Origin of the sequence: Stenotrophomonas sp. FR024 (assembly GCF_047500745.2) — a bacterium.
Classification (GTDB): domain Bacteria; phylum Pseudomonadota; class Gammaproteobacteria; order Xanthomonadales; family Xanthomonadaceae; genus Stenotrophomonas; species Stenotrophomonas maltophilia_A.
In genome coordinates this window covers 113240-340878 of record NZ_JAXAXM020000001.1, presented here as the reverse complement: position 1 = coordinate 340878, position 227639 = coordinate 113240, and the positions used below count along the sequence as shown (strand labels likewise).

The following is a 227639-nucleotide window of genomic DNA, read 5'->3' as shown; positions in this document are numbered from 1 at the left end:
CCTTCGCTGACCACGTCGACGATGCGATCGTTGAAGTCCAGCTCCAGCTGCACCTGCGGGTAGCGCTGCTGGAACCCCGGCAGTACCGGCAACAGGAAGCGGTAGCCGATGGTGGGCAGGCCGATGCGCAGCAGTCCACTCGGGGCGTGCTGTCGCTGCGCCAGATCCGCCTGCGCTTCGGAAAGTTCATCCAGTGCCCGCCGGCAGCGCTGCAGCAGCAGTTCGCCTTCGTCGGTGAGGTGCACGCGGCGGGTGGTGCGCTGGAACAGGCGGGTGCCGAGTTCCTGTTCAAGGCGGGCGATGCGCTTGCCCACGGCCGACGCGGACAGGCCGAGGACGCGAGCGGCGCCGACGATGCTGCCTGCTTCGGCGGTACGGACGAAGGCCAGCAGGGCAGAGATGGAATCCATGCGGGGCATGATTACGGAACATCGGGCCGCAATCAACGTCCATCGAGCCTGTTTTTCTGGAATAGCGGCCTGTCCATCATCAATGCCCCTGATGGATGGAGGCCCGCATGGCCCCGGTTTCGATGCTTCCCGTACCTTCCCACACGCATCAGCGCTGGGCCCTGCTTGCCGTCTGCCTGGCTGCACTGGCGCTGCCGTTGTCCTTCTCGGCCGGTGCCGTCGCGGTGCCGGCGCTGGCCCGTTCCGCGGCGTCGTCGCCGACTGCGCTGGCCTGGGTGACCAACGCCTTCATGCTCACCTTCGGAAGCCTGTTGCTCGCTGCCGGTGGCCTGGCCGATCGTTATGGTCGGCGGCGGCTGTTCCTGCTGGGTACGGCGGGCTTCAGCATCGCCACTGCCGTCGTCTGCCTTGCGCCCACGCTGCTGTGGCTGGATCTGGCGCGCGGGCTGCAGGGCGTTGCCGCTGCAGCGGCGCTGGCGTCCGGCACCGCTGCGCTGGCGCATGCCTGGCAGGGCCCGGTGCGTGCCCGTGTGTTCGCGCTGCTGGGCACCACATTCGGTGCGGGGCTGGCGCTGGGGCCGCTGCTCGCGGGTCTGCTGCTGCAGGCATTGGGATGGCGCAGTGTGTTCGCCGCGGGCGGTGTACTGACGCTGGCGGCGTTCGCCGTGGGCGCGCGCGCGTTGTCCGAAAGCCATGGCGAACGCGGGCGGCTGGATGTCGGCGGCATGCTGGGTTTCAGCCTGATGCTGGCGGCGTTGACCCTGGCCCTGCTGTGGCTGGGTGAATTCGGCCTGCATGCCATGCGCGTGCAACTGGCGCTGTTGGCGACGCTGGTGCTGGGCGGGGTATTCGTCTGCATCGAACGACTGCACCGCTCACCGTTGCTGGACCTCTCGCTGTTCTCGCAACCGGCGTTCCTCGGTGTCCAGCTGCTGCCGGTCGCAACCTGCTTCGGCTACGTGGTGCTGCTGGTGGTGTTGCCTCTGCAGCTGTTGGGCGTGCATGCACAGAGCGCGACATTGGTCGGGCTGCAGATGCTGGCCCTGTCCGCGCCGATGCTGGTGCTGCCGATGCTGGCCGCGCGCTGGGCGGAACGCGTTGGAAGTACGCGGCTGTGTACGCTGGGCCTGCTGGTCTGTGCCTCTGGGTTGTACCTGTTGTCGCGCCATGCATCGCATCCGTCGCCGTCGCAGTGGGTGCCGTTGCTGATGCTGATCGGCGCTGGAACGGCCTTGCCTTGGGGCTTGATGGATGGGCTGTCGGTCAGCGTGGTGCCGGTGCAGCGTGCGGGCATGGCCGCCGGCATCTTTGGAACCGTGCGGGTGGCCGGTGAAGGCATCGCATTGGCCGCAGTCACTGCCTTGCTTGCGCTGCTGATCGGCTACCAGCTGCAGGGAGCATCGCCTGCATCGCTGGCGCGTGCCGGTGCCTATCTGGCCACGGGGGCGCAGGCACAGGCGCAGGCACTGCTTCCGGCGATGAGCGGCGCACAGCTGCAGCAGGCCAGTGCCGAGGCGCTGGCGATACTGCTGCGTGTCCTGGCGCTGCTGACTGCCGCATGCGCTGTGCTGTTGCACCTGCTGCTGCGGCGGCCAGCGTTGGCCGTGATCAGAACCGATAGCTGATGGTGCCGGTCACCACGCGCGGGTAGCCGGCGAAGCAGTCGCCAAAGGTGCGGCACGGCGCGTAGTAGCGCTTGCCGGTGAGGTTGGTGATGTTCAACGCCATCGTCCAGTCGGTCACCTGCACTTCCAGCAATGCATCGGCCAGCGTGTAGCTGGGCGTGACGATGCGCCCGCCATTGCCCAGCGACACCGTGTTGCCGACATGGCGCACGCCCAGGCCCAGGCGCAGGCGTGCGGCATCGTCCAGTTGGAAGCCCTTCGAAACCCAGGCCGAGGCGAGGTCCTGCGGGGTGTCGTTGAGGCGCTGGCCCACTTCCAGTGCGAAGTTGCTGCGGCTGACCTCAGCCTCGTTGCGCGCAACGGCAGCGGTGATTGTGAGGTCGTTGGCGAACTGGAACTGCCCTTCCAGCTCCACGCCCTTGGAGCGGATCTGCCCGGTCTGCACCACGTTCAATACGTTGTCCGGGTCGTTGGTCTGCCGGTTGGTTTCGGTGATGCGGTACGCCGCCAGCGTCAGCAGCAGGTTGCGCGCCGGTTGCCACTTGATGCCGGCCTCGGATTGGCGGCCGCGCATCGGCTTGAAGGCGCTGCCGAACAGATCCTGGCCGGACACAGGCAGGAACGATTCGCTGTAGCTCAGGTAGGGCGAAACGCCCGCACCCAGTTCGCCGATCAGCCCGGCGCGGTAGGTGGTGGCATTGTCGGTCTGGCTGGGCTGGCCTTCGGTCTTCGAGCGTGCATGGTCGCGGCGCGCGCCCAGCACCAGCGAGATGCGGTCGGCCCAGCGGATCTGGTCCTGCACATAGACACCCAGCTGGGTGGAGGTCTGGTCCGGCTGACGATCCCAGCCACGCACGATCGGTGCGACCGATACCGGGGTGTAGATGTCGATCGGCGTGCCGGTGGCGTCCAGCCGCTGCAGCTGCTCCTTGTATTGGCTGTAGTCCACGCCGGCCAGCAGCAGATGCTGGAAGGCACCGGTGGCGAAGTCGAACTGCAGCGCATTGTCGGCGCTGAAGATCTGCACGTCGGGGCGGGTGCCATAGGCCGTGCGGTTGACCACGCGCCGATCGGCGTCGATGAAGGGATCGGCCGGATTGCTGTAGCTGTCCACGTACATCTGCTGCAGAGTGGTCCTGCCATCGATGTAACGCACTGCCGAGCGCAGGCTGAGCGTGTCGTTGAAGCTGTGGTCGAACAGCGCGGTCAGGCTGTAGACGCGCGAGTCGATGCGGTCGAAGTCGGGATCGCCGATGAAGGTGGACGGGTCGAGGCGGCGTCCGGGCGGTGCAAGCAGGGTCGCGGCCAGCGGCAGGAACTGCTGGCTGGAGCCGGTCTTGTCATGCTGATAGCTGGCCAGCAGGGTCAAGGTGCTGCGTTCACCGTGCCAGCTGATCGACGGTGCCAGATAGACGCGGTCATCCTTCAATACATCGGTCTGCATGTTCGATTCACGCACCAGCCCGACGAAGCGGCCGGCAAGCGTACCGGTATCGTTCAATGCGCCGCCGATGTCACCCTGCAGCTGCCTGCGGTCGAAACTGCCGAGCTGCACGCCGACCTCGCCGTTGAGGGTGCCGAAGGTCGGGCGCTTGCTCATTGCATTGATGATGCCGCCGGTGGCGCCGGCACCGTACAGCACCGAGGACGGGCCGCGCAGCACTTCCACCCGCTCCAGGCCATAGATTTCCGGGCGGGCGAGGGGGCTGAAACCGTAGCTGCGGCGCAGGCCATCCTGGTACTGCACCGGGTCCAGCCCGCGCACCGAGGTCGCATCGTTGCGGGTATCCAGCCCCCACGCATCGGCGGTGACGCCGGCGCTGTAGCGCAGCACTTCCTGCAGGTTGTGCGCGCCGCGATCGGTGAACAGCTGCTGGGTGACCACGCTGATCGCCTGCGGCGTCTCGGTCAGGGCGGTGTCGGTCTTGGTCGCGGTGCTGGCCCGCTCGGCCACCACCGTTACCTTGTCCAGGGTGCGCGCCGCCGGGGTGTCCTGGGCCTGGGCGATGGCCGAGGCCAGCAGGGTGGGCAGGGCGAGCGTGTACAGCAGCGGACGCGACGGCAGAGCGGTCATCGGGAGTGATCCGGGAAGGGCGGTGACGGCGGATTATCCGGATGCCCGCCCTCAAATACAAATGATTCCCAAGTGCGATTGGGGCGCCCTGGCCCGGCGTCAGGGCAGGCCGTCCGTCGCGCCGCGGATGCTCATCCAGGCGCCGCCACCGGGGGCGCTGCCGGCGCGGACACGGAAGCCGTGCAGGCCGGCAATGGCGGCCACGATCGACAGGCCCAGGCCGAATCCAGGCCCTTGGCCGGCGCTGCTGCTGCCACGGAAGAAGCGCTGGTAGATCAGCGTGCGGTCCTGTGGCGGAATGCCCGGCCCGTTGTCGATCACATCGATCCTCGGGGCGCCGTGATCATCGACCGCACGCAGCAGGATGCGGCCGTGTGCAGGGGTGAACTGCAGAGCGTTGGACAGCAGGTTGGCCAGCGCTTCGAACAGCAGCTCGCGGTCGCCACGCAGCGGGCCCACCTTCTGGTCCACCTGCAGCTCCAGCAACTGCTGCTTCTCTTCGGCCAGCGGCAGGTAGAACTGGTGCAGTTCCTGCAGCAGCTCGGTGACGTCGACCGCGTCGAAGGCTGAACGTCGCTGGTGGCTCTCCAGTTCCGACACCCGCAGCAGCGCGGCGAAGCGCGCCATCAGCATGTCAGTCTCGGCCAGCGCCTTGTCCAGTGGATCGGCATGCGGGTCCCGTTCGTCCAGGCCCACGCGCATGCGGTACAGATGCGCGCGCAGGCGGGTCAGCGGGGTGCGCAGATCGTGGGCGATGCTGTCGCACACGCCCTTGACCTCGGTCATCAGCTGTTCGATGCGTTCCAGCATGGCATTGACGATGCTCGACAGCCGATCGATCTCGTCGCGACGGCTGGACACCGGCAGGCGCTGGCCGAGGTCGCCGGCAACGATGCGGTTGGTGGCCGCTTCGATCTGCTGGATCCGTTTCAACGGGCGCCGGCGCAGCAGATGCCAGCCCACCAGGCCGGGAATGACGGTCAGCGACACGCCCCACAGCAGCGCATCGAGGATGATGCTGTTGACCGCCATGAGCTTGCCATTCTGGCGCACGAATACCAGCGTGCGGCCATCGCGGGTCACCACGCCGAGCGCACTGCCGCCGTTGTCGTGGCGGCCATCGGCCAGCGTCCAACCGTCCACCGCATGCGAGTTGCCATCCAGCGGCAGTCCCTCGGGGATCGCTGTCAGCGGGCCCGCCATCGGCATGCCGGCCTTGTCGAACAACCCATAGGTATAGACCTGGTGCAGATCGAAGCGCTGGCTGTCGCGCAATGCTTCATCCAGTGCCGGCCCGTCGAAGCTCATGAACAGGTGGGCGCGCTGCTGCAGGCCTGATTCGGTCAGGTCACTCAGGTAATCCGAGATGCGCCAGTACATCACGCCCAGCAGCAGGCTCGACCACGCCACGAACAGGATGCAGTACAGGCCCAGCAGTCTGCTGCTGGAAGAGCGCCAGTGGTCAGGATTGCGCGTCGAAGACATAGCCGGTTCCACGTACGGTCATGATCGGCTGCGGTCGGCCGGGTTGTTCGATGCGCTTGCGCACGCGGCCGATATGCACGTCGATCAGGTTGGTACCCGGATCGAAGTGGTAGCCCCAGACTTCCTGGAACAGCATGCTGCGGGTGACCACCTGGCCGACGTTGCGGACCAGGAATTCGAGCAGCTTGAACTCGGTCGGCAGCAGCGCGATTTCATGCCCGCCGCGTCGCGCCGAACGGGTCATCAGGTCCAGTTCCAGGTCACCGGCGCGCAGCACGTTGTCGATGGCAGCGGCCTGGCCCTGGCGCCGGATCAGCACTTCCACGCGTGCAGCCATTTCGTCGGAAGCGAAGGGCTTGGTCAGGTAGTCGTCGCCACCGGCGCGCAGGCCACGCACGCGTTCATCCACGTCCGACAGTGCGCTGATCATCAGCACCGGCGTGGTGATGCCTTCGCGGCGCAAGGTGGTGACCAGGGCCAGCCCGTCGATGCCGGGCAGCATGCGGTCCAGGGTGATCACCGCGTAGTCGCCTGCACGTGCCAGCGCCAGGCCGTTGCTGCCGTCGCTGGCCAGGTCCACGTCGAAGCCGTGGCTGCGCAGTTCGGTGGCGATCTCCTCGGCGGTGACAAGATCGTCCTCGATGGTGAGTACGCGCGGCATGGGCCAGTGTGCAGAGTGGGACAGGGGCATCCTCGCAATCGTGGGCAGCGACTGCAAATGAAAAATGTTTCATGCGCCATTTAGCAGGATCGTGCCGCCACGTCTTCTATATTCGGCGCCGAACGCTCCCCCACGCGTGGAACACTGCAGCCGATGATCCTTCCGAACCCCTCCCGTCCGTACCGTGCCTGGCGGCTGCCGCGAACCGCGGGCCTGCCGCTGCTGGCGCTCGCCCTGGCCGGCCTGCTCAGCGCCTGCGGCAAGGACGCGCCCAAGCCCGGCGCGACGACGCCTGAGGTGACGGTGCTGACCCTGCGCAGCCAGCCGCTGGCACTGCAGCAGGAACTGCCTGGGCGCAGCGTTGCCTCGCAGGAATCGGACGTGCGTCCGCAGGTGGATGGCGTGCTGGTGAAGCGGTTGTTCGAGCAGGGCCAGTGGGTGAAGGCCGGGCAGCCACTGTTCCAGATCGAGCCCGCGCTGTACCAGGCGGCGCTGAACGAGGCGCAGGCCAACCTGAAGACCGCCGAGGCCGCTGCGGTGACCGCGCGCCTGCGGGCGCAGCGCATGCAGGCGCTTGGCAAGGACCAGCTGGCCGCGCGCCAGGACGTGGACGATGCGATCGCCAGCGACCAGCAGGCTGCCGCCGTGGCGCAGGCCGCACAGGCCGCGCGTGACACGGCCAGCACACGGCTGGGGTTTGCCACGGTGACCTCGCCGATTGCCGGGCGCATCGGCCGCGCGCTGTTCACGCCGGGTGCGCTGGTCACCTCGGGCCAGGCCGATCCACTGGCACGGGTGCAGCAGATGGACCCGATGAACGTGGACATCACCCAGTCCAGCAATGAGTACCTGGCACTGCGCCGCGCCATCGCCGACGGTGGCGTGCAGGCCGACACAGCACCGGTGCGGCTGCGCCTGTCCGATGGCACCGACTACCCGCTGCCCGGCACGCTGGAATTCGCCGACGTGGACGTGCAGCAGGAGGCCGGCAGCATCACTCTGCGGGCGCGTTTCCCCAACCCGGATGGGCAGCTGCTGCCAGGCATGTACGTGCGCGCGCTGGTGGGGCAGGGAACCCGCCAGCAGGCGCTGCTGGTGCCACAGGCTGCGGTCGACCGCAGCCCCAAGGGCGAGGCACAGGCGTGGCTGGTGGACAAGGACGGCAAGGCGCGGCTGCGCCTGTTCCGCACCGCGCGTGCGGTGGGCGATCAGTGGCTGGTGCTCGATGGCCTGGCCGCCGGGGAGCAGGTAGTGGTAGCCGGCGCGCAGGGCCTGGCCGATGGCATGACGGTACGGGTGAAGCCTGCACCGGCACCGGCCGGGAAGGACTGAGCAGATGCTGCCGCGCTTCTTCATCCATCGCCCGGTATTCGCCTGGGTCCTGGCGATCTGCATCATGGCCTTCGGCACCATCGCGGTGACCCAGCTGCCGGTGGAGCAGTACCCGGACATCGCGCCGCCGCAGGTCAACATCACCGCGAACTACACCGGTGCCTCGGCACAGACGGTGGAAGACAGCGTCACCCAGGTGATCGAACAGCAGATCAAGGGCATCGATCACCTGTTGTATTTCTCGTCCACCAGTTCGTCATCGGGGCAGGCGCGCATCACGGTCACCTTCGACCAGAGCGCCAACCCGGATATCGCCCAGGTGCAGGTGCAGAACAGCGTCAATCAGGCGATCAACCGGCTGCCGCAGGAAGTGCAGCAGCAGGGCGTGACGGTCGCCAAGTCGCAGGGCGATTCGCTGATGGTGGTCTCGCTGTACGACACCAGCCGGCGCATGGAACGGGTGGATGTTTCCGATTTCCTGGTCAGCAACGTGCAGGACCCGATCAGCCGTATTCCCGGCGTTGGCGAGATCAACGTGTTCGGCTCGGCTTACGCAATGCGCGTGTGGCTGGACCCGCACAAGCTGCGCGCCTATGACCTGATGCCCTCGGACGTTCGCGCTGCGATCCAGGCGCAGAACACCCAGGTGACGGCGGGTGAGCTGGGCGCGATGCCGTCCAGCCCGACGCAGAGCCTCAACGCCACGGTCACCGCGCAGTCGCGCCTGCAGACGCCCGAACAGTTCCGCGCGATCATCCTGCGCACCCTGCCCAATGGCGCGGCGGTGTTGCTGGGCGACGTCGCACGGGTCGAGATCGGCGCGGAGAACTACCAGACCAGCAGCTATCTCAACGGTTATCCGGCGGCCGGCTTCTCAGTCACCCTGGCCTCCGGCGCCAACGCATTGGCCACCGCCGACGCGGTCCGCGCGGAGATCGAACGGCTGCGGCCGACTTTCCCGCCCGGCCTGCAGGTGGCCTACCCGCGTGACAGCACACCGTTCGTGCGGGTCTCGATCGAGGGGGTCATCCATACCCTCATCGAAGCCATCGTGCTGGTCGTAGTGGTGATGTTCCTGTTCCTGCAGAACCTGCGCGCCACGCTGATTCCGGCGATCACGGTGCCTGTGGTGCTGCTGGGCACCTTCGGCGTGCTGGCCGTTGCCGGATTCACCATCAACACACTGACCCTTTTCGCGATGGTGCTGGCGATCGGCCTGCTGGTCGACGATGCGATCGTGGTGGTGGAGAACGTGGAGCGCATCATCCACGACGAGCATCTGCCGCCGCGCGAAGCGACCGAAAAATCGATGGGCGAGATCACCGGCGCGTTGATCGGCATCACCGTGGTGCTGGGCGCGGTGTTCCTGCCGATGGCGCTGTTCGGTGGTTCCACCGGCATCATCTACCGGCAGTTCTCGATCACGATTGCGTCTGCCATGGCATTGTCGGCGCTGGTGGCGCTGACGCTGACCCCGGCGCTCTGCGCGACCCTGCTCAAGCCGTCTTCGGCGCAGAAACCGCAGGGCCGCTTCTTCCGGGCGTTCAACCGGGGCGTCGAGCGCAGCCAGTTGGCCTACCAGGGAAAGCTCGGTGGCGTCGTTACCCGGCCGCGGCGCTGGATGGCGTTCTACCTGCTGCTGGTGGTCGCCATGGTCGCGCTGTACGCGCGCATGCCCACCGGCTTCCTGCCGGTGGAAGACCAGGGCCAGGTAACCTTCCAGTTCTCCACGCCGGAAGGTACGCCGATGGCGCGTACCGAAGCATTGGGCGAGCAGATCAGCCGCTACTTCATGGAGCACGAGAAGCAGAACCTGGATGTGGTGTTCGTGGTGGTCGGCCGCAACAATGCCGGCACCGGCCAGAACGCCGGGCAGGGCTTCCTCGCCCTGAAGCCCTGGGATGAGCGCACGGGCGACAACACCGCCGCGGCGATCATCACGCGTGCCAATGCCTACTTCCGCCGCTTGCCGGATGCCAAGGTCAATGTACTGGCACCGCCGGCGGTGCGTGGACTGGGCCAGTCCAGCGGCTTCGAACTGTGGCTGCAGGACACCAGCGCGGTCGGGCGCGTGGCCCTGCAGGCGGCGCAGGAACAGGTGGTGCGCGCGGCCGGCGAAGACGACGGGCTCACCTCGGTGCGCCTGAACGGTCTGGGCGACAAGGCCGAGCTGCGGCTGGACATCGACCATGCCCAGGCCAGCGCGCTCGGCCTGGCCCAGGCCGACATCAATTCAACGTTGTCCGCGGCCTGGGGCGGCAGCTACATCAACGATTTCCTCGACCGTGGCCGGGTCAAGCGGGTCTACATGCAGGGCGACCAGCCCTACCGCAGCGTGCCCGACGACATCGGCCAGTGGTATGTGCGCGGTGGCAACGGCCAGATGGCGTCGTTTGCCAGTTTCGCCAGCAGCCACTGGGCGCGTGGGCCGCAACTGCAGCAGCGCTTCAACGGCCTGCCGGCGATGCAGATCCAGGGCAGCGCTGCCGAAGGCCGCAGCTCGGGCGAGGCGATGCAGCGCATGCAGGCGCTGGTTGCCGATCAACCCGGGTTCGACCTGCAGTGGAGTGGCCTGTCCTACCAGGAACAACTGGCCAGCAACCAGACGTTGTGGCTGTACATCGCCTCCATTGCCTTCATCTTCCTGTGTCTGGCAGCGCTCTATGAGAGCTGGACGGTGCCGGTGGCAGTGGTGCTGGTGATCCCATTGGGCGTGATTGGTACGGTGCTGGCGACTACCGCGGCCGGGTTCGTCAACGACATCTACTTCCAGGTCGGTCTGCTGACGACCATCGGCCTGTCGGCCAAGAACGCGATCCTGATCGTGGAGTTTGCCGAGGCCCGCTATCGTGCCGGCAGTTCAGCGGTGGAAGCGGCCCTGCAGGGCGCACGCCTGCGCCTGCGCCCGATCGTGATGACGTCGTTGGCCTTCGTGGCCGGTGTGATCCCGTTGGCGTTGGCCACCGGCGCGGGCGCAGTCAGCCGCCGTGAAATCGGCATGAGCGTGATCGGCGGCATGGTCTCCGGCACGGTGCTGGCAGTGGTGCTGGTGCCGTTGTTCTTCGTGCTGGTGCGCCGCCTGGGCCGGTCACGGCCGCAGGACTGAGGGGGGGGCGCGGCTGTCATCTGGCTGCCGCAGCACCCTCACCCGTTCTTTGCCCAGGTGCCGCTAGCGTAGGTCGTCCCCGTCCCCCACGGAGACCTGCCATGTGGCTGCTCGATCATCTCTGGCCCGGCCGCAGACCTGTTCCTCCCCCGGTCGCCACCGAACCGCAGGCGACGCCCCGCCGGCCTTGGCTGAAGCGCCCGGTGCGGGCAGGCCGCAGCGGCATGGCCCCCTGGCAGAAGGTTGCCGCACCGCCACGGCGCACGCGCCACTAACCGGTGCGGTCGGCGGGATGGTTGACCCCATCGTTGACCGGGATCACACCCAGCGCGAACGGGTCGATGCCTTCCAGGCAGGCCACGTTGTAGCCGTACTGTTCCGGGTTGGAGCGGCGCCGGTGATGGGTGTAGATGCCGCACACGCCACAGAAATAGTGCTCGGCCACATGGGTGTTGAACTGGTACCGCTGCAGGTGGTTCTGCCCGCGCACCACCTGCAGGCCCGCGCGGCTGACGCTGGCGGCAATGGCCCCCCGGCGCCGGCACATCGAGCAGTCGCAGCGTCGGGGTTCGACAATACCGTCCGGCAGGTCCAGCAGCAGTTCGACCGTGCCGCAGTGGCAGGTGGCTCGGTGCCGGGGTTGGACCGGAACGCCGGCCACGGAAGTGATGCCCATCGTTGCTCCTGTGAAGTGAACCTGGCCGCAGAGGCCGCCGCCGACGGTGCGCCGCCCAGCCTGAACGGTCCGTAGATGCCACGGTGAACCCGCTTGTGGCTAACTATGCGGCTTCGAGACCGCGACAGGATGCCAGTGAACGCCGCAGGACGTTGGATGACAGGGAGTGCCATGGCGCTGGCGGCGCTGTGGGTGAGCGGGCTGCTGGCCTACCAGCTGCCGGGACCGGGTTGGCTGGCCACCGGCGTGGCCGTGCTGTGGCTGCTGGTGGCGCTGTGGGCGTCGTGGCGGGTCGCGCGCGGGCGTGCCTCGCGCCGCCTGGGCACGGCCTTCGGTGTGGCGCTGGCGTTGGCCGGCCTGTGGTGGCTGCTGCTGACCCCGCGCCAGGACCGCGTATGGGCCGACGACGTGGCCCAGCGCCTGCATGTGGTGTCCTTCGACGGGCGCCACGTGGTGCTGGACAACGTGCGCGACTTCAGCTGGCGCAGTGAAACCGACTACGACGCGCACTGGGTGCGCCGCGAATACGACCTGGACCAGCTGCGCTCGGCCGACCTGGTGCTGTCGTACTGGATGGGCCCGGCGATCGCCCACACGCTGATCTCGTTCGGTTTCGAGGATGGTCGCCACGTGGTGTTCTCGCTGGAGATCCGCAAGGAGCGCGGTGAGTCGTTCTCCGCGCTGGGCGGCTTCTTCCGCAAGTTCGAGATGACCCTGGTGGCTTCGGAGGAGACCGACATCATCCGCACCCGCACCAACGCGCGGGGCGAGGATGTCTACCTGTACCGCCTGCATGGCATGGACCGCGCGCAGCTGAAGGAACTGTTCGCCGCGTACATCGAACAGGCGCGTGAACTGGATGCCAAGCCGGGCTTCTACAACACGCTGACCAGCAACTGCACGACCATCGTCTTCGACCTGGCCCGCCACATCGCACCGCGCCTGCCGTTGGACTATCGGCTGCTGCTGTCCGGCTATCTGGCCGAGTACGCGCAGGAGGTCGGTGCACTCACGCCGGGCGTGCCGTACGCCGAGCTGCACGATAAGGGCCGCATCACCCAGCGCGCATTGGACCTGGGTGATGGCGAGCATTTCTCCACCGTGATCCGCCAGGGCGTGCCCGGCACCGAGCAGGACCCGCAGTAATGACCCAACTCTTTCTGACCCGCTGGCAGCGCCTGCTGCCGGTGTTGTTCGCCGCCTTCCTGCTGCTGGGCAGCAGCGGCTGCGCGATGGTCACCGTCAAGCAGGTCAAGTCCAGCGATTCGCTGGTCAACAAGCGTGCGGACGTGCTCAACACTGGCAAGCTCAGCCCCGCCGCGCGTGAAACGCTCAGCGCAGCGGGCCTGGACGAATCGCAGTGCGAGAAGGACTTCCTGGTCTGCCGCAGCACGTTGCTGATGACCGACGACCTCAATGTCGAGCAGCGGCTGTCGGCGCTGTCCGAGCTGTGGGTGAAGGCTGCATTGGCGATGACGCCGAAGAAGACCGCCGCAGGCGACCCGCCGATGAGCGATGCGGCATTGGATGCCTGGCTGGAAGCCGCGCGCTATGCCTATGCCTACCTGTTCTACAGTGGCCGCTCACCGTCCGACCGGGCCTTCGAGGACCGGCAGACGCAGGTGCGCGACTACTACAACTACGCGGCCGAGAAGGCGGCGGTGGTGTTGTTCGTGCGCGCACGTGCCGCTGCGCTGGCCGGCGAGGACTACACGAAGCCGCTCACGGTCGGTAGCTGGTCGCTGGCCTCCAACTACCAGCAGCTGGGTCTGAAGAGCATTCCGGCGCAGCTGGTTCCGGCCGGTACCGTCAGCTTTGTCGGCCTGCGCAGCACCTATCGCCGCGATGGCTTCGGTGCCGAGCTGGTGATGGTGATGGACCCGCCGAAACTGGTCGCGCCAGTGATCGCGCCCGACGGCCCGAAGGCTGAAACCGCGCAGGACGACGAGGACGACGAGCGTCGTGGCCGCCGCCACCGCCATGACGATTCGGTGCCCGAGTTCAGTGAGATGTCCTCGATCAACGTCACCGCACTGCTGCGGTTCGAGGGCAGCAGCCTGGAAGACGTGATGCGCACGCGCCGGGTCGAGCTGGATGCCTATTCGCCGGAAGCGACCGAGCGCATCACTCTGCACGGTGAGCAGGTACCGCTGGCCGGCAACTTCACTGCCGCCTACGGCCTGTGGCTGGCGCAGAGTGGCTTCGCCCGGCAGTCGCTGCGCACCCTGTTCGGCATGAGCGAGGGCATCGGCGAGCCGCACATCTACCTGATGCAGCCGTGGGACCCGAACCGCCGCATCATCTTCATGCTGCACGGCCTGGCCAGCAGCCCGGAAGCGTGGGTGAACCTGGCCAACGAGATCATGGGTGACCCCGAGCTGCGCCAGCAGTTCCAGGTGTGGCAGGTCTATTACCCGACCAATGCGCCGATCGCGCTGAACCGCTACGAGATCGCCAATGCATTCAACGACACGCTGAAGCATTTCGATCCCAACGGCAGCACGCGTGCGTCGAAGGACATGGTCTACATCGGTCACAGCATGGGCGGCGTGCTGGCGCGCCTGCTGGTGAGCGATTCCGGCGATGTACTGTGGAACGACCTGCTGGCCAACTACGACCTGAAGGGGGAACGGCTGAAGCGGGTGCAGAACAAGCTGGGTCCGCTGCTGCATTTCAAGGCACAGCCGAACGTGGAGCGTGCGATCTTCATCGCCGCGCCGCACCAGGGCACCGACATTGCCGGCAACAAGGTCGGTCGCCTGATTGGTCGCCTGGTACGCCTGCCGCTGACAATCCTCGGCAAGTTCGAGGACGTGTTCATGGCGCTGGCGCAGGCCGAGCAGCAGGTCGATGGCACCGCCAAGCCGAAGATCCCGAACAGCATCGACAACCTCAAGGCCAGCGATCCGTTCGTGAAGGCCGCCGCACAGCTGCCGATTGAGGCGGGCCTGAAGTACCACTCGATCATCGCCCAGCGCAAGCCGGAGCTGCCGGTGGAAAAATCCGATGATGGGCTGGTGCCGTACTGGAGCGCACATCTGCCGGGCGCGCTGTCGGAGAAGGTGATCATCTCCGGCCACAGCGTGCAGGAAACCCCGCAGGCGGTGCTGGAGGTGAGGCGCATCCTGCACCGGGATATCGATGACATGGGGACCGGCAGCCGGTAGTGCCGGCCGCTGGCCGGCAATCCCGCAATGCGGCGGTACTACACCCGCCGCGCGATCACCGTGGCCAGCAGTGCCAGGCCGAAGGTGATTGCCAGGCACAGGAAGTAGCCGGTGTGTGGTGCGGTTTCCACGAACAACGCGAACAGAGCACCGGAAACCGCCAGTGCGGTGGTCACCGACAGCGCCTCGCTCAGCTGCAGTGCCGAGGTGTTGGCACCCTGCTCGTGCGGTGCGGACAACGACAGCGTCAGCACCGACAGGCTGGCGTAGATCATGCCCATGCCGAAGCCGGTCATGGCCCAGCCGACCAGGGCCACCGGCAGCGGCACTGCGTTGAACAGCACGGCCAGTGTGGCGGCGATACCGATCGTCATCAGCGGTGTGCCAACGCGCAGCAGCTGCTGGCGTGACCAGCCGCGCTGCTGGTGGCCCTGCAGCCAGGAGCCGGCGAACCAGCCCAGTGCACCGAGGCTGAGCACCGCGCCGGCCCAGCTGGGCGAGAGCCCGCGTTCGCGCTGCAACAGCAGTGGCAGGTAGGCCTCACAGGCGAAGAATGCGGCCGCCGCGACGCCGCGCAGCGCGATCACGCTGGGCAATCCGCGGCGCAGGATCAATGTGCCGGCGGGCAGCAGGTGATGCACGCAGAACAGCAGCGCCAGCAGCGCTGCGCCAATGCAGAGCAGGGCGGGCAGGCCGCGCTGCTGGCCACCGAAGTACAGCAGCAGCGCCGCCAGCGAGGCGCCGCTGGCCCAGCGCACCACGTTGCCGCGACCATCGTCGCTGCTGGCAGCATCAGTGGGCTGCATGCGTGCCAGTGCAGGGCGCAGCAGCAGCGCGGCCGGGACCGCCAGTAGCGGCACCGCCAGGAACACCCAGCGCCAGCCGAGATGCTGCACGATCAGCCCGCTCAGCGCGGGACCGATCATCGACGGCACCACCCAGCCGGCGGAGAACGCGGCGAATACCTTCGGGCGCAGGTGTTCGGGATAGCTGCGGCCAACCATCACGTACAGCGAGACCGAGATCGCGCCTGCGCCCAGGCCCTGTAGCAGGCGCCCGGCCACCAGCATGCCCATGCGCATGGCGAAGCCGGCCAGCAGCAGGCCCAGCACGAAGCAGCCCAGGCCATACCACAGCGGCCGAGCTGGTCCCTGGCGGTCGGCCCAGCGTCCGGCCAGGGTCATGCCGATGACACTGGTGGCCAGGGTGCCGCCAAAGGCCAGCGCATACAGGCGCAGGCCATCCAGCGCCTCGGCCACGGTCGGCATGGCGGCCGCCACCGCCAGGGCCTCGAAGGCATGCAGCGCCACCAGTGCCACCATGCCGATGGTGGTGGCGCGATAGCGGGGAGACAGGATCGACGTATCAGCCGGCGCACGGGCGTCGGCGGGCGAAAGAGTGGGGGACATACGAGTCAGATGCGGGCCGCGCTTGTCAACTGGCGGCGAAGATAGCAGCATGCCACCTCAACTGCAGTTTAGGTCAAGCAATGGTTTCCCAGGAACTCAGCGTTGGTGAAGTCTCCCAGCGCAGTGGCGTGGCGGTTTCCGCGCTGCATTTCTACGAGCGCAAGGGGCTGATCAGCAGCCTGCGCACCTCGGGCAACCAGCGGCGCTACAGCCGTGACGTGCTGCGACGGTTGGCCGTGATCCGCGTCGCGCAACGGGTGGGCATGCCACTGGAAGCTGTCGGCCGTGCCTTCGAAAGCCTGCCCGAGGGCCGCGCGCCGACCAAGGCCGACTGGGCCAAGCTGTCCGCGCGCTGGCGCACCGAGCTGGAGGAGCGCATCCGCATGCTGGAACTGCTGCGCGATGAACTGACCGGCTGCATCGGCTGCGGCTGCCTGTCGCTGCAGCGCTGCCGCCTGGCCAACCCCGAAGACGTCCTCGGCGAACGCGGCGACGGCCCGATGCGCTGGGAGTGATCCGCGAAAAGGGGACGGAGGGGATTATGTCGTTTGTGCATTAACGACTTAATCCCCTCCGTCCCCTTTTTTCTTACCAGACCGTGATCGTCTCGCCGCTCTGGATGCCTTCCACCGCGCGCTGGAAGGCCAGCGCCGCGCGCTGCGCGCTCACCGCTTCGAAGCCTGGGAAATAGGGGCCGTAAGCCGCCATCGATTCGATCAGCACGTTCGGGCTGACCACGTTGATGCGCAGGCCACGGGGCAGCAGCTCCAACGCGGCGGCACGCACGAAGCCTTCCAGTGCGGCATTCACCGAGGTGGCGTTGACGCCATCGCGGATCGGCTGTGCGCTGACGATGCCGCTGGTCAGGGTGATCGAGCCGCCGGCGTTGAGGTGGTGCTGGGCGACCAGTGCCAGCCGCACCTGGCCCAGTAGCTTGTCCTGCAGGCCGAGGTTGAACTGCTCGGGTGTCATGTCCTTCAGCGGACCGAAGTGCAGCTTGCCAGCGGTGGAGATCACTGCATCGACCGGACCGGTGCGCGCGAAAAGTTCGGCGACGCTGGCGTCGTCTGTCAGGTCGACGCGCAGCTCACCGCTGTTGCGGCCGGCGGCGAGGATCTGATGCTGCTGGCCGAGCTGGTGGGCGACTGCCTGGCCGAGGGTGCCGCTGGCACCGACGAGGAGGATCTTCATGGCCGTTCCTTGCGAGAGGGGGAATGGGCGCAGTCTGCGCCCTCACAGTGGGGTTAGGTAAGCGGCGTATGCTTCGCAGATTCCTAACTCTGGATTAGCAATGGATACCCTTCGCTGCATGCAGGCCTTCGTCGCCGTGGCCGAGTCCGGGAGCTTTGCAGGAGCTGCCGAACAGCTGCAGGTGTCGGCGGTGATGGTCGGCAAGTACATCCAGCAGCTGGAGGCGCACCTGGGTACCGCGCTGCTGCAACGGAACACCCGCCGCCAGCGCCTGACCGAAGCCGGCGGCGCCTACCTGGCCGGGTGCCGGCAGGTGCTGGAGCAGGTGCAGCAGGCGGAGGCGGACGTGGCCGGCCTGCAGGTTCAACCTCGCGGGCTGCTGCGGGTCAGCGCGCCAACCACCTGGGGCAGCTGCGTGCTGGCGCCACAACTGGCCGGCCTGCTGCGCGCGCAGCCGCAGTTGAACATCGAGCTGGACCTGAGCAACCGCCGCGTGGACCTGATCGAGGATGGCTTCGACGTGGCGATCCGGGTCGGGCCGCTGCCATCGCAGGAGGTGGTGGCGCGGCCGCTGCCGCCGTATGCAATGAGCCTGTGTGCGGCACCGTCCTACCTGCGCCGGCGCGGCACGCCGCGCACGCCCGCGGATCTGCAGGGGCATGATTGCCTGAGCCACCTGGCCTGGCGCGGCGGCCATGGCTGGCAGCTGGCCAACGGCGAACAGGTGGACTGGGAAGCGCGCCTGACCTGCAATGATGGTGTCGCGTTGCGCGAGGCCGCCGTGGCCGGCGCAGGGCTGGTGCTGCAGCCGACCGCGCTGCTGGCCGGCGAAATCGCGGCCGGGCGGTTGAAGCCGCTGCTGCGCGACTACCTGCCCGAACCGCGGCCGATGCATCTGATCTACCTGCCGGATCGACGGCCGCGCCCGCGGTTGCAGTGCTTCGTCGATTTCGTCATGGCCACATTGGGGCAATGAACATCCACGCCATGCGTGGATGATGGTAGGTGCCGACCGTTGGTCGACACACATCGGGATCAATCATTCGCCGCAGACAGTTCCTGCCCACGCACCTGCGCGGCGCGCAGCGCCGTATCCACCAGCGCCTCGAAACCACCGGCCTGGAAGCTCTCGATCGCGGCCTGGGTGGTGCCGTTCGGCGAGGTCACGCGGCGACGCAGTTCGGCCGGGCTTTCGCCGGCTTCATCGAGCATGCGCGAGGCACCCAGCAGGGTCTGCACCACCAGCGTGCGCGCCGCTTCTGCAGGCAGGCCCTGTGCGATACCCGCCGCTTCCATCGCTTCGGCCAGCAGGAACACATAGGCCGGCCCACTGCCGGAGACCGCGGTGACCGAATCCATCAGCGACTCGCTGTCGATCCACACCGTGCGCCCGGCACTGGCAAGCACCTGTTCGGCGCGTGCGTGCTGCTGCGCGTCCACCGACGCGGTGGCGTACAGGCCGGTCACGCCGGCGCCGAGCAGGGCCGGCGTGTTCGGCATCGCGCGCACCACAGGCAGGTTCCCGCCCAGCCAGCGTTCAAGCTGCGTGCTGGTGATGCCGGCGGCAATCGACACCACCAGCGGTCGGTTCGCCTGTGCCAGCGCCTGCAGCGACTGGCATACATCGCGCAGTACCTGCGGCTTCACCGCCAGCAGCCAGGTATTGCCCTGTGCGGCGGCATCGGCGGCGTTGTCGTGCACCTGCACGCCGAAGTCGGCAGCCAGTGACTCGCGCAGTGCGGCCACCGGTTCGGCCACGTGGATGTGCGCGGCAGGCACGCCCTGGCGGATCAGGCCGGCGATCAGGCTGCGGGCCATGTTGCCGCCGCCGATGAAGGTGATGGAATCAGCTGCCATGGAAGTCTCCTTGGAAAATCAGGCCGGGCCCGGGCGGGCGCCGAACAGGGCGGTGCCGATGCGCACCAGGGTGGCACCCTCGGCGATGGCTTCGGCGTAGTCGCTGCTCATGCCCATCGACAGCGTATCGACCTGCGCGTACTGGGCGGCCAGTGACTGGAAAAGGGCGCGCATGCGCACGAATGCATCCCGACGACGCTCGGCCTCCGGCCACGGTGCGGGAATCGCCATCAGGCCGCGCAGGCGCAGCTGGGGTTCGGCGGCGATCGTGGCGGCCAATGCGTCCACGGCCTCCGGCGCACAGCCGTGCTTGCTGGACTCATCGTCGATGTTGACCTGGATCAGCACGTTCAGCGGGCCGCGCGCGGCCGGGCGATGGCGTGCCAGCGCGGTCACCAGCTTGGAACGGTCCACGCTCTGCACCCAGTCGAAATGGCTGGCCACGGCATCGGCCTTGTTCGACTGCAGGTGGCCGATCAGGTGCCATTCCAGCGCCAGGTGCTGCAGCGCCTGCATCTTGGCCAGTGCTTCCTGCACGTAGTTCTCGCCGAAGGCGTGCTGGCCCTGTGCGGCCAGCGCGGCCACGGCCTCGGCCGGCTGGGTCTTGGACACCGCCAGCAGGCGTGGGTCGGGCCTGCCAGCGGCCTCGGCGGCGGCGTGCAGGTTGCTCAGGATCTGGGGCAGGGGAGTGGCCACGTAACGCGTTCCGTTGAATCAGGAGGCTATACTGCCGCCCGGGGAAAGATCCTTCCAGTCGAAGCCGTTATTGGGGAGTAGCCGCTCATGGATATCGCCGAGCTGTTGGCGTTTTCCGTAAAGAACAAAGCGTCCGACCTGCACCTGTCCGCAGGCCTGCCGCCGATGATCCGCGTGGACGGCGACGTGCGCCGGATCAACATCCCAGCCCTGGACCACAAGCAGGTCCACGCGCTGGTGTACGACATCATGTCCGACAAGCAGCGCCGCGATTACGAGGAATTCCTCGAAGTGGACTTCTCCTTCGAGATCCCGTCGCTGGCGCGCTTCCGTGTCAACGCGTTCAACCAGAACCGCGGTGCCGGTGCGGTGTTCCGTACCATTCCGTCCGAGGTGCTCACCCTCGAGGACCTGGCCTGCCCGCCGCTGTTCCGCGAAGTGATCCAGCAGCCGCAGGGCCTGATCCTGGTGACCGGCCCGACCGGCTCGGGCAAGTCGACCACGCTGGCGGCGATGATCGACTACATCAACAAAAACGAATACGGCCACATCCTCACCGTCGAGGATCCGATCGAATTCGTGCACACCTCGCAGAAGTGCCTGATCAACCAGCGCGAAGTGCACCGCGATACGCATGGCTTCAACGAAGCGCTGCGCTCGGCACTGCGTGAGGACCCGGACATCATCCTGGTCGGCGAACTGCGCGACCTGGAAACCATCCGCCTGGCGCTGACCGCCGCGGAAACCGGCCACCTGGTGTTCGGCACCCTGCACACCAGCTCGGCGGCCAAGACCATCGACCGTATCATCGACGTGTTCCCGGCCGGCGAAAAGCCGATGGTGCGTTCGATGCTGTCCGAGTCGCTGCGTGCGGTGATCTCGCAGGCACTGCTGAAGAAGGTCGGCGGCGGCCGTACCGCTGCATGGGAAATCATGGTCGGCACCCCGGCCATCCGCAACCTGATCCGCGAGGACAAGGTGGCGCAGATGTATTCGGCCATCCAGACCGGCCAGCAGTACGGCATGATGACCCTGGACCAGCACCTGCAGGACCTGGTCAAGCGCAGCCTGATCACCCGCAACCAGGCCCGCGACTACGCCAAGGACAAGCGCCTGTTCGAGTAAGGCGGGGCCGCAACGGGACGGCGTGCGCCAGTGCGCCGCCGTTTCCGCGCCGTTTCCGCCTCCGACCGTTTCCTGGTACATGCCCCATTGGGAGCCCGCCGTGAACACCACCGCGACCACCATCGATTTCACTTCGTTCCTCAAGCTGATGGCGCACCAGCGCGCCTCGGACCTGTTCATCACCGCCGGCATGCCGCCGGCGATGAAGGTCAACGGCAAGATCTCGCCGATCACGCAGACCCCGCTCACGCCGCAGCAGAGCCGCGACCTGGTCCTCAACGTGATGACCCCGGCGCAGCGCGAGGAATTCGAGAAGACCCACGAGTGCAACTTCGCCATCGGCCTGTCCGGCGTCGGCCGCTTCCGCGTGAGCTGCTTCTACCAGCGCAACCAGGTCGGCATGGTGCTGCGTCGCATCGAGACGCGCATTCCGACCGTGGAAGAGCTGAGCCTGCCGCCGATCATCAAGACGCTGGCGATGACCAAGCGCGGCATCATCCTGTTCGTCGGTGCCACCGGTACCGGTAAATCGACCTCGCTGGCGGCGATGATCGGTTACCGCAACCAGAACTCGACTGGCCACATCATCACCATCGAAGACCCGATCGAATTCGTGCACAAGCACGAGGGCTGCATCATCACCCAGCGCGAAGTCGGCATCGATACCGACAGCTGGGAAGCCGCGTTGAAGAACACCCTGCGCCAGGCGCCGGACGTGATCATGATCGGCGAGGTGCGTACCCGCGAAGGCATGGACCACGCCATCGCGTTCGCGGAAACCGGCCACCTGGTGCTGTGCACCCTGCATGCCAACAACGCCAACCAGGCGATGGACCGCATCGTCAACTTCTTCCCGGAAGACCGCCGCAACCAGCTGCTGATGGACCTGTCGCTGAACCTCAAGGGCGTGGTCGCGCAGCAGCTGGTGCCGTCGCCCGATGGCCGCTCGCGCAAGGTGGCGATGGAGATCCTGCTGGGCACGCCGCTGGTGCAGGACTACATCCGCGACGGCGAGATCCACAAGCTGAAGGAAGTGATGAAGGATTCGGTCCAGCTGGGCATGAAGACTTTCGACCAGAGCCTGTTCGAGCTGTACCAGGCGGGCGAGATCAGCTACGAGGACGCACTGCGCTACGCCGATTCGCAGAACGAAGTGCGCCTGCGCATCAAGCTCAGCCAGGGCGGCGACGCCCGCACCCTGTCGCAGGGGCTGGATGGCGTGGAGATCTCCGAGATCCGGTGACCTGGGTATTCCGTAGCGTCGAGCCTGCTCGACTGTTCTTGTCGAGTCGAGCAAGCTCGACGCTACGGGCGGGCGGCTCCGCGCATTGATGAATTCCAGTCATGACCAACTGCAATGCTGCCCATTCAATCCGTGGGCTCTGCAGGCGTATCGTCAGCGCTCCCCCCTCTGGAGCACGACGATGCAGACACGTGAACTCGGCCGCAGTGGCCTGAAGGTTTCCGCCCTCGGCCTGGGCTGCATGGGCCTGAGCCATGGCTACGGCCAACCGGTGGAGCGGGGCCAGGGCATCGCCCTGCTGCAGGCCGCCGTCGAGCGTGGCGTGACCTTCTTCGACACCGCCGAAGTGTACGGCCCTTACACCAACGAAGACCTGCTCGGCGAGGCGCTGGCGCCGTACCGCGACAGGCTGGTGATCGCCACCAAGTTCGGCTTCAAGGATGCGCGCGTCGATACCGGGCTGGACAGCCGTCCCGAGAACATCCGCGCGGTGGCGGAGGCCAGCCTCAAGCGCCTGCGCACCGACCATATCGACCTGTTCTACCAGCACCGCGTGGACCCGAACGTGCCGATCGAGGATGTCGCTGGCACCGTTCGCGACCTGATCGCCGAGGGCAAGGTCGGCCACTTCGGCCTGTCCGAGGCGAGCGCCGCGACCGTTCGCCGTGCGCATGCGGTGCAGCCAGTGGCCGCCGTGCAGAGCGAGTACTCGCTGTGGTGGCGTGAGCCGGAGCGCGAGCTGCTGCCCACGTTGCAGGAACTGGGCATCGGCTTCGTACCGTTCAGCCCGCTGGGCCGTGGTTTCCTGACCGGCGCGATCAACGCCGACACCACCTTCGACGCCAACGACTTCCGCAACAGCGTGCCGCGTTTTGAAGTGGAGGCGCGTCGTGCCAACCAGGCGCTGGTTGACCGCATCAGCACGATCGCTGCCGCACGTGGCGCGACGCCGGCGCAGGTAGCGCTGGCCTGGCTGCTGGCGCAGGCACCGTGGATCGTGCCGATTCCGGGCACCACCAAGATCCATCGCCTGGAAGAAAACCTGGGCGCGGCCGACCTGCAGTTGGCGCCGGAGGAACTGCAACGCATCGCGCAGGCGCTGGATGAAGTGTCGATTGTCGGTGAGCGCTACAACGCGCAGCGCGCGGCGCAGGCCAAGGGCTGACCGCCAGGTGGGTGCGGACCGTTGGTGGGGGGGGGGGACGGTGGGGCCCCACTCCTCAACTCCCCATCGGCCCGCGCAGCGCATCAAGCACCGTCCGCATCGCCACGGTGACGTGGCGGCGTGACGGGTAATACGCGTAGTAGCCATCGAAGTGCGGGCACCAATCGTCCAGCACGGATTGCAGGCGGCCATCGTCCAGCATCGGCTGCACCTGGTCTTCCGGCAGCCAGGCCAGCCCGCTGCCGGCCAGTGCAGCCGTGCGGGTCATGCCCATGGTGTTGAAGGTCCACTGACCGGTCACGCGCACGCTCAGTTCGTTGCCGTCCTGGCCGAAATCCCACGGCATCAGTCCGCCATGCGTAGGCAGGCGCAGGGTGATGCAGTTGTGGTTGGCCAGGTCGTGCGGATGCCGTGGCACCACATGCTGGCGGAAGTAGCTGGGCGCACCGACCACGCGCATGCGCAGCGGTGGGCTGACCGGTACCGCGATCATGTCGCGCGCCAACCGTTCGCCGAGGCGGATGCCGATGTCGTAGCGCTCGGCGACGATGTCGGCCAGCCCGTAGTCTGCAGCCAGTTCCACCTTCAGGTCCGGGTACTGCTGCAGCAATGGCGCCAACCGCGGCCAGGCGATGTATTCGGCGGCATGGCCGGTGGCATTGATGCGGATGGTGCCGGCCGGGCGTTCGCGGTACTCGGCCAGTGCGGCCAGTTCGTCCTCGATCTCGGCCAGGCGCGGGGCGAGGGTCTCGAGCAGGCGCGCACCGGCTTCGGTGGTGGACACGCTGCGGGTGGTGCGGGTCAGCAGGCGCACGCCGAGGCGCTCTTCCAGGCCGCGCATGGCATGGCTGAGCGCGGACTGGGAGACACCCAGCTGGGCGGCGGCCCGGGTGAAGCTGCCTTCGCGGGCAACGTGGACGAAGGCCTGCAGGTCGTTGAGATTTTCACGGGGCATGACGGGATGATACGGCCGGGCTGCGCCCGGCACCCGCCGAAACAACGTCAATGGCAACGTCAAAAGCTGGCTTCCTGAGGGGAGGCGGGGTGGCTCAGGTTGCGGGGGACGGCGCAAGTACGTCCATGTAGCCTCGGTCGCGCCATCCATGGCGCTCACGCCCCCGCACCCTGAGCCGCCCCGCCTTCGACATTTTCCCGCGAGCTGTTGGAACGGCTCCGACCCCATTCTGTGTAGGCGTGTGGGGATGTCGATTTCAGGGACTGTGGTTCGTCGAATGAATGACTTCAACGGGAGCTGCACATGAGCGCTGACACCAAGCCGAAAGGCCCGGCCTCGTACTTCCCCTCCATCGAGAAGACCTACGGTCAGCCGGTGGCGCACTGGTTCGGCCTGCTGGCCGGCAAGAAGGGCCTGAAACACATGGAGCTGGTCAGTTTCCTGAAAGGCGAGCATGGGCTGGGCCATGGCCACGCCAACGCGTTGGTGGCGCACCATCTGGCCGGAAAGGGCTGAGCAGGCAACCCGGCGCTGAACGGTCGTGTGGGGGTCAGGCTACACGGCCTCCGGGGTCAGGCAGACTGGGCGTTCATCCCGAGGCAGGACGCCCTCATGCAGGTCACGCTGGACGCGATCACCGTCGACAACTACGAAGCCGTGTGCGACCTCGACGTCAGTGAGGCGCAGCAGGATTTCGTCGCCGGCAATACCTGGTCGCTGGTGCAGGCCGCATTCCATCCCGGCTACCAGACCCGCGCCATCCAGGCCGATGGCGAGCTGGTCGGGTTCTTCATGTGGGTGCCGGAGACGCCGCAGCGCATCTCGATCTGGCGCTTCATGGTCGATCAGCGCTGGCAGGGGCGTGGCATCGGGCGGCGCGCGCTGGAACTGGCGCTGGCGCAGATCCGGGACACGCCCGGCCTGGCCGAGATCGAGATCTGCTACAACCCGCGCAATCCGGTGGCGGGCGCCTTCTATGGCAGCTTCGGTTTCGTCGAGACCGGCATGGACGATGATGGCGAGGACATGCTGGCCGTGCTGCCGGTGACGCCTCCGGAATAACCTGAATGGGCGATCGCAGCTGAACGATTTCATCTGCAACTGTCATGCAGATCGTGTCTAATATCGCTCCCCACCTGCTGTTCCCCCACCCGTATGTCCCTTCCCGCCCATGGCCCCGCGCCGTGCGACGACGCTGACGGCCACCTGGTCACCGCTGGTCCGCTGACCCCGCCGCCCGACAGTGCCGGCACCACCGCCGACGAAAAAGCGCTGCGCCACTCGATCGCCGAGGACGTGCAGGGCATGGTGCTGGCCACGATGGTGGCCTCGCTGGGCCTGGCCATCTTCGCCAAGGGTGGGCTGATGATCGGCGGCATGGCCGGCATGGCCTTCCTGCTGCACTACTCGATGGGCTGGAACTTCGGCCTGGTGTTCGTGCTGGTCAATCTGCCGTTCTACTGGGTGGCACTGCGGCGCATGGGCTGGGAATTCACCCTGAAAACCTTTGCTGCGGTCACCGCCTGTGGCGTGCTGACCGACCTGCTGCCGCGCTGGATCGATTTCTCGCACATCAACCCGCTGTATTCGGCGATCGTGGGCGGTGCGTTGTCCGGCCTGGGCATCCTGTTCTTCATCCGGCACCGTGCCAGCCTCGGTGGTATCGGCATCCTGGCGGTGTACCTGCAGCGCACCCGCGGCTGGAGCGCGGGCAAGGTGCAGATGTCCTACGACGCCTGCCTGATGGTGGCCGCGTTCTTCGTGTTGTCGCCGTCGAAGGTGCTGTACTCGGCGATCGGCGCGGTGGTGCTCAGCCTGGTGCTGATGTTCAACCACCGCCCGGGCCGTTACATGGGCGTGTGACGATTCGACGGAAGTGCCGGCCGCTGGCCGGCAACACCTGCAGCATTCCGAGGCTGCCGGCCAGCGGCCGGCACTACCGGGAGGCCTGCAACCACGGCGGCGACAGCGTCAGCAGCCGCGCATGCACCGGGCAGTCCTCGGCGTGCGCACCGGGCAGGTAGCCCAGGCTCATCAGGAATTCGCCGGTGATCTCGCCGCCGGTGAAGCGGAACGTCTTCTTGAACAGCTTCACCCAGTCGGCCTTGCTGCGCGGATGGTGCGCGTCCAGCCACGCCGCGAAGCTGCCGTGGCTGGCCCGCAGCTGCTGGATCACCTGTGCGTTGTGGATCGCCGCCAGCACCTTCAGCCGGTTGCGGATGATGCCCGCGTCCGACAGCAGCCGTTCGATGTCCTGCTCGGCGTAGGCTGCAACCCGATCCACATCGAAGCCGTCATAGGCCGCGCGGAAGCCCTCGCGCTTCTTCAGGATGGTCTCCCAGCTCAGCCCGGCCTGGTTGATCTCCAGCACCAGCCGCTCGAACAGCTCGCGCTCGTCACGCTGCGGGAAGCCGTACTCGTTGGCGTGGTAGTAGTCGTGCACCGGATGGCCCGGGGCGATGAGGCAGTAACCGCTCATGGGGAAGACTCGTTGGATTCGGGTTCGGGATCGATGGCCAGCGCGGGGCGTCCGCCGATGGACAGCATCGGCCAGCGCGGTGGCACAAGCGTGAGTTTGCCGTCACGCAGGGCCTGGTTGATCGCCTCGGCCTGGCCGCTGACGGTGCCGAACAGCGAACCGGCCCGTCGCCACTGGGCATCCCTGCCACGTGCGTACAGCACGCAGTCCGGCCCACGGTGGGTGTACAGCTCGCACAGCAGCACCTCGGTGCTGCCGTCGCCATCCAGGTCGCGATGCACGATCAGGCAGTCGCGCTCGCTCTGGGCGCAGGATTCGCCATTGATCGCGCGGGTGGCCAGTGCCTGCCACCAATCGTCCGGTGGCGAGCTGGATCCCTTGGCCAGCTTCAGCGCGCGCTGCAGGGCGGCGACGTCCTGCAGACCCTTGTCCAGGCGCTGTCCATCGTCCCAGCGCGAGGTACGTGCCAGCGCGGCAGCGATCACCTGTGGCGCGTTGGCATCGGCGGTGATGGCCGGATCACGCTGCAGCTCGCGCAGCGCCTGCACGCCACGGCGCCCAAGATCGAAGCGCAGCACGTTGACGTCACTGCTGGTGATCGCTGGCGGGTCCGCACCTAGGCGCGCCAACTGGCTGGACAGGGTCAGCCGCACCGGGTCCAGCAGCGGCGAGTTGCCTAGCAAGGCCAGTGCCAGCACCGCCCAGCACATCCATCGGTTGACCGGCTCCAGCATCTGCAACCAGCGGCTCTGCCGGCGCAGCACCGCCAGCGCGTAGCCCACGGCATAGCCGGCCACGGCCAACGCGACGAGTACTGCCCAGAACCGGTCCATGGTCCAGCCGTACTGCACCACGCGCAGGCCCAGTGCGTACAGCGCCAGTGCGGCGTAGACCGGCAGTGCCAGCAGGCTGGCTTCAACCAGCCGGCGCAGCAGCAGGGGGTAGGGAGCGCGGTCTTCCCCCTGCTGGTAGACCGCATTGGTGAACGTCACCAACAGCAGCGACAGCACCAGCAGCAGGCTGGCGGCCGAGCGGGTCTTCCACAGCGGTTCCAGCCCGGTCAGCGGCAGGCTCAGCACGAACAGCACGGCGATGAACGACAGCAGCGGCAGCAGTCCGCGGCAGATCGCGAACAGCACCTGGCGGGTGATCTGGATCGCGCGGTGCTGGGTGCGCCCGATCAGCACGCCGAACCCGGCCAGGCTGCCGGTGGCCAGTGCGATGAACGCGTCCTGCCGGAACAGGTCGCGGAAGATGGTCACGTCGAGCAGCTGGAACAGCGCCGCCCACAGCCACAACAGCAGCCAGGTCAGCCCGGTGAACAGCGCCGCCAGGGCCAGGGTCAGGCCGTTCTGCCAGGCGCGCTCGAACAGCTCCGGATAGCTGGCGCGCCAATGCCCGTGCTGCAACTGGAACTGCCACCAGGGCAGGGCCACGAACACTGCTACGGCCATGCCCACGGTCAGCGGGAACTGCAGCGCGCCCGAATCCAGCGCGGTCTCGCCGTTGAGGTTCCAGCCGATCCAGGCGGCCAGCGCCAGCACCACCACCGAGCCGAGCACCGCCTGCAGCCACAGGCGGCGCTGGCCCAGCTCGACCAGGCTCAATGCCACCGCGCTGGGAATGGCCAGTACCCAGGCGTACCAGCAGTAGCGCCAGCCGATATCGCGGAACGGCCACGCATCGGACAGTTCCTGCGCGGCATACAGCATCAGACCCTGCAGCAGGGCGATCAGGACGATGGCGCTGCGTGCCGGCAGGGTCAGGGGCGATGAAGACTGCATCGATGACCTTCCATGGCAAAGCACCATCCTAGCCCATCGCGGTTCGGCACCATCGCGCGACCATCCCGCCCCCAGCAGGTAGAATGGGGCCATGCCTGTTACGCCGACTTCCCTTGCCGATCACCTGCTCGTCGCGCTGCCGTCGCTGCTCGACGCGACCTTTGCCCGCAGCGTCGCGCTGATCTGCCAGCACGACGAGAACGGGGCGATGGGCGTGCTGGTCAACCAGCCTTCCGAGTACACGCTGGGCGAAGTGCTTGCGCAGATGGACATCACCACCGGTGATGGCGACCTCCAGGCGCGCATGGTGCTCAACGGCGGCCCGGTGCATCCCGAGCGCGGCTTCGTCATCCATGACGACGCGCGGGCGTGGGATTCCAGCCTGACCGTGGGCGACGGCCTGTACCTGACCACCTCGCGCGACATCCTCGAAGCGATGGCGCGCGGCGAAGGCCCGGCCAATGCCGTGGTCACCCTCGGCTGTGCCGGTTGGGGTGCAGGGCAGCTGGAAAGCGAGCTGTCCGAGAACAGCTGGCTGACCGTGCCGGCCGATGCCGAGCTGGTGTTCCAGCTGCCGCTGGAGCAGCGCTGGCAGGGCGCGGCTTCGCGCATCGGCGTGGACCTGTTCCGGCTGACCGACTACAGCGGCCATGTCTGAGCCCATTACGCCCGCGCCGGATTCTGCTGCCCCGGCCATCCGCCGTGATGGCACCGTTCTGGGGTTCGATGTCGGCTCGCGCCGCATCGGCGTGGCCATCGGCAGTGCCTTCGCTGCGCATGCGCGCGCGGTGGCGGTGGTCGATGTGCATGGCAACGGCCCGGACTGGACCGCGATCGAACGCCTGCTCAAGGAATGGAAGCCCGACGGCCTGGTGGTCGGCGACCCGCTGACCCTGGACGGCCAGGACCAGCCCAACCGCAAGCGCGCGCAGGGCTTTGCCCGCCAGCTGCGGGAACGTTTCAAGCTGCCGGTGGTGATGATCGACGAGCGTTCCAGCTCGGTCGAGGCCGCCCGCCGCTTCGCTGTCGAGCGCGCCGAAGGGCGCAAGCGCCGCCGTGATGCGGCCGCCCTCGATGCCGTTGCCGCGGCGGTGATCATCGACCGTTGGCTGTCGTCGCCGGACGACGCCACCCCCATTCCCTGACTGCCCGACACCGCCATGACCACCCAGCAACTCGATGCCTCCGGCCGCCTGCGCCACCTGCTGACCCTCGAAGGCCTTCCGCGCGACACCCTGCTGCAGCTGCTTGACCGGGCAGGGCAGATCCGCGACGCCGCGGTCGGTCGTGTCGGCAACAAGCGCCACGTGCTGGCCGGTTCGGCGGTGTGCACGCTGTTCTTCGAACCGTCCACGCGCACCCGCAGCTCGTTCCAGCTGGCCGCGCAGCGCCTGGGCGCCGACGTACTGAACTTCGATGCCTCGACTTCGTCCACGCGCAAGGGCGAAACCGCCTGCGACACGCTGCGCAACCTGGAGGCGATGGGCGTGCGCGGCTTCGTGGTGCGCCACCCCGATGATGGCGCCGTGGCCGCACTGGCCGAGGCAGCGGGTGAGGGCACTGCACTGATCAACGCCGGTGACGGGCGCAGCGCGCACCCGACCCAGGGCCTGCTGGACATGCTGACCCTGCGCCAGGCCAAGGGCCCGGATTTCTCGAAGATGAAAGTGGTGATCGTCGGCGACGTGAAGCATTCGCGCGTGGCCCGCACCGACCTGCATGCGCTGCGCACGCTGGGCGTGGGCGAGATCCGCGTGTGCGGCCCGCAGTCGCTGCTGCCCGACGACGAGACCCTGAAGGGCTGCGTGGTCGGTGATGATTTCGACGCGATGCTGGAAGGCGTCGACGCGCTGATGATGCTGCGCCTGCAGCGCGAGCGCATGGAAGAAGGCCTGGTGCCGTCGCTGGAGCAGTACCACGCGCAGTACGGCCTGACCAACGAACGCCTGGCCCGCGCCGGCAAGGATGCCGCGGTGCTGCATCCAGGCCCGATCAACCGCGGCGTGGAAGTGACCGACGAGGTGGCCGACGGCCCGCAGTCGTGGGTGCTGCGCCAGGTCGCCAACGGCGTCGCCGTGCGCATGGCCGTGCTGGAAACGCTGCTGGGCTGACCGCCGCTCTGGTGGGTGTCAACCTTGGTTGACACACTCACCGCTCGGCTTGTCCGCGCACCGCTTTGGTAGATGCCAACCTTGGTTGGCACTATCCACCGGAGCTCATGTCATCGGGCAGATCACATGATGCCCCAAGCTCCCATTCGCACCATGCATGGGGATATTGCCCCAACCGCGACGTCAGCCCGGCCCTGATCGGATTTCCCATCAGGTACATCGCATGTCGGTGCAACGATTCGTCCGAGCGGATCGCATGATCGTGATAGCAGGCCTGCCAGAAGCGCCCGACTCGCCCCAGCAGCCGGTTTGCCTGCTGGGCTGTGCGCGACTTGAAACGCTTCATGACGGTTTCCAGTGACCCGGCGCGCAGTTCGACCAGCCAGTGAATGTGGTCGGGCATGACCACGTAGGCAATCGAGCGGGTGAAGCCTTCCTGATCAAGTCGCTGGAATTCGCGCACTGCCAAGGCGGCCACTGCGGCGTTGGTGAAGAGCGGTGCGCGGTCATGGACGACTGTGGTGAGGATATAGCTGAGGCCGACGCTGGAGCGACGACCGAGCAGGAGACGTGTGTTCTGCATGAAGCAAGCATGGATGGGCCTGCTTCCAGTGAACATCGGGGAATGGCTTGGTTTCAGGTAGGCCAGTGCCAACCAAGGTTGGCAACTACCAGAGCAGTCAATGCCAACCAAGGTTGGCAACTACTAGAGCAGTCAATGCCAACCAAGGTTGGCAGCTACGAGAAACTGCGGTTCAGCGCTTCTGCGCGAACAGCCACGCCCACATTGCCGGGTCGGCGTAGGTAGCGTCCCAGGCATTGTGATTGCCTTCCGGGTACTCGGTGTAGCGCACGTCGCGTGCAGCGGCGCTCTGGAATGCGCTGTGCAGCCTGCGGTCGTCATCCGGTGGCACCACGTCGTCCAGCGCGCCGTGGAAGATCCAGATCGGCGTGTGCTGCAGGCGCTGCGCGATCACGGCATACGGATCGGTTTCCTGGGCGACCTGCTCGACGAACAGGGTCGGGCGTTTTGCGCGTGGTGCCAGTACTGCGCCGCACACCGGCACGATCGCGGCGAAGCGGCGCGGGTCATCCAGGGCGATGTTCCAGCTGCCGTAGCCGCCCATCGACATGCCGGTCAGGTACTGCCGTGCCGGGTCGGCGCCGAACTCGGCGATCGTCGCGTCCAGCGCGGCAACGGCCGCACGGTTGTTGCGGCCGCTCCATTCCTCATGGCCCGGTACCTGTGGAAACACCACCAGGGCAGGGAAGTCGGGATGCTCGCGCAGATAAGGCCCCAGCCCGGCGTGGGTCTGCTTGATGCCATCGGCGCCGCGCTCGCCCGAACCGTGCAGGAACAGGATGACCGGGACGTTGGAGGTTGCGGGCGTCTGCCCACCAGGGCTGTGGGCCTGCAGGCCCGCGGGAATGAACACCTGGTAGTAAGCCGTGTGTCCATCCACCTTCACCGCACGTGCTTCGAAGCGACCGCGCGCACTGTCCGGCAGCGAAGTGCAACCGCTCATCATCAGAAGGGCCAGCAGTGGCAGCCAGCGCGACAGCAGACGGACCATGGGGTTTTCCGAAGCGGCGAGAACGCCTGCATCGTAGTCCGCCAACGTCGGCCCGGCATCATGCGCCGCGTCACTGCGGGCGCGGGAAGCTGGCGATGATGTCCAGCTGCTCCTGTGCCTCGGCATTGCCTTCGGCGGCTGCAGCCTGCACCTGCGCCATATCCGGGTGCAGCACCACCAGCAGCGGGTTCTCGCAGACCGGGCAGTCGTACTCGGTGGCGTCCTCGTCCAGCTCCATCTCCATGGCACGCGAGCTGCCCTTCCATTCGCAGGCCGGGCAGGTGTGCTGCTGGTCGCGCCAGCCGGGCTGGAAGTAGTTTTCTATCGTTGTTGCCATGGGTGTTCCCGTTGAGTGGGGTCCGAGCCCCGCTTGGCGGGGCCCGATCCTTGATGCGGTCAGTGCAGCAGCACCAGGGTGGCCAGGCCGAGGAAGGTGAAGAAGCCCATCGAATCGGTCACGGCGGTCAGGAAGATGCCGCTGGCCAGCGCCGGGTCGAAGCCGAAGCGTTTCAGGGTCAGTGGCACCAGCACGCCGGCCAACGCGGCGAACAGCAGGTTGCAGGTCAGCGCGATGGCGATCACCGCCGACAACCCGGGCGAGTGGAACCAAGCGAGTACGATCAGGCCCAGCACCGAACCCAGCATCACGCCGTTCAACAAGGCGACCCGCACTTCCTTCCACAGCAGCGTGCGCGCGTTGGAGGCGCCCACCTGGCCCAGCGCCAGGCCGCGCACCATCAGCGCCAGCACCTGGGTGCCGGCATTGCCGCCGAGGCCCGCAACGATCGGCATCAGCACCGCCAGCGCCACCAGCTTGTCGATGGTGCCCTCGAAGTGGCCGACCACGCTGGACGCCAGGAATGCCGTGCACAGATTGACCGACAGCCACATCAGGCGGCGGCGCATGGCGCGCCAGACCGGGCTGAAAAGATCTTCGTCCTCGTCCAGGCCGGCGGCGCCCAGCGCCTGGTGCTCGGCCTGTCCACGGATGATGTCGACCACGTCATCGATGGTGATGCGGCCGACCAGGATGTTGTTGTCGTCCACCACCGGCGCGGAGATCCAGTCATGGTCGGAGAACTGGCGGGCGACCTCCTGGTCGCTTTCGCCGACATCGATCGCAGGCTGCTCGTCGTCGATCAGGCGGTTGATCGGGGTGGTGTCCTCGTGGGTCACCAGTGCCGCCAGCGACACCCGGCCGAGGTATTGATGGCGCCGGCTGACCACGAACAGGTGGTCGGTGTGGTCGGGCAGTTCGCCACGCAGGCGCAGGTAGCGCAGCACCACGTCAACGTTGACGTCGGCGCGCACGGTCACCACGTCCGGGTTCATCAGGCGGCCGGCGCTGTCCTCGGGGTAGGACAGCACCTGCTCCAGGCGCTCGCGGTTCTCGCGGTCCATCGACTTGAGGACTTCGTCGATGACCGTGTCCGGCAGATCTTCGACCAGGTCGGCCAGATCGTCGATGTCCAGGTCTTCGACCGCGGCGATGATCTCGTCCGGGTCCATGTCGGCGAGCAGGCTCTCGCGCACGTCGTCGCCGACGTGGACCAGCACCTCACCGTCATCTTCCGGATCGACCAGGCCCCAGACCACCTCGCGCTTGCCCGGCGGCAGCGATTCGAGCAGGTTGCCGATCTCGGCCGGGGCCAGGGTGTTGACCAGGCGGCGCACCGGGCCCAGCCGACCGCTGTCCAGTGCGTCGGACAGCATCCGCAGTTGGCGCGCAGTCTTGTCGTGGCGTACAGCTTCAGCCATCGCAGCTCCCGCGGGATAAGAAAAGCCGCGATCCCGGCAAGGATGCGGCAACAGGGGTGTTCAGCGCGTCATTATCGCAAGGGGATGTTTCAACGCATAGCCGCCGGGCGGTGGTAGTGCCGGCCGCTGGCCGGCAAGCGTCCCCATCGAAGGCCATGAGGTTGCCGGCCGGCGGCCGGCACTACCCTTGGCGCTCAGGGCGTATCCGCCACCAGCGCCAGCCAGCGCTCGATCGCGCGGCGGTCGCGTGCGGCCAGCAGCTTCGGTGCGCGCGCGCGCAGCGCGGCCAGGTCGGCCTCGCGGATCGCGCGGCGCACCTCCAGCAGTGTGCCGGGGTGCAGGCTGAATTCGCTCAGGCCCAGCGCCAGCAGCAGCGGAGTCATCCGTGCATCACCGGCCATCTCACCGCAGACCGCCACCGGAATGCGATGCCGCGCGCCGGTCTCGATCACCATCTGCAGCAACCGCAGCACGGCCGGATGCAGCGGCGAATACAGCTCGCCCAGTGCCTCGTTGTTGCGGTCAGCGGCCAGCAGGTATTGCACCAGGTCGTTGGTGCCGATCGACAGGAAGTCGACCAGGTCGATGAAGCTCTCCAGCGCCAACGCCGCAGCGGGCACCTCGATCATCGCCCCCAGCGGCACATGGTCGGACACCATGTGGCCTTCGCTGCGCAGCTGTTCGGTCAGCTTGAGCATGCGCCGGCGCACCGCCAGCAGTTCCTCGCGGGTGCTGACCATCGGCACCAGCACGCGCAGCTTGCCGTAGGCCGAGGCGCGCAGGATCGCGCGCAGCTGGGTGTCGGCCACCTTGGGCCGTGCCAGAGACAGGCGTACGCCGCGCAGTCCCAGGGCCGGGTTTTCTTCGTTGCTCAGGGTCAGGCCGGTGCGGTCGGCCTTGTCCGCGCCCAGATCGAGCGTGCGGATGGTGACCGGTCGCCCGCTCATGCCCAACGCGGCATCGCGGTAGGTCTGGAACTGTTCTTCTTCGTCCGGCAGCTCGTTGCGCTGCAGGAACAGGAATTCGGTGCGGTACAGGCCCAGCCCTTGCGCGCCCAGCGCATGCGCCTGGGTGACGTCCTCCAGCGATTCGGCATTGGCCAGCAGGGCGATGTCGACCTGGTCGCGGGTACGGCTGGGTTTGCTGCGCAGGCGGCCGAGCTCGCGCTGCTCGCGCGCATGTTCTTTCAGGCGCGCGCGGTAGTCGCGCAGGTTGTCGGCCTGCGGGTTGGCGGTGATGCTGCCGTCGGCGCCATCGATGATCAGCACGTCGCCATCGGCGATGCGGCTGAGCAGCTGCGGCACGTTGACGATCAAGGGCAGGTGCAGGCTGCGCGCCAGGATCGCACTGTGCGACAGCGCGCTGCCGGCGGCGGTGACGATGCCGACCACGCCCTGCGCCTGCAACTGGGCAAGCTCGGAGGGCGCGATGTTGTCGCAGACCAGAATTTCACCGGCCAGGCCTTTCATCACCGGCGGGCGTTCGGGCTGCAGGAAGGCGTGGATGCGGCCGATCACATGGTCGAGGTCGTCCATGCGGCTCTTCAGATAGGCATCGTCCATGCCATCGAAGACCTTGGCCAGGCGGTCACGCTGCAGGCGCAACGCATAGCCGGCGCTGTACGGGCCGCTGCGGATCAGCTCGTCCAGCCCGAACAGCAGCTCGGGGTCGTCCAGCAGCAGTGCATGCAGGTCGAGGAACTCGCCCACTTCCTGGTTCAGTGCACCCTGCAGGCGCTGTCGCAGCTCGTGCATTTCCGTGCGCGCGGCATCCACGGCACGGTGCAGGCGGGCCAGTTCGGCCTCGACCTGGTGGACGGCGACCCGTTGCTCGGCAACCTCCAGTGCATGCGGCAGGCGTACACGGGCGCGGCCCATCGCGGTGCCACGGGCAGCACCGTGCCCGGCCAGCAGCTGTACCGGCCGCTGGCCGGAAGGGACCTGGCCGGCGCGCGCGCGCGGCACGCTCAGCTGTCCTCGTCGAAGCGGCGTTCGAACAAGCCGACCACCGCTTCCATCGCGGCGGCTTCGTCCTCGCCGTTGATGCGCACCGTGACCGGGGTGCCCTGGCCGGCGGCCAGCAGCATCACGCCCATGATGCTCTTGGCGTTGATCTCACGGCCCTTGGCGGCCATGGTCACGTTGCAGCGGAACGGCGCCAGGGTCTGCACCAGCTTGGCGGTGGCCCGGGCGTGCAGGCCCAGGCGGTTGCTCACGGTGAGTTCTCGTTCAAGCATCGTCGACTATCGCTCCATTACGGGTACCCGCCGCGGCTGTGGCGGGCAGTTGATCCAGTCCCTGTTCCGGATAATTCATCACCCGCAGCAACATCGGCAGGCTCAGCGCCGACACCCGGCGAACCGGGGTCCCCAGCCGGGCCAGCTGCCCGGCAAGGTTGGCGGGGCTGGCGCCGTACAGGTCGGTCAGGATCAGCACGCCTTCACCATTGTCGACCCGCCGCAGAGCGGCTGAGGCGAGCGGGAGCAGGGCGTCCAGGTCTGCGTCGAACGGTACTTCGAAAGCTTCGGTTTTCAGCGGCAATTGCCGCAGGAGCCGGGTCGCCACGTCAAGCAGGGCGGTCCCGACCCCGGGATGTGTTACGAGGAGAATGCCACAGGTCATTACTGCACGTTAACAGGTCAAGGTGAATTGGCGATAGCAGCAGATGAGGGGCACTGTGTCCCGTATTCAGTGTTGCTCGGATCGGAGCCCATTTCCGTTGGAAAAGGATCCCACCCCATCCGTTTTTCGGTGCCTGACCGGGATTCATCCACGCATGGCGTGGATCTACTGTGTCGACCAAGGTCGACACCTACCAACAGCACACGGAATCTGTCAGAGGTGGGGCGGTGTGGGTCTGCAGGACCGTTGGCGCCATGGATGGCGCCATCGAGCCCCCATGGACGGGTTTACGGCGTGTCCTGCAGACCCACACCGCCCCGCCATCCCACGTAATCCCGCTCTTGCCGTTGACGTGGCCTCTGCGGGTGCCGGGCGCAGCCCGGCCGACCCCTCAATCCTGTTCGCGGTGGTAGGTCGCCACGTCTTCCCAGCCCATCTCGCGGGCATGCCGGGCCAGGCGCTCGGCCAGGAACACCGAACGGTGCTTGCCGCCGGTGCAGCCGAAGGCCACGGTCACATAGCTGCGGGTGCCATCCCCCAGCTTCGGCAGCCAGGTATCGAGGAAATCCATCAGCTGGGTCAGGTAGCGCTGCACGTCCGGCTGCGCTTCCAGGTAGTCGCGCACACCCGGTTCGCGGCCACTCAGCGCACGCAGATCCGGGTCCCAGTGTGGATTGGGCAGCACCCGCGCATCGAACACGAAGTCAGCCTCGGCCGGCACGCCGCGCTTGTAGGCGAACGATTCGAACAGCAGCGACAGGCCGGTGGCATGGTCCATCGTGAACTCGGTGATGATCCGCCGCCGCAGCTGATGCACGTTGAGATTGCTGGTATCGATCACCGCATCGGCCTCGCGGCGCAGCGGTGCGGTCAATTCACGCTCACGCGCGATCGCTTCGGGCAGCGACAGGCCCAGCTGGCTCAGTGGATGGCGGCGGCGGGTGTCGGCGTAGCGTTTGAGCACAGCCTCGTCGCTGGCCTCGAAGAACAGCACCTTCACTTCCACGCCGGCATCGGTGGCCAGCTGCCGCCAGTCGCCCAGCTGGCTCAGGTCGGCCTGGCCGCGCACGTCGATGCCTACGGCCAGGCGGCGTGGTGCGCTGCCGTCGTGGTTGGCCAGCAGGCTGCGCACGAAGTCGGGCAGCAGATTGATCGGCAGGTTGTCCGAGCAGTAGTAGTCCTGGTCCTCGAAGGTCTTCAGGGCGACGGATTTACCCGAGCCGGACAGGCCGCTGACGATGATCAGGGTCGGGGCGGAGGGGGTGACGGTGCTCATGGACAGGCTCTTCGAAGGACAGGGGAATCAGGGTGTTCGCCGTTCCAGCAGGTTGCTGTGGCGGGCGATGAACATGGCCGCCGGGTCGATGCCCTTGGTGCGCAGGATGTGCAGGCGGGTCGCGGCCTCGGTCAGCACGGCCAGGTTGCGGCCGGGCATCACCGGCAGGGTGATCAGCGGTACATCCAGGTCCAGCACATGGCGGGTGCCCGAGTCGCCGGTCAGGCGCTCGTAGCCATGCGGGGTGGGTTCGGTCATCGGCTTGGTCAGGTGGACGATCAGCCGAAGGTACTTGTTCTTCTTTACAGCCGTGTCGCCGAACATCTCGCGCACGTTCAGCACGCCCAAGCCGCGCACTTCCAGCAGGTCCTGCAGCAGTTCGGGGCAGGTGCCATCGAGCACGTCGGGCGCGATCTGGGTGAATTCGGGGGCATCGTCGGCAACCAGGCGGTGGCCGCGGCTGAGCAGCTCCAGCGCCAGCTCGCTCTTGCCCGATCCGGCCTCACCGGTGATCAGCACGCCGATGGAGTAGATCTCCATGAACACGCCATGCAGGATCACCCGCGGCGCCAGCGTGCGCGCCAGGTGGTAGGACAGATGGTTGAGCAGTTCGTGGCCGCGCTTGGGCGACAGCCACAGCGGCGTGCCGGATTCGTCAGCAGCGGCGCGCAGGTCTTCCGGGCAGGCCTGGTTGCGGGTCAGCACCAGCGCCAGCGGGTGCGACTGCATGATCTTTTCGATGGTCTCCCAGCGCTGGCGCGGTTCCAGCGCATCCAGCCAAGACAGTTCCTCGGTGCCCAGGATCTGCACCTTGTTGGGGTAGATCGCATTGAGATAACCAGCCAGCGATGGACGCCGCGAGACCGTGTTGCCGGCCTCCAGCTCGCGCTTCTCGCCGGACTTGCCGGCAGCCCAGCGCAGCCCCAGCCGCTCGCGCTGCTGTTCGAACAGTTCACGGGCGGTGATGCTGGTATTCATGCGGCACTCGCAGGTGGGGTCATGTCCAGCGCCTCGCGCAGCGCCCGGGCATCGCCCGCTTCGCGCAGGGCCTGGCGGATGTCGGGCGCCGAAAACAGCTCGGCCAGCTCGGACAGCAGCATCAGGTGCTGGTGGGTGTAGTGGGCGGGGACGGCCATGGCGAACACCAGGTCCACCGGCTCGTCGCCACCGAAGTCGACCGGGGTGGCCAACCGCAGCAGGGCGCCGCGGGGGCGGTCCAGGGTTGGCGCGCGGCCGTGGGGAATGGCGATGCCGTGACCGATCGCGGTGCTGCCCAGCGCTTCGCGCTGGCACAGGTTCAGATAGATCTGTTCGGCGTTGGCCTGGCGGCAGGCCAGCAACCCGGCGGCGGCCTGCAGGACGCTGTCGCGGTCGGTGGCCGTGCAGAGCTGGGTCTGCACGGCCGCCAGGAGGTCAGTCAGGGGCATGTCTGCGGGGAACGGTGGCGATCAGCCACCATTGTCGCCCACCGGCAGCGGTGCGTGCTGCTGTTTTTTCTCCTTGTGCTTGATCACCAGACGGTCAAGCTTGTCCGCAAGCAGGTCGATCGCGGCATACATGGTCTGGGCATTGGCCTCGGCGTGCAGGGTCTGGCCGGGAATGTTGAGGCTGGCGTCGACGTGGTGTTCGGTCTTCTGCAGCTTGAGGGTCACCCGCGCTTCGCAGTGCTGGTCGAAGTGTTTGCCGATCCGGGCCAGCTTCTCCTCTACATAGGACTGCAGGGCCGGGGTGACTTCGACATCTTTGCCAAACGTTTCGATGCGCATCGGGTTTCTCCTGTGTTCGGATGTGCCAATGAACCTCTCCGCCGGGCGCGGCGGCGCGTCAAGCGATTCTGACCCTTTCGTGCGAGGCGGAAATGTTCATGGCTTCACGATACTTCGCCACGGTGCGTCGCGCTACTGGAATTCCCGACGATTTGAGCAGGTCAGCCAGCTTGGCGTCAGAAAGCGGCTTGCGCGGGTTCTCGTCGTCGATCAGGCGCCGGATCATCGCCTGGATGGCCGTGCTGGACGCCTCGCCACCGCCCTCGGTATCGATGCCCGAGGCGAAGAAGGCGCGCAGCGGCAGGGTGCCGCGCGGGGTACGCACGTGCTTGCGGGCGATCGCACGCGAGACCGTGGATTCGTGCAGGCCGAGCTCGGTGGCGATCTCGCGCAGGGTCAGTGGACGCAGCGCCTGCTCGCCGAATTCGAGGAAGCTGGCCTGCTGCAGGATCAGGCTGCGTACCACCCGCAGCAGGGTTTCGCCACGCTGCTGCAGCCCTTTCAGCAGCCAGCGCGCTTCCTGCAGCTGGGCACGCAGGTAGCCGGCATCGGCGTCGCCACAACGTCGGATCAGCTGTTCGTAGCCGCGGTGGATCACCACCTTCGGCCCGGCATGCGCGGCCAGCGCTGCGCGCCATACGCCGTTCTGCCGCCACACCACCACATCCGGCACCACGTAGGTGTCCTGCGACAGCGGTGCGATCTGCGTGCCCGGGCGCGGGTCCAGCGAGCGCAGCAGGGTGACTGCGGTCTCGACCTCGTCCAGGGGCTGTTTCAGTTCATGGGCCAGCCCGGCGACGCCGCTGCGCGGCAGCCGTTCCAGCGGGCCTGCGGCAATCTGTCGCGCCAGCACCAGGCCGGGCGTGTCACCGGCCAGCACATCCAGCTGCAGCAGCAGGCATTCGCCCAGCGTGCGTGCAGCCACACCGACCGGATCGAAACGCTGGATGCGATGCAGCACGGCGAGGATCTCGTCCTCGTCGGCGTGGATCGCCGGCAACAGGGTTTCGGCGATGGTGGCCAGCGGCTCGCGCAGGTAACCGTCGTCGTCCAGTGCATCGATCAGTGCGGCACCGATACTGCGATCACGCGAGGACAGATGCGACAGATGCAGCTGCCACAGCAGATGGTCGGCCAGTGTTTCGGTTTCGGCTACGCGCTCGGCGGCGCTGCCGGTGTCGTCGTCATCGTCGAAGCTGCCGCCGCTGCCGGCCGCGCTCCAGTCCAGTTCGGCCGGTGCCCAGTCGTCACCGGCATCGGTACGTTCTGCGGGCGCATCACCGTCGTTGCCATCGTTGCCATCGCTGCCTTCGTTGCTGGCGCTGCTGCTGTCACTGCTGTCGGCCCAGTCCAGCAGCGGATTGCTTTCCACCGCCTGGGCGATCTCCAGCTCCAGCTCGGTGGTGGACATCTGCAGCAGCTTGATCGCCTGCTGCAACTGGGGCGTGAGCACCAGTTGCTGTCCCAACGATGTCTGCAGCCGAGTCTTCATGCCTGTGCCGAAAGGAAGGAGAGGAACCCGGCGACTGCTTCACAGCTTGAAGGAATCCCCGAGGTAGACGCGACGTACATCGGCGTTGTCCAGGATCGCTTCCGGCGAGCCCTGGGCCAGCACGCTGCCCTCAGCGAGAATATACGCGCGGTCGCAGATACCCAAGGTCTCGCGCACGTTGTGGTCGGTGATCAGCACGCCGATGCCACGCTGCTTGAGATGGGTGACGATGCGCTGGATCTCGCCGACGGAAATCGGGTCGACGCCGGCGAACGGTTCGTCGAGCAGGATCAGGCGCGGCTGCGCGGCCAAGGCACGGGCGATCTCGCAGCGGCGACGTTCGCCACCGGACAGGCTGGCGCCGAGCTGGTCGGCGACATGGCCCAGCTGTAGTTCGTCGAGCAGGCTGTTCAATTCACGCTCGCGGCCAGCCGAATCCAGGCCCTCGCGCAGCTCCAGCACCAGGCGGATGTTGTCGGCCACGGTCAGCTTGCGGAACACCGACGGCTCCTGCGGCAGGTAACCCACGCCCTGCTTGGCCCGGGTATACATCGGGTCGCCGGTGATGTCCTTGCCGTCGAGCACGATGCTGCCAGCATCGGCGGCAACCAGACCGACGATCATGTAGAAGCAAGTGGTCTTGCCGGCGCCGTTGGGGCCCAGCAGGCCGACCACTTCACCGGCGTCGAGGGTCAGCCCGAAGTCCTTGACGACTTCGCGTTGCTTGTACTTCTTGCGCAGGCCCTTGGCGACGAGCATTACTTCCTGCTCCCGGCCGGCTGTGCCGGCGTGGTGGCCTTGGGCTGTGCCGCAGGTGCGGCCGGGGTCTTGTTCTTCGGCGGGATGACGGTGCGCACGCGGCTGCCGTCGCCACCGGAGTTCATTTCGCCGGTGCGGGTGTTGTAGACCATGCGCTGGCCGGCATTGGTGCCGCGCGCGCTGGTGACCTTGTAGTTGCCTGTCAGGGTGATGATCTCGGTCTTGATGTCGTAGTCGATGCGATCGGCCAGCGCGTCCATCCAGGTGCCATCATCGAGCTGCTGCTTCATCTTGGCCTGCTTGCCGGTGAACACCACACGCACCGCTTCGCCGTCCTTGAGGTAGATCTCGGCCTCGGACGAGCGCAGGTCCAGCGTGCCCTGGGTGATGATCACGCCCTGCGACAGCACGGTCTTGCCGTCGCCGGTGAGCGTGCCCGACTGGGCGCCGGAATCGATGTGCATGTCTTCGTTGCGGTCGGTGGACTTGGCGAAGGCGGCGCTGGGGACAAGAAGACCAAGCGCGAGTACGGCGGCAAAGGGAATCTTCATCGGGGTCCGTTCTACCGGTGGGGGCCTCCCGGGTGGACCGGGGGCGGGCGGGTGGGGCTGCCGGCCTTGCGCCTGTCCGGAGACGTCGCAGGCTGGCGGCGGAATCAGCGTTTGGGCGTGTAGCGGCCCTTGGACTGGCTGAGGAAATGATACGTGTTGTTCTTCGAATCCACTTCGAAGCCGACGCCGGACTGTTCCATGCCCGGGCGGGTCATGGTCACCAGGGCGTCGGTACGGGCGCGGTTCTCCTTCGGGAACACGTCCAGGTGGTCGGTGCGGAAGGTGGTCGGCACCGTGCCCGGGCCGACCGGGCTGTCGCCGGCGACATTGCCGCGCAGCTTCATCTCGTCGCCCTTGGCGCTGAGCCAGCCGGTTTCGGCACGCAGGGTCCAGTGCCTGCCATCCTTGTCCGGCATCTCGAACAACGGCGTGGCGATGTTGATGGTCTGGTCACCGCGCTGGCGTTCCAGCAACGGTGCGCGCAGCGTGGTCGATTCCTTGCCGTGCTCATCCAGGGCGACGATCTGGAAGTCGTGCAGGATGTAATCCACGCCCACTTCCTGGCCGCCACTGGCTGGTCCCTTGTCGCGGTTGCGCAGCGCCGCCCAGCTGCTCAGCAGGGCCGCCAGCAGCAGGCCGATGCCGAGCAGGGTGCGCCAGTTCACGGTCGGCAGGTTCATGCGCCGAACCTCGCCAGTACGGCGTCCACATGCCCCTGCGCGGCCAGCAGGATGTCGCACAGCTCGCGCGCGGCGCCACGCCCGCCATCGGCACGGGTCTGCCAGTGCACGCGCTCGGCGATCCACGGATGGGCGTTGGCCGGCGCCACGGCCAGGCCGACCGCGCCCAGCGGCGCCAGGTCGGGCAGGTCATCGCCCATGAAGGCCACCTGTTCCAGGCCGATGCCATGCTGCGCGCACAGCGCCTGCACGCTGGCCAGCTTGTCGCCCACGGCGATCTGGGTGTCGATGCCGAGGTCGGCGCCGCGCTTGAGCGCGGACTGGCTGTTGCGCGCGGTGATCAGCACGGGGTGGATGCCGTGCTGCTGCAGCAGTTTCAGGCCCAGGCCATCCTGCACGAAGTACGCCTTGCTCTCGTTGCCGTCCTTGTCGTAGTACAGCCGACCGTCGGTGAGGGTGCCGTCCACGTCGAAGCAGGCCAGGCGGATACGGGCCGCGGCGGCATGCAGGTGGGCAGGGAAGGCGGGCAAGGGGGACCAGGGCATCAGGGCGGCAGGCTCGGTGGGTTCGGGTGGGGCAGTACAGACTGAATGGGGTCTACGGACTGTCGGTTAAACCACCCGGGCCCGCAACAGGTCATGAATGTTCAGGGCGCCGACCGCACGGCCCTGGCCATCGACCACGATCAGGCCGGTGATCTTGTGGGTCTCCATCAGCCGGGCCGCCTCCACCGCCAGCTGGTCGGCGCCGATGGTGCGTGGGTTGCGGGTCATCACATCGGCGATCTTCGCGGTGCGCACGTCCAGCGCGCTGTCCAACGCGCGGCGCAGGTCGCCGTCGGTGAACAGGCCGATCAGCACGCCGCCGGCATCGACCACGGCGGTCATGCCCAGCCGTTTGCGGCTCATCTCCATCAGCGCTTCACTGAGACTGGCGTCGGCGCCCACGCTGGGCAGGTCGTCGCCGGTGTGCATCACGTCGGTGATGTGCAGCAGCAGGCGGCGGCCGAGGCTGCCGGCCGGGTGTGAACGGGCGAAATCGTCGGCGGTGAAGCCGCGCGCATCGAGCAGGGCCACCGCCAGCGCGTCGCCCATCGCCAGCGAGGCGGTGGTGCTGGAGGTCGGCGCCAGCGCCAGCGGACAGGCCTCGGCCGGCACGCTCACGTCCAGGTGTATGTCGGCGGCGGTGGCCAGGCTGGACTGTGGGCGCCCGGTCATGGAAATCAGCACGTTGCCCTGGCGCTTGAGCACCGGCAGCAGCATCAGCACCTCGTCTGACTCGCCCGAATAGGACAGGGCCAGCACCACGTCGTCCTCGGTGATCATGCCCAGGTCGCCGTGGCCGGCTTCACCCGGGTGCACGTAGAACGCCGGCGTACCGGTGGACGCCAGGGTGGCGGCGATCTTGCGGGCGATGTGCCCGGACTTGCCCATGCCGGTGGCGACCACCCGGCCGCGGCTGCCCAGGATCGCCTGGCAGGCCTGCTGGAACGCCTCGCCAAGGCGGTCGGCCACGGCGTCCAGCGCCTGCCGCTCGATCTCGAAGACGCGGCGGCCGCTGGCGACCAGGCCGGCAGGGTCGACGGAACGGGGGGGCAACAGGGATTCGGCCATGCGGACGCCACGCAGCGGAAGTAGAATGGAGGCACATTTTATTAGGAAAGCCCGTTGGACGCCGACACCATCCGCAATCTGATCGAAACCGGCCTGCCCGGCGCCCGCGCCGACGTGCAGGGCGACGATGGCGTGCATTTCGAAGCGACCGTGGTCTGCGAGGCCTTCGCCGGCAAGATGCCGCTGGCCCGCCACCGCATGGTGTATGCCACGCTGGGCGACCTGATGGGCGGCGCGATCCACGCGCTGGCGCTGAAAACCGTGACCCCGGCCGAAGCCGGCTGAACCGCAGAAGATCCCGAATACATGGCCAAGATCGTTGTGACCGGCGGCGCTGCGCTGCACGGTGAAGTGAGCATCTCCGGCGCCAAGAACGCCGTCCTCCCCATTCTCTGCGCGACCCTGCTGGCCGATGCGCCGGTGGAGATCACCAACGTGCCGCACCTGCACGACGTGGTCACCACGGTGAAGCTGCTGGGCGAGCTGGGCGCCAAGGTCACCATCGACCAGGGCACGCTGTCGCGCGGCAGTGCGATCGTGGTCGACCCGCGTTCGGTCAACCAGCACGTGGCACCGTACGAGCTGGTCAAGACCATGCGCGCCTCGATCCTGGTGCTGGGCCCGCTGCTGGCCCGCTTCGGCGCGGCCGAAGTATCGCTGCCGGGCGGCTGCGCGATCGGTTCGCGTCCGGTCGACCAGCACATCAAGGGCCTGCAGGCGCTGGGTGCCGAGATCGTGGTCGAGAACGGCTTCATCAAGGCCACCGCCAAGCGGCTGAAGGGGGGGCACTTCACCTTCGACATGGTCAGCGTCACCGGCACCGAGAATGTGCTGATGGGCGCGGTGCTGGCCGAAGGCACCACCATCCTCGACAACTGCGCGATGGAACCGGAAGTGACCGATCTGGCGCACTGCCTGATCGCGCTGGGCGCGAAGATCGAAGGCCTGGGCACTGCCCGCCTGGTGATCGAAGGCGTCGAGCGCCTGTCCGGCGGCCGCCATGAAGTGCTGCCCGACCGCATCGAGACCGGCACCTTCCTGGTGGCCGCAGCGATGACCGGTGGCAAGGTCACGGTCAACCGTGCGCGCCCGAACACCATGGACGCGGTGCTGTCCAAGCTGGTCGAAGCCGGTGCGAAGATCGAGACCACCGAAGACACCATCACCCTGGACATGCAGGGCAAGCGGCCGAAGGCGGTCAACCTGACCACCGCGCCGTACCCGGCATTCCCGACCGACATGCAGGCGCAGTTCATGGCGCTCAACTGCGTGGCCGACGGCGTGGGCGTGATCAACGAAACGATCTTCGAGAACCGTTTCATGCACGTCAACGAACTGCTGCGCCTGGGCGCGGACATCCAGGTCGAAGGGCATACCGCCATCGTGCGTGGCAACGAGCACCTGAGCGGCGCGCCGGTGATGGCCACCGACCTGCGCGCCTCGGCATCGCTGATCCTGGCCGGCCTGATGGCCAGCGGCGATACCACCATCGACCGCATCTACCACCTTGATCGTGGCTACGAGAACATCGAAGAGAAGCTGTCTTCGCTCGGTGCCACCATCCGGCGCGTGCCATGATCCTGCGCGGCAAGTTCAGCCCGCGTCGCAAGGCGCTGCTGGCCCTGGTGCTGATCGTGCTGGCGTGGCTGGGCTATGCCTGGTACGCCAACATCGCCATCACCCAGGGCATCGAGCAGAAGGACATGGACTGGAACGGCGATGGCACGGTCTCGCGTGATGAAATCATCGAGTCGTTCTATGCGGTCGCAGTGAACGACAGCCAGGACGGCAACCGTCATTGCCGCACCTTCGTCTGGCGCAGCACCGGTGAGCAGATCCGCGTGGACTGCCGGACCGAGTTCAAGCCGGCCGAGGAACAGAAACCGGCTGAAGCGAAGAAATAAAAAAACGCCCGCGAAAGCGGGCGTTTTCTTTTCGGTAGTGCCGGCCGCTGGCCGGCAACCCCATCAACCTCGTGGAGCATCGCGAGAATGCCGGGCAGTGGCCGGCACTACCGGTTCGCGCGTCAGTTCATCGCCTTGATGGTCAGGTCCAGCGCATCGCGGCCGCTCTCACGCTGCAGCATGCGCGCCGGCACCGGGAATTCCGGCACGATCCAGGCGATCAGCTCCTTGTTGCCGTCGGCGCGCGAGACCTTGGTGGCCTCGTAGCTCTTGCCGCCCACGGTGATCGATTCCTTGCCGATCACACGGTACGTCATGTTCTTGATGCGGCCTTCGTCGACCATGCGATAGGTCAGCGGCTTGCCCGCCGCCAGGTCACGGGCGATCGCCAGGTTGATCAGCAGCGCGTCCATGTCACCGGCTTTCAGCGCAATCGGGCCAGCGCGATCCGGCTTGATGTCACCGGTCCAGGTGGCCTGGTTGCTGGTCCAGTTGTAGTTGGCCTGCACGTTGCGCTTCTTCACCAGCAGCGCCGAACGGTCCTGGCTGCTGAGCGGGCGCAGCTGGCCACGCACTTCCTCGAACACCGTGCTCTGGCTGAGGTCGGCCAGCTGGTTCTTAACCTGCAGGCTGTAGCGCCACTTGTTGCTGCCTTCGCTGGCCAGGGTCATGGTGCCGTTGGCCTGCATGCCCATGTAGCTGGCCAGGTAATCGGCCTTGAACGGTTCCAGCGCCATGGCCGGCAGGCTGGCCACGGTCAGGGCAGCGGCTGCGATCCAGGTGAGGGGGCGGGTCAGGGTATTCATGCTCAGACTCCTTGGTATTCGATCAGGCGCAGATCGACGCGGTCTTCGCCGTCTTCGCGTTGCAGGATGCGCACCGGGGTGGGGACACCGTTGGCGATCCAGAGAATGGTTTCGTTTCTGCCACCGTTGGTCCGGTAGACCCGCAGTGCGTTGTAGGACAGGTCGCCGACCTCGACGTTCTCGGTCTGCGGCGCGGCCTGGTAGTCGTGTTCGCGGACCTTGCCCATGTCCACGTAGCGGTAATGCATGGAGGCGCCTGGACGCGCATCGCGCATGATCGCCAGGTTGATCAGCAGCGCGCTCTGGTCGCCTGCCTGCAGCGGGATCGGTTGCGCGCGTTCCTTCTTGACGTCACCGGTCCATTGCGCGGTGCCGGCCTGCCAGTTGTAGGTGCCGACCGCCTTCTTGCCCAGGAACAGGCCCTTGCGCACCGTGCTCTGGCTGAGCGGCGCATACACGCCGCTGCGCTCCTCGAACACTGTGCTCTGTTCGATGTTCAGGCCCAGCACGCTGGCAAAGCCGCGGCGGCCGACCACCTGCATGTCCACCCGCCACTGGCTGCCGCCGGTGTGGGTGACCTGCATGCTGGCATCGCCCGCTTCCTTGCCCTTGTAGAAGGCCTGGTAGGTGGCGCTGAACGGTTGCAGCGGCGGTGGCTCCCAGGCCAGTGCCGGTGGCATCGGTACGGCCGGCGCATCGGCTGGCGGCTGCGCTGCGGGCACCGGTGCCGGCGGGGGGGCGGGCGCCTGTGCCTGGCCCCAGCCCACGCCGGGGAACACGGCAAGCGACAACAGCAATGGAGTGGACAGCAGGGTCGTGGTCTTCATGGAGGACAGGGACCGCAGGAGGGGGCAGGATGCCAGCCCCGCAGTCAGCGGGGCGTGTGCATGGGGACTACCGGTTCAGGTTCCCGGCGGAATCTAGGGCCAACGGGCTAAACAGGGGGTGACCGTCCAGTTGCGGCTGGCCCTCCCGTTCAGCCAGGCGGCCGGCGCACAACAGCTGCAGGGTGGCGATCAGCAGCGGATGCTCCACCGCCAGCACGCGCGCGGCCAGGCTGTCGGCGTCATCGCCGGGCAGCACCGGCACCCGCACCTGCGCCAGCACGGCGCCCGCATCCAGCTCGGGCACGACCAGATGCACGCTGGCACCGTGCTCGGCGTCGCCCGCCTGCAGCGCCCGTGCGTGGGTGTCCAGGCCCTTGTGCAGCGGCAGCAGCGATGGATGGATGTTGACCAGCCGGCCATTGAAGCGCTGTACGAAGGCCGCGCCGAGGATGCGCATGTAGCCGGCGCAGACGATCCAGTCCGGTTGTACTGCGGCCAGCGCATCGCCGAGCGCCTGCTCGTAGCTGGCGCGGTCGCTGAAGGACTTCGGTGCATGCGCCCAGCGCAGGTTCGGTGCGACGCGCTGCAGGGCCTCTGCGGCGGGGCGGTCGGAAAACACGCCGACCACCTCGGCGGGCAGTCGGCCGTCGGCAATGGCATCGAGGATGGCCTGCAGGTTGCTGCCGCGGCCGGAGGCGAGCACGGCAATGCGGGTGGTCGCGGTCACTGCTGGGCGCTCCGGCGGATCAGCGGCCAGATCAGCAGGCTGCCGAGGGTGGCCATCAGCATGTCGGCGTGCGCGTCCCACATGTCGCCCTGCTGCCCGTTGTAGGCCTCGGCAGCATCCGGTGACAGCGCCAGCGCGATGGCCCACTCGAACCATTCGTAGACCAGGCTGGCACACATCACCGTCATCACCGCCAGGGTGAAGGCCTGGCCCAGGCGCAGCGCCGGCCACGCATGACGGGCAAGCTGCAGCAGCGCAGGAGTGAAGCAGACGCCGAACAGGAAGTGGATGAGGCGATCGAAATGGTTGCGCTGCCAACCGAAGGCCGCATTCGGCGACCAGCCGCTCAGCGTCTGCGCCCAGGCGTCGTAGGGCACGTTGGAATACAGCCAGCGCGCGGCCACGCAGTGCAGGGCGATGAAGCCGCAGATCGCGATGAAGGCACCATTGCCCAGCCAGCCACCGCGACGGTCGACCCACAGCAGCGCGGCCAGCCCGATCACGGTCAGGGTGCTGTGCAGGGCCTGTTCGGTAGGCCACAGCGGGTGGACCCAGCTGATTGCGAACACCGCCAGCACGGCGGCAAAGGCCAGCTTCTTGGGGCCCGAGAAACGGTGGGTGGTGGGCGAAGCGGACGTGGGGAGGGCAGGCGCGGACATGGGAAATCGATCAGGAAAGGACGGGGCGTCTGCCGGCAGGTTCAGACACTGAGGTGGTCGCCGCGGTCGAACAGCGCGGCCATGTCAGGTTTGGACAGGAACACCCAGGCATAGGCGGCCAAGGCCATGCCCAGCGGGCCGGCCAGTACGCCCAGCCACGCCGCGCGCCGGCACCAGGCCAGCCCGGTGCGATGTGACAGCTGGCGCGCGGTATACAACTGCACGAACCCCAGCACGGCCGCCAGCACGGCGATGGACGCATAGACCGTGGTCAGCATCCAGGCATCGTCCAGTCCGCGCGAGTGGGCCACCCATCCGCTGAGGCCAAGGAACGCCACTGTGGCGAACCAATGGAAGCCGGCCAACGCGTAGAACAGCACTTTCAGCGTCTGCAGATGGCTGGTCAGCTGCAGCTGCGCCAGGGTCTGATGCGGCAGCGGCGGCGGATTGCCGGAGGCGGTCATGCGGGCGTGGCGGGAAGGTCGAAGGCGGCCTTCACCTGCGGGCGCAGCAGGGTGATCAGGCTGAACACCCCCAGCACCGTGCCGATGGGGGTGAACAGGCAGGCCAGGCCGGCCGCGATCAGGCACAGCAGGTAGCGGCGTCTCTGGGCCAGGCAGCGGCCGGCATAGGCGACGAACGCGCCCAGGCTGACGCCACCGAATACGGCGACGCAACCGATGAGGGTGAACATCCAGCCGAACAGGCGCTGTTCGGCCGGCGACGACGGCTGGCCGCCGGAATTCATCGGCAGGTTGCCGGTGAGCGCGGTGATGCCCAGCACGATGTGGATGATGAAGATCAGCGAGAACAGCACGATCAGGCCGCCGACCACGTAGTGCGCGATGGCCAGCATGCGCAGGTGGTCGGCATCCTGCGCGTTGAACACCGGTACCGTCGCCAGCGGCGGCGGCACGGGGGCGGGCGACAAGGGGGGCGTTGCGTCCATGCGGGCTCCTGGGTTGTCGGGATCAGGCGATGTGGACGCGCTCGGCGCCTTCGGCGGTGACCACCTGGCCGATGGTCCAGTGCTCCAGGCCCTGCGCCTTGACCGCATCGGATACCGCGGCCACCTGGTCCGGCGCCACGATCAGCACGAAGCCGATACCGCAGTTGAAGGTGCGCCACATCTCGCTGTCGGCGACCGCGCCTTCCTTCTGCAGCCACTGGAACACCGGCGGCAGGGTCCAGGCCGAGGCCTGGATGTCCAGGCCGAGGCCGTCGGGCACCACGCGGATGATGTTCTCGGTCAGGCCGCCACCGGTGATGTGGGCCATGCCGTGGATGGCCGCGCCGTGCGACTTCAGCAGCGACAGGATCGGCTTCACGTACAGGCGGGTCGGCGCCATCAGCGCATCGACCAGCTTCACGCCGCCTTCCAGCTCCAGCTCGGCCGGGCGGCCGGCGCGGTCGTAGATGCGGCGCACCAGCGAGTAGCCGTTGGAATGCGGGCCGGACGAAGCGATGCCGATCAGCACGTCGCCGGCAGCCACGCTGGCGCCGTCCTTCAGCTCGCTCTTCTCGACCGCAGCGACCGTGAAGCCGGCCAGGTCGTACTCGCCCGGGGCATACATGTCGGGCATTTCAGCGGTTTCGCCGCCGATCAGCGCGCAGCCGGCCTCGGTGCAGCCGTTGGCGATGCCGCCCACGACCGCTGCGGCGGTGTCGATGTCCAGCTTGCCGGTGGCGAAGTAGTCCAGGAAGAACAGCGGCTCGGCGCCCTGCACCAGCACGTCGTTCACGCACATGGCGACCAGGTCGATGCCGATCGTATCGTGGCGGTTCAGCTGGTGGGCCAGCTTCAGCTTGGTGCCCACGCCGTCGGTGCCCGACACCAGCACCGGCTCGCGGTACTTGTTGGACAGGTCGAACAGGGCGCCGAAGCCGCCCAGGCCGCCCATCACTTCCGGGCGGAAGCTGCGCTTGACCAGGGGCTTGATCCGCTCGACCAGTTCGTTGCCGGCGTCGATGTCGACACCCGCGTCACGGTAGGTGAGGGGGGAGGGGGCGGAAGACGGGGTGTTGGTCACGGGCGTCGGCGCTGGCAGGGGTTGAACGGGCGATTTTAACAGGCCGCATTGGCGCAAAGGCCGTATTCGGGCAACAATTCCCCCGGATACGTCGAGCCAATGGATGTCCTGATGCGCCGCAGCCTGATTCTGACCCTGCTCCTTGCGCTGAGCCTGCCGGTGGCCACGATGGCCCAGAGCGGCCTGCGCACCGAGGGTGATGTTGCCACCGCCACTGGCGCGTACGAGGCCGAAGTGCCCGTCAACAGCCAGGCCGAAGCCGACCGCAACGGTGCGCTGGCCCGCGCCTTGAGCGTTGTACTGGGCAAGTTGTCCGGCGATCGCAGCGTGATGTCGCGCCCTGGCGTGGCGCAGGCGCTGCGCAATGCCAAGGATTACGTGGCCAGCTACGACTACAAGCAGGACCAGAGCGTGAGCGCCAGTGGCGCCCCCAGCTTCCGCACCCTGCTGGTGGCCCGCTTCCGCGAGGACGATGTCGATTCGCTGGTGTCGGCGCTGGGCCTGCCGCTGTGGCCGCAGCCCCGACCGAAGCCGGTGCTGTGGCTGGCCGTCGATGACGGCAGCGGCCCGCGCCTGGTCAGCGTGCAGCAGGCCAACGCCGCCCGCCCGTTGCTGAACCGCGCCATCGAGCGCGGCTACAAGCTGGGCCTGCCCAGCGGTGGTGCCGCCGAACAGGCGCTGGCCGGTGCCATCTGGCGCCAGGACAGTGCCGCCGTGGCCCGTGCCTCTTCGCGCTACTCTCCGCCGATGCAGCTGATCGGCAAGCTGTACCGCGCCAATGGCGGCTGGCAGGCGGACTGGGTGTTCGTCGACAACGGCCGTGAGCTGAACAAGTGGACCAGCAAGGACGCCAACGCCATGCGCGCGATGGCCGCCGGTGCCGATGGTGCCGCCGATGCGCTGGTCAAGCGCTATGCCAAGGCCGGCGCGGCCGTCGGCCAGGCCGGCACCTATCGGGTGGTGGTCACCGGCATCAACAGTGCCGACGACTACCTGCGCCTGGCTGCCGGCCTGCGTGAGGTGCCGGTGGTGCGCAACGTCACCCCGCTGCACGCTTCGGCCGGCCAGCTGGAGCTGAGCCTGGAGATGACCACCGGCCTGGCCGGCTTCAACCGCATGCTGGGCGACAACGGCGTGCTGGTGCCGAGCGCACCGCTGCCGGCCCTGCCGACGCCGATCGACGACGCCACCGGTGCCCCGGTCGCTGCGCCGGTCAGCAACGAGTACCGCCTGCGATGAACCTGACCCCGGAAGCGGAAATCGCGCAGTTTCTGCGCCGCCTGAAGTACATCCTGTTCGCCGGCCTGATCGGCTGGGTGGTGTGGTTGCTGGCGCCGATCCTGACCCCGTTCGTGCTGGCGCTGGCGCTGGCCTGGCTGGGCGATCCGCTGGTGGACCGCATCGAGGCCACCGGCCGTTCGCGCATGACCGGCGTGGTGCTGGTGTTCGCGGCGATGGTGCTGGTGATCGTGGCGCTGCTGCTGGTGCTGGTGCCGATGATCGAGCGCCAGATCACCACCCTGATTGCGGTCGCGCCGCAGGCACAGGCGTGGCTGATGGAAAAGGGCATTCCCTGGTTCGAGCAGAAGACCGGCCTGGAAGTGATGCAGTGGCTGGACCCGGACCGCCTGATCGAATGGGTGCGCAGCCACTGGCAGCAGGCCGGCGGCTTCGCCACCACGTTCATGGGCTATGTCTCGCGTTCGGGCTTTGCGATGGTGACCTGGGTGGTCAACATCCTGCTTCTGCCGATCCTGGCGTTCTACTTCCTGCGTGACTGGGACAAGCTGGTCGAGCGCGTGGCGTCGGTGATTCCGCGCAACCAGATCGGCACCATCAGCGCATTGGCGCGTGAGTCCAACGAGGTGCTGGGCGCCTTCATCCGCGGTCAGTTCCTGGTGATGCTGGCGCTGGGCGTGATCTATGCCGGCGGCCTGTCGCTGGTCGGCCTCAAGCTGGGTCTGCTGATCGGCCTGATTGCCGGCCTGATCAGCTTCATTCCCTATCTGGGCGCGACCACCGGCATCCTGATGGCGGTGGTCGCCGCACTGGTGCAGGCACAGGGCTTCGACCTGAAGCTGCTGATCCTGGTCGGCGTGGTGTTCACCGTGGGCCAGCTGCTGGAAAGCTACGTGCTGACCCCGCGGATTGTCGGCGACAAGATCGGCCTGCACCCGGTGGCAGTGATCTTCGCGGTGATGGCCGGCGGCCAGCTGTTCGGCTTCCTCGGCATGCTGCTGGCGCTGCCGGTGGCAGCGGTGACCAACGTGCTGCTGCGCTACGCGCACCAGCGTTATCGCCAGAGCGAGCTGTACGTGGGTGAGAAGCCGGCGATCGTGCTTGATGGCGTGGTCGATGCCCCCCATATCATCATTCCGAACGACAAGGGCCCCGACCTGAAGTGATGGGTGTGCCGCAACTGCCGCTGGCCCTGCATTACCCGCGGGACCAGCGCCTGGAGACCTTCATCGGCGCGCCGGACGGCGCGCTGGCGCAGCTGCGCGCGATCGCGGTGGGTGCCAGCCACGATTGGGTCTATCTGGAAGGTGCGGCGGGCACGGGCAAGACCCACCAGGCACTGGCGATGTGCTCCAGCGCCGAGCAGGCCGGGCGACTGCCGACCTACGTACCGCTGGCCAGCGCCGCCGGCCGCGTACGCGCGGCGCTGGATGGGCTGGAGGCGCGCGAGCTGGTGGCGCTGGACGGCCTGGACCAGGTGGCCGGCAACCGCGAGGACGAGATCGCGCTGTTCGATTTCCACAACCGCGCGCGCGCTGCGGGCGTGACCGTGCTGTACACGGCGCAGAAGGCGCCGGAAGAACTGGGCCTGGTACTGCCGGACCTGCGTTCGCGGCTGGGCCAGTGCGTGCGTGTGCTGCTGCAGCCGCTGGATGAGGAAGGGCGGGCAGCGGTGCTGCGTGAGCGCGCGCTGCGGCGTGGGCTGGCGATCGACGAGGCCTCGATCGAGTGGCTGCTGTCGCATACCGGGCGCGAGCTGGGTGGATTGATCACGCTGCTGGACTGGCTGGACCGCGAGTCGCTGGCGGCGAAGCGGCGGATCACCGTGCCGTTCCTGCGCCAGGTGCTGGAAGAAGGCCGGCCGCGTTACTGAGGGTGGGGTTTGCTTTGCAGGGCTGCGCCCTGCACCCGCCGTAGTGCCGGCCGCTGGCCGGCAACAGCAAGAGCTGAAGCAACAGCAGAAGCTGGCTTCCTGAGGGGAGGCGGGGTGGCTCAGGTTGCGGGGGACGGCGCAAGTACGTCCCTGTAGCCTCGATCGCGCCATCCATGGCGCTCACGCCCCCGCAACCTGAGCCACCCCGCCTTCGACAGGTTCCCGCGATCTGCCGGGACTGCATCCTGCACTGCTGTTGGTGGGTGTCGACCTCGGTCGACACGTGCCTTGCTTGTGGTGGGTGACGACCGTTGGTCGTCACCGGAGCGAGCGTAGCGACGCGACCCGCTTTTGCTTTTCTTTTTTCTTTTCCGTGGCTGGACGCGCACGGAAACTGTCAGAGGCCGGGCGGGATGGGTACGCGGGGGTGTCTGCGGCATGGATGCCGCGGACAAGCCTCCATGGATGGATTCACGGCGTCCCCCGCGTACCCATCCCGCCCGGCCAAGCACGGCTTTGCAGTCGAGCAAGCTCGACTCTACTGATTAGGCATCCAGCCACGAGGGGCTCAGCCGTTCGCCGCCAACTCAGCATCCAGCGCGCGCAGGCGATCCACGGTCCCGACATCGGTCCAGCGCCCGCGATGGTGCTGCCCCGTCATCAACCCCTGTGCCATGAAGTGCTTCTGCAGCGGCACCACCGAGAACTTCGGTGGGAGCCGCTCGCTGCCCGGTGCATCACCGATCACCGTGTGCCAGTCGGCCACGATGGAAGGGCGATACACGCCGATGCCGGCATAGGTCAGGCACGGTCCTTCGCGGTCGTGGTGCAGCAACCCCTGCGCATCGAGGCGGTAGTCACCGTTCGGGTGCTGAACCGGATTGTCGACCAGCACCAGATGCGCCTGGCCCTGCGGCTCGCGCGGCAGCGTGGTGAAATCGAAATCGGTCCAGATGTCGCCGTTCACCACCAGGAACGGGGCGTCGCCCAGCACCGGTAGTGCATTGAGGATGCCGCCGCCGGTTTCCAGCGGGGTCTGCCCTTCGTACATGAAATGCAGGCGCAGGCCCCATTGGCTGCCATCGCCCAGCGTCGCTGGAAACTGTTCGGCCAGCCATGCGGTGTTGACCACCACCTCGCGCACGCCGAGTGCGGCCAGGCGTTCCAGGTGCCAGACGATCAGCGGTTTGCCGGCCACGTTCAGCAGCGGCTTGGGCGTGTGCAGTGTCAGCGGGCGCATGCGCTCGCCGAGGCCGGCAGCAAAGATCAGTGCCTTCATCGGGCCACGCGCATCGGTGCGGCCAGGTCGGCCAGCACCGGCTTGATGCGGTGTTCCAGCAGCTGCTGCAGCGGTGCCAGCTCGCGGTAGCGCGGCAGCACTTCATCCAGATAGGTGATGAAGCGCGGCGCGTCGTCGAGGTAATGGCCCTTGTTGTCGCGATAGCGCAGGCGGCAGAACAGGCCGAGGATCTTCACGTGGCGCTGGATGCCCATCCAGTCGGCATCGCGCAGGAAGGTGGCGCGGTCGGGCACCGGCAGGCCGGCGTTGCGGGCGCGCTCGTGATACTGCGCCAGCCACTCGTCCACACGCTGCAGCGGCCAGCTCAGGAACGCGTCCTTGAACAGGCTCATCGCATCGTAGGCGATCGGGCCGCGCACCAGGTCCTGGAAATCCAGCACTGCCGGACCATTCTCGACCGGCATCAGATTGCGCGGCATGTAGTCGCGATGGGTCATCAGCTGGGCCTGGCCCAGCGCGTTGTCCATCAAGCGGCGGTGCACCAGCTGCAGCCCTTCAATCTCGCCGCAGTCCAGTTCCAGGTTCAGGTGGCGCTGCAGGAACCATTCGTCGAACAGGCCGGCATCGCGCTGCAGCAGTGCTTCGCCGAACTGGCCGAAGTCGGCCGGCACCGGGATCGCCTGCAGGCGCAGCAGCTGTTCGATCGAACGGCCGAACCATTCATCGGCGTTGCGCTCGTCGAGGATCTTCGCCAGGGTCGGGCCGCCGAGATCTTCCAGCAGCAGGAAGCCGGCATCCAGATCCTGTGCCAGCAGCGCGGGCACACGCAGGCCGTTGTCATCCAGCAGGCCGCGCATGCGCAGCCACGGGCGCGGATCTTCCAGCCCCGGCGGGGCATCCATCACGATGTGGCTGCCGCGCGTGCTGGTGGTGCGCCAGTAGCTGCGCATGCCGGCATCGACCGAGGCGCGTTCGACCACCGCACTGGAATCATCGAGCTGGGTACGGGCCCACTGCAGGCGCTGCGCGCTGCGCTGGGGATCGGAGGCGGGTTCGGTCATGCAGGCATATCCGGGCGCGCCGGGCGCGCCTACGTCGGGAACAGGAAGGGAAGAGGGTGCGGGATCAGCGGCGACCGCTGAACAGACGCAGGACGGCCAGCACGGCCACTGCGCCCAGCACAGCACCGAGGAAGCCGGCCGGCTCACCGGGGGCGTACCAGCCCATGTACTGACCGAACCACCCGGCCAGCAGCGCGCCGATGATGCCCAGCACGATGGTCAGCAGGCAGCCCATGCGGTTGTTGCCGGGCATGAAGAATCGCCCGAGCAGGCCGACGAAGAAGCCGACCAGGATGATGTAGAGCCAGCTGCTGCTGCCGAACAGACCATTCATGCGCGCGATTTCCACCAAGGGTGGACGCAGCCTAGCAAGGCCAGGCTGCGTCCGTCACGGTGTGCCGGATTCAGCAGCAGCCGTGGTCGCCGTGGCGGGTGCCACTGTCGGCAGCCACCGGCGAACCGCTGGTCTCGCCGCGCAGGCTGGCGGCGTAGTGCTCGCTGATCACCTTGGACACGCAGGCGGTGACCTTCTTGCCCATCGGAATGTGCAGGAACTCGTTCGGGCCGTGTGCATTGGAGTGCGGACCGAGCACGCCGGTGATCATGAACTGGGCGCCCGGGAACTTCTCACCCAGCATGCCCATGAACGGAATCGAGCCACCTTCGCCCATGTACATCGCCGGCTTGCCGAAGAAGGCCTGGCTGGCGTCGTCGATGGCCTGGGTCAGCCACGGCGCCATGGCCGGGGCGTTCCAGCCGGTGGAGGCCTTTTCGAGATCCAGAGTGACCTGCGCACCGTTCGGCGGGTCGCGCAGCAGCGCTTCCTTCAGCAGCTCACCGCAGGTCTTGCCATCGGCGGTCGGCGGCAGGCGCAGCGACAGCTTCACCGAGGTCTGCGGGCGCAGCACGTTGCCGGCCGATTCCAGCGCCGGCATGCCACCGACGCCGGTGACCGACAGTGCCGGGCGCCAGGTGCGGTTGAGCACCAGCTCGGTCAGGTCCTCGTTCATCGGACGCAGACCGTCGACCATCGGGAACTTCTCGAAGATCTCGGTATCGACCACTTCGGCGGCGCGCTTGGCCTGTTCCTGGCGCTCGGCCGGGATCTCAACGTTCATGCCGTCGATCAGGATGCGGCCGGTGTCCTGGTCCTCGATGCGCGACAGCAGCTGGCGCAGCAGGCGGAAGCTGGACGGCACCACGCCGGAGGCATCGCCGGAGTGCACGCCTTCGTTGAGCACCTTCACGGTGAAGTTGCCGCCGGTCAGGCCGCGCAGCGAGGTGGTGCACCACAGCTGGTCGTAGTTGGCGCAGCCCGAATCCAGGCAGACCACCAGCGACGGCTTGCCGATGCGGTCGGCGAGGTGGTCGACGTAGGCCGGCAGGTCATAGCTGCCCGACTCTTCACAGGCTTCGATCAGCACCACGCAGCGGGCGTGCGGCAGGCCCTGGGCCTGTAGTGCCAGCACCGCGGCCAGCGAGCCGAAGATGGCGTAGCCGTCGTCCGCACCGCCGCGGCCATACAGCTTGTCGCCGCGCAGGACCGGGGTCCACGGGCCGAGGTCGTCGTCCCAGCCGGTCATTTCCGGCTGCTTGTCGAGGTGGCCGTAGAGCAGGATGGTGTCGTCGCCGGTTTCGGCGCCGGTAGCCGGAATTTCCAGGAAGATCAGCGGGGTACGGCCTTCCAGGCGCACCACTTCAACCTTCAGGCCGGGCAGCTGCTGGGCCTTGGCCCAGTTCTCCATCAGGGTGACCGCCTGTTCCATGTAGCCGTTCTGCACCCAATTGGCGTCGAACATCGGCGACTTGTTGGGAATGCGGATGTAGTCGACCAACTGCGGGACGATTTCGCTGTCCCACTTGTCATTGACGAATTGGCCGAGCTTGGCGCTGTCCATCTGAAACTCCGGTTGCATGGGCTGATCCGGCCATTCTACGCCTGTGCCGCGGGTAGGGTTTTTCCTACATCACGTCGGGTATTTGGCTGGCTTTTAGAAATCCAGGAAACCGATAGGCTGTGTGCATGTGGTGACGGACACTGTTCCTACCGACGGGATTGCCGGTCGGGACGGCCAGAATCACAAGGAGATACACGTCGTGCCTTGGAGTGTCGTGTTGAGGGCACTGGTGCTGGTCGTGTGGATCGCTGGGGCGCATGCCGCCGAACCGATCGACATCAACCGCGCCGATGCCCAGGCGCTGCAGCAGGGATTGACGATGGTCGGAGCCGCCAAGGCCGAGGCGATCGTCGAGCACCGGCGCAGACACGGCCCGTTTCATCGCGTCGAGGACCTGACGCAGGTGAAGGGGATAGGGAAAGCAATCGTCGAACGGAATCGACAGCGGATCACCGTAGGCAACAGGTTGTTGCCGGCGGATCCGGTACCCGGATCGGTACCGGTGCGAACCGTACCCAGGCGCTGACAGCAGGAATCGTCGGAACCGGCAGGAGGCTGGTTCACCGGACACGGACAGGAAGGCCGTGACCACCGACCGCCGCAGGACGCGGCACCAATCACCAGGATGGTGGCATCACAGACCTGTGGAAGGGGCTGAGATACAAACAGGACAGACGCGGCCGCGTGCAGGATGCAACGCTACCCCCACAGCGCAGGATGCGAGGGGGCGGCAGCAGGCCGACAAGGACGTAACGATTGCCCGGTACGACACATGGCTGTGTCGCCGGGCAGTTTCATTTCCGGCACCTGGTTTTGCCGCGGCCACCACGGGTCGATGGTGTACGGTGGCCGCACCGCATGGAAAGGACCCTCGCTGGATGCTTCTGCACCGCCCCACCACCCTGATGCTCGCCCTTGCACTGGCTCTGCCGCTGCTGGGCCATGCCGCTGCGCCAACGCCGGCCGCCAAGCCTGCCGCTGCCGCAGCCAGCACCGCCGAAGTGCGCGGACCGACCGACCTCAAGCCGGGCGAATACCTGTGGCATCCGGAAATTTCACCGACCGGCCCGATCGTGCTGGTGGTCAGCCTCGATGAGCAGCGCGCGTACGTGTACCGCAACGGCATTGCCATCGGCCTGACCACGATCAGCTCGGGCAAGGCTGGGCATGAGACGCCGACCGGCGTGTTCACCATCCTGCAGAAGGACAAGGACCACAAGTCCAACCTCTACAACAGCGCGCCGATGCCCTACATGCAGCGGCTGACCTGGGACGGCATCGCCCTGCATGGCGGCAGCCTGCCCGGTCATCCGGCCTCGCATGGCTGCGTGCGCCTGCCGCAGGCCTTCGCGCAGAAGCTGTTCAGTGAAACCCAGCGTGGCGACACCGTGGTCGTGGCCGATGCCAAGAGTTCGCCGATGACGCTGGCCTATCCGTCGGTGTTGGCGCCGGTCAACGCGCGCGGCCAGGCCCTTCCTGAAACCGGGGATGGGGCCCCGGCGCAGGCCTGGTGGGATGACGCCGCAGCGCCGGCCGGGCAGGTCGGCATCCTGGTCAGCCTGCACGACCAGCGCCTGTACGTGCTGCGCGATGGCGTGATGATCGGCGAGTCGCCGCTGAAGGCCGACGCCCTGCCGGCGTTCCAGGGCACCACCCTGTTCGTGATGGGGCAGGGCTACAGCGATACGCCCAGCCCGCTGGACGCGAACCAGCGCCTGCACCAGTGGACGGCCTATCCGCTGCTGGGCCAGGACCGTGCCCAGGCCACCCCGGACCTGCTGGCCACGCCCTCGCTGCCGATGGCGTTGCCGGCCGATTTCGCCCGCCAGCTGTACCAGGTGCTGGTACCGGGCACGACCCTGCTGGTGACCTCGCTGCCGGCGGTCCGCCCAAGCCCGGCTGAATCCGGAATGCAGCCGGTCTTGGAATCCGAGCCGCCAGGGTCCACCCTCAAGAGCAACTGAGTTCCTTCGTTGTGCCCATGACTGCATCCCGCCTGTGCCGGCTGGCCGCGTTCGGCCTGCTGGCGACCTCGGCCAGCGCTCCGGCGCTGGCACAGACGCCCGCCCTTGCCACCAGTGCCGATGATCTGGCTGCCTTGCTGTCGCGCAGTGCGCCCAAGGCCGACCGCCACGTATTGCAGCTGGCGGCGCACGCCATGCGCTGCGCGCTGCAGCGGCCCGAGCTGGGCATCAATGGTGATCGCCTGAGCGTGATCGACTATTCGCGGCCGTCCACCGAGCCGCGCCTGTGGGTGTTCGACCTGGCCCACCAGCGCCTGCTGTTCGAGGAATGGGTGGCGCATGGCCGCAACAGCGGTGAGAACCGCACCGAGCACTTCTCCAACCGCGATGGCAGCTTCATGTCCAGCCTCGGCGCGTTCACCGCGCAGGAGACCTACATGGGCGGCAACGGCTATTCGCTGCGCCTGGCCGGGCTGGAACCGGGCTTCAACGACCGCGCGCGCGAACGCGCCATCGTCATCCACGGCGCGCCCTATGTGAATCCGGCGACCGCGCAGCTGCAGGGACGGCTCGGCCGCAGCCTGGGCTGCCCTGCGGTACGCCTGTCGGTGGCCAAGCCGCTGATCGACGCATTGCGTGGCGGCACGATGGTGTTCGCCTACTACCCCGACCAGGACTGGCTGAAGCACTCGCAGCTGCTGGGCGGTGAGTGTGGTGGCCAGGGCACGCTCGCCACGCGGTGATGCATGACGGCGCGCGGCATGATGCAATGCGCCGATGAACATCGACTCCCTGTTGCACACTCCGAGCCAGGTGATCTCCCGCCTGGACTATCGCCGCGAACGCTGGCGCAACGGCCTGGGCTGGACTCGCGAGATCCTGCGACTGCCGGCGCAGGGTGATGACTGGGCGCTACGCCTGTCGGTGGCCGAAATCGAGCAGGATGCCGCGTTCTCTGCCTTCCCCGGCGTGGAGCGCGAACTGGTGCTGCTGCAGGGCAATGGCGTGCGCCTGCGTTTCGAGGATGGCCGTGTGGCCGAGGTGCTGCCGCCGCACGGGCGCGTGCGCTTTGCCGGCGAGGAAGCGCTGCACGGCGAACTGGTCGATGGCACCACCCACGACTTCAACCTGATGTGGAAGCGCGAGTTGCTGCAGGCCGAACTGCTGCACCGGCCGTTGGTGGGCACGATGTTCTTCTTCTGCGAACCGGGTGTGGCCTGGGCGCTGCATCTGCTGGCTGGTCAGGCGGAGTTCGGTGCAGACAGCGGCTTGCCGGCGCTGCAGGCGGGAGACACTGCGTGGTTGGCGGCCGGTGAACGGCAGCGTCATGCGGTGCAGGGCGGTGGCGAATTGCTGGCGATCCGGATCAGTGCGGCGGCGGGATGATTCCTGGGCGCCGGTCGGCACTATCCACGCATGGCGTGGATCTACTGGGGTGCGGTTGCCACCATGCCTGGACACGCCGTTGTAGATCCACGCCATGCGTGGATGCGGCCGCCGATACCGCGTCATGGTGCGAACCAAGGTTCGCACCCACCAGGAATCGGTTCGCGCCAGCCGAATCTGTTCAGTAGATCCACGCCATGCGTGGATGGGGCCACCGACACCGCGTCACGGTGCGAACCAAGGTTCGCACCCACCAGAATGCGGTTCGCGCCCACCAGAAGGCGATTCGCATCCGCCGAAGTGGAGCAGTACATCCACGCCATGCGTGGATGCGGTGGCCTCAATACACATCGCGCCGGTAACGACCGGCCAGCAACAGCGCTTCCTTGCCCGCGGTACCCAGCACCTGCTCGATCACTGCATCCACCGCCGGGGCCATGCCCTGCAGGCTGCCGCAGACCAGGATCGTGGCGCCTTCATCCACCCACTGGCGCAGCGTTGCCGCTTCGGCCAGCAGCCGGTCCTGCACATAGCGGTGCGCACCGCCATCGCGGCTGAACACTGCATCCAACCGCGCCAGCGTGCCGTCGGCCAGCATCGCCTGCAGTTCTTCACCGAAGTGGAAGTCATGCGCGGCGGTGCGCTCACCGAACAGCAGCCAGGTGCGGCGTGCGCCACTGCGTACGCGTTCGTGCAGATGCGCGCGCAGGCCGGCGATGCCGGTGCCGTTGCCGATCAGCAGCAGCGGCACATCGGCGGGCGCGCCATGGAAATTGTCGTTGCGGCGCAGACGCAGCTGTACCGGTTCGCCGATGGCAGCGTGGTCGCACAGCCAGCCGCTGCCGATGCCGGGTGTACCGTCAGCGCGCAGCTGGCGGCGCAGCAGCAGCTCAACCGCACCGTCGGCCATGACCGAGGCGATCGAGTACTCGCGATGCGGCAGCGGTTGCAGGGTCGCCAGCAGCGCAGGCAGATCACCCGGGGGAACCAATGAGGGCAGGTGCGAGCGCGCGACGCGTGCCAGCAACGTCTGCCCGTCATCCAGCACGGTGTCCGCGTCGAAGCGTTGTGCATCCAGCCAAGCACGCACGGTGTGCGATGCGTGCTGCGGGCCGATCTCGGCGATGTCACCGGCCTGCCACTGCGCATTTGCATCGGCCGGGGGCTGCAGGCGCAACCAGTACACCGGACCACCGGGGCTGCCCGGGTTCAGATGCTCGCGTTGCAGCAGCGTCCACGGCTGGTACTCGGCCGGGCTCCAGTCGGGCAGTTCGCTGGCGTTACCGCCGAGTTGTCCCAGCAACTGTTGCCAATGACGCAGCGCTGCCGGATCGGCGTTGTCGACCTCGATGGCGTCGAACAGCGGATGCGCGCCGTGTTGGCGCAGCCAAGTGTCCAGCTGGTGGCCGAATCCGCAGAAGTGGCCATAGCTGCGGTCGCCCAGCGCGAGCACCCCGTAGTGCAGGTGCTGCAGCGGGGGCGGGGTGGCCATCACCCCGCGCAGGAACGGCAGGGCGTGGTCGGGTGGATCGCCTTCGCCGGTGGTGCTGGCAATAAACAGCGCGCGCTGGCTGGAAGCCAGCAGTGCTGCATCCACCTCATGCAGTCCGCGCACGCGCACTGGCACGCTGGCACCGCGCAGGGCCTCGGCGCTGCGTTCGGCCAGTTCGCGGGCGAAGCCGGTCTGGCTGGACCAGACCAGCAGGATGGGCGCGGTGTCTCCGGTTGCGGCGTCGTCGCGCGGGCGCCCACGCCACCACAGGGCCGCGCAGGCCAGCGCATACAGCACCGTGGCGAGCACCGCGATCTGCGACTGCCGCGCCGGTGGTGCGCCCCGCCACCACGCTTCGCCGAGATGCAGGCGAAGCAGTGCCCAGCCGATCGCTGCCAGCAGGAGCAGAACCAGTGCGTTGCCGAGCCAGGCGCGCGATGGACGTGCGCTCATGCGTCCTGCTCGTCGAGCAGGCGCTGGAAGGCGCTGCTGAGAAATTCCTGCGGGCCGTCTGCCGCACGCTTCAGGTAGCGCGCAGCCAGTCCTTCGCGCTCGGCCAGTGCCATGCCCTGTTCGCGCCCGAGTACGGTCAGTGCGGTGGCCCAGGCATCGGCGTGCATGGCGTCATCGGCCACCACGGTTACTGCCGCGGCAACCTGCCGCACCGGTCTGCCGGAGCGCGGGTCCAGGCTGTGACTGTAGGCCTCGCCATCGGCCTGGTACTGGTGCCAGCGATCACCGGAGGTGGCCACCGCCTTGCCGTCCAGCGCCAGCACCCGTGGCGGGGTATCGGTGTGCACGTCTTCTTCGGGTGCGGATTCCACCAGCACGCGCCACGGCTGGCCGTCCGGTTTGCGGCCGTAGCCGGCCAGTTCGCCGCCGACTTCGATCAGCGCGGCAGTGATGCCCTGTGTGCGCAGCCACGCAGCGACATGGTCGACGCCAAAGCCCTTGGCGATCGCAGAGAGATCCAGTTCCAGTCCACCCGGTTGCAGCAGCGCATCGTCCTGCCACTGCAGGCGCTGCCAACCGCAGCGATCACGCGTGGCCTGCAGGGTAGCGTCGTCGGGCTGGCGGCGTTCACCGGCATGTGCACCGAAGCCCCACAGTGCAACCAGCGGACCGATGGTGGGATCGAAGGCGCCGTCACTGGCGGAAGCGATGGCCTGTGCGCAGACCAGAACGTGACGGGTTTCGGCCGGCAACGCGCACCATTGGCCGGCGTCGGCGCGGTTGTAGCGGCTTAGATCCGAGCCGGGTTCCCAGGTGCTCATCTGTGCGACCACTTCATCCAGCCGCGCCTGGATGCCAGCGTGCAGCGGGTGCAGGTCGCGCTGGCGCGATGCGACCAGCGACACGCTCCACGTGGTGCCCATGGTGGTGCCGCCGAGGCGGGCGATGTCGAGCAGGGAATCGGTCATGGTGATGCGTAGCAGCGGCGATGCCGGGGGCTGCCCGGCATCGCAGTCCACATTACTGCGGCAGCACTTCCAGCGTGGCGACGTAGCTCAGGCGGCGCTTGGCGGCCTGCTTCACCGAGGTCTTGTTGTCTTCGGTGCCGGTCTCCAGCCAGTACATGCCGGCTTCCGGCCAGGTCACCTTGATCTCACCCTTGGCATCGCTGGTGACCTTCAGCTCGTCCTGCGCGTTGCGGTAGCGGGTGGCGCCACGCACGATCTCGAACTCCAGGCCGGCGGTCGGCTTGCCGTCGACCAGCACGCGGAAGGTGGCTTCCTCACCGGCGAACAGATCGTTCGGGTGGCCGACGGCGACCAGCTCGATACCACGGTTGGTCGGCTTCAGCGCGGTGTCGTTCGGGGCGCCGTTGGTGACGAAGGTCTCCACGCGGCCGACCGACTGGCTCACTTCCAGCTTCTTCGCATCCTTGGGCAGTTCGCCGAAGGTAGCCACGCTGCCGCGCCAGCGCTTGCGCTCGCCGTTCTGCTCGTAGGTGGCGAACAGGCCGTCATTGACCGACGCGATGCGGTAAGTGCCCTGCTGCTTCAGCTCGACATCGAACACGCTGCGGTACTTGCCGGTGGCGGCGTTCTGCGCCTGCACGGTGCTGCCGTCCGGCGCGGTGATCACCACCGATTCCAGGCGCAGCGGAACGTGATTGAAATAGAACAGGTCATTGGAGACCGCACCGTCGACGGTGATCCACGGCGCGTTGCCGGCGATCACGGTCTGCGAGGGCAGCAGCCAGGCCTTGTGGGCCAGGGCGGAGAAGGGAAGGGCAGCGGCCAGAGCGGCGGCGAGGACAAGCGTGCGCTTCATGCGGAAGACTCCAGGTGGATGCAGGGTGGTGCGGTGAGGGGAGGGGAATTACGACTTAATCCCCTCCGTCCCCTTTTCAGGGTTTGACGGCGAGGGTGACCTGGCCCAGTTCGGTGGCGCCCTGTGCCTTGCCGGTCTGTGCGGCGGTGGCCGGCCAGGTGAAGGGGATCTTCAGCAGCTCGCGGCCGCCGACTTCGCGCACCGCTTCCACCACCAGGGTGTAGTTGCCCGGGGCCAGCTGCTTCAGCGCCGGCTGCTTGTCGTTGAACGACAGCGCGTGCTTGCCGGCCGGGCGGGTCGGGCCGGTCACGCCGTCCACCGGCACCTGCAGGGTGCGGCCGCTCTTGCGCCACCACTGGCGCAGGTCCGGCAGCCACTTGGTGCCGTGGCCTTCGCTGTTGCTGGTCTGCTGGTACCAGACCGACAGGTTGGCGGCGACCTTCTGGTCGGCGCCTTCCAGCCACACCGCCACGTACGGGCGGTGGTACTCGGCCACGTTGAGCTTGGGCACTTCGACGTTGATGTCGAGGGTGGTGGCATAGGCCGGCGAGGTGGCCAGCAGGCCGCTGAGGGCGATGGTCAGGGTGACGCGCATGGGGCGGCTCCGGAAACGAAGGAAAGTCAGTGGATCAGCAGCAGGGCGATCAGCAGCGGGATCATCAGGCCGAGGCCGACCAGCGGCCAGGTCATGCGCCGCTGCCGTGCATGCAGGTGAAGCAGGAACAGGCCGGTGATGCAGAACACCAGGCAGGCCACGGCGAACAGGTCCAGGAACCAGCCCCACGCCGGGCCCGCGTTGCGGCCCTTGTGCAGGTCGTTGAGGTAGGACACCGCGCCACGCGAGGTTGATTCGTACTCCACCGCGCCGGTCGCGCGATCGATGCTCAGCCAGGCGTCGCCACCCGGGCGCGGCAGCGACAGGTAGATCTCTTCGGCCGACCACTCGGCCGGGCGCCCGCCGATGGTGATGCCCAGCTGCGTGTCCAGCCAATGCCGTGCCGGGCGCGGGATCGGCGCGTTGCCATCCTCGCGCGTGCCCAGCTGGCCCAGCAGCGCGGCCGGCAGTTCCAGATGCTGGTTCTGCACCTCGGGCTTGGCCTCGATCTTCGCGGCATGGTTGAGGGTCAGGCCGGTCACCGCAAACAGCAGCATGCCGATCAGGCAGACCGCCGAGCTGATCCAGTGCCACTGGTGCAGCGTCCGCAGCCAGAAGCCACGGTTCTGTTGCTGCTGCACGGTGGAAGAGGCAGGACGGCTCACGGCACGGTTCGAGGCGGACGGGGACTGCCCATTACATCATTGATGAGAATAGCTCGCAATTGCGTGTCGTTCTGTATCCCAGAGGGATTGCCGGCCAGCGGCCGGCACTACCGACTGGCCGGCAATCCCACGGATCAGTAGATCCACGCCATGCGTGGATGGAGCGCTGCCGACCAAGGTCGGCACCCACCAGGGCAGGGCGCAGAGATCAGAACTTCGCGTTCAACGAAATCCAGTAGCTGCGGCGCTGGTCCTTGGTCGCGTAGTCGTCCACGCAGCTGAACTCGCTGGGATTGAGCAGCAGGCACGACTGCGAAACGAAGTCCTTGTCGAACAGGTTGTTGACCCGCGCGTTGACCGTCAGCCACGGCGTGGCCTTCCAGCTGCCACCGAGATGGAAGATCGTGTAGTCCTCGTAATAGCGCACGTGGCGGGCGCCGGCACTGTCGATGAGGGTGTCGCGATAGCGGTCGTAGCGGCCTTCGCCGATCAGCGACAGGCTGATCGCTTCGTTGATCTGCCAGTTGAGGCTGGCGTTGGCCATGTGCTTTGCCGGCGTGGTGCCAGAGATCGGGCGCCCTTTGTCGGGGCCGCTGGTCTGTTCGCTCTTGGTCCAGGTGTAGTTGCCGCGCAGCTGCAGGTTGTCGAGCAGGTCGACGTGGCCGGCCAGTTCCGCACCGCGGGTCTCGGCCTTGTCGATGTTCACGCTCTGGGTGAAGGTGCTGTAGCCCAGTGCTGCCCAGCCCGGGCCGATGTCCACGCAGTAACCGCTGCCGGCGCGGGCCACTTCGCAGTTCGGGAACGTGCCGCCGCTGGCGATCTTGTCTTCGAACTTGTTGAAGAAGCCGGTGACATTGAAGCCCCAGCGCTGGCCTTCGTAGTACGCGGCCAGCTCGTAGTTGGTGCTGGTTTCAGGCTTCAGGTTCGGCGAACCCACCAGCGGCAGCACGCCCTGGCCACCGAAGCCGGTGATGCCCGGGAACAGCTGGTCGGGACGCGGCGTCTTGTAGCCGGTGCTGACGCCACCTTTGAAGGTCCAGGCGTCAGTGGCGTTCCACACCAGGTAGCCGCGCGGGCTGACATGGCTGCCGAACACGTTGTGGTCGTCGTAGCGCAGGCCGAAGGTGGCGGTGAGGGTGTCGGTCAGCGACCAGTTGTCCTCGGCGAACAGCGCCCACATGCGGTGCTTCTGCTTGGTGTTGCTGCGGTAGCCGGCGCCATCCATGCCGAACACGCCGTCGATCATGTCAGTGTTGTTGTACTGGCCGCCGACGGTCAGCTTGTGCGCGCCGAAGTCGAGGTCGAGCATGGTGTCGAGCACGTAGCCTTCCAGCTCCATGGTGCGCAGCGGACGCGGCAGGAATGCCTGCAGGCGTGCCATTTCACTTGGGTTGAGGGCGGCCAGTGCATTGCCGCGGCCGGCCGCGCAGTTGTTGGCGCCGCCGGTGCGGCGGCAGACGTCGTTCCACAGTGTCTGCAGGTTGGCGCGTTCGTCCAGGGTCAGCGGCAGCGAGCGGCCCAGGTTGCTGCTCTTGCTGTGGGTCAGCGAGGTCTGCCAGGTGCCGAAGCTGTAGCGGCCCTGGTGGGTCAGCGACAACTGGTCGCGCTCGTAGCGCTGGTAGGCGGTGTAGCCCACGCGCGGCTGCACCACGCGGCGGGTGACGGTGCCGCTGCCGTTCGGGTTGGGGATGACGGCATTGCCGACGCGCCACAGGCTGGCCAGGCTGTCGAGGGTGCCGGTCTGGCCCTCGCTGTTGTCGTACTTCTGCCGCGACACGTCGTAGTCCAGCCACAGTTCGTGGTCATCGTTGACGTGGAAGTTCAGCCGCACACCGGTGTTCCAGTTGGTGTTGGCCACCGACTTGCCGCCGCCACCGAAGCCGATGCTGCGTTCCCACAGGCTGCCGTCGGGCAGGGTCAGTGCATCCCATTCCGGATTGGAGGCCTTGGCGTCGTAGTAGCTGCCGCGTACTGCCAGGCCGATACGGTCCTTGACCAGCGGGCCGCTGAGGTAGACGTCGGTGGTACGCGCATCGCCGAACTGATCGTCCTGCTGCACGGTGAAGCCCTGGGTGAGTGCGCCGTGCCAGCTGTCCTGGTTGCGACGGGTGATGATGTTGATCACGCCGCCCATTGCATCCGAGCCGTACAACGTGGACATCGGGCCGCGCACCACTTCAATGCGCTCGATGGCATCCAGCGGCGGCAGGTAGGCGAACTGGCCACCGCCGAAGTTGTTCGGATACAGCTGGCCGACATTGCTCTGGCGGCGGCCGTCGATCAGCACCAGGGTGTACTCGGAGGGCAGGCCGCGCATCGAGATGGTGGCACGGCCGTTCTTGTCGCTGGCTTCCAGACCGACGTCGATGCCTTCAACGTCGCGCAGCGCGTCGACCAGATTGGTGTACGGGCGCTTGCTGAGTTCTTCGCGGCTGACCACGCTGATGCTGGCGGGTGCATCGACCACCTTCTGCTCAAAGCCGGAGGCGGTGACCACCACCTTGTCCAGCGTCTGTGGCGCGCCGGAAGCGTCACCGTGGGCGAAGGCAGGGGCGGTCATGGCTGCCAGCACGGCGCTGGTCAGCAGGGTACGGGACAGGGACGAACGGACACGATGGCGCTGGGCCATGGCAGTAACCTCGAAGGATGCAGGGTGGTGCAATGCCAGGCGCGAACGGCGCGGCATGCACGGGGAGGCCCGGTCAGGGGCGGCAGGGATGAAGCAGGCAGCGGCGTGCGGGCACGACCGCGCAGGCGGTCACGCGGGGCCGTGATTCAGGCGAGCGGCGGCGCCTGGCCGCGTTGCTGGCGGCGCCCGGGCGCGTCGGCCCAGGGCGTGTCCGGAGCGGCCAGCGGCCAGTCCGGGCGCACGCCGGGCATGGCCGGCGTGGTGGGTACGAGTTCAAGCTCGGTACGCAGCCATTGGCTGGCCAGCAGCAACGGCGGGCGTGCCTTCTCGGCCGATTTCACCGGGGCGGCAGCACAGCGGCGCAGTTTGGCCGGTGCTTCTTCCTGCGGGGACGCTTCGCCACCGCGCTCTTCCAGCGGCATCTGCACGGCCATTCCGGCCTGGCCGTGGGGCAGCAGCGGCAGGGTGCCCAGCAGCAAAGCCAGCATCGCCACCCACGCCAGCAGGCTGGCCAGCGCAGGACGCTGACCGCGCATGGCGGTGCCCATCTTGCGATGGATGAGTGGGCGAGGGCGAAGCGGGCGCAGCAAGCAGGGGTCCCCAAGGGTCTGCCGGCAGCGGCCGACATCAACGGGGCGTGATTGTAATGAGAGCTGTTAGCTGTTGCAAATGAGAATGATTGCCAAAATGTCGCAGGCCGGCCGGATCCGGCTCAGACCTCGCTCCAGCGCCGCAGCAGGTTGTGGTAAACGCCGGTCAGCTGCAGGATCGCCTCGGCGTCGCCGCCGGTCTGCCGCAGGCGCTCGATCGAGCCGTCCATTTCCCACAGCAGGCGGCGCTGCACATCGTCGCGGATCATGCTCTGTACCCAGAAGAACGAGGCCACGCGCGCACCGCGGGTGACCGGCCGCACCTGGTGCAGGCTGCTGGACGGATACACGATCAGGTCGCCGGCCGGCAGCTTTACCTCGTGCTCGCCGTAGGTATCGCTGATGATCAGCTCGCCGCCCTCGTACTCCTCGGGCGCGGACAGGAACAGGGTGCAGGAGATGTCCGAGCGCAGCTGTTCGCCGTTGGCCAGGTTCATCACCGCGCCATCGACATGGAAGCCATAGGTGCCGCCCCCGCTGTAGCGGTTGAAACGCGGCGGCAGGTACTTCAGCGGCAGCGCTGCGCTGAAGAACAGCGGGTGCCGGGCCAGCGCGACGAGGATGATCTCGCCCAGTTCGCGGCGCAGCGGCGAGGCCTCGGGCAGCTGCTGGTTGTGCTTGGCCTGCGCGCCCAGATGGCCGACGGTCTCGCGGCCATCGGTCCAGTCGGCGGCATCCAGTCGGCGGCGGAAGTCGGCCACCTGGTCTGCGCTGAGAATGTCGGGGATGTGCAGCAGCATGCGGGACTCCTCAGAGGGACGGCGGTGCGACCAGGGCGCGCACCTGCGGATGCGGCGACGCGGCCAGTTCCGGCACGATGTGCGCCATGAACGCCGGGCTGCCGTGCGCCAGTGCGAGCCGCAGCCAACGCACGGCCTGCTCGACCTGGCCGGCCTGCAGCAGGATGGAGGCGTAGTTGGCCTGGCCGCGGAAATCGCCGGTCTCGGCCGCGCGCCGGTACCAGCCCAGGGCGGCCTGCGGATCGCGTTCGATCTCCAGGCCGTCTTCGAGGTGGCGGGCCAGCAGGTTCATCGATTTGGCATGGCCCAGGTGTGCGGCACGGGTATACAGGGCCAATGCCTGCGCGCGGTCCTGCGGTACACCGCGGCCGGTGGCCAGCAGGTTGGCCAGGTTGTACAGGCCCCAGTCCAGCCCGGTGTCGGCCGCGCGCCGGTACCAGACCGCGGCCAGCGTCGGGTCGGCGACGGTGCCCTGGCCCAGCTCATGGCAGCGGCCGAGCATGTTCATCGCCATCGGCGCGCCGTTGTTGGCGGCGGTTTCGTACCAGAGCAGCGCGGCCGAGGCGTCCTGCGCGGTGCCTTTGCCTTCCATGTGCATCTGCGCGAGCAGCAGTTGTGCCTCGACCTGTCCAGCCTGCGCGGCGTCGCGCACGCGTGCGAACGCGGCCTGCGGATCGTGCTGCAGCAGCTCGGCCAGGGCGTCGCTGTCGATGGGAGTGCGGGTAACCATGGGGTGAGTATCGCCGGAAACAAAAACGGCGGCAGGAGAGCCTGCCGCCGTGGTGGAGCGGAGTTACATCAGAACTTCACGTTCAGTGCCAGGGTGGCCGAGCGACCCGGGGCGATGCTCGCGTAGTGCGAGGCATAGGCCTTGGTGAAGTAGGTCTTGTCGGTCAGGTTCTGCACGTTGAGCTGCAGGCTGATGTTGTCCTGGATCGCGTAGCTGGCCATCGCGTCGAAGCGGGTGTAGCTGGCAATCCACTTGGTGTTGGCGACGTCACCGTACTGCTTGTCCGAGTAGAACGCACCGGCGCCGATGGTCAGGCCGATCGGGAAGCGGTAGGTGGTCCACAGGTTGGCGCTGTGCTTGGCGGTGTTGGGGAACACGTTGCCGTTGTTCGGCGACGGCACGTAGATGCCGCTCGGGCAGGTGCGGCCCGATACGGCGCAGACAAAGCCGTTGTCCTTCAGTTCCGAATCCAGGTAGGTGTAGCCGCCGTACAGGCTCCAGGCATCGGTCAACTGGCCATTGAAGCCCAGCTCGAAGCCGTTGATTTCCTTCTTGCCTGCGTTCTGGCTGGTGCCGTTGTCGATCGTCACACGTGCGTTGTTCATCACGGTATGGAAGATCGCCGCGGTCAGGTTCAGGCGGTTGTCGAGCAGGTCCCACTTGGTGCCCAGTTCGAGGTTCCTGGTGTCCTGCGGCTTGAGGTCGGCCACAGCCGCGCTCAGACCGTCGGAGCCGTCACCTCCGTCCATGCCCGGCGGGGTCGAAGAGGTGCCCCAGGACAGGTAGATGCTACCGTTGGCCGCCGGCTTGAACACCACGCCGGCCTGGTAGTTCAGGAAGTCGTTGTCATTGCGCACGCGGGTCGGCGCCGCACCGGCCACCGGCGTGGTCAGGGTGGTGCGGAAGTCGTCGTAGCGCAGGCCGAGATTGAAGCTCCACTGTGCGTTGAGTTCGATGGTGTCGAACAGGTACGCCGAGGTGGTCTTGGTGCGCTGTTCGACGTCCAGCGCCTTGTCGCTGCGATACACCGCGTGGGTCGCCGCCCACGGATCGTTCGGGTTCGGATTGGCGAAGCTGGTGCAGTTGTAGCCGGTGGCCGCGCCGGTGGTCGGGCACTTGCTGTTGCCGGTCAGCGGGTTACTGGTGCCCGGGGTCATCAGGTAGCTGCCGCGGGTCATCTTCTCGTCGCTGTACTCCACACCGGCGCTGTAGCTGTGCTTGAGCGCGCCGGTCTGGAACGCGCCGGTCAGGCCCAGCTGGTCGGCGAAGCTCTTGACGTCGACGGCGCGGCTGTTGGTACGGCGCCACAAGGTGCCGTAGTTGTTCGGGTTGCCCTGGCTGTCGTCCGGCTGGGTCCACAGGTAGTCGTTGCTGGTGTTGCCCAGGCGCGCGATGTTGCGCAGCTTGTGGCCACCGAAGTCGTAGCTGGCGTCCAGGGTGCTGATGTCGGCGCGGGTGCGCTGGAAGTCACGGTCGACCAGGCCATAGTAGTTGTTGCGGTCCGGCACCATCGGGCGGCCATCGACCCACTTCGAGGCCGGCGCACCGTTCGGATTACCGTACGGGAAACCACCTGCATCCGGCAGGTCATCGCTCTGCATGTGGTAGTGGCTGGCGATCAGCTGTGCCGGACCGTTCAGGCCGAACGCGATCGACGGCGCGATGCCCCAGCGGCTGACATTGGCAGCGTCGCGGCCGGCGATGTCCGACTCGTGCTTCATCAGGTTCAGGCGGGCGGCGATGCCATCGCCCAGCACGTAGTTGGCGTCCACGGTGCCGCGTGCGTAGCTGTCGGTGCCGATGCCCATGCTGGCGCTGGTCTCGTTCTTCAGCTTCGGCGTCTTGCTCACCAGGTTCAGGCTGCCACCACCGGAGTCACGGCCGCCGTAGGCCGAGCTCGGGCCCTTGACCACTTCCACCTGCTCCAGGTCGAAGATCTCGCGCGTCTGCGAGCCGACGTCGCGCAGGCCGTCGACGAAGACGTTGCTCTGCGAATCGAAGCCACGGATGAAGGGGCGGTCACCGGTCGGGTTGCCGCCTTCGCCGGCACCGAAGGTGATACCCGGGACCATGCGCAATGCATCCTGCAGGTTGGTTGCACCGGTTTCGGCGATCAGCTTCTCCGAGACGATCGACACCGACTTCGGGGTGTCCAGCAGCTCGGCGGTGAACTTCGGCGAGGACGGATTGAACCAGCTGCCGCGCACCTGCACCTTGTCCAGGTCGGTGGCCTTGCGGGAGCCGGCATCGGCGCTGTCGGCAGCCTGTGCGGCCAGCGGTGCGAAGCCGGCGGCCAGGGTGGCGGTAGCGAGCAGGGAAACGCGCGGAGCGTGCTTGCGGGACGTGATGTGGGTCATGGTCTGGGTGGCGGTGGCTTGGATCGGGAAAGGGCGAGCGCGAGCCGGCGCAGATGGACGTGCGGCGACAGGCGGGAGGTGGGTTCTATAGAGCCGAGCCATGCTCGGCTGGCGGGAAACGCAATCAGGCGCACGGCAACGGCCGCAGGGCGCCTCAGCTGGCGTGCGGTGCGGGCGGAGCGTGGCCGGGGTTCAACCGCAGTGCGGGATCGCGCAGCTGCCAGCGCAGGGCGTCGGAACGCCACAGCGGAACATGCGCGACCAGGGCGGCGCGCGGGGGAGCCAGTCCGGTACAGGGCGTGGCGCCCTCGCCATCCAGCGGCGGCTCGGGTGCTGGCGCGGCATGGTGCGGGCACTCGTCGGCCGGCGGGGCCGGCACCGGCATGACCTGCTGCAGATCTTCAGCGTGTGCCTGCCAGCCGTGGGTAGCCGGGTTGTTGCCGCGTCCTTCGTGCAGTGCCGACCAGCCCAACACCAGCGTCAGCAGCACGGCCACGAGCAGCGGCCACCCTTGGCGGGCGAGCTGGCACAGCGTGGCGGTGGGCGCGGGCGAAGCCATGGCGCGGGGGCGGAGTCGTTACGAAGATGTTACGTAGAATAACATCAACGATAATGATTCGCATGTACGGGCCATGCCGGGCCCTCGAGGCGACCCGGGGGCGCCCTGGGGAGGCTCTAATGGCCTTGCGATGGATCCACCCCATGGGTGGATGCTCTCCCGCGGGGCGCCCTCTGGGGGGCTCTCTGGGCCGAGCGCCGCCTCAATCCCGGTCGTCGCGGGTCCAGACAGCGTCGTGCTCGCGCTTCACCGGAAACTTGGGCACAGGGCTGTAGGCCGGGGCGCACAGGGCGCGGCCGTCACGCACGTCGAAGCGCGCGCCGTGCAGCACGCACTCCACACTGCCCTCGGTGGTGTTGAACTCGCCCGAGGACAGCTCGAACTCTTCATGTGTGCACTGGTCTTCCAGCGCGTACAACTCACCGTCGAGGTTGAACACCACGATCGGCGTGCCGGTTACCTCGTCGAACACGCTCTTCATTTCACCCGGCAGCAGCTCGGTGCCGGCACAGACGAAGGTCCAGGTATCGCTCACGCGGCGGCTCCGGCCAGCGGCTTTTCCAGGATCTCGAAGCGCAGGTCGTCGCGCTTGGGAATGCCGAAGCGTTCGTCGCCGTACGGGAACGGCTTCTTGATGCCGGTGCGCAGATAGCCGCGGCGCTCGTAGAAGGCGATCAGCTCGTCGCGCACGTCGATCACCGTCATCTGCATCACCGGCACCTTCCATTCGCGTGCGGCGTGCGCTTCGGCGGCGTCCATCAGCTGCTTGCCGACGCCGCCACCCTGCTGGGCCGGGTCGACCGAGAACATGCCGAAGTAGCCCTTGCCGTCGACATCGGCGACGTGGGCGCAGGCTACCAGTTGGCCGTCGCGTTCGGCCAGCAGGATGGTGGAGCGCGGGCGGTCCAGGTCGGCCTGGATGCCTTCGGCATCGATGCGGGCGCCGTCCAGCAGGTCGGCTTCGGTGGTCCAGCCGACGCGACTGGCATCACCCCGGTAGGCCGAGGTGACGAGGGCAATGAGGGCGGGGATGTCGGCCGACGTGGCGGCGCGGAAGGTCAGGGTGCTCATGGGGACATTCTAGGTGGAGCGGGGAAGGGCGCGGGAGGCTACCGCTTGGGCCAACTTTGCCGAGTGTGGCCAATACACAGGGTTGACGCCGTCTTCATTATTCGTTCATATCCATGGTCAGCACCCGCCCACCGTGAAGCAACGCGTGGCTGTCTGCCGGAGTGGGTGCCGCCTGGTCGAAGGCCAACTGCCGTTCGGCGCGGGTGGGGCACACAGGGAAGTCGATCCAGGGAGGATCTTCATGCAGTCTCGCCTCATTTCTCATCCGCGCGCCGCAACGGCTGCCAAGGGTCTGTTTCTCGGTGTCATTGCCCTGTGTGTGCTGGCACCGGTCGGCGTTTCAGCCCAGATCGTTCCCACCTGGCGCCAGGAGTACGACAAGCGGCTGAAGTACGGGGACCTTGTCGAACCGCTGAAGGGCGAGATCTTCGGCGAGCAGGTCAACCTCTATGACGGTTCGATCAGCTTCAAGGCCACGGATGTTTCGATTCCGGGCAATGGCGGGCTCGCGGTTTCACTCAGCCGCAGCTACGGGGATGTCAGCGGCGGTGCAAATGACAAGGAATATGGAAACTGGGATCTCGACATTCCGTCGCTTTCAGGCACATACGGAGACCAGCCCGAAACCGCGATCGGCGGGCATTGGATGCCAAGCGCCCGTTGCTCGACAGTTACCGCACCCCCGTCGCTGGATGTCTGGAATTACAAGCATACCCAGACCATCAATTTTTCTCCCCACACCTATTGGGATGGGGTGAGGCTTTCATTGCCGGGCGGAGGCGGTGAAACCGTCCTGGCGGGCAGCGGGGACGCACGCCAGCCAACGCCCCAGATTGGCACGCCAACGCCTTGGAACACAAAAGGGGGATGGTTCTTCTCATGCCTCAGTGCGCTCAAGAGCGGCCAGCCGGGCGAAGGTTTCCTGGGCCACGCGCCAGACGGAACCAAGTACTACTTCGACTGGATGGTGGCGCGCGAGAACGAGTCTGCCGTTCTCCAGCCCTACGACACCATCACCCATGCCACGCTGAAACGGAAAAAGGTCTTCCTCTATCCATCCCAGGTTGTCGATCGTTTCGGCAACTGGGTCCGCTACGAATGGAGTGGCGGGCGGCTGGATCGAATCGTTGCCAACGATGGGCGCAGCATCAGCCTTGCCTATGACTCCCTGGGCCGCATCGCAACCGCAACAGCAGCGGGCCGCACCTGGACCTATGGCTACACTCCGGCCGGTGTGTTGCAGTCGGTGACGCTGCCGGATGGCACCGCCTGGCGTTACGACCTGCCTCCGGTCCACGTGACGAAGAAGTACCCCGAATACACCGGGCAGGACCCTTCAGCCTACATGGACTTCGCTGGGCTGTGCGCGAAGACGAACAAGATTGTGCAGACCGAGGTCACGGCTACTGTCACACATCCCTCTGGCGCACTCGGTACTTTTGTATTTCGACCGTTCCGACACGGGCGCAAGAATGTTCCGTTCAACTGCCAGACCTCCGGCGACGATCAGTTGCTGGCCGACGGATGGAATCTCACGCCCCTCTATCGGGACGCGATGTCTTTGGTGGCAAAGCGGATAAGCGGCCCGGGGATGCCCACCACGCAGTGGAGCTATCAGTACACCAATCTGGGGTGGCAGTACGACAGGAGAGTCGACCAGGCCGGGTGGCCGATGATTCCGGTGGGGCAGGCAGAGCCCAAGATAACGATTGAAACCCTACCCGATGGGGTTATTCGGACCTACGAATTCGGTAAGGAAGTCGGCTACAACGACGGTCTATTGCTGTCCACGACTACCAGCTCTGGTGGCGCGGTGGTTCGCATCGAGCGCAGCAACTACTACCCGGACGCGCAACTTGCCAGCGCGCCGTTCCCGCGCGAGGCGGGCCGGAATCTCAAGTACGGGGCCAGGGAACTGGGAGAGCATCTGAATCGCCCAGTGCAGAGCACGGTTGTGAATCAGGATGGCGTGCAGTTCACCCGCACCGTGCAGGCCTTTGATGCATTTGCGCGCGAAGTCACCGTCGTTGAAGCGAATTCCGCAGGCCAGAGTCGCACCACCAGCACCAGCTACTACGACAATCCCGCGCTATGGGTGAACGGCCAGACAGCGCGCAGTGTGCTCAATGGCATCGAACAGTCCCGCACCGAATTCGATACGGCCAAAGCACTGCCACTGCGCGCCTACGCATTTGGCCGCCTGGCGCAGCAGGTGACCTATGCAGCCGACGGCACGGTTGCCTCGGTGGCCGATGGCCGTGGAAATACCAGCCATCTGTCGGGATGGAAGCGTGGTGTTCCGCAGCAGCTCCGCATGCCGGCCACGCCCGAAGCGCCCAATGGTGCGGTGCGCACGGTTGCCGTGGACGACAACGGTTGGATCACCTCGCTGACCGACGAAACCGGCGCAACCACCAGCTTCAGCTACGACAGCATGGGCAGGCTGCGCAGCCAGCAGTTCCCTGGCGGCGACAGCGTGAACTGGAATGGCGTAACCATGGACCTGCAGCGACTGGGTGGCGCGCAGCTGGGGGTGCCCGCCGGCGCATGGAAGCACTCGCGCACGCAGGGCGGGCGGCGTACGGATACCTACCTGGATGCGATGTTCCGCCCGGTGCTGGTGACCGAGAACGCCAACAACGTGCTGGACAGCGCCGTGGTGACCCGCTACGACACCAGCGGCAAGACCGTGTTTGCCTCGTATCCCACGCGGCAGCTCTCCGATATCAATGCCGCCCTGACCGGCACCACGACGCAGTACGACGCGTTGGGCCGCCCCACCGTGGTCAGTCAATCGTCCGAGCTGGGGGCACTGGTTACCCGCACCGAGTACGTGGGCAATCTGTCGGTGAAAGTGACCAACCCGCGAGGCCAGGCCACGACGACACGCCACCTCGCCTACGACCAGCCCAGCTACGAGATGCCGCTGACGCTGCAGCACCCCGAAGGCTTGGTGACCGAGATCCAGCGAGACACGCTGGGCAAGCCGCTGGCGATCACCCGCCGCAGTGCAGACGGCAGCCAGTCGCTGACCCGCCGCTACGTCTATGACGGCTACCAGCAGCTGTGCAAGACCATCGAGCCGGAAACCGGTGCGACCGTGCAGGACTACGACGCGGCAGGCAACGTGCTGTGGTCGGCGGCCGGCACGGGTTTGACCAGCACGACCGACTGCAACCGCAGTGAAGCCCTGGCCAGCGGCCGCGCGGTGAAGCGTAGTTACGACGCCGCCAACCGCTTGTCGACCCTGATCTTCCCGGATGGGCGCGGAAATCAGAACTGGTCCTACGCGCCTGATGGTCTGCCGGCCGAGATCAGTACGCAGAACGATCCGACCCGGCCGATGGTCGTCAACCGCTACCAGTACAACCGCCGCCGCCTGCTCAGCGGCGAAACCCTGCAGCATCCGGATCTGGGAAGCCTGAGCCTGGCCTATGGCTACGATGCCAACGGCACACTGGCCAGCAATACCTACCCGGGTGGGCGTGTCGTCAGCTATACGCCGGATGCATTGGGTCGGGCGACGACCGTCGGCGGCTATGCGAAGGAGGCCAGTTACTTTGCCAACGGCGCGTTGGCCCGCTTCGTATATGGCAATGGGATCGTGCACACGTTGACCCAGAATGCCCGCGGGCTGCCCGACCGCAGCCGCGATGCCACTGCAGCGGCCGCAGTGCTGGATGACAGCTATGACTACGATGCTGGCGGCAACGTGATGGCCATTTCCGATGGTCTGCCCGGGGCGCCCGGCAACCGGGACATGACCTATGACGGCCTGGACCGGTTGCGGACGGTCACTGCGCCGGGCTTCGGCAACGCCTTGTATGAGTATGACGCGTTGGACAACCTGCGCCGTGCCAAGGTCGGCAGCCGCGATCGTACGCACTACTTCGATCCGACCAATCGACTGGTCAACGTGATTGAAACCGGAACCGGCGCAACCGTGACCGGTCTTGGCTATGACGTGCAGGGCAATCTTTCGGTGCGCAATGGTCAGGCTTTCGCGTTTGACTACGGCAACCGGCTGCGCGCGGCCGGAACAGCAGAGAGCTACGAGTACGACGCCCACGGTCGCCGGGTGAAGGCTGGTGCCAGTGGCAAGGGGGCAATCTACTCGTTCTACGACAACGGCGGCGTGCTGCGATTCCAGCGCAACGAACGTACCGGCAAGCAGACCGACTATCTCTACCTGTCAGGCAGTTTGGTTTCCCAGGTGCATGGCGAAGCGGCACCCAGCGTTCCCGCGCTGAGTGCGCCGGGCTACATTACCCAGGGCAGCGTGAACCTGACCTGGAGCCCGGCCGGCGGTGCCAACCGCTATGAGTTGCAGCGTGCCCTTGCGGGCACCTGGAGCACGGTCTTCGATGGCGCGGCGCAATCGTTCACCAGCACAGGCCTGGTCACGGGGACCTATCAGTTCCGCGTGCGCGGCTGTCGTGCGGTGTGTGGCGGATGGAGCAATGTCGCGTCAGTGGCCGTGGCATTGGCGCCATCCACCGTGCCGACCCTGAACGTGCCTGCCACAGCCTTCAACGGCAGCTACAACGTAGCTTGGTCTGCGGCTTCCGGTGCCGAGCGCTATGAGCTGGAGGAAAGCGCCAATGGTGGCGCTTGGGCCCAGGTGCACAACGCCATCGGTCAGTCCAAGGCCTTCAGTGGCAAGGCAGCGGGAAGCTACAACTACCGGGTTCGCGCATGTAACCCGGTAGGGTGCACGGGATACAGCGCCACGGCTGCGGTGACGGTCGTATATCCGCCTGCCACTGCGCCCGGACTCTCTGCGCCGGCACGCGCTGCGCCGGGCAGTATCGGCATTGGCTGGAACGGGGTGGCTGGTGCCACGCGTTACACCCTGCAGGAGAGCAGCAATGGTGGCGGATGGGTCACGCTGTTCGACGGCAACGCGGGTTCCTATGCCACCGCTGTGCGTGGTGTGGGCAGCTATGGCTATCGGGTTGCCGGCTGCAATGGCGCGGGCTGCGGACCGTGGTCGGCTACGTCGACGGTAGCGGTGATCGGGCCGCCGACGATCGAGCCGGTGATCAGTGCGCCGGGCCTGGTGAACGTGCCGCAGTACAGCCTGAGCTGGTCGGTGCCGGCCAACAGCGAGAGCTTCGTGCTGGAGGAGAGCGCCAACGGTGGTGGCTGGACGGTGGTGCATAACGGCGGCGGGAACAGCTTTGGTGCCAGCCGTGGCAAAGGCAGCTACGCCTATCGCGTGAGGGCGTGCAATTTCGCGGGGTGCAGTCCGTACTCGGGAGTCGTGACTGTCGCGGTGGTGCTGCCGCCGGGGGCGACGAGTCTCTATCTAGCAGAGTGGTTGACGACCCGCAGGCCGCCCTATCAGGTCCAGTGCTCTGCAGGATGGAGTCTGGTGGCAGACGCAACCGAGTATCAGCTTGAAAGCGGTGGCGGTGGCAAGCGTCTTTACACGGGCCCCAAGACCTACGTGCAGTCGAATGGCGGGACCTACTGCGCGCATGAGTATCGCGTGCGTGCCTGTAATGCAGGCGGTTGCTCCCCATGGTCGGCCGAACGGCCGGTCACCCAAGGTGTACTGAGCTGGGACTAAGCCATGAATGGACTCTCTTCGCTGTTGATTCGGGCGGTACTCGCGGTGGTGGTGCTGGCGGCCTGCGTGGCTCCGGCAGTCGCCCAGGAAGTGGTCGAGTACATCCACACTGATGCACTGGGTTCACCGGTGGCGATCACCGATGCCAGCGGAAACGTCATCGAGCGTACGGTGTATGAGCCGTATGGGGCGGTGGTGAATCGGCCGTTGAAGGATGGGCCGGGATATACGGGGCATGTGACGGACTCGGGGACCGGGCTGAGTTACATGCAGCAGCGGTACTATGATCCTGCGTTGGCAGGCTTTCTGTCTGTCGATCCGGTCGCTGCATATCAGAGCCCGATTGGACAGTTCAGTCGCTACAGGTACGGAGATGGCAATCCCTACCGCTTTACTGACCCAGATGGGCGTCAAGTGTCGGATCCACGTTCTTGCCACGACACTTCCAGCTGCCTGACCCTTGATCAGGCACAACAGCAAGTCGGGCGAGATGGCCGTCTGATGCTGAGAATTGTTGGAGGATCGGCGGTCGCGGGCACAACCGGTGGTGCAGCGATAGAGGGTGGAGGATTCGTTTCAGCGTTGGCTGCGGCAATGCGTGGCGCCATAATGGCCGGGAAGGATTTTTCCCAAGCACGGAAGTACATTGACTCGGTTGCAGATCAGTTGGGTCCCACCGGGGGACGTGCTGGCAGAAGAACCAACCAGTACGAGGGGCATGGTGGCGCCGCTGGCGCAAAAAAAATGTTCAATATATTGACTCGCGGTCAGTCTGAGGCGCGGGATGGGGGGCAGTTAGGGAAACTGGGCGACGGCTCAGTGGTTCAGATGAGTGCAAGAATTACAAGGGATGGTTCGGGCGAGACTTCAGTTCGGCTCAGCGCTGAACGAACCGGAACCAAGATTAAAGAGGTTATTAAAGTTAGATTTAAAGAGGAGTAGGTGGCATGTTTGGTGATGATTCCACGCTATTCATGAGGTATGTGAAGGGGCGGGGTAATGCTGTATACCCGTGGTCGTTGTCAATTGTAGATTGCTATTTTATGTGGCTCGCATTTTCCAAGGTCTCTGGGAGTGATCGGCCGCTGCTGTCGAGGATATCTGATAATGGCAGGCAGATTGAGGATGTTCTCATTGCTGATGCCTACGATATCTATGAGATTGATAGTCGTGCCGCGGGTTTTGAAGTTGTGCTGCGCCATGATTCGTCGGGCTCATTGTGTTATTGGGATGTTCATGAGCGCTTTGTTATAGCTGTTGGTGGTCGTGACTTTCTTGGGGTGGCAAGCCCATATCCCGGGGACATAGAAAAGCATCGTTATATTGAGGAGATGATGCATAGAGGGGCGTTCGGATTTGATGGGCCGCCTGAGGCGATTTATGCGGCCATCTCCAATCCGTTCTCTTGAAGGTGTGACTAACGTCGTTGTTTAGGGATGCTCTGAAGAACTCCCGGGCAGTGCGGGCCGCTGGCCGGCAACCTGAGAGGCAATGACAGCTCAGGTTGAGGAGACTGTACTGCTTGCTCACCATAGACACCCCTCTCGTTACCATTGATTATGGCTCTGAGTTGCCTACGAAATCCTGGTCGGTCCAATATGAAGATCAAATTGATCTTGAAGGGCGTCGCCGTGTATTACGCGAAAACTGCTGTTTTCACGATCGTAAGCTATGGATTGTTGCGTCTCGTGTACGGGCATACATGGATTTCATTCATTGAATGGGCGCTCATACTTCTGGCGGCGTTCACGGTGGGCTACATACCTCTTTTCGTTGGCTTGCTACGCGGGAAGAGTTCGTAGCAGCCTTGTGCAGACGCGATACGTCCACCGAATGGGGCCTCTTCTTAAGCGTAGCTATCTTGCAGGCTGCTGAAGCGCCAGTCGCAACGGGAGACTGCGTCATCGGCATTTTTTCGCGGCAAGACCTACGTGCAGTCGAGTGGCGGGACCTATTGCGCGCATGAGTATCGCGCGCGTGCCTGCAATGCAGAAGATTGCTTGCCGTGGTGGAGCAACCATCCTGTCACCCAGAGTGTACCGAGCTGGGACTAAGCCATGAATGGACTCTCTTTGTTGTTGATTCGAGTGGTGCTTGCGATAGTGGTGCTGGTGGCCTGTATGGCGCCAGCGACCGCCCAGGAAGTGGTCGAGTACATCCACACTGATGCATTGGGTTCACCGGTGGCGATCACCGATGCCAGCGGAAACGTCATCGAGCGTACAATCCATGAGCCGTATGGGGCGGTGGTGAATCGGCCGTTGAAGGATGGGCCGGGATATACGGGGCATGTGACGGAATCGGGGGCCGGGCTGAGTTACATGCAGCAGCGATATTATGACTTCCAAACTGTCGCATTTCTGGGGGCTGATCCAGTTGCAGCTAGTTCGGAAGGGGCTTCATTCAATCGCTATCGCTATGCTTCTGCCAATCTGTATAAGTTCAAGGATCCGGACGGCAGGGCAGACATGAACGTGTTCGGTGAAGCTGATCCGAACGGGCTGAGAGCAGGAGGAGATGCGCTCAACATTCCGGGCAAGTTCACGGTCGCAGGGCACGCCAATAACATGGTCATTCAGGACCAGCGAGGGGGGCGCATGGAAAACTACTCCACAGTCAGCTCCTGGGATATGGCTCGGACCCAGTTTGGGCTAAAACAGGGCCAGGAAATATTCATGGCAGGTTGCCACTTGGGGGCGGAAATCGGTCAGGCAAAGGCTTTTTCTCAGGGATGGGCGAACCTGAATAAGTCGTCCGTATATGCTCCCAACGGATTCGTTCGCTATCCAAAAAACTACAAGCCTGGAGATGATATGACGCTCCGTGTCAGTATGGGTGAGAACGGAACCGGAGGTGCAGGTGTATGACAGAGGTTCTCGCCTGGAGGGACGGGGCCGGCAGGTCCCGCCATTCGTTCGATTACGATCAAAGCTGATGGTTCAATATCCTATCAGTTTGCTGAGCCTGAATTGGGGTCCAGGATTCGTAGAGTAGAAACGGTGAAGGTGAAGCAATGAAAATTCTTTCGAATTCTGTTGCTTTGTCTTTGCTGCTTGTTGGCTGCGGTAACGGGGAGCCCCAGGAAGAGCGGCTTTCCCGAAATGAGAAATATGATGAGGCGCCAAGTCTGGCCCTTTCCGAGGAGGAGTTGGAACGTCAGACTTCGATGGCTGAAAACGGGAGTGCAGAGGCCCGTCTAAAGCTCGAATGGCACTACTCGACGCGTGGCGACATGGAGCGGTATCGCTACTGGAGGGAGTCGCACGAATTGACGTTAGTTCAATGCAGCGATTGGCACTGTTCCTCTCCCTTGAGCAAGGCGGGGGGGACTGTAGGCGCGCAATGCAAATCCTCGAGGAAGGCTTGCGTCTTGATCCGCCGGAGACTACGCGCGAATTGATGGAGATGGATCTTCAGAGGTTGCGGCATGAACGGGTCGGGATTCCACCTTGCGGGGTGGGGATTTCCAATTAGAGGTTGCAATTGCGCGAATGTCCATAATAATTCGTTCGGATTCAATGATAGGAACGGGTGGTGTGGAGCGTATTCTGGTTTGAACTCGAGGTCATTGGATGGGCAGGTTTCGATGAGGATCATAGTTTTTCTATCTGCTGCCTTATCGATGCCGCTTCTCGCCTCCTGTGTGCAGGACCGCGGTTGTCTTCTTCGGGTGGCCAACCAGGACCACGACAGCTCCTCATCTCAGAAGATCCATGCTGATATGGATGAGCTCATACATTCGCGTCCTGTGGATGGGGCGCGGAAAGTGAATGCAGAGTTGGTGGTATCGCAGCTCGAACTCTCTCGGGAGGGTCAGAGAAATAGAAGGATCTTCTATGTGTTGACTGATGGCGGCGGGAAGTTCTTGACTGCGGGGACTTGCGGCATTGACGAAGACCAGTGTGCCTCGGTCATTTTGAAGCGAATGATCGGGTTCTGTGAAAGGATGTAGATTGCGGGTGCGCTAAGTTTTGGGAGGTATTTCAGTGAAAAATTCCCAAGTGCTTGATCGCTTTGGGCGGCTGGTCGATATTATTGTAGCGGCGCTTTGCTTGTTAGGGCTTACAGCCTGTGGCGGAAGAGATGAAGGTTTGGGTGTGGTCATAAATCATGAGCCGGGAAACGCAGCGGCTAATCACTACGCACTTGCGCTCGAGTCAGTTTTTAGTTCTTCCGGGAGCGTGCCAGAAGCGCAAATATGCAGGGTACATTTAATTGATGTCAGGAAATCATTTGATCAGGCTGGAAGCGAAAGGGTGAGGGTATATTTCGTCTTGGCCGATCATCAAGGTGTCGTCAGGTCGGCGGACACCTGTGGGCTTCCTATGAATGAGTGCGTGATGACTATTGCCGAGAGGTCGAGGGTGAGCTGTCGGCTGGAAAAAGGGCTGGCTCCCCACTGATTCGGACGGCACTCGCGGTATTGGTGCGCGTGGCCCGTATAAGGCGTCGCGGCGGTCGGATGGGATGTATACGGCACCGCTACTGAGGGGCAGTGAGAGGGCGGCGCGGATATGCAGTAATGAATCGTTCGGACAATGGGAAACTGCAGTCCGATGAGCTGAAGTCATTTCATGTCGATTGGGATTCCAAGTGCAGGGCTTTTGTTGATGAGCTTGGCTATCAGTGATTCAGTGAATTTTTCGGCTGACAGGGGGGGGCTTGGGGTTTGTGGGTGTGGAGCGAAGAAAGTGAGCGGGTATCCATGGCGCTGGATGGTGACGCGGAAGTGTGGGCATGAATTTTAATTTCCGGTTTTTCATGGTTATTGTTTTTATTTTCTATGGGGCTGGTTGCAGGTATCAAGAAGGTGGGGGCGCGCCGTCTGGAAAGACCTGTGGGGTCGAGGGCAGCTCCGCCTGCCGGGTCAGCTTCCGGGAACTGGCTGCTACGCCCCGGCTATTCGATGGAAAGTTGGTGCGGATGGAGGGCTATCTCGGGGTGAGCCGGGAGCTCTTTGTACTGAATTCAAGCAAAGAGTTGTTTGAGGCCGGAGTGACTGAGGAGACCCAAGTTCGAATTAGAGGGCCAATAGATCTGCAGCAAAGCGTATTTGATGAATACGCGTATTCATGGGTCTCGATAATCGGGGTGTTCAGGACAAGAGAGAGTGACAATTCGACAGGTGACCTGCTGCTTGGCGAAATTCACGCCCCCCTTGAAGTTCGCTCCCTACGAATCTCTGGTCCCGTTCCACGTGAGGAATTTGGAGATGTGCTCGTCAATCTTGAAGATCTGAAGTGAGCGATAGGTTGTGGAAATGGCGTTATGTGCTTTCATTTCTGCCTTCTGTGGCAGGAAAGCGGGATGATCCACAGGCGCGCCTAACATGTGATCGCATGGTCTCCATGTTAGGATTGACACTTGCCAGACAGAGACTTCGGAACATTCTCGATGGCTGGCAGAGTCACAGATATCACAGTACGCCATTTCACTCCTGGGCTGTTCAATTCTACACGTTGCGCGATTGCGTCTGTGTCATTGCGAGCTGATCGATCACGTCGATAGGCTTTGGGGCAATTTCCGCTTGGTTGAAGAATGCGAGGTTTCGCATTGAGCGCTATCGATGTAAAGAATCTCGTTCTAGCCTGTCTGCGGAGGCTTTTGGAATCCGAGCCTGCTTCCGTGGAGCAGGTGTCTAGCTGGTACCAGAGGGCGGAATTTATCAAGAACGTGCTTCGGTCAAGTTCGTATGAAATCGGTGTTCCTCACGTGATATGGCACTATCTTGATGATGCCGATATCCGTATTCGCGATCCCCGCTATGCCGAAGCACAGGTGTTGGCCGTTAGGCGGTGTGCTGATGACTGGGCTTGAGTACATTCAGAGAAGCCATGAGCATTACATATTGCTGGCCAGATTTCATTGCGGCATCCCTCTCGGATGCTAACCCTCCGGATCTCCCTCTCCTCCGGGAAGACTGGGCCGGGATGGCGTTTGATCGCAACCTGTATGAGGATTTTGCTCCGAATGATGTTTGGGTGGCGTGGCTGAGCGCACTTTCGGAGCACCTTGCAGATATCGCGATCTGCGCGGTTCGATGTTCAGAGTGCTTCGACGGGGGAAGCCCCGTGGAAATTGAGCGAGGTCTGGATGGCCTGCGCTCCTACTGGCTCGAAGATGGGAACTTCATGCGTGATCATTATTTGTATTCGCATGATGGTCGCTGGGTTGTAAAGCTGGATCAGGACGTGACGTTGTTTGCGGGAGATGTCACTTTCCTTGCGAATGTTGTCGCGCGACTTGGTGGTGTAGAGCATGTCGAGAAGATGATGCGACGGGACCTGATTGGCACAGCTGAGGACGTAGTTGGCCTCGGCGGGTACGTCAAGGGTCTTCTTGCGCCATTGAGCGCATCGACTCCATAGCTGATTGCTGCGTAGAAGATTGGGTGTGCAGGTGCTATGTGATGGAGTAGCCTCAAAAGGAGGAGCTGAGTGCCAGGGTTTGTTGAAAGCTTCCCCATTTTGGCTTCCATTATTCTAGGTGCCATGTGGATAAACGCATTTGCGGCTCACAGGATGTTGCTTAAAATCGAGCGTGAACGGCCGGAAGTACTCGCTGCAGTCGGAATCATCAAGGTTGATTGGTGGCTTAGGTGCTTGCGCGGTATTGCAGTGCTTGCCCTTACTTCCAAAGGGCAGACGCTCCATCAGGGGGAACGGTGGGTGTTGAGGGGCGTCGTGATGATGTACGTCTTCTTGATTGCCTCCGGGGTATCCATGCTTGTTGGCATGTAAAAGACGGCGCCTCAAGGCTGTTGATGGTGGATGGATCGGCGTTACGGTGAGATTGCCCGTTCCTGGCATCACTCGGTGTTTCCCGGTCACGCCTCTGCTTGCTTGCGTCCAGCGCGCAATAAAAAAACGCCGCAGTTTCCTGCGGCGTTCTCATACTTCCCCGATTCTGGCGAATCCTCAGCCCAGCAGCTTGCGCACCTTGGTCAGCGCGGTCATGAAACGCTCGATCTCGGCGTGCGTGTTGTAGAACGCCAGCGAGGCACGGCAGGTAGCTGCGACGCCGAAGTACTGCAGCAGCGGATGCGCGCAGTGCTGGCCAGAGCGCACGGCCACGCCTTCCAGATCCAGAAGGGTGGCCAGATCGTGCGCATGCGCGCCGTCGATCAGGAACGAGACCACGGCGGCCTTCTCCGGCGCTTCGCCGATGATGCGCAGGCCGTCAACGCGGCGCAGCTCTTCGGTGAAGTGCGCCAGCAGTTCGGCTTCGCGTGCTTCCACGTTCTCCTGGCCAAGCTGCTGCAAGTAGTCGGCAGCCACGCCCAGGCCGATGAAACCGGCGATGTTCGGGGTGCCGGCTTCGAACTTGTGCGGGGCATCGTTGAACACGGTGCCGTCGAAGCTGACTTCCTTGATCATCTCGCCGCCGCCGAGGAACGGCGGCATCGCGTCCAGGTGCTCGCGGCGCGCCCACAGTGCGCCGGTGCCGGTCGGGCCGCACATCTTGTGGCCGGTGATGGCGTAGAAATCGCAGCCGATCGCGGCGACGTCGACCTTGCGGTGCGGCACGGCCTGCGAGCCATCGACCACGGTGATGATGCCGCGCTTGCGCGCTTCGCGGCAGATCTCGCGCACCGGGTTGACCGTGCCCAGCACGTTCGAGACGTGGGTGACCGCCAGCAGCTTGACCTCCGGGGTCATTGCCGCGCGCAGCGCATCCAGATCGAGTGCGCCGTCAGGCGTGATCTCGGCCACGCGGATGGTGGCGCCGGTACGCTGCGCGACCAGCTGCCACGGCACGATGTTGGCGTGGTGCTCCATGCGCGTGATCAGGATCACGTTACCGGCCTTCAGCCGTGGCAGCGCCCACGAGTAGGCCACCAGGTTGATGGCGAAGGTGGTGCCACTGCACAGCACCAGGTCGCTGGGACGCACGTTGAGGAAGCGCGCCAGCTTGTTGCGTGCGCCTTCGTAGGCATCGGTGGCCTCGCTGCCCAGTGCATGCACCGCACGGCTGACGTTGGCGTTGTAGCGGCGGTAGAACTCGTCCACCGCGCCGATCACCTGCACCGGCTTCTGGCCGGTGTTGGCATTGTCGAAATAGACCAGCGGCTTGCCATGCACTTCACGCATCAACAGCGGGAAGTCGAGACGGACGCGGTCCCAGTCGGGGGCGCCGGTGCGTTCTTCGATCGGTCGCGGCGTGGACAGGTTCATGCCACACCCGCCTCGGCGAGGGCCTTGTCCAGGCGACGTGCCAGCTGCGCACGCAGTGCGTCGGGCAGGATCTTCAGCGGCTCGTGGCAGAACGCGGCGCTCAGCAATGCCTGCGCCTGTGCCTGCGGCAGGCCGCGCGAGCGCAGGTAGAACAGCGCATTGGCGTCGAGCTGGCCGACAGTCGCACCGTGTGCGGCCTTCACTTCATCGGCATCGATCACCAGCGTCGGCTGGGTGTCGATCTCGGCATCGGCCGACAGCAGCAGGTTCTTGTTGGACAGGTTCGCGTCGGTGCCATCGGCGCCTTCGCGGATCTGGATGCCACCATGGAACACCACGCGGCTGCGGTTGGCGGCGACGCCGCGCCACAGCAGTTCGCAGGCGGTATCGCGTGCGATGTGGTCGATGCCCAGGCGGGTTTCGACGTGGCGGCGGCCATTGCCGAGCAGCACGCCGTTGGCGGTCAGCTGGGCATTGTCGCCTTCCAGGCGCACGTTCAGTTCATGGCGGCTGAGCGCGGCGCCCAGCTCCAGGTCCACGCGGTGGTACTGCGCGTCGCGGGCCAGCACCGCGTCGGTGCGCAGGAAGCTGGTCTGGCGCGCGCTGCCTGCCTGCACGCGGGCGTGCTTGAGCACGGCATCACGGGCGACGTGGGCATGCAGCACGGTGTTGTCCAGGTGGGCGGAGTCACCCACGCTGAAGCGATGCTCGACCACGCCCAGGCTGGCGCCGGCACGCAGTTCGATCAGGTGACGGTGGTGCCAGGCCAGGTCGGTGTCGCCGGCGACGCTGGCGAATACCAGCTGCAGCGGCGTTTCGACCTGCACGCCTTCATCCACGCGCAACACCACACCTTCATCGGCCAGCGCGGCATTCAGGCGGGCGAAGATCTCCTCGCTGCGTTCGTAGCGGCGGCCAAGGAAACGCACGGCGTCTTCGCCGGCGGCCAGTGCGGCCGACAGCGGCTGCAGCTGCACGCCGGCCGGCAGCGCCTGCACGTCGCTCAGCGCGGCATCCAGGCGACCGTTGACGAACACCAGGCGCGGCGCCGGAATGTCGTCCAGCAGCGCGGCGTCCAGCGCAGGGCCCTGCAGCGGCGCCGCAGCGAACGCACGGCGTTCCAGCTGGCGCAGCGAGGTGTACTTCCAGGCTTCGTTGCGGGCGGCCGGCAGGCCGTCGCGCAGGGCCGCGTCCAGCACTTCGCGGCGCGCATCGCTGCCGCAGAAGGCTTGGGCCATCGAATCAAGCAGGGCGCTCATCAGACCGCCGCCTCGGGCACGACCCGGTCCTTCAGGAAATCATAGCCGTGCGCTTCCAGTTCCAGCGCCAGCTCCGGGCCGCCACTCTTGACGATGCGGCCATCGGCCAGCACGTGCACCACGTCCGGCTTGATGTAGTCCAGCAGGCGCTGGTAGTGGGTGATGACCAGGAACGAGCGGTCGGCGGCGCGCAGTGCGTTGACGCCGTCGGCCACGCTCTTCAGCGCGTCGATGTCCAGGCCCGAGTCGGTCTCGTCCAGGATCGCCAGCTTCGGTTCCAGCACGGCCAGCTGGAAGATCTCGTTGCGCTTCTTCTCGCCACCGGAGAAGCCTTCGTTGACGCCACGGTGCAGCAGTTCGTCCTTCAGGTGCAGCACGGCCAGCTTCTGGCGCACCAGCTTGAGGAACTGCATGGAATCGAGTTCTTCCTCACCGCGCGCCTTGCGCTGGGCGTTCAGTGCCGCGCGCAGGAAGTAGGTGTTGTTCACGCCCGGGATTTCCACCGGGTACTGGAACGCCAGGAACAGGCCGGCAGCGGCGCGCGCTTCCGGGTCCTGCTCCAGCAGGTCGACGCCGTCGAACTGCACGCTGCCTTCGGTCACTTCGTAGCCGTCGCGGCCGGCCAGGACATTGCCCAGGGTGGACTTGCCGGCGCCGTTGGGGCCCATGATGGCGTGCACCTGGCCGGGCTGGACGTCCAGCGACAGGCCCTTGAGGATTTCCTTGTCGCCGATGCGGGCGTGGAGGTTTTCGATCTTCAGCATGGTGGGGGTTTCCGTGGGGCGGGCCGCGGCCCGCCGGTAAAGAGAATGCGTTTGCGAGGGGCAGGGGCGGGCGGTCAGCCCACCGAACCTTCCAGCGAGACTTCCAGCAGCTTCTTGGCTTCCACCGCGAACTCCATCGGCAGTTCGCGGAACACCTGCTTGCAGAAGCCGTCGACGATCATCGACACCGCGTCTTCCTGGCTGATGCCACGGGCGCGGCAGTAGAACAGCTGATCGTCGGAGATCTTGGAGGTGGTGGCCTCGTGCTCGACGGTGGCGCCCGGGTTCTTCACTTCGATGTAGGGGAAGGTGTGCGCGCCGCACTGCTTGCCGATCAGCAGCGAATCGCACTGGGTGTAGTTGCGCGCGCCGTCGGCGTTGCGGTCCACACGCACCAGGCCGCGGTAGGTGTTCTGGCCACGGCCGGCACTGATGCCCTTGCTGACGATCTTGCTCTTGGTGCGCTTGCCGACGTGGATCATCTTGGTACCGGTGTCGGCCTGCTGGCGGTGATGGGTCAGCGCCACGGAGTGGAACTCACCGACCGAGTCGTCGCCCAGCAGCACGCAGGACGGGTACTTCCAGGTGATCGCCGAGCCGGTCTCGACCTGGGTCCAGGTGACCTTGCTGCGCGCACCACGGCACTCGGCACGCTTGGTGACGAAGTTGTAGATGCCGCCGACGCCGTTCTCGTCGCCCGGGTACCAGTTCTGCACGGTGGAGTACTTGATCTCCGCGTCTTCCAGCGCGACCAGCTCGACCACCGCAGCGTGCAGCTGGTTCTCGTCGCGCATCGGCGCGGTGCAGCCTTCCAGGTAGGACACGTAGGCCTTGTCCTCGCACACGATGAGGGTGCGCTCGAACTGGCCGGTGTGGCCGGCATTGATGCGGAAGTAGGTGCTCAGTTCCATCGGGCAGCGAACGCCCTTGGGAATGAACACGAAGCTGCCATCGGAGAACACCGCCGAGTTGAGCGCGGCGAAGTAGTTGTCGCCCACCGGCACCACGGTGCCCAGGTACTGGCGGACCAGTTCCGGGTGTTCCTTGATGGCCTCGGACATCGAGCAGAAAATGATGCCCTTCTCGGCCAGTTCCTTGCGGAACGTGGTGCCGACGGACACCGAGTCGAACACCGCGTCCACCGCCACGCCGGCCAGCTTGGCACGCTCGTGCAGCGGCACGCCCAGCTTGTCGTAGGTGTCCAGAAGTTCCTTCGGCACGTCATCCAGCGAGGCGTACTTCGGGCCCTTCGGCGCGGAGTAGTAGCTGAGCGCCTGCAGGTCGATCGGCGCGATCTCCAGCTTGGCCCAGTCCGGCATCGGCATGGTCAGGAAGTGGCGGTAGGCGTCCAGGCGCCACTGCGTCATCCACTCCGGCTCTTCCTTCTTGGCCGACAGGGCACGGATGGTGTCCTCGTCCAGGCCCGGCGGCAGGGAGTCCGATTCGATCTCGGTGATGAAGCCGGCCGAATACTTGCGGCCGAGCTGCTCGTGGATCTCGCGGTTGGGGGTGTCGTCGTGGGCGACGTTTTCGATGGTTTCGGTGGCCATGGGGGGCTGCCTACGGATCAGGAGACGACGTCGACAGCGATGGTGCGGCGCTGTTCGTCATCGGCAAGGGGGAGAGGGGGCAGGATCTGCGCAAGGGTGACATCGCGCAGGGCCTCGGAAACCACGTCGTTGATCAACCGCCAGCTGCTGCGCGCGCCGCACTTGGGCGCCATGCCGCACTGGTGGTGGTCGTGGCTGCATTCGGTCAGGGCCAGCGGCCCTTCCATCGCTTCGACCACTTCGAACAGCGAGATCTCGATGGCCGGGCGGGTCAGGCGGTAGCCGCCACGGACGCCGCGCAGGCCTTCAACCAGGCCGGCCTGGGCCAGCGGCTTGAGCACCTTGCTGACGGTGGGCGGCTCCAGACCGGTGAATTCGGCCAGCTCGGTGGCACTGAGCACCTCGCCCGGACGGGCGGCGAGCACGGTCAGCACGACGGTGGCGTAATCGGTGAGTTTGGTGACGCGCAACATGGGGATGCGAGTGGTTCTTAAAGCGGACTGAAATTGTACGCTTTTATTCGCCGCCATCCAACCCGGGCATTCAGCCGGCGCTGGGGCCGGGCCGGGAGGACACACCGGGGCCGTTGCCAGGGCGCAATGCTGCGCCAACGGGGTGATTTTCGCAATCACCCGGAATGGGCGAGAATCCCTGTTCCATTCGCTGCAAACAGCCCGTGCCGATGCCGAAGAAGATCCAAGCCCGCAAGTCCGCCATCCATGGCAACGGCGTGTTCGCCGTGGCCCCGATCAAGCAGGGCGAGCGCGTGATCCAGTACAAGGGCCTGCTGCGCAGCCACGGCGACGTTGATGCCGATGACAGCGGCGACGTCGAAAGTGGCCATACCTTCCTGTTCACCCTCAACGACGACTGGGTGATCGATGCCAACTACAAGGGCAATGACGCGCGCTGGATCAACCACAGCTGCGCCCCGAACTGCGAGGCGGTGATCGAGGAAGACGAGGACGGCGACAGCCGCGGCGACAAGGTGTTCATCGAGGCGCTGCGTGACATCAAGGCCGGCGAAGAGCTGACCTACAACTACGGCATCACCCTGGCCGAGCGCCACACCGCCAAGCTGAAGAAGATCTGGGAATGCCGCTGCGGCTCGCCCAAGTGCACCGGCACCATGCTGCAGCCCAAGCGCTGACCCGCAGCGGGTAGTGCCGGCCGCTGGCCGGCACACATGTGAAATGCGTGCCGGCCAGCGGCCGGCACTACCTTACTTACCCAGCACGCCTGCCGGCACCAGGTTGCCCAGGTTCTGGTTGAAGGTGACCACCAGCTTGCCGTTCTTCACCTGCGCCGACTGCACCTGCAGGGCGCCGAGCAGGCCGGCCACGGCCGGGTCCAGCTTGTAGATCGGTTCGCGCTGGGCGTAGTCGCTCAGCCAGGCATTGAGCAGGCCGCGGGTGCGCGAATCGAGGCGCCCGCCCTGGTTGGCCGGGGTGAAGTCATCCACGCTCGGCTGCTGCAGGTGGAAGCCCTGGGTCTGCGCGTCGTAGCGCAGGCCACTGCTGAGCTTCACCGTGCCCAGCTTGGACGGGTTGCCACCGGCGGTGGCCAGTGCCACATCCATGCCCAGGTTCAACCGTTCGCCGGCCGGAAGGCTCAGTTGCGGGTGGCTCATGGTCAGGGCGATCAGGCCGCCGAGGGCGTCCTGGGTGCGCGGGAAGCTGCCATCGAGGTACTGCTGCACGTCACTGGCGCCGACCGACAGTTCGCGGCCGGAAATGGAAGGGGCGGCCTGGGCGCCGATCGCAGCGGCGATCAGCACGGTGGAGGCCGCGAGGCGGGTCATCAGGGAACGCAGGCGCATGGCGGTGACCGGTGGATATGAATGGACGAATCAAAGAGTAGCCGTGCCGGCTGAATCGCGCGTGCATGCCGCTGCAACGGTTCAGTCCAGCGTTGGCCGCAGTTGCGCCGACTGGATCTGCCAGGCGCGGCGATCGGCACGGGGTTGCACCCGGTACCAGCCACCGAAGCGGAAGGTGCCCTCAGGGGTCACTGCGCGGATCTGCACCGGAACCTCCAGCAGCTGCGGCGGCTGGTGACCGTCGCGCGCGATCGGTAGTTCGCTGGTCAGGCGCAGGCTGCGCACGTCCGTGAGCTGGCGCAATGCGGCATCGTCGGCGCGTCGTGCATCGCTGGGCGGGAATGTCCACGCGGCGTCGACGGCCTTGCGATCGCGATTGAGCAGGGCCATGACATAGGCATTGAGCATTCCCGCCGGCAGCTCGGCCTCGGCCGCGACGGCGGCAAACAGGGGATCGACATCGATGGCCTGCACGGCCGGTGCATCGCCTTCTGCGGCGGTCTGTGACTTCGTGCGGGCAGCCACCTCGGCCGTGGCCGACGGTGTGGCATCCGCTGGATCGGATTGCGATGGCGGCCGGGAACAGGCCAGCAGCACCAGCGGTGCGAGCAGTATCAGGAACCTGCGCATGTCTGCCTCCTCCCCGAGGCGAACGGAAGGAGGCAGTGTATCGACTGTGCCGCGATCAGCGGGAGGAGGGCAGCTGTTCCAGTGCATCCAGCGCCGGCAGCACCTGCGCGGCGATGGCGGCCAGGGCATGCCCTTCGGTGTCGGCGTGGCGCTGCACAATGTCGCGCAGCAGCTGGGTGGCGATCACCAGGGTCGCGCGCTCGTCGCCGCTGATACCAGCGGTGCGCGGCGCCGCTTCCAGCAGGCGCATCAGGTCGCGGCTTGCGCGATGTTCCAGTTCGATGGTGCAGCGCCCGGTGCACTGCAACCCGTCCTTTTCGATGGGGGTCACCGAGATCCGGTAGCGGGTGGAGGGGCTGGCCATGAGGGTGTGCTCGCCGTAGCTGTGGAGGATGTGCCCACCTTAGGCAAGGCCGTGCCCGGCGGCGATGGCCGGGGCTGCACGCAGTGTTCCACCCGGTACGTTCCGGGGCCGCAACGGACCACGCCCAGCCAATGGCGACGGGCCTGTACGCGCATTCCCGGGGATGCGGCAACGCTGTGTTGCGGGCTGTGGTTGGGACAAAAAAAACGGGACGGCCAGAGCCGTCCCGTCGGAATCCGCGTTGGGGCGCGCGCTTACAGCGCGGCGTCCTTCAGCTTCTTCAGCGGACGCACCTTCAGCTTGGTGGTGGCCGGCTTGGCAGCGAACCACTGCTCTTCCTTGGTGAACGGGTTGATGCCCTTGCGCTTCGGCTTGGCCGGCACATTGACGGTGGTGATCTTCAGCAGGCCCGGCAGGGTGAAGGAGCCAGCGCCCTTCTTGTGCACCGAGGAGGCGACGGCGCTTTCAAGCGAGGCCAGCACAGCGCGGACGTCCTTGGCGATGACGCCGGAGGCTTCAGCGATGTGTGCAACCAGGCCGGACTTGGTCAGCACTTCCTTGATCGGCTTCGGAGCGGCCGGCTTGGCGGCTGCCTTCGTCGCGACTTTCTTCACTGCCTTCTTCGGGGCAGCCTTCTTAGCGGTCTTTGCCATGGTTTCCTGTTCCGTGAACGGTTGGTTGTTTGGTCGGCGCCGAACCCCGTCGGCAAGCGCAATGTAGGGCAACTCTCGGGCGCCGCCAATAGCCCGAAGCGCGGAAAGTGCATGTTTTTTCATATCCAGGCCGATTCAGTACATGGCCGGCAGTGGGGGAAGGGGGTGTGGCAGCGCGCGCGATGGCCCGCGCCCGCCCATCGGAGGAATGCGCGAAACCACTGAAAACAAGGGAAAAATGCGCGCCGGTCTGGCGAAGAAGTGACCAGTTGTCCGGTTTCCGGCGGACCTGTAGCGTGCGGCGGAGCGACGCAGGGCTAACGCCTCCCGTGCGAGGGTGACCGTTCATCACCGTCACGCAGGAGCAGCACATGGGAATCTCGCGACACGCCACCGCGCACTGGGAAGGCGATCTGAAGTCGGGCAAGGGGCAGCTGAGCACGCCGCAGAGCGGGCTGCTGGACAAGACACGCTACGGCTTCAACAGCCGTTTCGGCGACGAAAAGGGCACCAATCCGGAAGAACTGATCGCTGCCGCGCACGCCGGCTGTTTCACCATGGCGCTGTCGGCCAAGCTCGGCGAGGCCGGCTTTACCCCGACCTCGCTGGATACCGAAGCCAAGGTCGATCTGTCGCTGGAAGGCGGCCCGCAGCTGTCGCAGATCCGGCTGAAGGTGAAGGCCGTGGTGCCAGGCATCGACGCGACGCAGTTCCGTGCGATTGCCGATGACGCCAAGCAGAACTGCCCGGTATCCAAGGCGCTGAGCGCAGTGCCGATCAGCCTGGAAGCCGAGCTGGGCTGAGGGTAGTGCCGGCCGCTGGCCGGCAACCGCATGATGTCGAGGTCCAGGTAGCAGCCGGCCAGCGTTATGGCGGCCTTCCTGGCCGCCACCCTCCGCGCCGTCGCATCCAACGTTGGCAGCGGCTCCTGCCGCTGCCTTCGGCTCTACCACCCCCCATCACAATCACCAATCAAGGGTGCCGGTAATCACCGTCTGCACCTGGCCACCGGACCAGACTTCCCCGTCTTCATCGACGAAAAGGGTCAGGCGCGCGTCGTGGCCGACTTCGCGGCCCTGGCTGACTTCGAACGGTGCGCGACCACGGGGCAGCGCATCGCGCAGGTCCAGCCATGCGGCCAGCACCGCATTGGCGGCACCGGAGGCGGCGTCCTCGAAGCGGCGTCCATTGCCGACGAAGGCACGTACCGCCAGATCGAAGCCCTCACCGCCATCGCTGAAGGCATAGGCAAACACGCCCATGCTGTCGGTGGACTCGGCCAGTGCGGCCACCGCATCCCAGTCCGGCTGCAATGCGCGCAATGCGGCCTCATCGGCCACCTGCACCACCCACCAGCTGCGTCCGCCCTGCATCCGCGCCGGCGGCAGGGAGCCCAACGGCCAGTCCTTCAGCGCCGCCTGCAGGCGTGGATCGGTCGCCTCGGCAGTCTCGGCCAGCTGCGCGCGCGGCGTGCGGATGGCGATGCGCTGCTGCGCACCCTCACCGCTGACGCGTAGCGGCAGGGCACCGGCAATGCCGTCCTGTACCAGCACACCATCGACCGCTGCGGCCAGGCCGGCCTGCAGCACCGCATGCGCGGTGCCGACGCTGGGGTGGCCGGCAAACGGAACTTCCTTCTGCGGGCTGAACATGCGCAGCCGGTAACTGGCACCGGCGACCTGCGGCGGGAACACGAAGGTGGTTTCGGGCAGGCGCGTCCAGCGCGCGATGGCCTGCATGCTGGCGTCGTCCAGGCCCTCGGCATCGAGCACCACGGCCAGCGGATTGCCGGCGCCGGCGCGCGGGGAGAACACATCCAGCTGCAGGAAACGGTGGGTGGACATCAGGCGGCACTCCAGTAAACAGGCCGCATAGCGTAGCGCGGGGCACCAAAAAGGGGACGGAGGGAATTAAGTCGCTTTTGCCCCATGTGCCATAAGCGACTTAATTCCCTCCGTCCCCTTTTTTCCGTGGGCTACCAGCGGATGTGGCCGTCGATGACCGCCTGCACCTGGCCGCCGATCCAGACCGTGCCCTGCGCATCAACCTGCACCTGCACGCGGCCATCGCGGCCGACTTCGCGGCCCTGGCTGGCCACGTAGTGGCCCTCGCGGCCGGGCAGAGCGTTGCGCTGCCGCAGCCAGGCACCGATCAGGGCATTGGCGCTGCCGGTCACCGGGTCCTCGGGTACGGCGGCCGCATCAGCGGGGCAGAAGGCGCGCACCACCCGGGTGTGGTCGGTGCCAGCTTCGTCGGCGAACACGGCCAGGCCGGTGGCATCAGTGGTGAGGCTCCAGTCGGCCAGTGCGGCCATGTCCGGCACCAGGTTGCGTACGGCGGAGGCGTCGCGCAGCGGCAGCAGCCACCAGCGAGCGCCGTTGTCCCACAGTTCGGGTACGTGCCCGCTGGCAGCCAGCGCCAGCAGCGCTTCCGGCGCTCCGTCCGCCGCTGTGTCCAGTTGCTGCGCCGGTGGGCTGGCCAGTTGGATCTGCAGCGCCTCGGCCGGGCCGCACACCCGTACCGGCAGCAACCCCGCCGCGCATTGCTGCAGCAGGGCACCGTCGCGTGGATGCGCCAGGCCGCAGGTCACCGCCGCCCAGGCGGCGCCGACGCTGGGGTGGCCGGCAAATGCCAGCTCGCGGGTCGGGGTGAAGATGCGGATGTGGTAGTCGGCGCCCGGCGCACTGGGGCGCAGGAAGAACACCGTCTCGGACAGGTTCAGCCAGGCGGCCAGGGCCTGCATCTGGCTGCTGGAGAGCTCGTCGGCGTCCAGGATGACGCCCAGTGGGTTGCCGGTGCCGGGGCGGGGGGCGAAGACATCGAGCTGCAGGTAACGGAGGACGGCCATCTACGAGGATATTGCGCTTAGAATCAAAGGTTCCGCCCCCGAGGGCGGCTTCCCCACATTCTACATAGCCAATCCATGTCAGCTTCCCCCCTTGTCGATCGTTGGATCGTACTGAAGTTCGGCGGCACCTCGGTGTCGCGTCGTCATCGCTGGGACACGATCGGGAAGCTGGCGAAAAAACGCGCGGAAGAGACCGGCTCGCGCGTGCTGGTGGTGGTGTCGGCGCTGTCCGGGGTCACCAACGAACTGACCGCGATCGCCGATGGCGCGCCCGACAGCCGGGACCGCGTGGCAGCGCTGGTCGAACGCCACGAGGCCTTCCTGGTTGAACTCGGCCTGGGCCGCGAGGTGCTGGCCGATCGCCTGGCGGCGCTGCAGGGCCTGCTCGACGACGCGCGTGCAGCCACCCGTCCGCTCGACTGGCAGGCCGAAGTGCTGGGCCAGGGCGAGCTGCTGTCCTCCACCCTGGGTGCGGCCTACCTGCGCGCGTCGGGCCTGGACATGGGCTGGATGGATGCCCGCCAGTGGCTGGACGCGATGCCGCCGCAGCCGAACCAGAGCGACTGGTCGCAGCGCCTGTCGGTGAACTGCCAGTGGCGCGCCGACGCGGAATGGGTGCAGCGCTTCCGCGCGCAGCCGACCCGCCTGCTGATCACCCAGGGCTTCATTTCGCGGCATGCCGATGGTGGTACCGCCATCCTCGGCCGTGGTGGCTCGGATACCTCGGCGGCGTACTTCGGTGCGCTGCTCGGTGCCAGCCGCGTGGAGATCTGGACCGATGTGCCGGGCATGTTCAGTGCCAACCCGAAGGACGTGCCGGACGCGCGCCTGCTGACCCGCCTGGATTATTACGAGGCGCAGGAAATCGCCACCACTGGCGCCAAGGTGCTGCACCCGCGCTCGATCAAGCCGTGCCGCGATGCTGGCGTGCCAATGGCCATCCTCGATACCGAGCGCCCGGAACTGCCGGGCACCAGCATCGATGGCAGCGCTGCGCCGGTCCCGGGCGTGAAGGCGATCAGCCGCCGCAACGGCATCGTGCTGGTGTCGATGGAAGGCATCGGCATGTGGCAGCAGGTCGGCTTCCTGGCCGATGTGTTCAACCTGTTCAAGAAGCATGGCCTGTCGGTGGACCTGATCGGTTCGGCCGAAACCAACGTCACCGTATCGCTGGATCCGTCCGAGAACCTGGTCAACACCGATGTGCTGGCCGCGCTGTCGGCCGACCTGTCGCAGATCTGCAAGGTGAAGGTGATCGTGCCGTGCGCAGCGATCACCCTGGTTGGCCGCGGCATGCGTTCGCTGCTGCACAAGCTGTCGGACGTGTGGGCCACGTTCGGCCGCGAGCGCGTGCACATGATCTCGCAGTCGTCCAACGACCTGAACCTGACCTTCGTCATCGACGAAGCCGATGCCGATGGCCTGCTGCCGATCCTGCACGCCGAGCTGATCGACAGCGGTGCGATGCCGGTGGAAGAGACCGAAGTGTTCGGCCCACGCTGGCGCGAGATCGCCGGCACCGTGCGCCCGCGTGGCACGCCGTGGTGGCGGGGCCAGCGGGCGCACCTGCTGCAGCTGGCCGATGCTGGCACGCCGCGCTATGTCTACCACCTGCCGACCGTGCGCGCCCGTGCCCGCGCGCTGGCCGCGATCAAGCCGATCGACCAGCGTTACTACGCGATCAAGGCCAACAGCCATCCGGCCATCCTGCAGCTGCTGGAGGCCGAGGGCTTCGGCCTGGAGTGCGTCTCGCACGGCGAACTGAAGCACGTGTTCCAGCACCTGCCGGAACTGTCGCCCAAGCGTGTGCTGTTCACCCCCAGCTTCTGCCCGCGCAGCGAGTACGAAGCCGCGTTCGCGCTGGGCGTGACCGTCACCGTCGACAACGTCGAAGCGCTGCAGCGCTGGCCGGACCTGTTCCGCAACCGCGAGCTGTGGCTGCGCGTGGATCTGGGCCGTGGCGAAGGCCACCATGCCAAGGTCCGTACCGGCGGCAAGGACTCCAAGTTCGGCCTGCCGATCGCCCGCGTCGATGAGTTCGTGCGCGCGGCCACCGATCTGGGCAGCCGCGTGGTCGGCCTGCACGCGCACCTCGGCAGTGGCGTGGAAACCGCGCAGCACTGGCGCCTGATGTGCGATGAGCTGGCCGGTTTCGCCCGCCGCATCGGCAGCGTGCACACCATCGACATCGGCGGTGGCCTGCCGATTCCGTACAGCGACGAAGACGAGCCGTTCGACCTGGACGCCTGGGCCGAGGGCCTGGCCGAGGTCAAGGCGCTGCATCCGGCATTCCGCCTGGCGATCGAGCCGGGCCGCTACCTGGTGGCCGAGTCCGGCGTGCTGCTGACCCATGTCACCCAGGTGGTGGAGAAGGACGGCGTGCGCCGTGTTGGCCTGGATGCCGGCATGAACGCACTGATGCGGCCGGCCCTGTACGACGCCTGGCACGACATCGAGAACCTCAGCCGCCAGGGCGGTTATGCCGAAGCGGCGTTCGATGTGGTCGGCCCGATCTGCGAATCCAGCGATGTCTTCGGCAAGCGCCGCAAGCTGCCGGTGTCGACCGCGCCGGACGACGTGATGCTGATCGCCGATGCCGGCGCCTACGGCTATTCGATGGCCAACACCTACAACCAGCGGATGCTGCCGCGCGAAGACGTGATCGAATGATCGCCGCGCGCGCCCTGCACCCGCCCACCGACACGCCCCGCGCCATCGCGCGGGCCCGTGCCTGACCGGATACACCATGACTGCTTTCGACAAACACCAGGTTTCCCGCTTCCGCTTCGTCCGCTGCGAATTCGCCGCGGACACCGGCGTGGCCAAGCTGGTCTACGCCTTTGATGACGGCCCGGAGATGGTGGAAACCATCACCGTGCCGGGCGCCCCGTTCGTGCTGGACGAAGCGCGTACCGCCGCTGTGCAGCGCGCGCTGCAGCTGCTGCACCTGATCGCCGGTGTCAGCTACTACAAGGCGGGCGTGCCGGAGACGGTCAGCATCGACAGCTACGCCATCGATGCCGATACCGCTGCGCTGGTGGAGACGGTCTACCTCAATGGCCTGGGTGAATTTGCCTACCGCAACGGCCTGAACCTGCGCGGGCGCTTCCGCCTGCCGGTGCAGGGCGAGGCAGTGCAGGCGCCGGTGCTGGGCCTGCAGCCGCACGCGCTGGTGGCGATCGGTGGCGGCAAGGATTCGCTGGTCAGCATCGAAGCGCTGCGCCGTGCCGGCGTGGACGAGACGGTGACCTGGATCGGTGGCTCGCAGCTGATCCGTGCCTGCGCTGAACGCACCGGCCTGCCGACGCTGAACCTGGGCCGCGCGCTGGCGCCGGAACTGTTCGAGCTGAACCGCCAGGGTGCGTGGAACGGGCATATCCCGGTCACTGCGGTGAACTCGGCGATCATGGTGCTGGCCGCGCTGCTGCAGGGCGTGGACCAGGTGGTGTTCTCCAACGAACGTTCGGCCAGCTACGGCAGCCAGATTCCGGGCACCGGCGAAGTGAACCACCAGTGGTCCAAGGGCTGGGCATTCGAGCAGGCGTTCGGCAGCCATGTGCAGACGCACGTAGCGGCGGACCTGCAGTACTACTCGCTGCTGCGCCCGATGTCGGAGCTGGCAGTGGCCCGCCAGTTCGCCAAGACCGATTTCTACGACGCGCATTTCTCCAGCTGCAACCGCAACTTCCACATCCTCGGCGAGCGCCCGGTGAACCGCTGGTGCGGTGTCTGCCCGAAGTGCCATTTCGTGTTCCTGGCGCTGGCCCCGTTCATGCCCAAGACGCGCCTGGTGCGCATCTTCGGCCGCAACCTGCTGGACGATGCCGAGCAGGCCGGCGGCTTCGACGCGCTGCTGGAATTCCAGGACCACAAGCCGTTCGAGTGCGTGGGCGAAGGCCGCGAATCGCGTGCGGCGATGGCGACCCTGGCGCAGCGCCCGGAGTGGAAGGAAGACGTGCTGGTGAAGCGCTTCTGCAATGAGATCCAGCCGCAGCTGGATGCCGCCGAACTGGAACTGGCATCGCTGCTGCAGCTGCAGGGCGAGCACCGCGTTCCGGCTGCGCTGTGGGAACGGGTGCGTGAAGATTTCGAAGCTTGAAGGAAAGCGCGTTGCGCTGTGGGGCTGGGGCCGTGAGGGCCGCGCCGCGTTTGCGGTGCTGCGCGAGCGCCTGCCCACGCTTGGCCTGAGCCTGTTCTGCCCGGCGGCCGAAGTGGAGGCCGCGCGTGCGGAAACACAGGGCGTGCTGGATGTGCGTGGCGAGCCTTCTGCTGAAGCGCTGGCCGCGTTCGACGTGGTGATCAAGTCGCCCGGCATCAGCCCCTACCAGCCGGTCGCGCTGGCTGCGGCGGGGCAGGGCACCACCTTCATCGGTGGCACCGCGCTGTGGTTTGCCGAACATGCAGGTGCCGATGGCATCGTGCACGACACCGTGTGCGTGACCGGCACCAAGGGCAAGAGCACCACCACCGCGCTGGTCGCGCACCTGCTGCGTGCCGCCGGCCACCGCACCGGCCTGGTCGGCAACATCGGCCTGCCGCTGCTGGAAGTGCTGGACCCGCAGCCCGCACCCGCGTACTGGGCGGTGGAACTGTCCAGTTACCAGACCGGCGAAGTGGCACGCAGTGGCGTGCATCCGCAGGTGGCGGTGGTGCTGAACCTGTTCCCGGAGCACTTGGACTGGCACGGCAGCGAGCAGCGTTACATCGAGGACAAGCTGCGGCTGGTGACTGAAGCCGCACCGCGCATCGCCGTGCTCAATGCCGCCGATCCGCATCTGGCTGCGCTGTCGCTGCCCGATAGCGAAGTGGTCTGGTTCAACCAGCCGCAGGGCTGGCATATGCGCGGTGACATCGTGCATCGCGGCGAGCAGGCCGTGTTCGATACCCGCAACACGCCGCTGCCGGGTCGCCACAACCGCGGCAACCTTTGTGCGGTACTGGCGGCGCTGGAAGCGCTGGGATTGGACGCGGTGGCGCTGGCGCCGGCGGTGCAGGATTTCCGCCCGTTGCCGAACCGCCTGCAGCGCATCGGCGTGGCCGATGGCCTGACCTACGTGAACGATTCGATCAGCACCACGCCGCATGCCAGCCTGGCCGCGCTGGAGTGTTTCGTCGGCCAGCGCATCGCGCTGCTGGTGGGCGGCCATGATCGTGGCCTGGACTGGACCGATTTCATGCAGCACATGGCGCACGACGTGCCGCCGGTGGAGATCGTGACCATGGGCAGCAACGGCCCGCGCATCCACGCCATGCTGCAGCCGCTGGCCGATGCTGGTCGCTTCGGCCTGCACGCGGCGGCGGATCTGCCCGAGGCAATGGCGCTGGCACGTGCCGCGTTGGGTTCTGAAGGCGGGGTGGTATTGCTGTCGCCGGGCGCGCCGAGCTTTGGTGCCTACCGGGATTACGTGGCGCGTGGCCGTCATTTCGCTGAGCTGGCTGGGTTTGACCCGGAGAGCATCAGCGCGATTCCCGGGCTGGGTATCGCTTGAAGGTAGTGCCGGCCGCTGGCCGGCAACCTCCGGAGAAATTCATCCACGCATGGCGTGGATCTACTGCTCCTCGTCGATGAACGCGTAGCCGCCTTCGATCAGCTGCTGCAGGTACGCATCGAAGCTGGGCGCGATCACCGCATAGCTGTCCGGATCGTGCAGGTAGCGCACCACCTGGCCGACCGCACCGCCCGGCGCGGGATCAAAATCCAGGTACAGCATCGAGGTGCCGCCGTTGTTCATGCAGTGCGAGAAGCACAGGCGGCGGTTCATCGGCAGATCGGCGTCGATGCCCTCACCCAGGATCTCCGGCTCGTCATCCAGCCACTCTTCGTAGATGGAACGGATGCTGTCGTCCCACTGCTGCTGGTCCTCGAAGATCTGCGCGACCGAGCGCAGGTAGTAGGGGTAATCGCCCACATCTGAACCCAGCATCAGCACGCAGACCTCGCCGCCGGGGTACTCGCGGAAATGGGTGCCATCCACGCGGGACAACAGTTCCACCAGGCTGTCCGGCACCTGCGGCCACTGCGCACGCAGGCGCTGCAGGTCTTCGGCGCTGGCGCCCTGGACCCAAGCCCACTGGGCGGCATCGTCGGCAGGCAGACGCGGAACAAGGCCAGACAGGAAGCGATCAACAAGATTCATGCGAAAAAAGGGGACGGAGGGGATTAAGTCGTATCCAACCACACCTGCGTCACGTCGCCAATGCAGAATGCGACGCGGGAGGGGCGAATACGGCTTAATCCCCTCCGTCCCCTTTTTCTTGCGGAGCAGGCGCATGAATCGTTGGCGATGCGGTGTGGCGGTGGTTCTGGGGCTGGCGGCGATGCCGGCGTGGGCGGCGATGAAGACGCAGCCGGTGGAGTGGAAGCACCAGGGCACGACTTTCAGCGGCGTGCTGGTCTATGACGACGGCGACAACGATAAGCGCCCCGGGCTGGTGATGGTGCCGAACTGGAAAGGCGTGAACGAATCGGCGGTCGAGAAGGCCAAGCAGCTGGCTGGCGATGACTATGTGGTGCTGGTGGCCGATGTCTACGGCAAGAGCGTGCGGCCGAAGACCGATGCCGAGGCCGGGCCGGTGGCCAGCAAGCTGCGCAACGATCGGCCGCTGCTGCGTGCGCGTGCGCTGGAGGCGGTGAACGTGCTCAAGGCGCAGGCCGGCAAGGCGCCGCTCGATGCCAGCCGGATCGGTGCGGTGGGCTTCTGTTTCGGTGGCACCACGGTGCTGGAGCTGGCCCGTGCCGGTGCGCCGCTGGCAGGGGTGGTCAGCCTGCACGGCGGGCTGGGTTCGCCGCTGCCGGCACAGGCTGGTGGCAGCCACCCGTCGGTGCTGGTGCTCAATGGCGCCGACGACACCAGCGTGACCGCCGAGGACATCGGCAGCTTCCAGAAAGAAATGAACGCGGCCAAGGTCGATTGGGAATTCACCAACTACAGCGGCGCGGTGCACTGCTTTGCCGAGCGCGATGCCAACAGCCCGCCGGGCTGCCAGTACAACGAGCGCGCGGCGAAGCGTGCGTGGAAGGCGCTGGATGAGTTCTTCGAGGAGCGCTTCGAGAAACGTTGAACCGTGCAGCGGTAGTGCCGGCCGCTGGCCGGCAATCTCATGATGCTGCGGATGTCATCGGGAATGCCGGCCAGCGGCCGGCACTACCGAAGGCGGTCAATGCGAGCGCTGCACCGCGTAGCGGGCCAGGCCGCGCAGGGCCGCCACGGCATCATTGTCGGCCAGGCCATCGAGCGCGCGCTCGGCGGCTTCGGCATATTCCTCGGCACGCGCGCGGCTGTACTCCAGGCCGCCGGTGGCACGGATCGCGGCCAGCACTTCCGGCATCGCCGAGGCGTCGCCGTCCTGCACGATGGTGCGCAGGCGTTCGCGGGTGGCGGCGTCCGAATGGGCCATGGCATGGATCAGCGGCAGCGTGGCCTTGCCCTCGGCGAGGTCGTCACCCAGGTTCTTGCCCAGCTCCTCGGCATTGGCCGAGTAGTCCAGCACGTCGTCGGCGATCTGGAACGCGTAGCCCAGGTGCATGCCGTAGTCGAACAGGGCCTGCTGGGTGGCTTCGTCCACGCCGCTGGCCAGCGCACCCAGACGGGTGCCGGCGGCGAACAGCACCGCGGTCTTGCGCTCGATCACGCGCAGGTAGGCGGCTTCGTCGGTATCCGGGTTGTGCACGTGCAGCAGCTGCAGCACTTCACCCTCGGCGATGCGGTTGGTGGCATCGGCCAGGATCTGCATCACCGACATGCGCTCCAGCTCGACCATCAGCTGGAAGCTGCGCGAGTACAGGAAGTCGCCGACCAGCACGCTGGGCGCGTTGCCCCACAGGGCGTTGGCGGTGCTGCGGCCACGGCGCAGGCTGGATTCGTCCACCACGTCGTCGTGCAGCAGGGTGGAGGTGTGGATGAACTCGATGATCGCCGCCAGCTGGTGGTGGTCCGGGCCGGCCTGGCCGACCGCATGGCCGGCCAGCATCACCAGCATCGGGCGCAGGCGCTTGCCGCCGGCGGAAATGATGTGGTCGGCGATCTGGTTGATCAGCACGACGTCCGAGGACAGGCGGCGCCGGATCAGGGCGTCGACGGCGGCCATGTCGGCCGCGGCAAGCGACTGGATCTGGGGCAGGCCCAGGGCGGGACGGGTGTCTTCGGTGATGGTCATGCGATCAGGCTTTCAGGCTCATCGCTGATTATAGGCGTTGCCTGTGAATTCGGGCGCAAACCGGGCAGGCCGGCGTCTGCGGCCCGGCCACGGATGCCGCCTGCGTGAATACGTATGCAGGTTGCGCCATGCCCGTGAGGCCACCGCTAAGCTTGCGGCATCAGGATTTCGGCCCGCTCCCGGCGGGTCCCGCACGCCCGGAGGGGGGCTGTCGATGTCGCACTATCCATGGTGGCGCGGAGCCGTCATCTACCAGATCTACCCGCGCAGTTTCCTTGACGCCAACGGCGACGGGGTAGGCGACTTGCCGGGCATCATCCAGCGCCTGGACCACATCGCAACGCTGGGCGTGGACGCGATCTGGATCTCGCCGTTCTTCAAATCGCCGATGGCCGACTTCGGCTACGACATCGCCGACTACCGCGACGTCGACCCGCTGTTCGGCAGCCTGGACGACTTCGACCGCCTGCTGGCCAAGGCGCACGGTCTGGGCCTGAAGGTGATGATCGACCAGGTGCTGAGCCATACCTCGATCGAGCACGCCTGGTTCCGCGAGAGCCGCCAGGACCGGACCAACCCCAAGGCCGACTGGTACGTGTGGGCGGACCCGCGCGAGGACGGCACGCCGCCCAATAACTGGCTGTCGCTGTTCGGCGGCGGCGCCTGGCAGTGGGAGCCGCGCCGAGAGCAGTACTACCTGCACAACTTCCTGGTCGACCAGCCGGACCTGAACTTCCATCACCCGGACGTGCAGCAGGCCACCCTGGACAACGTGCGCTTCTGGCTGGACCGCGGCGTGGATGGCTTCCGCCTGGATGCGATCAACTTCTGCTTCCATGACGCGCAGCTGCGCGACAACCCGGCCAAGCCGGCGGAGAAGCGCTTCGGTCGCGGCTTCAGCCCGGACAACCCGTACGCCTACCAGTACCACTATTACAACAACACCCAGCCGGAGAACCTGCCGTTCCTGGAGAGGCTGCGCGCGCTGCTGGACGAGTACCCGGGGGCGGTCAGCCTGGGTGAGATCTCCTCGGAGGACTCGCTGGCCACCACCGCCGAGTACACCCGCGATGGCCGCCTGCACATGGGCTACAGCTTCGAGCTGCTGGTGGACGATTACAGCGCGGCCTACATCCGCGACACGGTCTCGCGGCTGGAAGCGGCAATGACCGAAGGCTGGCCGTGCTGGGCGGTTTCGAATCACGATGTGGAGCGGGCGGTCAGCCGCTGGGGCGGCCACCCGGCTGACCCGCGCCTGGCGAGGATGCTGGTGGCGATGCTGTGCTCGCTGCGCGGCTCGGTCTGCCTGTACCAGGGCGAGGAACTGGGCCTGGCCGAGGCCGAGGTGCCGTTCGAGGCCCTGCAGGACCCCTATGGCATCACCTTCTGGCCCAACTTCAAGGGCCGCGATGGCTGCCGGACCCCACTGCCGTGGACCGACGCGCCGCTGGCCGGTTTCACCGCCGGCCAGCCGTGGCTGCCGATTCCGCCCGAGCACCGCGCCGCGGCCGTGGCGGTGCAGGAGCGCGACCCGGACTCGGTCCTGGCTGCGTTCCGCGGGTTCCTGGCCTGGCGGCATAGCCAGCCGGCACTCCTGCATGGCAGCATCCGATTCATCGAAAGCGCCGAGCCAGTGCTGCTGTTCGAGCGTATGCTTGCAGATGAAACCCTCCTGCTGGCCTTCAACCTGTCGGCCGAGGCGGTGAGCCATCCGCTGCCGCCGGGCAACTGGCAGCAGGTGGCGGTGCCAGGCCCGGATGCGGGCACGGTGCAGGGCAATGAACTCCAGCTGCCGCCGCGCGCGGTGTATTGCGCCCGACGCAGCTGACCGTTTTCTCCGGTGGCGGTACTTGCGGGGACGGGGCCGAAGCGCCCCGTCCCTTTTTTGTGGGTGGGATTCCGGTGAAGGGCATCCACGCATGGCGTGGATCTACTGGGGATGGCCCTTATCCACGCCATGCGTGGATGGGCCTTGCCGACCAACGGCCGGCATCCGCGCAAAAGAAAACCCGCTGCCTGCGCAGCGGGTTTCCGATGAGTCCCTGCCGGCCAGCGGCCGGCACTACCCGGTCGTGGTCAGAACTTGTAGTTCACGCCCAGCATGTAGGTGCGGCCCCACTCGATGTATTCCAGCGGGCGGTCCTTGCTGCCGGCGTAGGTGCGGTATGGCTCGTTGGTCAGGTTGCTGCCCTGCAGCAGCAGGGTCAGCCCGCGCAGGCTGCTGCTGTCGCTGAAGGTGTAGCTGACCTGTGCATCGGTCACGTTCTCGCCCACCACGTAACGCAGCGTGCGATTGCCGTTGAAGTTGCCGATCTCACCGATGAAGTCCGAACGGCGGCGCTGGCTCACACGTGCTTCAAAGCCGCTGCGCTCGTAGTAGGCGGTGAAGTTGTACACGCGCTTGGACAGTCCCGGCAGGCTGATCGGGTCGGTGCCCACACTGGAGGCGCTCTCCGGATCCAGGATGGTGATGTCGCTCTTGTTGAAGGTCGCGCTGGCCTGCACGCCGAAGCCGCGCAGGCTGTCGGTCAGCATCTCCAGCGGGAACGACCCGGTCAGCTCCAGCCCCTTCAACGTGCCGCCCTTGCCGTTCTGCGGCGTGGAGAAGGTGCCGGTGGTCAGCACCGGTGCGGTCATGCCCGGCGGTGGCACGTAGTTGCCGAGCAGGCCGCTGAAGTCGTAGTTGTCCACCGATTGCGTGTATACGTAGCTCTTCAGGTCCTTGTAGAAGATCGCCGCAGCCACGTAGGCCTTCTCGCCGAAGTACTTCTCATAGGACAGATCCAGCGCGGTGGCGCGCCACGGATCCAGCAGCGGATTGCCACCGCTGCCACCGGGGCGGCCATTGTTGGTATCCACGCCGAATTCCAGGCCGGCACGCATCTGGTCCACGCGCGGGCGCGCGACCTGCTTGGCGGCGGCGAATCGCAGCGTCTGCTGGTGCGGGAACATGAACACCAGGTTCAAGCTTGGCAGCCAATCCTTGTAGGTCTTGCCGGCAGAGAAGGGCTGGATGTTGCTGCCCGCCGGCTGCGAGCTGTCCCAGTAGCGCGAATCCGAGCTCTGGTCGGTGTGCTGCATCTGCACGCCGATGTTGCCGCGCACGCCGACCACGCCGATGTCGGTGTTGATGTTCAGGCGTGCCCACGCCGTGGTGATCTTCTCCTCGACCGTCCAGGATTTCGGAATCAGGTAGTCCAGGTTGTCGACCGGGTTGAAGGTCATGTAACGACCGACGGCTGCCGGCACATTCCACGACGGGATGTAGCCAATGCCGGCGAAACCGAGGTCGACCGGGCGGTACTGCAGGTCCGGTGCGATGGTGGATTCGCCTTGGGCGCCGAGCAGGATGTTGCCTTCGGCCTGGGCCTTCTGCTTGCGGCGGTCGGCATAGTTCACGCCCACGTCCACATCCGAGAACCAGCTGGACATGGCCTCGGGAACCGGCAGCGTCGCCGCCAGCTTGGCGCCCTTCAAGCGGTCTTCGACCTCTGGCACCTTGCCGTAGCCGGAACCATAGATCGTGTTGGTCAGGAACAGGCTGTCCGGATTGGAATAGTCGCGCCCCGGTGTGATCTGCGAGAAGCTGTTGTTGTTCACCACCAGGCCGATCGTGTCGAACTGCGGGCGCGGCACCAGCTGCAGGTTGTTTTCCAAGTTGATCTCGCGGCGGGTCGCCTTGGAGTAGTTCAGGTCGGCGACCAGCTTCACGCCACCGACGTTGAACTCGTTGTTCCAGCCGAACGCATCGATCTTGTCCTTGCGCTTGTTGTACATGCCGCGCACCAGCGGGTATGCATTGTTGATCGTGCCGCCGGTGAAGCTGCCATCGGCATTGCGGCCGACATTGCTGAACACCGGCAGGATCGCGTTGGGGTTGTTGCTGTCCTCGCCGTTGCCGCTGAGGCTCAGCTCGAACTGGTTGGCGGTGTCGATCTGCTCGGCTTCGGTGTGGAACGCATCGAAGGTGCTGGTCCAGCTGTTGCTGGGGCGGAACTGGATCGTTGCCATCACACCGTCGCGCTTGTTGTTGCCGGTACGGCGCAGCGCCTTGATGCCATCGGTGAAGTAGGTGCCAGGTGCGATTCCGCGACGCTCGCCCTTGTCGGTGTGTTCGGTGGTCCACGGCTCGTACAGGCCGACCTGGTTCTCCTGGATCGGCATGTCGCTGTGCGCGTAGCCAATGGCGATGCCCAGGGTGTTGTCGAAGAACTGGTCGATGTAACTGGCGCTGAAACGGTTGCCATACGGATCGATGTTGGCGGCGCGGCCCAGGGAGCTCTTCTGGTAGCGGCCGCTGACTGCGATCACGCGCTCGCCGAAGCTGAGCGGGCGCGCGGTCTGCATGTCGATGGTGCCCGACAGGCCCTGCCCGACCAGCGCCGCGTCCGGGGTCTTGTACACGGTCACGCCGTTGACCAGCTCGGACGGGTACTGGTCGAATTCGACGCCGCGGTTGTCGCCGGTGCTGACCACTTCACGGCCATTGAGCAGGGTGGTGGCGAAGTCGGGCGACAGGCCACGCACACTGATCACCTGCGCACGGCCGGCCACGCGCTGGGCAGCCAGGCCGGGCAGGCGCGAGATGGATTCGGCGATGCTGACGTCGGGCAGTTTGCCGATGTCTTCGGCGGAGATCGCTTCGACCACCGAGGTGGCGTCCTGCTTGATCGCGATTGCGTTCTCGATGCCGCGGCGGATGCCGGTGACCTGCACCGTATCCAGGTTGGTGGCGGCGGTGGCGGCCGGCGTGGTGGTGCTCTGCGTGGACTGTGCCGACGCCAGCGTCGGCGCCAGGACAACGGCCAGCGCGATGCTCAGCGCGCTGCGCTTGTGGTTCAACATTTTCCCCTCCCAGGCAATGTTGCAGATCGATTCGTGAACGTCCCGGAGTGACCGTGGACGTGCGACGCGGTGGCCGCTGTCGTCGCCGCTATGGTAGGCAGCGCGTTCTTCGCGGGAATCACCCTGCATACGTATTCAATGGCGTTTGCAGGGATGTAATCGCTTTCAGGTTCTGTTTGCGGTAGTGCCGGCCGCTGGCCGGCAATCGCGTTCACCGGGTTGCCGTCCAGCGGCCGGCACTACCGCGGCATTCAAAGCGGCGTGAAACGAATGGCCTGCCCACCCCCCGGTGCCAGCACCAGCGTCAGCACATCGGCGCTGGTCACCTCTCGGGTTTCGCGCGCGAATGCGAAGGGATTGCTGCGGAAATCCGCGCCCTCGCCATCGCGGTAGATCTCGGCGCGATAGCGCACGCCCGGCTCCAGGAAGCCCAGCGACACCGGCAGCACGCGGCCGTGCTCGTCGGTGATGCTGCCGAGGAACCAGTCGCGGCTGTTGCGGTCGCGTCGCACGATCGTCGCGTAGTCGCCCACTTCGCCATCGAGCACGCTGCTCTGCTCCCAGTCCACCGCCACGTCTTCGATGAAGCGGAATGCCTCGCGATGCTGCAGGTAGTGCTCGGGCAGGTCGGCGGCCATCTGGATCGGGCTGTACAGCACCACGTACAGCGCCAGCTGGCGTGCCAGCGTGCTGGGAATGGCCTGGCCGTGGCGGCCCTTCAGGCTGAGGATGCCGGGGGTGTAATCCATCGGCCCGGCCAGCATGCGGGTGAACACCAGATTGACCTCATGTTCCGGCGGGTTCGGCGGCTGGCCCCAGGCGTTGTACTCCATGCCGCGCGCGCCTTCGCGCGAGATCCAGTTGGGATAGGTGCGGCGCAGGCCGGTGTCCTTGATCGGCTCATGCGGGTTCACCGACAGGTGCCGCCGCGCCGCTTCCTGCACCACCTTCAGGTGGTGGCGCGCCATGAACTGCCCGTCATGCCACTCACGCCACAGCGGGCCGCCCGAGGGATTACGGCGGTCGACCTGACCGTCGTCGCAGACGTAACCGGTCTTGAACTGGTCCACGCCCAGCCGCGCGTACAGGTCCAGCGCAGCGTCCAGCTGGTCCTCGTAGTGCTCGATGGCGCAGCCGGTTTCATGGTGGCCGATCAGGTGCACGCCCTTGTTCTGGCCATACGCCGACAGCGCTTCAATGTCGAAATCGGGCGTGGCACGGGTGAAATCGAAGTCGTAGCCATTGCCCACCCACATGCCGTCCCAGCCCGGATTCCAGCCTTCCACCAGCACGCCACGGAAGCCGTGCGCGGCGGCGAAGTCGATCACCTTCTTCGTCTTCGCGGTGGTGGCCGCATGCTTCGGCCCGGTCGCCCAGCTCTCGTTGTCCAGGTGCATCGACCACCACACCCCCAGGTACTTGGCCGGCTTCACCCAGCTCACATCACCCAGCGCATTGGGTTCGTTGAGGTTGAGGATCAGGTCCGATTCGACCAGGCCACCGGCACGGTCGGCAATCTGCAGCGTGCGCCACGGCGTGGCGAAGGGCAGGGCGCGGCGCACCTTCCAGCCTTCGGCCGAGGGCGAGAGCTGCGCGCGCAGGCGCTGGCCCTCGGTGCGGCGCAGCCACATGCCGGCATAGTCCACCAGCGCCGCCTCGTGGATCGCCACGTGTAGGCCATCGCGGCTGCGCAGGGTCATCGGCGTATGCACCAGCGGAACCTCGCGCAGCGGCGTGCGCTGGTACAGGTACTCGTAGTGGATCGGTTCCCCGGCAGGGATCCACCACGCGGTGGAATCCTGCGCGATGGCGAACTCGGTCAGCTCGTCATCGATGATCGCTTCGTGCAGGTTCGGCTGCTCGGGGAACACGTAGCGGAAGCCGAGGCCATCGTCGTAGACGCGGAACACCACATCCAGCCGGCGCTTGCTGCCGGTGGTCTCGGTCAGCTGCACGATCAGCTCGTTGAAGTGGTTGCGGGTAATCCGGCGCTCGCCCCAGGGCTGTTCCCAGCGGTCATCGACGCTGCGTTGCTGTTGGCCGAGCAGGGCGAAATCCCGGTCCAGGCGCCCATCGCGCAAGGCAAAGCCCAGCTTCGAATCTTCCACCACGGTCTCGCCGAAACGCTCGACGCGATAGCGCGCGGTGCCACCGTCCAGCACCAGGCTGACCTTGAGCACCTTTCCCGGTGATTCGACGCTGGCCACCTGCGGCGCGGCCTGCGCCAGCGTGGCCAGGCCCAGCAGAGCCAGACCGAGCAGGTGCGCGAACACCGCGCGTACAGCAGTGGGTGACATCGGCATTTCCCCTCCCAAGGCGCCGTTGGCAGACCCGGACCATAAGCCAGCGCGGCAGGCCCGCTACCGCGCAACGCCATGAATACGTATGCAGCTGGACGCAGCCGACAGCCCCGCGTCTACCATGGGGCCAAGGCACCTTGAGGGAGGGGCCGCGCCCGCCCGCCGGCAACGACGGTGCGGACCTACAACGCGTGCAGAGAGGGAGGGAGGCCGACGGGCGCAAGCCGGTCCGCCGCTTCGATGCTGAAGATCATTTGCCTGACCGCTGCCCTTGGGGCAGCGCTGGGATCGACCGCGCAGGCGGCCGACCTGCAATTCGACGGCCGCCATGCGCGCGCCGAAGCCGCTGCCAAGGGCAGCTACGTGCTGCATGCGCCGAAGGCTGAGGTGCGTATCGCGCCCATGCCGATGCGCAGCCAGACCGGCAGCGTGATGTTCGATGCACTGTTCGCGCTGGCCCAGCAGGAGATGGACCAGGACCGCGTGGATGCGATCCGCGATCCCGCGTTCGACGAAGGCCGGCCGGTGCCATGCGAGTGCTTCCAGACCGGCGCGCGCTGGCCTTACGTGTGGACCCGCGATGTCAGCTTCGCCGCCGACCTGGCGCTGGCGCGGCTGGATCCGCAGCGCACCCGGCAGTCGCTGCAGTTCAAGCTGTCGGCAGCGCGCGATGGCCATACACCCGGCCTGTTCGTCGCGCAGGACACCGGTTCCGGCGGCAGCTGGCCGATCAGCAGCGACCGCGTGGTGTGGTTCCTGGCGGCACGTCACCTGCTGGAAGATCGCGCGTTTGCCGACCAGGTCTGGCAGGCGCTGCAGGGCACGCTGGCGCAGGATCGCGCGATGGTGTTCGACACGCAGATGGGCCTGTACCGTGGCGAGACCTCGTTCCTGGACTGGCGCGAGCAGACCTATCCGGACTGGACCCGCGAGGACGTGCGCTTCATTGGTGATTCCTACGCACTGTCCACCAACGTGCTGCACTACCAGGCACTGCGCCTGGCCGAACGCCTGGCCGGCCAGCACGGCGACGCCCGCGCAGCCGACTACAAGGCCTGGGCCGATGCGCTGGCGCAGCAGATCGATGCGCGCTTCTGGCGCGAGGACATGGGCCAGTACATGAGCTACATCGGCGAAGCCGCGCACCCTGTGCCGTACGTCAAGGTCGATCTGCTCGGGCTGTCGCTGGGCATCCTCGCCGAGGTGCTGCCGCCCGAGCGCGCGCGCCGTGCACTGGCTGCCTACCCGATGGGGCCAGCCGGCAGCCCGGTGGTCTGGCCGCAGGAATCGCAGCAGCCGATCTACCACAACCGCGCGATCTGGCCGTTTGTCAGCGCGTACTCTCTGCGTGCGGCGCGGCAGCTGGACGATGCGCCGCGCATCGCCGCCGAGATCCGTTCGCTGATGCAGGGCGCGGCGCTGGCCGGTTCCAACATGGAAAACTACGAACTGGTCAGCCAGGCGGTGCATGTCGAGGAAGGTGCGCTGAGCGGCCCGGTGGTCAACTCCGAACGCCAGCTGTGGTCGGTGGCCGGCTATCTGTCGATGGTGGTCGAAGGCGTGTTCGGCGTGCAGGACGATGGCCGCGTGCAGCCCAAGCTGCCGGCCGTGCTGGTGCCGGAGCTGTTCGGCACGCACCCCCGCATCACGCTGGAAGCCAGCGGCAGGCGCTATGTGCTGGAGCGCCCGCAGAACGTGGGCGATGGCCTGCTGGTGGCCGGCAGCACCATCACACGTGGCACGACTACCACGGTGCAGCTGGTCGCTGCCCCGGCAGCAACCGGTTTCGCTGCCACGACTGCGGATGCCAACGCGCGTGCGCCCGCAACACCGGCGGCACCGCAGGCCCTGCGCATGGGCACGGGCTGGAACGTTCCGGTGCAAGCCGAGCAGGTTCTGTGGAAGGACGGCAGGGCCCTCGTCGCCAGCAATGGCCCGGTGCACATCAGCGACGATGGCCTGCAGCACTGCCTCAGCCTGACCCGGCGCGAGGGTGCATTGGAATCACTGCACAGCCCGACGCTCTGCGTCGGTCCGCAGCAGGTGCTGAAGGGCGAGGAACGCTGGCAGTTCACCGCGGCCCAGGCCGGGCAGGTGCGCCTGCGCCTGCAGTACCGCAACGCGAACGGGCCGATCAACACCGGCGTTACCGCCGCGGTGAAGCAGCTGGTTCTGCAGTGCCCGGGCCAGCCGTTGCAGCGGCATACGGTCACCCTGCCGCACAGCGTGGCGGTGCAGGATTCGACCTCGGCAACGTTCGCAGTGCCCAAGGGGCGGTGCACGGTCACGCTTGAAGATGGCTTCAACATGAGCGCGCTGCAGCACTTCGCGCACTACACCGGCGGCAAGGGCGGGCGTGATGGTGTGCTCAACCAGGCCCAGGTGCAGGCACTGACGGTGGCGCCGGTGGCGATGGAAGAGGGCGCACGATGAGTCGTCCCGCCAAACCGCAGCTGTCGTTCTGGCAGATCTGGAACATGTGTTTCGGCTTCCTCGGCATCCAGTTCGGCTTCGCCCTGCAGAACGCCAACGCCAGCCGCATCTTCGAGACACTGGGCGCGGACATGGACGCGGTGCCCGGGCTGTGGATCGCGGCGCCACTGACTGGCCTGCTGGTGCAGCCGGTGATCGGTTACCTGTCCGATCGCACCTGGACGCGCTGGGGCCGTCGCCGCCCGTTCTTCATGATCGGTGCGGTACTGACTACGCTGGCGCTGCTGGTGATGCCGAATTCGCCGACGCTGTGGATCGCCGCCGGTACCTTGTGGGTGCTGGACGCCTCGATCAACGTGTCGATGGAACCGTTCCGCGCCTTCGTCGGCGATCAGCTGGCGCCGCGCCAGCGTCCGGCCGGCTATGCCATGCAGAGCTTCTTCATCGGTGTGGGCGCCATCGTCGCCAGCTTCCTGCCGTTCATCCTGGCCCACTTCGGTGTTGCCAATACCGCAGCTGCCGGCGAAGTGCCCGATACCGTGCGCTATGCGTTCTACTTCGGCGCGGTGGTGCTGCTGGCGGCGATCACCTGGACGGTGGTCAGCACCCGCGAGTACTCGCCGGCAGAGCTGGCCGGTTTCGATGACGCCGAGCCGCCGGCGCACCACGCAGGGGCTGCGATCAGTGGCCCGGCACCGTGGGCACAGGTGGCGCTGTGGCTGGGGCTGGGCGTGCTGCTGGCGCTGCTGATCGCCTGGCGGCAGGGCGACAGGATGCTGTACGTGCTGGCCGGCCTGTGTGCCGGCTATGGCCTGCTGCTGGCGGCCGCGCGTGCGTTGCCGGCCACGCATATGCTGGCCGCCATCGTCGGTGACCTGCGCGCGATGCCGGTGACCATGCGTCGTTTGGCGTGGGTGCAGTTCTTCTCATGGTTCGCGCTGTTTGCGATGTGGATTTACACCACCGCCGCGGTGGCGGGTATCCACTTCGGCTCGACCGATCCGCAGTCAGCGGCCTACAACGAGGGCGCCAACTGGGTGGGCGTGCTGTTTGGTGCCTACAACGGCTTCGCTGCGCTGGCCGCGGTACTGATTCCGCCGATGGTGCGTGCGATCGGCCTGCGCTGGAGCCACCTGCTCAACCTGTGGCTGGGTGGCGCCGGCCTGGTCTCGCTGATGTTCATCCGCGACCCGCACTGGCTGCTGCTGTCGATGGTCGGCGTCGGCTTCGCCTGGGCATCCATTCTTTCGCTGCCATACGCACTGCTGTCCGACAGTGTGCCGGCATCGAAGATGGGCGTGTACATGGGCATCTTCAATTTCTTCATCGTGATCCCGCAGCTGGTCGCGGCCAGTGCGCTCGGCTTCGCCCTGCGCGCCTGGCTGGGTGGCCAGCCGATGCATGTGCTGGTGCTGGGCGGCTGCAGCCTGTTCGTCGCCGGCCTGTGCGTGCTGCGGGTTCCGTCCCGTCCGGAGGTGGTGTGATGCGTGGTGCGCTGTCTGTTGCTGTTTCCCTGGTACTGCTGGCCGGCCATGCGGCGGCCGCGCCACGCCCGGACTATGTGGGCACCACCGAGCCGTTCGCCAGCGATGCGGTGTACTTCGTGGTCACCGACCGCTTCGTCAACGGCGACCCGTCCAACGACCATCGCGACCAGGGCGGCGCGCATCGCACCTTCGATATCCCGGTGCCGTGCCCGGACAAGGTGGACGGCAATATCGGCTACCTCGGTGGCGACTTCCGCGGCGTGCTCGACAATGCGCAGTACATCCGCAACCTCGGCTTCGGCGCGGTATGGATCACGCCGATCATCGACAACCCGGACGAGGCGTTCACCGGCAGCAAGGCGATCAGCTGTACCAGCACGCTGACCGATCGCGGCAAGACCGGCTACCACGGCTACTGGGGCATCAACTTCTACAAGCTCGATGAGCACCTGCCCAGCAAGGACCTGGACTTCGCGGGGTTGACCAAGGGCCTGCATGGCGCAGGCCTGAAGGTGGTGCTGGACATCGTCGGCAACCACGGCTCGCCAGCCTGGACCATGCCGACGCGGCAGCCGCAGTTCGGCCAGATCTTCGACAAGGACGGAACGTTGATCGCTGATCACCAGAATCTGCCACCGCAGAAGCTGGACCCGAAGCACAACCCGCTGCACGCGTTCTACAACAACATCGGTCCGGTCGACGGCAAGAACGGATCGATCTTCGACGGCAACCTTGCCGAGCTGTCCGACTTCAACCAGGACAATCCGGCGGTGATGGATTACCTGGTCGGCGCTTACCTGCAGTGGACCGCGCAGGGCGTGGACGCGTTGCGCATCGACACCATCGGCTGGCTGCCGCACCCGTGGTGGCATGCCTTCGTCAAGCGCATCCGCGCCGAGCACCCGGGCATGTTCATGTTCGGCGAAGCGTTCGATTACAACGCGGCGAGCATCGCCGAACACACCTGGCCGGCCAACGCCAATGTCAGCGTGCTCGACTTCCCGCTGCGCGGCGCACTGGAGCAGACCTTCGGCACCGCTGGAAAGGGCTTTGAAACCCTGGGCGAGCCGCTGCACCTGACCGGCGGCCCGTACGCCAATCCGTACGAGCTGATGAGCTTCTACGACAACCACGACATGCCGCGCCTGCAGGCCAGTGACAGCGGCTTCATCGATGCGCACAACTGGCTGTTCACCGCACGCGGCATTCCGGTGGTCTATTACGGCTCGGAAACCGGCTTCATGCGCGGCCGCGCCGAGCACGCAGGAAACCGTGCCTACTTCGGCCAGCCGCGTGTGGATGCCGCACCGGAGAGTCCGATCTTCGCGCCGCTGCAGCGTATCGCGCGATTGCGCGAAGCCACGCCGGCGCTGCAGCGTGGCCTGCAGGTGAACGAGCGCCTGCAGGGTGATGAAGCGGTGTTCTTCCGCGTGCTGCAGTATGGCGACGTGGCGCAGACCGCGCTGGTGCTGCTGAACAAGGGCGACCGGACCAGGACCCTCACCGTGTCGCGTTACGTGCAGGCGGGCCGCTGGCGCGATGCACTCGACGGCGGTTCGTTGCAGGTGGATGCATCCCTGAAGGCCGACGTGCCCGCGCACGGCGTGAAGGTGTACGTGCTTGACGCCGCCGTGCAGCAGCCGGCATTGCAGGCTGAGCTGGACAAGGCGATGGCCGACCAGAAGGCGCGGGATCAGCGGCTGGGGCGGTAGTGCCGGCCGCTGGCCGGCAACCCATGAATCCATGGCACCTGCCTACCGCTCTGGTGGGTGCCAACCTTGGTTGGCACGCTTTTCGAGCAGTCGAGCAAGCTCGACTCTACAATAGGCACCCCTCACGCCCCGCCGTACCGCCATGACCGACCTCGCCCCGCAGACCCCGATCGAAACCCTGCTGAAGGCGGCGATGGACGGGGCGGTGCCGATCCGCGCCTTCATGGAGGCCTTCGTCGCCTCCGAAGTGGTGCTGCTGACCGGCAGCCTGGTCACTCCCGACGGCAGCGGCTTCGACCCGCTGCTGTTCGACAAGCAGGGCACCCTGCATGTGGCCGTGTTCACCGACCCGTCGCGGGTGGGCACCTACAGCCAGCAGGCCGAACACCAGATCCGCTGGCTGATGCTGGACGTGCTGCGCCGCGTGCCGGGTGGCTATGGCGTGGTGATCAACCCCGGCACCACGCTGGGCTTCGAGATCTCGCCGAGCGGCATCGGCGAGATCCTGAAGGACTTCGCCCAGCGCTGAGTGGCCACCGCGCTATATTTGTAGAGTCGAGCCGTGCTCGACTGCCTTTCGCGCAGTGCGAGATCAGTCGAGCATGGCTCGACTCTACAGAACGCTTCCCCATCGAGGCATTGCCATGGAATTCAGGGTGCTACCCGCCGATGCATTGGAACGGCAGCAGTTGGCCCGGTGGTACCACGCCGAATGGGGCCGCGACGCTGGCCTGTCGCTGGAGCAGGAACTGCAGCGGCTCAATCAGCCGGGGGACGCCGAGGGTTTCCCGCACCTGATCGCCGCCTTCGATGGAGACCAGGTGGTCGGTGCCGTGCAGCTCAAGCGCCGGGAAATGCAGGCCTTCCCGCAGTACGAGCATTGGCTGGGCAGCGTGTTCGTGGCCGATAGTCATCGCGGGCGTGGGCTGGCTGGCGCGCTGGTCGAGCAGGCCGCGGCGCAGGCGGTGCGGATGGGGGTTTCCGAACTGTACCTGCAGACCGAATCCCTGGATGGCGGCCTGTATGCGCGGTTGGGCTGGAAACCGCTGCAGGAAGCCGACAACCGAAGCTATCGCGTGCTGGTGATGGTGCGCAGGTTGGCCGCATGAGCGCCGCAACGGCCCGGCACTCCCGCTCCGCACTGATCTTTCTGATCGCGGCCATCGTTGCCGCACTGGTCTCCATGCCCCTGCTGCGCGCGGTGGGCATGGTGCTGTGGCCGGTCTTCGTCATTGCCTGGCTGATCAATCTGGGCGCGGCCTGGCATCTGGCGCAGTGGGCACGCCAGCAGGGCCGTTCGTCGTGGGCCTACGGACTGCCGGCCGCGCTCGGTACCGTCGCCTCGATCGTGGTCTATGTGCTGTTGGTGTTGTTGGGGCCGAAGCGCGGGGCTCAGCCGGAAATCACCGGCTGAGTGCTTCGTTCCACTCGTTCCACAGGACACCATTCACGGCGTTGAGCAATGTCTGCTGGACCTCGATCAGTGTGTTGATCTCATCCAGCACCGCCTCTAGGTCAGTGATTGAGATCTCGAATCTGGCCGTGCACTGGCTCATGGCATGTGCAAATTCGGTGCCATGCGCTAGCTCGATGGCTTCCTGGAGGACATGAGGGGCGTCGCTGAGGTGGAGCTCCAGACGAACGTCTTCATCGCCCGTAATGAGGACACTGTCCTCGCCCAGCTCCAACTCGAGCTCAAAACCACAGTCGGCCAATACCTCGGCCGCCCAGTTCAGTGATGCGGAAATCCCCTGTGCGTTGAAGTAGATATGGCTGGACGTCATCGAGGCTTCCCAAGAAAATTTTGGGGAGAGTATCGCTCGATTTTACAGAAATCCTGATGATGCTTGAGTATCCCTAGCCAATCAGGTCGCCAAATGACGTATTTGGACTTAGCAAGTCATTCCAGTCCGCAGTAGTGATGCCAGCCATCTGACCGGCACCACCGCCTGCATCACATCGAGACCTTCTTCCGGTTGTCGTTGCTGACGCGGTCGATCAGCTTGTTGTACGGGTCGAAGCCCGCTTCATCCGGCTTTTCATCCACCGTCACCGTGATCTTCGGCTCGGCACTGGTGATGTGGTGGCGCTGCAGATACAGCACCTTCTGGTCGCGTTCCTTGCCGGAGGGCCCGTTGGCGAACACGCCGATCTCAACCCAGTCATCCATCGTGCCGTCGCTCTCCTTGCCCTTGCCGTCGGCATACTGCTTGGCGGCGTGCAGGTCCAGGGTCACGTCGTAGCGGCCGTCATCGCGCTTGCGGGCGCTGGCGCTCATCACGCGGTTGTCGTAGAAGCTGATCTTCTCGAACAGGTCGGTGACCAACTGCTGGCGATCAGCTGGCGTCTCGGCACGGATATAGTCCAGCAGTTCGCGTGAGGTGGTGTACGGCGGCTGCTGGTACCCCTTGTCCTGCAGGAAGCGCTTCAGGGCGCGGTTCAGGGCCTGCTCGCCGATCTCCTCGCGCAGCCGGTAGAACACCAGCGAACCCTTCTGGTAGTGGATGTACTGCTGGTTTTCCACGCGCTCCAGCGGCTGCTCCTCGATGGCCTCGCCACCGCGTCCGGACAGGTAGCCATCCAGCTCGCGCTTGAGGAACTGGCGCATGTGCTGGCGGCCGTACTCCTGCTCCATCACCATCAGCGCAGAGTACTGCGACAGCGACTCGGACAGGACCGTCGCGCCCTGCACATTGGCACCGATTACCTGGTGCGCCCACCACTGGTGCGCGATCTCGTGCGCGGTCACGTAGAACACGTAGTCCACCTTGTCCGGGTCACGCAGGTCGGCGATGAAGCCGATGGCCTCGGAGTAGGGGATGGTATTGGCGAACGACTGCGCGAAGCGCGCATAGCCCGGAAACTCGATGATGCGTACCTGGCGGTGCTGGTAGGGGGTGAAGTTCGCTTCGTAGTAGGCCAGCGATTTCTGCACCGCTTCGATCATCCGGTCCACGTTGTAGCCGTGCGCCGGGTCGAAGTAGACCTCGATCGGGATGTCCTTGTACTTCGCCTTGCGCACCTCCCAGCGTGCCGACAGATAGGCGTAGAAGTTCAGCATCGGCCGATCCATGGCGTAGCTGAAGCAGCGGCGGCCATTCACCGTGGTCTCCTTCTGCAGGTAGCCCGGGGCCAGCGCCACCTGGTCCGGTGCGGTGCAGACCGTGGTGCGGAAATCGAGCCAGTCGGCGTCGTTGGAAATGTAGGTGTTGGCGCGCGCGGCTTCGTCTTCCAGCTTGGGCATGCGCCGCGGCTCACCCAGGCCGCGCTTGCGCCGCTCGTTGCGGTCGCTGATCTCGGCGCCTTCGTTGTAGCCGAACGACGGCAGTACGCGGCTGTTGAAGAACGTGCCGTTGTCGACGATGTTGCTCGGCGCCTGGCCGGCGGTGATGCCATTGGGTTTCTGCACCACCCGGAAGTGGACGTTGCGGCTTTCACCCGGTTGCAGTGGCGCGGCCAGGCGGTAGATGCGGTAGCCAAGGTCGGCGTCGTGCATCGACAAGGTCTGCCCACCCAGGTCAGCCGCGACCAGCTGCTTGTCGTCGCCCATCGAGACATGCACGTCCTGGATCGGCACGGCATGCGTGTTGCGCACCGTCCAGTTCGCATCGATCACCATCGACTGCGATTCGGGGAACAGGTCAACGCGGTTGTCCACCGCCACGATGCGAGGCTGCGGCAGGTTGCGGTACTTCGACAGTTCACGCTCGTAGCGGGCCTGCAGATCCAGCTGCTGGTCGGGCGAGATGAACTCGTTGCGGATGTTGGTGCTCCAGTACAGCCAGCCGCCCACGCCGATGAAGGCCAAGGCCGCTACTCCAGCGAAGACGCCGGTCGGACCGCGCAGGCGGCGGCCGGCCAGGGCCAGTCGCTGGCGCAGCCCTTGGCTGACGCCACGCACCCAGAATGCCGATGCCAGGCACATCAAGGTCAGCAGGAACAGGGCCCAGTAGCCCTGGAACGCCAGCTGCCCGGTCAGGAAGTGGCCGTAGCCGTTCATGTCCGAATAGGGCGCGTTGGGCCAGCTGCCGAAGTTGTACAGGTTCTGCGTGTAGTCGAGCAGGCCGAGCACACCCTGGCCGATCATCACCACGATCAGCAGTGCGTAGCCGACGAACTTGTTGTTGGTGAGCACCTGCAGCACCAGCGCCAGGCCGCCCATCAGGATGTAGACCACCGAATCCAGGGCCAGGCTGCGCAGGTACAGCAGCGGCTCAAGATGCGTGTAGCCCTTGGCCAGCTGCACACCCATCGCCGCCAGCGCGCCGGCGGCCTGGAAGCAGACGATCACCGCCAGCAGTGCAGTGAACTTGGCCAGCAGCGGCACCCAGTTCGGCACCGGCATGGCATCGGTCACTTCATTGATGCGCGCGCTGCGTTCCTTCCAGACCAGCTCACCGGCGAAGAACAGCACGATGATCACCAGCAGCCAGCTGAAGGCGCCCTGCAGGCCCATGATCATCTGCGAGGTGACCGGCCAGATCGAGGTGCCGTACAGGGTCTGCCGGAACAGCGCGCTGGGCAGGAAGTTGGCCAGGCCCAGTACCAGCAGCACGATGAACGGCACGCTGCGCAGGACGCCGCGTGTATCGAAGCGGACCTGGCGCAGGAACTGCTGCCACGCCGTGGTGGTAGTGAACGCCGGTACCACGCGCGGCAGCGTTGCGCGGGTGGGGCGGACGGCGCCGGCATCGGCAACCGGTTGCGCCTGCCTGCGGCCCCAGCGCCGACGGCCACTGCCGCTGCGTTCGGTGCGGAACAGCGCGAAGGTGGCGGTGAACAGCGCGGCAGCCACGCCCAACCACAGGGCGCGATTGGCCAGCAGGTAACCGGCCAGCTCGGGAATCCCGTTGTTGCGTTCGGCGGTGGACCAGTAGCGGATCGTGCGGCCCAGTGCGCGCATGCCCAGCGGTTCGCTCAGCACCGCGATCCACGTGTTGTCGATGTCGCGCAGCAGGGCCGCGCTGGCGCCGTACAGCACCAGGTAGGCCACCAGGCCGATGTAGACCCACAGGATCGAGCGCGTCAGCGCCGCCAGCAGCGACAGCAGCGCGGTGGTGAACAGCAGGTTCGGAATGACGATGACCGCGAACGTCCACGCATAGCCCTGCCAGCTGATCGGGCCCATGCGCTCGGGATCGACCCACGGCATGAACGGCGCCAGCCACAGGCCGAAGGCGATCAGGACGTAGACCAGCAGCCCGGCCGCCAGGGCGGCAGCGATGCGCCCGGCCAGGTAATCGCGGCGCTTCACCGGGCTGGCGAAGATCAGTTCGGCGGTGCCGAGTTCGAAGTCACGCAACAGCGCGTTGCTGACGAACAATGCGGTGACCAGCATGCCAAGCAGGGTGAAGATGCCCAGCATCTGCGCGATCACGGTGGGCGCGTTGCTGTGCACGTTGCCAGTGCCGCCACCGATCTGCACGGCGTCGCTGGAGGCAGCGGCGAAGGCGAGCAGGGCGAACAGCCCGGCCAGCAGCCACAGCAGCGGGGAACGCAGCTGCTCGCGCAGCTCGAAGCGGAAGAAGTTGAGGATCATGGCGTGCTCCGCTCAGGCTGCCGCGCGGGCACGGGCCTGCAGGCGCAGGCGCTGGAAGTACACGTCCTCGAGGTCGGGAGCTACGGCCGCAAAGCCGTCACCGGGGTCGTTGGCGCTGTGCACGTGGATCACCGGGCGGCCACCGACCAGGCGGGTCGACAGCACCACATAGCGCGCTTCGTGGTCGGCCAGTTCAGAAGGATCGACCTGCTTGCGCCAGACCTGGTGCTGCAGGGCGTCGATGGCTTCGGCAGGACGGCCGGTCAGCAGCACCTGGCCCTTGTTCATGATCGCCATCGTCGGGCACAGATCGGTTACGTCCTCGACGATGTGGGTGGACAGGATCACCGCCACGTTCTCGCCGATGGCCGCCAGCAGGTTGAGGAAGCGGTTGCGTTCTTCCGGGTCGAGGCCGGCGGTGGGTTCATCGACGATCACCAGCCGCGGGTCACCCAGCAACGCCTGGGCAATGCCGAAGCGCTGGCGCATGCCGCCGGAGTACGTACCGAGCTTGCGCTTGCGGGCGTCCCACAGGTTTACCTGCTGCAGCAGCCCATCGACCACCTCGCGGCGCTGGGCGCGCTGGGTCAGGCCCTTGAGCACCGCGAAATGCTCCAGCAGGTCCAGCGCGCTGACTTTCGGGTACACGCCGAAATCCTGCGGCAGGTAGCCGAGCCGGCGGCGCACCGCGTCCTTGTCGCGCAGTACGTCGATCGGCGCCTCGCCTGGAATGCTGAGGGTCGCCCTGCCGCTGTCGGCCTCCTGCAGGGTGGACAGCGTGCGCATCAACGACGACTTGCCGGCGCCGTTCGGGCCGAGCAGGCCGAACATGCCGCGCGGGATGTCCAGGTTGACGTTGTTGAGGGCATGCACGCTGTTGGCGTACGTCTTGGACAGCGAATCGATCTTCAGCATGCGACGTACACCTTTCAATGGGCGATGTCTGCGCGTTATCCGCGCATCAGCCTCCGTGCGCATCCGCCGTTGGTCATGGGGGGAGAATTCCGCCGTCGCACGTTGGGGCGTGGGGCGGTGGCCTGGCAGCGCTTACCCGCGCAGCGAAGATTCCCGCACCACCAGCTTCACCGGGATGCTCTGGCTCTCCACCGGTTGCCGGCCGATCAGTGCCAGCAGGCGTTCCACCAGCAGCTGTCCGGCCTGCTTGGTGTCCTGCTGCACGGTGGTCAGCGCCGGGGATACCGAGGCCGCCAGTGGGATGTCGTCGAAGCCGGTCACCGCCACGTCCTGCGGCACCCGCAGGCCGGCTTCGCGCAGGGCCCGCATCGCGCCGATGGCGATCAGGTCGCTGGCCGCGCAGATCGCATCGATCGGTTCACCGCGCGCCAGCAGCACCTGGCAGGCCTCCTGGCCGGAAGCCTCGGTGGTGATCGCATCGTGCTGCAGCGCCGGCTCCGCAGCCAGGCCGTGTTCCTGCAGGGCCGCGACATGGCCGCGGTAGCGCTCCTGGAATTCGGGGTAATGGCTGGAGGCATGGCCGAGGAAGGCGATGCGGCGGCAGCCCTGCTGCAGCAGGTGGGTGGTGATGTCGTGCCCGCCCTGGAAGTTGTCGCTGCCGATCGACACGCCGGGCTGGCCGGGCAGGGCGGCGCCCCAGCGCACGAAGTGCGTGCCCTGTTCGACCAGCCGCTGCAGGCGGTCGCGCGATTCGTGGTAGTCGCCGTAGCCGAGCAGGATGATGCCGTCGGCCTTGTTGCTGTCTTCGTAATCGGCCTGCCAGTCGGTGGACAGCTGCTGGAACGAGACCAGCAGGTCTTGCCCGTGCAGGGCGCAGGCGCGAGTGATCGAGCCCAGCATCGAATGGAAGAACGGGTTGATCAGCGAGTCGTCGTTGGTCGGGTCTTCGAAGAACAGCAGGGCCAGCGTGCCCGCATTGCGCAGGCGCAGGCTGGAGGCGTTCTTGTCGACCTTGTAGTTCAGCTCGCGGGCGATGCGCAGGATGCGCTCGCGGGTCTCGGCGTTGACCATCGGGCTGCCCCGCAGGGCCCGCGACACGGTCGGCTGGGAGACCCCGGCCAGGTGGGCGATGTCCAGGGAGGTGGCTTTGCCTTTGATGGTCATGGGCACGCGGGAGGGGGCAGGGTGGAAGGTGCCTGGGCATGATGCCATGCGGTGGCTGCCGGCCGTCCTGGCCGTCACTGCTTGTGGCCACGGTCGCGGTCGTGCGACGGTCAACACCATAGCCTGATGGAGCCAAGCGGTGACCTTTCGCCTGTACCCGGGTGTCCCCGACGATTTCGAGGCGCGGATCCGCATCCTTGCGCCAGAGGAGGGGGGGCGTCGCAGCCCCGCCCGGAATGGTATCCGCTGGGATTTCGCCTATGCCGATGACGCCGGGACACCCGAGCTGTTCATGATCTGGCCCGACTTCCGGCACGCTGAGGGCGACAGCTGGGCGACCGAGCTGCCGCTGCCGGTGGGAGAGTCCCTTCTGGCAGGCCTGACCGTGGTCAATGAGGTGCTGAGGGCGGGGTTGCACCGGGAGCGTATCCAGCCGGGCGTGCGCTTCCACTGCCATGAAGGGCCCAAGGTGGTGGCGGTGGGGGAGGTTACGCGGGTCACCGGCCTGCTGCTGGATCGTCCCCTGCTTCGTTGAGGCCGGTTCCGACCCGGATCGGCCGGATTCCCGACGGGCCGGGGGCGAAGGGAATGGTAAGATGCCTCGTTCCGATATCCCCCATTCGCAACCGTGGGAGGTCCAGCGTATCGGCACCCCGTCGGGTGTGCTATCACTGGTCCAGCCCCGGACAACGGAAGAATCCATCTATGGCGCGCGGCATCAACAAAGTCATCCTGGTCGGCAACCTCGGCAACGACCCGGACGTGAAGTACACCCAGAGCGGCATGGCGATCACCCGCATCAGCCTGGCCACCACCAGCGTCCGCAAGGACAAGGATGGCAACCAGCAGGAACGTACCGAATGGCACCGCGTGGTGTTTTTCGGCAAGCTCGGCGAGATCGCCGGCGAGTACCTGCGCAAGGGCAGCTCGGTCTACGTCGAAGGCAGCCTGCGCTACGACAAGTACACCGGCCAGGACGGCGTGGAGAAGTACTCCACCGACATCGTTGCCGATGAAATGCAGATGCTGGGCGGCCGTGGTGACGGCGGCGGTGGCGGCGGCGGTGGCAACTACGGCGGCGACCGTCCGCAGCGCCAGCAGGCGCCGCGCCAGGAGTACGGCGGCGGTGGCGGTGGCCAGCGCGGCGGCCAGGGCGGTGGCTATGGCAACCAGGGCGGCAATCAGGGCGGCGGTTACGGCAACCAGGGTGGCAACCAGCGTCCGCAGCCGCAGCAGGCGCCGCCGATGGATGACTTCGCTGACGACGATATTCCGTTCTAGCGAATACTAGATCAATAGTGGTGATATAGCTTCGAGGAAGGCCCTGTTTTTACAGGGCTTTTCTTTTTTTTACGCTGACTTGCGTAGTCGAAAATTTCATATACAGTTGTACATATGTAAAAACAGTAGAAGAACAGTGATGGCCATGCTGTCAGTTCATGTGCTTGGCGAAGGAGAACGAGTTCCAATGCTCCACGACGAGCAGGGCGTGCCTTTGTTCTACCCGACCCTGTTTGCTACTTCCCAGCTTCGGAATGCCGGGGCAGCCGTCAACACGATCCGAAACAAGCTTGCCGACATCGTTGTACTTCTGCGCTGGGAGCAGGCCAATGGCCGAGACCTGATCACCGAGTTCCGCAGCGGGCGCCTTCTCACAGTTTCAGACATAGTCTCGCTTCGAGATTTCGCCAAGCTCGACATGCGGGAGTTGAGTTCAGTGGGAGAAGGTGACAAGAAACGAAGCGTCGTCATCGATTTTCTCGAGGCGCGAGTTGCCTCAAATCAGGTGCTGGCCACCATTGGTGGGCAACAGCATTTCAACCGTATCAGCACGTTTGCCGACTATCTGGAATTTACGGCTTCGGTCGTTACACAGCACCAGAACTCGTCTCGAACCGCTCAAGAAATTGCGCGGATGGCTAGAACCATTCGCAAGCACCGACCGCGCGGGTTGGCAAAACAGAGGGATGACGATTTGGATCTGCGCTCGCCACCCTCCGAGTTGGTCGAGCGATTCATGGCGATAGGCACTGAGGGTGATCCGCGCAATCCGTTCCGGCATCCGGAAGTCCAGCTCCGCAATGCCATCATCTTCGGGCTGCTAAGACACACCGGAATGCGACGAGGAGAGCTATTGAGCTTGCGACTCGACCAGTTCGACTTGGGCCATGAGCCGCACGTCTGGGTTCGGCGCAATCAGGATGATAAGCATGACCCGCGACCCTATCAGCCGGTAACGAAGACCAAGGAGCGGCCATTACCGATACCTGAGGCGCTCGCCAATCAGATCGACCGTTACATGCTGAATGTCCGTTCCAGGATCGGCCCCGCCAGAAGGCATCCGTATCTACTTGTCTCGCACAGGAAGGGCGATACATGGGGCAAGCCACTCTCCACCTCAGCTCTGAGTAGCCAGATCTTTTCGCGGATGCGCGCGGTGGACCCCGCCTTTGAGGCGATCCATCCCCACGCCTTTCGACACCATTTCAATTACGAGCTTTCCGTCAACATTGACAAGCACAACGCCAAGATCCGGTCGGGTGAAGATGCTGAGGCATTGCCGTTCAGCGAGGCTAGGGAGCTGGATGTTCGTGCTTTCCTGAATGGTCATCGCAGCAAGGCATCGGGAGCGACGTACAACCGGCGCCACATTCGTGAAGCCAGCGACAAGGCTGCTCGTCAGGTGCAGGCCGCTCATCCCAAGCGTAGCGATAACTCCAAGGGGGGCGGTGGTGATCCGCGCTAATCCAAAGCAGGTCGATGTCGAGGGAAAGTCGACCGCTCAGACAGTGTCTAAGGATGGTTATCCCTTCAAGCCTTCGGATAAACATTGGCAATTAAACAAGGACGTGCAGATTTCACTAGCGCTGCCGGGGGTGGTTGAAGCTAGAACCGAGGCTGGCTTTCGCGCCACGCTGTTGCGCTATGCGGAAGAGGCATCCGCTCGTCATGCGCGAAATATGGAGACGCGTTTCAAGCGATACCTGCGGGATACAGGAGCGTCGCGGGTGACCGTGGTTGACCTCATCAACTGGCGCGCCAGCCTTGCGGCAGACGAGCAATATCAGTTAGGCGGCCTGAAGGGCTTCCTGCTTGCCTGGCACGACTACGGATTTGACGGCGTCACCAGCGAAGTCGTTGATCTCCTCCAAAGCTGGCGAATAAAGGGGAACGAAAAGGGGGCGGCCGTTGCTAGTGGTTGCCCCGAGAATGGGCCCTACACCGACCTCGAGATGGCTGCGCTCCTGGATTGGGCGAACCTCGCGGTAGCACGAAAGGACATTGCATTCGAGGACTACGCATATCTGCTCACCTTGGCGATGACCGCGCGCCGTCCCGTCCAGATCGCTGCTCTCAGGGGGCGGGATCTCGTTCGTGAAACAGGTGAAGGCGCGCCCATGTTTAGGCTCAACATTCCGCGAGCCAAGCAACGTGGCATCGCTTTTCGAGGTGCCTACCGGTCTCTTGCCATCCTTGAAGACCTATATTTGGTGCTTCGGCAGCAGCATCGACAGTCCGTCGCCGCAGTTTTCGAGGCGATTGGGGGGACGGTTGATCCTGCCTTGGTAGGTGAGGTGCCGATCTTTCTCAATCGCAAGAAGCTTGAGGATGTTGGAAATTTAGACGAGCTCACCGACTATCTGATGGGTGGCGCGCCAGATCAACTGCATGCAAAAATTGACTCGCTCGATTCCGCTCTACAGCGTTGCGCGAAGGCGTCGACTGCGCACTCGGAGCGTACTGGTGAGTTTATTCGTTTTTCCGCACTGCGATTCCGACACACGCGAGGCACGAAGCTTCGCCGAGAGGGATTCGGTGCATTCATCATCGCCGAGTTGCTGGATCATTCCGACACCCAGAACGTCCACGTGTACACGGAGAACACCGCTCAAGAGGCGGTAGTAATCAATGAGCTAGTGGGTGCTCGACTCGCTCCCTTCGCGCAAGCCTGCCTCGGCAAGCTTGTCCACTCTGAACGTAAGGCAGTTCGCGGTGACGATCCGCGGAGCCGTGTGCCGAATGATCGTCAACACGCGGTGGGGACCTGCGGTAACTATGGATTCTGCGCTAGCGGCTACCGAGCCTGCTACACATGCTTTCACTTCCAGCCGTGGGTCGACGGGCCGCATGAAGAGGTGCTGGTGGACCTATATGCCGAGAAGGAGCGCACCCGGGAGGCAGGCTGTTCCAACGTCATTGTTAATGCTAATGACCAACTGATCCTTGCTGTCGAGCACTGTGTTTCGATGTGCAAGGATGCGAGGGCTCAGATGCTCGACGCGAATCTGTTGGAGGCGGGCACCCATGGGTGATGTCGTCCAGTTCGTTCCCCGCGCTGAGCGCGAAGCCAGCGGAAACCTTGCCGACTTCATACGCTTGGCAAAAGAGGGTCTGACTGCCTTCGCGAATGGTGGCGCTTGGGATCGCGACAAGTGGCAGCAAAACGAGACCATAGTCGTCTTCGCGACGAAAACAGCACCTCTGAACTCATACTCTTTCACGCCCTTCGTCGAACCATTCATGCAGTTCGCAAAGGCATACATTCGATACAGATATAGCCACAGGCCAGTCAAGAGCTTGGCAATGATGCTCCAAGCACTTCGCTGCGTGGAGGCAGGATTGCTGGCGGCTTGCGGCCGAGGAGATGTCGGACTCCTGAGTGGTGCGGTAATGGACGTTTGCGCCAACAAGTGCAAGGAGTTCTACTCCAGCGAGGACGTGCACCACAAAACCGGGCTCCAACTTCAAGCTGTATTCGACTTCTTACGTGAGAAGAGCCTTGTCCCGTCGTTGCCGGCTTGGAAGTCTCCTTTCAAGAAGCCGGTGATCCTGACCGAGGATCTCGGCGAAGCGGGACAGGCCCATCGCATGGAAAAGCTTCCCACCAATGAGGCAATGCTCGCAGTTGCTGACGTGTTTGCCCAGGCCGACGATCGGGAGAGTCAGTTTTACTCATCAATCTTCATCCTGCTTATGGCCGCGCCAGGCCGCGTCTCCGAAGTGCTGAAGCTTCCTATTGACTGCATCCAGTGGGAGGAAGATGACGACGGTAATCTTCAGATGTTCCTGCGTTGGAATGCGGCCAAGGGCAAAGGAGCGACGAGGAAGTGGGTCGTGCCTGTCATGCATGACGTCGTGAAAGAGGCCGTCCGGCGCCTGATCGAAATCGGTGCTCCTGCACGTGAGTTAGTCAGGGCGGCGTTCGAAGGCTCCACGTCTTCGTCTGAAGATGTCGGCACGTCCAATCTCATCAAAGAATTTGGCGGCTTCTACTGGCCCTTCCTTGATGAGAAGAGGGTGCTGACGACCTGGAGTGCTCTGTGCCTGCATCGAGAGAATGAATTCAGTCGCGAGAAGGAAATTAGGCCAGACTCATGGCGGATTCCAAGCGCTAACGAGGTGAATAAGCGCTTGGGCGCTGGCAGCGGCCACGGCGAATCTCTCTTTGACCGTATGGGCCTGCGGAATTTGGATGGCACGCGCATCACGTTGACATCGCACCAGCTCCGTCATTGGCTCAGCACGATGTCAGAACGGGCGGGCATGGACGACTACAGCCTGGCGCGCTGGGCCGGTCGCGCAAAGGTTTCCGACAACCGTCATTACGACCATCGCTCGCCGGAGGAACGCCTAGAGGCTGCCCGTGGGCTGCTTCCGATGCAGCCTGCCCCATTGCTCGAGCGCATCAAGCAGCGTCAGCCGGTGACGTATCAGGAACTTGGGACTGATCGGCTGGGAACGGCCAAAGCCACGCTCTATGGCATGTGCGTGCACGACTACGCCATGGCACCGTGCCAGAAACAGCGCGAATGCATGACCTGCAAGGAGCATGTTTGCATCAAGGGTGATCACGTTGCGCTAGACCGGATTCGCCTCTTGGAGGCGCAGACGGAAAAACTGCTCCAGCAGGCCATGAAAGCTCATGAGGATGGCGACTTTGGTGCCGACCGCTGGGTGGACAATCACAAGTGGAAGCTCGCGCACGTCAAGGCAATGAGGATCGCATTGGAGCATCCCAATGTTCTGGAGGGAGCGGTCCTCAGGATTCCGGATGGGCACGATCCTTCTCCGGTTCGCCGTGCTCTCATGGATCTTGGCGTTGTCGAAGTGCCCTCCATGGATGCGCTTGGTCCGAAAATGATTGCCTTGGCTCTTACCTGACCCGCCATGCCAAAGAAGATCATCACCAAGGCAACGCTGCCAAAGATAATGCGTGAGCTGGATCGCTGGGACGGCAAGCTCACTTGGCCGCTATTCTGCGAGCGCGCCGCAAAGGTGCTGGACGTGCCTTCGATCTCGAAGCACACGATGTACCTTTATCCTGCCGTCAAGGAGCGGTTTCAGCAGCGTCAAAAGGATTTGCGTGAGGCGAGAGATGCGCTCCCGAGAGATTTCACGTTGGACGCCGCTATCCGCCGCATCACTGACTTGGAAGCGCAGGTTAAACGGTTAGAGGACACCAACAATCTGCTTCTTGATCAGTTTCGTCGATGGCAATACAACGCCTACGCGAACAACGTTCGTATGGACTTGCTTGCATTGGACAAGCCGTTGCCTGAGGTGAACCGTTCTGGTCGCCGGAAAGGTGAAAAGAAGAAGAGAGAGAATAGCGAGCAGTGACCTGGAAGTGGTCTCTTTTGAGAGGTCACGGCAGCTCCGCCGGTCGCAATGCACGCTACTGAGTAGTAGAGCCTCGGTTCGGACCGATCAGAATCGGCTGCCGGCTCTTATCGGCGCCTTGCAGGAAGGGATCCGGACACTGAAAGAGCGGTGCGCGCAAGAAGACCAAGCTACGCACGGTCGATCTGTTCGAGGTGTGGTGCGCATTGCTGTACGTAGTGCTCTTAAGTCGAACCTAACATTCGCTTGGATGAGACGGGGATCCTGTAGTGCTGTTCCTGCGCGCTATAGCCTGCAGCGGAGTGCGCCCCTCCGACCATGTGCGGCTGCTGTAGCCGATTCACCGCAACCGCGTGATGCAGATAGGCGCTAAAGATCTGAAGTGCGCTTCCCTCGCCGTCCCGTGGAGATTCAATGGCGTAGGAGGAGTTAGGGTCGGTGGTCACATCGCCGTGGACGTTCGGATCCGTTCCGGCAACGCATGAGAAGGACCAGGCGGGGCCGTCTAGAACACAGATGCAGTCGGGCAACTGTTCAATTTCCTCAATCCCAAGCTGCTTGAACAGTTCGCCGGAGTTCATCGCTTCAGGCAGCTTTCGGAGGGCGCGCGCAGAATATGCGATTACTCCCGCAAAGTACGTATTGCGGCGGATGGATGCAGCTTCCATCACGTCGACCGCAGATTTGATGTTCTCAAGGGCCTCGACCAGGCTGCCCGCCCAGCGGTAGTGTCGCCCCTTGGGGGTGAGAAACGATGGGCTGGTACTCATCCGGACGGTTTCTCTCACTATTTCTAGAGAGCTCTTGACCTCAATGATCGCAGCAACGGATTCAGGCCTAACGATCGAAAATTCATCGGCGCGAAACAGCGGGGTAAAGTCCTGCTTGTCATGCGCGAGGCAGTCGATCTGACGCGAGGATCGATCAACCTGATTGTCTTGCTCTCGATCATGATCGGTCACGAATCCGCTGGTAACCAGGAAGCGTGATGGGAGATGCTGCTTGAGGAACTCTCGCAGACTCGCTTCCCGATATGCTCCCAGCGTGCCCGGGTGGCTGGTGAAGAGGCTGATCCTCTTCCCGTCAGCAAGGAGTTTCTGGGCTTCCAAGCGGTAGGACGTTGAGACGCTCATTGTTCCGATGACTCCAAATGGGGCGTCCTCTCTGCCGGGGCGGGTTGAGGAGCTTGATGGACTACTGCAAGGGACGGCTTGCTCCCGCTTCCTCTCCATTGGAAGGAGAGGGGGCTGGCTCTCCAAGCTCCTTCAACGACGCCTGAAACGCCGCTATCGGCGTGAACAGCTTGAACTTTAGCCTCGGAGTTCAGAGAACGCGATCAGGATGCCCATGCCTGCCGCATCTTGGCCTCGGTGGCCGGCTCAGGTTTCGCATGATATGCGTTGGTTATCGGGTTGCATGCTTTTTATGAAGGCCTGCTTGCTCGTCACTTGATTTCTCGACCGTCTCGGACAATTCAATCTCGCCATTTATCGGGTACAGCGCTGTTCTCAAGGGGCTCTCAACTTGGCGAACTCGCAAGTAGCGAAGGATGAGTCAGGAGCTGCCGGATTCCCAGGTCAAAGAAGGAATGCGCACTGTTGTTCCACGGTATTTGCCATTGCTCCGGCGAGTTGGAGTCCTCCAGTATCTGGTGGCATCAAAGCTGGGTTGCTCGGATCGCCTGATAGTCCTCGAGCGGACATGTCGATATGACCTATGCGCAGAAGCAACTGATACTTGAGATGAGAGGGCGCCGGGTCTGTGCGAATCCTTGGACCACCGTGGCGACTATTGATCGATGGCCCTAGAATTGGTTCCTAAAAGCCACCTTCAGGAAGAGGACAAGGGATGTCTGCCATGCTTCAGTCGGATGAGTTCCCGTGGGAAGAGCTGATCGCGGACCAGGGACTGGCTCCGACGAACATCGTACTGACGGCTAACACTGGCCGTGCGGAGCGGGTGGCCAAACTGGTCAACTTGATGCTGATCTCCACGGTCGACTCGGGGGAGGCTGCATTCAGTCAGGTCTGTGTTCTATTGCCCCCCGATGTTCCGGATACGATCCATCAAGACGTGATGAATGACATGGCTCGGCGCCATGGTGGATCCGATGAGGTTCACGCACAAGCTGTGTCAGGGCGCCTCCATGTGCACCGCGTTACGTCCCTGAATGCCGCTGAGCTGGTCGCGTTAATTACAGACCTTCCTGATGGAAGCTTTGCCATTGTCCTCGACGCGTCAAGGTATCGTGCGCCAGACGCGGCCAGCATAAGCTCATCATTTGGGCTGCCGGAGGACCGCTGGATTCCATCCTTGATCTGGCTGGCGGATGCGTGTATCGAGCGTTCATCAGCTCCCAGATGTGTTCTGATCGATGCGGGTGCGTCACCGCCACAGTTGGAGCGTAACATTGATGCCTTCCGGGATCTTGACTGCCTGGTGTGGGCGGTTGGCGGTCAGGCCGCGGTAGCTGATGACGAGATCCTCAGATTCAAGCGATGGGTTGCCCGAGTCAAGCGAGGGGATGTCCTGACTGTCCTGGATGAAGTTGACGTTCTTGAAGCCACGTCCAGCCAGTCAAAACTCATAATGAAGGCTGACCTTCTGCATAAGGGCGGAAGGTCGTCTCGTGCCGCGGAGCTTCTTCAACCCCTTTGGGCCTCTGCGGAACGTCTTGCTCCGTTTGTAGGAATTCGATTAGCTGCCATCGCAGTTGCTGGTGGGGACAGGGTAGGCGCAGCGGTGTTTCTAAACGGATGCGCCGCCAAGCTTGACGATCCTCAGATGATGGAGGATGCCCTTGACCTGGCACAAACGCTACAGTCCGAAACGATGACGCGTCATTGTTTGTCCTGGTTGGCCCGGTACCAGCCTGATTCGGCGGCGCTACAAGAGCATCAGCTGCAGGCCATGCTTGTCGCCTGTCGTGACGGGGGCACGATCCAGTGCAATGACATTGCAGGTCTCCCCCTCACAGCCTATGTCGATCTCATTCTTGCCAGCGTTCATCGCCAAGAGGTTCCGGACTACTCTGCAACTATTTCGGGTCTTGGGACAGAGTGGGAGCATCTTCACAGTGAGACCGTACTTGCGTGCGCACTTGATGCGATGCGACGAGACCTGCCCGTTCAGGCGGCAATGCTTGTGGTCGGCCTGTCTCCGGTGGCGGGGCGCGTCAGTGCCTCGAGCCAGCTTCTACTCTGGACAATTGAGCGCTTGCTGATCGCTGGACAAGGGGATCATCGTGAACTCATCAGCGATGCCGTCCTGTGGGCGCTCAGGTACTTGGCTGCTCACCCTGCTGATACGCACGTTCGTGAGCGGCTTGACGAGCTTCTTTCCATTGATAGTGCTGGCGTGAATGGCATCGCACTGCTGGCTCACGCGGTTCTCCGACTCATTGATATCCAGCAGGTGTCCGAAACCTCCCTCCACCGGCCTTCAGTGCCGGCGGGGGCGTGGCAGGATGAGGAGTGGCTGGGCTTCTACCGTTCGGCCACGGAATGGATCACCCAAGATGGGGTCGTGGACCTGGCGACGGTGCGCCTTCCGATAGAATTACTTACGCTGAGTGCTGATGAGGTACTGGCAAAGCTCAAGGTGCTGGCACAGTATGTCGTCGAGCAAGAGCAGCCTGACGATTACGCCGTTCTGAATCAGATGTTGATGATCGCGTTCGCGGTAGTGCCGCATGCGGACAACTCGAGCGCGGATCTTGAGCTGCTCAGGTTGGTGGCTACACGGCTGGTCATTACCGGTGAGGCCCAGCTTGCCCGCGACCTGGTCGAGTCGGGTTTGTCTGCCACGCATGATGATCCTCATCGACTTCGTCTTGCGTGGCATGCCTATGGCGATGTGTTTCATCGGATGCAGGACCATCCAAGGGCACTGCTTTCCTTCGGTTGCGCGGTCGCGAGCGGTGGAGATATCGGGCTGGAGCAGGCGTACTATGAGAGCGTTGCCTTGGCAAGAGCCCTGCGCGACATCGGGCTGTTTGACGTCGCTCACGCGCTCTTGGCGCGCTGTGAGGGGCTGATTTCCCGAATGGGGGCTGTGGAGGACATGGCCCATCGATTGCAGACACTGCGGCTCGGTGTTCGCCTTGGCGAACTGCATTCTCTGAGAGCAGAGCTGGGGCATTGGATACCGCTACTGAGTGAACTATCAGCCAATCTTCGCGAGGTCATGCGCAGGGATGATGAGATCACCACGGTACTTCTACTTCTCGTCCAATCACGCGATCGCGTTCTGCTGCTTGGCGGGGAAGTGCCCTCGTCAGTTGATGAAATCATACAGCAGGCCAGCGCAATGGCCGGCGCGATCACTCAGGATCTTTTGCTTCTGGCTGAGAACGCAGCCCCGGGGAGGGACCGACTCGTTTCCTATGCGCAGCTTGCTCAACGTGCACGGTATTCGGGCGATGTCGGCTTCGATGTGCAGCGTTTGGTTCGCGCGGCCCGAGCTCAACTTGCCCAGGAAGAGACGCTCGCCGACGCAGAGCTGGCTGCGTTCGCGGTGGAGGCTACCTCCGATCATGCCATTCTAGTGCCTGGCGCAGTTGGCCAGCGCTGGCTTCCGTCCACCCTCGACGAACCGGCTGAGACGATCAATCTCTTGTCCCAGCAGGGGCTTCAGGTGGAGTTGCTCGCCCTCGATAGCTCTGACCGCCTCATCCGCGTCAGCGGTGTGGGCGGACGGATTCTGGTGAATCGTGAGGATGGGGTGTTCTCCGCCCGCGGACTCGATGCATGGTCCATCGTATATCCATATGCCTTTGGCATAGACAGTGATGATCCCAATCTGTTCCATACCAGTATGCGCGAGTTGGGCCTGTCCAGTAGCATCGGGGCTCGCACTGTTTTTGTAATGGACACCCGGCTGCAGAGCATTCCCCCGCAGCTATTGGTCGTTGAAGGAGAGTTCGTCGGTAATCAGGCCTCTGTTGCGGTGGCCCCTTCCTTGGCGTGGCTGCGAGGTGCAACGACCTCAAGCCCGCTTCAGTACGGACCACCGGCAGCTTGGATATCAACCGCCGTATCCGACGGTGAGGACGGTACGCTGTGTAGGGTGGCTGATCGCCTGAACGAGACTTTTGTCCAGCATCAGATTCAGCTGGATACCGGCGCCGAGCCACCTCCCAGCCTGCGAGCTGCCCAGTTGGCGATCGTCGCCGCTCACGGCGGGCTGGATCCCGGTGCACGCTTCTTCCAGGTTGTGTCCGACGAGTCGGCGCTGAGAATCAGCTCATTGGACCTTGCTCGAGCGCTTGAGAGGGTCGGGGTGGCGATTCTTTTTGTATGCAGCGGTGGGCGGCAGAACGCTCATCCGGCAGCGAACACCACCGTGGGACTACCGAAGCAGCTTCTCAGTCGCGGAACACGTGCGGTCATCGCATCGCCTTGGCCTTTGGACTCTCGTGTGCCGTCGCACTGGCTCCCGGCGTTTCTTCATGCATGGAATGAGGGCGCCCGACTGATCGATGCAAACGCGGATGCAAACCGGGCGGTCGCCCGGCAAATGGGTCATGAGCCACGCGATGCGCTGGCAATGACGCTTTACGGCAACCCTCTTCTGTGCAAGGGTGACCTGCCGCTTTCTGAATAGAGGTGACGGCAAGTGCGGGGTAGCTCCCTGGCTCGATGGGTAGGGCATGGACCGCAGTATTCTTGAACGTCTAGGGGGGCAAAGAGACTTCGGCGATTGCCTCGACGTGCAAACGCACACCTGGACACTCGCTTAGCTCGACTCACGGCCTGAAGCGACCACTTGCATGCTCACTGCTGCAAACCTGCAGCAGATACGTTCTGGCCATTTCGGCAGGGTCGATAGTCAACGTTGGCTGACGGGGCCTTTGCTCCTGTCCAGAGCCCGCTCTCTTCAGGAGAGTCGCTTGGTCCATCTCTTGGTCAGTGACAGGATGCCCACTCCGACCGGATGCGCATTGAGTTAGGCCCAAGTGATGACAGATGCGATCATTGAGTCGGAGAGGACATAGCTTAGAGAGGCCCTGCGGCTTACCAATGGACGACGCTCACGCCGCCTTTGAGGCTCTTGAGAAATTGGATGGGGCACTATCGCCGGCCCTCGCCGCAGCAGTGGTTCGCTTGGTCCAGTCCAAGCATGCATACGACGCTTTGGCAAGAAGGGGCGACCCTTTGGCTGCGATTGCTGGGAGTCGCCTGGGGTTCTGGCAGAACGAGCACTCTGTACCTGGTGCTGTCAACTTCTTCCACGGAGTGGTGCTAGTGCCTGCGGCCCACATCATTTAGGGTGTTTTTCCCTTTTATTTCATATAGATAGAAAAATGACTGCTCATCTAGAGTGGCCATACAGCATCAGATGTCTGCCAGCATCGCTGATCAACTACCGCACAACAGATGCATCACCTCTACAGCTAACGTCATGTTGATCACGACGAACCAGCCATCTATCCAACGTTGCAGGCTAATGCCCAGCGTCGCGGTGCGGAGCTGCTCGGATCATTTGTGATGGATTTCCCTTTCCAAGCCCAATGATGCCGTGAAATCCATCGCCGGCGCCTTCCCTATAAGGCTTATTGCGGCAGGGCATAGAGGCCCAGTAGTCACTGTTGTCCCCTTCATTGTTTATAGGTCCTGAAGGGGGCACACCACGTTGTTCACTACCAGCCACCACGTGTCGTTGAAATAGAATGCAGACGTGCGGCCGGCAGGCAGTCGGCTGCCAGACCGTCGGCCGGGGCGGGGCTGTTAGGCCTCCCTCGCACCGAACGGTCGAGATGACATGAGCATCGCCCGCCTATGTAGGCCAACTATTTATTCAATCGGCGCATCGCGGAGGGTGCGGTGAGTGAAACGGGAGTAGCATGACTCATCTGCTCCCCCAGGCCAGAGGGATGATCTACCCAATCGCCAGTGACGCCACCAGCCTTGAAGGACCTGCTCTGCGCGCGTTTACCAAGATGGCAGAAGTTTGGAAACTAAGCGCTCATGAGCAGTCGGCAATCCTGGGTAGGCCCATCGACGTTGCTTGTGCACAGCTAGAGGCGGCAGTGACTGACGGCCTTTGGCCAGAAACACTCGAGCGAATCAGCTATGCGCTCGGCATATACCAGGCACTGCACATCCTCTTCCCTGATCAGCAGCAAGCTGACAGCTGGCTACGACGCCCCAACAGCGCAGCACCATTCAAGGGGACCCCGGCCTTGGCCTTCATGTGCTCTGGTCAACTCAACGACCTTGCCACTGTTCGTGACTATCTAGAGGCCCAGGGAATCGCCGCCTCCCTGAAAGCTCCGACGACGTCCAGCAGTCTGTGACCGAGCACCGCTAAGAAAGTCGGGACTATAACCACCACCTCGTCACAACCACCAAACCGCATAGCCGGTACGTGAGACGAACGAAGACGATGGATCCTGTTCATTTAGCAATCCTTGATGACTTAGCTTCTCTGCCCATCAGGTCTGTCCAGAAAACATTCTTTCCAAATCTAGTCCAGTTGGCATCGTTCTTACGAGCCGCGTAAAGTTCTGTAGAGACAGGATAGTCCACCGGGGGATGGAGCATGCCGATCGAACGTATTGTTATCGAGAACTTCAAGTCTTTTCGCCACCTCAATCTGCAGCTCAATGCGCACATGAACCTTGTGGTCGGTGACAACGAGGTGGGAAAGTCCACCTTGCTGGAAGCGATCCACGCAGTGATAACTGGGCAGCTGTATGGTCGCAACCTCACCTACGAGCTCACACCCTATCTTTTCCACCAGCCAATGGTGAGGGAGTACTTAGCGGCTCTGCGCGCAGGAACGCCTGCGTCACCGCCCAGGATCTCCATTGAAGCCTATTTGGGGAACGATCCCGCGCTGGCGTCTTTGCGCGGCACCAACAACTCATTAGGTCTAGACAGTGCGGGCGTCCGATTGCTGGTCGAGCTTAGCGATGACTATCGCGAGGAATTCAACGCCTACCTGCAGCAACACCAGGGCGCGACCAGCCTCCCAGTGGAGTACTACACGGTGCGCTGGTACTCCTTTGCCAACAACGGTGTCACCGCTCGTACCATCCCGTTCGATTCAACTATCATCGATACCCACGGTATCAAGACACTGTCCGGAGCCGATCGCTATATCGCCAGCATCATCGAACAGGCGCTTACCCCAGCGCAGCGCGTTTCGCTATCTTTGAGTTTTCGCCGCATGCGGCAAAGCTTCTCGGAAGAGGACGACGTTGCCGCCATTAATGCTTATCTCACTGAGCATACGGGGGACATCAGTCACAAAGCACTGACGGTTGGCGTGGACTCTTCACCGCGCTCAACGTGGGAAACAAGCTTGTCACCGTACCTGGATGAGCTTCCTTTCACCCAAGCTGGCAAGGGTGAGCAAAGCGCAGTAAAGATGAAGCTGGCTATGCATGCTGCAGGGTCGGCGCATGTACTGCTGATCGAAGAGCCGGAGAACCACCTCTCCTTCTCTGGCATGAGCCAGCTGATTGACAAGATTTCAGCGCTCTCCACGACGCAGCAGGTGGTCATCGCAACCCACAGCAGCTTCGTTCTGAACAAATTGGGCGTGGACAACGTGATCCTGTTCAGCGCCCAAGGCCAGATGAAACTGGATCAGTTGCCGCATGATACGCACGATTACTTCATGAAGCTTCCTGGTCATGACACGTTGCGACTGATTCTGGCCAAGCAGGCAATTCTGGTGGAGGGCCCGTCCGACGAGCTGATCGTGCAACGTGCCTACTTTGATCACCACGGTGTAGCGCCATTGGCCCGTGGCGTGGACATCATCTCGGTCAAATCACTGGCGTTTAAACGCTTCTTGCAGATTGCGGAGCGCCTGCGTATTCAGGCCAAAGTTGTCACCGACAACGATGGCGATATCGCGCTGGTGCAAGAGCGATATGCCGACTTCCCCAATGCCATCTACTATGATTCTGACGAGAGCGCCCCATCGTTGGAAGAGCAACTTATTAAAGCCAACTCACTGGACGAGCTGAACACCGTGCTGGCCAAGTCATTCGCCGACGAGGTGGCGTTGCTCAAGTACATGAAAGGTCACAAGACCGATACGGCCCTAGCCATTTTCAACAGCCCCCATTCGATCAATTTCCCGGACTATGTCCAGCGTGCTATCGCCTAACCGAGTACTGCTTTCGGCAGCCGGCTCTGGCAAGACTACCTTGCTGGTTCGCCAGGCATTGGAGCGGCCACAGCGCCGCGTCGCTATGCTCACTTATACCTTGGAGAATCTCGAAGAGATCCGACGCTCATTCGAGGCCCAAGCCGGCGCGGTGCCTGCGAATGTCACGTTGTATAGCTGGTACGGATTTCTGTTACGCGAGTGCATTCGACCCTATCAGGCGGCATTGTGCCGCGAGCCAAGGGTCGAATCGATTCTGTTCGTTGAAGGACTGACGAACAACCGGGCACCCCGCTCGCAGGTAGCCCGCCACTACCTGGCAGGCGACCGGATGTATTCGGATCGGGCTTCCGATTTCGCCGTTCGTTGCGATGAGCTCACTCAAGGTCAGGTCATCTCGCGCTTGGCGAACATGTACGACGAAGTGTACGTTGATGAAGTGCAGGACTTGGCTGGCTACGACCTAGATCTTATTGAGCGCCTGTTGAAGAGCCCGATCGGCGTTACGCTAGTGGGCGACACGCGCCAAGCGACCTACGCCACCAACTACGCGCCTCGGTACAGCCAGTTTCGCGGACCGAACTTGGCGACGTTATTCCAGCTTTGGGAGTCGCACGGCCTGTGCCAGATCGATCACCGCCTCACGAGTTTGCGATGCGTGCAGGCCCTGTGTGATCTGGCCGACGCGCTCTATCCGCAGATGCCCCGGACCCAATCAGGCAATGATCAGTTGACCGGTCACGATGGCATATACCTTGTCGCGCCCGAGCATGTCACTGCGTACATGCAGGAGTTTGCCCCAACCGTGCTGCGGCATGACCGACGGCAGGCTTGCGATGGCCTACCAGCAATGAACTTCGGCCAGTCCAAGGGACGCACGTATAGCCGAGTCCTCATCTTCCCTAATGGTCCTTTGAAGCAGTACCTGCGCACTGCCGACGCGTCCCGCATAACGGCGCCACCCAAGTATTACGTGGCCTTTACCCGGGCGCGGCAGAGTGTGGCGTTTGTGTATAACGGCACGTGCGCGCTGGTTGGCCACCAGCTCTATACGCCTCAATCCTAAACGCCTTAGCGGAGCGGTAGCTCGCAGGACACGCAGCAGACCTCGATTCCGGACAGGTACATCCGGAGATGGGATCGCCGGCCAGACACTTGCATACTACAAGAATAGTTGTAGGATCTAGACATGAAAGATGATTCCGCCGTCCTCGCACTCTCTGCGCTCGCCCAGTCTGATCGCCTAGCTGCATTCAGGATGCTGGTTCGTGCTGGCCCGGATGGCATGCCCTCCGGCGAAATTGCGGAAGCTCTCGCGATCGCGCCACCACGCATGAGCTTTCACCTCTCGACCCTGGAGCGAGCTGGCCTGCTGCGCTCGTGGCGAGACGGGCGGCGCGTGCTGTACGCCGCTAGCTATGAGCACATGCGCCAACTGCTCGCGTTTCTGACTGAGGACTGCTGCTCCGGGACTCCCGAGATTTGCGGTGACCTCTTCAAACTCGCCCGCCCATGTACCTCGGAGACCTGCGGATGAGCCTTACTCAGCCCTTCAACGTCCTGTTCCTATGCACGGCCAATTCTGCGCGATCGATACTGGCGGAAAGCGCCCTGCGGAGTATTGGCGATGGCCGTTTCAACGCGTTCTCTGCCGGCAGTCACCCCAAGGGCGAGGTCCACCCGCTGGCGATTGAGACGCTGCACGAGGCCAACTACCCGGTCGAAGGCCTGCGGTCCAAAGCATGGGAGGAGTTTGCCGCGGCAAGTGCCCCCCGCATGGATTTTGTCTTCACTGTCTGCGACCACGCTGCTGGCGAGGCGTGCCCACTGTGGCCCGGGCGACCATTGACGGGGCATTGGGGTATCGAGGATCCCATCCGCGAAGCTCACGGGGAAATGTGGCAACGCGCCGCCTTCCGAAAGGCGCTGATGTACCTGGAAAACCGCATCCGAGCCTTCGTCGCGCTGCCACTCCATACGCTGTCTCGAGCAGCATTGACAGCGCAAGTCTGCGCAATCGGCCAGCTCGAAGGCACTTCGTTCTCCCGACCAGACGTTGCTTGAGAGATCCATCATGACACTAACGATCTATCATAATCCGGCCTGCGGCACGTCCAGAAACGTTCTGGAAATGATGCGCCAGTCGGGCGAAGACCCGCAGGTCATCGAGTACCTGCAGTCACCGCCGACGCGCGAGAGACTTGTCGAACTAATTGCCGCAATAGGCATCACGCCTCGCGACCTCCTGCGCAAGAAGGGAACGCCATACGAGGAGTTGGGCCTGGACAACCCTGGCCTCACCGACGACCAGCTGGTGGACGCGATGATGGCTCATCCCATTCTCATCAACCGTCCAATCGTGGTCTCCGACCGTGGCGTTGCATTGTGCCGACCGTCTGAGAAAGTGCTCGCACTGCTGGCGAACCCCGTGTCTTCCTTTACCAAGGAAGATGGCGAGATCGTTACAACCGGGACGTCACCGTGATTGATCGCATTGCGGCAGATCTGCCAAACATCGACCCCACACAACTTGCGCCGATCGACGTAGACGCCCTCATCGGGCTTGGCGACCCGATCCATCCACCGCGGATGCTCATCCTCTACGGCTCACTGCGTGAACGCTCCTTTTCCCGCCTGCTCGCAGAGGAGGTCGGTCGGCTTCTACGCTGGTACGGCTGCGATGTGCGTATCTTCGATCCGCACGACTTGCCATTGCCCGACGGCGCGTCTCCCGATCATCCTAAGGTGAGCGAACTTCGCGAGCTCGCGTACTGGTCCGAGGGCATGGTCTGGGTCAGCCCTGAGCGTCACGGCGCCATGACCGCCATTATGAAGGCTCAGATCGATTGGATACCTCTGGCCGACGGTGCCAAGCGACCGACACAGGGCAAGACTCTGGCCGTCATGCAGGTTTCCGGCGGCTCGCAGAGCTTCAATGCAGTAAACCAGCTACGTGTACTTGGCCGATGGATGCGCATGGTCACCATCCCGAACCAGTCGTCCGTGGCCAAAGCCTTCCAGGAGTTCGATGAGGCCGGGCGCATGAAGCCATCGGCCTACTACCAGCGTGTCGTTGACGTATGCGAGGAGCTAGTGAAGTTCACCTGGCTCGTACGAGGACGCGCAGCCTACCTCGTTGATCGCTATTCCGAGCGCGTTGAGAGCGCCGATGAGCTTTCCAAGCGCGTCAATCAGCGCTCTATCTGACTTCCAACGGTGGGTTACATGCTTGCTCTCGCGATCTTTATCGTCACTCTTGTTTTCGTGATCTGGCAACCTCGCGGGCTTGGCATAGGCTGGTCGGCACTCGCCGGTGCCGCCGTTGCTTTAGCCACTGGGGTTGTCGGGTGGAACGATGTTGGAACGGTGTGGGGAATTGTCTGGGATGCAACGTTCACCTTCGTCGCTCTTATCATCATCTCTCTCATTCTCGACGCAGCCGGTTTCTTCGCGTGGGCCGCCCTGCATGTGGCCCGTTGGGGCGGCGGCAATGGTCGGAAGCTTTTTCCGCTCATTGTCCTGCTGGGAGCTGCAATTGCTGCAGTGTTTGCCAACGACGGCGCGGCTCTTCTGCTGACTCCGATTGTTCTTGCGATCCTGTTGCGCTTGAATTTCCCGCCTGCCGGCGCGCTGGCATTTACGGTCGCCTGCGGATTCATCGCCGATACCGCCAGCCTTCCGCTCATTGTCTCCAACTTGGTCAACATCGTTACAGCGAACTTCTTTGACGTATCCTTTGGGCGCTACGCCGCGATCATGGTGCCGGTGAACCTGGTATCGGTCGGAGCTACTTTGATCGTCCTATGGCTCTGGTTCCGGCGCGACATCCCCAGTAGGTATCCAGTCCAGGATCTAGAAGCGCCCCGCGACGCGATACGCGACGTGGCAGTTTTTCGCGCAGCGCTGCCTCTTCTAGTACTGCTACTAATTGCGTACTTCGTAACCGGGCCGCTCGGCGTTCCTATTGCTTTGGTGACGGGTGCAGCTGCACTAGTGCTGATGGGTATTGCAGGCCGCTGGGCGACTGGAGGCCGGGGCGCCACAATGGCTGTGACCAAGATCCTGTGCGACGCACCCTGGCAGATCGTGCTGTTCTCGATCGGCATGTATCTAGTCGTCTACGGACTGGGTAATGCCTGGCTGACTGAGGCGGCGAGTGCAATCCTAGAGTGGTTGGCAACGCAGGGTAGCTTCGTGGCAACGATTGGTACGGGCTTTGCGGTCGCTGCTCTCGCCTCCATTATGAACAATATGCCTGCGACACTGGTCGGTGCGCTTGCTATCGATGGGGCGAACATATCGACGGCCACTCGCGAGCTGATGATCTACGCCAACGTCGTGGGCAACGACCTTGGTCCCAAGCTGACCCCAATTGGGTCGCTAGCGACCCTGCTGTGGTTGCATGTCCTTGCCGGAAAAGGCCAACGGATTACGTGGGGGCAGTACATGAAGGTAGGGCTCATCCTGACGCCCCCCGTCCTGCTTACCACGCTCATCGCGCTTTGGATTTGGCTGCCGTTTACACGATAACTGCGTAGGCACTCAGGAGAGTCGCAGCGATCACAATTTCTTCAAGGGCGCCGTCGTGGGTGGCGGCGGCGCCGGCCCAGGGTCGTTGAAGGAAAGCACTGCCTGCTCGATGCCGAATTGATCGAAAAGTACCCGGGCGATCACAGCGTGGACCATCAAGGTCCACCGAGGGGGCGGCGACAGTGATCGTGGCCACAATTGCGCGGCCAGTTGCCGGGCCTAGGACCAGCCGCAGGCTGTCTACTGCTTTCACGCCCGGGTCCGTGAACATCGCTGCCCGGACCTCTTCCAAATTGATCTCGTTCATGAGGTTGAGGAATCTTGGATAGCGCCATCGCCACGACTGCCGCGGTCGCGATGTAGCCAGCGGTACAGCACCGGCAGGACCAACAGCGTCAGCGCGGTCGAGGACACGATACCGCCGATTACGACCGTGGCCAGCGGCCGCTGTACTTCAGAGCCAGCGCCTACGTTCAAAGCCATCGGCAGGAAACCAAGGGAAGCCACCAGGGCAGTCATCAAGACCGGTCGTAGTCGCCCCAGGGCGCCATCCCGGACAGCATCTTCGAGGGCGTCGCCTTGCTCACGCAGTCGGCGGATGAAGGCAATCATGACCAAGCCATTGAGTACTGCCACGCCCGAAAGCGCAATGAAGCCTACGCCCGCAGAGATTGACAGCGGAATTCCGCGTAGAGCCAAGGCAATTACGCCACCAGTCAATGCCAAGGGAACGCCACTGAACACGATGGCGGCATCCTTGGCCGAGCCGAAGGCCATGAACAGCAGGGCGAAGATCAGCGCCAATGTGACCGGGACAACCACCGCCAAGCGCTGGCTGGCCGAGATCAGCTGCTCGAACGTGCCGCCGTAATCGATCCAGTACCCCTGTGGAAGCGGTACATCCTGGCCGATGCGGGTACGCAGATCGCCAACGAATCCGCCAAGATCACGCTCACGCACGTTGGCGGTGATCACCACTCGACGCTTGCCGTTCTCACGATTGATCTGGTTGGGCCCGCGCTCTACCTGTATCTTCGCCACTTCTCGTAGTGGAACAGTGCGAGGCCCACCGTTGGCACCAGCGGCTACACGGCTGGACTCATCGATACTGGTGCTCTCCGGCAGTGGAATGGGCAGGTCCGCAAGCACAGCCGGGTCTTGCCGCAGCGATTCGGGCAAACGCACCACCAGGTCGAATCGGCGGTCGCCCTCGATCAGCTGGCCAGCGACGCTACCGCCGATGGCGGTGGCCACCGTGTCCTGCACGTCACCCGGATTCAATCCATACCGCGCCAATGCCGCTGGATCTGGCGTGATGGTGAGCAGTGGTAGGCCAGTAACCTGCTCGGCCTTGACGTCTTCGGCGCCGGGGACCCCGCGCAGGACGCGCTCGACCCGGCTGGCCAGGCGGGTCAGCTGGTCAAGATTGTCGCCGTAGACCTTGACCGCAACGTCCGAGCGAACGCCGGAGATCAATTCGTTGGTGCGCATCTGGATGGGCTGAGTGAACTCGTAGTTGCTTCCCGGGATCTCCTTGGCCGCCGCCTCCAGCTCTTCCACCAGCTCGGCCTTGGGTTTGCGCGGGTCGGGCCATTGGTCGCGGGGCTTGAGCATCAGAAAGGTATCGGCCATGGAGGGGGGCATCGGGTCGGTGGCCACTTCGGCGGTGCCGATCTTGGAGAAGATGTTGGCCACCTCCGGGAACTGGGCCAAGCGCTTCTCCAACGTTTCCTGCATGGCCACCGACTGCTCCAGACTGGTGCCGGGGATACGCATGGGCTGCAAGGTGATGTCGCCTTCATCCAAGCTCGGCACGAACTCCGAGCCCAACCGGGTGGCCAGCACGCCACACCCCACCACCAGCACGGCCGCGCCTGTCAGCACTACGACCCGCCGCCGCAGCGCCCACTCCAGCAGCGGCGTGTAGCGGGCACGTGACCAGCGCATCAAGCGGTTGTCGTGCTCGGCCACACGGCCGCGCAGGAAGGTGGCAATTGCCGCCGGTACGAAGGTCAGCGACAGCACCATGGCACCGGTCAGGGCCAAGACCACCGTGATCGCCATCGGGTGGAACATTTTTCCTTCCACCCCGGACAGCGCGAAGATCGGCAGGTAGACCGCCGCGATGATGCCTAGACCAAACAGACTGGGGCGAATCACCTCAGCCGTGGCCGAGGCGGTCAGATCAAAGCGCTCTTCGTCATTGAGCTGGCGGCCCAGTGCGTGCTGCGCCTCCCCAAACCGGCGCAGACAGTTCTCGATGATGATCACCGCCCCATCCACGATCAGGCCAAAGTCCAGGGCGCCCAAGCTCATCAGGTTACCCGACACGCCGCCACGCACCATGCCGATAATGGTGAACAGCATTGCCAACGGGATCACTGCCGCGGTGATCAACGAAGCGCGCACATTGCCCAGCAGCAGGAACAGCACCACCACCACCAGCAGCGCGCCTTCGATCAGGTTCTTGGACACCGTGCCAATGGTGCGATCCACCAGCGCGGTGCGGTCATAGACGGCCTTTGCATGCACGCCAGCGGGCAAGCTGGCGTTGGCGGCGTCCAGCTTGGCCGCGGCTGCCTGGGAGACTTCCCGGCTGTTTGCGCCGAACAGCATGAAGGCGGTACCGACCACGACCTCATGGCCATTCTGGGTCGCCGCACCCGTGCGCAGTTCCTTGCCTTCGCCTACGCTAGCGACGTCGCGGACGCGAATGGGCACGCCATCGCGCCGGTCCAGCACGATGTTCCCAATCGCGTCCAGATTGGCCAGCTGGCCGGGCACGCGGACCAGAAATTGCTGGCCGTTGCGCTCGATGTAGCCGGCACCGATGTTCTGGTTATTGCGCATGACCGCTGCGACCACATCGTTCAGCGTAAAGCCCAGTGCCACTAACTGGGCCGGATCCGGGGTGATGTGGATCTGCCGCTCAAAGCCACCGATTGTGTTGACCTCGGTCACTCCAGGCGTGGTGCGCAGCTGCGGCCGGATCACCCAGTCCTGCAGGGTGCGCAGGTCCGTGGCGGTATACGGGGTGCCGTCGGGCTTGCGGGCGTTGGGCTCAGCCTCCACGGTGTACATGAAGATCTCGCCCAGGCCGGTAGAGATGGGACCCATCTCTGGGTCCAACCCTTCGGGCAGCTGAGATGCGATCTGCTGTAGCCTTTCGGCGACCTGCTGGCGGGCAAAGTACAGGTCGGTGCCGTCTTTGAAGACGACAGTGACCTGGGAGAGTCCGTAGCGCGACAGCGAGCGGCTGTAGTCCAGCTTTGGTAGCCCGGCCATGGCCGTTTCAATGGCGAAGGTCACTCGCTGCTCGGCCTCCAGCGGCGAGTAACCCGGGGCCTGGGTGTTGATCTGGACCTGGACGTTAGTGATGTCGGGCGTGGCGTCAATGGACAGGTGACGGTAGCTCCACACGCCCAGCGCGACTAGCGCAGCGGTGAGCACCAGCGTCAGCCAGCGGTGGCGGATGGACAGACCAATGAGGCGTTCGAGCATGGCGGGCCTCATTCCTCTTCCACAGTGGATTTTTCGATGTCGGCCTTTATCAGGAAGCTTTGGGCCACCACCACTCGTTCACCCGCCTTAAGCCCTTCCAGCACTTCGGCGCGTTCGGCGTCACGGCGCCCCAGCTTGATCGGCCGGGTGTGGTACGTCTCGCCCTGCTGCACGTAGACAACGTCCTGGTCCTGTGCGGTCTGCAGGGCGGTGATCGGAACCACCAGCGACGCCGATTGGCGATCCACGGTGACCCGCGCCTTGACCGCTGAACCCGGCCGCCACAGCCCATCGGTGTTAGCTACGGTTGCGCGGGCAATAGTGCTTTGGCTGGCAGTGGCGGTGCCGGGCAGGACGCGCTCCAATGTGGTCTGCGCCGTGACGCCATCACTCAAGCGGGTGACCGTCACCGGCACGCCGGCACCGATGTGCTGGGCGTCGGCGCCGAAGATGTGCAGGTCCACCCACAGCGTGGACAGGTCGGCTACCTCGAACAGCGGGGCGCCCTCAGGCGCCGACATGCCCACGGCGGCCGTACGCGCCATGACCACGCCATTGATCGGCGCGGTAACGGTGTAGGTGGTCAGGCTGAGGTTGCTCTCCACTGTCGCGAGCACCTGACCGGTGCGTACCTGGTCACCCACGCCCACTCGCACGGAACGGACCGGTCCGGGGAAGCGTGCAGTGACCTGCGCGATGCGCCCATCGATTGGGGTCAACAGCCCTTGCACCTCATGCTCATCGGCAATCTCACCGGGTCCAGCCGGCGCGACCTGGATTCCCGCCGCCTGCGCAGCTTTGGCCGCGATCTCGGTTTCCAGCGGCGCTTCCTCGTGCTCGCCGTGCTCTTCGCCCTCAGCGGCGTGGCCTCCTTCGGATGCTTCGTTGGGGGTCGACGCGTTGCAGGCCGCCAGCATCAGAGCCATGCCCAGTGCGGTCCAGGAAAAGCGATTCATGGGGTCTCTCCAGTGGAAGCGGCAGCCGGCGGCGTGACAAGCGCCTGGCCGGTCAGTCGTTGAATTTCGATCAGGGCGCGCTGCGCATCCAAGGCGACGTCCAGCTGTTGCTGGGCCATGGCGGTGCGTTCGGACTGCAACTGTGCCCATTCCAGGTAACTGATCGCCCCAGCACGATAGGCACGCTCAGCGGCCTGCTCGGCTCGGGCCAGCTTCGGCAACACGTCGTCGTGCAGGCGCGCCACCTCGGCCTGTGCCACGGTGTAGCGGCCATGGGCTTCGACCAGCGTGGAGTACAGCGACAGGCTCTTGGCCTCGCGCTCGATCGTCAGGACCTGCAGCTCGGCTTCGCCGGCTCGAATCTCTGGCTGTGCGCGGCTGCGGCTGCCCAGCGGCATGGATAAGCTGGCGACCAGCGCGGTGTCATCGGTCTCCTGTAGTCGACGCACTCCGAGCTGCCAGGACAGGTCCGGTGAGGCCGCTGAACGCGCCAGCTGCAGGCGTGCCTGCGCGATCCGGCGGGCGTCGGCAAACTGCGCCAATTCCGGAGTCCGTTCCAACTCATCGGCCAGCGTCTGCATGGAGGCGATCGCCGGCAGGGCCATCGGATCGGCCGGGACCACTTCGAAGGTGGGAGTACGTTCGCCCCACAAAGCAGCCAGATGCTGACGAGCAGCGAGTCGCTGTTGCTCGGCCCGATCACGCTTCAGCTCGGCCCGCGCAAGCGCTGCCTGCGCGGTGAGCAGCACCGACTCGGGTGAGGCGCCGGCCTGCAGGCGCTGCCTGGCGGCGACCACGGTTCGCTGGCGCTGGCCAACATCGATGTCCGCTAGGCTTCGTTGCCGGTCGGCACCAACGACAGCCAAATAGCGCTGCGCCGTCTCGGCTAGCAAGTCCAGGCGCCCGGTCTCGCGCTGCACGGCCAGCGCATCAATCCGGCTTTGTGCCAAGGTACGGCGGGCTTCGAGCTTGCCGCCGCGCTCCAGCACCGAACTCAGGCTCAAGGTCAACTCGGCGCTGTCCAAGCCACCGGCCGCGCCGGTGCCCAGCGCGTTTTCGACCTCGGCACCGAGCGTCCACGGTGGACGCTGCATCGCCTTATCTCGCTCGGCAGCGAGGACAGTGGCTCGCGCATCGACCAGACGCAGCTCCGGATGGGTTTGGGCTACGCGTGCAAAGGCATCGTCCAAGGTCATCAATTCGGCCGCCACCGCAGGCATCGCTACTGCGCCCGTTAACAGCAACGCGGCCAAGGCCGCCCATCGCACAGACATGGAAGTACTCCGAAGGTTCTTGAGATCACAGGGATCGGCCTGCGCCTACATGCGTCACCCGGCAATTGGCGGTCGAAAGGGCGCGACCTGATGCTCATACGCATCTGTACGCGTTTCGGCCTCGATTTCAGGCAAATCCCGGCCGACAGCCAATTTCGCCAGCAGCAATCAGCGCAGGGAAAATCCCAGCTGGCCGCCCGCGGTCATGCAGGGGTCTTGCGCGCGTCGGCGCGTGCCCGGCGCGCGTCGCCCAATATTTCAAAGGCTTCCTTCATCACGTAGAGGCCGATAAAGGCACCGATTACGAAATCTGGATATGGACTGGCCAGCCACCACACCAGTAGGCCAGCCAGGATCACGCCCACGTTGGCTACCACATCGGCTCGGGTGAAAAGCCACGTTGCCCGCAGATGTACTTCGCCAGACTTCAGTGGCGCCAGCATGCGAAGGACCGCGAGATTGACCACTAGCGACAATAGAGCCGTACCGATCATCCACCCGCTTACCGGTTCAGCCCCGTGGAGTACGCGGCGGCCGACCTCGACCAGCACGCCAACGCCCAGAATCAGCAGCACGCTACCGCTAACCCAAGCAGCGTTGGCCTTGAAGCGCGCCGTCCGACCGATAGCGACCAACCCAATGGCGTAGGCCGTGGCGTCGGAGAGCATGTCCAGTGCGTCGGCAAGCAAGCCGGTGGAATGGGCGATCCAGCCGGCAATGCCGCCAATCACCGCCATTGCAGCGTTCAGTGCCAGAGCGATCCACAGCACGCGCCGTTCCTGCGCGTTCTTTGCCTCGTGGTGGCAGCCGCAATCACTCATCGGATCTTCTCCATCGCAGGGGAGCCGGGCCGGCGCGGTCCGCTGGCATGGCAGGGTCCATGAGGGTAAAGTCCGTAGCTACTACGGAGTCAAGCCTACTACGAATGAAAATCAGTGACGCCGCCGCCGCCAGCGGGTGCCATCTGGAGACGATCCGCTACTACGAGCGCATCGGCTTGCTCCCGAGGCCGGGACGATCAGGCAATGGTTACCGGGTCTACGGATTGCCGGACATTGAGCGCCTGCGCTTCATTGCCCGCGGTCGGGACTTGGGTTTCAGCCTGGAAGAGGTCCGTAGCCTGCTGCAGCTGGCCGGCGACGAGGGCCTGTCGTGCGTGGATGTGGATCGTCTGGCCCGCAGCCACTTGTCCGACATTCGCGCCCGGATGGCAGACTTGCAACGTATGGCCAACGAGCTGGAACGGGTAATCGCCAGTTGTCACGGCGGACAGCGAGCTGAGTGCACCATCCTGTCGACGCTGCGCCGGCCGGCTTCCGAGGACTCCCTACGTAAGGAATCGAGCAAGAGCGCTACCTAGGCGCCCGTGGTCCAAAACCTATGCCTTTCGCAGTCCGACCGGTCGACGGTGTCAGTTGCCTGTAGCTTGGCTGCCCGGACCTGGACTCCAGGCGCGTATGAAGTCCTCCTGCTCACGCGTCTCGATCGCACCCGTCCTGACCTGACGAACCATGCTCATGGCCTGCTCACCTGTGGCAGCTGTGCCTGTTTCTAAAAGCAACAAGCACGCTACGGTGCCAGCTCGTCCTAGCCCGCCCTTACAATGAACAACTGCGCGGCTTCCGCGCAACAATTCACGACTGAGTGCTGGACCCAGCTCGCGCCATGCCTCCAAGAAAGAACTGTTCGGCGCTGCGCCGTCTACGATTGGAAGTCCGTACCATTTGATTCCCTGCGCCATCGCCCGCTTTGGCAGCGCGGCAATCCTAAGCTCATCGAACTCCCATGGCTCAATCAGGGAGATCAAGTACCCCGCGCCCCACTGGCGAATCGCGCAAAGATCCACGTCAATGTCACGACTCCATGGCCCCGTCATCGCGGCCTTCTGAAACTTCCCTGGCGCGAAAGTTACACCTACTGCGCCGCCACTGACTCCGACAGCGATCGTGGCGATATGCAGAGGATGTGTGTGACTAGTTCTGAACATTGTCGATCCCTCATCGCGGCAACTAAGAGAGCCACAGCGCAGCGGCGACCACCCATGCCTCCTATGCCGATCCTTGAGCTAAACATTCCAGCCGACCTAGTGGTGCCGCCCTGCCGAGCAGCACAGCAAAGGTGATCCTTTTGTCAGTTGCAGGCAACAAGTACCAGTAGGCTCACGCTACATGCGTACCAGTAGGCTCACGCTGCATGTGTACCAGTAGGCTCACGTGTTGGACAGCGAGAGTGTCCAGGAGCAAGGTGTACACACGCTCCTCGCTAGAGACAACACATGAAGCCGAGCATTCTGGCATTGGACCTCGAAGGGACACTCATTTCCAATGCGATAAGCCAGATTCCAAGACCCGGCCTCTGTCGGTTCTTGGAGGACGTCCGATCGCACTTCAGTCAGCTCATGATGTTTACGACTGTGCCGGAAGAACGCTTTCGCAGCATTGCCGATTTGTTGGTTCGTGAAGGAAGCGCGCCTCCGTGGTTCGCGAGCCTTGAATACATCCATTGGACGGGCAGCACGAAGGATCTACGGCTAGCCACACCAAAATTAGGCGCGGCCTTGCTGCTTGATGATCATCGCCCCTATGTACACCCAGGACAGGAGCATCTGTGGGTTCAGATACCTCTGTTTGCGTCTCCCTACCCGTCAGAGGACGAGGGATTAGCGATCGCGCTTCGACTCCTGCTCGATCGCATCCACGCAACGGGCAATTTCACTGAAGCATCTCTCCAAGAACAGCTAAAGCCACAGGCAGAAGCAACGGGCGCACCACGGCGTTCCGACGCCTGCTCATCGGCCCAGAAGATCCTGTCCGACGCCGCCGTCAGGCGAGATGAACTTGCCGCACAGTGGCATAGCGCCGCCGAAGTCAGTTCACAGCTCGGCCCGTCATTGACCAGTGGTAGCGGCCTAGCCGGTCAGCTGCGCAGAGCCGGCCAGCTACTCGGGGTCTATGTAACGAAGCCTGTGCCCGGCTATCGCTACCCAGACTGGCAGTTTGGTGAAAATGGCGAACCCGTTGAATATTTGGCAGAAATCCTGTCAGTACTGCGTGCACTCGATCATTTCGAGATCGAGCCGGACGGGCTATTTCGCAGCACCGGATGGAGTGAGGCAGAGTGGTTTCTCTCACCGCACGCTCTGCTCAACGGCATGCCACCTGCCGAAGCCCTGACCTCTGATCCAGCTCGCGTGCTGCGGGCGGCCCGTACCGAGTTCGGGCAAGAGGACTCATAGCGTCCCCGTCAATCGACTTCGCTCAATGCACCCAAATCGCAGCTTGGAGACCGATCAATGGCAAGCGTTACGCCGGAATCGTAATGGTGATCAACTGACCACCAGCAACAGAAGGAGCAGTTCGCCCCTGATAACCGGGCGTTGGCCATCGCGCCTTAGCGAATTGGAGGGACGCGCATCGCCCTCCACTCTGACATCAAAAGCGAGCTTGCCTCTGCAGCACTCATGCCAAGGGCCGAGGTGAGCCTGAGGTACTCGAGCAAGTCCAATCTCCGGGCACCGGCCTCAATGGAAGAGATAGTTTGCTGCGGCCAATCCAAGTGCGAGGCAAGCGATACTTGGCTAATTCCCATAGCCTCCCGTCTCGCCCGAAGCTGCTCTACGAGACGCCGGTATGCTTCTTGGTAGATCGTCTTGGTTGCCATTCCGCCCGCTCGAGGAAGCGGACAGCAATCTATGGCCCAGTGCCGAGTTACATGAAAATCATGTAGACAGTGCAACTGGCTGGTGGGTAAGATCGCTCACTGGTGGGAGCCCTTGGAACTGAGTGCGCCATGGACTTGATCAACTGACCCTATCGACTGCAAGGCCAGACGTGGCCTCACTGGTCGCGTCCCTTGGACCGTACTACTCGTGCCTGTGGTGTGCACTCGAAGACTCTGTTACAAGAAATGCCCCGGTCGCCTCAGATGACGGGCCTGTGTGGAGTTTGCTGCGAAACCTCCAGGCGGCGGGAGTACTGCTGACCGAGACCAGCGATTCACCATCCACTCGAAGGTCCCTTTACCACCCTTTCGCCTGGACATACTCTCCGGCGTGGGAGGCTCTCCCAAACCTTCGCAATGCGCTGGCAGTTGCACTAAATGGCTGGCAAGGGCCGGCGCATACAGAAGCTCGTGTCGCTCTGTGGGGGCGGCTTGTCAACGACGAGATATCCGCATACTTGGCGAACCTTCTTCGACGGCACCGAATAAGTCCTGAGCGAGCAAACGGAGTCATCGCAATGCAGGAGAGCCCGTGGTTCAACCTCAGCTCGGGCAGACGGCGATATGTCGCATGGTCGGGGATGCGTGTGGCAGCTAGTGTCATGTTGCAGACTGAGATGAACGAAGAGGCCGCCATGCAAGCACTTTGTAAAGAGATGCAGATCAGATCGCGATGGCTTCAGCGACGGGAGCAAGAAGCAAGACTCGGCCCGAGGGAGTTCTCCTTCTTGCCCAACGCCGACTGGCGCAGACCTATAGCTATTGAGGTCGCGCTAGGGAGCCTCTTGGGATCGGACAGTGACTACTGGACGCTTTGCCCTTCCGCGATACGTCTTACACATGCCGCAAGTTCTAGTCGCTAAAACGTTCCAGCATGCACCTGCTGGCTTGGCCTAGCGCACAGCCGAAGGCGGAGGCGGGCCGCGCGGCACCGAAGACCGCACACGTCGTGGGTCAGAGCTCCCGCCAGCCGATCAGCGCCTGGTTGAGAAGCAGCGATCTACCTCAGACGCTGAAGGGTAGAGACATCCTAGGATGAGAGCAGTTCCTCCCCAGTGGCGCTGTTGAAGACAGAGCGATCTAACCGAAGACCGAACCGACTGACATGGCGCTCGTTCAGTAACTTCTGTATCAACTCGGATACTTCGGTGTCGGATGGCCTCTCCTGCGCTCCAGCGACCAAGCCAAGGGAATCTCCTTCTCGCGTCCCGGATATGAGCGCCTGCTGGAGCGAGACTGGCCTAAGGCCACGCAGTGTCTGTGAAAGACCAATCACCATCTGCTCGATCACGCTGAGCCTTTGCTCCAGCGACCGTACGTATGCGGCAACTCCCGTGTCGTCTGAACGCGAGGGATCAGCAGTAGCTGGCATCCGCAGATCTTGCCTAAGCTCCTCGGACCTTAGCTCAATGTAGATGGCTGAGCGGCTCCTTGGAACGGTTGCGAACGATCGACGCAACCCGATGCGGTCACCACCATTGGCAAGGTGGCATTGGCCTTCGAGCGCTACAGCGAGCACCATCGACATAGCGCTCTGCGCTTCCGCTCACCCCGGGAGTTTCGGCGCGCTATGCTAACCGGCGCGCAAGTAAGGAAACCTGTCCGCAGATACGTGGAGCATTCCACGGGATGAGTTAAAAAAATCATCCAAATTGTGCTGTGGCTCAATGCTATTTTCTTCGCTGCAATCTGGCTGTTCAGAATGTGGGTGGGGACAGCCCCGTGGCCGGCCGCAGCTCAGTCAATTTCCATAGCCATTGTCCTTTCTACGTTGACGCTGAGGCCTTCACGCCCTAGGTGTATTGGGACGACGCAGCTCTGCCACTAGGGTGCCTGCCTCGGCTTGCTTGAGCATGGCAATAATCTGGCTATCAAAAAATAGGGGCTTTCTCATGGAACATCCTCGGGTCAGATTTCGAGGGAATTCCAATTTGAGGTCATCTGATTTGCGGGGATTGCTGGGACGTCGGTGAGTTGGAGCCTCTGCAGTGTTGAGAAAAATATAGGATTGAGGTCAGCGGGCACTCTTTCTCACCCAAATTTTCCATTTGGTAGAATAAATGGTGCTATCAATGGTGAATGAATTCCTAGAATGGCAGTGTTTTAGAGAGATTTCTAGTAATGAGGTATGCACAACATGTGTGCACAACCCTTCTGATCGAACGCTCGTTCGCAGCAGAAAAGAAAGCCCCGCTCATGCGGGGCTTTTCTTTATCCGGAATCCCTTCGGAGTTGTGCCCCGCAGCATCGGTTTTCGTGCACCGCGACTTGCAAACAGACAATTTCCTCCCCTATGGTGCAATCGATTGCATTGCTGTGAATCGTTGCGTTTGATACCGGTTGGGAGGCCGGCAGGTGGATGTCCATCCATTCGATCAGACCGGCCCCGGCGGCGGGCCTCACGCGGCGCGATGCGTTGCGCATGGCGGTTGCTGGAGGCGTAGCTCTGGGTACTGCGGGTACGCTGCCTGCATTCGCCGCCATGGCGCCGCTCAAGGGCAACCTGAAGCACTCCGTGGCCCGTTGGACCTTCCCGCAACTGTCGGTCGCCCAGCTCTGCGCGACGGTGAAGGACATCGGCTTTGCCGCGATCGACCTGGTCGGCCCGGAAGACTGGCCCACGCTGAAGGCCAATGGCGTGTACAGCTCGATGTGCAACGGCGCGGAGCTGGGCCTGACCAAGGGCTTTGCCGGCCGCGAATTCCACGACCAGCTGGTGGAGCGCTACACGCAGCACATCGACCTGGTGGCTGACGCCGGCTACCGCAACCTGATCTGCTTCTCCGGCAACCGCAACGGCATGGACCCCGCCGAAGGCATGGCCAATGCCGAGGCCGGCCTCAAGCGCATCCTCGGGCATGCCGAGAAGCGCGGCGTCGTACTGGTGATGGAGCTGCTGAACTCCAAGGTCGACCATCGCGACTACCTGTGCGACCACTCCGCGTGGGGTGTGGAGCTGTGCCAGCGGCTCGGCTCGGACAATTTCGGCCTGCTCTACGACATCTACCACATGCAGATCATGGAGGGCGACATCATCGCCACCATCGGCAAGCATCACGCCTGCTTCAAGCACTACCACACCGCAGGCGTGCCCGGCCGGAACGAGATCGGAGACCAGCAGGAGCTCCACTATCCAGCCATCTGTCGCGCGATCCGCGACACCGGTTTCAAGGGGTATCTGGCGCAGGAATTCACGCCTGCAGCGCCCGATCCCGTTGCCTCATTGCGCGAGGCGATCCGCCTCTGCGACGTCTGAAACGATATCCACCCAGGTGAGAAACCCATGGCAGATAATCACTACGACGCCATTGTTGTTGGCTCGGGAATCAGTGGCGGTTGGGCGGCGAAGGAGCTGACCGAGAAGGGCCTGAAGGTCCTGATGCTGGAACGCGGGCGCAACATCGAGCACGTCAAGGACTACGTCAACGCGATGAAGGAGGCGTGGGATTTCCCGCACCGCAACCGGCCAACGCAGGCGATGAAGGCCGAGTTCCCGGTGCTGATGCGCGACTACGGCCTGGCCGAGAACCTGGAAGGGATGTGGGCCAACGAACAGGAATCGCCCTACATCGAGACCAAGCGCTTCGACTGGTTCCGTGGCTACCACGTCGGTGGTCGTTCCTTGATGTGGGGGCGGCAGAGCTATCGCTTCTCCGATCTGGATTTCGAGGCCAACCTCAAGGACGGCATCGCCACCGACTGGCCGATCCGCTACGCCGATATCGCGCCATGGTACGACCATGTAGAGAGGTTCGCCGGCATCGCCGGCACGCGCGAAGGACTGGACGTGCTGCCGGACGGCGAGTTCCTGCCGCCGATTCCCTTGAACATCGTCGAGAAGGATGTGGCCGCGCGCATCAAGAAGGCCTTCGGCGGAACGCGCCATATGATCCACTCGCGCACTGCCAACATCACCCAGCCGATGCCCGAGCAGGGGCGCGTCAACTGCCAGTACCGCAACAAGTGCATCCTGGGTTGTCCCTTCGGTGCCTACTTCTCGACCCAGGCGGCGACGCTGCCGGCGGCGATGAAAACCGGGAACCTGACCTTGCGGCCGTTCTCGATCGTCAAGGAAGTGCTCTACGACAAGGATCGCAAGCGTGCGCGTGGCGTGGAGGTGATCGACGCCGAAACCGGCCAGACCTACCAGTACACTGCCAAGGTCATTTTCCTCAACGCGTCGTCGTTCAACTCGACGTGGCTGCTGATGAATTCGGCCACCGATGTCTGGGAAGGGGGGCTGGGCTCTTCGTCCGGCGAGTTGGGGCACAACGTGATGGACCATCATTTCGGGGCCGGCGCCTCGGGCCGGGTCGAGGGTTACGAAGACAAGTACTACTTCGGCCGCCGTCCCTGCGGCTTCTACATTCCGCGGTTCCGCAACGTCGCGGCCGACAAGCGCGGCTACCTGCGCGGGTTCGGCTACCAGGGCGGTGCCAGCCGCACCGGATGGTCGCGCGAGATCGCCGAGCTCAACATCGGTGCCGATCTGAAGGAGGCACTGACCGTGCCGGGTGACTGGCGCATCGGCATGACCGGGTTCGGTGAAATGCTGCCCCACCACGCCAACACGATCCGCCTGGACCACGACCGCAAGGACAAATGGGGACTGCCGGTGCTGGCGATGGACGTGTCCATGCGCGCCAATGAACTGGCGATGCGCAAGGACATGGCCGCCGATGCCGCCGAGATGCTGGAGGCGGCCGGGGTCAAGGACGTGAAGATGCACGACAACGACTACGCCCCGGGCAAGGGCATCCACGAGATGGGGACCGCACGCATGGGACGTGATCGGAAAAGCTCGGTATTGAATGCGCACAACCAGGTCTGGGATGCCCCCAATGTCTATGTGACCGACGGTGCCTGCATGACCTCCAGCGCCTGCGTGAATCCCTCGCTGACCTATATGGCGCTGACCGCGCGCGCGGCCGACCATGCGGTACGCGAACTGAAAGCGGGGAACCTCTGATGGATCGCCGCGAACTGTTGAAGATGATCGTTGCCGCTACCGGTGCGGCCATGGTTGGCCTGCCTGCGCTGGTGCATGGCAAGGTGCCGGCTGCCGGGGCGATGCCCGCGTTCTCCGATGCCGACATCGGCATGCTGGACGAGATCGCCGAAACCATCCTGCCGCGGACAAGGACGCCCGGGGCCAAGGACGCGGGTGCCGGTGCGTTCATGGCGACGTTCGTCAGCGACTGCTACACCGCCCGGCAGCAGGCGACGTTCCGCGCCGGCCTGGCCGACATCGACACGCGCGCCGGTGGCCGTTTCGTATCGCTCACGCCGGAAGCCCGCACCGGGTTGCTGCGAAGGCTGGACGCCGAAGCCAAGGCACGCAATGCCGACGTGACCGAGACCGGCACTCCCGAGGAAGGCGAGGCCATGCCGCATTACTTCACGATGATCAAGCAGCTGGCCATCTTCGGCTTCTTCACTTCAAAGGTCGGGGCGACCGGTGTGCTGCAGTACGTCGCCGTGCCGGGCCGCTACGACGGTGACCTGGCCTATGTCCCCGGTACGCCCGCGTGGGGGACCAGCTGATGAACGCCACCCTGATGATCCGCCCTGCGTTGATCACGGCCGGCCTGCTGGCCGCTGCATCTGCATTCGCTCAGGACGGCGCCGACGCTGCGCGTGACCCGAAGAAGACCGAAGTGTGGACGCCCGTGCCCGCAGTCGTGGCCACGCCGGCAGGCAAGGCCCCCTCCGACGCGATCGTGCTGTTCGATGGCCAGGATGTCTCGGCGTGGGAGGCAGAGCAGGGCGGGCGCGTGCCCTGGACGGTTGCCGATGGCGCCATGACCGTCGTTCCGGGCAGCAAGGGCATCCGCACCCGGCAACGCTTCTGCGATGTCCAGCTGCATGTCGAATGGCGTACCCCCACCGAGACGAAGGGCTTCGACGGACAGAACCGCGGCAACAGCGGCATCTTCCTGCAGGAACTGTACGAGCTGCAGGTGCTCGACAGTTACAACAACCCGACGTATGCCAACGGCCAGGCGGGTTCGATCTACAAGCAGGCCATGCCACGGGTGAACGCCTCGCGCGCACCGGGCCAGTGGCAGGTCTACGACATCATCTGGAAGGCACCGCGCTTCTCGCAGGGCGGCGGCCTGACGTCGCCCGCGCGCATCACCGTGCTGCACAACGGCGTACTCGTGCAGGACGACACCGTGCTGGCAGGCAGGACCGAGTACATCGGTGCGCCTTCGTACGCACCCCATGCGTGCGCGCCGCTCTATCTGCAGGAACATGACTCCAGGGTCAGCTACCGCAACATCTGGGTGCGCGAGCTGTAGGGGCACGCGGCCAGCGTGGTCGCCGGCCGCTTACTTCGCCAGGTAGCTGGCGATGTCGTTGATCTCCTGCTGTGACAGCTGGGAGAAGGGCGGCATCAGCCCACCGCCCTTGCTGATCTTTTCCTTGATCTGCGCAGGTGCCATGCGCTTGCCGATGTCGGTGAGCGCCGGGAATGCGCCCGGCATGCCCGCACGATCCGCACCATGGCAGGCCACGCAGTTCGCGGTGTAGAGCTTTGCACCCGCAGCCGGATCGTCCTTGCACCAGGCGGCCGTCGCAACGCTCATGCCACCCAGGGCCACCGCCGTTGCCAGGATCATTTTCATGTGGGGCTCCTTGATGCGTCAGCGCCGCGCACGGGCGGGCACGTTGGTGGTCAGGTGTTCACGCAGATAGTCCGCACCGGTCTGGATGATCCTGGCTGGATCGCGTGGCTGGTCGTGCTCGATGATGTACCAATGCACGCCGGCGGCTGCCGCAGCAGGCAGGATCGCGCTCCAGTCCAGCACGCCCTGGCCCACCGCGGCGAATCCGCCTTCGTCCTGGGCCTGGCCCTTCGGCGCATTGTCCTTGGCGTGCACCGCAAACACGCGGCCACGGAATTTTCCCAGCATCACCGCCGGGTCCAGGCCCGCGCGTGCAACCCAGGCCAGGTCCAGTTCGGTCTGCAGGTCGGGCCCGGCCGCTGCGAACAGCAGCTCCAGCCCGGTCTGACCGTCGAAGTCGGCCAGCTCGAAATCGTGGTTGTGATAGGCCAGGCGCATGCCCTTGCCGCGCACCTGCTTGGCGATGCGGCCCAGCTCCTTGCCCAATGCGGTCCAACCTGCGGCATCGGTGGGCCGGTCCTTCGCGTCCAGGTAGGGCACCACCAGCGTGGCGTTGCCGATCGATCGGTTGAAGGCCACCACGCCGTCCAGGTCTCTGCGCAGCTCGGCCAGCGCAACGTGCGAGGAGATCGCCCTGATCGAATACCTGTCCAGCAACTGCTTGAGTTCGCTGGCGCTGACGCCCTGGGTCCCCACCGTTTCCACCGCGTGCACGCCCGCGTCGTGAACGATCTTCAACTGCTGGTCGAGCGATCCGGCATTGCGCAGTGAGTACATCTGCACTGCGATGGGCTTCTGCGCGGCGACGGCTTCGCTGGCGAGGCCGGGCAGTGCCGTGAGCACCAGGAGTGCGAGGGCTGCGGCTCTGCGGACAGGGGTTTTCATCAGGCGTTCCTCCCGGGATTCAATCGATGGTGGTCCAGGCACGTGACCTGGCTGATGCAATGACGCGATCGACGATCCGTGCCGAGCGCAGGCCGTCTTCGAAGGTGGGCAGGCCCTGCGGCCGCTCGCCTTCAATGGCGCGGTAGGTGTCGGCCACAAACGCCTCGAAACACTGGGCGTAGCCCTGTGCATGCCCGGCCGGCAGCACGGAAAGGCGGCGTTGTTCGGCGCTGCCGGCACCGGGGCCGCGCATGAAGATTTCCTCGCGCTGATCGGGCAGGCCGATCCAGAGTCGTTCGGCATCCTCCTGGTTGAAGACCACGCTGGCCTTGGCGCCATCGATCTCGAACCAGAGGCGGTTGTGGCGTCCGGCCGAGACCTGGCTGACCGTCAATGACGCCAGCGTGCCGGCGCCGGTCCTGAACATCGCTGCGGCCACGTCTTCGCTGGTGACAGCCTGCATCGCGCTGGCGGCCGTTGGCGTGCTGAAGCTCTGCCCGCTGACGGCGCCACGCTCGGCGATTACCGTGGAGAACGCCGCGTTCACTTCGGCGAAGCCCTCGCCACTGACCCATTCGACCAGGTCGCACCAGTGCGAACCGATGTCGGCGAACACGCGCGACGTGCCTCCCAGCGCGGGGTCCACGCGCCAGTTGTTGCTGGCCGGATCCAGCAGCCAGTCCTGCAGGTAGCTGCCGTGGATCAGGTGCAACGGCCCCAGATCGCCCCGGGCGATGCGTGCGCGCGCCTCTCGGACCACTGGGTGGTAGCGGTAGACGAAGGGCACCGTGGCAACCAATCCGGTCGATGCGGCCAGCGCCGCCAGCGCCTGTGCATCATCCAGCGTCGTCGCCAGCGGTTTCTCGCAGATCACGTGCTTGCCGGCTTCCAGCGCAGCCTGTGCCATGGCGCGGTGCAGATGGTTGGGCGTGCACACGTGCACGACCTGTACCTGCGGATCGGCGATCACCTCCTCGATATCCCGGTAGGCGCGCGGGACATTCCAGGACTGCGCGGCCTCATGCGCGCGCTGCGCTGACGAGGCGGCTACGCCGCGCACCTCGGCACCGGCCAGTAGTGCCGCACGACGATGCACTGCACCGATCATGCCGGCGCCGACGATGGCGATTCCAAGCTTGGGCATCGACGGGGATCCTCAGGGTGTGGAGGGCGCGGCCGTGACCGTCGGCCGGTCGCGGAACAGCAGCAGGAAGGCGATCAACACCACCAGTGCAACGCCGGCCGGGAACAGCCAGATCTGCTGCCAGTCGGGGCCGGCCTCGGTGGTGAAGTGCTCCACCACCGCGCCGGACAGGAAGGTGCCGATCAGCATTCCCACGCCGTAGGTAGCCAGGGTGATGAAGCCCTGCGCGCTGCTGCGCGCGGCGGGGCCGGCATGCGCATCGGTGTAGATCTGGCCGGTGACGAAGAAGAAGTCGTAGCAGATGCCGTGCAGCACGATGCCGATCACCAGCAGCGAGAAGCCGCTGCCCGCATCGCCGAAGGCGAACAGGGCGTAGCGCACCACCCAGGCGGCCATGCCGACCGCCAGCATGGTCTTCACTCCCAGCCGCACGAACAGGAACGGCATGGCCAGCATCAGCAGCACTTCGGAGACCTGGCCCAGCGACTGCAGGCCTGCTGCACCCCGCACGCCCAGGTCGTTGAGATACGGATTGGTGAAGTTGTAGTAGAACGACAGCGGGATGCAGATGGCGATGGACGCCAGGAAAAACACCAGATAGGCACGCGATTTCAGCAGACGCAACGAATCCAGCCCCAGGATCTGCCCCAGCCCGGCATCGCGCTGCTGTGCCAGTGGCGGCGTGTGCGGCAGGGTGAATGCATACAGGCCCAGCACCAGCGATGCCAGCGCGGCCATGCGGAAGGTGAGTTCAAGCCGATGGGCCTGTTCCCAGCCCAGCCAGCCGATCAGCACACCGGCGACGATCCAGCCGATGCTACCGGCCACGCGTACCAGCGGGAACTGTTTCTCGGGCGACTGCATGTGCCGCATCGCCACGCTGTTGGCCAGTGCCAATGTCGGCATGAACAGCAGCATGTAGCCCATCACGCAGGCGGAGAACATGCTGAAGCTGGATGCCGTGGACGCCAGCCACATCAGCACCGCGCCCGCCAGGTGCAGCACCGCGAGGATGCGCTGCGCGGCGAAGTAGCGATCGGCGATCAGCCCGACCAGGAACGGCGCCACGATGGCGCCGATGGACTGGCTGAGGAAGGCGGTGGCCACCTGGCTGGCGCTGGCCTGCAGCGGGCCCTGCACCAGGTAGGTTCCGAGGGTGACGAACCACGCCCCCCAGATGAAGAACTGCAGAAACATCATCGCGCCCAGGCGCGACATGGCGTGCGTCATGGCTTGCCCTCCCGGGGCGGTCTTGGCTCAGATTCCCAGCATGCGGTGCAGTGATGCGGCGTCCGTGCCACTGTCGGCAAAGTCGTCGAAGGCGCGTTCGGTCACGCGGATGATGTGGTCGCGGATGAAGGCGGCGCCCTCGCGTGCGCCGTCCTCGGGGTGCTTCAGGCAGCATTCCCATTCCAGTACCGCCCAGCCGGGGAAGTCGTACTGGGCGAACTTCGAGAAGATCGCCTTGAAGTCGATCTGGCCATCACCGAGCGAACGGAAGCGGCCCGGACGCTCGATCCAGTCCTGGTAGCCGCCATACACGCCGCTGCTTGCGCTGGGGCGATACTCCGCGTCCTTGACGTGGAAGATGCCGATGCGCGCGTGGTAGCGGTCGATGAAACCCAGGTAGTCCATCTGCTGCAGCAGCAGGTGGCTGGGGTCGTACAGGATCTTGGCGCGGGGGTGATGGTCCACCACATCGAGGAAGCGTTCAAAGGTCGCGCCGTCGTGCAGGTCCTCACCCGGGTGGATCTCGAAGCACAGGTCCACGCCGCAGGCGTCGAACGCATCCAGGATCGGGCGCCAGCGGCGGCCGAGTTCGGCGAAGGCTTCTTCCACCAGTCCCGGTGGACGCTGCGGCCAGGGATAGAAATAGGGCCAGGCCAATGCGCCGGAGAACGTGGCATGCGCGGTCAGCCCCAGGCGCTGGCTGGCTTTGGCGGCCAGCAGAAGCTGCTCGACTGCCCAAGCCTGGCGGGCAGCCGGATCGCCGCGCTTGTCCGCCGGCGCGAATCCGTCGAACAGGCTGTCGTAGGCCGGATGCACCGCGACCAGCTGCCCCTGCAGATGGGTGGACAGCTCGGTGATCTGCACGCCATGACCGGCCAGCATGCCGGCGACGTCGTCGCAGTACGCCTGGCTGCGCGCGGCCTCGGCCAGATCGAACAGGTGGGGCGCGCCGGTGGGGACTTGTACGCCAGAATAGCCCAGACCCGCGGCCCATCCGGCCAGCGTGTCCAGCCGATCAAAAGGAGCTGTGTCGCCGATGAACTGCGCCAGGAACAGCGCTGGACCCTTGAGCGTCTTCAACGTGATTCGCCCTCGATGCAATCGATTGCATTATCCTAGCAGGGGCTCACGCAGGACCTGTTGTGCACTGCACAGCAGACAGGAGAACTAACGCCATGGCCACCATCTACGACATCGCGAAGCACGTCGGCGTCTCCGCAGGCACGGTGTCGCGGGCGCTTTCCCGGCCGGACAAAGTGCTGCCGGCCACGCGCGCGCGTATCGAGCAGGCCGCTGCCGCACTCGGTTATGTGCCCAACACGGTGGCCCGCACGCTCAAGACCCAGCGCAGCGGCAAGATCCTGGTTACCGTCCCGGACATCGCCAATCCATTCTTCGCGCAGATCCTGCAGGGGGCGGAGGACGCCGCACAGGCGGTCGGCTATGCGGTTCTGCTCGGCGATACCCAGCATCAACCCGACCGCGAGGAGCGCTATGCGCAGATGCTCCGGCGCAACGAGGCCGACGGCATGATCGTGCTGGGGCACCGCCTGCCGCCCACGGCGCGCGAGATCGTCCAGCAGCGCGGTGCCGCCGCGCCGGTGATCAACGGCTGCGAGTTCGACCCCGCACTGGGCATTCCCAGCGTCCATATCGATAACGCCGCGGCCGCGCGCGTGGTGATGGAACATCTGTATGGGCTGGGACACGAGCGGATCGCCGTGGTCGGCGGACCGCCGGACAATCCGCTGCACCAGCAACGGCTGGAAGGGGTGCGGGCGGCTGGCAAGGCGCGTGGACGCCTGCGCCAGCTGAACATCGTGCCGGGTGACTTTTCGGTGGAATCCGGCCATGCGGCTGCCATGGCGCTGCTGGACGGCATGTCTGCGCCAACGGCGATCTTCTGTTTCAGCGATCAGATGGCGCTGGGCACCCTGGCGGCCTGCCGCGATCTGGGCATCCGCGTGCCGGAGGACCTGTCCATCGTCGGCTTCGATGATCTGGCATCTTCCCGCTACCTCACGCCGCCGTTGACCACCATCCGGCAACCGATGCGGGAGATCGGTGAGCGCGCGGTCAACCTGCTGCTTGCCATCATCGAGCACATGGATGTGCCGCTGCAGCAGACGCTGGATTTCAGCCTGATGCTGCGGGGGTCAACGGCGCCACCCAGGCGTGGGTGAGGCAGGGTAACCGCCGTGAATCCTTGATCCCGAATTGACGCAGAGCTGTCAGACTCACCAGAGGCCGCCCGGCAAGGGCGTGCGATCGCGCAAGGGGGTCGGCAATGCCGTTCTTGACGGACTCGACGGAAGTCGCGGTCGAAGGCATCGGCGCGGCACGTCGCATCGGCTGGATGCGCTTCGTGGGCAATGGGCTGGGCGCGATTCCCATCGCCTCGATCATTCTTGAACGTCAGGACGGCCCGTGGGCCTGGGTGTTGCTGCTGCTCAACGCGCTGGCCTGGCCGGCGCTCGCGCTGGTGCTGACCCAGCGCTCACGGCAGCCTGCGGTGGTCCAGTTCCGTTGCATGGTGGTTGATTCCTTCTTTGGCGGTGGCTGGATCGCCTTCATGGGGCTCAGCGTGGTACCCAGTGCGTTGTTCGCCGCGCTGCTGGTCGCCGACAAGATCGCCGCCGGTGGGGTGAAGCTGGCGGTACGGGCCACACTGGCACTGGTAGCGGGATTCGCGCTCACCTGGTGGGGGCTCGGGTTTCCTTACCAGCCGGTGTCATCGCAGCGCACGATCGTGCTCAGCGTGCCGTTCCTGTTCGTCTACGGCATCGGCCTCAGCATCCTCAGCTGGCAGCTGGCGCGGCGAGTGAAATCGCAGAACCGCCAGTTGAAGCGGCTGAGCCGCATGGACCCGCTGGTGGAGCTGGCCAACCGCGGCTTCCTGATCGTCCGTGCGCAGCAGGCACTGGACAAGGCGCAGGGGCAGGGTGGTTTTGCCTGCCTGCTGATGCTTGATGTGGATGACTTCAAGCGCATCAATGACTCGCACGGTCATCGCGCCGGGGACGAAGTGCTGCGCCATATCGCCTCCACCTTGCGCGCCTTCGCCCGGCCCGGCGATACCCCTGCGCGGCTGGGAGGCGACGAGTTCGTCGTGCTGCTGCAGGACTGTGCGCCCGTCGATGCGATGCATGTGGCAGAGCGGGTTCGGCTGCAACTTCTGGAGGCAGCACGGCAGGCAACCCCGGGCATCGAGTTCAGCGTCAGCATCGGAATCGCGGCGACGCCGCGCGGTGGCAGCGTCGAGGACTGGCTGGCACTGGCCGACCGCGCGCTGTACCACGCCAAGCGCCAGGGCAAGAACAACGCCAGCTATGGCGAATGAGGTGTTGCCAGGTCTCTGGCGCAGGCCAGCAGCTGGGCGGCCGTTGCCGGAGGCTTGCAGCGCACCGCCAACTGCAGCGTAGTGGTCGGCATGCCCAGTTCCAGCGCAACAAAAGCCAGGCCGCTGCGGTGCATGCTCTGCATCGAGGCCGGCACGATGGCGATGCCCAGGCCGGCAGCGGCAAGGTTGATCGCCGAAGCCACCTGCGGCGCTTCCTGCTGGATGGTAGGCGCAAAGCCCTGGCTGCGGCAGGCAGCGACGACGTCTGCACTCAGGCCCTGGCCCGATTTCCGCGAGAACAGGATGAAGCGCTCGTCGCGCAGCTCGGCCAGCGCGATGCTTGTCCGGCTCGCCAACGGGTGATCGGCCGGCAGTACTGCCACCAGTGGCTCGGCACTGAGTTGCTGTGTCATCCGTTCACCGCTATCGGAAAACGGCGGGCGCACGATCACTGCATCGAGTTCGCCATCATCGAGGCGCCGGACCAACGATTCACTGCCATCTTCGACCAGCTGCACCTGCACCGCCGGATGTGCCCGCTGGAAGCTGCGCATCAGCGCGGTGACCGCCTCGTTGTAGGTCGCCGATTCGGTCAGCCCCAATGTCAACGTACCGACCTCGCCGCGTGCGGCGCGCAACGCCTCCTCCTTGGCCTGGTCGACGCGCGCGAGGATGTCCTCCGCGGCTTTCCAGAATACCTGGCCAGCATCGCTGAGCACGATGCCGCGTCCCTGCCGGTGGAACAGCGGTGTGCCGATCTCTTCCTCCAGGGCGCGGATCTGCTGCCCGAGCGGCGGCTGGGCGATATGCAGGGCCTCGGCGGCCTTGGTGAAGCTCTGCAGCTGGGCAGTCATGACGAAGTAGCGCAGGTGCCGCAGTTCCATTGGAACCTCAAACGTTCTGGTGCTGTACGAACACGGTATTGGACGGTCGCCGCTGGCGGCAACATCATCGGTATCCCACGGCAGATGTCCAACGACAAGGGAGACCCCATGAAAAAGACACGTCAGTTGCGCGATCTGCTCCGCCAGGGCAGCGTGATTGCGCCAGGTGCATTCGATGGATTGTCGGCACGCCTGGTGGAGCTGGCCGGCTTCGATGCGGTCTATGCCAGCGGCGGCGCCATCGCGCGTTCGGCCGGCGTGCCGGACATCGGCCTGCTCGGCCTCAGCGAAGTGCTTGCGCAGGTTGAACGGATCGTCGATGCCTGCGATCTGCCGGTGATCGCCGACGCTGACACCGGCTTCGGCGGCACCGCGAATGTTGAACGCACGGTGCGCGCGTTCGAAAGGGCAGGGGTTGCCGCACTGCATATCGAGGACCAGGCCTTCCCCAAGCGCTGCGGACACCTGGATGACAAGACGCTGGTCGACGCGGGCGAGATGTGCACGAAGATCCGTGTCGCCTGCCAGTCGCGGATCGACCCGGAGTTGATGATCATCGCGCGTACCGATGCCATCGCCTGCGAAGGCCTGGATGCGGCGATCGAACGGGCGCAGGCCTATGTGGACGCGGGCGCGGACATGATCTTCGTCGAGGCACCGGAAGCGCTGGAGCAGATCGAGGTGATTTCGCAGCAGGTTCCCGGGCCGAAGCTGATCAACATGTTCCACAGCGGCAAGACGCCGCTGGTGCCGGTGGCGCGGCTGGCCGAACTCGATTACCGGCTGGTGATCATTCCCTCGGACCTGCAGCGCGCTGCGATCCGGGCCATGCAGCGCACCCTGCAGGAGATCGCAGCGACTGGCGACAGCGGGCGTGTTGCCGGCGAGCTGGCCAGCTTCGGCGAGCGTGAGACGATCGTGCGCACGGCGCGGTATCTGGCACTGGACCGGGTGTGATCCGGGCGTGATTGCGGACGTGCCGATGGACGGAGAAGGGGCGGCGGAATCCGCGTGTGTTGCCTGTTCATCCTGCACCCGGAATCATCGCCGCCAATCCTCTACCATGGGCCACCCTGCCCGGACGTGCCGCCCATGCAAGACGCCCTCGTTGCCCAGCCCAAGCCCCCCGTCCCGAGGATCGCGGCCTGGCTGATGATGCTGCTGGGCATGTGGCTGGCGCTGAAGCTGGGCCTGGTGGTGACCCTGCTGTCGGGCCTGCTGGTGTTCCAGCTGACCCACCTGCTGGCCTCCACCGTGGAGGGCAAGCTGCCGCCAGGCCGGGCGCGGGCGATCGCGGTGATCGTGCTGTCAGCGGTGATCATCAGTGCGCTTGTACTGGCCGGGATCGGCGTGGCGTCATTTTTCCGCAACGAGACCGGTGGACCGGACGCATTGCTGGCGCGGCTGATGGAGATCCTCAATTCGTCGCGGCACCAGGTGCCGGCGCTGCTGCAGCCGTACATCCCCGAGGACATGCCGGCGCTGCGCACGGCACTGAACGACTGGGCCGCCGAGCATCAGCGCCAGCTGGGCGTGGCCGGTACCTCGGTGGTGCAGGTGGGCGTACGCGTACTGATCGGTATGGTGCTGGGCGCGATGATCGCGCTGTATGACGAACTGCCGCTGCCGAAGATGGGCCCGCTGGCGCAGGAGCTGATCGGCCGCACCAGCCGCCTGGCCACCGCGTTCCGCCAGGTGGTGTTCGCGCAGGTGAAGATCTCGCTGCTCAACACCGTGTTCACCGCCATCTTCCTGCTGGGCGTGCTGCCGTTGTTCGGCGTGCACCTGCCACTGTCCAAGACCCTGGTACTGATCACCTTCATCGCCGGCCTGCTGCCGGTGGTGGGCAACATCATTTCCAACACCATCATCACCATCGTCGCGCTGTCGGTCTCGTTCTACGTGGCCGTGGCGGCGCTGCTGTACCTGATCGTGATCCACAAGCTGGAGTACTTCCTCAATGCGCGCATCGTTGGCGGCGAAATCCAGGCCCGCGCCTGGGAGCTGCTGTTGGCGATGCTGGTGATGGAAGCGGCGTTCGGCCTGCCCGGCCTGGTGGCGGCGCCGGTGTTCTACGCCTACGTGAAGCGCGAACTGGTCGACCAGCGCTGGATCTAGTACGGCAGGGTGTGACGCATTCGCCCCAGCCCGGCGCGGGGTGAGACCTTGCCGGCGCGTTCGCGGTGGCTGCGGTATGCCTATGGTCACGGTTCGCGCGGCACTGGCTTGGCGCTGCCGGGACCGGCGGCTACAGTGATCCGCACTTCAGGGGAAATTTGCATGGCCGGCAAGGCATCGCCCATCGGACTGCGGACCTGGGTCTGGATCCTGGCAGGGTCGTTCGTGGTCTGTACGCTGCCGTTGATGGCCATCGCGCTGTTCCAGGGCGCGCTGCGCTACAGCGCTGCCGAGGACAACCTGGTCAGCCTGCGCCAGCTGCGCCAGACCTTCGAACTGGCCAACCTGGTCTCGGCCGAACGCGGCCCGGCCAACAGCCTGCTCGGTGCCGACCCGGCCGATGCCAGCGAGCATGCGCGGCTTACGCTGCAGCTGGCGGTGGTACGCAGGCGTGTGGACACCGCGCTGCAGCAGCTGGATGCCGTGTTCACGGCTGATCCGGGCGTGGTGGATGAGCATGGGATGCTGGCAGACGCGCAACGTCGCCTGCAGTCGGCGCGCGCGGGCGTGGACCGGGTGGCAGCGCAGCCGCGCGACGCACGACGCGTCGAAGACGTGGAGCGCGCGATCAGCGGCATGTTTGCCGTGGTCGACCGCCTGCACCTGCTGACCTCGGCACAGATCAACGTACTGGTCCGGGCCGACCGCGAAGCGGCGATTCCAGCCATGCAGGGGCAGGTGCTGATCGACCTGCGCGAGCACGGCGGGCGTCTGGCCTCCAACGTGATGGCGCCGGTGGCGGTACCCGGTGCCTGGCGCAACGAACAGGTGCGCGCGGCGCTGCAGACCGAGGGCCGCCTGCTGGAACTGTGGCGGCTGGCCGGCAGCCACGAATCGGTGTTCCGCAGTGATCCGACGCTGTCCTGGCATTGGGATATGGCGCGCCGGCAGTTCTTCGGCGAGTCACTGCCGATGATCGAACAGCTGATCGACGACGGACGGCGTGGCCTGCCGCCGCCGTGGACCGCTGCCGAGTTCACCACGCGCTACGTGCCGACCCTGCAGTCGCTTGAGGCGCTGCGTGACGGTTACCTGAGTGTGTCCATCGCCAGGTTCGAGCACACCCGCAACCGGGAGGCCACGCGGCTGGCGGTACTTCTGGCCACCGCGCTGGGAACCCTGGTGGTACTGGGTGTGGCGCTGCGTATCGCGCATCTGCAGATCCTGCGGCCTCTGCTGCAGGCACAACGGCAGGTGATCCAGATTGCCTCCGACGCGCCGGGGCCCGAGCAGCATGTCACCCATCCGCTGGCCGAGATGCAGCGCCTGTTCGATGCGATTGAAGTGCTGCGCGAGAAGTCGCGCGAACGCTCGGCGCTGACCAGCGAGCTGCGCCAGCTGGCCGGCACCGATGAATTGACCGGACTGCTGAACCGTCGCGCGCTGGAGGAACTGGTGCAGCAGCGCCACGACGAGGGGCGGATGAGCGCAGTGGTGATCCTGCTGGACGTTGATCGCTTCAAATCGATCAATGATGGTCATGGCCACGATGCGGGTGATGAAGTGTTGGTACAGGTGGCGCAACTGCTGCAGCGCCATCTTCGCCGCAGCGACAGCATTTCCCGCTATGGTGGCGAGGAGTTCCTGGTGCTGCTGGCCGACGGTGACCTGGCCGCTGGCCGACAGCTGGCCGAATCGCTGCGGCTTGCGCTGCAGCAGCTGGACATCGTGGTGGCCGGCGGTACCGTGCTGCGGGTGACCGCCAGCTTCGGCGTGGCCCGCGGTGCTACCGACGCCTTGGGCTGGCGGACCCTGCTGCGTGCCGCCGATGCGGCCATGTACCAGGCCAAGGCGCAGGGCCGCGACCGCGTGCGGGTCGCCGGTGGTGGGCGCATTCCACGCTGAAACATCATGTTCATCGCTGGCGCACGCATGGCTGCCTAGACTGGACCTTCGACCATTTGGCAGGAGCGCATCATGACCGTTCGCCCCGTCGTTGCTGCAGCGCTGCTGGCCGGGATGCTGGCCGGCTGTACCTCCACTTCGTCGCAGACCGCTGCGGATGCGCCACGCCACCCCTCGGTTGCCGCCGACCTGAGCCCGGTGCCGGCTTTCACCGGCGGCGGTGCGGGTTGGAGCATTGAGATCGCCTCCACCGGCCAGGGCAACCACGATGCCAGCCTCAGCGCTGACGGCCGTACCCACAAGGGCACGCTGCGCTATCCGGGGCAGCCGGCCGATGCACCGAGCTCGCTGATCGTGCTCAACGGCGAGCTTGGCCAGCAGCCCGCCATCGTCGAGATCAAGCGTGAGTCGTGTCGCACTGCCGAAGGTGTGGACACCCTGGCCAGCGTGCAGGTGACGATGGAAGGGCAGCCGCAGCGCCGCGGTTGTGGCCACCTGGCCGTGTACTGATCCTGTGCGCCGTCGTGCTTGAGATTCCAACCCTGCACACCGTGCGCCTGCGGCTGCGTCCACAGCAGCTGGATGACTTCGGCGTCTATGCCGCGTTCCTGGCCTCGCCGCGTGCGCGGGGCATGGGCGGGCCGTTCGGTGAGGTGGCGGCGTGGGGGCAGTTCTGCCATGACCTCGCCAGCTGGCATCTGTTCGGCCATGGCGCGTTGATGATCGAGCGTGCCGATACGGGAGCCTGCATCGGCCAGGTCGGGATCAATCATGGCCCGCTGTTTCCTGAAAAGGAGCTGGGCTGGTTGCTGTACGACGGCCATGAAGGGCAGGGGTTCGCCACCGAGGCGGCCGGCGCGCTGCGCGACTGGGCCTTCGTGGTGGCGCAGCTGCCGACCCTGGTCAGCTACATGGCGCCGGACAATATGGCATCACAGGCCGTTGCGCAGCGGCTGGGCGGCGTGCTCGATGTGCAGGCCGCGCGCAGCGATGCGGATGATCTGGTCTACCGCTACAGCACCCGGTAGTGCCGGCCGCTGGCCGGCATCATCGGTGCACCCGGGGGCGTCATCTACGCATGTCAAGCCATGACCCATTGCGCGTGGCGCCCGGGCTTTGCCATCCTCCCTGCTGTTTTCCGTAGCGTGGAATCCCGATGCGTCCTGTGTTCTGGCTGGCTTTGGCCCTGCTGCCCACCCTGGCGGTGGCGCAACCCGCGCGTACTGCAAAGGCCAAGGCCCCAGCGCAGGATCCCTTCAGCGAGCTGTTCGACACCGCCTGCATGCAGCACATCGGTGCCCCGGCGCGGTTGCAGTCGCTGATGGAATCCAATGGGCTGTCGCCGTTGCAGCCCGCCGAAGCCGCGACGCTGTTGCAGGGGCAATCGGGCGTGGCCTGGATGGTGCCTCTGGCCAGTGGCCGCTATGCGGTGAGCTGGGCTGACGATGGCACGTGTACGGTCTACGCCGAAAAGGCCGACGCGGCGGTCGTGCAGAAGGGATTCGCCCGGTTGGTGCAGGCCGCACCGAAGCCGTTGCAGGTGCGGTCGCTGCCAGGGCGTGGGCCGCTGTCGGCCGATCAGGTGGCCATCCAGTACGGCTGGGCCACGCCGGGGCAGGGCAAGCTGCAGGTGCGATTCCGCCTGGTCACACGGCAGGCGGCCGAAGCCGGCGTGCAGGCGATGGCCTCGGCGGCCCCGGGCGAAGCGATGCTGGCGCAGGGCGCGCCTGGGCCCTGAAGGGCCCACGCTCGCGATTCAGCCTTTCACGCGGCAAGTGGTATATCGTTTATCGATAAATCCACCCGGGGTGGCGAGGCCACCCCAATGCCGGAGGCCGCTTGACCGCTCGTCCCGCCCGCGCCAGACCCGCGCGAGGCTTGTTCACCCTGGCCCAGGCCGCCGTACAGGCGGTGCGGGCGATGTGCTGGCTGGGCATCCTGGCCGCACTGCTGGCCGTGCCGCTGGTCGCCCACGACCGCAGCTGGCTGCTCGACAGCATCCACGACGCTGATGCCGCTGCCGTGCATGGCAGCGACCTGTTCCTGCATTTCTGCCTGGGCCTGGGCGCGATCGTCGCGCTGCTGGTGCTGTGCCTGATGTTCCTGCGCCACCTGCTGCGGCTGTTGAAGTCGGCGGCGCGCGAGCGGCCGTTCACCCACGCCAATGCACAGCGCCTGCAGCGCATGGCCTGGCTGATGCTGTCGATGGAGGTGCTGTCGATCCTGATCGGCGCCTACGCCGCCTGGATGGGCCCGGACTTCACCTGGATGGAGGTGGGCGGCGGCATGTCGATCACCGGCCTGGTCGCGGTGCTGATGCTGTTCGTGCTGGCCCGCGTGTTCGCGGTGGGTGCAGCGATGCGCGACGATCTTGATGGTGTCATCTGATGGCGATCGTCATCACCCTGGACCGCATGCTGCAGGAACGGGGCATGACCCTGTCCGAGCTGGCCGGGCGCATCGACATCACCCTGGCCAACCTGTCGATCCTGAAAACCGGCAAGGCGCGCGCCATCCGCTTTTCCACACTTGATGCGATCTGCCGTGAGCTGCAGTGCACGCCCGGTGACCTGCTCGGGCATGACCCGGCGCAGGCGCAGGAGGCTGACTGAGTGTTTCCCCTTTTCCCTTACCTACTGACGAAACGGACCTGAAATGGAATGGTTGGCTGACCCCTCGATATGGATGGGCCTTGCAACCCTGGTCGTGCTGGAGATCGTTCTCGGCATCGACAACCTGGTGTTCATCGCGATCCTGGCCGACAAACTGCCGCCGCACCAGCGTGACCGCGCGCGGGTGATCGGCCTGGCGCTGGCCCTGCTGATGCGGCTGGTGCTGCTGGCCGCGCTGGCATGGATCATGAAGTTGACCGAACCGCTGCTCACGCTGTTCGACCACAGCTTCTCCGGGCGTGACCTGATCCTGCTGGGCGGTGGTCTGTTCCTGCTGTTCAAGGGCACGATGGAACTGCACGAGCGGTTGGAGGGCCGCGAGCATCACGAGGATGGCAAGAAGGTCTACGCCAGCTTCGCGATGGTGGTGGCTCAGATCGTGGTGCTCGATGCGGTGTTCTCGCTGGACTCGGTGATCACCGCAGTTGGTATGGTCGACAACCTGGGCGTGATGTATGCCGCGGTGACCATCGCGATGGTGCTGATGCTGGTGGCCAGCAAGCCACTGACCCGTTTCGTCAACAAGCATCCTACGGTGGTCGTGCTGTGCCTGGGCTTCCTGTTGATGATCGGTTTCAGCCTGGTGGCCGAAGGCCTGGGCTACAAGATCCCGAAGGGTTATCTGTACGCGGCGATCGCCTTCTCGATCCTGGTTGAAGCCTTCAACCAGTGGGTGCGCTTCAATCGTGAGCGCAACGAGCGCCGCCAGCCCTTCCGCCAGCGTACCGCCGACGCCGTGCTGCGCATGCTGGGCGCGCGCCCGGCCAATGGCCACGACGACGAAAACGCTGACGAACACGTCGATGCCGAAGAGCGGTTGCAGCCGGCCGAGCACGAGATGATCCGCAGCGTGCTGGGCCTGGCTGATCGCCCGGTGTCGAGCGTGATGACCGTGCGTGCCGACGTGCAGTGGATCGACCTGGCACGTGGGCAGGAGGATGTGGTGGCACGCCTGGTGGCATCGCCGCACACCCGCCTGCTGGTGGGTGATGGCGACCTGGACAGCCTGCGCGGCGTGGTGCAGAGCCGCGACCTTCTGGCCGACCTGCTGCAGGGCAGGCCGCTGCAGCTGGAGGGCAACCTGCGCGAGCCGCAGTACGTGCTGTCCAGCGCCAGCGCACTGCAGGCGCTGGAACTGATCCGCCAGCACCCGGTGCCGTTGGCGGTAGCGGTGGACGAGTACGGCAGTGTGGAAGGCCTGGTGACCGCCAACGATCTGCTGGCGGCCATTGCCGGTGACCTGGTCGACACCCAGGACGAGCGCTATGGCGTGGAGGCGCAGGGCGAGAACCAGTGGGAGGCCGACGGTGCGCTGACCCTGGACGACCTGCAGCGTCTGGCCGGTGTCTCGCTGCCGCGCAGTGCCGACTACATGACCATCTCCGGTCTGGTGCTGGAGCGTCTGGGGCGCCTGCCGGACATCGGTGACACGGTGGAGATTGCGGATGTACGCATCACCGTACTGGCAATGGAGAAGCGTCGCATCGCCCGCCTGCGGGTGGAACGCATCGGGCTTTCGTAGAGTCGAGCCATGCTCGACTGGCCCTCTGTAGAGTCGAGCCATGCTCGACTGCTTCCTGAGCAGCCGGGTACGGGCCCGGCTCTACACAACACTGCCGGCAACCGTCACCATGGCGGGCCCGCTTTCTTTCCAGGATGGTTGCAGTGCTGAGTACGATCGGTTTGTTGATGGGCCTGTATGTGGCCTGGCGCCTGTTCTGGCCACTGCGCATGCCCATCTGGATGAAGGTCGTGCTGTCGCTGCTGCTGGTGAGCGTTGCCGTGCAGCTGCGCATCGTCGCCATGTTCTGGGGCACGATGGCCTCGCCGGAGATACCGAAGCTGGCCATCGCCTCGTTGGCCACGGGTTCGACTGCCGTACTGCTGCTGGCGCTGTTCCTGCTGGTGCTGGACGCGGGCCTGTTGGTGTCGCGCATCCTGCGCAGGCCACGTGCTGTATCGGCGTTGCGCGCGCCGAAGCTGCGCCCGGCGGCGGGTGTGCTGGCGCTGCTGGTCAGTGGCTATGGCGTCAGCCAGGGCATGGCCGTCCCCAAGCCTCGGCAGATCGAGGTGAGCATCGCCGGCTTGCCGGCCGCGTTCGATGGCTATCGCGTGCTGCAGTTGACCGACATCCATGCCAGCCGCCTGCTGACCGGTGAGTGGGTGCGCAGGGTGGTGGACGACAGCAACGCACTGACGCCGGACCTGATCGTGATCACTGGCGATCTGATCGACGGCAGTGTCGAGGCCCGTCGCGAGGACGCGCGTCCGTTGGCCGACCTGCAGGCGCCGGATGGCGTCATTGCCATCACCGGCAACCACGAGTACTACGCGCAGTACCAGGACTGGATGCAGGCGTTCCGCGCGCTGCACATGCAGGTGCTGGAGAACAGTCATCTGCAGGTACGACGCGGTGACGCGGCGCTGACCATCGCCGGTGTCACCGACCCGGTGGCCGCACGCTACGGTCTGCCGCTGCCGGACCTGGAGGCCGCGCTGGCTGGCGCCGATCCGGGCGCGCCGGTGATCCTGCTCGACCATCGCCCGCGCAACGCACGCGAGGCTGCCGCGCGTGGGGTGAAGCTGCAGCTGTCCGGGCATACACATGGCGGCCAGATCATTGGCATGGACCAGCTGGTGAAGCGCGCCAATGGCGGTTATGTGTCGGGGCGTTACGAGGTGGATGGCATGACACTGTACGTGAGCAATGGTGCTGGCCTGTGGGCCGGTTTCCCGGCACGCATCGGCGTTCCTTCGGAAATCACCCTGATCACCCTGCGCCGCGCCCCGTGACCCCTGACAAACCACAGGGAAGGCACCATGTCCCATCCCCGCGCACCCATGGAACGTCTGATCCGCGCCAATGCGGACGAGATCAATCGGCTGCGCCAAGCCATCCGCGAAGCCGCTGGCGCGCGCTGGCGTGGCCCGGAAGAAGTGCAGCGGCACACTGCAGCCTGCGCGGAATACAACCAGCGCTATGAACAGCTTGCGTTCCCGGGTGGCTACGCCAATGCACTGAAGCAACTGGCTGAGCAGGATCCGAACACGGTGGATGTCGTGCTGACCTTCCTTGAGGTGCGCCCGTACTTCTTCCGTTCCGGATATATGTGGAAGACGCTGCTGAAGCGCGTGCAGCGGGTGCCGATGGGCGCGAAGCAGCAGGCCCGGATGCAGAAGATCCTCGATGCCTACGCCGCTTACAGGGCGGCAAGCCAGCACACCGGGTAGCTCCACGCCATGTGTGGAGGTCGCGCAGCACCCCGCGTCCCAGCCGGCCCCGGATCGGCGATCATCTGCACTGGGTTCTGAAACCAGGAAACACGCAATGCAGGGAGCGCATCATTCAATCCGGCGTCCGCGCCACGTCGCGCTGCTGGTTGGTCTACTCGCGCTGGCGGCATGCCAGCGCACAACCGATGCGCCGACCGGAGCACCCGCAGCGGGCACACCGCTTGCCGCCCCGGCCATGGCAGAAGACCTCTCTCCGCTGCTCGATGCGCTGCCGACCTGTGCGCTGGACGGCTGGTACATCGATCAGCAGACCGAGCGTCCGGCACATCCCTGGCTGGCCACGAATGCGCCGAAGCCCTGCAAGGTGGACGAAGAGAATGAGATCGCCACGTTCTGCACGGGTGGGCAATGGAAAGGATTGCCGGTGGAAGAGGTGATCCTGCCGACGATGACGTTCGTCTCGTTCCGTGGGGCCAGGATTGCCTTGCCGTTGGAGAAGGCGCGTTCAATCGCCCGCCAGCACCTGGGGCAGGACTTCCCGGGTGGCGCGGCTTACGAAGCGGGCCGCGAACCGAAGCTGATGGCTGATCCTGAAGATGCGCAGCGCTCGTGGCTGCTGTGCAGCACGCCGGAGCCGGGAGATGACGCGGGCAGCCAGGCAGGCGTGAGCTATTCCGGCATGAACCTGCCCTACGACCACGACGGTTGCAGCTACCGCTACAGTCCGGTCGACTTCTGCGATGCGCGGCACCGGGCCGCCATTGAAGAAGCTCTCCAGCATCAGAAGCCCAATTTCAACCAGCACTATCTGCTGGTACAGGTCGATGATCGTCCCGAGTACTTCCAGCGCACGCTGGTGCTGGTCGACACCCGCACCGGACGCGCCACGCCATTGCCGATCGATGCCTTCACCGGCCCGGCGGGGAAGGGCGGAGACGCCGCCGGCTACGGGACCCTGGAAACGGGTGTGGACCAGCAGCAGTTCTGCCTTGATGGTGCGTTGCTGGTCTACCGCGTGTTCGAGGAAGGACGCTTCTGCTTCGGCTTTGACGGTGAGCGATTCACCGGCCATGAAACCCAGTACATGCAGGCGACGGATAGCCGATGACCGGTATTTCACCCCGGCCGTGACATCCTCCCCGAACCTGCGCAACCGGGATCGAGGCTGTTGAAGGCGAACACGCAATGACTGCCGAGCGGCAGCGCTCGATGTGGGTGGCCGGCCTGTCCACGGTGGTGGAGTGGTACGACTTCACCTTGTATCTGTACTTCGCCACGGTGCTGTCGCGGGTGTTCTTCGGTGGTGGCGAGCAGGCGCTGCTGGTCACCCTGGCCGGCTTTGCGGTGTCCTACCTGATGCGCCCGCTGGGCGCACTGTGCTTCGGCCACCTGGGGGATCGCCTGGGCCGGCGCTGGATGCTGCTGGCATCGATGGCCTTGATGGCAGCGGCGATGCTGGCCACCGCGCTGCTGCCGACAGCGGCCACGGCGGGCACTACGGCGGGCGTGCTGCTGTTGGTACTGCGCTGCGTGATGGCGTTTTCGGTGGGCGGTGAGTACACCGGCGTGGTGGCGTATCTACTGGAAAGCGCGCCGGTGCGGCGACGTGGCCTGGTGACCTCGCTGGCATCGGCAGCCAGTGAAGTGGGCGCGCTACTGGCGGTAGCGATCTCCGCGCTGACCGTGGCGCTGTTGCCCACCGCGCAGCTGGACAGCTGGGGCTGGCGCATTCCGTTCTTCTTCGGTGCCGCGCTGGCACTGGTGATCCTGGTCGCGCGCTCGGGCATGCACGAATCGCCGGAGTTCGAACGCCAGCGTCGCGAGGGCAGTATTCCGGCTACGCCGCTTCGCCACGTATTGCGTAACCACCCGCTGGCGGTAGCGCGCACGTTTGCGATTTCGGCGCTGGGATCGATCACTTACTACGTCGGCATCACCTATGTGCCGGCATTCCTGCATGCGCAGGGTCATGACGAAGGTGATGCACTGTGGCTGTCGACGATTGCGGCAGTGGCGGTCATTGCGATCACGCCGCTGTGCGGCGCATTGTCCGACCGCGTCGGACGACGGCCGATGCTGCTGGGTCTGACTCTGCTGGCGGCGCTGCTGCCGTTGTCCCTGTTCGCGTGGATGGCGGAGGCGACGGCGCTGGGCATCGGGCTGGCGGCGGTGCTGCTGGCCTGCGTGGCCGGTGGCGTGAGCGCGGTCGCGGCCCCGGCCACGGCCGAGCAGTTCCCCGGCGAAGGCCGGGTCAGCGGGCTGGCACTGGGGGTGACCATGGCCACCGCCTTCTTCGGCGGCGCAACGCCATGGCTGGCGCAATGGTGGGTGGAGCGCAGCGGCTGGGCAGCGGCGCCGGGCGCGATGATCGCGCTGGTGGCGGTGCTGGTGCTGCCGGTGCTGTGGACCCTGCCCGAGACGGTCCCGGGCAGGGCCAGGCGCTAGCGGGTCAGACCTTCAGGGTCTGCTCGATGTCGGCCAGTACCGCGGCCGCATCCACGCCGATGGCAATCGACTGCACCACGTGGCCATCCCACACGCTGGGACCGAACGCCAGGCCTTCCGGCTTGGGAATGGTCATGCCGCGGGCGACACCGTCGGTGGCCACGCGCACGCTGGCGCGCTCGAACTGGAACAGCTCCGGGCGGGTCAGCGCGATGCACGCGCAGCAGTCGTGCACGACCATGCCCTTGTGGCCGGCCTGCAGGTAGAAGTCCACGTAGTCCTGCGACAGCGCACGCACCAGCTCGGCGTCGGTACCGCCGATGGCAGCCAGCTTGTCCAGGCCGTCACGGTCCATTTCCACGCGGGTGGTCACGTCCAGACCGATGGCGGTGACCGGCCAGCTGGCGGTGAACACCACGTCGGCGGCTTCGGCATCGCCCCAGATGTTGGCCTCGGCGGCCGGGGTGATGTTGCCGTTGACGTGGAAAGCGCCACCCATGATCACCACGCCGCGCACCAGGCCGGCGATGTCCGGGGCCTGCTGCAGGGCCAGGGCCAGGTTGGTCATGCGGCCGACCGCGACCAGGGTCACCTCGCCCGGATGGGCGCGGACCAGGTCGATGATCAGCTGATGGGCCGGGCGCGCATCGGCGGCCACGTCCAGGCTGGCCGGCACCGGGTGGTTGCCCAGGCCGTTTTGGCCATGGATGTGCACCGGCCAGGCTTCCGGGGTGGCTTCCGGCTGCAGCGGGCCACCGGCACCGCGCGCGACCGGAGCGGCAAAGCCCCAGGCCTGCTTCAGGTACAGCGCGTTGTGCGTGGTCGACTCCACCGAGGCATTGCCGAAGGTGGTGGTGACGCCGATCAGGTCGATCTGGGCGTGCTTGTGCAGGTACAGCAGGGCCAGGGCGTCGTCGACGCCCGGGTCGGTATCGAAAATGACTTTCAGCATGTTGTTGTTCTTCTTCTTCCGTGTGGTGCGGGGGGCGCCGGCGGCCCGGAGGCAGGCCGGCGCGCCCTACATTGTCCCATCTTCATGACAGGCAGGGCCATTGCCGGGGGGGCAGGCCATAATGCCCCCCAGTCCAGGCACGGAGTCGCCGAATGCTGATCGTTGCCCTTCTGCTGGTCCTGCTGGTGCTGGGCCTGAACGTGGTGGCTACCGTGGTGATCGTCAGGCGCGATGGCCTGTCGGCCGGGGGGCGGGCGGTGCAGCTGCTGCTGGTCTGGCTGCTGCCGCTGGTCGGTGCGATCCTGTGCATGGCGGTGGCCACGGCCGATGGCTCACCCGCGCGGAGCGATGGCAGTGGCGGTGGGCCCGCCGATTTCTCCGGCGGCTATTCCGGGGACAGCCACAGTCATCACAGCTACAGCAGCTCCGACTGTGGAAGCGACGGCGGCAGCAGTGACGGTGGTGGTGGCAGCTGCAGCGATTGAGGTCTCTGTAGAGTCGAGCCATGCTCGACTGCACTTCGCTCCAACGCCTCGGTGCCTGATCGAAAGGCAGTCGAGCATGGCTCGACTCTACAGAACAGCGGTTGGCTGCGGCGGTTTGTGCGGGCCGCTGGCCGGCAACCTCAACAGCTCAGCCGCCGCCTTCGGTCGGCAACGGCGCCGGTACGTTCAGCAGCCCGCCTGCCGCCACATAGGCGGCCAGCGCCTGGCCCTGGCTCAGCAGATGGCGTTCCATGGTGCGTTCGGCAGCCTGCGCGTCGCGGCGGCGGAAGCACTCCATCAACTCGCGGTGTTCGGCCAACGACTGCGCGGTGCGGCCCGGCGTCAACAGCTGGCGGCCACGGTGCATTTTCAGGATGCGGTGCAGGTCGTGGGTGATGCGGATCAGCCACGGGTTGCCCGCGTAGTGCTGCACGGTTTCGTGGATCAGGTAGTTGTTGCGGTAGTACTCGGCGATGTTGCCCTCGGCCGCCGCTGCTTCCATCGCTGCATGCAGGTCTTCCAGCTGCTGCACGCCGGCGTCGTCGATGTGCTTCACCGCCTCATGCGCGCAGCGGCCTTCCAGCATCGCCATCACCGGGAACAGCTGGTTGAGGTCTTCCAGCGTCAGTCGCGTGACCCGGCTGCCACGACCCGCATCGATCTGCACCAGGCCTTCGGCGGCCAGCAGCTTCAGCGCCTCGCGCAGGGGCGTGCGGCTGATGCCCAGTTCTTCGCACAGCGCGGGCTCGTCGATCCATTCTCCCGGCGGCAGCCGGTAATCGTAGATGCGCTCGCGCACGTGTTCGGCCACCTCTTCGTACAGGGGTGCGCGCTTCTTCGGTGACCGCGGGGCAGGGGCAATGGCCATGGTGGAAGTGTACCGCGCCAGGTAGTGCCGGCCGCTGGCCGGCAACCCATGATCGCTGGATGGCTTCATGAGAGTGCCGGCCAGCGGTCGGCACTACCGCTGGGCGGTTACATCCAGCCCGGCACCACGAACACCAGCCAGGCCAGCAGCGGTCCGAGCGCAACCACCAGGCCGCTGTAGACCAGGAAGCGGCGGAACAGGGTCTCGCGCTCTTCCTTCGCTGCCGAGGCCACCACCAGTGCGCCATTGGTCGAGAACGGGCTGACATCGACGATGGTGGATGACACCGCCAGCGCGCAGATCACGCCGGCGGCGCTGAGGTGGCCCTGCATCAGGAACGGCACGGCCAATGGGATCGTCGCGCCGAGTACCGCTGCCGACGAAGCGAATGCGGAGACGATGCCGCCGACGTAGCAGACCAGCAGCGCACCGAGCAGCGGGATGCCGATGTCGGACACACCGTTGCCGATGAAGTCCACCGCGCCGGCATGTTCCAGCACGCCGATGTAGGTCACCACGCCGCAGATCAGCAGCACGGTGGACCAGCTGATGCCATCGACCGCACCCTTCTGGCTCTGCGGGGACAACAGCGCCAGCGCCACCGCCACGGTGATCGAGACCAGGCCGACGTTGAGGTTGTAGATCAGCGCGGCCACGCCCAGGCCGAGCAGGCCGATCAGGGTGAACAACCGCTCGCGGGTCAGGTTCACCGCATCCAGTGCCACCGGATCATTGCTGAGCGTGCCGCCGCCTGCCGCGACCAGCGCGCCATGACCTTCGATCGCGAACTGGCGCGACGACGCCTGCGGGCCACCGGCCATCGCCAGCTCGGCATTGCCGAGTGTTCCTGCTGCGGTGATCGAGCCACGGCGCAGCAGGGCGATGCCACCAAAGGCGAAGAAGCAGATCGTCGCCATCATGAAGTTGAAGCCCAGACTGGTCAGGAACACCGCCATCTCGGTCACTTCCAGCCCGGCTTTCTGCACCACGCCATTGGTGATGCTGCCGTACACGCTGATCGGCGAGAAGCCGCCCGCCTGCGCACCATGGATGACCAGCAGGCCCATCATCAGTGGATTGATGTTGTACTGCTTGGCAAAGCGCAGCGCGACCGGGCCGATGATCGCGACCGCCGCTGGGCCCAGTGCACCGAACGCAGTGAGGACCGCGGTGATCACGAACATCACCCACGGAATGGCCACGATATGGCCGCGAACGGCTTTCACTGCCCAGTGCACCAGCAGGTCGATGGTGCCGTTCTTCTGCGCGATGGCGAACAGATAGGTGATGCCGACCAGGGTCAGGAACAGATCGCCGGGAAAGCCGGCCAGGACCTCCTTGCCGCCCATGTCGACCCACAGCCCGCCGATGATGAAGGCCAGCGCGAAGGCGACGGCACCCATGTTGATCGGCATCGCGGTGGCGACGATGAACATGATCACCAGACCGATGATCGTTGCGATTTGTGGACTCATGCGCCCTCCCAGACACGTGACTCACGTACAGCGCGGATGGAGACCCGCCATCCCGGGGTAAGGCGACGTACTGCGTGTTGCGTGATACGTACTGCTCGAACCCGTTACTGCAGCCGCTCCAGCGCGCTGCGGACCCACGCCGCGGCGCCTTCAAGGCTCTGGAACTCTTCCACCGCGCGCACTTCGCAACACGGATAGGCCGGCGCGATCATGCGCGCCAATGCGTTGCCCGGGCCCAGCTGCAGGAACACCCGCGCGCCACGCTCGAAGGACTGGCGCATCACCTGCGCCCATTCGATGGTCTGCGCGAGCTGCGCCGACAGCGTGTGGACTGCCGTTGCGCGATCCCGCACCGGTCGCGCATCGATGCCGGCCAGCAGCGGCAGGCGTGGGGCCTGCAGTGGCGAGGCGTCGAGTGCGGCAGCGAACGGTGCGACCGCCGCTGTCAGCAACGGTGTGTGTGCAGGCACGTGCACCGGCAGTGGACGGATGTCCGCACCCTGCGGCCGCGCGGCATCGGCCAGCCGCTGCAATGAGGCGTGCGTGCCGCCCACGATGAAATGGTCCTGCCCGTTGGCGATGGCCACGTGCGCTCCGTGCAGATCGCACAGCGGCTGCAGTACATGGCGTTCCAGGCCAAGCACTGCCTGCAGGCCTGCATCGGCGGGGCTGGCACTGTCCATCAACAGCGCGCGCTGCGCAGCCAGGGCAAGGCAGGTGGCCGCATCGACGCCGCCGGCGATGGCATGTGCGGCCAGCTCGCCGATGCTGTAACCCGCGATCACCGTCGGCGTTGGCAATACCTCGCGCAGGCCCTGCCAATGCGCCAGGCTTGCTGCGCACAGCAGTGGTTGCGCCCGCACATTGTCGAAGCGGTCGTCGGCCGCCGCAGCGGCGAATACATCGCGGCCGAGCACCGTGCTGGCCACATCGAGGGTGTGGCGTGCGGCCGGAAGATCGCGCACGCGATCGAACATCGCCGCGTGCTGCGCGCCTTGGCCGGGGCAGAGCAGGGCCAGGCTCATGCCTGCTCCTGCTGCAGCAGGAACAGGCTGCAGGCCAACAGGTCTGCGCTGCCGCCCGGGCTCAGCCGGCGCATGACGAAGCCGTCACCGATGCGACGCAGATGTACCTGCCAGTCCGGCGCGAAGGTGCCGCCGGCGTCCAGGAAGGTGCGTGCCTGCCGCTGGGCCCAGCGCAGGCCGTCGGCGCCGCCGCGGTGCAGCAGGTTGAGGTCATCCACGCACGCGATCAGCTGCATCAGGGTCTGGCACATCGCGGCCTCGCGTGGGAGGCCGCTGGCCAGTGCGTGGCGCAGGGCAGGCAGTGCCACTTCGCGCAGCAGCGGGTAGCCGGCGGCCGCTTGTTCGCGCACACCTTGCACGCCGTGCCGTGCACGCGCGCGCTGGCCAGGGCTGTTCGCATCCAGAGGCGCGGCGGCGAGCTCGGGCGCCCAACGGCGCACTTCCTGGCAGACCTGCTCGGCTGCGGCGACACGGCCCGCGCGGCCCCAGCAGGCAGCGGACGCGGCCACCAGCAGGCCAAGGCTGAAGATCGCACCGCGATGGGTGTTGATGCCCGCAGTGGCGTGCAGCATCGATATCTCGGCGGCGATGCCATGCCGCCGCAGCGTCTGGAACGGCGCCGCGCTGGCACCGGCGTCGGCCACGGCGATGAAATAGTGGCGCAACGCGAACAGGCTGCGCAGGAAGGTGCCGGCATCCATGTCGTGGTGGCTGCCGCGATCGAACGGTGTAACCAGTCCCGGTTTGGGGGCAAGGGCCAGTTCGGCGTGCAGGCTGGCGATGGCAAGGCGCCCCAGGCGCGCGCTGTCCACCGCCGGGGTGGACCGGGCGACGCGCTGCACGACAGCGTTCATGCGACAACTCCAGTGGCGTTGAACACGGCCTCGCGCAGTTCCAGAGCGGCACCATCAATGCGTTTGACCAGTACTTCGCGGCTGCGACCGGCGTATTCGCGCCAGTTCACCGCGCCACCATCCACCAGGCACAGTTCGCCATCCACGCGATGCCCATAGGCGCTTTCCCAGTGCTGCAGGCGTTCGACCAGCAGGTCGGCTTGGCGCGCGTCATCCACCTGCCACAGCAGGTCGATGTCCGAGCGCGGGTGCACATAGGGCAGTCCGCTGAGGTGCTGCCATGCGAAGGCGCCGAATACGCGGGCCGGTGCAAGCCGCAGCATTGCCTGCAACGCCGCCTGCCAATCCGCCGGAACGCCGCCGGCGAGAACGTGATCCAAGGGAGGGGGAGGCTGCAGCTGCTGGACGTCCTGCAGGGCCACGCGCAGCGCCAGCCGTTGCTTGCCTTCGCTTGGCGGTAGCGGTACCCCCAGGCGCAGCCGAGGGTCGGGGTCGTCCGCCGCACAGCGCGCCACCATGGCCGGCAGGCCCTGCGCGAACCACGCTGCCAGGCGTGGTTCCTGTGCAGTCACGTCAGCCCGCCAGTCGGCATCGGCCGACAGCCAGGCCAGCGTGTGGCGGGCGGGCCGCTCAGGCATCGCCGTGGGCCACCGCAGATGAAACGCCTGCGGCCAGGGCACGACCGCCGCGCTGTGCGCCGCGTGCGGCACGCAGGTCGCCTTCGGCGGGCGTGCGCAGCGCCTGCAGCAGGTGCTGGGCAAGATCGCCCTCCCATAGCGATTCCACCGCACCCATCGCCACGTAGTTCTCCACGCCCGGCGCGAACACCGGCGAGGTCTGGCTGAGTGCCTGCAGTTTCTCCAGCGGTTGCTTGGTCACCCGCGCCATCGCGCGCAGGTCCATCACCCGCACCTGTGCATCGGGCAGGGCGTGGATGTGGTCGGCCATCAGGCCGAACGACAGAAAGCCGCCGCTGACCGACTCGCCATAGACCAGGGTCACCAGCCGCGCACCGCGTCGGCGTGCCAGATCCAGCGTCTGCGCCAAGTGAGCGAAGTAGCCGTTGATGCCAAGCAGTTCGTCACGGCGTGCCAGGCGTTGGCCGGCGGTGTCGACCAGCATCACGATCGGTCGCTGTGGAAGCGCGGCGGTGCTGGCAAGCACGGTTTCGGCCAGTGCCAATGCGTGGTCCACGCCGACTTCGAGTTTGTCGGCGGTACCGATCACGGTCACCTCGCCATCCTCGGTGGTGGCGCTGCCGGTCAGCACCGAATCGTTCACCGCAATGGCATGCCCATGCGGGAACAGGGCATCGAGCAGGGTCTGCAGCGGCATGCTCATGGCAGGCTCCGGTCGGCGGTGGCGATGAGGAACGCATCGGTGTCGAGCAGCGGCAGTCGCTCGGGGGCAGTGATACCCAGCCGCGCCCAGATCTCCAGGCCATCGCGGCAATCGCCCCAGGCCTTCACGCGCGCCTTCAGTGCCGCATGGCGTTCCTGCAGCGCGGCCAGTGCAGTATCTGGATCGGTGCTGCTGGTATCGGGCTGCAGCGCATTGCTGGCAGCCTGCGCGAACGCCTCGATGGCATCGGGCACCAGCACCTGTGCCTGGTCGATCAGGTAGCGGTGCTTGCCTCCCGTTACGCGCCAGACCAGCGCACGATCGCGGGAATCGAACTCTTCCACACCACGCACGGTCTCGATTACTTCCGGCCCGGACAGTGACAGCCGGCCTTCCTCGGACATGACCACCGTGCTGCAGCAGCGGGCGACGATGCCCATGCCACCGAATGCGCCGTTGCCGCTGCCGATCAGCGCCACCACGGGGACGCCTGCAGCGCGCGCATCCAGCGTGGCGCGCATGATCTCGGAAATGGCGATGAGCCCTGCATTGGCTTCGTGCAGGCGCACGCCACCGGTATCGAGCAGCAGCAGCACACCGTCAGGTCGGGTTTCCGCTGCACGGTGCAGCAGCCCGGTCAACTTGGCGCCGTGCACCTCGCCCACGCCGCCGCCCATGAATTCACCCTGCTGTGCGGCCAGCAGCACGCGTCGGCCGCGCAGTGTGGCTTCGCCGACAACGATGCCGTCGTCGAACGCCGCGGGCTGGTCGAGCTGTGCCAGGTGCGGGCTCATCATCCGCCGCGCCGGGCCGAGGAATTCACGGAACGAGCCGGCGTCGGCCAAGCCGGCGATGCGCTCGCGTGCATCGGCTTCGTAGTAACTGTGGCGCTGCGTCCGGCTCATCGTGGATCTCCAGCAAGCAGGGTTTCCACTGCCTGGTCCAGGCGCAGACTGACCACCGCCGGGGTCGCACCGGCATCGTTGATCGAGACGCGTACATCGCGCAGTGGATGGCGCTGTGCGAAATCACCGATCACCGCCTCCCAGACACGGCCAAAGCCCTGCGCGGCGGTGATGATGCGCACCGTCATCGCGCCGTCCAGTGCGGCCGGTTCCAGCAGGATTTCCAGATTGCCCGAGGCCAGTACGCCGACCAGCACTGCATCGCGCGGAAACTGCACCGCCGTGTGTCCTTCGAATCGATAGTCGAGGGTTTCCATGCTCAGCCCCTTACCAGTTGCGGAAGCGCTTGGGCGGGTCGTACAGGCCGCCGGACCAGCGCACCAGGTCCTTCACCGAACGCGCCGCAAGCAGGTCACGGCTGGCATCGCGCATGGAGATGCCGAGGTCATCGGGACGGCGGATCACGCCGCGGTCGCGCAGGTTCTCCACCATCACGCGGTCGCGCCCCATGCCCACGGCGGTATAGCCGGACACGCCGCGGATCGCCTGTTCGCGCTCTTCAGGGGTGCGGCACAGCAGCAGGTTGGCGATGCCTTCTTCGGTCAGTACATGGCTGACGTCGTCGCCATAGATCATCACCGGTGGCAGCGGCATGTCCGCGCGCTCGGCCAGCTCCCAGGCGTCCAGCCGATCGACGAAGGCCGGTGCCATGTGTTCGCGGAAGGTTTCCACCATCTGCACCACCAACTTGCGGCCACGCGGCATCTCACCGGGGCGTGCGGCCTGCTGGCCGGCCTTGACCCAGGCCTCGCTGGCATGGCGGCGGCCACGTGCATCGGAGCCCATGTTCGGTGCGCCACCGAAGCCGGCAATGCGGTCGCGGGTGGCAGTGGAGCTGTTGCCCTGCAGGTCGATCTGCAGGGTGGAACCGATGAACATGTCACACGCATACAGGCCTGCGGTCTGAGAGAACGCGCGGTTGGAGCGCATCGAGCCATCGGCACCGGTGAAGAACACATCGCTGCGTGCGGCGATGTACTTCTCCATGCCCAGTTCGGAACCGAACGAATGCACCGATTTGACGAAGCCCGATTCGATCGCCGGAATCAGTGCGGGGTGTGGATTGAGCGCCCAGTGCTGGCAGATCTTTCCCTTCAGCCCGAGCGATTCGGCGTAGGTCGGCAGCAGCAGCTCGATGGCCGCGGTGTCGAAGCCAATGCCATGGTTGAGGCGGTTCACGCCGTACTCGGCGTAGATGCCCTTGATCGCCATCATCGCCATCAGCACCTGGATCTCGGAGATCTGCGCCGGGTCGCGGGTGAACAGCGGTTCGATATGGTTCGGCTTCGGCGCCTGCACCACGAAGTTGACCCAGTCAGCAGGGATGTCGACGCGGGGGAGGGTGTCGACGATCTCGTTGACCTGGGCGATGACGATGCCGCCACCGAACGCGGTGGCCTCGACGATGACCGGGGTGTCTTCGGTGTTCGGGCCGGTGTAGAGATTGCCGTGGCGATCGGCGGCCTGCGCGGCGACCAGCGCTACGCGGGGCGTGAGGTCGATGAAGTAGCGGCCGAACAGTTCCAGGTAGGTGTGGATGGCACCGATCTGGATGCGCCCTTCGGCCACCAGGTTGGCCAGACGCACCGATTGCGGGCCGGAGAAGGAGAAGTCCAGTTTCGAGGCGATGCCGCGTTCGAACACATCCAGGTGCGAGGGCAGCGACAGCACCGACTGCACCATGTGCAGGTCATGCACCCGCGCGGGATCGAGGTCAGCCAGGCACTGGGCGAGGAAGTCGGCCTGCTTCTGGTTGTTGCCCTCCAGGCAGACCTTGTCGCTTGGCTCCAGCAGTGCGTGCAGCAGCTCGCCCACGTCGGTGGCGGCGACCTCACGTCCCCGGGCCCACGGCGCGGCACGTTCCAGGCGGGCCTGGCGGCTGCGTTCCAACGTATCCCAGCTCGGGTTCATCGACCGGCTTCCGATTGGTGTCGAGGTAATTACGGCATAATTATGATGGGCGTGCAACCCGCGGTGCAGCAAATGAAAGGGCCCGCACAGAGGCGGGCCCATTCAGATTGAAATGGAGGAGGACCGCATCGATCGGGGTAGTGCCGGCCGCTGGCCGGCTCCGCGTCATCGATGCATCGCTTGGAGCCGGCCAGCGGCCGGCACTACCGTTTCTGGTGGCTCAGAACTTCCAGCGCAGGCTGGCCGACACGAAGCGCGGTTCGCCGTAGTTGTTGTAGTCCAGATTCGCCCAGTAGGTCTTGTCCAGTGCGTTGCGCACGCTCAGGGTTGCCGTCCAGTTGTCGCTGATGCGGTAGTTGGCGTTGAACTGGACCAGCATGTAGGCCGGCTGGTTCACCGTCACTGTGCCGCCCAGCGGGTAGGCGATGTTGTAGCCCTGCACCTTGCTCTGCCACTGCACGCCACCGCCGATGCTCAGGCGCTCCAGCGCGCCACGCAACTGCAGCTGCGTGTTGAGCTGCAGCAGGTCCTTGGGCGGGTTGGCGTACAGCAGATCGGTGGCGGCGCGGGTGACCTTGACGTGGGTATAGCCGGCATTGACCGTCCAGCCCGGCAGGATCTCGCCGTTGACGTCCATCTCCCAGCCGCGCGCCTTGGTGCCGTTGATCCCGATGTAGGCGGAGGTGCCATCGCTCAGCGAACCGTCCGGCACGCTCATGTCACGCACCGCGTAGTTGTCCTGCTTGGCCTCGAACACCGCGGCATTGGCAGTCAGGCGGCCATCGAGCCACTGCGTCTTGATGCCCGCTTCCAGGTTCGAGCCCTGTACTGGCGCCAGCAGGTTCTCGTTGCGGTCCTTGAAGTTCTGCGGGTTGAAGATCTCGGTGTAGCTGGCGTACGCCGAGACGTTCGGCGTGATGTCGTAGACCAGGCCCACGTACGGGGTGACTTCATCACTCACCTTGTATGCACCGCTGGTGCCGGTGTAGGCGCCTGCGGCGTTGTAGGAGCGGCTGAGGGTTTCCCAGCGGCTCAGGCGTGCGCCGGCAATCAGCGACAGCGGATCGGCCAGGCGCAGGCGGGTGGCCAGATAGACGCCACTCTGTGTGGTCTTGGCCACGCGGCGCGCGCCGGTACGGCGGTAGGTGACCTCGGAGATGTCGCCGTTCCAGCTGTACACGTTGGGAATGTAGTAGCAGCGTTCGCCGCCGCAGCGTGCCCAATCGTTCGGGAAGTTCAGCGCCAGGGTGTTGGTGGTGCCTTCCAGGTCCGACCACTGTGCGCCGAGGGTCACATCGTGGTCGCGGCCGAACAGATCGAAGCTGCCGGTCAGGTAAGCATCGACATTGCGCCGGGTGTCCTTCGAATCACCGGCGGCCGCGCGCAGGAAGATGCCCGAGCCGGTCACCGGGTCCGGGTTGCCGGTGCCGTACAGGCGCACATTCTGCACGTTGCCGCGGGTGTAGGCGGTGTTGATCTTCAGCAGCCAGTTGTCGCCGAAGCGCTGTTCCAGGTTGGCGAAGGCAGTGTTGCTCTCGCGCTTCCAGTAGCTCCACTTCGGCGACAGGTTGGTCGAGCGCGGCAGGTGCGCGAAATTGCCCTGGTTGTCGAAGAACGGCACGGTGCCCCAGGTCGAGCCGGTCGGATTGTTGTCCTGGCTCTGGTAACCGAGAGTGATCGTGGTGCTGTCGGTGACGTCGCCTTCCAGCACCGCCATGCCGGCCATCTTGTTCTCGTCGTAGCGGTCGTAATACAGGCCACGATCGGTATAGGCGGCGACCACGCGGCTGCGGAAACGGCCGTCATCGGTCAGCGGCGCGGTCACGTCCGCCTCCATGCGCCGATAGTCCCAGCTGCCGGCGCTGACCGCGAACGAGGCATCGAACTCCTTGCCCGGCCGCTTGCGCAGCAGATTCACCGTGGCCGACGGCACGCCGGCGCCGCTGAGCAGGCCGTTGGCACCGCGGATCACTTCGATGCGGTCGTAGAAGGCGGTGTCGTATTCCTGGTTGGTGGAACCGCTGTAGGTCGGGATGCCGTCGACCTGGAAGTCAGTGATGGCGAAGCCGCGTGCGTAGTACAGCGGGCGCTGGGTGTCATAGAAGGACACGCTGACGCCGGTGACGTTGCGCATCACGTCGTTGATGCTGAACAGCGATTCGTCCTGCAGGCGCTTCAGGCTGATCGCAGTGGCCGACTGCGGGGTTTCCTGCAGTGTGATCGGCAGGCGGGTGGTGCTGGATGGCGGAGCGGACTGCTCGGCACGGACGCTGACCCGGTCCAGGGTCTTGGCATCGGATGCATCGGCGGCGGCCTCGGCAAACGCCGGAGACGCGACCAGCGCGAGCGAAGAGAGCAGGGCAGCCGGCAGCAGCGCACGGCGGGGCAGGCGGTTACGGAACGTCAGGGACATGGTGGGTTCGAAGCTCGGAGACGGGAAGGGGGCGGCAACAGTCGTCCAGCACCCGGGGCGGCGGCTTCGGGCACATCAGGTCCATCTGGGAGGGGCGCGGTCACTGCGCAGGGTGCAAATGTAAATAATTCTTAACAACATTACAATTCGCGTCATTGTGCATAGGATTCCCGGCGCCGGGCATCGCTTTCTGCAGCAGGGAGCGGCCCAAACGCGAACGGCCACCCGAAGGTGGCCGTCCGTGTCTGCTGCAGGGAATCTGCCAGGCTTACAGCGCCTGCAGTTCCTCGTTGGCGTTGCGCTTTTCCTTGGCTGGTGCCGGAACGGCTGCCGGCACTACCGCCGGGGCCGGAGCCGCCGCATTGGCGTCCACCGGCACCTCCAGGTACGGCAGGCGCAGGGTCTGACTGGTCAGCGTGCGGATCTCGTTGACCAGCGCGGCGTTGTCGTTGAGCTTGCGCCCGTACGACGGCACGATCTCGCGCAGGCGGGTTTCCCAGCCGGCCTTCATCTGGTCCGGGAAGGCCTTGGCCATCAGGTCCAGCATGATCGGCGGCGAGGTCGATGCACCCGGCGAGGCACCGAGCAGGGCGGCGATGGTGTGGTCCTTGTCGGTCACGATCTCGGTACCGAACTGCAGCACCGGGCCCTTCAGCGGATCACGCTTGATGATCTGCACGCGCTGGCCGGCGGTGACCAGCTTCCAGTCGCCCGGCTTGGCATTGGGGAAGTACTTGACCAGTTCGGCCTGGCGATCAGCATCGTTCAGGCGTGCCTGGGCCATCAGGTACTGCACCAGGTCCAGGTTGTCCTTGCCCACTTCCAGCATCGGGCCAACGTTGTTGTGGGTGACCGAGGAGTACAGGTCCCACCACGAGCCGTGCTTGAGGAACTTGGTGCTGTACAGCGCGAACGGCCCGAACAGGACCACCGGCTTGCCGTCCAGCTTGCGCGCATCCAGGTGCGGCACCGACATCGGCGGCGAACCGGTTTCGGCCATGCCGTAGGCCTTCACACCGTGGCGCGAGGTCACGTCCTGGCCCTGGAAGGCGAGGAACTGGCCACCGACCGGGAAGCCGGCGTAGTCCTTCGATTCCGGAATGCCGGACATCTGCAGCAGCTTCAGCGCGGCGCCACCGGCACCGATGAACACGAAGCGGGCGTGGGTGGTGGACTCGGTTCCGGCCTTGAGGTCCTTTACCGTCACGTTCCAGCTCTTGTCAGCGTTCTGCCGCAGTGCGCTCACTTCGTGGTTCAGGTGCAGGCTGAAGTTCGGGCTGCGCTGCAGGCCGGTGGTCAGCTGGCGGGTGATCACTCCGAAGTTGACGTCGGTGCCCAGCGGCATCCAGGTCGCGGCGACCTTCTGCTTCGGGTCACGGCCTTCCATCAGCAGCGGTGCCCACTGCTTGATCTGTGCCGGATCCTCGGAGTACTGCATGCCGTAGAACAGCGGATTCTTCACCAGGGCCTGCTGGCGCTTGTGCAGGTAGGCGATGTTGTCATCGCCCCAGACGAAGCTCATGTGCGGGGTCGGGTTGATGAAGTCGCTGGGCTGGCTCAGGCGGCCTTCCTTCACCTGGTGCGACCAGAACTGGCGCGAGACCTCGAACGATTCGGCGATGCCGACCGCGCGCTTGGTCTCGATGCTGCCGTCGGGCAGTTCGGGGGTGTAGTTCAGTTCGGCGAAGGCCGAGTGGCCCGTGCCGGCGTTGTTCCAGCCGTCGGAGCTTTCACCGGCGACGCCGTCGAGGCGTTCGTAGACCTGGATGTTCCAGTCCGGCTGCAGTTCCTGCAGGTAGGTGGCCAGGGTGATGCTCATGATGCCGGCGCCGACCAGCACAACGTCGACGGGCTTGTCGTTGCTGGCGGCGGGCACCGAGCGCTGGGTCAGCGGCCAGTACAGGAACAGCGCGGCGGCCAGCAACAGCAGCACGAGCAGGGCGAGCAGGGCCTTGCCAAATTTCTTCATGGGGGCGGGATCGTTGGCGGAGGGGAAGGGGTCAGGATGCGCGTGGGGCAGGGAAAGGGCGTGAAGAAACAACGCCTTGCGCCATCCATCCGCGATTCTAACCGGATCCGGTCCGTTTTTGATGCAACGCAGCATCCGACGTTTCGCGGCCCCGTCACGTGAGCGGCGGGCCCAAGCCTGGCGATCGTAGCCCCAGTAGCGCCAGGCCATGCCTGGCGACGCCTTCAATCAGACCAGCTCCAGAATCTCGTCACCGGCCTCATCGATCTCGCCGGTCGGACGCCAGCCCAGGCGGCGGTAGAAGCCGTGCGAGCGCGAACGCGGGTCGGCCGAGCAGGCCAGGAACAGGCGCCGGTGGCCCGCATCGCGGGTCAGGCTGACCACTTCCTGCAGCAGCTGCCGACCGACGCCACGGCCTTCGTAGTCCGGCAGCAGGGCCAGCACCAGCACCTCGCCGCTGTCGCGGTCGGCGAAGCAGTAGCCGGCCATGCGTTCGCCTTCCCAGGCAACGCGGCCGATCGAATCGCCCTGGGCGATGCCGGCCGCCCAGCTTTCCGGCGTGATGCCCAGCTCCGCCAACTGCGCGGCACTGAAGGCGTTCTCGCGGGTGCGCCCGCGCAGGTCGATGCAGGCGGCGGCATCTTCGGGGCGCGCATCGCGGACGAATACAGGCATGCAGGGCATCCTTGCAGTGATCGGCCGACCAGTATCCGCATCACGCATGGACCCGGTGTGGAGACTTCGTGGAGATTGGATGGAGCAAAAAGGGGACGGAGGGGATTAAGTCGTCTTTGCCCAGAATGTCGTTTGGGCCTTAAACGACTTAATCCCCTCCGTCCCCTTTTTGCGGCGCTGCCTCAGCGCTTGCGCCGCACCAGCGCTGAGGAGGCATCCAGCACGGCGCGGGTCAGCAGGGCCATGGTCTGGACGTCACCCTTCCAGTGCTGCCAGTACAGCGGCACGTCCTCCCACGCGCGCTGGCGTACGTAGACCAGGCGGCCGGCGTCCAGGTGCCGTTTGACCAGCGGCAATGGGTTCATGGTCCAGCCCATGCCGCCCAGATTGGCCTGCACGAAGGCGCGGGTGGAGGGAATCCACCAGGTCGGCGCGGTGCTGGGCAGGTCGTCGCCGGCCATGCGCCGGGCAAAGCGCGACTGCATTTCGTCCTTGCGGTTGAACACCAGCACCGGCGCCTGCGCCAGCGCCTGCGCGGTCACGCCCTTGGCAAAATGGCGTTCGCGGAATTCGGGGGTACAGGTGGCGGCGTAACGGATGCTGCCCAGCGCGTGGATCTGGCAGCCCTGCACCGGCTCGTCCAGCGTGGTCACCGCACCCAGCACCGTGCCCTGGCGCAGCAGTTCGACGGTGTGGTCCTGGTCCTCCACGCGCAGGTCCAGGGTGGTGCCGGTGCTCTGTGCGAACTGCGAGGCGGCCTGCGGGAACCAGGTTTCCAGGCTGTCGTGGTTCACCGCCACCGGAATGCTGGCCTGCGGCAGGTCCTCATCGGCCAGGCCCATCCGGTGCAGGGCGTCGTGCTCGAGCAGGGCGGTCTGCTCGGCCAGCTGCACCAGCACCTGGCCCTCGGCGGTGGCGGTGGCCGGGGTGCCGCGCTTGACCAGCAGGCGACCGACCCGGTCCTCCAGTGCCTTGACCCGCTGCGAGATGGCCGAGGGCGTGACATTCAGCGACTGCGCGGCGCGGTCGAAGCTGCCTTCGCGGATCACTGCGGCGAGGGCGCGCAGCTGGGCATGGTCGATACGCATCGAATTAAGTTCCGCTAATGTTGGTTTAGGAAGTTTAGCTCGTCTTTTTCATGTTGCGGCGCGACAATGGCGCCCGTTCCGGTGCTGTCCGCCTTCGCGAGGCACCGTCCCCCCAAGCAAGCAAAGGCACTGAATCCCATGTTCTCGGTCATCTCCGCCAGCACCGGCCTCGGTGCCTGGTTCTCTGGTGCAGCTACCGGCATCGGCCTGTTCGCCGTGGTCGGGGCCCAGAGCGCCTTCATTCTGCGCCAGGGCATCCTGCGCAAGCACATCGTGCCGGTGGTTGCCACCTGTGCGGCCATCGATGCGATCTTCATCTTTGCCAGCGTGGCCGGCCTGCGCACGCTCACTTCGGCGCTGCCGTGGCTGACCACCGCCGTGCTGTGGACCGGCGTCGCGTTCCTGGCCTGGTACGCCATGAAGTCGGCACGCCGTGCGATTGCCGGTGGCGGCGGCATGGGCGAGGCTGACAGCGACGACGGCAGCCCCCGCGCGGTGCTGATGGCCGCGGTCGGCTTCTCGCTGATCAACCCGCACTTCTGGCTGGACATGATGGTGATCGGCTCGATCGCCGAGAACTTCGGCAACGCCCGCATGGCCTTCGCCGCCGGTGTGGTGACTGCCAGCTGCCTGTGGCTGACCGCGCAGGGCCTGGGCGCACGCCTGCTGGCGCCGCTGTTCACCAAGCCCAGTACCTGGCGCGTGCTCGACGGCACCATCGCCGTGATCCTCAGCATCCTGGCCCTTACGTTGGCGGTGCGCGGGGTCCACTGACCCGGCGCACGCCCCCCGAACCCACGTCCTGACTCTCTCTCCAAGGTAGTGGTAACGACGGCACCGGCAACGGTGCCGTCGTTTTTTCTGCCGATGTGGCGCGGCAAACGGTCACGTGCCTAGAATCGTGCATCCGGACAGGGTGTCCGGTTTTCCATGGGGGAAGGATGCGCAGGATTGTGCTGGCTGTACTGTTGGGCGCGGTTGTGGGTGGGGCATCGGCCGCAACGCTGGACCTGGATCGCTATCTGCGGCAGGAGTCGTTTACCGACATCAAGATTTCACCAGGGGGCGAGTACATCGCCGCGACGGTTCCGCTGGAGGCGGGAACCGCATTGGCGATCTACCGCATTGCCGACATGAAGATGGTCGGCAGCTTCCGCCCGCCCCGCAACGATCACGCGCACACCTTCGACTGGGTCAGCAACGAGCGGCTGCTGGTGGGCATGGCACAGAAGTTGGGCGTGCTGGACCGGCCGACGCCGACCGGTGAACTGTTCGGTATCAATGCCAACGGCAAGGGCGGCGAGCTGCTGGTGGGGTACCGGGTTGCCGACCAGAGCCTGGGCACCAACATCAAGGTCAAGCCGGCAGGCCTGGTGGCCGCCTACCTCAGTGATGAGCTCAAGGACGATGACCGCAACGCGCTGGTGACGGTGATCCCGCTGGTCGGCAGTTCGCATGCGCAGGTCGAGCGCATGGACGTGATCACCGGTCGCCGCAACGCCGTGGCGCGCGCTCCCATTCCCGATGCGGACTTCACGACCGATGAGCAGGGCGAGGTGCGTTTCGCACGCGCTGTCGTTACCGATGGCACGCAGAAGCTCTACTACCGCACGGGCAGCAACAGCGACTGGGTCCTGCTCAATGATGAATCCCTGAGCAAGCGCATCGAGGCGCCGCTCGGCTTCTCGGCCGATGGTCGCCTGGCGTACCTGCAGGTCGAGCAGGCAGATGGACCTGATGCCATTGTCAGCTGGGACCCCCAGAGCAATGAACGACGCACCGTGCTGCGCGATGGGAGTGCCGACCCGGCGCGCATCATCCGGCGCCCCGGCAGCCGCGTGCCAGTCGGGGCCCTGTTCCTTGGCAGTGCGCCGCGAACGGCATTCTTCGATGACGCCTCGGACGACGCTCGCCTGTACCGCAGCCTCGAAGCCGGCCTGGGCGGAGCGGTCTACATCACCTCCAGCACGCGCGATGGCAAGACGGTGCTGGTGGAAACCTGGTCAGGCAGCAATCCGGGCGATTTCTATCTCTATGACACGGTTGGCAAGAGTGCACGGCACCTGATCAGCCGCAGTGACTGGATCGACCCCGCGCTGGCGGCGGAGGTGCGTCCGATCAGCCTGACGGCCCGTGATGGGCGTCCGCTGCATGGCTTCCTTACCGTCCCGCATGGCCGCGAGGCCCGTGCGCTGCCGATGGTGGTGGTGCCGCACGGAGGTCCGATCGGTGTTGCCGACCAGGGCGCCTATGACACCGAGACACAGATGCTGGCGGCGGCAGGTTACGCGGTACTGCAGGTGAATTTCCGCGGCTCTTCCGGCTATGGCCGGGCCCACATGCAGGCCGCGCGAAAGCAATGGGGGCTGTCGATGCAGGATGACGTCACCGATGCCACGCGCTGGGCGATCGAACAGGGCGTGGCCGACAAGAACCGCATCTGTATCTATGGGGCCAGTTACGGTGCCTATGCGGCGATGATGGGGGCGGTGCGCGAACCGGGCCTGTACCAGTGCGCGGCCGGCTATGTCGGCATCTACGACCTGCCGTTGATGTACGCCCGCGGAGACATCCAGAGCGATGAGTCAGGCCTGGCCTACCTGCGGAACTGGCTGGGATCGCCCAAGGATCTTGCAGAGCGTTCCCCGGTGAATCTGGCCGCGCAGGTGCGGGTGCCGGTATTCCTGGCCGCGGGTGGCCAGGATCAACGTGCGCCGATCGTGCACAGCGAACGCATGGAAGCTGCGTTGAAGAAGGCCGGCACGCCGGTGGAAACCCTGTACGTCAAGAATGAAGGGCATGGTTTCTATTCCCCTGCCAACCAACGTGCGTACTACAGCAGGTTGCTGGCCTTCCTCTCGCGCAGCCTGGGCGGCCAGGTGGCCGGGCAGGCCGCACCTGCGGAGAAGAGCAGCGCGCCCTGAACAAGCCGGGGGCGGCGGATGATCGATCCGCCGCCCCCGGAGTTCGCCTGCATCAGGCTTACTTGACCCCGTGCATCATCTTCTTCAGCAGCGGCGCGGCGATGAAGGCGGCCAGCGCACAGCCCAGGCCGATCCACATCAGCAGCCAGAACAGGTGCGCATAGGCGCCGGCAGCGGCCACCATGTCCAGCGATTCGCCCTCCGGCACCTCGATCGCGGCCAGCTTGCCGAACAGCGCGGCCAGCGTTTCCGAGAATGCGGTGGCCAGGAACCAGGTGCCCATCATCAGGCTCATCACCCGCGGCACGGCCAGCTGGGTCACTGCCGACAGGCCGACCGGCGACAGGCACATCTCACCGCTGGCCAGCAGGAAGTAGGCCAGCACCAGCCACCACACGCTGGCCATCTCGCCGGTGGCGCCGACCTGCTGTGCGGCCAATGCCAGCGGCACGAACGACAGCGCGCCGATCACCAGGCCCCAGGCCGATTTGACCGGCTTGCCCGGTTCCCAGCCGCGGCGGTCCATCCACGTCCACAGTGCGGCGAAGGCCGGCGCCAGCAGCACCAGGAACAGGCCGCCGAGGTAGGTCAGCGAGCCGGCGGTCTGCGGAATCACCAGGCAGTCGCGCACCAGCAGCACCAGCATCAGCACGACGATGGCGGCGAAGAACGTTCGCGGCGCAGATGAGCCCGGACGGCGCTCGGACAGCCGCGCGCTGACCACGAAGCCCAGCGGCGCCAGCAGCAGCGAGATGATCGACCACGGCAGCGGGGTACCGCCGGTGATCACCAGCGAGGGCACGATGTCCTTGGTCAGCAGGCGGTCGGTGAAGGTCACCCAGGAGCCATACGACTGCTCGTACATCGTGAAGAACACCAGTGCCATGAAGATCAACACCATCAGCGCGACCATCTGCTGGCGCTGCACCGGCGTGCACTTGCTGCCGGTGAACCAGGCGAACCAGACCAGCACGCCGCCCAGCACCACCAGCATCAGCATCAGTGCCAGGCTGATTTCACCGCCCAGCGCGAACGCGCCGTTGCCGGCCGCCCACATCAGCCACGCCACCGGCAATACACCGAGCATCGCGCACAGATAGATGAGCCATTCGCGCGGCAGGCCCAGCACCTTCTGCTTCAGCGCGGCCGGCTGCGGCGGCTCGGCGTGGCCCTGCAGGTACTTCTGGCCCCACAGGAACATCGCCAGGCCGGCCAGCATGCCGATGCCGGCCGCACCGAAACCGTACTTCCAGCCATAGGCCTCGCCGAGGAAGCCGCACACCAGCGACGAGAACAGCGCGCCGAGGTTGATGCCGGCGTAGAACAGCGAGAAGCCCGAATCACGGCGCGGATCGTCCTTGGCGTACAGCTTGCCGACGATGGTGGAGATGTTCGGCTTGAGGAAGCCGACGCCCATGATGATCAGCGCCAGCGACAGGTAGGTCACCGCCAGTGCCGAGGTGTCGCGCACCACTTCGCCGTTGACCCGATAGGCGGCGTGGCCCTCGAAGGCCATGCCGAGGTGGCCGAGCACCAGCAGGATGCCGCCGAACAGCACCGCCCGGCGCATGCCCAGCCAGCGGTCGGCCAGCATGCCGCCGAACACCGGGATGCAGTACACCAGGCCGCCATAGGCACCGAGCAGGTCCAGGCCGGCCTTGTCGCCGAACAGGTGGTACTTGGTCAGGTACAGCAGCAGCAGCGCCTTCATGCCATAGAAGGAGAAGCGCTCCCACATTTCGGTGAAGAAGCAGACGTAGACGCCCTTGGGATGGCCCAGGAAATCGTCGGAAGCGATAGCGGTGGAATTCATCGCGGAATTATAGGCCTGTGGCCCGATCCGCTTTCAGTAGATCCACGCCATGCGTGGATTGCCGGACTGGCCTGGGCGATCACAGGTACCGCAGCCACGCCAGATCGCGCCTTCGTGCCTTGAACCGCGCGAACGCCCGTGTCGGCGGGTACAGCACCACCGCCAGCGCACAGGCCACCAGCAGCAGGCCGGCCACCGAATCCAGTGCGTACAGATCACCGTGTGTCGGCCCCCAGATCGCCAGCGCGGCCAGGTACAGCCCCTTCAGCACATACAGGTGCAGCAGGTAGAAGAACATCGGCGCGGCGCCGACATCGGCCAGCGGGCGCAGCGCACGCGCCAGTGGCGGCCATTCGTACAGGCGCAGCAGCAACAATCCCACGCCCAGCGTCAACAGCAGGAACTGCAGCGACGGCGGGTACTTGGTGATGTTGAACACGCTCATCCAGGTGCGCAGCGTGCTGGTCTGGTACTGCCACGGTGCATCCCCGTACTGGTTGGCGAACCGCAGCAGGGCGAACAGGGCCAGCGCGCCGACGCCTGCGCACAGCAGCCAGCGCTGGCGTTGCGCCGGGTCGCGGTCGCGGGCGAACCACGGCCCCATCAGGTAGCCCAGCGCGATTACCCCGATCCACGGCAGCACCGGGTAGGAAGTGCGCAGGCGCAGCGCGCCGGTCTCGATCCAGTCGCGCTGGTGCAGCACTTTCCACAGCATCGCCAGCAGACCGTGGCCTTCCACTCGCACGCCGTCCAACAGGTTGTGCCCGGCCACCAGCGCGACTGCCAGCACCAGCAGGGCCGGGCGCGGCAGCCACAGCAGGCCGGCCAGCGCGATCATGCTCAGGCCGATGGCCCAGATCACCTGCAGGTACAACGTGTCCGGCGGCAACTGGAAGGTCCAGGCGAAGTTCACCAGGGTCAGTTCCAGCACGACCAGGAACAGCCCGCGCTTGAGCAGGAACGTGGCGGTGGCCCGGCGCGGATCCGCCTGGCGCTGGCCGTACAACCAGGCCGACAGCCCGGTCAACAGGACGAACACGGGCGCACACAGGTGGGCCAGCAGACGGCAGGCGAACAGCGCAGGGGAGACCGTCGATGCGTCCATCGGGTCGCTTACCTGATGCTGCAGGAAGAAGGTCTCGCGCACGTGGTCCAGCAACATCAACAGCATCACGGTGCCGCGCAGCTGGTCGATGGAGGCCAGGCGAGGGGAGGGGGAAGGGGGCATGCGATGCAGTAACAGCAAGGTAGCATTAAGATATAACATATCATTTGCTCCGCGCCCAGCCGGACTTTGCCGGGTCGGTCGATTGCCGGTCCACGTACGGGCCCATTGCGCTGCAGCACACGCCCCCATCCTTTGGCACGCTGGACTTGATCTGCCCTGAACGCTAGCGTGGCAGGGATTTTTTGCCAGCAGGGGCTTCCATGAACCACGACGCTGCGCCCAAGCAGCTCACCTTCCGCGCAGTGGCCCTGGCCATCGTGCTGGCGGTGGTGCTGTCGGCCGCAAACGCCTACCTCGGTCTGTTCGCAGGCCTGACCATCGCCACCGCCATTCCCGCCGCGGTGATTTCCATGGGCGTGCTGCGCCTGCTGGGCGGTGGCTCCATCCTTGAAAACAACATCGTGCAGACCGGCGCCTCGGCCGGTTCGTCGATCGCCGCCGGTGTGATCTTCACCATCCCGGCGCTGGTGATCATGGGCTACTGGCCGGACTTCAAGTACTGGTGGGTGCTGGGCATCGCCGGCCTCGGTGGCCTGCTGGGCGTGCTGTTCTCGGTGCCGCTGCGCCGTTCGATGATCGTTGAAGACCCGCTTCCGTTCCCGGAAGGCAAGGCCGCGGCCGAAGTGCTCAAGGCCGGTGAGAACCCGGGCCCGGGCCTGAAGATCCTCGGCCTGTCGGCAGTCATCGGTGCCTTCGTCAAGCTGGCCGCGGAAAGCGGCATGCGCCTGATTCCCGACGCCTGGGCCACCTCGGCCTACGTCGGCAGCTCCAAGGTCACCGCCTTCATCGGTACCAACCTGTCGCCGGCACTGCTGGGCGTGGGCTACATCGTCGGCCTCAACGTCGGCATCGTGGTCGTGTCCGGCTCGATCCTGACCTGGCACATCGCCATTCCGATCTACCAGGCGTTCTTCATGAACACCGATCCGGCACTGGCCGCGTCGGTCGCCACGGCATCCTCCACCGAAGCGGCGTTCGCCATCTGGGGCGCGAAGATGCGCTACCTGGGTGTCGGCGCAATGCTGATCGGTGGCATCTGGACCCTGATCTCGCTGCGCAAGTCGCTGCTCAATGGCGTCAAGAGCGGCTTTGCCGCCGCCCGCAAGAGCGGTGGCCCGGTGCTGGCGCACACCGAGCGCGACCTGCCGATGAAGTGGATGCTGGTGGCCCTGGTGGTCTTCGTGCTGCCGCTGCTGGCCCTGTACCAGGCCATCGTGGGCCAGTGGCACGTGTCGATCCCCATGACCATCATCATGATCGTTGCCGGCTTCCTGTTCGTGTCGGTCTCGGCCTACCTGGCCGGCTTGATCGGTTCGTCCAACAACCCGGTGTCGGGCATCACCATCTCCACCATCCTGTTCGCCTCGGCCGTGCTGGTGGTGCTGTTGGGCGCCGATGGCCTCAAGCCGGTCGGTGCCGGCGGTGCGCCGCTGGGCGCGGTGGCGGCGATCATGATCGGCGCGGTGGTGTGCTGCGCCGCAGCGGTTGGCGGTGACAACCTGCAGGACCTCAAGGCCGGCTATATCGTAGGTGCCACCCCGTGGAAGCAGCAGCTGATGCTGGGCATCGGTGCCTTCTCGTGCGCGCTGATCATGGCCCCGGTGCTGAACCTGCTGGCCACCGCCTACGGCATCGGCGTGAAGTCCGAGCTGCACCCGAACGCGCTGGCTGCGCCGCAGGCCAACCTGATGGCCTCGGTGGCCAAGGGCCTGTTCGGTGGCGAACTGCCCTGGACCTTCATCGGCATCGGTGCCGTGGTCGGTGCCGCCATCATTGCCTTCGACAGCTGGCTGAAGTCGCGCAACGCACGCTTCCGCGTGCCGGTGCTGGCCGCCGCCATCGGCATCTACCTGCCGCTGGAGCTGATGGTGCCGATCTTCCTCGGCGGCCTGATCGCCCACCTGGTCGAGCGCTTCCACAAGGTGCGCGCCGATGACGAAGAAGGCCGCGACCGCGTGCACAAGCCGGGTGTGCTGTTCGCTGCGGGCCTGATCACCGGTGAGGCACTGATGGGCATCGCCATCGCGATTCCGATCGTGGTCAGCAGCCGCGCCGACGTGCTGGCCGTGCCGTTCCACCTGCCGGGCGCGCAGTGGATCGGCCTGGCCGTGCTGTTCCTGGTGGGCTGGCTGATCTACCGCACCGGCAAGTACACCAAGGCGTAAGGGACGGGTAGTGCCGGCCGCTGGCCGGCAATCCCGGAATCCCGTGATACCCCTGGTTGCCGGCCAGCGGCCGGCACTACCCAGCCTATGCGGCCCACCATTGCGGCTGCTGGCGGAACGCCCCGTGATGCGTGCGTTGCGCGTTGCGTCGCCTGCCGGCCAATCGACCGGTAGTGCCGGCCGCTGGCCGGCATCTGCAATGATCCGGATGTCATGAGGTTGCCGGCCAGCGGCCGGCACTACCCCGTCGTTACCCCGTCGTTCGACACGCGCTGCATGTCCGCGACCGCCGTCACGTTTTGGCTCGACCCACGTGCGGCCCACCGAAACGCTGATGCCAACGCGTCACACCGGCATCACCCGACGCTGGCGATACATAACGCGGTACGCACTAGCGTAGTGCCCGACAGCCGAAGCCGCCCTTGCCACCCCGCCCTGAAAAGTGCCATGGACGAAGCCGAACGACTGCTTGAACTCGACCGCCTGCACCTGCTCGACACGCCACCAGAGCCTGTTTTCGATGCGATCGTCGCCGCCGCGCGTGCCGCAACCGGCATGACCATGGCTCTGATTTCAGTTGTTGCCGACGAGCGCCAGTGGTTCAAGGCCAACATCGGGCTGGAAGGTGTCAGCGAAACCGCGCGCGAGATTTCATTCTGCACCCATGCCATACAGCAGGACACGCTGTTCGAGATTCCGGACGCGCGCCAGGACCCGCGCTTCGCCAGCAATCCACTGGTCACCGGCGGCCCGCGCATCCGCCACTACGCGGGGATCTCGCTGGGCTCGGCGCATGGCGCGCGCATGGGAACGCTGTGCCTGCTCGACCCGATGCCGGGCGTTCTGTCTCCCTCCCAGCGCGAATTGATGGTGCATCTGGCCCGGGTCACCACTCAGGTGCTGGAGCAGCGCAGCACGCTGATGGCCCAGGTCGGCCAGGCCAAGGCCCTGCATCGTGAGCTGAAGCGCAGCGAGGACTTCCTGGAGCGCACCAACCGCGCGGCCCGGGTGGGTGGCTGGGAAATGGACCTGGTCAGCAACGAGGTCCGCTGGACCCGCGAAACCAAGCAGATCCACGGCGTGCGCAGCAACTTCGAACCGACGCTCGAAACTGCGCTCTCGTTCTATCGCGAGGACAGCCGAAACATCATCCGCACGGCGGTGCAGCGTTGCATCGATGAAGGCACGTCGTGGGAGGTGCAGCTGCCGATGACCACCGCCGACGGACGAGCCATCTGGACCCGCGTGGTTGGAGGCCGGCAGCAGGTCGATGGCCGGCCGCGGCTGGTCGGGGCCATACAGGACATCACCGAGGAGCGCGCCGCGCTGGATGCACTGGAAGCCAGCGAAACCCGCTACCGGCGGCTGTTCCACTACAGCCTTGGCCTGATCTGCACCCACACGCTGGAGGGCGTGCTGACCTCGGTGAACCCAGCGGCCGTGCAGTCACTGGGCTTCGATGAGAGCTACATGATCGGGCGCAGCTTGTGCGACCTGATGCCGCCGGAGAAGCGGGCCGCGTTCAAGGCGTATCTGGAACGCATCGCAGTCAACCACACCGATGCCGGCGTCATCGAGCTGATCGCCGCCGATGGTACCCGGCATTTCTGGGCGTATCACAACGTGCTCGACAACGAGGCCACCCCACCCTACGTGCTCGGCCATGCGCAGGACGTCACTGCACTGCGGATGCAGGAACAGCAGTTGCGCGAGATGTCCTTCAAGGATCCCCTCACCCAGAGCTACAACCGCCGCTTCCTGCCCCGCCTGGACGAACTGATCGACCAGCCTTGGGCCTGCCTGATGTTCGATCTGGATCATTTCAAGCAGATCAACGACACCCAGGGCCATGCACGGGGTGACACGGTGCTGGTCGAGTTCGCCGCCTTCCTGCGCGCTCCACTGGGGTCAATGGAAAGCGTAGTGCGTATGGGTGGCGACGAGTTCATGGTGGTGCTGACTGCACCGGAACCGGGACGGCTGGCCGCGCTGGAGCAGTGGTATGCGCAGCATGCCGGGCAGTCACCCACGCCCTTCTCGCTGGGCGCGACCCATCATGCACCCGGCGAGACGGTGGCCGACACCCTGCAGCGCGCCGACAGCCGTCTGTATCGCGAGCGTGCACGCGTGCGCACGCATCCGCGCCCCTCATCCTGAGGCTGCTCCTGTGGAGCCAAAGGCAACGGCTCCTGCCGTTGCCTTCGGCTCCACAAATGCCCGCACCGGGCCTGCGCCTACTCCGCTGCCAGCGCCTGGATCGGATCCAGCTGCGCCGCGCTGCGCGCCGGGAAGTAGCCGAAGCCAAGCCCGATCGCAGACGAGCATGCCAGCGCGGCAAGCACCGGGCCCGCCGTGAACAGAAACGGCACACCCAGCGACAGCAGGCTGGACAGCGCACCCACGCCGAACGCGAACAGCACCCCCAGCACGCCACCGAACAGGCAGATCAGCACGGCCTCGATCAGGAACTGGCGCAGGATGTCGCCCTGCCGCGCGCCCACCGCCAGCCGCACGCCGATCTCGCGCACGCGCTCCTTCACCGAGACCAGCATGATGTTCATCACCCCCACCCCGCCAACCACCAGCGCCACGGCGGCAATGGCGGAGACCAGCGCGGCCATGGTCTGGCTGGACTTCATCACCGCCTTGCGGATCTGGTCGGCGTTGTAGATGAAGAAGTCACGACGGCCATGCAACCGCTCCAGCTCGGCCCCCAGCGAGGCTTCGGCGGCGTTGGTGGGTACGTTGTCGCGCACGCGCACCGTGATGCTCTCCAGGCGCTCGCTGCCCAGCAGCCGCGAGGCCGCCGAGGTATACGGCACGTAGACCGTCGGGGTTGCACCGCCAGCGAACGCATTGGCCCCGACCACACCGATCACCTCCACCGGCATGCCGCCCAGCAGCACCGTGCTGCCGATCGGGCTGCCGCTGAACAGCGCTTTGGCCGCCTTCTGGTCGACCACGCCCACGGCACGGTGCGCATCCACTTCGGCGTCGGTGAAGAAGCGGCCGGCCTTCAACCGCAGCCCACGCACGCGCGGCATGTCGGCGCCTACGCCCAGCACCTGGGTGTTGGCACGCCGATTGCCTTGCAGCGCCGCCACCGATCCGCTCAGGTTCGGGCTCACGCTGTCCACGTAACTCAGCGCCGCAAGATGGTCCGCATCGCCCACCACCAGGGTCTCGATCTCCGCCGAGCGCGGGTCACCGAAATCCGAGCCTGGGAAGATCTCCAGCGTACTGGCGCCCAGTTCGTTTATCTGTGATTCAACCTGCGCCTGTGCACCCTTGCCCAGCGCAACCACGGTCACCACGGCCGCTACGCCGATGATGATCCCGAGCATGGTCAGCAGCGTGCGCAGGCGATGGGCCAGCATCGAGCGCACGGCCATCCGCGCGGCTTCGCGAATCGCATCCATGCGTGCGCGGCGCTCGGTGACCGGTGACACGCCGCGTTCGGTCCCGGGTGTTTCAGCCACAGCACGCGATCCCCGCTCGCCGCGGTCGGTCACCACCCGGCCGTCGGCGATCTCGATCACCCGCGCCGCGTTGGCGGCAATCGCCGCATCGTGTGTCACCAGGATCACCGTGTGGCCCTGTGCATGCAGGCGCTTCAGCTCGGCCATCACCTGCTGGCCACTGGCGTAATCGAGCGCGCCGGTGGGTTCATCGGCCAGCACGATCGCGCCGCCGTTCATCAGCGAACGGGCAATGGACACGCGCTGCTGCTGGCCGCCGGACAGCTGGCTCGGCCGGTTCGCCATGCGTTCGCCCAGCCCCAGCGTTTCCAGCAGCGTGCGTGCACGGGCAGTGCGCACGTCCGCCTCCACGCCGGCATAGACTGCCGGCAGCGCCACGTTCTCGGTGGCACTCAGGTTCTCCATCAGGTTGTAGCGCTGGAAGATGAAGCCGAAATGCTCGCGGCGCAGGCGTGCCAGCGCGTCCGGCGCCATCTGCTCGGTGGCCTCGCCGTTCACCCGATAGCTGCCGTCGGTCGGCCGGTCCAGGCAGCCAAGGATGTTCATCAGCGTGGACTTGCCCGAGCCCGAGGGGCCGATGATGGCGATGAACTCGCCGGCATCGATGCGCAGCGAAACGTCCTTCAGCACCACCACCTCGCCGGCGGCGGAGCGATAGGCGCGCGATACGCCATGCAGTTCCAGCAGTGCGTCGGCCATGCTCACATCCCCAACAGGCTGGCGGCTTCCGGCTCAGCGCCGCTGGGCGCCTGGCCGACCACGACGTTCTCACCCTCGCGCAGGCCGGACAGGATCTGCACGGCGGTGGCGGTGCGCAGGCCGGTCGTCACCGCACGCTGCTGGGGGCGGCCCTTGGCATCGACCACACGCACGGTGCCGCGGTTGCCGTCCTTGTCATTCGACTCAACCAGCGCCGTCAATGGCACCTGCAGCGCGTTGGCAACCCGTGCCAGCTCCAGGGTCACCTTCACCGTCATCGAGGGCTTCAGCTTCAGGCCGGGATTGGCCACGTCGAACAGGCCGGCGTAGTACACCGCCTTCGGCGTCTGCGCAGAGCCACCCGCATTGCCGGTGGCGACGTCGGCAATCGAGGACGGCGCCGGTTCCAGCTGCTGCAGGTGGGATTCATAGCGGCGGCCGCTCTGCCCCAATGTCGAGAACCACAGCGGTTGTCCCGGCGCCACCAGCTCGACGTCGGCCTCGGCGATCTCGGCGCGCACGGTCATCGTATCCATCTGCGCCAGCATCACGATGGTCGGGGTGGTCTGCATCGAGTTCAACGTCTGCCCGGCCTTGGTGACGATGGCCACGATGTAACCGTCGCTGGGCGAAACAATGCGGGTATAGCCCAGGTTGATCCGTGCGGTTTCGACCTGGGTCACGGCCTGGTCGATCTGCGCCTGCAGCGCGGCCACCTCTGAGCGTGCCGCATCGCGCGCCACGCGTGCGGCTTCGAAACCTTCCTGTGACACCAGGCGCGACGCCACCAGCTGCGACTGCCGCTGGTAAGCACGGCTGGCCTGCGCATAGCGGGCCTGGCTGGCGGCATGCTGGGCGCGCAGCGTGTTGGTGGCCGCCTCGGCACTGCGCAGCGCGATACGCTGCGGCTGCGAATCGACCTCGGCGATCAGGTCACCGGCCTGTACGCGCTGGCCCAGCACCACATGCAGGCGCTTGACCTGGCCGGACACCTGCGCACCCACCGCCACCAGCTCCTTGGGATGGACCCGGCCGACCGCCTGTACGGTCTTCTCCAGATCCGCCACCCTTGCCGGTGCGGTGATCAGCGCGGCATCATCGCCGCCGGCAAACGCCCACCATCCAGCGCCGGCGGCCAATGTGGCCACCGTAGCGGCAATGATCCAGGTCCTGCGGTTGCTCATCGAAACGCCCGGCTGCGTGCAGTCGCCCAGTGCGACCGCCGAAACCGCAGTCTGGAAGCCGCCGATGGACGTTTCTTGGAGCCACTGTGGAGATTGCATGGAGGCGCGGCAGCCGTTCAGGCACCAGCCCCGCGCCTGAATGCTGCGGCCTGCGTCCACGCAATCTCGACACAATCTCGACCGAGTCTCCATCAACGGTCGCTAGCCTCGTCGGCCTCGCCGACTGCCCGCCTGCCGTGTCCCTTTCCCATCCAGACCTGCCACCCATCGATGTGCGCCGTGCCTACCTGGCGTGGTGTGCGCCTTCGCCGTGGTTGATTGCACTGGTGCTGGCATCGACCAGCACATGGATGTGGGTCGCGCCGTATCCGGTACTGCCATTGCTGGCCGGCTTCGGCGCCGCCGCGCTGGTGGGGTTCCGCAGTGATGGGCCCGGCCGCACCCGCCGCACCGGATCCCTCGCATCGCTCGCGCTGATCGGCCTGGCGGTCTGGGCGACAACGCACCCGGCGGCCAACGTCACCCTGCATCTGCTGCTTGCCCTCGCCACCGCCGTGGTCGCCGCCCTGCTGGCAGTGCGCCTGCGCACCATCGTGGGCATGGCCGCGCGGCTGCAGGCCCGGGTGAACGCCACCCCCATGGCCTCGCGCTGGAGCACGCTGCCGGCGGCGCTGTCCACTCTCATGCTGCAGCAGCTGCGCGGCGCGGGTGCGCTGGAACCCAGCCTGCAGCGCACGCTGGTGCTGGCCACCCTGGCCTGGGCTGCCAACGAAGAGGCGCAGGCCATGGAACGCCGACGATGAGCCTGCCCCTGATCCCGCCCCTGTCCCGCCCCTGCCCGCCCTGGCCTCGAACCCGCAGCACGCAATGAAACACGACTTCCGTACCCGACCGGCCCCCTTGGTGCTGATTGCCGAAGATGAGGGCGAAATCGCCGACATCCTCGGCGCCTACCTGGCCCGTTCCGGCCTGCGCAGCGCACGCGCCGCCGACGGCGAGGCGGCGCTCGCCAGCCATCGCCAGCTGCGCCCGGACCTGGTACTGCTGGATGTGCAGATGCCCAAACTGGACGGCTGGCAGGTACTGAGCGAACTGCGGCGGCGCGGCAACACCCCGGTGATCATGCTCACCGCGCTCGACCAGGACGTGGACAAGCTGACCGGCCTGCGCGTCGGCGCCGACGACTACGTGGCCAAACCGTTCAATCCCGCTGAGATCGTTGCGCGCATCCAGGCCGTGCTGCGCCGCAGTGCCCGCGCCGTCGTCGAAGAACCCAACGGATTGATCCGGCAGGGGCCGTTCGAGATCGACCTGCGCAGCCACGAAGTGACGGTGCGCATCGCGGAGCAGGTGCATGCCCTGAACTTCACGCTTACCGAGTTCCGCCTGCTGGTGCATATGGCGCGCGCGCCGCGCCAGGTGCATGCGCGCGTGGACCTGCTGCACGCCTGCCTGCCCGAAGGTGATGCGCAGGAACGTACCGTCGACAGCCATGTCAGCAAACTGCGGCGCAAGCTTGAAGAGGTGGGCGTGATCGGCATTCCCGCCACCATCCGCGGCGTTGGCTACCGTTTCCTGGACTGAATGATGAACCCCAAAGGCAAGAGCATCGGACGCCAGATCACGTTATCCATCACGGTGGCCTCGCTGTGTTCGACAGTGCTGTCGATCAGCGGCTTCTACCTGTTCTATTACCTGATGGAGGTGTTCTACCCGCGCTGGTACGACGAGCCGGAAACCATCATGCCGTCCGGGCTGGAATGGCTGTGGATCGGCTTGACCGCCACCGTGGTCGTCATCTTCGCCACGCTGGTCGCCTCGCGCCTGACCCGGCGCATCATCACGCCGTTGAATTCGGTGGCCGAAAGCCTGCGCCGGGTCGCCAGCGGCGATCTGCAGGCACGTGCGCGCGGCGGTGACACCACGATGGCCGAAGCGGCCACGCTGGTCAGCGATTTCAACTCCATGGCAGAGCGGCTCAGCCGCATGTCGGAGAACCGGGTGTTCTGGAACGCGGCAATCGCACATGAACTGCGCACGCCGATGACCATCCTGCGCGGCCGCCTGCAGGGCATCGCCGAAGGCGTGTTCGAGCCGGGCCCGGAGCAGTTCAACAGCATGCTCACCCAACTGGAGGGCCTGACCCGCATCATCGAGGACCTGCGCGTGGTCAGCCTGGCCGAGAGCGGCCATCTGGACCTGCGCCTGCAGCGCAGCGATGTCAGCGTGCAGGTGGCCGCGGTGGTTGAAGCGATGTCCGAGGCACTGACCGAGAGTGGTTTCTCGGTGACATTGGACGCACGACCTTCGCTGGCCGACTGCGATCCTGCACGCATCCGCCAGGCAGTACTGGCACTGTTGGAGAATGCACGACGCCATGCCATTCCCTGCCCGCTGCGGGTGTACGTGACGCTGGCAGAAGGCCATTGCACCGTCACGGTGGAAGATGGCGGCCCCGGTGTGCCGGACGACCTTCGCGACAGCATCTTCGAAGCCTTCCAGCGCACGGATGTCTCGCGTTCGCGGCAGAGTGGTGGCTCCGGGCTTGGCCTGGCCGTGGTGCGTGCGATTGCCGTGGCCCATCACGGAACAGCGCTATGCCGGGCCACCGAACGTGGTGGCAGTGCCTTCGAAATCCGCTGGCCGGTGCATGCCTGCCGTTGAGGCGGTAGACACTGCCCTGGTAGCGGCCCACCTTGGTGGACATTCGCATCGCTGAACGGCGCCGGTTTCTCCACGCAATCTCCATCGTCCCTCCATACCCACTCCAAAGGGCCGCCGATACTGGGCGTGACCAGGGAGGCGACAGGTATCCGGCCCCCTGCCCTGCCTCCACCTCGCCCAGGCACCCCCATGCCCCCCCCACATGATCCGGCGGCCGCCGCCGGCAGCATCGGCCAGCAGAACGCGGCCGCCACTCTCAAGGCCATCCTGCGAACCTATCCGTGGCAGCTCACCGGCACCTTTTCGCTGGTGGCGCTGGAAAATGCGCTGCTGCTGGCCTATCCGCTGCTTGCCGGCTTCGCGGTGGACGCGATCATCCGAGGCAACATCGGCCATGCCATTTCCTACGCCGGCGTGGTGCTGCTGTTCTGGCTGGTCGGTGCTGCCCGCCGTGCGGTCGATACCCGTACCTTCACCCGCATCTATGCCGACCTGGCGGTGAACGTGGTGCAGGCGCAGCGCAGGCTGGGCCACGCCACCTCCACCTCGGCCGCACGCGTTGTGCTGGCCCGTGAGTTCGTCGACTTCTTCGAAAAGCACGTACCGATCATCGCCACCGCGCTGGTATCAATGTTTGGTGCGGCAGCGATGCTGCTGGCGATCGAACCGCTGGTGGGCGCTGCAAGCCTGGTCGCACTGCTGGGTGCATTGTTGCTGCTGCCGTCGTTCGCACGCCGCAACGAGCAGCTGCATGGGCGACTGAACAACCGGCTGGAGCATGAGATCCGCCTGGTCGACCGGGTCAGTCCCTCGGTGCTGCGTCGCCACTACACCACGCTGTCGCGGCTGCGCATCCTGCTCTCGGACCGAGAAGCTGGGGCCTTCGTGGTGGTGGGTGCGGCGGCGGCGGTGTTGTTCGCGCTGACCATCGGACGACTCGCCACCACCGACGGTGTGACGCCGGGTCATGTGTACGCGGTGATGACCTATCTGTGGACGTTCGTCGGCAGCCTGGACGATGCACCGTCGATGGTGGATCAGCTGGCGCGGTTGAAGGACATCGGCCGGCGAGTCAGCCCGGGCATGGAAGATGCGGAGCGCAAGGATGCCGCTTGACCGGTAGATGCCCACCTTGGTGGGCACCGACACATCGCGGCGCCAACCAAGGTTGGCGACTACCAAGGCAACAGTGCCAACCAGGATTGGCGGTTACCTCGCGGAAGGACATCGGCCGCCGCGTCAGCCCGGGCATGGAAGATGCGGAGCACAAGGACGCCGCTTGACCGGTAGATGCCCACCTTGGTGGGCACCGACACATCTCGGCGCCAACCAAGGTTGGCGACTACCGGGGCAACGGTGCCAACCAGGATTGGCGGTTACCTCGCCGAAGGACATCGGCCGCCGCGTCAGCCCCGGCATGGAGGATGCTGAGCGCAAGGATGCCGCTTGACCGGTAGACGCCCACCTTGGTGGGCAACGATGTATCGCGGCGCCAACCAAGGTTGGCGACTACGTTGCCGTGCGCCCGCACATCGTCAATGCTCCGATGATCAACGCTTCCATGCTGCGGTCGAACTCGGCCTCCTGCGCCTTCCGATCCAGCGGGCGTCGCGTGGTATCCACCACCGCATGGCGTGAGTACACGGTGTCGGCCAACGCCACGGCGTGATAGGCCACGGTCGACAGCAGCCACGCCGCCTGCTCAAGCGGCAGATCATGCACGCGGCTGAATTCGGCATGGTGGCGCTGGATGCGCGCCAGCATCTCCGGTGTCTTCGCGCCGTGGCTGACCAGGAACGGCGCCAGCCCCGGATTCCCGTCCACCAGCGTCCGCAGTGAACGTTGGAACGCATGCAGATCCTCCTCGATGCTGCGCCGGCCAGCGGCATCCAGTGCCGGTGCCTGCCAACGCTCGAAGATCGCCTCGGCCACCAGCTCGCGCAGTGCCGCCAGATTCGCCACATGCTTGTACAGCGCGATGTGGCTGACCCCCAGCTCCGCCGCCACGCCCACGAAGCTCAGCCCCGGCAGCGTCATGGCAATGCCGGCGTCGGCGATGCGCTCGCGGGTGATGCTGGGCGGTCGCCCACGGGCAGCGGTCTTTTTCGGTGCAGCCATGCGGTAACGGTTCCTGCGCGGTGCGCGGGCAAGGGCTGTCATGGTGGTCTGCAGCGACGCCGTGGTCAACGCGTCGCTGCGGTCCGTGGACAGGCCCCGGTTGCGGCACGATCAATTTAGTTTACTATGATGTAACTAATTCGCATTTGCAGTGTCCAGGATCGTTGTCGATGTCCGCGTCCCCCACTTCAATCACCCCGGCCGGGCCGCTGCGCGGCGCCGACCATGATCGCGGCCTGCAGGCGCTGCAGGTCCAGGTGGTCGCGGTTGCACAGCCGTGCGCCAACCTGCTGCGCCTCGTGGTCCAGCTGCCGGAACATGCAGAACTCGCGCCCTGGCAGCGTGCCAACACCGCCGTGCGCATCCAGCTCGGCGCCACGTTCGGCGATGTGTCACGGATCTACACCGTGCGCAGCCTCGATCCCAACACCCGCCAGTTCACCCTGGACGTAGTGCTGCATGAGGCACCGGGGCCGATGCTGGCCTGGGTAGGTGCGCTGCGCCCCGGTGATGCCTTCGATCTGACCGGACCGCGCCCCCATCTGCACGTACCGCAGCGCGAGGGCACCTGCGCCCTCCTGTTCGCCGACCCAAGCGCCATCCCTGCCCTGTTTGCATTGCTGCAGCAGTGGCCGGCCGACCTGCGCGCAGAGGCCTGGATCGCCTCGGATGATGCATTCCCGGTAGACGAATTACCCGCCATTGAAGGTGTCCGCGTGCTCCGCCTCGCCACCGGTGACGCGCCGTTGCTGCAGCAGGCGCGCCAACTGCGGCCGGAACCCGGCAGCACGGTCTGGGCGGCCGGCGAGCGCGAGGAAATGCGTGCCCTGCGCCGCCACTTCATCGAAACGGTCGGCCTGCCACGCAGCGACGTTGCCGTGGCCGGCTACTGGAAACGTGGCGAGACCACCACCGAGACCGACCAGCGTCGCCGCCGCAACTACGAGCGCGTGCTCGCACGCGGCGGTGGCCTGCAGGACCTCGACGACCTCGCCGACGATATCTGATCCACCCCGCAGTATCCGCGCCCCGCGCTTCGTTCCACCCAGCCACAGATCGCCCACGCACCTCGCGTGCAGCACTGCCACAGCGGCAGTGCCGTGCCCTCTGCCAGCCATTCCACAGCCCGCGTCGTCCTGCCCCTGCAGGTCACAGACGGCGCCGTGCTGGCCGATCGCACGACCCACCACACGAGAACCGCCATGTCCCTCCCCCTGCGAACCCTGCCCCTCCCACGCCGCTCGGCGCTGTCTCTGGCCGCCCGCGCGGCGTTGCTGCCCACCCTGCTGATCGCCACCGCCGCACACGCCAACGATGCGCCCGATGGCGCCCGCCAGTTGCCCACCGTGAACGTGCGCGCCGACAAGACCGCACCCACCGATACCTACGCCGGCGGCCAGGTCACGCGCGGCAGCGGCGTCGGCCTGCTCGGCGAGCTCGACTTCATGGACACGCCGTTCAACACCACCCGCTACACCGCCGAATTCATCGACAACATCCAGGCGCCGGACCTGGTGCGGGTCATCGCACTGACCGACCCCAGCGTCTACAACAGTGGCTCCAGCGGTGGCATCACCGACTACTTCAACATCCGCGGTTTCGGTGTCGCCTCGTCGGATATCGGCTTTGGTGGCCTGTACGGGCTGATCCCCTACTACCGCGTCACTCCCGAACTGGCCGAGAACATCGAGGTGCTGAAGGGTCCGTCCGCGCTGCTCAACGGCATGCCGCCGGGCGGCTCAGTGGGCGGTGCGGTGAACGTGGTACCCAAGCGTGCAGGCGACACGCCGCTGACCCGCTTCACCGCCAGCTACGGCAGCGACGCGCAATGGGGCGGTCACCTGGATGTCGGCCGCCGCTTCGGCGCGGACAAGCAGTTCGGTGTACGCCTCAATGCCGTGCACCGCGACGGCGACACCGCCACCGACCACCAGCAGCACAAGACGCAGCTCGCATCGCTCGGCCTGGACTGGCGTGGTGAGCGCTCGCAGGTGTCGCTGGACCTGTTCAGCAGCCGCGACCATGTGGATGGCCTCAACCGTGGCGTCTCGCTGGCGCCCGGCCTGGCCGTGCCCCGCCCGCCGAAAGCCAGCACCCTGTTTGCACCGGACTGGACCTTCAGCACCGTCAAGGACCAGGCCGCCGCACTGCGCTGGTCGTTCGACATCAATGACTACCTGCAGGCGCATGCCAGCTACGGCCACGGCCATACCGATTTCGACTCCATCGCCAGTGCCACCACGCTGATCACCAACACCGCCGGCGACTTCCGCAACAACTTCGCCCACCAACGCTTCATCTACAGCAAGGACACCGCCGAAGCCGGATTGTCGGCGCGTTTCCGCACCGGCGCGGTCGATCACGCGCTGGCCATCAGTGCAGCCTGGTACCAGCACGACCAGAAGTTCGGCTTCAAGCGCAACCTGCTGGCCCGCGATTGGGTAACCAATATCTACAACCCGCAGTGGGGCCCTGCCATCGACCGCAGCTTCAGTGATGCGTCGCTTCCGAAGACCGCGGAAGTGCGCACCACCAGCTTCGGCATCGCCGATACGCTGTCGTTCATCGATGATCGTGTGCAGCTGACCCTGGGCATCCGTCACCAGACCGTGCTCAGCGATACCTTCGATGGCGGCACAGGCAAGCGCACCGCACGCTACGACGCCAGCGCCAACACCCCGGCCGGTGCACTGCTGTTCAAGGCCAGCGACCGCCTGTCACTGTATGCCAACTACATCGAAGGCCTGAGCCAGGGCAGCACCGCCCCGGCAACCGCCGCCAACGCGGGCGACGTGTTCCCGCCGTTCAAGACCCGCCAGCGCGAGGTCGGTGCCAAGCTCGACTTCGGCCGCTTGGCCAGCGCATTGAGCGTGTACGAGATCGAAAAGCCCAGCTCCTATACCGACCCGACCACGAATGTCTTCTCGTTCGGAGGCCAGCAACGCAACCGGGGCGTGGAATGGACCGTGTTCGGCCAGGCCACCGAACAGCTGCGCGTGCTCGGTGGCATCGGCTGGCTGCAGCCGAAGCTGACCCGTACCCAGGGCGGTATCAACGAAGGCCGGTTGGCGACGGCCACACCGCAATGGCAGGGCAAGCTGGGCGTCGAATGGGACGTGCCGACCGTGGCCGGCCTCACCCTCACCGGCAACGCGGTCAGCCTGTCCAAGGGCTACATCACTGCTGACAACAGCCAGTGGGTGGCGGGCCGCACCGTGTTCGATCTCGGTGCCCGCTATGCGACGCAAGCGGCCGGCCATCCGCTGGTACTGCGTGCCACCGTGCAGAACCTGACCAACAAGGCGTACTGGGCGGGCAGCCTCGGCTCGGGGCTGGGTACGCCACGCACCGCCCTGCTGTCGGCCACCGTCGATTTCTGATCCTCGTTTCAAGGGCGCCACGCCATTGCGCGTGGTGCCCTGGAGAAGTGCTTTGACCGTTTCCCGTACCGCCTCCGTGCTGACCTGGCTGCCCCTGGTCTCACGCATCATCGCCGCGTTGTTCGGCGGCTATGTGCTGGCCGCACTGTGCAGCATCGCGGCACTGGCGCTGCCCATCGATGGTCGCCAGGCCGTGTTCACCGGCATGCTGGCCAGCTTCCTGCTGTACGCCGGCGCCGTGGTCTGGGTGTTCGCGGTGCGCTCGGCGCGGCGTGCGTGGCTGGGCCTGATCTTCGCCGCATTGCCCTTGTGGTTGATCGCACAGACGGTCGGCAACGGAGGCGCTGCATGAGCAAGGTCGATCGCACTCCGAAGCCACGCGGCATCCGCCAGACCATGTCCGACCTGCATATCTGGGTGGGGCTGCTGGCCGGATGGATCCTGTACGCGATGTTCCTCACCGGCACCGCCAGCTACTTCCGCGACGAGCTCTCGCGCTACACCCGCCCGGAAATCGCCACACCGTCCGTGTTGCCGGACGCCGCTGTGGTTGCGCAGCGTACCGTCACGGCGATCATGGCCGACACGCCTGCGGCCAGCCAGATCAACCTCAGCCTGCCGAGCACGCGCATGCCGTGGGTGTCAGCGATGTGGGCCAGCCCGGGCGGGCGTGGCCGGCATGGCTTCGACTCGGGCCTGTTCGACGCCAGCACCGGTGCACCGCTGCAGGCACGTGACACCGGCGGCGGCGACTTCTTCTATGCCTTCCACTTCAACCTGCACTACATGCCGGCGATGTGGGGCCGCTGGATCGTCGGCCTGTGCGCGATGTTCATGCTGGTCGCCATCGTCAGCGGCGTAATCACCCACAAGAAGATCTTCGCCGACTTCTTCACTTTCCGCTGGGGCAAGGGCCAGCGCTCTTGGCTGGATGGACACGCGGCGCTGTCGGTACTCGGCCTGCCGTTCCACTTCATGATCACCTGGAGCGGCCTGGTGATGCTGGCGGTGCTGTACATGCCGTGGGGCCTGGCCAAGCTGCCGGACAAGCGCCAGCAGGCCGAGGTGGTCAGCGAGATGCGCCTGTTCCTGCCACCGCAGAAGGCCGCCGGCTACCCTGCTCCGCTCACCAACGTCGGTGCACTGGTGCAGCAGGCCGAGCAGCGCTGGGGAGCCGGCGCGGTGGGCAGCGTGCAGGTGCAGAATCCCGGCGACGAGAACGCACGCGTGGCCGTGGTGCGTGCGCAGTCCAGCCGCGTTTCCACCACGCCGAACTACCTGCTGTTCGATGGCAGCAGCGGGCAGCTGCTGCAGGTCAAGGAACACTCGGGCGTTGCCGCCGATACCCAGGGCGTGCTGTATGGCCTGCACCTGGGCCGCTTCGCCGATGCCGCCCTGCGCTGGCTGTACTTCATCGTCAGCCTGGCCGGCACGGCCATGGTCGGCACCGGGCTGGTGCTGTGGACGGTCAAGCGCCGCGCGCAGCTGCCTGATCCGCAGCGACCCTACTTCGGCTTCCGCCTGGTCGAGCGGCTCAACATCGCCACCGTCGCCGGCCTGTCGGTGGCGATGGCGGCCTACCTGTGGGCGAACCGCCTGCTGCCCACTGCCATGGACGGGCGCGCGGCGTGGGAGGTGCATGTGTTCTTCCTGGCCTGGGCGGCCATGTTCGTGCACGCCACGCTGCGCACACCCAAGCGCGCATGGATCGAACAGTTCCTGCTGGGGGCACTGCTGCTGGCGCTGCTGCCGGTGCTGACTGCGGTGACCACGCTGCATCCGCTGTGGCGCACGCTGGCCGCGGGCGATTGGGCGTTTGCCGGCACCGACTTGACCCTGCTGGCATTGGCCGCCCTGCACACGCTGCTGGCCTGGCGCACCTGGCGGCATGCGCCGAAGGTGAAGCGCGCACGGCCGTCTGCCGCGTCACGCACTGCGGCACCGGAGGCCAGCGCATGATCCACGTCATTCTGTTCGTGTTGTCGCTGGCCGCGTTCGCCTGCCTGGCACTGGCGATGGAGCGTCATCAGCGGGACGTATTGCGTCGTGTGCTGAGCGCGCAGGCAACCCATCAGCTGCGCGCGATTGGCTGGGCACTGCTGGTGTTCAGTACCGTGTTTGCCATGCGCGGGTTGGGCGTGGGTTTCGGTCTGGCTGCGCTGTCCGGTCACACCAGCGTTGCCGCGGGCGTGGTGGTGTTGGCGATGGTGGTGCATGGGCGGTGGAATCGGTAGATGCCCACCTTGGTGGGCACCCATACACCACGGCGCCAACCAAGGTTGGCGACTACCGGGCCTGAGCGGCGTTGCTTTGGTAGCTGCCCACCTTGGTGGGCACCGGGAGCGATAGGCACCCATGCGCCGCTCGGCGCTACAGGAACTCCGCCATGCGCTGCAGTTCGTCTTCAAGCGCGCCACGAAACACCTTGTCGCGAGCCAGTGACTTGCCGGCGTAGCCCACGCTGGACGCCAGTTCACCATCGCGCGCACTGAGATTGGCCCAGCCCACCACCTGGTCGTGCCACAGCACGGGCAGTGCGTAGTAACCGTACTGGCGCTTCGGCGCAGGCGTGTAGGCCTCGAACTTGTAGACCCAGCCCCACAGCAGCTCGAAGCGGCGGCGGTCCCACACCACGGGATCGAACGGGGCTAGCAGGCGCACCTGCTCATCCGGTGCGTGACGGCGCGAGCGCGGGTTCTCGTCTGCCGGCCAGTACCAAGTGGTGCCGTCCAGCGTGCAGCTGGCCAGCTGTTGCTTGGCCAGCTTCAATGCCTGCCGGGTCTGTTCGGCCAGATGTGGCGCCCCGTAGCCCAACAGGCGCACCAGATAAGTCAGGCTGCCCGACGGCAGCGGCGCGTACTTGCGTACCACCAGGTCGATCAAAGCAGCCGCGCGTTCGATCTGCGCCTGCGCGCTGGCATCGGCTTCCGCGTGCTCGGCCACCGCGTAGATGCGGGTGCCGCTGTCGCGCCGCTGTACGCGCAGCAGGCCACGGTAGTGCATGCCATCCAGCAGGTGCGTGCTGGCATTGCTGGTGCCGCCCCAGTAGTTGGTCACCCGGCCATGCGCGAACGCCTGATCAACCTCGCGCGGATGCACGCTGCCGCGCTCGCGCACGAAGGCCAGCACGTCCGCGGCACGCCGCTGGGTCTCGGTGTCCCACGCGCGCTTGGACACACGCGGGTGCATCAGCGCCAGATGTTCGCGTGGCAGGAAGCCGTAGTTCACCAGGCAATCTTCTTCCACCGGCAGGCGCGCATAGCGCCGCTCCAGATCACCGGCGCGGTAGTCCTTCACCCGGTGGCGCAGGGTCAGGTCCTGTGCGCGTGCCGGTGCGCGGATCGGGTCGGCCTGCACGAAGCCCAGGCGCCGGATCGCGGTCAGCAGCGTAGTCGGTTTGAACAGCGTACGCGCCACCGCATGGCGGCGCAGATCATCGAGGGTGGGCGTGGCAGGCATGGCCGCATTGTAGATCCACGCCATGCGTGGATGGGGCCGTGGCGAACCGTGCAACGGCATCCACGCATGGCGTGGAGCTACCGAAGCTCCAACACCTCCAGCGAACCGATCACCAGCGCACGCATGCCCTGCTTGAACTCGGTGATCACCTGGCCCTCTTCGTCGTCGGCAATCCCGTAGACCGTGTCCGCACCGGCAATGCAGTAGAACGCGATCGTGGCCAGCAGCCAGCGCGCCTTGTCCAGCGGCAGGCCGAACACCTCGGCCACATGCGCCTGGTGCGAGGCGATCTTGTCCAGCATCGGTGCAGTCGCCACCGAACGGCGCAGCAGGTACGGCGGCAGCCCGGGGTGCGCTCTCACCACCTCGCACAGCGAATCCACGAACCCCAGCAGGTAAGCCTGCAGCCCACCCGGCGCATCGGCCGAGGCGCGTGGAATCTGCCAGCGCTGGAACACCGTGTCGGCCACCAGCCGCTTCAAGGCCTCCAGGTTGGCCACGCGCTTGTAGAGCGCGGCCTGGGTCACCGCCAGTTCGGCGGCCACGTTGGCCATGGTCAGGTTCGGCAGGCCCAGTTTGATACCGATGTCGGCCAGGCGATCGGGGGTGATGGTGGGCGGACGGCCACGGGCCGACGCCGGGGTTTCAGGGTGCATGTTCATACCGTAGCGAGGGTGCCAGCAAAGGGACCCTCTTGTCCGCTTCATATGGTTTAGTTTAATTTACTCAACTAATTCGGAATGCGTGTGGTTCGCAACCCCGCCGCCGTCCGCGATCGAGCCCATGGCTCACTTCCCGCCAGGTCCCCACCCAGCCGACAACCCTGCGCTGCGCCCTCCCCCGTGCTTGCCGTCGGCAGCGCGCCAGGCGCGTTCGCACCTGCGATTTACAGGAACCTGGCATGACCGTGTACCACCTTCCCTCTCCGCTGCAGCCCGCAGCGGCCGACATGATCCGCGTGCAGATGCATCCGCCGATGGCCCGGCGCTACCGCGTGTCGGCCCTGGCACTGGGGCTGCTGGCATCGTTTGCAGCGCTGGCCGACTCCGCGCCGTCCACCCTGCCCTCGGTGCAGGTGCAGGAACAGCGTCGGGTGACCGGCGACTATGCCGGCGGCCAGGTGGCCTCGGGTGGCCGGGTCGGCCTGCTCGGCGACAAGGACTTCATGGATACGCCGTTCAGCACGGTCAGCTACACCGAAGCCTTCATCCGAGACCGCCAGGCCAAGGACCTCACCGACGTCATCGCCGCCACCGACCCCACGGTATTCAGCAACGGCGTGACCGGCGCCTGGAGCGAGAACTACGCCATCCGCGGCTTCGCCTCCAGCACCAGCGATACCACCTTCAACGGCCTCAGCGGCATGGCGCCGTACTACCGCACTTCGCCGGAAATGTTCGAGCGCATCGAGGTGCTGAAGGGCCCGTCCGCCCTGCTCAACGGCATGCCGCCGGGCGGCTCGGTCGGTGGCAGCGTCAACCTGGTGCCCAAGCGTGCGGGCGAGCAGCCGTTGCTGCGGGTCAGCGCCAACTTCGCCTCCGACGCGCAGTTCGGCACCCATGTGGATGTGGGCCGCCGCCTGGGTGCCGACAAGCAGTTCGGCATCCGTTTCAACGGTGCCTACCGTGATGGCGACGGTGCGGTCGGCAAGCAGCGCAAGAAGGTGCAGCTGGGTTCGCTGGCACTGGACTGGCGTGGCGAGCGTGCGCGGCTGTCGGCCGATCTGTACAGCGCCGACGACCGCGTGGACGGGCCGGCCCGTGGCGTCGGCCTGGCACCGGGCGTGGCGATTCCGCGGCCACCGCGTGGCGACACGCTGATCAACCCGGACTGGGCCTACGTGGACAGCCAGGACAAGGGCGCGATGCTGCGCGGCGAGCTGGACATCAACGAACACCTGTTGGCCTACCTGGCCTATGGCACCAGCAAGACCGACTACCGTTACAACGGCTCGATCAGCGCGCAGATCCTCAACCCGGCCGGTGACTTCACCACGGTGATGGGCCAGCTGGCGTTCGACATCAAAAAGCAGTCCGGTGATGCTGGACTGCGCGGCAGCTTTCGTACCGGCAGCGTGAGCCATCAGTGG

202 protein-coding genes and 1 pseudogene (2 of these 203 running past the window's edge) are annotated in these 227639 nt (G+C 65.5%); 96 read left to right on the top strand and 107 right to left on the bottom strand.

Translation table 11 applies throughout. The features are described from left to right. A protein-coding gene (locus tag ACMZ91_RS01530) for a LysR family transcriptional regulator (protein WP_414577792.1) crosses the window boundary here: on the bottom strand, positions 1 to 410 show its 5' end (the start). It extends 526 nt beyond the left edge of the window; only the first 410 of its 936 coding nucleotides appear in the window; the start codon lies at positions 408 to 410; the stop codon falls past the left edge of the window. 107 nt (positions 411 to 517) lie between these two features. Between ACMZ91_RS01530 and ACMZ91_RS01525 the strand changes: the two genes are divergently transcribed. Continuing rightward, entirely contained in the window at positions 518 to 2035 is a 1518-nt protein-coding gene (locus ACMZ91_RS01525) for an MFS transporter (RefSeq protein ID WP_149908899.1), read from the top strand. Here ACMZ91_RS01525 and ACMZ91_RS01520 read toward each other — a convergent pair. The 3 genes from ACMZ91_RS01520 to ACMZ91_RS01510 form a co-directional block, all read right to left on the bottom strand. Then, on the bottom strand, positions 2019 to 4109 hold the full coding sequence (locus ACMZ91_RS01520; protein WP_414577790.1) for a TonB-dependent siderophore receptor: 2091 nt from the start codon (positions 4107 to 4109) through the stop codon (positions 2019 to 2021). The genes ACMZ91_RS01525 and ACMZ91_RS01520 overlap by 17 nt on opposite strands. A gap of 99 nt (positions 4110 to 4208) precedes the next feature. Further along, complete coding sequence (locus ACMZ91_RS01515) at positions 4209 to 5594, bottom strand: sensor histidine kinase (RefSeq protein WP_414577788.1); 1386 nt, start codon at positions 5592 to 5594, stop codon at positions 4209 to 4211. Then, a complete protein-coding gene (locus ACMZ91_RS01510) occupies positions 5572 to 6255 on the bottom strand; it encodes a response regulator transcription factor (protein ID WP_414577786.1) in 684 nt (227 codons plus the stop codon). The genes ACMZ91_RS01515 and ACMZ91_RS01510 overlap by 23 nt, the downstream gene beginning before the upstream one ends. Before the next feature lie 153 nt (positions 6256 to 6408). Between ACMZ91_RS01510 and ACMZ91_RS01505 the strand changes: the two genes are divergently transcribed. Both ACMZ91_RS01505 and ACMZ91_RS01500 read left to right on the top strand, forming a co-directional pair. Further along, the gene (locus ACMZ91_RS01505) at positions 6409 to 7587 is read left to right on the top strand and encodes an efflux RND transporter periplasmic adaptor subunit (protein WP_414577784.1); all 1179 of its coding nucleotides are present in this window, start codon (positions 6409 to 6411) and stop codon (positions 7585 to 7587) included. 4 nt (positions 7588 to 7591) lie between these two features. Then, the gene (locus ACMZ91_RS01500) at positions 7592 to 10693 is read left to right on the top strand and encodes an efflux RND transporter permease subunit (RefSeq protein WP_414577782.1); all 3102 of its coding nucleotides are present in this window, start codon (positions 7592 to 7594) and stop codon (positions 10691 to 10693) included. Positions 10694 to 10964: 271 nt separating this feature from the next. On the opposite strand, the gene ACMZ91_RS01495 is transcribed toward ACMZ91_RS01500, so the two are convergent. After that, complete coding sequence (locus tag ACMZ91_RS01495; protein ID WP_049421554.1) at positions 10965 to 11369, bottom strand: GFA family protein; 405 nt, start codon at positions 11367 to 11369, stop codon at positions 10965 to 10967. Between the two features lie 171 nt (positions 11370 to 11540). Here ACMZ91_RS01495 and ACMZ91_RS01490 point away from each other — a divergent pair, with 171 nt between their 5' ends. Together ACMZ91_RS01490 and ACMZ91_RS01485 are read left to right on the top strand one after the other, a co-directional pair. After that, on the top strand, positions 11541 to 12515 hold the full coding sequence (locus ACMZ91_RS01490; RefSeq protein ID WP_100437440.1) for an Lnb N-terminal periplasmic domain-containing protein: 975 nt from the start codon (positions 11541 to 11543) through the stop codon (positions 12513 to 12515). Next, positions 12515 to 14536: an esterase/lipase family protein gene (locus ACMZ91_RS01485; RefSeq protein WP_032127736.1), complete on the top strand. Its 2022-nt coding sequence runs from the start codon at positions 12515 to 12517 to the stop codon at positions 14534 to 14536. The genes ACMZ91_RS01490 and ACMZ91_RS01485 overlap by 1 nt, the downstream gene beginning before the upstream one ends. 38 nt (positions 14537 to 14574) lie before the next feature. On the opposite strand, the gene ACMZ91_RS01480 is transcribed toward ACMZ91_RS01485, so the two are convergent. Next, positions 14575 to 15996: an MFS transporter gene (locus tag ACMZ91_RS01480; RefSeq protein ID WP_414577779.1), complete on the bottom strand. Its 1422-nt coding sequence runs from the start codon at positions 15994 to 15996 to the stop codon at positions 14575 to 14577. A 29-nt stretch (positions 15997 to 16025) separates the two neighbouring features. Between ACMZ91_RS01480 and soxR the strand changes: the two genes are divergently transcribed. Continuing rightward, complete coding sequence (gene soxR / locus ACMZ91_RS01475; protein WP_071228048.1) at positions 16026 to 16460, top strand: redox-sensitive transcriptional activator SoxR; 435 nt, start codon at positions 16026 to 16028, stop codon at positions 16458 to 16460. 73 nt (positions 16461 to 16533) lie between these two features. Here soxR and ACMZ91_RS01470 read toward each other — a convergent pair whose 3' ends face one another. After that, positions 16534 to 17136 carry a short chain dehydrogenase gene (locus ACMZ91_RS01470; protein WP_100437442.1) on the bottom strand — a complete coding sequence of 201 codons (603 nt, stop codon included), beginning with the start codon at positions 17134 to 17136 and terminating at the stop codon, positions 16534 to 16536. A gap of 100 nt (positions 17137 to 17236) precedes the next feature. Here ACMZ91_RS01470 and ACMZ91_RS01465 point away from each other — a divergent pair, with 100 nt between their 5' ends. Further along, the gene (locus ACMZ91_RS01465; protein ID WP_100437443.1) at positions 17237 to 18112 is read left to right on the top strand and encodes a LysR family transcriptional regulator; all 876 of its coding nucleotides are present in this window, start codon (positions 17237 to 17239) and stop codon (positions 18110 to 18112) included. Between the two features lie 59 nt (positions 18113 to 18171). Here ACMZ91_RS01465 and proC read toward each other — a convergent pair whose 3' ends face one another. Both proC and ACMZ91_RS01455 read right to left on the bottom strand, forming a co-directional pair. Then, positions 18172 to 18993: a pyrroline-5-carboxylate reductase gene (gene proC / locus ACMZ91_RS01460; protein WP_100437444.1), complete on the bottom strand. Its 822-nt coding sequence runs from the start codon at positions 18991 to 18993 to the stop codon at positions 18172 to 18174. Positions 18994 to 19011: 18 nt separating this feature from the next. Beyond that, a complete protein-coding gene (locus ACMZ91_RS01455; RefSeq protein WP_100437445.1) occupies positions 19012 to 19689 on the bottom strand; it encodes a YggS family pyridoxal phosphate-dependent enzyme in 678 nt (225 codons plus the stop codon). Between the two features lie 87 nt (positions 19690 to 19776). On the opposite strand from ACMZ91_RS01455, the gene ACMZ91_RS01450 reads away from it, so the two are divergent. From ACMZ91_RS01450 to ACMZ91_RS01440, 3 genes are all read left to right on the top strand, one after another. Further along, positions 19777 to 20814 carry a type IV pilus twitching motility protein PilT gene (locus ACMZ91_RS01450; RefSeq protein ID WP_006422551.1) on the top strand — a complete coding sequence of 346 codons (1038 nt, stop codon included), beginning with the start codon at positions 19777 to 19779 and terminating at the stop codon, positions 20812 to 20814. A gap of 100 nt (positions 20815 to 20914) precedes the next feature. Beyond that, a complete protein-coding gene (locus ACMZ91_RS01445; RefSeq protein ID WP_005408369.1) occupies positions 20915 to 22057 on the top strand; it encodes a PilT/PilU family type 4a pilus ATPase in 1143 nt (380 codons plus the stop codon). 181 nt (positions 22058 to 22238) lie between these two features. Further along, positions 22239 to 23222: an aldo/keto reductase gene (locus ACMZ91_RS01440; RefSeq protein ID WP_071228053.1), complete on the top strand. Its 984-nt coding sequence runs from the start codon at positions 22239 to 22241 to the stop codon at positions 23220 to 23222. A 55-nt stretch (positions 23223 to 23277) separates the two neighbouring features. Here ACMZ91_RS01440 and ACMZ91_RS01435 read toward each other — a convergent pair whose 3' ends face one another. Next, positions 23278 to 24177 carry a LysR substrate-binding domain-containing protein gene (locus ACMZ91_RS01435; protein WP_495497635.1) on the bottom strand — a complete coding sequence of 300 codons (900 nt, stop codon included), beginning with the start codon at positions 24175 to 24177 and terminating at the stop codon, positions 23278 to 23280. Between the two features lie 303 nt (positions 24178 to 24480). Between ACMZ91_RS01435 and ACMZ91_RS01430 the strand changes: the two genes are divergently transcribed. From ACMZ91_RS01430 to ACMZ91_RS01420, 3 genes are all read left to right on the top strand, one after another. Beyond that, entirely contained in the window at positions 24481 to 24693 is a 213-nt protein-coding gene (locus tag ACMZ91_RS01430) for a DUF4287 domain-containing protein (RefSeq protein ID WP_414577778.1), read from the top strand. 96 nt (positions 24694 to 24789) lie between these two features. Further along, positions 24790 to 25239: a GNAT family N-acetyltransferase gene (locus ACMZ91_RS01425; RefSeq protein WP_049421544.1), complete on the top strand. Its 450-nt coding sequence runs from the start codon at positions 24790 to 24792 to the stop codon at positions 25237 to 25239. Positions 25240 to 25332: 93 nt separating this feature from the next. After that, positions 25333 to 26040 (top strand): YitT family protein, encoded by a 708-nt coding sequence (locus ACMZ91_RS01420; RefSeq protein WP_032130182.1) that lies wholly within the window; start codon positions 25333 to 25335, stop codon positions 26038 to 26040. A gap of 73 nt (positions 26041 to 26113) precedes the next feature. On the opposite strand, the gene ACMZ91_RS01415 is transcribed toward ACMZ91_RS01420, so the two are convergent. Next, positions 26114 to 26656: a DNA-3-methyladenine glycosylase I gene (locus ACMZ91_RS01415; RefSeq protein ID WP_049400680.1), complete on the bottom strand. Its 543-nt coding sequence runs from the start codon at positions 26654 to 26656 to the stop codon at positions 26114 to 26116. Continuing rightward, entirely contained in the window at positions 26653 to 28440 is a 1788-nt protein-coding gene (locus tag ACMZ91_RS01410) for a DUF4153 domain-containing protein (protein ID WP_414577775.1), read from the bottom strand. The genes ACMZ91_RS01415 and ACMZ91_RS01410 overlap by 4 nt, the downstream gene beginning before the upstream one ends. 91 nt (positions 28441 to 28531) lie before the next feature. Here ACMZ91_RS01410 and ACMZ91_RS01405 point away from each other — a divergent pair, with 91 nt between their 5' ends. The 3 genes from ACMZ91_RS01405 to ACMZ91_RS01395 are packed head-to-tail and all read left to right on the top strand — an operon-like array spanning position 28532 to position 30551. After that, positions 28532 to 29098 (top strand): YqgE/AlgH family protein, encoded by a 567-nt coding sequence (locus ACMZ91_RS01405; protein WP_005408377.1) that lies wholly within the window; start codon positions 28532 to 28534, stop codon positions 29096 to 29098. Further along, positions 29091 to 29585: a Holliday junction resolvase RuvX gene (gene ruvX, locus ACMZ91_RS01400; RefSeq protein ID WP_005408378.1), complete on the top strand. Its 495-nt coding sequence runs from the start codon at positions 29091 to 29093 to the stop codon at positions 29583 to 29585. The genes ACMZ91_RS01405 and ruvX overlap by 8 nt, the downstream gene beginning before the upstream one ends. A gap of 15 nt (positions 29586 to 29600) precedes the next feature. Next, the gene (locus ACMZ91_RS01395; RefSeq protein WP_132809411.1) at positions 29601 to 30551 is read left to right on the top strand and encodes an aspartate carbamoyltransferase catalytic subunit; all 951 of its coding nucleotides are present in this window, start codon (positions 29601 to 29603) and stop codon (positions 30549 to 30551) included. A 91-nt stretch (positions 30552 to 30642) separates the two neighbouring features. Here the strand turns inward: ACMZ91_RS01395 and ACMZ91_RS01390 are convergent, their stop codons facing one another. From ACMZ91_RS01390 to ACMZ91_RS01310, 17 genes are all read right to left on the bottom strand, one after another. After that, the gene (locus ACMZ91_RS01390; protein WP_032130187.1) at positions 30643 to 31134 is read right to left on the bottom strand and encodes an REP-associated tyrosine transposase; all 492 of its coding nucleotides are present in this window, start codon (positions 31132 to 31134) and stop codon (positions 30643 to 30645) included. Between the two features lie 172 nt (positions 31135 to 31306). After that, positions 31307 to 32125, bottom strand: a complete 819-nt coding sequence (locus ACMZ91_RS01385) for a carboxylesterase family protein (RefSeq protein ID WP_414577772.1) — start codon at positions 32123 to 32125, stop codon at positions 31307 to 31309. A gap of 70 nt (positions 32126 to 32195) precedes the next feature. Continuing rightward, entirely contained in the window at positions 32196 to 32462 is a 267-nt protein-coding gene (locus ACMZ91_RS01380; RefSeq protein WP_010483664.1) for a hypothetical protein, read from the bottom strand. A 59-nt stretch (positions 32463 to 32521) separates the two neighbouring features. Continuing rightward, on the bottom strand, positions 32522 to 33883 hold the full coding sequence (mgtE, locus tag ACMZ91_RS01375; protein ID WP_010483662.1) for a magnesium transporter: 1362 nt from the start codon (positions 33881 to 33883) through the stop codon (positions 32522 to 32524). Positions 33884 to 34077: 194 nt separating this feature from the next. Next, positions 34078 to 35847, bottom strand: a complete 1770-nt coding sequence (gene ptsP, locus ACMZ91_RS01370) for a phosphoenolpyruvate--protein phosphotransferase (protein WP_414577770.1) — start codon at positions 35845 to 35847, stop codon at positions 34078 to 34080. A 2-nt stretch (positions 35848 to 35849) separates the two neighbouring features. Beyond that, positions 35850 to 36119: an HPr family phosphocarrier protein gene (locus ACMZ91_RS01365; protein WP_005408385.1), complete on the bottom strand. Its 270-nt coding sequence runs from the start codon at positions 36117 to 36119 to the stop codon at positions 35850 to 35852. Further along, the gene (locus tag ACMZ91_RS01360) at positions 36112 to 36504 is read right to left on the bottom strand and encodes a PTS sugar transporter subunit IIA (protein WP_049462131.1); all 393 of its coding nucleotides are present in this window, start codon (positions 36502 to 36504) and stop codon (positions 36112 to 36114) included. The genes ACMZ91_RS01365 and ACMZ91_RS01360 overlap by 8 nt, the downstream gene beginning before the upstream one ends. Before the next feature lie 391 nt (positions 36505 to 36895). Next, complete coding sequence (rapZ, locus tag ACMZ91_RS01355; RefSeq protein ID WP_032130190.1) at positions 36896 to 37780, bottom strand: RNase adapter RapZ; 885 nt, start codon at positions 37778 to 37780, stop codon at positions 36896 to 36898. 27 nt (positions 37781 to 37807) lie between these two features. Beyond that, positions 37808 to 38758, bottom strand: coding sequence for an HPr(Ser) kinase/phosphatase (gene hprK, locus ACMZ91_RS01350; RefSeq protein ID WP_005408388.1), 951 nt, complete (start codon positions 38756 to 38758; stop codon positions 37808 to 37810). Then, the gene (locus ACMZ91_RS01345) at positions 38755 to 39207 is read right to left on the bottom strand and encodes a PTS sugar transporter subunit IIA (RefSeq protein ID WP_032130191.1); all 453 of its coding nucleotides are present in this window, start codon (positions 39205 to 39207) and stop codon (positions 38755 to 38757) included. The genes hprK and ACMZ91_RS01345 overlap by 4 nt, the downstream gene beginning before the upstream one ends. Positions 39208 to 39228: 21 nt before the next feature. Continuing rightward, entirely contained in the window at positions 39229 to 39546 is a 318-nt protein-coding gene (hpf, locus tag ACMZ91_RS01340) for a ribosome hibernation-promoting factor, HPF/YfiA family (protein WP_004147311.1), read from the bottom strand. 58 nt (positions 39547 to 39604) lie between these two features. Continuing rightward, positions 39605 to 41038 (bottom strand): RNA polymerase factor sigma-54, encoded by a 1434-nt coding sequence (locus ACMZ91_RS01335; RefSeq protein WP_414577767.1) that lies wholly within the window; start codon positions 41036 to 41038, stop codon positions 39605 to 39607. A gap of 39 nt (positions 41039 to 41077) precedes the next feature. Next, positions 41078 to 41797 (bottom strand): LPS export ABC transporter ATP-binding protein, encoded by a 720-nt coding sequence (gene lptB / locus ACMZ91_RS01330; RefSeq protein ID WP_049400688.1) that lies wholly within the window; start codon positions 41795 to 41797, stop codon positions 41078 to 41080. After that, a complete protein-coding gene (gene lptA / locus ACMZ91_RS01325; RefSeq protein ID WP_121504002.1) occupies positions 41797 to 42348 on the bottom strand; it encodes a lipopolysaccharide transport periplasmic protein LptA in 552 nt (183 codons plus the stop codon). Before lptA ends, lptB begins: the two co-directional genes overlap by 1 nt. Before the next feature lie 104 nt (positions 42349 to 42452). After that, positions 42453 to 43028, bottom strand: coding sequence for an LPS export ABC transporter periplasmic protein LptC (gene lptC / locus ACMZ91_RS01320; protein ID WP_049462883.1), 576 nt, complete (start codon positions 43026 to 43028; stop codon positions 42453 to 42455). After that, a complete protein-coding gene (locus ACMZ91_RS01315) occupies positions 43025 to 43573 on the bottom strand; it encodes a KdsC family phosphatase (RefSeq protein ID WP_049398160.1) in 549 nt (182 codons plus the stop codon). Before ACMZ91_RS01315 ends, lptC begins: the two co-directional genes overlap by 4 nt. A 66-nt stretch (positions 43574 to 43639) precedes the next feature. After that, a complete protein-coding gene (locus ACMZ91_RS01310; protein WP_100437453.1) occupies positions 43640 to 44641 on the bottom strand; it encodes a KpsF/GutQ family sugar-phosphate isomerase in 1002 nt (333 codons plus the stop codon). Positions 44642 to 44695: 54 nt separating this feature from the next. Here ACMZ91_RS01310 and ACMZ91_RS01305 point away from each other — a divergent pair, with 54 nt between their 5' ends. Genes ACMZ91_RS01305 through ACMZ91_RS01295 form a run of 3 tightly spaced genes read left to right on the top strand, consistent with a single transcriptional unit; the run spans position 44696 to position 46545 of the window. Beyond that, entirely contained in the window at positions 44696 to 44926 is a 231-nt protein-coding gene (locus tag ACMZ91_RS01305; protein WP_005408396.1) for a BolA family protein, read from the top strand. 21 nt (positions 44927 to 44947) lie between these two features. Then, positions 44948 to 46219 carry a UDP-N-acetylglucosamine 1-carboxyvinyltransferase gene (murA, locus tag ACMZ91_RS01300; RefSeq protein WP_071228066.1) on the top strand — a complete coding sequence of 424 codons (1272 nt, stop codon included), beginning with the start codon at positions 44948 to 44950 and terminating at the stop codon, positions 46217 to 46219. Then, positions 46216 to 46545: a hypothetical protein gene (locus tag ACMZ91_RS01295; protein WP_032130368.1), complete on the top strand. Its 330-nt coding sequence runs from the start codon at positions 46216 to 46218 to the stop codon at positions 46543 to 46545. The genes murA and ACMZ91_RS01295 overlap by 4 nt, the downstream gene beginning before the upstream one ends. A gap of 122 nt (positions 46546 to 46667) precedes the next feature. On the opposite strand, the gene ACMZ91_RS01290 is transcribed toward ACMZ91_RS01295, so the two are convergent. From ACMZ91_RS01290 to purM, 7 genes are all read right to left on the bottom strand, one after another. Further along, positions 46668 to 47351, bottom strand: coding sequence for a DUF3108 domain-containing protein (locus tag ACMZ91_RS01290; protein ID WP_010483632.1), 684 nt, complete (start codon positions 47349 to 47351; stop codon positions 46668 to 46670). A 2-nt stretch (positions 47352 to 47353) separates the two neighbouring features. Next, entirely contained in the window at positions 47354 to 48178 is an 825-nt protein-coding gene (locus tag ACMZ91_RS01285; protein ID WP_049398164.1) for a DUF3108 domain-containing protein, read from the bottom strand. Between the two features lie 67 nt (positions 48179 to 48245). After that, complete coding sequence (purN, locus tag ACMZ91_RS01280; RefSeq protein WP_049398165.1) at positions 48246 to 48905, bottom strand: phosphoribosylglycinamide formyltransferase; 660 nt, start codon at positions 48903 to 48905, stop codon at positions 48246 to 48248. Continuing rightward, entirely contained in the window at positions 48902 to 49564 is a 663-nt protein-coding gene (locus ACMZ91_RS01275; RefSeq protein WP_049398166.1) for a DUF2238 domain-containing protein, read from the bottom strand. Before ACMZ91_RS01275 ends, purN begins: the two co-directional genes overlap by 4 nt. A gap of 41 nt (positions 49565 to 49605) precedes the next feature. After that, complete coding sequence (locus ACMZ91_RS01270; RefSeq protein ID WP_032130364.1) at positions 49606 to 50028, bottom strand: hypothetical protein; 423 nt, start codon at positions 50026 to 50028, stop codon at positions 49606 to 49608. Beyond that, positions 50025 to 50513: a hypothetical protein gene (locus tag ACMZ91_RS01265; protein WP_071228068.1), complete on the bottom strand. Its 489-nt coding sequence runs from the start codon at positions 50511 to 50513 to the stop codon at positions 50025 to 50027. Before ACMZ91_RS01265 ends, ACMZ91_RS01270 begins: the two co-directional genes overlap by 4 nt. A gap of 22 nt (positions 50514 to 50535) precedes the next feature. Continuing rightward, complete coding sequence (gene purM / locus ACMZ91_RS01260) at positions 50536 to 51594, bottom strand: phosphoribosylformylglycinamidine cyclo-ligase (protein WP_125894165.1); 1059 nt, start codon at positions 51592 to 51594, stop codon at positions 50536 to 50538. 99 nt (positions 51595 to 51693) lie between these two features. On the opposite strand from purM, the gene ACMZ91_RS01255 reads away from it, so the two are divergent. From ACMZ91_RS01255 to hda, 3 genes are read left to right on the top strand one after another with little or no spacing between them, the layout of a single operon-like run. Further along, complete coding sequence (locus tag ACMZ91_RS01255; RefSeq protein ID WP_132809433.1) at positions 51694 to 52833, top strand: DUF2066 domain-containing protein; 1140 nt, start codon at positions 51694 to 51696, stop codon at positions 52831 to 52833. Beyond that, positions 52830 to 53999: an AI-2E family transporter gene (locus ACMZ91_RS01250; protein WP_032130360.1), complete on the top strand. Its 1170-nt coding sequence runs from the start codon at positions 52830 to 52832 to the stop codon at positions 53997 to 53999. The genes ACMZ91_RS01255 and ACMZ91_RS01250 overlap by 4 nt, the downstream gene beginning before the upstream one ends. Next, positions 53999 to 54706 carry a DnaA regulatory inactivator Hda gene (gene hda / locus ACMZ91_RS01245; RefSeq protein ID WP_049421529.1) on the top strand — a complete coding sequence of 236 codons (708 nt, stop codon included), beginning with the start codon at positions 53999 to 54001 and terminating at the stop codon, positions 54704 to 54706. Before ACMZ91_RS01250 ends, hda begins: the two co-directional genes overlap by 1 nt. Before the next feature lie 568 nt (positions 54707 to 55274). Here the strand turns inward: hda and murU are convergent. The 4 genes from murU to ACMZ91_RS01225 form a co-directional block, all read right to left on the bottom strand. Beyond that, positions 55275 to 55985 carry an N-acetylmuramate alpha-1-phosphate uridylyltransferase MurU gene (gene murU / locus ACMZ91_RS01240; RefSeq protein WP_414576621.1) on the bottom strand — a complete coding sequence of 237 codons (711 nt, stop codon included), beginning with the start codon at positions 55983 to 55985 and terminating at the stop codon, positions 55275 to 55277. Then, positions 55982 to 57007: an aminoglycoside phosphotransferase family protein gene (locus ACMZ91_RS01235; protein ID WP_414576623.1), complete on the bottom strand. Its 1026-nt coding sequence runs from the start codon at positions 57005 to 57007 to the stop codon at positions 55982 to 55984. Before ACMZ91_RS01235 ends, murU begins: the two co-directional genes overlap by 4 nt. A gap of 64 nt (positions 57008 to 57071) precedes the next feature. Next, positions 57072 to 57341: a GlsB/YeaQ/YmgE family stress response membrane protein gene (locus ACMZ91_RS01230; RefSeq protein ID WP_049398791.1), complete on the bottom strand. Its 270-nt coding sequence runs from the start codon at positions 57339 to 57341 to the stop codon at positions 57072 to 57074. 70 nt (positions 57342 to 57411) lie between these two features. Then, on the bottom strand, positions 57412 to 58905 hold the full coding sequence (locus ACMZ91_RS01225; RefSeq protein WP_010483606.1) for a M20 family metallopeptidase: 1494 nt from the start codon (positions 58903 to 58905) through the stop codon (positions 57412 to 57414). 199 nt (positions 58906 to 59104) lie between these two features. Here ACMZ91_RS01225 and ACMZ91_RS01220 point away from each other — a divergent pair, with 199 nt between their 5' ends. From ACMZ91_RS01220 to ACMZ91_RS01205, 4 genes are all read left to right on the top strand, one after another. Beyond that, on the top strand, positions 59105 to 59431 hold the full coding sequence (locus ACMZ91_RS01220; protein ID WP_012510302.1) for a ComEA family DNA-binding protein: 327 nt from the start codon (positions 59105 to 59107) through the stop codon (positions 59429 to 59431). 352 nt (positions 59432 to 59783) lie between these two features. Then, positions 59784 to 60869, top strand: coding sequence for a L,D-transpeptidase (locus ACMZ91_RS01215; protein WP_132809439.1), 1086 nt, complete (start codon positions 59784 to 59786; stop codon positions 60867 to 60869). Positions 60870 to 60886: 17 nt separating this feature from the next. Next, a complete protein-coding gene (locus tag ACMZ91_RS01210) occupies positions 60887 to 61612 on the top strand; it encodes a murein L,D-transpeptidase catalytic domain family protein (protein ID WP_004147404.1) in 726 nt (241 codons plus the stop codon). A 34-nt stretch (positions 61613 to 61646) separates the two neighbouring features. Then, positions 61647 to 62255: a HutD/Ves family protein gene (locus tag ACMZ91_RS01205; protein ID WP_100437461.1), complete on the top strand. Its 609-nt coding sequence runs from the start codon at positions 61647 to 61649 to the stop codon at positions 62253 to 62255. 340 nt (positions 62256 to 62595) lie between these two features. Here ACMZ91_RS01205 and ACMZ91_RS01200 read toward each other — a convergent pair whose 3' ends face one another. The 13 genes from ACMZ91_RS01200 to ACMZ91_RS01140 all read right to left on the bottom strand — a co-directional run bounded on the left by ACMZ91_RS01200 (position 62596) and on the right by ACMZ91_RS01140 (position 76020). Continuing rightward, positions 62596 to 64200: a sulfite reductase subunit alpha gene (locus ACMZ91_RS01200; RefSeq protein ID WP_414576625.1), complete on the bottom strand. Its 1605-nt coding sequence runs from the start codon at positions 64198 to 64200 to the stop codon at positions 62596 to 62598. Next, complete coding sequence (locus ACMZ91_RS01195; protein WP_414576627.1) at positions 64197 to 65168, bottom strand: FAD:protein FMN transferase; 972 nt, start codon at positions 65166 to 65168, stop codon at positions 64197 to 64199. The genes ACMZ91_RS01200 and ACMZ91_RS01195 overlap by 4 nt, the downstream gene beginning before the upstream one ends. A 52-nt stretch (positions 65169 to 65220) precedes the next feature. Continuing rightward, positions 65221 to 66024 (bottom strand): DUF4198 domain-containing protein, encoded by an 804-nt coding sequence (locus tag ACMZ91_RS01190; RefSeq protein ID WP_100437464.1) that lies wholly within the window; start codon positions 66022 to 66024, stop codon positions 65221 to 65223. A gap of 76 nt (positions 66025 to 66100) precedes the next feature. Next, positions 66101 to 66619, bottom strand: coding sequence for a DUF2271 domain-containing protein (locus ACMZ91_RS01185; RefSeq protein WP_049398798.1), 519 nt, complete (start codon positions 66617 to 66619; stop codon positions 66101 to 66103). Between the two features lie 26 nt (positions 66620 to 66645). Beyond that, positions 66646 to 67284, bottom strand: a complete 639-nt coding sequence (locus tag ACMZ91_RS01180) for a PepSY-associated TM helix domain-containing protein (protein ID WP_414576629.1) — start codon at positions 67282 to 67284, stop codon at positions 66646 to 66648. Positions 67285 to 67492: 208 nt separating this feature from the next. After that, positions 67493 to 69913, bottom strand: a complete 2421-nt coding sequence (locus ACMZ91_RS01175) for a TonB-dependent receptor domain-containing protein (RefSeq protein WP_317217207.1) — start codon at positions 69911 to 69913, stop codon at positions 67493 to 67495. 146 nt (positions 69914 to 70059) lie between these two features. Continuing rightward, complete coding sequence (locus tag ACMZ91_RS01170) at positions 70060 to 70461, bottom strand: hypothetical protein (RefSeq protein ID WP_049398800.1); 402 nt, start codon at positions 70459 to 70461, stop codon at positions 70060 to 70062. A 164-nt stretch (positions 70462 to 70625) separates the two neighbouring features. Further along, a complete protein-coding gene (locus tag ACMZ91_RS01165) occupies positions 70626 to 71303 on the bottom strand; it encodes a Fe2+-dependent dioxygenase (protein ID WP_061479225.1) in 678 nt (225 codons plus the stop codon). Between the two features lie 10 nt (positions 71304 to 71313). Next, positions 71314 to 72033, bottom strand: a complete 720-nt coding sequence (locus ACMZ91_RS01160; protein WP_149908885.1) for a tetratricopeptide repeat protein — start codon at positions 72031 to 72033, stop codon at positions 71314 to 71316. A 68-nt stretch (positions 72034 to 72101) separates the two neighbouring features. Continuing rightward, positions 72102 to 74390, bottom strand: coding sequence for a TonB-dependent receptor (locus tag ACMZ91_RS01155; protein ID WP_414576631.1), 2289 nt, complete (start codon positions 74388 to 74390; stop codon positions 72102 to 72104). Positions 74391 to 74544: 154 nt separating this feature from the next. After that, positions 74545 to 74949 carry a hypothetical protein gene (locus ACMZ91_RS01150; protein ID WP_100437469.1) on the bottom strand — a complete coding sequence of 135 codons (405 nt, stop codon included), beginning with the start codon at positions 74947 to 74949 and terminating at the stop codon, positions 74545 to 74547. Between the two features lie 202 nt (positions 74950 to 75151). Next, a complete protein-coding gene (locus ACMZ91_RS01145) occupies positions 75152 to 75484 on the bottom strand; it encodes a non-heme iron oxygenase ferredoxin subunit (RefSeq protein ID WP_100437470.1) in 333 nt (110 codons plus the stop codon). Further along, complete coding sequence (locus ACMZ91_RS01140) at positions 75481 to 76020, bottom strand: GNAT family N-acetyltransferase (protein WP_049398806.1); 540 nt, start codon at positions 76018 to 76020, stop codon at positions 75481 to 75483. Before ACMZ91_RS01140 ends, ACMZ91_RS01145 begins: the two co-directional genes overlap by 4 nt. Positions 76021 to 76261: 241 nt before the next feature. Here ACMZ91_RS01140 and ACMZ91_RS01135 point away from each other — a divergent pair, with 241 nt between their 5' ends. From ACMZ91_RS01135 to ACMZ91_RS01110, 6 genes are all read left to right on the top strand, one after another. Beyond that, the gene (locus ACMZ91_RS01135) at positions 76262 to 81592 is read left to right on the top strand and encodes an RHS repeat domain-containing protein (protein ID WP_414576633.1); all 5331 of its coding nucleotides are present in this window, start codon (positions 76262 to 76264) and stop codon (positions 81590 to 81592) included. Between the two features lie 3 nt (positions 81593 to 81595). Then, positions 81596 to 82534 carry an RHS repeat-associated core domain-containing protein gene (locus tag ACMZ91_RS01130; protein WP_080355180.1) on the top strand — a complete coding sequence of 313 codons (939 nt, stop codon included), beginning with the start codon at positions 81596 to 81598 and terminating at the stop codon, positions 82532 to 82534. Positions 82535 to 82539: 5 nt separating this feature from the next. Then, positions 82540 to 83001, top strand: coding sequence for a hypothetical protein (locus ACMZ91_RS01125; protein WP_414576635.1), 462 nt, complete (start codon positions 82540 to 82542; stop codon positions 82999 to 83001). A gap of 648 nt (positions 83002 to 83649) precedes the next feature. After that, a complete protein-coding gene (locus ACMZ91_RS01120) occupies positions 83650 to 84459 on the top strand; it encodes an RHS repeat domain-containing protein (protein WP_100437473.1) in 810 nt (269 codons plus the stop codon). A 1870-nt stretch (positions 84460 to 86329) separates the two neighbouring features. Continuing rightward, the gene (locus ACMZ91_RS01115) at positions 86330 to 86836 is read left to right on the top strand and encodes a hypothetical protein (RefSeq protein WP_414576637.1); all 507 of its coding nucleotides are present in this window, start codon (positions 86330 to 86332) and stop codon (positions 86834 to 86836) included. A gap of 590 nt (positions 86837 to 87426) precedes the next feature. Further along, positions 87427 to 87960: a hypothetical protein gene (locus ACMZ91_RS01110; protein ID WP_336685039.1), complete on the top strand. Its 534-nt coding sequence runs from the start codon at positions 87427 to 87429 to the stop codon at positions 87958 to 87960. A gap of 549 nt (positions 87961 to 88509) precedes the next feature. On the opposite strand, the gene ACMZ91_RS01105 is transcribed toward ACMZ91_RS01110, so the two are convergent. The 5 genes from ACMZ91_RS01105 to ACMZ91_RS01085 form a co-directional block, all read right to left on the bottom strand. Then, entirely contained in the window at positions 88510 to 89766 is a 1257-nt protein-coding gene (locus ACMZ91_RS01105; protein WP_414576639.1) for a cysteine desulfurase, read from the bottom strand. Then, the gene (gene sufD / locus ACMZ91_RS01100) at positions 89763 to 91025 is read right to left on the bottom strand and encodes a Fe-S cluster assembly protein SufD (RefSeq protein ID WP_019337096.1); all 1263 of its coding nucleotides are present in this window, start codon (positions 91023 to 91025) and stop codon (positions 89763 to 89765) included. Before sufD ends, ACMZ91_RS01105 begins: the two co-directional genes overlap by 4 nt. Next, on the bottom strand, positions 91025 to 91789 hold the full coding sequence (gene sufC / locus ACMZ91_RS01095; RefSeq protein WP_019337095.1) for a Fe-S cluster assembly ATPase SufC: 765 nt from the start codon (positions 91787 to 91789) through the stop codon (positions 91025 to 91027). The genes sufD and sufC overlap by 1 nt, the downstream gene beginning before the upstream one ends. 74 nt (positions 91790 to 91863) lie before the next feature. Further along, on the bottom strand, positions 91864 to 93339 hold the full coding sequence (sufB, locus tag ACMZ91_RS01090) for a Fe-S cluster assembly protein SufB (RefSeq protein ID WP_043396952.1): 1476 nt from the start codon (positions 93337 to 93339) through the stop codon (positions 91864 to 91866). 17 nt (positions 93340 to 93356) lie between these two features. Continuing rightward, complete coding sequence (locus ACMZ91_RS01085; RefSeq protein WP_005408436.1) at positions 93357 to 93812, bottom strand: SUF system Fe-S cluster assembly regulator; 456 nt, start codon at positions 93810 to 93812, stop codon at positions 93357 to 93359. 209 nt (positions 93813 to 94021) lie between these two features. Between ACMZ91_RS01085 and ACMZ91_RS01080 the strand changes: the two genes are divergently transcribed. Beyond that, positions 94022 to 94489, top strand: coding sequence for an SET domain-containing protein (locus tag ACMZ91_RS01080; protein ID WP_100437477.1), 468 nt, complete (start codon positions 94022 to 94024; stop codon positions 94487 to 94489). Between the two features lie 72 nt (positions 94490 to 94561). Here the strand turns inward: ACMZ91_RS01080 and ACMZ91_RS01075 are convergent, their stop codons facing one another. The 4 genes from ACMZ91_RS01075 to ACMZ91_RS01060 all read right to left on the bottom strand — a co-directional run bounded on the left by ACMZ91_RS01075 (position 94562) and on the right by ACMZ91_RS01060 (position 96805). After that, entirely contained in the window at positions 94562 to 95158 is a 597-nt protein-coding gene (locus ACMZ91_RS01075; RefSeq protein WP_049413438.1) for a YceB family lipoprotein, read from the bottom strand. An 81-nt stretch (positions 95159 to 95239) separates the two neighbouring features. After that, complete coding sequence (locus ACMZ91_RS01070) at positions 95240 to 95788, bottom strand: hypothetical protein (RefSeq protein ID WP_100437478.1); 549 nt, start codon at positions 95786 to 95788, stop codon at positions 95240 to 95242. 55 nt (positions 95789 to 95843) lie between these two features. Continuing rightward, the gene (locus ACMZ91_RS01065) at positions 95844 to 96152 is read right to left on the bottom strand and encodes a DUF3861 family protein (RefSeq protein WP_049398822.1); all 309 of its coding nucleotides are present in this window, start codon (positions 96150 to 96152) and stop codon (positions 95844 to 95846) included. A 254-nt stretch (positions 96153 to 96406) separates the two neighbouring features. Continuing rightward, positions 96407 to 96805, bottom strand: a complete 399-nt coding sequence (locus ACMZ91_RS01060; RefSeq protein ID WP_010483539.1) for an HU family DNA-binding protein — start codon at positions 96803 to 96805, stop codon at positions 96407 to 96409. 371 nt (positions 96806 to 97176) lie between these two features. On the opposite strand from ACMZ91_RS01060, the gene ACMZ91_RS01055 reads away from it, so the two are divergent. Continuing rightward, positions 97177 to 97608 carry an OsmC family protein gene (locus tag ACMZ91_RS01055; protein ID WP_005408443.1) on the top strand — a complete coding sequence of 144 codons (432 nt, stop codon included), beginning with the start codon at positions 97177 to 97179 and terminating at the stop codon, positions 97606 to 97608. A 162-nt stretch (positions 97609 to 97770) separates the two neighbouring features. On the opposite strand, the gene ACMZ91_RS01050 is transcribed toward ACMZ91_RS01055, so the two are convergent. Beyond that, on the bottom strand, positions 97771 to 98649 hold the full coding sequence (locus tag ACMZ91_RS01050; RefSeq protein ID WP_414576642.1) for a PhzF family phenazine biosynthesis protein: 879 nt from the start codon (positions 98647 to 98649) through the stop codon (positions 97771 to 97773). 131 nt (positions 98650 to 98780) lie between these two features. Continuing rightward, positions 98781 to 99653, bottom strand: a complete 873-nt coding sequence (locus ACMZ91_RS01045; protein WP_414576644.1) for a PhzF family phenazine biosynthesis protein — start codon at positions 99651 to 99653, stop codon at positions 98781 to 98783. Positions 99654 to 99728: 75 nt separating this feature from the next. On the opposite strand from ACMZ91_RS01045, the gene ACMZ91_RS01040 reads away from it, so the two are divergent. From ACMZ91_RS01040 to murD, 3 genes are all read left to right on the top strand, one after another. Next, entirely contained in the window at positions 99729 to 102323 is a 2595-nt protein-coding gene (locus tag ACMZ91_RS01040) for a bifunctional aspartate kinase/diaminopimelate decarboxylase (RefSeq protein WP_414576646.1), read from the top strand. A gap of 76 nt (positions 102324 to 102399) precedes the next feature. After that, complete coding sequence (gene murL / locus ACMZ91_RS01035; RefSeq protein ID WP_134951844.1) at positions 102400 to 103752, top strand: UDP-N-acetyl-alpha-D-muramoyl-L-alanyl-L-glutamate epimerase; 1353 nt, start codon at positions 102400 to 102402, stop codon at positions 103750 to 103752. Further along, positions 103733 to 105142, top strand: coding sequence for a UDP-N-acetylmuramoyl-L-alanine--D-glutamate ligase (gene murD, locus ACMZ91_RS01030; RefSeq protein WP_414576648.1), 1410 nt, complete (start codon positions 103733 to 103735; stop codon positions 105140 to 105142). The genes murL and murD overlap by 20 nt, the downstream gene beginning before the upstream one ends. Positions 105143 to 105202: 60 nt before the next feature. Here murD and ACMZ91_RS01025 read toward each other — a convergent pair whose 3' ends face one another. After that, positions 105203 to 105790: an SMI1/KNR4 family protein gene (locus tag ACMZ91_RS01025; protein WP_100437484.1), complete on the bottom strand. Its 588-nt coding sequence runs from the start codon at positions 105788 to 105790 to the stop codon at positions 105203 to 105205. A gap of 133 nt (positions 105791 to 105923) precedes the next feature. Between ACMZ91_RS01025 and ACMZ91_RS01020 the strand changes: the two genes are divergently transcribed. Beyond that, a complete protein-coding gene (locus ACMZ91_RS01020; protein ID WP_100437485.1) occupies positions 105924 to 106715 on the top strand; it encodes a dienelactone hydrolase family protein in 792 nt (263 codons plus the stop codon). A gap of 96 nt (positions 106716 to 106811) precedes the next feature. On the opposite strand, the gene ACMZ91_RS01015 is transcribed toward ACMZ91_RS01020, so the two are convergent. Then, positions 106812 to 107810 carry a polyprenyl synthetase family protein gene (locus ACMZ91_RS01015; protein ID WP_100437486.1) on the bottom strand — a complete coding sequence of 333 codons (999 nt, stop codon included), beginning with the start codon at positions 107808 to 107810 and terminating at the stop codon, positions 106812 to 106814. Positions 107811 to 108024: 214 nt separating this feature from the next. Here ACMZ91_RS01015 and ACMZ91_RS01010 point away from each other — a divergent pair, with 214 nt between their 5' ends. Beyond that, positions 108025 to 109638: an alpha-glucosidase gene (locus tag ACMZ91_RS01010; RefSeq protein WP_100437487.1), complete on the top strand. Its 1614-nt coding sequence runs from the start codon at positions 108025 to 108027 to the stop codon at positions 109636 to 109638. Between the two features lie 248 nt (positions 109639 to 109886). Here ACMZ91_RS01010 and ACMZ91_RS01005 read toward each other — a convergent pair whose 3' ends face one another. Together ACMZ91_RS01005 and ACMZ91_RS01000 are read right to left on the bottom strand one after the other, a co-directional pair. Continuing rightward, positions 109887 to 112655, bottom strand: coding sequence for a TonB-dependent receptor (locus ACMZ91_RS01005; protein WP_162292255.1), 2769 nt, complete (start codon positions 112653 to 112655; stop codon positions 109887 to 109889). Positions 112656 to 112906: 251 nt separating this feature from the next. Next, positions 112907 to 114958: a glycoside hydrolase family 97 protein gene (locus ACMZ91_RS01000; RefSeq protein ID WP_149908868.1), complete on the bottom strand. Its 2052-nt coding sequence runs from the start codon at positions 114956 to 114958 to the stop codon at positions 112907 to 112909. 237 nt (positions 114959 to 115195) lie between these two features. On the opposite strand from ACMZ91_RS01000, the gene ACMZ91_RS00995 reads away from it, so the two are divergent. The 6 genes from ACMZ91_RS00995 (at position 115196) to ACMZ91_RS00970 (ending at position 122001) form a co-directional block, all read left to right on the top strand. Further along, positions 115196 to 117388: a glucosidase family protein gene (locus ACMZ91_RS00995; protein WP_277779180.1), complete on the top strand. Its 2193-nt coding sequence runs from the start codon at positions 115196 to 115198 to the stop codon at positions 117386 to 117388. Beyond that, on the top strand, positions 117385 to 118872 hold the full coding sequence (locus ACMZ91_RS00990) for an MFS transporter (protein WP_149908866.1): 1488 nt from the start codon (positions 117385 to 117387) through the stop codon (positions 118870 to 118872). The genes ACMZ91_RS00995 and ACMZ91_RS00990 overlap by 4 nt, the downstream gene beginning before the upstream one ends. Then, the gene (locus ACMZ91_RS00985; RefSeq protein WP_414576651.1) at positions 118872 to 120587 is read left to right on the top strand and encodes an alpha-amylase family glycosyl hydrolase; all 1716 of its coding nucleotides are present in this window, start codon (positions 118872 to 118874) and stop codon (positions 120585 to 120587) included. The genes ACMZ91_RS00990 and ACMZ91_RS00985 overlap by 1 nt, the downstream gene beginning before the upstream one ends. Positions 120588 to 120729: 142 nt before the next feature. Continuing rightward, positions 120730 to 121116, top strand: coding sequence for an SseB family protein (locus ACMZ91_RS00980; protein WP_149908864.1), 387 nt, complete (start codon positions 120730 to 120732; stop codon positions 121114 to 121116). Positions 121117 to 121231: 115 nt separating this feature from the next. Continuing rightward, the gene (locus ACMZ91_RS00975; RefSeq protein ID WP_149908863.1) at positions 121232 to 121696 is read left to right on the top strand and encodes a GNAT family N-acetyltransferase; all 465 of its coding nucleotides are present in this window, start codon (positions 121232 to 121234) and stop codon (positions 121694 to 121696) included. Next, entirely contained in the window at positions 121693 to 122001 is a 309-nt protein-coding gene (locus ACMZ91_RS00970) for a hypothetical protein (RefSeq protein ID WP_414576654.1), read from the top strand. Before ACMZ91_RS00975 ends, ACMZ91_RS00970 begins: the two co-directional genes overlap by 4 nt. Here ACMZ91_RS00970 and ACMZ91_RS00965 read toward each other — a convergent pair. From ACMZ91_RS00965 to ACMZ91_RS00950, 4 genes are all read right to left on the bottom strand, one after another. Continuing rightward, a complete protein-coding gene (locus tag ACMZ91_RS00965) occupies positions 121991 to 122371 on the bottom strand; it encodes a hypothetical protein (RefSeq protein ID WP_149908861.1) in 381 nt (126 codons plus the stop codon). The two genes, ACMZ91_RS00970 and ACMZ91_RS00965, sit on opposite strands and share 11 nt — an antisense overlap. Before the next feature lie 170 nt (positions 122372 to 122541). Then, a complete protein-coding gene (locus ACMZ91_RS00960) occupies positions 122542 to 126126 on the bottom strand; it encodes an ABC transporter permease/M1 family aminopeptidase (RefSeq protein ID WP_414576655.1) in 3585 nt (1194 codons plus the stop codon). Between the two features lie 12 nt (positions 126127 to 126138). Then, positions 126139 to 127041: an ABC transporter ATP-binding protein gene (locus ACMZ91_RS00955; RefSeq protein ID WP_149908859.1), complete on the bottom strand. Its 903-nt coding sequence runs from the start codon at positions 127039 to 127041 to the stop codon at positions 126139 to 126141. A gap of 132 nt (positions 127042 to 127173) precedes the next feature. Beyond that, a complete protein-coding gene (locus ACMZ91_RS00950; RefSeq protein ID WP_100437497.1) occupies positions 127174 to 128205 on the bottom strand; it encodes a LacI family DNA-binding transcriptional regulator in 1032 nt (343 codons plus the stop codon). 139 nt (positions 128206 to 128344) lie between these two features. Here ACMZ91_RS00950 and ACMZ91_RS00945 point away from each other — a divergent pair, with 139 nt between their 5' ends. The 6 genes from ACMZ91_RS00945 (at position 128345) to ACMZ91_RS00920 (ending at position 134826) form a co-directional block, all read left to right on the top strand. Further along, on the top strand, positions 128345 to 128740 hold the full coding sequence (locus tag ACMZ91_RS00945) for a hypothetical protein (protein WP_180847428.1): 396 nt from the start codon (positions 128345 to 128347) through the stop codon (positions 128738 to 128740). Positions 128741 to 128910: 170 nt separating this feature from the next. Continuing rightward, a complete protein-coding gene (locus tag ACMZ91_RS00940; RefSeq protein WP_149908858.1) occupies positions 128911 to 129486 on the top strand; it encodes a single-stranded DNA-binding protein in 576 nt (191 codons plus the stop codon). A 139-nt stretch (positions 129487 to 129625) separates the two neighbouring features. After that, complete coding sequence (locus ACMZ91_RS00935) at positions 129626 to 130951, top strand: site-specific integrase (RefSeq protein ID WP_231347519.1); 1326 nt, start codon at positions 129626 to 129628, stop codon at positions 130949 to 130951. Next, positions 130938 to 132518: a site-specific integrase gene (locus ACMZ91_RS00930; protein WP_148239573.1), complete on the top strand. Its 1581-nt coding sequence runs from the start codon at positions 130938 to 130940 to the stop codon at positions 132516 to 132518. The genes ACMZ91_RS00935 and ACMZ91_RS00930 overlap by 14 nt, the downstream gene beginning before the upstream one ends. Further along, a complete protein-coding gene (locus ACMZ91_RS00925) occupies positions 132511 to 134367 on the top strand; it encodes a hypothetical protein (RefSeq protein ID WP_262228987.1) in 1857 nt (618 codons plus the stop codon). The genes ACMZ91_RS00930 and ACMZ91_RS00925 overlap by 8 nt, the downstream gene beginning before the upstream one ends. A 6-nt stretch (positions 134368 to 134373) precedes the next feature. Continuing rightward, on the top strand, positions 134374 to 134826 hold the full coding sequence (locus ACMZ91_RS00920; RefSeq protein ID WP_049397654.1) for a hypothetical protein: 453 nt from the start codon (positions 134374 to 134376) through the stop codon (positions 134824 to 134826). 224 nt (positions 134827 to 135050) lie between these two features. On the opposite strand, the gene ACMZ91_RS00915 is transcribed toward ACMZ91_RS00920, so the two are convergent. Then, entirely contained in the window at positions 135051 to 135959 is a 909-nt protein-coding gene (locus ACMZ91_RS00915) for a DUF6602 domain-containing protein (protein WP_346473220.1), read from the bottom strand. Between the two features lie 715 nt (positions 135960 to 136674). Between ACMZ91_RS00915 and ACMZ91_RS00910 the strand changes: the two genes are divergently transcribed. The 9 genes from ACMZ91_RS00910 to ACMZ91_RS00870 all read left to right on the top strand — a co-directional run bounded on the left by ACMZ91_RS00910 (position 136675) and on the right by ACMZ91_RS00870 (position 148479). Further along, a complete protein-coding gene (locus tag ACMZ91_RS00910; protein ID WP_346473219.1) occupies positions 136675 to 140430 on the top strand; it encodes a CHAT domain-containing protein in 3756 nt (1251 codons plus the stop codon). 1240 nt (positions 140431 to 141670) lie between these two features. Beyond that, positions 141671 to 142123, top strand: coding sequence for an antitoxin Xre/MbcA/ParS toxin-binding domain-containing protein (locus ACMZ91_RS00905; protein WP_346469663.1), 453 nt, complete (start codon positions 141671 to 141673; stop codon positions 142121 to 142123). Between the two features lie 245 nt (positions 142124 to 142368). Next, on the top strand, positions 142369 to 143949 hold the full coding sequence (locus ACMZ91_RS00900) for an ATP-dependent nuclease (protein WP_346473217.1): 1581 nt from the start codon (positions 142369 to 142371) through the stop codon (positions 143947 to 143949). A 40-nt stretch (positions 143950 to 143989) separates the two neighbouring features. Then, the gene (locus tag ACMZ91_RS00895) at positions 143990 to 145015 is read left to right on the top strand and encodes a UvrD-helicase domain-containing protein (RefSeq protein ID WP_502321948.1); all 1026 of its coding nucleotides are present in this window, start codon (positions 143990 to 143992) and stop codon (positions 145013 to 145015) included. A 123-nt stretch (positions 145016 to 145138) separates the two neighbouring features. Continuing rightward, positions 145139 to 145486 (top strand): ArsR/SmtB family transcription factor, encoded by a 348-nt coding sequence (locus tag ACMZ91_RS00890; RefSeq protein ID WP_099484974.1) that lies wholly within the window; start codon positions 145139 to 145141, stop codon positions 145484 to 145486. Beyond that, positions 145483 to 146013 (top strand): arsenate reductase ArsC, encoded by a 531-nt coding sequence (locus ACMZ91_RS00885; RefSeq protein ID WP_346473216.1) that lies wholly within the window; start codon positions 145483 to 145485, stop codon positions 146011 to 146013. Before ACMZ91_RS00890 ends, ACMZ91_RS00885 begins: the two co-directional genes overlap by 4 nt. 10 nt (positions 146014 to 146023) lie before the next feature. After that, complete coding sequence (gene arsC, locus ACMZ91_RS00880; RefSeq protein ID WP_414576661.1) at positions 146024 to 146434, top strand: arsenate reductase (glutaredoxin); 411 nt, start codon at positions 146024 to 146026, stop codon at positions 146432 to 146434. Next, positions 146431 to 147156, top strand: a complete 726-nt coding sequence (arsH, locus tag ACMZ91_RS00875) for an arsenical resistance protein ArsH (RefSeq protein ID WP_005411450.1) — start codon at positions 146431 to 146433, stop codon at positions 147154 to 147156. The genes arsC and arsH overlap by 4 nt, the downstream gene beginning before the upstream one ends. Before the next feature lie 18 nt (positions 147157 to 147174). Beyond that, positions 147175 to 148479, top strand: a complete 1305-nt coding sequence (locus ACMZ91_RS00870) for an arsenic transporter (protein ID WP_346469667.1) — start codon at positions 147175 to 147177, stop codon at positions 148477 to 148479. Here ACMZ91_RS00870 and ACMZ91_RS00865 read toward each other — a convergent pair. From ACMZ91_RS00865 to ACMZ91_RS00845, 5 genes and pseudogenes are all read right to left on the bottom strand, one after another. Next, complete coding sequence (locus ACMZ91_RS00865; RefSeq protein ID WP_346473215.1) at positions 148469 to 148786, bottom strand: hypothetical protein; 318 nt, start codon at positions 148784 to 148786, stop codon at positions 148469 to 148471. The two genes, ACMZ91_RS00870 and ACMZ91_RS00865, sit on opposite strands and share 11 nt — an antisense overlap. Beyond that, complete coding sequence (locus ACMZ91_RS00860) at positions 148783 to 151980, bottom strand: efflux RND transporter permease subunit (RefSeq protein ID WP_346473214.1); 3198 nt, start codon at positions 151978 to 151980, stop codon at positions 148783 to 148785. Before ACMZ91_RS00860 ends, ACMZ91_RS00865 begins: the two co-directional genes overlap by 4 nt. Positions 151981 to 151988: 8 nt before the next feature. Continuing rightward, positions 151989 to 152795, bottom strand: a pseudogene (locus ACMZ91_RS00855) (efflux RND transporter periplasmic adaptor subunit); the annotation flags it as partial. A gap of 137 nt (positions 152796 to 152932) precedes the next feature. Further along, positions 152933 to 154210, bottom strand: coding sequence for a TolC family protein (locus ACMZ91_RS00850; RefSeq protein WP_414576665.1), 1278 nt, complete (start codon positions 154208 to 154210; stop codon positions 152933 to 152935). 203 nt (positions 154211 to 154413) lie between these two features. Continuing rightward, positions 154414 to 155031, bottom strand: a complete 618-nt coding sequence (locus ACMZ91_RS00845) for a cation diffusion facilitator family transporter (protein WP_114618997.1) — start codon at positions 155029 to 155031, stop codon at positions 154414 to 154416. A 104-nt stretch (positions 155032 to 155135) separates the two neighbouring features. Here ACMZ91_RS00845 and ACMZ91_RS00840 point away from each other — a divergent pair, with 104 nt between their 5' ends. Continuing rightward, a complete protein-coding gene (locus ACMZ91_RS00840; protein ID WP_099484980.1) occupies positions 155136 to 155570 on the top strand; it encodes a MerR family transcriptional regulator in 435 nt (144 codons plus the stop codon). A gap of 51 nt (positions 155571 to 155621) precedes the next feature. On the opposite strand, the gene ACMZ91_RS00835 is transcribed toward ACMZ91_RS00840, so the two are convergent. Further along, complete coding sequence (locus ACMZ91_RS00835) at positions 155622 to 156086, bottom strand: phosphatase domain-containing protein (protein ID WP_231347569.1); 465 nt, start codon at positions 156084 to 156086, stop codon at positions 155622 to 155624. 399 nt (positions 156087 to 156485) lie between these two features. On the opposite strand from ACMZ91_RS00835, the gene ACMZ91_RS00830 reads away from it, so the two are divergent. Further along, complete coding sequence (locus tag ACMZ91_RS00830) at positions 156486 to 157445, top strand: NIF family HAD-type phosphatase (RefSeq protein WP_235644823.1); 960 nt, start codon at positions 156486 to 156488, stop codon at positions 157443 to 157445. Positions 157446 to 157600: 155 nt separating this feature from the next. On the opposite strand, the gene ACMZ91_RS00825 is transcribed toward ACMZ91_RS00830, so the two are convergent. Further along, the gene (locus tag ACMZ91_RS00825) at positions 157601 to 157870 is read right to left on the bottom strand and encodes a helix-turn-helix domain-containing protein (protein ID WP_032966097.1); all 270 of its coding nucleotides are present in this window, start codon (positions 157868 to 157870) and stop codon (positions 157601 to 157603) included. A gap of 2419 nt (positions 157871 to 160289) precedes the next feature. On the opposite strand from ACMZ91_RS00825, the gene ACMZ91_RS00820 reads away from it, so the two are divergent. The 4 genes from ACMZ91_RS00820 to ACMZ91_RS00805 are packed head-to-tail and all read left to right on the top strand — an operon-like array spanning position 160290 to position 164232. Then, entirely contained in the window at positions 160290 to 161186 is an 897-nt protein-coding gene (locus ACMZ91_RS00820) for a hydroxypyruvate isomerase family protein (RefSeq protein WP_414576668.1), read from the top strand. Between the two features lie 27 nt (positions 161187 to 161213). Further along, complete coding sequence (locus tag ACMZ91_RS00815; protein WP_149908841.1) at positions 161214 to 162899, top strand: GMC oxidoreductase; 1686 nt, start codon at positions 161214 to 161216, stop codon at positions 162897 to 162899. Continuing rightward, a complete protein-coding gene (locus tag ACMZ91_RS00810; RefSeq protein WP_094002095.1) occupies positions 162899 to 163474 on the top strand; it encodes a gluconate 2-dehydrogenase subunit 3 family protein in 576 nt (191 codons plus the stop codon). Before ACMZ91_RS00815 ends, ACMZ91_RS00810 begins: the two co-directional genes overlap by 1 nt. Continuing rightward, positions 163474 to 164232 (top strand): 3-keto-disaccharide hydrolase, encoded by a 759-nt coding sequence (locus ACMZ91_RS00805; RefSeq protein WP_149908840.1) that lies wholly within the window; start codon positions 163474 to 163476, stop codon positions 164230 to 164232. Before ACMZ91_RS00810 ends, ACMZ91_RS00805 begins: the two co-directional genes overlap by 1 nt. A 30-nt stretch (positions 164233 to 164262) precedes the next feature. On the opposite strand, the gene ACMZ91_RS00800 is transcribed toward ACMZ91_RS00805, so the two are convergent. The 5 genes from ACMZ91_RS00800 to ACMZ91_RS00780 are packed head-to-tail and all read right to left on the bottom strand — an operon-like array spanning position 164263 to position 168898. Next, positions 164263 to 164559: a c-type cytochrome gene (locus tag ACMZ91_RS00800; RefSeq protein WP_049461474.1), complete on the bottom strand. Its 297-nt coding sequence runs from the start codon at positions 164557 to 164559 to the stop codon at positions 164263 to 164265. Positions 164560 to 164577: 18 nt separating this feature from the next. Beyond that, the gene (locus ACMZ91_RS00795) at positions 164578 to 165444 is read right to left on the bottom strand and encodes a sugar phosphate isomerase/epimerase family protein (RefSeq protein WP_414576671.1); all 867 of its coding nucleotides are present in this window, start codon (positions 165442 to 165444) and stop codon (positions 164578 to 164580) included. Between the two features lie 19 nt (positions 165445 to 165463). Continuing rightward, positions 165464 to 166588 (bottom strand): Gfo/Idh/MocA family protein, encoded by a 1125-nt coding sequence (locus ACMZ91_RS00790; RefSeq protein WP_149908838.1) that lies wholly within the window; start codon positions 166586 to 166588, stop codon positions 165464 to 165466. A gap of 12 nt (positions 166589 to 166600) precedes the next feature. Next, positions 166601 to 167818: a nucleoside permease gene (locus ACMZ91_RS00785; protein ID WP_414576673.1), complete on the bottom strand. Its 1218-nt coding sequence runs from the start codon at positions 167816 to 167818 to the stop codon at positions 166601 to 166603. Between the two features lie 27 nt (positions 167819 to 167845). After that, complete coding sequence (locus ACMZ91_RS00780; RefSeq protein ID WP_197655667.1) at positions 167846 to 168898, bottom strand: sugar phosphate isomerase/epimerase family protein; 1053 nt, start codon at positions 168896 to 168898, stop codon at positions 167846 to 167848. 95 nt (positions 168899 to 168993) lie between these two features. Here ACMZ91_RS00780 and ACMZ91_RS00775 point away from each other — a divergent pair, with 95 nt between their 5' ends. Beyond that, positions 168994 to 170001 carry a LacI family DNA-binding transcriptional regulator gene (locus tag ACMZ91_RS00775; RefSeq protein ID WP_049422751.1) on the top strand — a complete coding sequence of 336 codons (1008 nt, stop codon included), beginning with the start codon at positions 168994 to 168996 and terminating at the stop codon, positions 169999 to 170001. A 104-nt stretch (positions 170002 to 170105) separates the two neighbouring features. After that, positions 170106 to 171158 (top strand): sensor domain-containing diguanylate cyclase, encoded by a 1053-nt coding sequence (locus ACMZ91_RS00770; RefSeq protein ID WP_032127639.1) that lies wholly within the window; start codon positions 170106 to 170108, stop codon positions 171156 to 171158. On the opposite strand, the gene ACMZ91_RS00765 is transcribed toward ACMZ91_RS00770, so the two are convergent. Continuing rightward, positions 171146 to 172042, bottom strand: a complete 897-nt coding sequence (locus ACMZ91_RS00765) for a LysR family transcriptional regulator (RefSeq protein WP_197655668.1) — start codon at positions 172040 to 172042, stop codon at positions 171146 to 171148. The genes ACMZ91_RS00770 and ACMZ91_RS00765 overlap by 13 nt on opposite strands. A 108-nt stretch (positions 172043 to 172150) precedes the next feature. Between ACMZ91_RS00765 and ACMZ91_RS00760 the strand changes: the two genes are divergently transcribed. From ACMZ91_RS00760 to ACMZ91_RS00700, 13 genes are all read left to right on the top strand, one after another. Next, positions 172151 to 172999, top strand: a complete 849-nt coding sequence (locus ACMZ91_RS00760; RefSeq protein ID WP_134950926.1) for an isocitrate lyase/PEP mutase family protein — start codon at positions 172151 to 172153, stop codon at positions 172997 to 172999. A 135-nt stretch (positions 173000 to 173134) separates the two neighbouring features. Then, positions 173135 to 174160, top strand: coding sequence for an AI-2E family transporter (locus ACMZ91_RS00755; RefSeq protein WP_012510371.1), 1026 nt, complete (start codon positions 173135 to 173137; stop codon positions 174158 to 174160). A gap of 162 nt (positions 174161 to 174322) precedes the next feature. After that, entirely contained in the window at positions 174323 to 176065 is a 1743-nt protein-coding gene (locus ACMZ91_RS00750; RefSeq protein ID WP_197655669.1) for a GGDEF domain-containing protein, read from the top strand. 72 nt (positions 176066 to 176137) lie between these two features. Then, a complete protein-coding gene (locus ACMZ91_RS00745) occupies positions 176138 to 176575 on the top strand; it encodes a hypothetical protein (RefSeq protein WP_032127634.1) in 438 nt (145 codons plus the stop codon). 14 nt (positions 176576 to 176589) lie between these two features. Next, positions 176590 to 177093 (top strand): GNAT family N-acetyltransferase, encoded by a 504-nt coding sequence (locus ACMZ91_RS00740; protein ID WP_197655670.1) that lies wholly within the window; start codon positions 176590 to 176592, stop codon positions 177091 to 177093. Positions 177094 to 177221: 128 nt separating this feature from the next. Continuing rightward, on the top strand, positions 177222 to 177803 hold the full coding sequence (locus ACMZ91_RS00735) for an NMCC_0638 family (lipo)protein (protein WP_049398870.1): 582 nt from the start codon (positions 177222 to 177224) through the stop codon (positions 177801 to 177803). 182 nt (positions 177804 to 177985) lie between these two features. Further along, positions 177986 to 178453 carry a DUF2975 domain-containing protein gene (locus tag ACMZ91_RS00730; protein ID WP_032127655.1) on the top strand — a complete coding sequence of 156 codons (468 nt, stop codon included), beginning with the start codon at positions 177986 to 177988 and terminating at the stop codon, positions 178451 to 178453. After that, positions 178453 to 178677, top strand: coding sequence for a helix-turn-helix domain-containing protein (locus tag ACMZ91_RS00725; protein ID WP_032127628.1), 225 nt, complete (start codon positions 178453 to 178455; stop codon positions 178675 to 178677). The genes ACMZ91_RS00730 and ACMZ91_RS00725 overlap by 1 nt, the downstream gene beginning before the upstream one ends. Positions 178678 to 178720: 43 nt before the next feature. After that, positions 178721 to 180259 carry a TerC family protein gene (locus ACMZ91_RS00720; protein ID WP_180837924.1) on the top strand — a complete coding sequence of 513 codons (1539 nt, stop codon included), beginning with the start codon at positions 178721 to 178723 and terminating at the stop codon, positions 180257 to 180259. 134 nt (positions 180260 to 180393) lie between these two features. Continuing rightward, positions 180394 to 181530, top strand: a complete 1137-nt coding sequence (locus tag ACMZ91_RS00715; RefSeq protein ID WP_414576676.1) for a metallophosphoesterase — start codon at positions 180394 to 180396, stop codon at positions 181528 to 181530. A 27-nt stretch (positions 181531 to 181557) separates the two neighbouring features. Beyond that, on the top strand, positions 181558 to 181968 hold the full coding sequence (locus ACMZ91_RS00710; protein ID WP_414576678.1) for a hypothetical protein: 411 nt from the start codon (positions 181558 to 181560) through the stop codon (positions 181966 to 181968). A 97-nt stretch (positions 181969 to 182065) separates the two neighbouring features. Further along, positions 182066 to 183079 carry a hypothetical protein gene (locus ACMZ91_RS00705; protein ID WP_414576704.1) on the top strand — a complete coding sequence of 338 codons (1014 nt, stop codon included), beginning with the start codon at positions 182066 to 182068 and terminating at the stop codon, positions 183077 to 183079. A gap of 77 nt (positions 183080 to 183156) precedes the next feature. Beyond that, on the top strand, positions 183157 to 184416 hold the full coding sequence (locus tag ACMZ91_RS00700; protein ID WP_149908831.1) for an MFS transporter: 1260 nt from the start codon (positions 183157 to 183159) through the stop codon (positions 184414 to 184416). A 4-nt stretch (positions 184417 to 184420) separates the two neighbouring features. Here the strand turns inward: ACMZ91_RS00700 and ACMZ91_RS00695 are convergent, their stop codons facing one another. After that, entirely contained in the window at positions 184421 to 185368 is a 948-nt protein-coding gene (locus ACMZ91_RS00695) for a nucleoside hydrolase (RefSeq protein ID WP_100437526.1), read from the bottom strand. A 152-nt stretch (positions 185369 to 185520) separates the two neighbouring features. Here ACMZ91_RS00695 and ACMZ91_RS00690 point away from each other — a divergent pair, with 152 nt between their 5' ends. Continuing rightward, positions 185521 to 185853, top strand: coding sequence for a hypothetical protein (locus ACMZ91_RS00690; RefSeq protein ID WP_414576680.1), 333 nt, complete (start codon positions 185521 to 185523; stop codon positions 185851 to 185853). Positions 185854 to 186001: 148 nt separating this feature from the next. Here ACMZ91_RS00690 and ACMZ91_RS00685 read toward each other — a convergent pair whose 3' ends face one another. From ACMZ91_RS00685 to ACMZ91_RS00625, 13 genes are all read right to left on the bottom strand, one after another. Continuing rightward, a complete protein-coding gene (locus ACMZ91_RS00685; protein WP_012510388.1) occupies positions 186002 to 186721 on the bottom strand; it encodes a GntR family transcriptional regulator in 720 nt (239 codons plus the stop codon). A 107-nt stretch (positions 186722 to 186828) separates the two neighbouring features. After that, positions 186829 to 188196, bottom strand: a complete 1368-nt coding sequence (locus ACMZ91_RS00680; protein ID WP_032127621.1) for an SLC13 family permease — start codon at positions 188194 to 188196, stop codon at positions 186829 to 186831. A 104-nt stretch (positions 188197 to 188300) separates the two neighbouring features. Next, positions 188301 to 189221 (bottom strand): malonate decarboxylase subunit epsilon, encoded by a 921-nt coding sequence (gene mdcH / locus ACMZ91_RS00675; RefSeq protein WP_100437529.1) that lies wholly within the window; start codon positions 189219 to 189221, stop codon positions 188301 to 188303. Next, the gene (mdcB, locus tag ACMZ91_RS00670) at positions 189218 to 190075 is read right to left on the bottom strand and encodes a triphosphoribosyl-dephospho-CoA synthase MdcB (protein WP_188348096.1); all 858 of its coding nucleotides are present in this window, start codon (positions 190073 to 190075) and stop codon (positions 189218 to 189220) included. The genes mdcH and mdcB overlap by 4 nt, the downstream gene beginning before the upstream one ends. After that, positions 190072 to 190713 (bottom strand): malonate decarboxylase holo-[acyl-carrier-protein] synthase, encoded by a 642-nt coding sequence (mdcG, locus tag ACMZ91_RS00665; RefSeq protein ID WP_414576683.1) that lies wholly within the window; start codon positions 190711 to 190713, stop codon positions 190072 to 190074. The genes mdcB and mdcG overlap by 4 nt, the downstream gene beginning before the upstream one ends. Next, positions 190706 to 191410, bottom strand: coding sequence for a biotin-independent malonate decarboxylase subunit gamma (gene mdcE, locus ACMZ91_RS00660; RefSeq protein WP_414576706.1), 705 nt, complete (start codon positions 191408 to 191410; stop codon positions 190706 to 190708). The genes mdcG and mdcE overlap by 8 nt, the downstream gene beginning before the upstream one ends. Positions 191411 to 191412: 2 nt before the next feature. Next, positions 191413 to 192321: a biotin-independent malonate decarboxylase subunit beta gene (locus ACMZ91_RS00655; protein ID WP_414576685.1), complete on the bottom strand. Its 909-nt coding sequence runs from the start codon at positions 192319 to 192321 to the stop codon at positions 191413 to 191415. Continuing rightward, the gene (mdcC, locus tag ACMZ91_RS00650; RefSeq protein WP_049398883.1) at positions 192318 to 192638 is read right to left on the bottom strand and encodes a malonate decarboxylase acyl carrier protein; all 321 of its coding nucleotides are present in this window, start codon (positions 192636 to 192638) and stop codon (positions 192318 to 192320) included. The genes ACMZ91_RS00655 and mdcC overlap by 4 nt, the downstream gene beginning before the upstream one ends. Positions 192639 to 192648: 10 nt before the next feature. Next, positions 192649 to 194292, bottom strand: coding sequence for a malonate decarboxylase subunit alpha (gene mdcA, locus ACMZ91_RS00645; RefSeq protein ID WP_414576688.1), 1644 nt, complete (start codon positions 194290 to 194292; stop codon positions 192649 to 192651). A gap of 220 nt (positions 194293 to 194512) precedes the next feature. Continuing rightward, positions 194513 to 196705 (bottom strand): TonB-dependent siderophore receptor, encoded by a 2193-nt coding sequence (locus ACMZ91_RS00640; RefSeq protein ID WP_414576690.1) that lies wholly within the window; start codon positions 196703 to 196705, stop codon positions 194513 to 194515. A 268-nt stretch (positions 196706 to 196973) separates the two neighbouring features. Continuing rightward, entirely contained in the window at positions 196974 to 198674 is a 1701-nt protein-coding gene (mqo, locus tag ACMZ91_RS00635; RefSeq protein ID WP_032127613.1) for a malate dehydrogenase (quinone), read from the bottom strand. Between the two features lie 228 nt (positions 198675 to 198902). Continuing rightward, positions 198903 to 199349, bottom strand: a complete 447-nt coding sequence (locus ACMZ91_RS00630) for a GNAT family N-acetyltransferase (RefSeq protein ID WP_414576693.1) — start codon at positions 199347 to 199349, stop codon at positions 198903 to 198905. A 182-nt stretch (positions 199350 to 199531) separates the two neighbouring features. Further along, positions 199532 to 200437, bottom strand: a complete 906-nt coding sequence (locus tag ACMZ91_RS00625) for a LysR family transcriptional regulator ArgP (protein ID WP_010483397.1) — start codon at positions 200435 to 200437, stop codon at positions 199532 to 199534. A gap of 138 nt (positions 200438 to 200575) precedes the next feature. Between ACMZ91_RS00625 and ACMZ91_RS00620 the strand changes: the two genes are divergently transcribed. Beyond that, entirely contained in the window at positions 200576 to 201211 is a 636-nt protein-coding gene (locus ACMZ91_RS00620) for a LysE/ArgO family amino acid transporter (RefSeq protein WP_414576695.1), read from the top strand. 167 nt (positions 201212 to 201378) lie between these two features. Further along, positions 201379 to 203361, top strand: a complete 1983-nt coding sequence (locus ACMZ91_RS00615; protein ID WP_197655882.1) for an alpha/beta hydrolase family protein — start codon at positions 201379 to 201381, stop codon at positions 203359 to 203361. Positions 203362 to 203419: 58 nt separating this feature from the next. Here the strand turns inward: ACMZ91_RS00615 and ACMZ91_RS00610 are convergent, their stop codons facing one another. Together ACMZ91_RS00610 and ACMZ91_RS00605 are read right to left on the bottom strand one after the other, a co-directional pair. Beyond that, the gene (locus tag ACMZ91_RS00610) at positions 203420 to 205174 is read right to left on the bottom strand and encodes a peptide MFS transporter (protein WP_032127610.1); all 1755 of its coding nucleotides are present in this window, start codon (positions 205172 to 205174) and stop codon (positions 203420 to 203422) included. 79 nt (positions 205175 to 205253) lie between these two features. Further along, the gene (locus ACMZ91_RS00605; protein ID WP_197655883.1) at positions 205254 to 206402 is read right to left on the bottom strand and encodes an acetyltransferase domain-containing protein; all 1149 of its coding nucleotides are present in this window, start codon (positions 206400 to 206402) and stop codon (positions 205254 to 205256) included. Between the two features lie 200 nt (positions 206403 to 206602). On the opposite strand from ACMZ91_RS00605, the gene ACMZ91_RS00600 reads away from it, so the two are divergent. Beyond that, the gene (locus ACMZ91_RS00600) at positions 206603 to 208567 is read left to right on the top strand and encodes an OPT family oligopeptide transporter (protein WP_032127608.1); all 1965 of its coding nucleotides are present in this window, start codon (positions 206603 to 206605) and stop codon (positions 208565 to 208567) included. Between the two features lie 447 nt (positions 208568 to 209014). Further along, positions 209015 to 210724 carry a sensor domain-containing diguanylate cyclase gene (locus tag ACMZ91_RS00595; protein WP_414576710.1) on the top strand — a complete coding sequence of 570 codons (1710 nt, stop codon included), beginning with the start codon at positions 209015 to 209017 and terminating at the stop codon, positions 210722 to 210724. Positions 210725 to 210801: 77 nt separating this feature from the next. Here the strand turns inward: ACMZ91_RS00595 and ACMZ91_RS00590 are convergent, their stop codons facing one another. Both ACMZ91_RS00590 and ACMZ91_RS00585 read right to left on the bottom strand, forming a co-directional pair. Further along, on the bottom strand, positions 210802 to 212745 hold the full coding sequence (locus ACMZ91_RS00590) for a MacB family efflux pump subunit (RefSeq protein ID WP_414576712.1): 1944 nt from the start codon (positions 212743 to 212745) through the stop codon (positions 210802 to 210804). Between the two features lie 2 nt (positions 212746 to 212747). After that, positions 212748 to 213929 carry an efflux RND transporter periplasmic adaptor subunit gene (locus tag ACMZ91_RS00585; RefSeq protein ID WP_049461169.1) on the bottom strand — a complete coding sequence of 394 codons (1182 nt, stop codon included), beginning with the start codon at positions 213927 to 213929 and terminating at the stop codon, positions 212748 to 212750. Between the two features lie 236 nt (positions 213930 to 214165). Here ACMZ91_RS00585 and ACMZ91_RS00580 point away from each other — a divergent pair, with 236 nt between their 5' ends. From ACMZ91_RS00580 to ACMZ91_RS00565, 4 genes are all read left to right on the top strand, one after another. Beyond that, positions 214166 to 214732, top strand: a complete 567-nt coding sequence (locus tag ACMZ91_RS00580; protein WP_414576714.1) for a hypothetical protein — start codon at positions 214166 to 214168, stop codon at positions 214730 to 214732. A gap of 64 nt (positions 214733 to 214796) precedes the next feature. Then, entirely contained in the window at positions 214797 to 215513 is a 717-nt protein-coding gene (locus ACMZ91_RS00575) for a response regulator (protein ID WP_134951758.1), read from the top strand. 3 nt (positions 215514 to 215516) lie between these two features. After that, positions 215517 to 216593 (top strand): ATP-binding protein, encoded by a 1077-nt coding sequence (locus tag ACMZ91_RS00570; RefSeq protein WP_134951759.1) that lies wholly within the window; start codon positions 215517 to 215519, stop codon positions 216591 to 216593. Positions 216594 to 216782: 189 nt separating this feature from the next. After that, a complete protein-coding gene (locus tag ACMZ91_RS00565; RefSeq protein ID WP_134951760.1) occupies positions 216783 to 217709 on the top strand; it encodes an ABC transporter six-transmembrane domain-containing protein in 927 nt (308 codons plus the stop codon). Positions 217710 to 218102: 393 nt separating this feature from the next. On the opposite strand, the gene ACMZ91_RS00560 is transcribed toward ACMZ91_RS00565, so the two are convergent. Continuing rightward, positions 218103 to 218711: a TetR/AcrR family transcriptional regulator gene (locus ACMZ91_RS00560; RefSeq protein WP_414576716.1), complete on the bottom strand. Its 609-nt coding sequence runs from the start codon at positions 218709 to 218711 to the stop codon at positions 218103 to 218105. Between the two features lie 170 nt (positions 218712 to 218881). Between ACMZ91_RS00560 and ACMZ91_RS00555 the strand changes: the two genes are divergently transcribed. The 5 genes from ACMZ91_RS00555 to ACMZ91_RS00535 all read left to right on the top strand — a co-directional run bounded on the left by ACMZ91_RS00555 (position 218882) and on the right by ACMZ91_RS00535 (position 224325). Continuing rightward, positions 218882 to 219718: a siderophore-interacting protein gene (locus ACMZ91_RS00555; protein WP_414576718.1), complete on the top strand. Its 837-nt coding sequence runs from the start codon at positions 218882 to 218884 to the stop codon at positions 219716 to 219718. A 195-nt stretch (positions 219719 to 219913) separates the two neighbouring features. Beyond that, positions 219914 to 222091 carry a TonB-dependent receptor gene (locus ACMZ91_RS00550; protein ID WP_414576720.1) on the top strand — a complete coding sequence of 726 codons (2178 nt, stop codon included), beginning with the start codon at positions 219914 to 219916 and terminating at the stop codon, positions 222089 to 222091. Between the two features lie 52 nt (positions 222092 to 222143). After that, positions 222144 to 222443, top strand: a complete 300-nt coding sequence (locus ACMZ91_RS00545) for a DUF3649 domain-containing protein (protein WP_414576722.1) — start codon at positions 222144 to 222146, stop codon at positions 222441 to 222443. Then, a complete protein-coding gene (locus ACMZ91_RS00540) occupies positions 222440 to 224050 on the top strand; it encodes a PepSY-associated TM helix domain-containing protein (protein WP_414576724.1) in 1611 nt (536 codons plus the stop codon). The genes ACMZ91_RS00545 and ACMZ91_RS00540 overlap by 4 nt, the downstream gene beginning before the upstream one ends. Further along, positions 224047 to 224325 carry a DUF3325 domain-containing protein gene (locus tag ACMZ91_RS00535; protein WP_414576726.1) on the top strand — a complete coding sequence of 93 codons (279 nt, stop codon included), beginning with the start codon at positions 224047 to 224049 and terminating at the stop codon, positions 224323 to 224325. Before ACMZ91_RS00540 ends, ACMZ91_RS00535 begins: the two co-directional genes overlap by 4 nt. 136 nt (positions 224326 to 224461) lie before the next feature. Here ACMZ91_RS00535 and ACMZ91_RS00530 read toward each other — a convergent pair whose 3' ends face one another. Then, a complete protein-coding gene (locus tag ACMZ91_RS00530; RefSeq protein WP_495497634.1) occupies positions 224462 to 225574 on the bottom strand; it encodes a DNA glycosylase AlkZ-like family protein in 1113 nt (370 codons plus the stop codon). 53 nt (positions 225575 to 225627) lie between these two features. Further along, the gene (locus tag ACMZ91_RS00525) at positions 225628 to 226212 is read right to left on the bottom strand and encodes a TetR/AcrR family transcriptional regulator (RefSeq protein WP_049461018.1); all 585 of its coding nucleotides are present in this window, start codon (positions 226210 to 226212) and stop codon (positions 225628 to 225630) included. 239 nt (positions 226213 to 226451) lie between these two features. Between ACMZ91_RS00525 and ACMZ91_RS00520 the strand changes: the two genes are divergently transcribed. Further along, on the top strand, positions 226452 to 227639 hold the 5' portion of the coding sequence (locus ACMZ91_RS00520) for a TonB-dependent receptor (RefSeq protein ID WP_414576730.1). It continues 1008 nt past the right edge of the window; 1188 of the gene's 2196 nt are visible here — the first part of the coding sequence; the start codon lies at positions 226452 to 226454; its stop codon lies beyond the right edge, outside the window.

Coding starts and splice junctions, on each gene's coding strand:
- ACMZ91_RS01135 (WP_414576633.1), top strand. CDS start 76,262: ATGCAGTCTCGCCTCATTTCTCATCCGCGCGCCGCAACGGCTGCCAAG.
- ACMZ91_RS00560 (WP_414576716.1), bottom strand. CDS start 218,711: ATGGCTGCACCGAAAAAGACCGCTGCCCGTGGGCGACCGCCCAGCATC.
- ACMZ91_RS01185 (WP_049398798.1), bottom strand. CDS start 66,619: ATGCGCGTCACCCTGACCATCGCCCTCAGCGGCCTGCTGGCCACCTCG.
- lptA (WP_121504002.1), bottom strand. CDS start 42,348: ATGAAGATTCCCTTTGCCGCCGTACTCGCGCTTGGTCTTCTTGTCCCC.
- ACMZ91_RS00845 (WP_114618997.1), bottom strand. CDS start 155,031: ATGAGTGATTGCGGCTGCCACCACGAGGCAAAGAACGCGCAGGAACGG.
- ACMZ91_RS01345 (WP_032130191.1), bottom strand. CDS start 39,207: ATGCCCCTGACTGACCTCCTGGCGGCCGTGCAGACCCAGCTCTGCACG.
- ACMZ91_RS01315 (WP_049398160.1), bottom strand. CDS start 43,573: ATGCCCTGGTCCCCCTTGCCCGCCTTCCCTGCCCACCTGCATGCCGCC.
- ACMZ91_RS01205 (WP_100437461.1), top strand. CDS start 61,647: ATGAACATCGACTCCCTGTTGCACACTCCGAGCCAGGTGATCTCCCGC.
- mdcH (WP_100437529.1), bottom strand. CDS start 189,221: ATGAGCCTGGCCCTGCTCTGCCCCGGCCAAGGCGCGCAGCACGCGGCG.
- ACMZ91_RS01015 (WP_100437486.1), bottom strand. CDS start 107,810: ATGACCATCACCGAAGACACCCGTCCCGCCCTGGGCCTGCCCCAGATC.
- ACMZ91_RS01000 (WP_149908868.1), bottom strand. CDS start 114,958: ATGCCGATGTCACCCACTGCTGTACGCGCGGTGTTCGCGCACCTGCTC.
- ACMZ91_RS00625 (WP_010483397.1), bottom strand. CDS start 200,437: ATGCGTATCGACCATGCCCAGCTGCGCGCCCTCGCCGCAGTGATCCGC.
- ACMZ91_RS01510 (WP_414577786.1), bottom strand. CDS start 6,255: ATGCCGCGCGTACTCACCATCGAGGACGATCTTGTCACCGCCGAGGAG.
- ACMZ91_RS00750 (WP_197655669.1), top strand. CDS start 174,323: ATGGCCGGCAAGGCATCGCCCATCGGACTGCGGACCTGGGTCTGGATC.
- ACMZ91_RS00730 (WP_032127655.1), top strand. CDS start 177,986: ATGTGCTGGCTGGGCATCCTGGCCGCACTGCTGGCCGTGCCGCTGGTC.
- hpf (WP_004147311.1), bottom strand. CDS start 39,546: ATGCGCATCGAAACGTTTGGCAAAGATGTCGAAGTCACCCCGGCCCTG.
- ACMZ91_RS00815 (WP_149908841.1), top strand. CDS start 161,214: ATGGCAGATAATCACTACGACGCCATTGTTGTTGGCTCGGGAATCAGT.
- ACMZ91_RS00770 (WP_032127639.1), top strand. CDS start 170,106: ATGCCGTTCTTGACGGACTCGACGGAAGTCGCGGTCGAAGGCATCGGC.
- sufB (WP_043396952.1), bottom strand. CDS start 93,339: ATGGCCACCGAAACCATCGAAAACGTCGCCCACGACGACACCCCCAAC.
- ACMZ91_RS01480 (WP_414577779.1), bottom strand. CDS start 15,996: ATGCTGCTATCTTCGCCGCCAGTTGACAAGCGCGGCCCGCATCTGACT.
- ACMZ91_RS00870 (WP_346469667.1), top strand. CDS start 147,175: ATGCTTGCTCTCGCGATCTTTATCGTCACTCTTGTTTTCGTGATCTGG.
- ACMZ91_RS00840 (WP_099484980.1), top strand. CDS start 155,136: ATGAAAATCAGTGACGCCGCCGCCGCCAGCGGGTGCCATCTGGAGACG.
- ACMZ91_RS01200 (WP_414576625.1), bottom strand. CDS start 64,200: ATGAGCGCACGTCCATCGCGCGCCTGGCTCGGCAACGCACTGGTTCTG.
- ACMZ91_RS00860 (WP_346473214.1), bottom strand. CDS start 151,980: ATGCTCGAACGCCTCATTGGTCTGTCCATCCGCCACCGCTGGCTGACG.
- ACMZ91_RS00795 (WP_414576671.1), bottom strand. CDS start 165,444: ATGAAAACCCCTGTCCGCAGAGCCGCAGCCCTCGCACTCCTGGTGCTC.
- ACMZ91_RS00960 (WP_414576655.1), bottom strand. CDS start 126,126: ATGATCCTCAACTTCTTCCGCTTCGAGCTGCGCGAGCAGCTGCGTTCC.
- hprK (WP_005408388.1), bottom strand. CDS start 38,758: ATGAATACCAGCATCACCGCCCGTGAACTGTTCGAACAGCAGCGCGAG.
- ACMZ91_RS00950 (WP_100437497.1), bottom strand. CDS start 128,205: ATGACCATCAAAGGCAAAGCCACCTCCCTGGACATCGCCCACCTGGCC.
- hda (WP_049421529.1), top strand. CDS start 53,999: ATGGGTGTGCCGCAACTGCCGCTGGCCCTGCATTACCCGCGGGACCAG.
- ACMZ91_RS00570 (WP_134951759.1), top strand. CDS start 215,517: ATGAACCCCAAAGGCAAGAGCATCGGACGCCAGATCACGTTATCCATC.
- ACMZ91_RS00620 (WP_414576695.1), top strand. CDS start 200,576: ATGTTCTCGGTCATCTCCGCCAGCACCGGCCTCGGTGCCTGGTTCTCT.
- ACMZ91_RS00910 (WP_346473219.1), top strand. CDS start 136,675: ATGTCTGCCATGCTTCAGTCGGATGAGTTCCCGTGGGAAGAGCTGATC.
- mqo (WP_032127613.1), bottom strand. CDS start 198,674: ATGAAGAAATTTGGCAAGGCCCTGCTCGCCCTGCTCGTGCTGCTGTTG.
- ACMZ91_RS00915 (WP_346473220.1), bottom strand. CDS start 135,959: ATGAGCGTCTCAACGTCCTACCGCTTGGAAGCCCAGAAACTCCTTGCT.
- ACMZ91_RS01515 (WP_414577788.1), bottom strand. CDS start 5,594: ATGTCTTCGACGCGCAATCCTGACCACTGGCGCTCTTCCAGCAGCAGA.
- ACMZ91_RS01360 (WP_049462131.1), bottom strand. CDS start 36,504: ATGACCTGTGGCATTCTCCTCGTAACACATCCCGGGGTCGGGACCGCC.
- ACMZ91_RS00565 (WP_134951760.1), top strand. CDS start 216,783: ATGCCCCCCCCACATGATCCGGCGGCCGCCGCCGGCAGCATCGGCCAG.
- ACMZ91_RS01215 (WP_132809439.1), top strand. CDS start 59,784: ATGCTTCTGCACCGCCCCACCACCCTGATGCTCGCCCTTGCACTGGCT.
- ACMZ91_RS01025 (WP_100437484.1), bottom strand. CDS start 105,790: ATGAATCTTGTTGATCGCTTCCTGTCTGGCCTTGTTCCGCGTCTGCCT.
- proC (WP_100437444.1), bottom strand. CDS start 18,993: ATGGCAGCTGATTCCATCACCTTCATCGGCGGCGGCAACATGGCCCGC.
- ACMZ91_RS01225 (WP_010483606.1), bottom strand. CDS start 58,905: ATGGACAGCGCCAAGCTCGGCCAATTCGTCAATGACAAGTGGGACAGC.
- ACMZ91_RS01120 (WP_100437473.1), top strand. CDS start 83,650: ATGAATGGACTCTCTTTGTTGTTGATTCGAGTGGTGCTTGCGATAGTG.
- ACMZ91_RS01010 (WP_100437487.1), top strand. CDS start 108,025: ATGTCGCACTATCCATGGTGGCGCGGAGCCGTCATCTACCAGATCTAC.
- ACMZ91_RS01470 (WP_100437442.1), bottom strand. CDS start 17,136: ATGAAGATCCTCCTCGTCGGTGCCAGCGGCACCCTCGGCCAGGCAGTC.
- ACMZ91_RS00725 (WP_032127628.1), top strand. CDS start 178,453: ATGGCGATCGTCATCACCCTGGACCGCATGCTGCAGGAACGGGGCATG.
- ACMZ91_RS00640 (WP_414576690.1), bottom strand. CDS start 196,705: ATGTCCCTGACGTTCCGTAACCGCCTGCCCCGCCGTGCGCTGCTGCCG.
- ACMZ91_RS00555 (WP_414576718.1), top strand. CDS start 218,882: ATGTCCGCGTCCCCCACTTCAATCACCCCGGCCGGGCCGCTGCGCGGC.
- ACMZ91_RS01005 (WP_162292255.1), bottom strand. CDS start 112,655: ATGTTGAACCACAAGCGCAGCGCGCTGAGCATCGCGCTGGCCGTTGTC.
- ACMZ91_RS00550 (WP_414576720.1), top strand. CDS start 219,914: ATGTCCCTCCCCCTGCGAACCCTGCCCCTCCCACGCCGCTCGGCGCTG.
- ACMZ91_RS01265 (WP_071228068.1), bottom strand. CDS start 50,513: ATGGACGCAACGCCCCCCTTGTCGCCCGCCCCCGTGCCGCCGCCGCTG.
- ACMZ91_RS01425 (WP_049421544.1), top strand. CDS start 24,790: ATGCAGGTCACGCTGGACGCGATCACCGTCGACAACTACGAAGCCGTG.
- ACMZ91_RS00760 (WP_134950926.1), top strand. CDS start 172,151: ATGAAAAAGACACGTCAGTTGCGCGATCTGCTCCGCCAGGGCAGCGTG.
- murU (WP_414576621.1), bottom strand. CDS start 55,985: ATGAAGGCACTGATCTTTGCTGCCGGCCTCGGCGAGCGCATGCGCCCG.
- ACMZ91_RS00980 (WP_149908864.1), top strand. CDS start 120,730: ATGACCGACCTCGCCCCGCAGACCCCGATCGAAACCCTGCTGAAGGCG.
- ACMZ91_RS01520 (WP_414577790.1), bottom strand. CDS start 4,109: ATGACCGCTCTGCCGTCGCGTCCGCTGCTGTACACGCTCGCCCTGCCC.
- ACMZ91_RS01170 (WP_049398800.1), bottom strand. CDS start 70,461: ATGGGCACCGCCATGCGCGGTCAGCGTCCTGCGCTGGCCAGCCTGCTG.
- ACMZ91_RS01275 (WP_049398166.1), bottom strand. CDS start 49,564: ATGTCCGCGCCTGCCCTCCCCACGTCCGCTTCGCCCACCACCCACCGT.
- mdcG (WP_414576683.1), bottom strand. CDS start 190,713: ATGCCTGAGCGGCCCGCCCGCCACACGCTGGCCTGGCTGTCGGCCGAT.
- ACMZ91_RS01415 (WP_049400680.1), bottom strand. CDS start 26,656: ATGAGCGGTTACTGCCTCATCGCCCCGGGCCATCCGGTGCACGACTAC.
- ACMZ91_RS01165 (WP_061479225.1), bottom strand. CDS start 71,303: ATGCTGCTGCACATCCCCGACATTCTCAGCGCAGACCAGGTGGCCGAC.
- ACMZ91_RS01440 (WP_071228053.1), top strand. CDS start 22,239: ATGCAGACACGTGAACTCGGCCGCAGTGGCCTGAAGGTTTCCGCCCTC.
- ACMZ91_RS01160 (WP_149908885.1), bottom strand. CDS start 72,033: ATGGTTACCCGCACTCCCATCGACAGCGACGCCCTGGCCGAGCTGCTG.
- ACMZ91_RS00825 (WP_032966097.1), bottom strand. CDS start 157,870: ATGGCAACCAAGACGATCTACCAAGAAGCATACCGGCGTCTCGTAGAG.
- sufD (WP_019337096.1), bottom strand. CDS start 91,025: ATGAGCGCCCTGCTTGATTCGATGGCCCAAGCCTTCTGCGGCAGCGAT.
- ACMZ91_RS01155 (WP_414576631.1), bottom strand. CDS start 74,390: ATGACCCACATCACGTCCCGCAAGCACGCTCCGCGCGTTTCCCTGCTC.
- ACMZ91_RS00820 (WP_414576668.1), top strand. CDS start 160,290: ATGTCCATCCATTCGATCAGACCGGCCCCGGCGGCGGGCCTCACGCGG.
- ACMZ91_RS00900 (WP_346473217.1), top strand. CDS start 142,369: ATGCCGATCGAACGTATTGTTATCGAGAACTTCAAGTCTTTTCGCCAC.
- ACMZ91_RS00695 (WP_100437526.1), bottom strand. CDS start 185,368: ATGCTGAAAGTCATTTTCGATACCGACCCGGGCGTCGACGACGCCCTG.
- mgtE (WP_010483662.1), bottom strand. CDS start 33,883: ATGGCTGAAGCTGTACGCCACGACAAGACTGCGCGCCAACTGCGGATG.
- ACMZ91_RS01050 (WP_414576642.1), bottom strand. CDS start 98,649: ATGTCCACCCACCGTTTCCTGCAGCTGGATGTGTTCTCCCCGCGCGCC.
- ACMZ91_RS00605 (WP_197655883.1), bottom strand. CDS start 206,402: ATGCCCCCTTCCCCCTCCCCTCGCCTGGCCTCCATCGACCAGCTGCGC.
- ACMZ91_RS00970 (WP_414576654.1), top strand. CDS start 121,693: ATGAGCGCCGCAACGGCCCGGCACTCCCGCTCCGCACTGATCTTTCTG.
- ACMZ91_RS00610 (WP_032127610.1), bottom strand. CDS start 205,174: ATGAATTCCACCGCTATCGCTTCCGACGATTTCCTGGGCCATCCCAAG.
- ACMZ91_RS01175 (WP_317217207.1), bottom strand. CDS start 69,913: ATGGCCCAGCGCCATCGTGTCCGTTCGTCCCTGTCCCGTACCCTGCTG.
- ACMZ91_RS00705 (WP_414576704.1), top strand. CDS start 182,066: ATGCAGGGAGCGCATCATTCAATCCGGCGTCCGCGCCACGTCGCGCTG.
- ACMZ91_RS01085 (WP_005408436.1), bottom strand. CDS start 93,812: ATGTTGCGCGTCACCAAACTCACCGATTACGCCACCGTCGTGCTGACC.
- ACMZ91_RS01105 (WP_414576639.1), bottom strand. CDS start 89,766: ATGAACCTGTCCACGCCGCGACCGATCGAAGAACGCACCGGCGCCCCC.
- ACMZ91_RS00710 (WP_414576678.1), top strand. CDS start 181,558: ATGTCCCATCCCCGCGCACCCATGGAACGTCTGATCCGCGCCAATGCG.
- ACMZ91_RS01125 (WP_414576635.1), top strand. CDS start 82,540: ATGTTTGGTGATGATTCCACGCTATTCATGAGGTATGTGAAGGGGCGG.
- ACMZ91_RS00990 (WP_149908866.1), top strand. CDS start 117,385: ATGAGTCGTCCCGCCAAACCGCAGCTGTCGTTCTGGCAGATCTGGAAC.
- ACMZ91_RS00890 (WP_099484974.1), top strand. CDS start 145,139: ATGAAAGATGATTCCGCCGTCCTCGCACTCTCTGCGCTCGCCCAGTCT.
- ACMZ91_RS00800 (WP_049461474.1), bottom strand. CDS start 164,559: ATGAAAATGATCCTGGCAACGGCGGTGGCCCTGGGTGGCATGAGCGTT.
- sufC (WP_019337095.1), bottom strand. CDS start 91,789: ATGCTGAAGATCGAAAACCTCCACGCCCGCATCGGCGACAAGGAAATC.
- ACMZ91_RS01435 (WP_495497635.1), bottom strand. CDS start 24,177: ATGCCCCGTGAAAATCTCAACGACCTGCAGGCCTTCGTCCACGTTGCC.
- ACMZ91_RS01130 (WP_080355180.1), top strand. CDS start 81,596: ATGAATGGACTCTCTTCGCTGTTGATTCGGGCGGTACTCGCGGTGGTG.
- ACMZ91_RS00720 (WP_180837924.1), top strand. CDS start 178,721: ATGGAATGGTTGGCTGACCCCTCGATATGGATGGGCCTTGCAACCCTG.
- ACMZ91_RS00995 (WP_277779180.1), top strand. CDS start 115,196: ATGCTGAAGATCATTTGCCTGACCGCTGCCCTTGGGGCAGCGCTGGGA.
- ACMZ91_RS00685 (WP_012510388.1), bottom strand. CDS start 186,721: ATGGCCATTGCCCCTGCCCCGCGGTCACCGAAGAAGCGCGCACCCCTG.
- ACMZ91_RS00935 (WP_231347519.1), top strand. CDS start 129,626: ATGGCCATGCTGTCAGTTCATGTGCTTGGCGAAGGAGAACGAGTTCCA.
- ACMZ91_RS01045 (WP_414576644.1), bottom strand. CDS start 99,653: ATGGCCGTCCTCCGTTACCTGCAGCTCGATGTCTTCGCCCCCCGCCCC.
- ACMZ91_RS01365 (WP_005408385.1), bottom strand. CDS start 36,119: ATGCTTGAACGAGAACTCACCGTGAGCAACCGCCTGGGCCTGCACGCC.
- ruvX (WP_005408378.1), top strand. CDS start 29,091: ATGTCTGAGCCCATTACGCCCGCGCCGGATTCTGCTGCCCCGGCCATC.
- ACMZ91_RS00835 (WP_231347569.1), bottom strand. CDS start 156,086: ATGACGGGGCCATGGAGTCGTGACATTGACGTGGATCTTTGCGCGATT.
- ACMZ91_RS00765 (WP_197655668.1), bottom strand. CDS start 172,042: ATGGAACTGCGGCACCTGCGCTACTTCGTCATGACTGCCCAGCTGCAG.
- ACMZ91_RS01115 (WP_414576637.1), top strand. CDS start 86,330: ATGAATTTTAATTTCCGGTTTTTCATGGTTATTGTTTTTATTTTCTAT.
- ACMZ91_RS00530 (WP_495497634.1), bottom strand. CDS start 225,574: ATGGCGTGGATCTACAATGCGGCCATGCCTGCCACGCCCACCCTCGAT.
- ACMZ91_RS00975 (WP_149908863.1), top strand. CDS start 121,232: ATGGAATTCAGGGTGCTACCCGCCGATGCATTGGAACGGCAGCAGTTG.
- ACMZ91_RS00985 (WP_414576651.1), top strand. CDS start 118,872: ATGCGTGGTGCGCTGTCTGTTGCTGTTTCCCTGGTACTGCTGGCCGGC.
- ACMZ91_RS01070 (WP_100437478.1), bottom strand. CDS start 95,788: ATGCGCAGGTTCCTGATACTGCTCGCACCGCTGGTGCTGCTGGCCTGT.
- ACMZ91_RS01055 (WP_005408443.1), top strand. CDS start 97,177: ATGGGAATCTCGCGACACGCCACCGCGCACTGGGAAGGCGATCTGAAG.
- murL (WP_134951844.1), top strand. CDS start 102,400: ATGACTGCTTTCGACAAACACCAGGTTTCCCGCTTCCGCTTCGTCCGC.
- ACMZ91_RS00850 (WP_414576665.1), bottom strand. CDS start 154,210: ATGTCTGTGCGATGGGCGGCCTTGGCCGCGTTGCTGTTAACGGGCGCA.
- ACMZ91_RS00865 (WP_346473215.1), bottom strand. CDS start 148,786: ATGAACGAGATCAATTTGGAAGAGGTCCGGGCAGCGATGTTCACGGAC.
- ACMZ91_RS01290 (WP_010483632.1), bottom strand. CDS start 47,351: ATGAATACCCTGACCCGCCCCCTCACCTGGATCGCAGCCGCTGCCCTG.
- ACMZ91_RS00745 (WP_032127634.1), top strand. CDS start 176,138: ATGACCGTTCGCCCCGTCGTTGCTGCAGCGCTGCTGGCCGGGATGCTG.
- ACMZ91_RS01075 (WP_049413438.1), bottom strand. CDS start 95,158: ATGCGCCTGCGTTCCCTGATGACCCGCCTCGCGGCCTCCACCGTGCTG.
- ACMZ91_RS01110 (WP_336685039.1), top strand. CDS start 87,427: ATGAGCATTACATATTGCTGGCCAGATTTCATTGCGGCATCCCTCTCG.
- ACMZ91_RS01450 (WP_006422551.1), top strand. CDS start 19,777: ATGGATATCGCCGAGCTGTTGGCGTTTTCCGTAAAGAACAAAGCGTCC.
- soxR (WP_071228048.1), top strand. CDS start 16,026: ATGGTTTCCCAGGAACTCAGCGTTGGTGAAGTCTCCCAGCGCAGTGGC.
- ACMZ91_RS00785 (WP_414576673.1), bottom strand. CDS start 167,818: ATGACGCACGCCATGTCGCGCCTGGGCGCGATGATGTTTCTGCAGTTC.
- ACMZ91_RS01525 (WP_149908899.1), top strand. CDS start 518: ATGGCCCCGGTTTCGATGCTTCCCGTACCTTCCCACACGCATCAGCGC.
- ACMZ91_RS00690 (WP_414576680.1), top strand. CDS start 185,521: ATGCTGATCGTTGCCCTTCTGCTGGTCCTGCTGGTGCTGGGCCTGAAC.
- ACMZ91_RS00615 (WP_197655882.1), top strand. CDS start 201,379: ATGCGCAGGATTGTGCTGGCTGTACTGTTGGGCGCGGTTGTGGGTGGG.
- ACMZ91_RS00630 (WP_414576693.1), bottom strand. CDS start 199,349: ATGCCTGTATTCGTCCGCGATGCGCGCCCCGAAGATGCCGCCGCCTGC.
- ACMZ91_RS01390 (WP_032130187.1), bottom strand. CDS start 31,134: ATGCAGAACACACGTCTCCTGCTCGGTCGTCGCTCCAGCGTCGGCCTC.
- ACMZ91_RS00830 (WP_235644823.1), top strand. CDS start 156,486: ATGAAGCCGAGCATTCTGGCATTGGACCTCGAAGGGACACTCATTTCC.
- ACMZ91_RS01385 (WP_414577772.1), bottom strand. CDS start 32,125: ATGGTCCGTCTGCTGTCGCGCTGGCTGCCACTGCTGGCCCTTCTGATG.
- ACMZ91_RS01335 (WP_414577767.1), bottom strand. CDS start 41,038: ATGAAGACTCGGCTGCAGACATCGTTGGGACAGCAACTGGTGCTCACG.
- ACMZ91_RS01465 (WP_100437443.1), top strand. CDS start 17,237: ATGGATACCCTTCGCTGCATGCAGGCCTTCGTCGCCGTGGCCGAGTCC.
- ACMZ91_RS00790 (WP_149908838.1), bottom strand. CDS start 166,588: ATGCCCAAGCTTGGAATCGCCATCGTCGGCGCCGGCATGATCGGTGCA.
- ACMZ91_RS01195 (WP_414576627.1), bottom strand. CDS start 65,168: ATGACCGATTCCCTGCTCGACATCGCCCGCCTCGGCGGCACCACCATG.
- mdcE (WP_414576706.1), bottom strand. CDS start 191,410: ATGCCGCTGCAGACCCTGCTCGATGCCCTGTTCCCGCATGGGCATGCC.
- ACMZ91_RS00535 (WP_414576726.1), top strand. CDS start 224,047: ATGATCCACGTCATTCTGTTCGTGTTGTCGCTGGCCGCGTTCGCCTGC.
- ACMZ91_RS00805 (WP_149908840.1), top strand. CDS start 163,474: ATGAACGCCACCCTGATGATCCGCCCTGCGTTGATCACGGCCGGCCTG.
- ACMZ91_RS01430 (WP_414577778.1), top strand. CDS start 24,481: ATGAGCGCTGACACCAAGCCGAAAGGCCCGGCCTCGTACTTCCCCTCC.
- ACMZ91_RS00965 (WP_149908861.1), bottom strand. CDS start 122,371: ATGACGTCCAGCCATATCTACTTCAACGCACAGGGGATTTCCGCATCA.
- ACMZ91_RS01270 (WP_032130364.1), bottom strand. CDS start 50,028: ATGACCGCCTCCGGCAATCCGCCGCCGCTGCCGCATCAGACCCTGGCG.
- ACMZ91_RS00775 (WP_049422751.1), top strand. CDS start 168,994: ATGGCCACCATCTACGACATCGCGAAGCACGTCGGCGTCTCCGCAGGC.
- ACMZ91_RS01310 (WP_100437453.1), bottom strand. CDS start 44,641: ATGGCCGAATCCCTGTTGCCCCCCCGTTCCGTCGACCCTGCCGGCCTG.
- ACMZ91_RS01255 (WP_132809433.1), top strand. CDS start 51,694: ATGGATGTCCTGATGCGCCGCAGCCTGATTCTGACCCTGCTCCTTGCG.
- mdcA (WP_414576688.1), bottom strand. CDS start 194,292: ATGAACCCGAGCTGGGATACGTTGGAACGCAGCCGCCAGGCCCGCCTG.
- ACMZ91_RS00590 (WP_414576712.1), bottom strand. CDS start 212,745: ATGGCCGACGCACTGCTGGAACTGCATGGCGTATCGCGCGCCTATCGC.
- mdcC (WP_049398883.1), bottom strand. CDS start 192,638: ATGGAAACCCTCGACTATCGATTCGAAGGACACACGGCGGTGCAGTTT.
- ACMZ91_RS00885 (WP_346473216.1), top strand. CDS start 145,483: ATGAGCCTTACTCAGCCCTTCAACGTCCTGTTCCTATGCACGGCCAAT.
- ACMZ91_RS01405 (WP_005408377.1), top strand. CDS start 28,532: ATGCCTGTTACGCCGACTTCCCTTGCCGATCACCTGCTCGTCGCGCTG.
- ACMZ91_RS01395 (WP_132809411.1), top strand. CDS start 29,601: ATGACCACCCAGCAACTCGATGCCTCCGGCCGCCTGCGCCACCTGCTG.
- ACMZ91_RS01295 (WP_032130368.1), top strand. CDS start 46,216: ATGATCCTGCGCGGCAAGTTCAGCCCGCGTCGCAAGGCGCTGCTGGCC.
- ACMZ91_RS00905 (WP_346469663.1), top strand. CDS start 141,671: ATGACTCATCTGCTCCCCCAGGCCAGAGGGATGATCTACCCAATCGCC.
- ACMZ91_RS00925 (WP_262228987.1), top strand. CDS start 132,511: ATGGGTGATGTCGTCCAGTTCGTTCCCCGCGCTGAGCGCGAAGCCAGC.
- arsC (WP_414576661.1), top strand. CDS start 146,024: ATGACACTAACGATCTATCATAATCCGGCCTGCGGCACGTCCAGAAAC.
- ACMZ91_RS00540 (WP_414576724.1), top strand. CDS start 222,440: ATGAGCAAGGTCGATCGCACTCCGAAGCCACGCGGCATCCGCCAGACC.
- ACMZ91_RS00700 (WP_149908831.1), top strand. CDS start 183,157: ATGACTGCCGAGCGGCAGCGCTCGATGTGGGTGGCCGGCCTGTCCACG.
- ACMZ91_RS01500 (WP_414577782.1), top strand. CDS start 7,592: ATGCTGCCGCGCTTCTTCATCCATCGCCCGGTATTCGCCTGGGTCCTG.
- ACMZ91_RS00600 (WP_032127608.1), top strand. CDS start 206,603: ATGAACCACGACGCTGCGCCCAAGCAGCTCACCTTCCGCGCAGTGGCC.
- ACMZ91_RS01080 (WP_100437477.1), top strand. CDS start 94,022: ATGCCGAAGAAGATCCAAGCCCGCAAGTCCGCCATCCATGGCAACGGC.
- ACMZ91_RS00595 (WP_414576710.1), top strand. CDS start 209,015: ATGGACGAAGCCGAACGACTGCTTGAACTCGACCGCCTGCACCTGCTC.
- ACMZ91_RS01190 (WP_100437464.1), bottom strand. CDS start 66,024: ATGAAGCGCACGCTTGTCCTCGCCGCCGCTCTGGCCGCTGCCCTTCCC.
- ACMZ91_RS01485 (WP_032127736.1), top strand. CDS start 12,515: ATGACCCAACTCTTTCTGACCCGCTGGCAGCGCCTGCTGCCGGTGTTG.
- ACMZ91_RS01065 (WP_049398822.1), bottom strand. CDS start 96,152: ATGGCCAGCCCCTCCACCCGCTACCGGATCTCGGTGACCCCCATCGAA.
- ACMZ91_RS00575 (WP_134951758.1), top strand. CDS start 214,797: ATGAAACACGACTTCCGTACCCGACCGGCCCCCTTGGTGCTGATTGCC.
- ACMZ91_RS01250 (WP_032130360.1), top strand. CDS start 52,830: ATGAACCTGACCCCGGAAGCGGAAATCGCGCAGTTTCTGCGCCGCCTG.
- ACMZ91_RS00810 (WP_094002095.1), top strand. CDS start 162,899: ATGGATCGCCGCGAACTGTTGAAGATGATCGTTGCCGCTACCGGTGCG.
- ACMZ91_RS01210 (WP_004147404.1), top strand. CDS start 60,887: ATGACTGCATCCCGCCTGTGCCGGCTGGCCGCGTTCGGCCTGCTGGCG.
- ACMZ91_RS01285 (WP_049398164.1), bottom strand. CDS start 48,178: ATGAAGACCACGACCCTGCTGTCCACTCCATTGCTGTTGTCGCTTGCC.
- ACMZ91_RS00585 (WP_049461169.1), bottom strand. CDS start 213,929: ATGAGCAACCGCAGGACCTGGATCATTGCCGCTACGGTGGCCACATTG.
- ACMZ91_RS01410 (WP_414577775.1), bottom strand. CDS start 28,440: ATGCAGTCTTCATCGCCCCTGACCCTGCCGGCACGCAGCGCCATCGTC.
- lptB (WP_049400688.1), bottom strand. CDS start 41,797: ATGCTCGTCGCCAAGGGCCTGCGCAAGAAGTACAAGCAACGCGAAGTC.
- ACMZ91_RS01380 (WP_010483664.1), bottom strand. CDS start 32,462: ATGGCAACAACGATAGAAAACTACTTCCAGCCCGGCTGGCGCGACCAG.
- ACMZ91_RS01140 (WP_049398806.1), bottom strand. CDS start 76,020: ATGAGCACCCTGACCTTCCGCGCCGCCACGTCGGCCGACATCCCCGCC.
- ACMZ91_RS00525 (WP_049461018.1), bottom strand. CDS start 226,212: ATGAACATGCACCCTGAAACCCCGGCGTCGGCCCGTGGCCGTCCGCCC.
- ACMZ91_RS01020 (WP_100437485.1), top strand. CDS start 105,924: ATGAATCGTTGGCGATGCGGTGTGGCGGTGGTTCTGGGGCTGGCGGCG.
- murA (WP_071228066.1), top strand. CDS start 44,948: ATGGCCAAGATCGTTGTGACCGGCGGCGCTGCGCTGCACGGTGAAGTG.
- rapZ (WP_032130190.1), bottom strand. CDS start 37,780: ATGAGCACCGTCACCCCCTCCGCCCCGACCCTGATCATCGTCAGCGGC.
- ACMZ91_RS00680 (WP_032127621.1), bottom strand. CDS start 188,196: ATGAGTCCACAAATCGCAACGATCATCGGTCTGGTGATCATGTTCATC.
- ACMZ91_RS00755 (WP_012510371.1), top strand. CDS start 173,135: ATGCAAGACGCCCTCGTTGCCCAGCCCAAGCCCCCCGTCCCGAGGATC.
- ACMZ91_RS00735 (WP_049398870.1), top strand. CDS start 177,222: ATGCGTCCTGTGTTCTGGCTGGCTTTGGCCCTGCTGCCCACCCTGGCG.
- ACMZ91_RS01150 (WP_100437469.1), bottom strand. CDS start 74,949: ATGGCTTCGCCCGCGCCCACCGCCACGCTGTGCCAGCTCGCCCGCCAA.
- ACMZ91_RS01495 (WP_049421554.1), bottom strand. CDS start 11,369: ATGGGCATCACTTCCGTGGCCGGCGTTCCGGTCCAACCCCGGCACCGA.
- ACMZ91_RS01230 (WP_049398791.1), bottom strand. CDS start 57,341: ATGAATGGTCTGTTCGGCAGCAGCAGCTGGCTCTACATCATCCTGGTC.
- lptC (WP_049462883.1), bottom strand. CDS start 43,028: ATGAACCTGCCGACCGTGAACTGGCGCACCCTGCTCGGCATCGGCCTG.
- mdcB (WP_188348096.1), bottom strand. CDS start 190,075: ATGAACGCTGTCGTGCAGCGCGTCGCCCGGTCCACCCCGGCGGTGGAC.
- ACMZ91_RS00715 (WP_414576676.1), top strand. CDS start 180,394: ATGGTTGCAGTGCTGAGTACGATCGGTTTGTTGATGGGCCTGTATGTG.
- ACMZ91_RS00955 (WP_149908859.1), bottom strand. CDS start 127,041: ATGCTGAAGATCGATTCGCTGTCCAAGACGTACGCCAACAGCGTGCAT.
- ACMZ91_RS00920 (WP_049397654.1), top strand. CDS start 134,374: ATGCCAAAGAAGATCATCACCAAGGCAACGCTGCCAAAGATAATGCGT.
- ACMZ91_RS01040 (WP_414576646.1), top strand. CDS start 99,729: ATGTCAGCTTCCCCCCTTGTCGATCGTTGGATCGTACTGAAGTTCGGC.
- ACMZ91_RS01235 (WP_414576623.1), bottom strand. CDS start 57,007: ATGACCGAACCCGCCTCCGATCCCCAGCGCAGCGCGCAGCGCCTGCAG.
- ACMZ91_RS01490 (WP_100437440.1), top strand. CDS start 11,541: ATGGCGCTGGCGGCGCTGTGGGTGAGCGGGCTGCTGGCCTACCAGCTG.
- ACMZ91_RS00655 (WP_414576685.1), bottom strand. CDS start 192,321: ATGAGCCGGACGCAGCGCCACAGTTACTACGAAGCCGATGCACGCGAG.
- ACMZ91_RS01505 (WP_414577784.1), top strand. CDS start 6,409: ATGATCCTTCCGAACCCCTCCCGTCCGTACCGTGCCTGGCGGCTGCCG.
- ACMZ91_RS01420 (WP_032130182.1), top strand. CDS start 25,333: ATGTCCCTTCCCGCCCATGGCCCCGCGCCGTGCGACGACGCTGACGGC.
- ACMZ91_RS00940 (WP_149908858.1), top strand. CDS start 128,911: ATGGCGCGCGGCATCAACAAAGTCATCCTGGTCGGCAACCTCGGCAAC.
- ACMZ91_RS01060 (WP_010483539.1), bottom strand. CDS start 96,805: ATGGCAAAGACCGCTAAGAAGGCTGCCCCGAAGAAGGCAGTGAAGAAA.